This window comes from Chitinophaga flava, assembly GCF_003308995.1.
Lineage (GTDB): Bacteria > Bacteroidota > Bacteroidia > Chitinophagales > Chitinophagaceae > Chitinophaga > Chitinophaga flava.
In genome coordinates this window covers 3,229,604-3,460,289 of the sequence record NZ_QFFJ01000001.1, presented here as the reverse complement: position 1 = coordinate 3,460,289, position 230,686 = coordinate 3,229,604, and the positions used below count along the sequence as shown (strand labels likewise).

Genomic DNA, 230,686 nt, shown 5'->3' with positions numbered 1-230,686 from the left:
GATTATATCGTTACCCAGATGTTCTTCGATAATCAGAAATTCTTTGATTTTGTGGCCAAATGCCGTGAAATGGGCATCACTGTGCCGATCATACCAGGATTGAAGCCACTCACTTCCAAAAAGCAGATGACCATACTGCCACGTATTTTCCACGTAGACCTGCCTACAGAGCTGTCTAACGAGATACTACGCTGTAAAACTGACAAAGAAGTAGAGCAGGTAGGTACTGAATGGCTGATTACCCAATCCAGGGAGCTCAAACAGTTTGGTGTTCCGGTACTTCACTACTATACACTGGGCAAGCCCAATGTGGTGCGTAAAGCGGTGGAAGCTATTATGTAAGGATTAACCGTTGTTATATAAAAAGAAAGGGAATGACGAAAGTCTTTCCCTTTTTTGCTTTTCTTTCATATATAATGCCATTACGTAGAGACGTAGTGGCATATCCCTATAACTGTCACACATTTAAATTAACTGTCCAATGATCATCGCAACCCGTTTGGGAAGCAACTTTCTGTAAAGAAGACGCACACCAAAATCGTCACCCCTACTTCCTTGGAAAAAAAAAGAGGCCCTCCTTACGGAGGGCCTCTTTGCCTTTAATGATTAACTATTAAGTAGTTATATTATTTTTTGCCGCTTTTACCACCAAACAGGAAACCTACGGAAACACCGAAGTATCTGTTTTTGTGAGAAGATTTATCTTCTACTGCGTTGTTGGTCAGACCCAGGGCGTAGTTTACACCAAACTGCAGACCGTTTCTCAGTTCATAACCTACGGTGAAGTTTGCACCAGCATCCAGTGCTTTGAAGTGAGAATCTTTTTCATACGCTGCTTTTTCATCAGCAGTACCGTCTACAGGGTATTTTTTACCGTCAAATTTCACTTTCTCGTCGCTATCTGCACCGATGATACCAGTGCCAATACCAACCAGACCGGAGTATTTGGTTTTACCACCCAGACCGAGTGCTACATAAGGACCGAAGCCACCGAAGAATTTACCGGAACCCAGCTCAGTTTTGTACAGGAAGTTAATTGGAATTTCCAGATAGTTCATGCTGGTGGTCATTTTCAGACCAGCGAAGGCTTCACCGGAAGTTTCTTTTTCCTGGAATTTAAAGCCTTTTTTGCTGTAGAGTAATCCTGGTTGCAGTGCAAAGTTTTCTGCCAGGGAGATGTCAGCAATAACACCAACGTGGAAACCAGTCATGGATTTAAGACCATCAACTTTTTTGTCATCTTCTTTTACGCTGGCGTTAGCCACGTTTAAACCTGCTTTTACTCCAAATTTTACCTGAGCGAAAGTGGAAAGAGATCCAACCAGTGCTACGGCGATTAACAGAACATGCTTTTTCATAGTAAGAGATAATTAAATATGATCCGCAAATATATATACATATTCATCATACCTAAAAATATCTTTTACAGAAAATTATCGAGAAAATAAAAAAGGTCCTTCCCTGTTTGAGAAGAACCTTTTTCTATTATATTTCCGTCTTTACCAGTCTTCGCGATTCAGCAGAACCCCAAGACTGACGCCGAAATACCGGTTTTTTACCTTGCCGGCAGATTTGTCAATATCTACCAATCCATAGCTGTAATTGACCCCCAAGGTAAGATAACAGTTAAATTCAATCGTAGCCCTTGCATTTAAGCCAGCATCCCAACGTTGCAGATTAAGGCCGGTTGAAAAGACATTAGGGTCCTTGCTAAAGTCCAGCCGTTGGGAGCTGGATTGCAGCAACTGTCCCTCCTTATAAATAGCCAGCTCATAATCTCCACGGGTACTATAGGCTACATAGCCACCACCACCCAGCGCCAGTTTGCCGATGCCAATCGGTATCTTATATACCAGATCGACTGGCAGCTCCAGATACTGCAGTTTTATCCTGGTAGCACCAGGCAGTGCCACGTCTATATTTTGTTCTCCACTAAACGGTAGTTGGGCCCCTTTGGTAATATAGCTGAACCCGGGTTGCAACGCACCGTTAGGGAAAAGCGGAATATTCAGATAAAAGCCAGCTTGCCAGCCATGCAACGATTTCGTATCTGCATTACCGTTGCCCCCGGAGGAAACATCCATGCCGGCATTAACATAACCGCTCCTCAGGCCTAAACTTACCTGAGCATTAACAGTAGTGGCACAGGCCAAACAGGCCAACACACATAGGGTTGTAAAACACTTCATCTAGAAACTGTACTACGGGATTAAATAATCAGTGTATCTCGAAATATCGTTATGAACTTTAACCGGGATTCTTATTTCAATCGATGGTCTATAGAGCGAAACTAATCAAAAGGTTTTGAATTCAATAAAAAAGGCTGTCAGGAACTTACCTGACAGCCTTTTAATTAATTGTTATGAGAGTCTAACAACAATCAATGTCCACCAAACTTATACCCTATTGATACACCAAAGGAAGACATTTTGAACTTACGATCATTACTGGTGTTATCAAACGCGTTGACCATTCCCAGATCTCCGTTTAAGCCAAAATATAAGCCTATCGGCATTTCATAACCTACCTGGAAGTTACCACCCGCATCAAAACGTTTCAGCTTGTAAACAGCAGTGGCTTCATCTTTAAACGCTTTAGGATCACCCAGAAAAGGCAGGTCTTTATATTTACCGCCCAAACCCAGTGCTACATAAGGACCTACTGCCAACACCAGTCTGCCACTTCCCACTTCCGGTTTAAACATAAAATCGAGAGGCAACTGCAGGTAAGACAAATCCACCTTGCCCAGGTCATGCTTGAACTTACCTCCCCTGTTGGCATACAGTAGTCCGGTACCAATATAGAAATCATCCCCGATAGGAATATCAACAGTCACACCTGCTCTCAAACCCACGCGAATGCTACTGGTTTCCTTTGACCCCCCGGCAAATCTTGTATTCACACTTGAAAACTGAGGGCCGGCAACGATGCCCCACTGCACCTGACCAAATGTAACACCAGCGATCATTAAAGCGACCACAGATAAAAATACCTTTTTCATTTTTATGTGTATTTGGATGATGGTAAAAGTGACGCCAACAGGCGGTGGCGCCACTTTTTTCTTTCTGATCTGTTATAATCAGCCTGTACTTTTTGCTTACTTGCTGTAATTACAAAACGGGAGAAAAATTGTTTTGTAAAAGGTTACTATCTGCCTCCGAACAAATAACCAACAGAAACGCTGAACACCCGGTTCTTGTTTTTATCATCTGCACTGTTATCCTGTCCGGAATATACTTTGGCAAAGCCAATTCCATATTGCGCACTGATCAGGAAATTACTGATCTCGGCACCAACCTGCACATTACCTCCCCAGTCAAACCTTTTCCACTTGTCACGGCCCTGGTTCAAATCGCCATTATTAAAAGGAGTATCATCGTCCCACTTAATGTCTGAAGACCCACTGGCAGTACCAGCTACTGTGACTGCTTCATATTTATTCCTGCCTGCCACCCCGAATGCAAAATACGGGCCGACACCGGCAAACAAGCTGGCACCCTCTCCTATAGGCAGCCTGGCAATAAGATTCAATGGAACTTCAACGTAAGATGGGTTCTGTGTATACTTAGCATAAGGGCTCGTAAGAGATACATGGTTCCTATCTCCTACTTCTGTTTTGGTCCCTTTTGTGGTGTAAAAAACTCCCGGCTGAAAAGACAGAATACGTGGCACCAGCGGCAAATCCGCTATGACACCCACGTTGAAGCCGGACAACGTTTTGGCATCTTCAGTACTTCCTCCGTTTGTGGTAGTAATATTGGAAAGGTTCCAACCACCTTTAACGCCTACACGGGCTTGCGACATCGCTGCAACAGAAATCGTCATCGCTGCTAATGACAGGAAAATCGTCTTCTTAGTCATAACCTTAAATTTTGGTCCGGCAGCCAAAATTCAAAGAGTATGCCAAAAGAATGTTAAATTTATATAAAATATTGATTTTCAATGCTCACAGAGGTGCATATTCTACATTCTACACCCCGTTTTCTACAGTTTTGCAGCTACATTCTTTTGCCCGGCATGTTCTAAAAATTCATTTAGCTGCTCTACTGCCAACCGCTTGGCAACGATTTTTTTGTTCTCATCCAGCAGATATACTACCGGTGTACTATACACGTCGTATAAACGACGATAGTTGGTCTTGTTATCCGCATCCAGTGCATGTATCCAGCCATTGAGTTTGTGCTCCTTAATAAAGGACAGCCATTCTTCCCGTGTGCCTTCCGTTTTAATACCGATCATGGCTACTCCTTTATTTTTCCAGCTGGCCTTAAATGCAGAATCCAGACGGGGCACTTCAGTCTTACAGTGGCCACAGGTAGGATCCCAGAATACCAGGACAGTGAATTTGGCTTTTGTTTTATACAATGAAACAGGTCTGGAGGCGGTATCCTTCAGTTCCAGCGGAGCTGCCTGTTGCCCGATCAGATTAGGCGCCAGTGTGTAAGCCCGGTTAACGATCTTGTTCAGCTGTTCATCATTCAGCCAGTAAGCATCCCCTGACACATAATACTTCTCCACCAGATGCACAAATACGGCATCCATACCCATGTAAGGAGAACTTTCATAGTTATAGGTAAGCCACCAGAGTACAAATTTGAATGCCTCCTTGCTCTTGCGGGTACGGGCTATGAGGGCATCACAGTCTGCGATGATGGAGTCCGGCATATTTACCACCAGCTGGGTAAAGTATTTTTTCAGTTTACCTTCCAGTACCGGCGTTCTCACCAGGCGGTCGGTAGACAGCTCTACATCGTCCCAGTAATGGCCTTTAAAATAACGATAGGCAAAAGTAGAGTCTTCACCTGCTGGCTGCTGTGGTATCTCAGGCTCTTTCATAGCCTTGAAAATGGCCGACAGGATAGCATTAGGGTTTTTCTGGATCAGTTCCTGCCGGTATTGCTGCAGTTTTTTACCCAGCTCCTGCTGTAAAGGCAGCACCTTGGCAGAGTCTGCAGCTGTTTGCGCAGCTTTCAGCTGGCTGGCAATATTATGGGTAAGTGCTTCCTGCTGGAAAATAAACCGGTTATATCCCAGAAACAGGTCATTATCAGGAGATCCTTTATAAACAGTTTTGTTGATCAGGTCAGTAGTATCGATTGTTACGCTGAACGCCTGCTGTTTGTCGATCAGTGTTTCCACATATTGCTGTTTGCCGGGCAGTACGACCAGATAAATACCAGGTAACAGCGGTGTTTTCCCCTTCAGGATAACTTCACCGGACGGAGATACGTCGGCTGAGTCAGTCAGGTAGGTGGTCCGGCCCATATAATTGGCCAGAAACAGTTTTCCACTGGTATAATTTTTCAGCTTAATGGAGAGCTGATAACCCTGTGCTTGCAGGTTTAACTGTAAAGCGAGTGCTGCCAGGAGCAGAAAAAATATCTTACGCATAGGAATTGGTAACAATATGTAAAAATAAGGGGAAAAAAGGTAATTGGTATATCCTTTTACGATTAACGATTCACGAATTCCTTTTACCTTTGCAGCCGTGAGGAAAAAAAATGTTGTTTTAGAAAAAGTACCTGTATCCGGCTATGCCGCAGAAGGTAAGGCCCTGGCGCGGCAAGACGGTAAAGTCATCTTTATTGAAGGGGGTGTAATGCCCGGCGATATTGTAGACGTACGGCTGAGTAAAAACAAAAAAGACTGGGCCGAAGGAAAGGCCATTCATTTCCATGCCTACTCTGACAAGCGGGTGGAGCCGTTTTGTGCGCATTTTGGTACCTGCGGCGGTTGTAAATGGCAGATGATGCCTTACAGCCTGCAGCTGGAATACAAACAGCAACAGGTGGCAGATCACCTGCAGCGTATCGGCAAGCTGGACCTCCCTCCCATGAGCCCGATCCTTGGATCAGCCCATACGGAGCACTACCGCAACAAGCTGGAATTTACCTTCAGCAACAAGGCCTACCTCACCAATGAAGAAGTAAGGACGCTCAACGGGGAAATCCCGGTGAGACCGGCACTTGGCTTTCACGTACCCAAACTGTTCGACAAGGTGCTGGATATCAACACCTGCTACCTGATGCAGGAACCGGTGAACCTCATCCGCAACACTATCCGGGAGTATGCCATACAGCATGAACTGTCTTTTTATGATATCCGCCTGCAGGAAGGCTGGCTGCGGAATCTTGTTGTACGTTTGTGCACAACCGGGGAGATTATGGTGAACCTGGTGATACATCATGAAGACAAGGCAAACAGGGTAGCACTGCTGGACCATCTGCAGAAAACAGTACCGGCTATCACCACCCTGCTGTACACCATCAACCCCAAGAAAAACGACTCCATCTTCGATCTGGAACCACAGGTGTATTCCGGTAAAGGTTATGCAGAAGAAAAACTGGAGGACTTTGTATTTAAAATAGGTCCGAAATCTTTCTTCCAGACAAACACCTACCAGGGAGAAGTGTTATATAAGGTTACGCGTGACTTTGCAGAACTGACCGGTTCGGAAATTGTATACGATCTGTACTGTGGTACCGGTAGTATTGGTATTTTTGTATCCCGCAAAGCCCGGAAAGTTGTGGGCATTGAACTGATTAAGGAAGCGATTGATGATGCCCGGGAAAATGCAGCCCGTAACCAGGTAAACAATGCTGAGTTTTTTGCCGGTGATGTAGTGGATATTTGTGACGATGCTTTTTTTGCCCATCACGGACAGCCGGACGTTATTATTACCGACCCTCCACGGGCTGGTATGCACGAAAAACTGGTCAATAAACTGCTGGAGATTGCTGCCCCAAAAATCGTATATGTAAGCTGTAACCCGGCTACACAGGCCAGAGACCTGGCTTTGCTGGATGCGCTGTACACGGTGGAAAAGGTACAACCCGTAGATATGTTTCCGCATACCCATCACATCGAAAATGTGGTGTTGCTGAAGAAAAGAGAAAATAAATAGAAATAATGAACGAGTACAGGCCCGGAAAATTTCAGTTTTTACCCCTGGTGATCAAAAACCTTTTGATCATAAATGGATTGGTTTGGTTGGTCCAGATTACCCTGCTTAAAAAGTACGGGTATGATATGAATGACCTTTTTGCTCTCCATTACTGGGGGTCATCGGGATTCCGGCCCCATCAGTTCATCACTCACCTGTTCATGCACTCTACCAGCGATCCCTGGCACCTGCTCATGAACATGTTTACACTCTGGATGTTTGGCGCCACGCTGGAAAACAGGTGGGGATCCAAAAGGTTCCTGATTTTTTATATGATATGCGGTATAGGCGCTTCGCTCTGTTATATGGGCGTGCAGACCTATGAGAATATGACCCTGGCCAAATATGCCAATGCTTTCCTGGACAACCCTACGTTCAGCAACTTCGTGGCGCTGGATAAGAAGTTCCATCTGGACAATGCCAATATCAGCATGAGCGATATGAAAGAGGCTATTGCACAGGGTAATACGCTGGCTATCGATATGGCGAAAATATATGTCAAACAATATATGCTCGCTTACAGCAACAGCATCGTTGTAGGCGCTTCCGGCGCGGTATACGGTATCCTGTTTGCTTTTGGCTATCTCTTTCCCAATGCTATCATCTTCCTGTATTTCTTCCCCATAAGGGCCAAATACTTCGTTGCTTTTATGATCCTGACAGAAGTATGGGCCGGGATACAAAACTCTCCGGAAGACAACGTGGCACACTTTGCTCATCTGGGCGGCGCACTTTTTGCATATCTCCTGCTGAAAGGCTGGACCCAAAGGGACAGAACCAATTTTTATTGACGCAAGACTATATTTAGCCGTAATTTTGTATTGAAAATACTCGTACCATGCATGCGTTGGAAAAAGAGAAAATGCCCCGCCTCTCCCTTGGAGAAGAACGGAATATGGTCACCCAATTAGTGATTTTTAACCTCACTGCTTTCATATTCCTTCTTTTTACACTTGTTATTTACAAGATGGAAATAGGGAAAGATGGAGAGGCTATTTTCTATAAAAATATTATGAACTGGCTGCGGTTGCCAGCAGATCCGGCCAAACTGATGGTCCGCCCCTGGACAATATTGACCTCTCTGGTTACTCACATAGAAGTGTGGCAGATTTTTACCAATATGGTGTGGTTATGGTGTTTTGGCACTTTCCTGCAACATATTGCCGGCCATCAGCGCATCCTGCCGATATATCTGTTTGGCGGCCTGACAGGTAACCTGTTTTACATACTGGGTGTACAGGCAATTCCGGCCCTGCACGCTCTTCTGCCTACTGGCGCCATTATGGGAGCTTCTCCCAGCATTATGGCCATGGCAGCAGGCGCTACCCTCATCTCCCCCCGCTACCGCATTTTCCCCTTACTGGCAGGCGGTATCCCTCTCTGGATCATCACCCTGGTATATGTGGGACTGTCTGTAGCCACCAGCGTAACGAGCCTCAGCGGCATTGCCTATCTGATCCAGATTACAGGCGGTGGTCTTGCCGGTTTGTTGTTTATGTACAGCTGGAGAAAAGGACGCGATTGGGGTGCAGGCTTCAACAGATTGCTTTTCAAACTAACCCATGTTTTTCATCCGGCTGCTCAGCGGATTAATCCGGATGATCCTAAAAGCATTGCCCAAAGTATCCCTGCTGCCGGAGAAAATCAGCCTTTCCGCCGCGTTGGACAGGTACCTGAGCAACGCCTCAACGAAATACTCGATAAGATCAATGAAATGGGGCTGGACTCCCTGTCCCCTGAAGAACGGGAAACATTGCTGCGCGCCAGCAAGTCTTCCAAATAATACTGGTTTTGATTATTTGGTTATTTGATTTTTAAAGTAATATCTTTCCTATCATCAAATGACCAAATAATCACAACCCGATCCCTGATGAAATTTGTTTGTGTTCTGTTGCTCGTTTCATTGTTGTTAAGTGCCTACCTCCCCTTACTTAACCCCGGCGATTACTGGATAGCCGGATTTGCCCCGCTCACCTTTCCACTTCTTTTCCTGTTATGCCTGTTGTCTCTGCCTTTCTGGATATGGCGAAGAAAAAAGAGATATGTTTTTTATACCATTGCTGCATTGTTGTTATGTCTCCGGCCTGCTTTACGTACCTGGGGATTCCATATACTGTCCAGGGACAATATCACCAAAACCTCCGGCAGCTGGGAGTTTACGCTGATGACCTACAACACCAGCAGTATGGGGCTACAATCCTACAAGATCAATCCGCAGATACGGGCAGCTGTTTTTCAGCAGATCCATGAAAGCCAGCCTGACATCCTGTGCATGCAGGAGTTCTACACCAACGATCATCCTGAATTATCAAACCATATAGATTCCCTGCGGAACATCGGCCAATATCCCTATCACTACTTCACCTGCGACCAGGTATCCTGGAACACGTGGTATTATGGTATCGTTCTCTTTTCCCGCTACCCCATCACAGCCGCCACGGCCATCCCATGTGATGTAGAAGCCAATGGCAGCGGACGTAGTTTCCTTCAGGCTGATATTGTTGTTCAGCAGGACACCGTGCGGGTTTTCAGTGTACAGTTTACTTCGTATATGTTTTCCGGTAATGATTATAGCAACCTGAGATCACATCCTGTTCTGGTGATGGGGAAAATGAAGCGTACCTTTCGCCGCAGGGCTGGGCAAGCCCGGCTACTGGCCTCACTGGTGGCAGCCAGTCCCTATCCGGTGATCGTTGCCGGAGATTTTAATGATCCGCCGGCCTCCTACAGCTATCATACCGCAGCAGCCGGACTGCAGGATGTTTTCCTGCAAACTGGCTTTGGCTGGGGGCGTACACTGTCGTATCTGTCGCCTACTTTGCGAATCGATTATATCCTGCCAGACCAGCATTTTGACATTAAAGGGGCCCGGGTCCTGAAAACGCCAACATCAGAGCATTTCCCGGTAATATCCCGTCTGTCGTTGAAAAAACACTAACTTTATTCATTCAACAAACGTGGAAACGCGGTGCGATTCTTAAGACTATTTACGAAAGGCTTTTTTGTCATCATCAACGTAGGAGTGGTGTTACTGTTCCTTGCCGCCTGCCTAGCACCGTACATTTCACCCGCCTGGTTCTGGCCGATCAGCTTCATTACCCTGGCATTTCCTTTCTTACTGGGGCTGCTGGTAGTGTTTATGGTCGGATGGCTGTTTTTCAACTACCGGTATGCATTTTTATCCCTGATCGCGCTGTTCCTGGGATGGAAGTCTATCAGTGCTTTTCTGGCGTTTAACCTGCCGGCGGGCAACAAACCGGCACCTCCATCGGAGAGCCTGACAGTGATGAGCTACAACGTTAGCCAGTTTGGCCTTTACCGGGAAAAAGACAGTAAATACAACCGCCAGGCCATGTTTGCCCTGATCAAAAAACAGGAACTGGACATCGCCTGCTTCCAGGATTTTTATACTTCGGAGAAAAAGAACGATTTTAACAACCGGGAAGATATTTCCAGAGAGATGAAGTTGCCCTATCGCTTTTTCTCCAGCGATTTTAACCGCAACGGTATGCAGCACTGGGGTTCCATCATCTTTTCGAAATACCCTATTATTGCGTCAGACAAGGTGAAAATGAGTATGGGTCCATTGAGCGAAAGCCTGATCTATGCTGATATTGTGAAGGATGACGATACGATCCGTATTATCAATATGCACCTGGAATCGTACCGGTTCAATGAAAAAGACTATACCGATATCAAAAAAATAAAGAACCAGGAAGATACCGGGTTGGTAGCCACCAAAAATATCATCCAGAAAATGCGGGAGGCATACATCCGTCGCAGTCAACAGGCCGATATTGTAGGTAATTTTATCCGGCAAAGTCCTTATCCGGTAATCGTATGCGGGGATTTTAACGATACCCCGGCTTCGTATACCTATTTTACCATCAAAGGAGATTTGCAGGATGCCTTTCTGAAAAAAGGACTGGGTGTAGGGCGTACTTTTGGAGGGCTGGCCCCTACCCTGCGCATCGATTATGTGTTTGCCAGCACCGATTTTAGAATCAACAGCTTCCGGAAGATCATTTCAGACCTGTCTGACCACTATCCGGTTATCGCAAACCTTAGCCTTATAGGCGGCGGTTTACGGGAAGTAGAAGTAAACAAATAAGTATAAATTATCATGAAAAGGTTTAATATTTTGAGATCTGACCGATGTTGTTCCCGGACTTTTAACTTACGTCTGAAACAATATTTATCTTTGCCATCCACCACCGGAGAAAAAGCGTGTTGTTAGCGGCACGCCACCGGACATTCTTAATTACAGCATATGTCAGAACTCAGGATATACAATTCATTACACCGTCAGAAAGAAGTATTCACCCCCTTACACCCTGGCCACGTAGGCATGTACGTGTGCGGTCCCACCGTATCGGGAGAATCTCACCTGGGCCATGCCCGCCCCTACATCACATTTGATGTGGTATACCGTTATCTGCAGCATCTGGGCTATAAAGTGCGTTATGTGCGCAACATCACCGATGCCGGCCATTTTGAAGAAGAAGGCCGCGCTGCAGAAGACAAAATTTCCAAATTTGCCGTACTCGAAAAGCTCGAGCCCATGGAGCTGGTGCAGAAATACACCAATCTGTTTCACTGGGCCATGTTGCAGTTCGGGTGCCTGGAACCCAGCATTGAACCTACTGCTACCGGCCATATCATAGAACAGATTGAAATGATCAAAACGATCATGGAAAAGGGATATGCCTATGAAGTAGGTGGCAGTGTTTATTTTGATGTAAAAAAATATGCCGCCAGCTACGATTATGGTATCCTCAGCGGCCGTGTCCTGGAAGACATGCTGGAAACCACCCGTGAACTGGAAGGACAGGACGAGAAACGCAACAAAGCAGATTTCGCCCTCTGGAAAAAAGCACCAGCAGAACATATCATGCGCTGGCCAAGTCCCTGGGGTGAAGGTTTCCCCGGATGGCATATCGAGTGCTCTGCTATGAGTGCCAAATACCTGGGTCACCAGTTTGACATCCATGGTGGCGGTATGGACCTTCAGTTTCCTCACCACGAGTGCGAAATCGCGCAGAGTGAGGTTGCCCATGGCGATATGATGGCCCGTTACTGGATGCACAACAATATGATCACCATCAACGGACGTAAGATGGGTAAAGCCTATGGCAACACCATCAAACTGACGGAGATGTTTACCGGCAGCAATTCACAGCTGGACAAGGCTTACAGCCCTATGACCATCCGGTTTTTCGTATTGCAGACACATTACCGCAGCACGCTGGACTTCTCCAATGAAGCACTGCAGGCCGCGGAAAAAGGACTGCAACGTCTCTGGGCTGCTCATGAAACGCTGCAGAAACTGAGCTATGGCGCAGCAGCTGGTCCGCTGAACGAAGAGCTGGACAAACAGGTGCGCAACTGGTGCCTGGAATGCGCGGAGTTCATGAACGACGACGTTAATACCGCCAAAGTGCTGGCCAACCTCTTTGAACTGACACCCGTTATCAACTCTCTGAAAGGCGGTCAGATCAAGATGCATGAGATCAGCGAAGACACCTTCGCCTTGCTGCAGCAAACCTGGCAAACCTATCTGATAGACATCCTGGGTATACAACAACCGCCGGCAAGCAGTGATGACCACCTGCTCGATGGAGTGCTGCAGATGCTGATATCCATGCGTAAGGAAGCCAAAAGCCGTAAGGACTACGCCGCTTCCGACAAAATCCGCAATGAGCTGCTGAGCATTGGCATCCAGCTCAAGGATGAAAAAGACGGTACTGTTACCTACAGTGTTCAATAAGCTAAATATTTGAAGAAGATAATGCGTAAAGCTCTGATCATTTTGACAACGCTGGCCATCACGGCCGGCGCTTGTCAACAGCAGTCAACAAAAACGGAAAATACGGCGGACAGCACCGGGGCCAGTAAGGTGGCCAAACTGGCCGTGCCTGTACCGGCCTTCAACGCGGATTCGGCATATGCCTATACCGCCAAACAGGTAAGCTTTGGCCCGAGGATACCCAATACACCAGCACAGCAGAAATGTGCAGACTGGATGATCAGTACCTTGCGGCAGTGGGCAGATACGGTATATGTGCAACGCACTACCGTTACTGGCCCTCATAAAGAGAACCTTCCCTGTATCAACATCATCGCCAGTTTTAACCCTGCTGCCAAACAGCGGGTGCTGCTGCTCGCCCACTGGGACACCCGTCCATGGGCTGATGAAGATGCTTTTGATAAAAAGGGCAAACTGGATGGTGCTGATGATGGCGCCAGCGGTGTGGCTGTGTTGATGGAAGCTGCCCGGCAGTTCCGTGCCCAGCGGCCGGAGGCAGGGGTAGACATTCTGTTGGTAGACGTAGAGGATTACGGCGTAAAAGACAATGAAAACTCTTTCTGCCTGGGTACCCAGTACTGGGCTAAAAACCCGCATGTAAAGGGTTATAAAGCCAATTACGGCATACTCCTGGACATGGTAGGCGGCCGCGGTTCACAGTTTTATATGGAAGGTTCTTCCCAGCAATATGCTTACGGGCCTATGAAAATGTTCTGGGACGTGGCCAATCAACTGGGATACTCCGACTTTTTCCGTTATGAGAAAAACGGCTCCTACATTACGGATGACCACATTTATGTGAACACCATGGCCAACATCCCCACATTTGATATTATCGCCTGGCAGGCCAACGGCAATTTTGCGCCGCACTGGCATACCCAGAATGATAACATGAGTGTGATTGATACCAAAACATTAAAAGCAGTAGGACAAACGATTCTGCAGGTGATCTACAACCAGCCGTTTACCTATTAATGTCACCGGCCGGAGTGCTGGATTACAGGATATATACATTTAACCGATAGTTTATGCCCAGACCATCTGGCACTCCGGTAACGGAACACGCTTATATAGCACATCTCAGCAAAGACAAAAAGCTGCAGAAGATTATCTCCGGTCCGCTGGCTGCGCGGGTAAAGCGAAAGAACTTTGCTGTACGCCTGATGCAGGCCATTATGAACCAGCAGCTCTCCACCAAAGTGGCCGACGTGATTTATGCCCGTTTTCTGGCCCTTTACAGCCATAAGGAACCTACTCCCCAACAGGTGATGGATACACCTCCTGAGGTACTGCGTTCCATTGGCCTGTCCAATGCCAAAGTATCCTACTGTGCATAACGTAGCCCACTTCGTGCTGACGGAAAAGCTTACAGATGCCAAACTCCACAAAATGGATGATGAAGCCGTGATCATATGCCTCACCCGTATCAAGGGTGTAGGCCGGTGGACGGTGGAAATGTTGCTGATGTCGCACCTTCATCGGGAGGATATTTTCTCTATCGACGACCTGGGCATACAGCAGGCCATGACTACATTGTATAAGCTCGACCCCAGTGATAAAAAGCTTTTCAGGGAAAAGATGAAAACGATCTCTGATAAATGGTCGCCTTACCGAACCCACGCCTGCCGCTACCTCTGGCAGTGGAAAGATTCCTGAATGTAAATACGTTGCGTAGTACCTTACTAAATTTGTGCTATGAGTTTGCAGGGAAGTTTATTCGAAGAACCAGCCCCCGGGAATGTCATCAGTTTAAAGAACGGAGAACTGGCTTATTATCCGCACTTTTTCAATAAAGCGGAAAGTGATACGTATATGCAGACTTTGCTGGACACCATAGCCTGGAAACAGGAATCAATGCGGATGTACGGCAAAGAGGTGTTATTTCCCCGGTTAATGGCCTGGTATGGCGATGTAGCCACTTCCTACAGTTTTTCAGGCAATACGTTTGTGCCACAGCCCTGGACGCAAGCATTAACAGACATTCGCGACCGTATAACCCCAACGGCCGGCACCACATTCAACAGCGTATTGCTCAACCTGTACCGTGACGGTAACGACTCTATGGGATGGCATGCCGATGATGAGCCGGAACTGGGACCTCAGCCAGTTATCGCTTCTGTTAACTTTGGCGCCGCCCGCCGCTTTTTGTTACGCTATAAAAGTGATCATCACCTGAAGCATGAAATATTGCTGGAACATGGTTCTCTCCTCATCATGAAAGGAACCCTGCAGCAATACTGGGAACACCAGGTACCCAAAACAAGCCGCCAGATCTCCGGAAGGATCAACCTCACCTTCCGCTTTATCCACCCGTAAAACCATATATACCTGCTATGAACAACCTTATTCTACTCATTGGAAATGATATCAACAACATTTCCAGCGGACAAAGCTGGAAAGACCTGTTGCAGGATATTATCACCTTCTGTCATACAGGCGACTGCGTGGAACTGGATGATAAAAAACCATTCCCGCTACTATATGAAGAAGTGTTTCTAACCGCCATCAAAAGAGAAAAAATGCGGGAAAGAGAACTGAAAGCATTTATCGCCATCAAAGCCGCTGAAATAAAATCCAACGGCATCCATGAAGCAATCAGAGCTCTCAAGCCGGCACATATCCTCACCACCAACTATGAGTTCACCCTCGAAGGCCGCACCCCGTTTGAAAACACCAGTCTTATCAATGAAAAATTCTACAGCATCTTCCGGAAATATACCATGGATGATATTCACTACTGGCATATTCACGGTGATTGCCTCAACCCCATGAGCATCAACCTGGGCTTTGAACATTATGGCGGTCAGCTGCAACTGATGCGTAACTATGTGGTCAGTGGCACCTTCTATTCCAACAAGGAAGTGCCAAAGGCTTCCTTACTGAGACGCATACACGCTAAACAGGTATATTTCCATTCCTGGATAGATTTTTTCTTTACCCGTGATATCCACATCTTCGGGCTGTCGCTCGATTTTGTGGAAACAGACCTCTGGTGGCTGCTCACCTACAGAGCCCGGCAAAAATTTCATCATAAAAATATTCCGGTGCCCAATACCATCTACTACTATATTCCGGAAGAGCTAAAGGCCGCCTGCAAATTCAAGCTGGACCTGCTTTCCGCTAATGACATCCGTGTTGTAAGTCTTCCCGGAAAAGATAAACGGGCCTACTACAACACCATCATCCAACGTATAGAAAAGATGAAATCGTAAACACTGATTGTAACTTTCTGCATACTGGCAGCGTTTTTGCAAACAAGAGGTATACTGACAAAAGTAAACCGTCAGGTACCTTTTGTTGTTAAAGATTAAAATCACAATTATGTTTTTCGAATTAGCATTGACGCTGGCTACTACATTGATGACACCCGGACAACCCGTGCAAAAGCAGCAGCCTGCAAGAAACCAGACCATTTATGTGAAAGAAGCCAAAGAGCCCTGCACCGGCGTAGCCCCCATGGAATGCCTGCAGATAAAGGGACTCAAGGATACTTCCTGGTCAAACCTCTTCACCAACATCGAAGGATTTAAATATACTCCCGGCTATCGTTACAAACTGTTAGTAAGGGTTACTACCATTAAAAATCCTCCTGCCGATGGCTCATCCATTAAATACACATTGCGGAAAGTATTGGAGAAGAAAAAAGTAAATACTACTGCTGCGGAAAAAACAACTAATACTGAAAATGGCCGCCTGTGGGCATTTATCACGAGCAAAAGATGGAACCTGATCAAAATGGGAGATAGCGTACTCACACAATCCGGTATCTGGGTTGAATTTGATCCGGCCACCAAACGCTTCCACGGCAAAGGCGGATGCAACAACATCTCTGGTGGTTTTAACGCCAGCGGTGAAAACATCAGCTTTACCATGCCCATCAGCACCAGAATGGCCTGCATGGATGAAAACGTGATGCGTCGTGAACACGAGTTCCTGACAATGATCGGTGAACACAACTTCCGGTATGATGTAGCAGACCAGACTCTCAACCTCTACGACAATAACAAACTGGTACTGATGTTTGGCATGCAGCCCAAGGAAAATAAATAACTACTTACTCACTCATTAATAAGAGAAGGGTTGTTACATAATGTAACAACCCTTTTTCTTTCTTTACTAATAAAGCTATGGTAACAACTAAAACACTGTGTTATTAATAGGCGTCATGGCCCAGTCCCTGCACAGCAGCTACCAGCTTCCGTGTGGGATGATATTCAAACAACATAGCGTTGGAGATGTTGTCTCCCACTGCTACTATCACCTGTACAGTATCAGCTTTCTGCTCTGGTACCTGTACCAGCAGATAATCAGCATCGGCATGTAATACCTGTGCTGATACTTCACCAAAGATTACTTTGTTGGCAGCCTTATCCTGGCTGAAACCATGACCTCTGATGATCAGAAAATTACCGGCGTTACCGGCTACTGTAGCTGTTTCTTTCTTTTCCTGGTTTGGGGTACAAGCTGTCATCGCTGTTATCATCAACAGCAGGGATACCACAAACATTCTTAAATGTTTCATGTTTTTATACTTCTTTTTTGGGGGCGGGTCACAAACCCTGTTACAAATAAATCCGGGTTAACACTATCGCATGTAGCAACTCTTATCCGCAACAGTATATATCGGTATTAAAACGGACGCAAATTTACGACGATTCTTCGTATAAACAATCAAGTCAACCGACAAATTTTTAAAATTACGTACTACTACGTATCATCCTTATTCAATCAGCATATCACGTTTTTAACAGCTGCAACTTGTTGTATTCCCAGTTCATACGAGCGATATGCAATACCGAGATCTGCTGCGGGCATTCTGCCTCACAAGCCTCTGTATTACTGCAGTGACCAAACCCTTCCGCATCCATCTGATCTACCATCTGCCGCACTCTTTCGCTTGCTTCTACTTCTCCTTGTGGCAACAATACCAGGTGCGTTATTTTAGCACTGGTGAACAACGCTGCGCTGGAATTTTTACACACCGCCACACAGGCACCGCAACCAATACACGCCGCCGCATCAAAAGCGGCTTCTGCTACACCATGCCCCACCGGTATACTGTTGGCTTCCGGCGCCTGTCCGGTATTCACTGAAATAAAACCGCCTGCCTGTATCACACGATCCAAAGCACTGCGGTCTATTTTCAGATCACACTTTACCGGAAATGCTGTAGCACGAAACGGCTCTATATATATCACCTCTCCTTCAGCGAAACTGCGCATATGCAGCTGACAGGTGGTGGTGTTTTTCAGCGGTCCGTGTGCACGACCATTGATCATTACACCGCACTGTCCGCAGATACCTTCCCTGCAGTCATGGTCAAACTCGATAGTCCGTTCGCCCTTTCCCAGCAGCTGTTCATTCAACATGTCCAGCATCTCCAGAAAAGACATGTCGGGGTCAACCGCTGCCAGTTCATAATCCTGCATCCTACCAGCATCCTGGCTGTTTTCCTGTCTCCATATCTTTAATCGTATATGCATACACGATAGTTTATTTATTTATAACTTCTCACCGTAGGTGTAACAAACTCAAACTTCAGCGGCTCCTTATGCAATACCGGCGGGTTGTGACTTCCAGCCCATTCCCAGGCTGAGATAAAAGAAAAGTCCCGGTCATTACGCTTCGCTTCTCCTTCGGGTGTCTGATATTCTACCCGGAAATGAGCACCACAGGATTCTTCGCGCGTCAGCGCGTCATAACACATCAGTTCACCAAGCTCCAGATAGTCTGCAACCCTACCTGCTTTTTCCAACTCACTGTTGATGGCCATACCTCCGGGTATGTAAAGCTGTTCATAGAACTGCTGCCGTAATGCCTTTATCTCATTGATAGCCTGTTCCAGGCCTTCCCTGGAGCGGGACAGGCCACATTTGTCATACAGGATTTTACCCAGTGTTTTATGGAAATGATCAGCAGATAACTTGCCTCCTATCGACATCAATGCGCGCAACTGCCCTTCTACTCTTGCCGCTGCACTATCAAAAGCAAGCTGACTGGTATCTATCGTGGGTGTTTTGATCTCATCAGCGAGATAGTTACCCAGCGTATAAGGTGCGATGAAGTAACCGTCTACACAGGCCTGCAACAGTGAATTGGCCCCCAACCGGTTAGCACCATGATCAGCAAAATTGGCTTCACCCAATGCAAACAGACCCGGTATGGTTGTCATCAACTCATAATCTACCCACAGACCTCCCATCGAAAAATGTGCAGCCGGTGAAATACGCATCGGCTCTTTATAAGCATCGATCCCGGTTATTTTTTCGTACATGCGGAAGAGGTTACCATACTTCTCGCGGATTTTGGGCTCTCCCTGTTCCTTAATAGCCCTTGAGAAATCGAGGTATACCGCATTTTTTAAAGGCCCTATGCCGTAACCTGCGTCGATACGCTCTTTGGCTGCCCTGGAAGCAATATCCCTGGGCGACAGGTTACCGAAGGCCGGGTATCGCCGCTCCAGATAGTAGTCCCGGTCTTCCTCCGGAACCTGGTTGGGCAAGCGTTTCTCATCCTGGTTTTTGGGCACCCATATACGGCCATCATTACGCAGTGATTCCGACATCAGCGTCAGTTTGGACTGATACTCACCCGACTGCGGCAGACTGGTAGGATGGATCTGTGTCCAGCTCGGGTTAGCAATGAGTGCGCCCTTTTTATGTGCCCGCCAGATGGCAGAACCATTGCATCCCATCGCCAGGGTAGACAGATAATAAATCTTGCCGAAACCGCCAGTAGCCAGTATTACAGCATGGGCCCCATGACGCTCTATATTGCCGGTATCCAGATTCCGGACGATCACCCCCCTTGCCTTTCCGTCTATCGTTACCAGATCCAGCATTTCATGACGGGCAAACAATTGCACCGTACCCAGGTGTACCTGCCGCATCAATGCCTGATAGGCACCCAGCAATAACTGTTGACCAGTCTGTCCCCGTGCGTAGAAGGTCCGCGACACCTGTACCCCACCGAAGGAGCGGTTATTGAGATATCCACCGTATTCCCGGCCGAAAGGTACACCCTGAGCCACTGCCTGGTCTATCAGACTGGCACTGCATTCTGCCAGCCGGTATACATTGCCCTCCCTCGATCGGAAATCACCACCCTTGATCGTATCATAAAACATACGGAAGATGTTATCTCCGTCATTTTTATAGTTCTTACAGGCATTCACACCTCCCTGCGCAGCCACTGAATGGGCGCGGCGCGGAGTATCCTGAAAACAGAAGCTTTTTACCCGGTATCCCATCTCCCCAAGGGAGGCAGCAATGGAGCTTCCGGCCAGTCCGGTGCCTACAACAATTACCTCCAGCTTCCTGCGGTTGGCGGGGTTCACCAGCTTCGCATGTTCCTTGTAATAACGCCACTTGTCCTCCAGTGGTCCGTCCGGTATTTTTGACTCCAGCATCTCAGCTTATTTTAAGAAGTGAACATAAATGGGTATCAGTGCAAAACCAGCACTGATACCGACACTGTAAATCCAGCCGAAAACCTTTATCCATCGTACATATCGCGGATGATATACACCCAGCGTTCTGGCTGCACTGAAAAAACCATGCATCAAATGATAACATAACGCTACCATACACAACACATATACCAGCACATACCATGTTTCACTGTAAACAGCCACCACCAAGGTGTACAGGTCTTTATTTCCCTGTGCGTCCAGCGGTAATGCTCCAAATTTGTACACATACCAGAAATCTCTGAAATGAATCACCAGAAAAATAAAAATGATCGTGCCCAGCAATCCCATATTACGCGTGTACCATTTGCTGACCGCCGCTCTTCTGTCATAGTGGTATTTTAGATCTCTGGAGCGTTTATTCGTTAACATTATAATGATTGCATATACTACATGTACAATGATACTGATGTACAACACCCAGGAAATAATTTTGATGATGATATTTCCTGATAACAGATGTGAATAATAATTGAATTGCAGATGTGCCTTCTCCTCCGGCAGCAGCAGCTGCAGGTTTCCCAGAAAATGAATGACCAGAAAAAGACACAGGAATAATCCTGTAAATGCCATCCAGTTTTTTCTGGTTAATGTTTTTTGTTTCCACTGACCCATAACCTGTATTTTTAAGTCGACGTGTGAATACCTGATTTCCTGCGTGATAATGGCCTTTTATAGTCTGCATTGTACCTGCACAATCATCAGGTTGCTACTGTGCGTTTTGGTCCCAGGGATGTCTCTGTCGTAGTCATCGATCTGCATGCCCAGCTGTATGCGTCCTCCATAATCTTTCAGAAATGCAAGACTTATCATCGGGATATAGGAGCGTCGTGCATTGCCGGTATGCCTGAAATCCTCATTAAAATATTCATAGCGCATAGACATTTCTATCGATGTGAGTTTGTGATAATTGATTTTGTAACGGAAGTTGGGCAACACATAAACACCATTCATCTGATAATCACTCAGCGGTCCTTGCCGCAGGCTGTCTGCCAGGGAGTAAAACAACCGGTGGTCGGTGCCCTGTTTGAATTCAGTCTGAAGCTGCAGGTCCAGTTTTTCCGCCAGTGGAATAACTCCACTGAAGTCTATCCCCAACGCATAAACGCCATGTCTTCTAACAGCTCCAAATCCACCATTGAGGCCCAGCGACAACCTGTTCATGTCTCCAAATTCCAGCCTGGTGGAGGCCAGTTTGCCATTATCATCATCCGATATCTGGTTACGGTTGTTACCATTCACCACATTGATAGCATATTTGATAGGCCACCTCGTCAGCTTCCGGAAGGTGCCGAACATAGATATGCCCACCTGAAAACTTTGCCAGCCATTATTTCCAAATGCATAATACTGGTTAGAGAAATCCATCGACTGAATAATATCCACCGGATAAAGATCTTCCAGACCGAAGGAAGGTCTGAACTGTCCTACTGTAAAATTGACGGCATCATTCCAGCGGTAGGATATGAAAGCGTTTTCCAGCACTTTTCCTTTGGGGTCGCTGGCAAAATCAGCGAAGTTAACCAGGCAGCTGGCTGTAAACCGGTCGCTGACCTGCGCTTTCACCTGAAGCCTTGCCCTTTTGATACTGAAACTATTGCGCACCACTTCCTTTTCTTCATCTGTCTGGTGTACTCCGTTCACATCTATATTCGATTTGAGAGACAATGTATAACGGGCCTGAAATACACCACTCAGTGTCACTCGTTTCAGAAAACCAACTTTCTGTGCAGTGGTATCAACCGCGGAGGTATCTATCGCCAGCCCATTTCCTGCATACGTCAGCGGGGTCACTGCAACTAAAAAGATGGCCAATAGTAGGATACTTCGTTTATGCATGCACGGTTGTTGTGAATTTCAGAATAGGCGGTATTTACTGGGGATAACAACATGCAGCAGGGAAATGTTTTGAGGCGGGCAGGATAAAAAAATCCCGTTCCGGCATAACCGAAACGGGATCTGTATTTTTTTTAGCAGAAGGGCTTATTTCACCAGCTTCAGCTCATCGATGATGTTTTTGGCACCACCCAGTTTTTCGATGCACCACAGTACATAGCGTACATCTACGCAGATAGTGCGGTTGTAGTCAGCGTCGAACTGGATTTTGTGGCTCAGCGCTTCGTAGTTACCGTCGAAGGCCAGGCCAATCAATTCGCCATTGGCGTTGATCACTGGAGAACCGGAGTTACCGCCGGTAATGTCGTTGGTAGTGATAAAGGCCACTACTACGTCGTTACGTTTAGCGTCTTTGTATTGACCGAAATCTTTTTTGTTGTACAGGTCCATGTAGTTAGCCGGGAGGTCAAACTCGTAGTCGCCTGGTACGTATTTCTCGATCACGCCTTTCATGGTAGTAACATAGTCGTAATGTACAGCATCGCGTGGAGAATATGGTTTCACCTGGCCAAAAGAGAGGCGCATAGTGAAGTTGGCATCCGGATACCTGTTGGCGTTAGGTTGCATCTGCATTACACCTTTCAGGTATTCGCGGCCCAGGTCGTTGTTTTTCAGTGCGAACTGGCTGTAAATAGGCTGGTATTTACCGGCGTAATTTTTAATGAAGGTGCTGGTGTAAGCAAAAAGAGGATCGTTTTGCAGGGTCACTGCATCCGGATTGGCCATAAATGCTTTCCATTTGGCATCATCAAAAATGATGGTGTTATTCATCAGGTAAGCGGCCCAGAGTTTCCAGGTGTTGTCGTCTTCGAGGCTGCCGAATTTGTTTTTCAGCGCTTCATAGAATCCGATAGGTTGCTGATCTTTAGGCACGTCGTTGTAGAACATGCGTGCAGTAGCAGCCAGGATTTTCTGATCGCTGGGTTTGTTTTCACTTTCGAGGAAAGAGGTTCTTGCTTTATCAGCGGCAACGGCAGCCTGCTGAGCAGCATCTTTAGCGCTACCTGGAGTTACCAGTGCTTTTTCCAGCACCATCAGGGTACCTGCATAAGCAGCAGCCGGAGAACCAAGGATACCTTCAGTCAGGTATACACGGTGTTTGGCATAAGGGCTCCATGCTTTGTAAGCAGCAGCATAATCGTTCATGACATTGGCAAACTCAGGTTTGTCCTGTGCCCATTTGGCGAAAGCAGCTTCATTCTTTTCTTTCTGTTCCAGTACGTGGTGCTGTTTCAGTTGTTTGGTTTCGCCATCAAAGAATTTCCAGTAGTTAGCGATGCTGGCATAATTAGAGGCCAGTTGCAGTTTTACTGCCGGATCTTTCGCCATCTGTTCCATCATGGCTTTCAGTCTTACGTCGCGCAGATTTACCAGAGAAGGGTTTTCCACTTCTGTTTTCAGCTTGATGCCATAAGAGGTTTCGTAACGGTTGGTACCACCGGGGTAACCGAAGATCATGGCGTAATCATTTTCTTTTACACCTTTGATGGATACCGGCAGGAAGTGTTTAGGTTTTAACGGAACGTTGTCTTTGGAATAAGACGCAGGTTTACCGTCTTTGGTAGCATATACGCGGAAGACAGAGAAATCGCCGGTATGACGGGGCCATTCCCAGTTGTCGGTATCACCACCGAATTTACCTACGCTTTCAGGAGGCGTACCTACCAGGCGAACATCTTTAAAGCGCTCGTATACAAACAGCAGGTATTGATTAGCTTTGAACATAGGAACCACTTTGGCTTCGTAGCCGTTGCCGGTGGTAGCTTTGGTGATGATGTCGTTGTAAACATCCTGTTCTTTTTTCACTCTGTCAGCGCCGTTAAGCCCTTTCAGCTGTGCTTCCACATCTTTCGTTACATCTTCCACTTTTACCAGGAACTGTACAGAAAGCATGGGGGAAGAAATTTCTTCCTGTTTATTTTTTGCGTAGAAGCCGTTTTTGAGATAGTTATGTTCTACAGAGCTGGCAGCAGCAATTGCTCCATAACCGCAGTGGTGGTTCGTAAAAATCAGACCTTCATTGCTTACAATTTCACCGGTGCAACCTCCGCCAAAGATCACGATCGCATCCTTCATGGAAGCTTTGTTGATGCTATACAACTGTTCTTTGGTTAATTTGAGGCCTCTTTTGACCATGTCATTGTAGGTTTGTTGGCCCAATAAATAAGGGAGCCACATGCCCTCGTCTGCTTTCGCCCATTGAATGCTTACGCTGAGCAGGAGGAGCAAAACCACTAATTTTTTTCTCATATAAGTTTGGTTTTGTTATAAAAGGACCTCAAACCTAGCTATTTTTTCGTTAACGGACGCATGTGTAGGTATAATGCCAACAATCTACCAATCATTAAATTGTATTAATAATTTATATATATTTTTCAGTCTGTAAATAATGTGTTCCGTGTGTGAACAAAAAAACTGGAATATGTTTTGATAAGGGGGGAACAACAAAGTACCCGTGCCAAAAATCACCGGACCTATTTTCTAACAGTTTAAATCAGTTGACCATGAAAAAAATAATGTTATTACTGGGAGTAGCAGCATTTCTGTCGTGCAACGAGAATAAAAAGCAGCAGGAAAAGAAAGAGCAGGTGCAGGAAGGTGCTAATAAAGTTAAAGAAGACGTAAAAGCCACTGCTAAAAGCGCCGGGGAATACCTCGACGAGCAGAAAAAGCAGGCGGAGGAAGCCATCAGAGAGCGGATCAAACAAATAGACCAGACTAGTGACGAATTAAAAAAAGAAGGCACTACGAAGAGCAAAGCAGCCCGCAAAAAGCTGGAGAGCCTGAAAGCGGAGATGGACAAAAAAATGAAGGACATTCAGAACAGCAGTGCCGATACCTGGGACAGCACGCGTAAGGGCGCTGATGAGCTGATGAAAAAATCCGATAAGGAGTGGACAGACTTCAAACAGGATTTCAAAGACCTGTTCGGACGCGATTCCACAAGACGCTAAAATTCCGTAGTCCTTGTTCCTTGAACATTAATCTTGTAATTTTACCCGTCTTAAACAGAACCGGATTTGCTACTATCTCATTATCAGAACGAATTATTGGAGGCTGGCTGTGACGAAGCCGGAAGAGGGTGCCTGGCAGGCCCCGTGTTTGCGGCAGCTGTGATTTTACCAGCAGGTTTCAGCCATCCGTTACTCAATGATTCCAAACAATTGAGCTCAGCAGACCGCGATCTGTTGCGCGGAGTAATAGAAAAAGAGGCATTGCACTACGCTGTTGCCAGTGTAGACCATGCGGAGATTGACAAGATAAACATATTAAAAGCCTCTTTCCGGGCTATGCACCTGGCATTGGAGCAATTGAGCCGGCAGCCGGAATTCATCATCGTTGATGGTAACCGGTTTTATGCCTATGGTAAAACGCCTTTTGCCTGCATTGTCAAGGGAGATGGTAAATATGCATCCATTGCGGCCGCCTCTATTCTCGCCAAAACATACCGGGATGAGTATATGCAACAGTTGCATCAGGAATACCCGCATTTTGGCTGGAATGAGAACAAAGGCTATCCTACCAGGCAGCACCGGGAAGCACTGCGGGAATTTGGTGACTCACCTTACCACCGCAAGTCGTTCCGCCTGTTGCCCGATGAGCAACTGGAACTGGATTTATAGTCCTTCCGGCTATCAGCCGCCCACCGTTAGCCAAATATCCGCTAACTGTTGACTGCTATAGACGATGAGGCTATCGTTAACCTTATACTTATTAATTTTGCCCTGATAGGGAACGATTATTATGCTAAAGCAGACACAACAGCAAAAGTTATTGCAGAAACTTTCACCACAGCAGATTCAGTTGATGAAACTGCTGCAGGTGCCTACTGTCAACCTGGAAGAGAGGATTAAAGAAGAACTGGAGGAAAACCCTGCACTGGAATATGGTGAAGATGCACATGAAGATGAGTTTAAAGAACAGGAAGAGTTTGACGCAAAAACTGACACTGACGAAGAGGATGATTTTGAGCCGGATGGCAGCGAAAACGAATACGATAATATTGATATTTCCGAATATGTGAGCGAAGGGGATGATGATGTAGCGGATTATAAATTACGTGACGACAATTACCCTGATCCGGACGAGAGCAACAAAACCATCCCTATCCGGGTGGAAACTTCTTTCCATGAGCATCTTCTGAGTCAGCTGGGCATGCTGGAACTCGACGACCACCAGAACGCCATTGCAGAACATATCATTGGCAGTATTGACGATGACGGCTATCTGCGCCGGGAAGTAAGCGCCATGGTGGACGATCTCTCTTTCTCCCAGAATATAGACACCAGTGAAGAAGAGCTCCGGGAGCTGATCAAGAAGATCCAGGATTTTGACCCGGCCGGCGTATGCGCTACCGACCTGAAAGAGTGCCTGTTGTTACAGTTGAAACGCAAGGCCCAGGAAGATGAAGGCGTACATAATGCCTACCTGATCCTCGAAAATTACTTTGACGAATTTACCAAGAAACACTACGAAAAGATCCAGAAGGCGATGAGCCTGAGCGATGAGGGCCTGAAAGGAGCCATCAATCAGATCATCAAGCTGAATCCCAAACCGGGAGGCAACTATGCGACCCTCAATAAAGCCGAGAGTTATGTATTGCCTGACTTCTTCATTGTAAATAATGCCGGTAAGCTGGAACTGACGCTCAATTCACGCAATGCACCGGACCTCCGTATTTCAGGCGGCTACCGCGACATGTTGCGGGAATACGACCGGGGAGACAAAAAGGACAAACGCCAGAAAGAAGCCGTACTGTTCATCAAACAGAAGATCGACGCCGCCAAGTGGTTTATCGATGCTATCAAACAACGTCAGCATACCCTGTTATCTACTATGGAGTCCATCATGGACTATCAGCGGGAGTTTTTCCTGACCGGCGACGAAACCACCATGAAGCCGATGATCCTGAAAGATATTGCCGACCGTACACAGCTGGACATCTCCACGGTGAGCCGTGTGGCCAACAGCAAATATGTACAGACGGAATTTGGTACTTTCAAGCTGAAGTTTTTCTTCTCTGAATCCCTGTCTACTGATAGCGGGGAGGAAGTATCCACCAGGGAGGTGAAGAAGATCCTGTCTGATCTGATAGAGGCCGAGAACAAGCGGAAGCCGCTGAGTGACGAAAACCTTACGAAGATGTTGCAGGACAAAGGATATAATATTGCCCGCCGTACGGTGGCCAAATACAGGGAGCAGCTGAATATACCGGTTGCCCGTTTACGTAAAGAATTATAAGAATAAAAGATGATGCAAGAACACGCAGTACCGGAAAGGAATATCACTAATCAGGAATGGCCGGTATTCCCGCCTGTTGCCCGGTCCGCCGCGCAGGTTATTTCCTATATCACCCATCCGTTGTTTATACCAACGCTGGTCACTTTTCTGATACTGCAGTCTATTCCCGAATACATGGTGGCGTTTAAGCCGCAGAGCATGCGTTTTGCATTCGATATGCTGTATTTCCGGGTGGGTATCATCACCGTGCTGTTTCCATTGCTGACAGTGCTGCTGGCCAAGCAGCTTGGATTTATCCCGTCTATTTATATGAAAACGCAGCGGGAGCGGATTATTCCTTACGTAGCGATCATTATTTATTATTTCTGGGCATTTTATACCTTTTTACAGGAGGGTCGTGCGCCCCGTTTTTATTCGGCCTTTTTCCTGGGGTCTTTTCTGGCCATTTCCATTTCCTTTGTTACCAATACTTTTATGAAGACCAGTATGCACAGCATTGGCTGGGGCGGGGTGATCGGATTCCTGCTGTCGCTGATGTGGGGGATGCATATGAATGTGTCGGTACCACTGGTGATCACTTTTTTGGTGACGGGTATCGTGGCTACGGCGCGGATGGTGCTGCATGCACATTCTCCGGCGGAGATTTATACGGGTATCTTTATCGGTATTATCACGCAGCTGGCCGCCTGCGGGATCCTGGTCTGACCGGTATCCCATCCTGAACAACCTATTCCTTGCCGGCTTTTCTCTTTTTATCCGGGAAAAACAGATCAAGGAATAAGATATATTCAGGATGGGGAAAGAGATTTTTGGGGTTTACCTTGTTTCAGCCGGATTGCCTCTTCCGGTAACCATGGATGCAAGGCCGCAAGGCAGGTTAACAAACAGACTAACAAACATTGGGGTAACAATCATCAACAACTAAACTTGACAATGCAAAAGTCCGATATTCTGTATTGAACCTCAAGCGTATAACTACGCTTTTTCAAAATGCAGTATTTTCCCTCTCCCCGGTCGCTGAGAATTTTTTGAGAAAGGAAATGATTACGCACATTCAATGCGTAATAGCCTCTCATCTTTGTATTGTCGTTACGGTCAATGCAGATGTGAAAGAAGAGAATGAGTGATAGTTCGATATAGATACTACTTTTTTTAGCATTAAAAATAAAATGCTAAAAAATTTAGGAAAAACAAAAATTAGGTTATAATTTAGCATTCCAGTTGGAGATATGCTTTTCGATTAAATTTGTAAAAAACAACTACAGATATGTCTACAGCCAATACTGAAAAATTGAAGGCGTTACGCCTCACAATGGATAAGATAGAGAAGGATTTCGGTAAGGGATCCGTGATGATGATGGGCGAAAAAGCAGAGGCTCCAATGGAAGTAATTTCTTCCGGTTCATTGGGTCTTGATATCGCACTGGGCATTGGTGGTTTTCCTAAGGGCAGGATTATAGAGATCTATGGTCCGGAGTCTTCTGGTAAAACAACAGTAGCCATTCACACAATTGCGGAAGCGCAAAAGAAAGGTGGTATCTGTGCTATTGTGGATGCGGAGCACGCTTTTGACAGCAGCTACGCCCGCAGACTGGGTGTTGATGTGGATTCCCTCCTCATTTCACAGCCAGACCATGGTGAGCAGGCACTGGAAATTGCAGACCGTCTGATTTTATCCGGAGCAGTAGACGTAGTGGTAGTGGACTCTGTAGCTGCACTGGTACCGAAGAGCGAGCTGGAAGGAGAAATGGGTGACAGCAAAATGGGTCTGCAGGCACGTTTGATGTCTCAGGCACTGCGTAAACTGACAGCCACCATCGCTAAAACCAACTGCTGCTGCATATTCATCAACCAGCTGCGTGAGAAAATCGGTGTTATGTTCGGTAACCCGGAAACGACTACCGGTGGTAATGCACTGAAGTTCTATGCTTCTGTAAGGCTGGATATCCGCCGCATGAGCCAACTGAAAGATGGCGACGAAGCGATCGGTAACCGTGTAAAAGTAAAAGTGGTTAAAAATAAAGTGGCACCTCCATTCCGTCAGGCCGAATTTGATATCATCTATGGTCTGGGTATTTCCAAAATGGGTGAAATCATCGACATGGGCGTAGAATATGGCATCATACAGAAAAGTGGTAGCTGGTTCAGCTACGACACTAATAAACTGGGCCAGGGTCGTGATGCAGTAAAACAATTACTGAACGACAACCCGGAACTGTCCGCAGAAATCGAAGCAAAGATCAAAGTGAAAATTGCGGAGAAACAAGAAGAAGCTTAATTATTATGTAATTAGCTTTAAAATAGAATTACCTTTTTAAAATACATAGAAGTTAGTTTTAGTTTTAGTAAGCATTGGGTTAGTATGCACATCCCTGCCTTATCCTGGGCGGGGATTTTTATTTTGGACTGTGATGAACTGTGATAAATCCTGATGGAGATGATGATCCTGATGGATATTGATAACGGGGGCTTTTGATTGGTGTGATATATACTGATGTTTTCTTCATCATGCCTATCAGCATTCATCACAAAAATCAGCGGCAAAAAAAAACCGCCCCATATGGAGCGGCTTTTTATCACTGTTTTATCTTACTTTCTTATCAAACAAAGCCTGGCTATTACGCTTCAGCTTTCATGCTTTTTGCAGTTCTCTTACGTTCTTCTTCGTCCAGGATGGTTTTACGCATACGGATGAAGTTAGGCGTAACTTCAATACACTCATCATGCTGAATGTATTCCATGCATTCTTCCAGTGTCATCAGGATCTTAGGAGCGATATTGGCTGCACCATCGCTACCGCTGGCACGCATGTTGGTCAGTTTTTTACCCTCGTTAGGGTTTACTACCAGATCACCAGGTTTGTTGTTTTCGCCGATGATCATGCCTTTATACACTTCTTCTCCCGGATCAACGAAGAAAGAACCTCTGTCCTGTAATTTGTCGAGAGAGTAAGCGGTAGTAGAACCAGCTTCTTTCGCGATCAACACACCGTTGTTACGGCCAGGAATCAGACCTTTCCATGGTTTGTAGTCATTAAAGCGGTGAGCCATTACAGCTTCACCTGCAGTAGCGGTCAGCATCTGTGTACGCAGACCGATCAGACCACGGGATGGGATTTCAAATTCGAGGTGCTGCATTTCACCTTTGGTTTCCATGATCAGCATCTCACCTTTACGACGGGTAACCAGGTCAATCACCTTGCTGGCGAATTCCTGCGGAACGTCTACCACCAGTGTTTCATATGGTTCGCTTTTTTTACCGTCAATGTGCTTAACGATAACCTGCGGCTGACCAACAGTCAACTCATACCCTTCACGACGCATAGTCTCAATCAATACACCTAAGTGCAGGATACCACGGCCATAAACCAGGAAGCTATCAGCACTGTCTGTATCCACAACGCGCAGCGCCAGGTTTTTCTCAGTTTCTTTTACCAGACGGTCACGCAGGTGACGAGAGGTAACAAACTTACCATCCTTACCGAAGAACGGAGAGTTGTTGATACCGAACAGCATGTTCATGGTAGGTTCGTCTACGCTGATTACTGGTAATGCTTCAGGAGCTTCCGCATCAGCAATAGTGTCACCAATATTAAAGTCTTCCACACCTACTACAGCGCAGATATCGCCGGCATGTACTTTCGTTACTTTTCTTTTACCTAAAGCTTCAAAAACATACAGTTCACGAACTTTCTGTTTTTTAGCGGTACCGTCAGCCTGCATCAGGGTGATCCACTGATTTTCTTCGATAGAATTACGGGTTACTTTACCTACTGCAATACGACCCAGGAAAGAAGAATAATCCAGGGAAGTGATCTGCAGCTGGAGAGTGCCTTCCGGAGTTTTAGGCGCCGGTACATGCTCAATGATACCATCCATCAGCGGAGTGATGTCTGCACATTGCTCCAGGGAACTGTTGAACCAGCCATTCTTACCAGAACCGTAGAAGGTCGGGAAGTTCAGCTGCTCTTCAGTTGCGTCCAGGTTGAAGAACAATTCAAATACAGCATCGTGTACTTCATCAGGACGACAGTTGGCTTTGTCTACCTTGTTGATAACAACAATTGGCTTCAGGTTCAGCTGTAATGCTTTCTGCAGCACAAAACGGGTCTGTGGCATCGGTCCTTCAAAGGCGTCCACCAGCAGGATTACACCGTCAGCCATTTTCAATACGCGCTCTACCTCACCACCAAAGTCGGCGTGGCCTGGCGTATCGATCACATTAATTTTAGTACCCTTATACTCAACAGAAGCATTCTTACTGAAAATGGTAATACCACGTTCTCTCTCGAGATCGTTGTTATCCATGATCAGCTCGCCAGATTCCTGATTAGCCCTGAATACGTTTGTCTGATGAAGGATTTTGTCAACCAGGGTAGTTTTACCATGGTCTACGTGTGCGATAATTGCAATATTACGAATGTTCATATACTTATATCTTTAGCTATCAGCTACTAACTAAATTTGGGCTAATAGCTACAAAAATGAGGCGCAAAGGTACGAAAACCTGACGAGAATGCCGGATTCACGTTTTAAATAAATGTAACCATTTAGTCACTTGTTAAAAATGAGTTACAATCAATTGAATAACAATTCGTTACAATTAGACATCCGCCATCATTATTCCGCCCGGCCGCACCAGGTCTACATATGGTGCAGCCTGCCTCTCTCCCACTCATAAGACTATACGAAGTTGACAACGCCATACCGGCGCCCGACCATAATAAAAAGGAAAGATGAATGGATTATTCTGCCATCTGTTTGACGACAAAATCCAGTGCACTCTGGTTGGCTGGATTGTCCAGCGCATGAGCGATATCCAGCTTCTCCCGGGAGGTGAGGTGCCAGGACAATGCCGCCGCCTTATCCTGCTTCTGAGGCACATACTGGAAAATAACGCGGTGGAACTTGTTCGGGAAATAACCCTCCATATAATTGATGAGATCGTCCTGATCAAAATCCTGCATGGCGCTCCAATGCTGCTGCATGGTAAACAACGGCTCAAACAACAGATCCCCCAGGTCTTTCGCCTTTTTAATGGGGGTAATATCGTTTTTACGGGTATCCCTTACCTGGATATATACCACCCCGCTGGTATTTTCATTGATCCACTTACTGAAGGTATAGAGAAAACGTAGCGTGGTCTGCTGTCCGAAATTGTCCCGGATGCCTGCATCCATCACGTCCACAATAGGATTGCTGGGCAAAAAGGTATTAGGCAGCACATAAGGAAAAGTAGCGCACATACGGATGGCACTGGTGACACGTAAGTCCATTGCGTCCTGGCCGGCGAAGTACTGACCGAAGTCTACCCCATCAATATCCCGTATCTGCCGCGTTGGATAGAGGTACTGCGGACTGCAGAGATAGCTGATTGACTGCGGGGAGATCATCAGCCGGCGGCCATCGGCATTGATAGTTGCGTTCCAGATAAGCATCGGTATCAATGCTTTATACTCAGGTTCCTTATAATCTTTCAGGGTTTTGTTCAATAAATTGTCGGTGTTCTGGTTCAGCTGCATTTCAAAGGCATAACCTCTGTCTTTGGCATAGCGATGGCCATCTAACTGAAAAGTTCTCCATGGGGTGATAAAATCATTCACGGCCATAGCGCTGAAAACCGGATTCAACAGGTCTCTTGACACCCTGTCTATATAAATACTGTCGGTAAGTCGTACGGATTTGCCCATGAGCTGCTCCAGGTACAGTTCCCGGAAATAACTGGCCCCAAGCATACCGCCGGAAGCGCCTGTCATCAAAACGGTATGTTTCATTAAATCACCACCGAGCAGACTGTCCAGGCGCTGCAGTACATGCAGCGACCAGGTGGCCGAACGGCTGCCTCCCCCACTGAAATTCATAACGATCAACCGCGGTTTTTTATTCGCAGGAAACCGGCTCCTCCATTTACGCAGAATTTCCAGCGTCCCCAACCTGTCTGCTTCATATCTTTCGCGGGTAAAGAAATGTTGCAATGCCTCCAGACTGTAATCGGGACGAGCTTTTTTCTGTTGATAATCAAGTCCGTATGCTTTGTTCCTGTTGTCAATCCAGTTATGTTCCACCATCCAGTTCAGCCCCAGCAACAACACCAGTACCACCGGTATAGACCAGGTTTGCAGCAGGTAAGAGTATGCGCCCGCTACGCCTATCAGGAAAGCAAAAAATATAAGGACACTGGCTCCGGCCGGAATCCTGAACACCTCATAGTCCATCATATAAGCCAGTATCACCAGAAAAATCAGGGCACAGCCCACCGTGATCATGGCAGCAAAATGGTGCTGTTTGAGAATACTGTCGAGGTAGTGTTTGTTGTAGTGGTCTACATTCCTGGCTCTTCGTATCCGCCAGGGTGTTGAGAAGTAGTTATGTACAGGCAGCGCGTTTTCGTCTGGCTCCTGAGTAGGCTTGAGAATCACCCGCAGAAAATTGCGGGGATTACCGAAACGTTTTTCCAGCCGCCGGCCAATGTTTTTATCTGCATTAAAAAAGTAAAAGAAGCAAAAGAAAACAATAAAGAGCGCACCGCATATAAACCCTTCACCCAGTAGTAAAATCTCAGGAATAGTGCTCAGTTGCTCATAACGCTGGTATTCCCAGCCCCGGTAAAGCAGACAGACAGCAAAAGCCAGCGGAATGAGAGAATTATTGAGACAGTACCGGAAAAAAGGCTGTGAGGTAGTGGCCAGGAACTTAAACCGGCCGGTATGCAGAATGAAGGTGGTGATCTGCCAGCTCATAATAAACATGCCGGTAGCCAGTCCGAGAATGGCGGTACTGTAAAAGTTCACCTTCCCAAGATATTCCGGCGCCAGAAAGAGGGCATCTCCCCCAAAAACCTTGGCAAAACCACCATTTATCGTACTGAAAAGGATAACCCAAAAAATGAGCAACACCTGGTATTTCCTGAAATGTAGCAGGAGCAACTGGACAGGGAAAGAATAGTACGTTTTTATTAGCAATAGCTTCACCTTCATCAGACGATTATTCCCAATAAACCTACGTAAAAAATTACGAATTGCGAATTACGAATTACGGGCCTGAAACGAAGAAAGTCTTCACTCCAGGCCCGTAGTCTGTATTTTGTTTTTTTCTTATTGTCTTGCTCTGCTTAGATACAGCGTCCATACCAGCGACAGGAGCAGCAACATGCCTACGCACTGATGCAGGATTCCGTAGGTAATCGGTATTTTAACCTGGCTGTTCAACAGGGTGAGCACCCCTAATAACACCTGTAATAATACCAGCAGCAACGGCAGATAACGAATTCCATGCAGCAGGCTGTTGGCAGGTATCTGCGCGGATTTCCACCACCAGGTGGCAACCAAAATGGTGATCAGATAGGCCAGGCCACGGTGTATAAACTGAATAGTAATGGCATTATGGACAATATCAGTAAAAAATCCCCCCTGGGTAAACATCCCCGCAGGCACCCAGGCCCCGTTAATATCCGGCCAGGTATTAGCTACCAGAGCAGCATGAAGGCCAGCCATAAAGGCTCCGTATATAAGCTGTACTGTTACCAGTACGAGCAACCATATGTTCAAACGTTTCAAGGAAGGCACTTTCAGGACTTCAGCAGACGGAATGCTTATTTTAAGGGCAAACCAGAACAGGTAACACAGGAGCACCAGCGCCGACATAAAGTGTATTGCCAGGCGGATATGGCTAACATACAGGTTTTCATCGTTCAGACCACTCTTTACCATGATCCAGCCAATAGCCCCCTGAAGACCACCCAGCACAAAAAGCACAATCAAAGGATTGATCATACTCTTGTCGATCTTCTTCTTGATAATGAAATAGATAAACGGAATTATAAATACGAACCCGATCAGTCGTGCCCAATCACGGTGGAACCATTCCCAGAAATAGATAAACTTAAAATCTGATAAGGTGAAATGATTGTTGACATATTTGTACTGCGCAATCTGCTTATATCCATCGAAGGCTTTTTCCCAGGCTGCCTCATTCATTGGCGGGAATGCGCCCAGTAAAGGTTGCCACTCTGTAATCGACAGGCCGGAACCGGTTAAACGGGTCAGCCCTCCCAATAAGACCTGAATCACCAGCATGCCCACTCCTATATAAAGCCAGATAGCCACCGGGCGGTTATTCTTAATATTAACTGTTGTTTCCATAAACGTTGCAAAAATAGTGATTTACCACTCCCGAAATACTCACATTCTTTTAACAATCGCGTAATATTCTGTTAACGCTGACATCGGAGCTTTGCATTGAAAATTAACAACGGCACCATTGTATTAGCTAATACGGCCCAGATTTAAAAAAGCAAAAGACAACATTAAAAAAGATAATGTCATGAAACACTTACGTTTTGTTTTAGTACCCAAAGCAACGATATTAGTATTAGCCGCTATCCTCATTCCCTTTATAACCATGCATGCGCAGGACAAATCATTTGCTTACAACAACAGATTCGTCGCTGAGCAGCCTTCATCCGAAGCCCCCAAAAAGGACCTGGAAGTGGAAATCTCCCAACCGGTAAAAGAATCTCTGAACTTTACCCTGGCTGTCACTAATCCTGATAACGAGAAGCTGACACTTTATATTAAGGACAGCTTTAACAATACCCTTCACCGGGAAGTATTACCTGCAACTGTTAGATTCGAAGCACGCTACAACCTGCAGTCTCTGGAAGATGGTCAATACATCTTCGAAATCAGAAACGGTAAAAACAAAGTAGCAGAAAAATCCATTGGCATCAAAACACAAACAATGGTCAACAGACTCGTTTCTGTAGAAAAATAATTTTGACCTGATTACTTTCTGATTTGGTTAATTGGTTATTTAAAAAGCGGCGGAGATCATACTTATGATCTCCGCCGCTTTTTAATATCATCTATATCATATCCATCACTTACATCATATCCATCACCGTTACAGCTGCATGGCTTCATATACTACATCCATCATTTTGCCCCTGGTATTGAGGGTGGACAGTTTAGTATTGGAACCACCATCAGGGTAAACCCTGTTGCTCAGGAAGATGAACACCATTTTGCTGGTTGGGTCGGCCCATACGCAGGTACCGGTAAATCCGGTATGGCCAAAGGTAGCACCGGAGGTAAGTTTGGATGGATAACTTTCCCGGCGGGTATTGTTGTCTTTCTCCGGTTTATCGAAGCCCAGCCCGCGACGGCTGATACTGCTGTTGTAGGCAGTAAACAACCGTACTGTTTCGGGTTTGATATACTGTACGCCGTTAAAGGAGCCGTTATTCAGCAACATCTGCATGATCACACCGAGGTCATGCGCGTTGGAAAACAGGCCGGCATGTCCGGCTACACCACCCAGCATGGCTGCGCCCGGGTCGTGTACATCACCACGGAGCAGCTGCATCCGGAAAGAACGCTCATGTTCTGTAGGTACCAAACGGGACAGTGGAAATCTTTCTCTTGGCAAAAATCCGGTGGAAGACAGTCCTAACGGTTTATAGAACGTTTCCATCACATACTGGTTTAATTTTTTCCCACTCACCGCTTCTACAATCTTACCCAGGAAAAGGAAGTCCAGATCACTGTAAACATAACCCGGATGTGGGGTTACTTTGCTGTCCAGTATCTTTTTCCAGATGGTGTCCACATAGTTGTGGTCCATATACATATTGTCTGCCACCCTTACGGAATGTAATTCGTCGGAGGTGGAGTGGTATACCGCTGTATCCGGACGGCCGTCAGGATATAAGGTTTCTTTGTAGAACGGAATAAACGGTACCAGTCCGGCCTGGTGCAACAACACATCACGGACTTTTAATCCGGCTTTATCGGTACCTTTTACAAAGGGCAGGTAGTCGCCCAGTGTGCCCTCCAGGCTTACTTTTCCTTCATCATACAGGCGCATGATGGAGATAGTGGTAGCACATACCTTGGTCACAGAAGCCAGATCATAAATAGATCCGGGTGCTACCGGTTCCTGGCGATTGTATTCATAATGACCGAAGGTACGGTTGTAGATAATTTTACCGTCTTTCATGGCCAGCACTTCGCAGCCCGGGGCCGCATTGCGGGTGATCATGTCATTAGCGAGGGCATCAATGCCAGCCAGGTGAGCTTCATTAACACCTACTGCAGCAGGAGCATCAGTAGGCAGCTGGGTATACCTGTTTACTTCATAAGTGATACCAGTTCCTTCCGGCATACCGGGGCATACCGTCACCGGCAGTTTACCCTGAGGGCCCAGTTTACCAAACAGCAGATCGGCAGCTACTTTCTGGGTGATGCTGTCATCTTCATAGGCAGCTACGATAGCAGGCGCATCGCACCAGTGCTGAATAGCGTACGGGTTACCGAATATAACGGTAGCAGAAGGCATCTCCTGTTGTAAATGTTTTACAATCAGGCGCTGTGCGAGAGACAGCCCGAAGTTGTTAGCCGGACGGCGGCTGAAGCCATGTACACTGATAATCACTGCTTTATAATCGCGCTGAATCCTGGACACAATAGGCGCGATCTGTTCCACACTTTGACGGGAGGTAAAGATAAATGCGTCTGTGCCTGGTTTATAAGCTTTTACGGCATCCAGGAAGGCATTGTGACCATCGGCACCAACTGCGATCACAGCCAGCTTTTGCTGGGTCATGGCTGGAGAGAAAGGAATGAGCTGTTTATCATTCTTTACCAGCGTGATGGCTTTTTCTGCGATGCGACGGGTAAGAGTGTCGGTCATGGCATTGAGATCGTTTGTCAGATTGTTGACGTCGATCTGTTGCGATTTCCAGAGGCCGAGGTCGTATTTGGCGCGCAACACTTTTTTCACGCGGGCATCTACTTCCTGCTGACTGATCTGGCCTCTTCTGATACCCTTCATAATAGCCGATACGCTACCGGCTGCGGTAGAAGGCAGTATCATCAGGTCGTTGCCTGCCAGCAGCGACTGTAAGGATTCCTGTCCTTTGGAATAGAATTTTGCAATGCCTTTCATTTCGAGGGCATCGGTAACTACCAGGCCTTTATAGCCCAGTTCGTTTTTCAGCAGTTGGGTTACTGCTTTATAAGAGATGGAAGTGGGTGTATTCGGTTTATTGTCGATGGCCGGGATAAAGAGATGGCCTACCATGATGGAGCCTACGCCTGCTGCGATCGCTTCCCGGAAAGGATACAATTCCAGGGAGTCGAGGGCCTGACGGCTCTTGTTGATGGATGGCAGGTCGAAGTGAGAGTCTACGTTGGTATCGCCGTGGCCAGGGAAGTGTTTGGCACAGGCCATTACGCCGGTGGATTGCATACCACGGACGGAAGCAACGCCGAGACGGGCTACCTGGTATTTGTTTTCCCCAAAGGAGCGGTCGTTGATAACCGGATTGTTGGGGTTATTATTAATATCCATATCGGGGGCGAAATCGAGATGGATACCGATGCGTTTGCATTGTTCACCCATTACACGGCCTGCTTCATAAGCCAGGGCGGTATCTCTGGTGGCGCCGATCATCATATTGCGAGGCAGAGAGATCACGCTGTCCAGGCGCATGCCGAGTCCCCATTCCCCGTCTACAGAGATGAGGAGGGGCACTTTGGAGATAGATTGGTAATAATTGGTAAGGTTGGCTTCTCTTACGGGGCCACCCTGAAAGAAGATCAATCCACCTACTTTGTTGTCTTTGATGTCTTTAACTACAGCATTGATATGATCCTGTCCCAGGTTGGAGTGGGCTCTGATCACGATAAGTTGGGCAATACGTTCCTCTGGTGTCAGGGATTGAAATACGCTGTCAACCCATTGAGAAGCCTTATCTTGTGGCTGGGTGGAAGTAGTGTTGACTCTTTTGTGTTTTTTTCTGTTCATAACGCCTGGTGGCATAGGTATAGCGCTCCCAGTCATAAGCAAGCCCGTAAGTCCTGCTACCAATAATTGTTTCCTCATGTCATAAACTTACAAATAATCAGGCAAGAATTCATTAGCAAGGCCTGACTATCAAATAATTATTAATTATTTCTATATGATTTTGTCAAATCGCAAGATATTCGTTAAATTAGAATATCTTTTTAAAGATATTTTATGGTTTTACCATAAATATTAAAATATCTTTACTATTTTGTCCAATTCTTTTACATTATTTAACCAATCGCAATTTTAATTGCCAATACATTCAATTGTTTGTTATATTTGCAACCTTGCGAGTAAAGTAGATTTTAATTAAACATGGTCAATCTCATTTTATTTGGCCCTCCCGGTAGCGGCAAGGGTACACAAAGTACTAAGATAATAGATAAGTACGGACTTATACACCTGTCTACAGGCGATTTGCTGCGTACAGAGATTAGCAATAAAACCCCTTTAGGCCTTGAAGCCACCAAATTTATGGACCAGGGTTTACTGGTACCAGACGAGGTGGTAATTGGTATGATCAGCTCCAAGTTGGATGCCAATCCAGAAGCGCGGGGTTTCATCTTTGATGGTTTTCCGCGTACTACAGCTCAGGCTGAAGCGCTGGACAAACTGCTGGCACTGAAGAAAACGGCCATATCTGTGGTGCTGTCTTTGGAAGTTCCGGAAGATGAATTGATCAAGCGTCTGCTGAACCGTGGGCTGACCTCCGGTCGTAGCGACGATTCCTCAGAAGATGTGGTAAAAGCCCGCATTGTGGAATATCATAATAAAACAGCCCCTGTAGCCGACCACTACGCTAAATTCGGCAAGTTCAGGAAAATAAAGGGAGACGGCACTGAAGCTGAGGTGTTTGATCTGCTGTGCAAGGAAATTAATGAGCTGGTAGCGGAGAAAGTATAACCTGCCTTCTCCGCACTAAGAAATATTATAACATTATTTCTTAAACAACGCAAAGATTGTAAGTTGTGGGTTTATCGTACACGGAAGTGTACTAATTAGCCTAAACTTAACGATCTTTGCGTTTTGTTTTTGTGGGCAGCCCAGCTGCTTCTTTAAAATCTGATTAGTGGAAAAAGCGAATTTCGTAGACTATATCCGTGTATTTTGTAAGTCTGGTAAAGGCGGCGCCGGCAGTATGCACTTCATGCGTACCAAGTTTAATGCTCAGGCCGGTCCTGACGGCGGCGACGGCGGCAGAGGCGGGCACGTTATACTGAGAGGGAACTCACAACTGTGGACCCTGCTGCACCTGCGCTGGCATAAAAACCTGCTGGCAGAAGATGGGGAAAACGGTAGTGGCGACAACTGCACCGGCCGCTTCGGAAAGGATATTATCATTGAAGTACCGCTGGGCACTACTGCCAAAGATGAAGAAACCGGTGAGATAGAAGCCGAAATCCTGCACGACGGACAGGAAGTGATCTGGTTACCCGGAGGCCAGGGCGGCCGCGGCAACGCTTACTTTAAATCTGCTACCAACCAAACACCGGAATACTCCCAACCAGGTATGCCTGGCCAGGAAGGCTGGAAAGTAGTGGAACTCAAAGTACTGGCCGATGTAGGACTGGTAGGGTTTCCCAATGCTGGTAAATCTACCCTGCTCTCCACTATCACCGCTGCCAAACCTAAAGTGGCCGACTATGCCTTTACCACCCTCACCCCCCAACTGGGTATGGTGGAATACCGCGACAACAAATCATTCTGCATCGCAGACCTCCCCGGTATCATCGAAGGTGCCCACGAAGGAAAAGGTCTCGGACATCGATTTTTACGACATATTGAAAGAAACGCCGTATTATTATTCCTCGTTCCTGCCGACAGCGCCGATCACCGCAAAGAGTTTGAAGTGCTGGTCAACGAACTGGAACAATACAATCCCGAACTCCTGGATAAACAGTTTTTGCTGGCCATCAGTAAAAGCGATATGCTGGATGATGAACTGAAAGCAGCCATCTCCGCAGAACTGCCGAAAGATGTGCCGCATGTATTTATCTCCTCTGTAGTACAACAAGGACTCAGTGAGCTGAAAGATATGTTGTGGAGAGCCCTGACCGACAAAGACAACCAGATAAGTACTGCCAACACCGCCAACGCGGAAGAATAAACTGACAGGGAAAGGGAACAGGTAACAACGCCAATGTTCGTTTTACACGATCCCAGATACCATGAAAACACTATTTAATATCGTAGGGCCATCATTCATCATTCTGATGATGGCCTGCCAACAACCAATTACACCAGTCAAGGAAAAACCTGTTCAGATTGATACCATGCAGCTGATAGCCCTCCCGGCCCAGGCTGCTGAAAAAATCGCGTCCAATGAAGTATCTGTTGTAAGCCGCGACAGCACTACGTATGTGCGTTTCGGTGATTGTTATTTTTCCCTGGACTGGATCACGCCAGACCAACGCCGCAATGATTTTGAACGGCACCCCGATACCATTTTCCTCTCCCTGGCACCTAAACATTCCATCGAAGGACAAATGCTCGCCATCACCACGGGAGAAGCCGAAAAAATGAAAGTATGGCAACGCTATGAAACCAGCATCCGCATAGGACAACAACTGATCAAAAACTGGAAACACTTCCAGAGCAACTGGGAACAACTTCGCCCCGAAGCCAGCAACTTCTTTATCTGCCGGAAATATACTTCCGCACAAACAGCCCTGTTCCCTGATGCCAGCATTGAAGACCTCCAACAACATGTAAAAAAACACTACGGTAAAGAACTCTATCACGCAGTAACCAACCTGGAAACAATCCCCCGGGCGGTCATCAGCACCTATTACCTGAAGTTCAACGGCACCCTCCGCAACTCCCCTACCAAAATCAATAAACTACTGATCATCGATGTGACACCGTAATACCATGAATGTTGTATTACACAAAAAAATAATGTCTATATATTGCTGGAAATTCTTTCTGCTATGGCCATTATGATCGGTACCATATTCACTGGTAGCATACATCAATATAAAAACCAGGGTATCAGAACAAAATTTTTCATCATTGGCCTTCCGTTATTTCCGGTTTCTTCCTACTATAAAATCAGCGCCAATGAGGGCATTGCACTTCCCCTCAACGGCAAAAGCATATGGCATGGATACTCCCGCACCACCTTCCTGGCTATGGGGATCGTCGGCCTGCTGTTTGCCCGGGAACTCCCTATCCCTTTGCTGATACTGGCTTTTGCGGCCTTCTTCAACGGATTGTACTCCTGGGCATTGTATACTATCCTGCCCAAAGAGGAAGAAGCCACCCGATACTATTTCTCCAGAGCCTTCGACTATAACATACTACCCGAACTGTTACCACAGAATATCCAACTGGCACTTTTTCAGGAACTGTTACAAGTATACCGCCAGCAGATCGATAGCCTAATGGACTGGGAACAAATGATCACCCAGGGACATATCAACGAAAACAATAAATACCTGCTATATACAGCTGCCTACTATCACCACGTAGTAACCGGCGAACAAAAATATCATTCCATGCAGGAAACCTTCAAACCCCTAACCTTAGAAAATCATGGATAACACACCTGTCTATGTCCAGATGACCGATGAAGATGTGTTGATACTGAAAAACAATCTGAACGTGAAATACCGGCGCCTGTTGAAAGTGTTTTTCCTCACTGCATTCTGTCTTGGGGGTGCATACCTGGGGATTGTAGCCCGGAACGGTCACATCGGTCCAGGCACAGTGATACTGGCAGCTACAGTCTTCTATGTTATCGTGTTCATCCCCTCCTGGATCGGTAGTATCGCCAAACTCAGGAAGGATCTGTCTATGCGCCGGAAAGTAACTTCTGAAGTCCTGGTGCTGGACAAGGCCAGGTACTCCAATCCGGAGATACATGAACATTATCTTCTGTTACATACCAGTGACTATTCTATCCGAAAGATAGGGGTCCCCTCCGGGGTTTATGAGCAGGTGCCTATATCTGCAAGGGTGAAAATAACCATTGCGCCTCACTCCTACTCTTTCCTTAAGTGCGAGATATTATAAAACAGAGAACCGGCAATGCAGAAGCATCACCGGTTCATATCAATCGGCTGTACTTAACAGAACAGGGTCTTTCAATTCCGGCGGAGTAAACAACATCGCGGTGCAGAGGCAATTCGCAAAATGATGTCCTGCCAGGATCGGATAGTTAATGCAGCTCTTACAACCTGCCCAGAAACTGGAGTCAGTCGTAATTTCGGTATAGGTAACCGGCTCAAATCCCAGCCGGCTATTTAACTTCATCACCGGCAAACCGGTAGTGATACTGAAAATTTTTGCAGATGGATATAATGAACGACTTAATTCAAATATCTTTTTTTTGATGGCCGCCGCTACCTTCAGGCCCCTGAATTCCGGCACTACGATCAAACCACTGTTGGATACAAAGCGGCCACCCTCCCAGGCTTGTATATAAGAGAACCCCGCCCAGATACCACTCTTCGTAAATGCGATCACCGCATTCCCCTGCAGAATCTTCTTTTTAATGTCCATAGGATCTCTTTTGGAGATACCTGTGCCCCTGGCCCTGGCGGATGATTCCATTTCTGCCACAATAGGCAGGGCAAAATCTACGTCTTCCGGAGACGCGACCCTAACAATTATCTCTTCATCTGTTTCCATGACTACTGAGTTGTTGTTGTATATAAAGACCATAAATCGCATCCGGTATCAGTGAGTATATCCTGATCCGGCTTAAGGCATCTCCCAGCGGAATCTGGCTTAACGCTGGCACAAACACCCGGGTGATTGCCCCTTTTACCACTTCATTCCCTTTTTCATATAACCTCCCGGCCACCTGAAGGCACTTGCCGGCTATTGCATAATTCTGTTCCCGCAACTGCCTGCCAGTATATTCACTGAAGCACCCCACGGTGTCGTACACGTGAAAAATAGCCGGAAACTGATGCAGGGCTTTTTTAAGTGCCGGTATATGATCTTCTATATAAGCCGGCACTTCATATTGGTTTATCATGGCTTTTCCTTGTTACATACAGGTAATGCCAAATGCTGTTCCACAACAAGCATAAAAACGTTAAAATGCTGTACTGTCAAAGCATTTTAACAATTACAGTATTCCCCGCAGCGAGCGCAGGTCTTCCGTTTTTGCATGGTTATTTCCAAAAGTGCAGGATGAATGGAAAGCGGTAGGATAAAAAAAATGGGATATCAAAATGACATCCCATACACAAAATCATTATTTAAAATCGCTGATACTACGCAGGTATCAGGGGTATCACGGCCATCAAGGTTGGGTGACCGCTTCCCTTTTGTTTTTAGTAGCTTTCTTTTTCTTCATGGTCCTGTTGATCCACAGGATAGTGCCGGTAGTGGGGAAAGTGGCGCCCAGCAAAGCCAGTAGCAAAGCAAAAATTTTAGACGGCAGTCCGAAGATAGCACCTGTATGCAGCGGTTTGATCGTACTACGTACTTTCTGACCCAGATTCTTTTCACTGAAAGTCTGCGATTGCAGCACCTGACCGCTATACTGGTCGAGGTAATAACTGGTGGTAGCTCCTTCGTGCAGGGCGCTGGCGGGCAGCAGTGTTACCTGTACCGCTGCGGCGCTGTCTTTGGGCATAGCTACGGCATAATACTGCGCATCAGGGACCTGTTGTTTTACCTGTGCCAGTGCTGCCTCATAGGAGACCTTCCCGGTTGTTTCCGGAACAGCCGCAGATACTGGCGCCTCAGCAGCCTTGGGAGAGGTGCCCAGTACGGCGTACAGTCCCTTGCTGAACCATTCGTAAGACCAGGTAAGTCCGGTAAACACCGTTACAAACAGGAAAATGCTGACATAAAACCCAAGCACCACGTGCATATCATGGTTCAACCGTTTCCAGCCGCCATCCCACTTTACTTTGAGGCGCTGCTGTAAAATTTTGCGGGTCTTGGGCCACCATAATATAATGCCGGTGATCAGAATAAAGAAAAAGATGAGTGTGCTCGCGCCGGTGATCATCTTACCGGTATCTCCGGCCAGTAGCCAGCGGTGTAAAGAAAATATCTGGTAGTAAAATGTTTGCTGGTAACTATATAGTTCAATGACTTTACCGGTATAGGGGTTCACAAAGGCGGTACGGCCCTTTGCTTTTTTAGGTGCTTCTCCTTTTTTGCCTGCGGGCTTTTCGCCCATTTTACCTTCTGCACGGGGAGCTTCTCCCTTCATTTCCTTCTTTTCGCCTTTCTTTCCTTCTTCGAGCTGTACAGCCAGTGAGCGGGAAGGGTCTGCATATACCTGTATACGGGCGACACCTGCGCCTGGTACCTGCTGCTTCACCATTTCAGCTATTTTGTCCAGCGGAAGCCTTTCTTTCTCCGGCTGTACATAATAACGGTCATGATTAAACGCTTCTGTCAATTCTTTTTCAAATACCAGCAAGGCACCAGTCAGGCAACTGATGGTAATAACCAGGCCTGCCGTCAGCCCCAGGTATAAGTGAATACGGCGAAAAAAAACTTTCATATTAGATTGATCCAACCACAAAAAAACAACCTTGCGCGGGAAATATAAGGGCGAGGCGGGAAAATGATTTACGAAATCCGGAATTTTTATGCAGGGAACAAAGAAGAGAAGAAAAACGAAGAAACAAAGCAGAAAAGATTAAACTTATTCTAAATATGTTTAATTCCTCCCTGCTTTGCCTCTTATCAATGACCAGCATCTTCTGTTCAATGCTTGATGGGACTACAGCAATCCACCCAGCATACCGCCGGCAGCGCTCTTCATTTCTGCTTCCCAGGAGTTTTCTGCATCTTTCAGGGCTCTGTTCAGCGCTGTCAGCAGCAGATCTTCCATTTCTTCTTTATGCTCAGGAGCAAAAAGGCGCTCCGCTATTTCAATACTTTTTACCTGACGGTTGCCATCTACTGCTACTTTTACCGCACCATCGCCGGCTTCGGCTTCCAGCGTAACTTTTGCCAGACGCTCTTTACCTTCTTTCATTTTCTGCTGGATCTGCGTCAACTTGCCAAATAAATCAAACATAACTTTTGTTTTTTAAGGTCGTAAAGATAAGTGTTTACCTGCTGTCAGCACAAGGGTTTTGACATGCAATGTTTTAATAATATAAATACGTACCGCTAACAATTACGTATCTTACCATCAGGTAATACTATCAACAAAAAATGGAAACTAAAGTTTGTATTATAGGTGCCGGACCTGGTGGCGCCTGTGCCGCATTACAACTGGCACAACTGGGGATATCATGTATTGTGGTGGATAAGGCGGTTTTCCCGAGAGACAAGGTATGCGGAGATGGATTAAGTGGAAAAGTATTGACTATCCTGGAACGTATAGACAAAGGCATCGGTCAGCGCCTCCAGCAGGCCGCCTTTAAAATGGATAGCTGGGGTGTGACATTTGTTGCCCCTAATCGTATCGGAATGGACATCCCCTACAGACTGGATTACCAGAACAACAGAAATGATCCCCGCGGCTTCGTCTGCAAACGCATCGACTTTGATAACTTCCTGGTAGAAGAATTAAAACGCCGCCCAGAAATCCGCTTATTCGAAGGGGTTAGCATCGATAAATATGAACTGAAGGAAGATGGATATCATCTTTCCGATAAGGAAGGTAAGTTCCAGGTAAAAGCAGACCTGGTGCTGGTGGCCAACGGCGCTCATTCTTCTTTTACCAAAGATGTTGCCGGTATTAAAATGGAACCGGAACATTATGTAGCCGGCATCCGGGCTTACTACAAAGGTATTTCCAACCTCAATCCTGATGGTTTCATTGAACTACACTTCCTGAAAAGCATGCTGCCCGGCTATTTCTGGGTATTCCCGCTTCCCAATGGCGAAGCGAATGTGGGAGTGGGTATCCTCAGCAGCGTCACCCGCAACAAAAAAGTGAACCTGAAAAAACTCATGCTCGATACACTCGCCACCGACCCGGTGATGAAAGAGCGGTTTAAAGATTCGACACTTATTGGCAATATCGAAGGATACGGGCTTCCCCTGGGCAGTAAAAAAAGAAAGCTGCATGGAGAGCGCTATATGCTGATCGGTGATGCTGGTTATCTGATAGATCCCTTTACCGGCGAAGGTATCGGCAATGCACTCTACTCCGGCCAGATTGCAGCCAGACAGGCTGCAGCTGCCATTGCGGCCAACGACTTCTCCGATAGTTTCCTCGATGCCTACGACCTCGATGTATACCGCATCCTCGGCCCGGAACTGGAAGTCAGCACCAAACTGCAGAAACTGATTAAATACCCGTGGTTGTTTAATCTGCTTATGAAAATGGGCTCCCGCAATAAACAGCTGAAAGACCTGATGTCTTGCATGTTCCACGAGGTAGACCTGCGGAAAAAACTGGGTAATCCCATGTTTTATGTGAAGCTTTTATTTAACCGATAATCTGTTTTTCCGTGAGATCCATCACCCGACTTGCCATCTTTTTATTATTCCCGGTTGCTATCAACGCACAAACGAATAAAATGAGCCACGAACAGCTGCCTAAAATGACGGTCCATACAGCAAACCAGCTGGCAGCCCTTCCCCTGAAGTGCCTCGACCTGCAGTATCCTTACAAAACAGGGATTGTATTTGCGGACAGCACCCTGCTGGGCGCTCCTTCCTCCTATCATCCGGCTTTCTACGGCTGCTTCGACTGGCATAGCAGTGTACATGGCCACTGGATGCTGGTACGCCTCCTGAAAATGTACCCTGACATGGAAAGGGCTGCCGAGATCCGTTCCCGGCTGGCGCAACATCTTTCTGCAGCCAATATTCAAACAGAACTACAGCTGTTTAAAAGCAAGGAAAACAAAAGCTTCGAACGTATTTATGGCTGGAGCTGGCTGCTGCAGCTGCAACGGGAGCTACTTACCTGGAACGACCCTCTGGGCAAAGAACTGAGCCGCAACGTACAGCCCCTCGCCAGCCATTTCGCAGCATCCTATATCGACTTCCTGGGTAAACTGATGTATCCCATCCGCGTAGGTGAACATACCAACCTGGCTTTCGGCCTGTGCCTCGCCTGGGACTATGCTCAAACAACCCATGACCAGGCCTTGCAGACAGCCATCCATGACGCAGCAATGCGTTTCTATGCAAAAGATAAAAATGCTCCCATTGAATGGGAACCAGGTGGCTACGATTTCCTGTCTCCCAGCCTGGAAGAAGCTGACCTGATGCGCCGTATCATGCCTGAAAAAGAATATCGCCCATGGCTATACGCTTTTTTACCAGGCCTGTTCAAAAATCCGATCACCATTCTGCAGCCCGGCCAGGTGAAAGACCGTACTGATGGCAAACTCGTTCACCTCGACGGCCTCAATCTCAGCCGCACCTGGTGCCTTGAAGCCATCGCACGCCATGGCGGCAAAAACCAACAGGCCATCCAGGCCCTCGCCAACAAACACCTGCTGACATCTTTTCCACAGATCGCCAGCGGAGACTATGCCGGCGAACACTGGCTGGCTTCCTTTGCGGTATACCTGCTCACCGCGGAGCAGCAGTAATACCGCACAAGCTAAAAACCCCTACCCGATGACCTATACCGTGAGCAGACTACTGTTGTTACTGCTGGCATTCCTGCCCGCAGTAACAACAGCCCGAAACACCCACATCAATACCAGTCCCAGGCCATCATGGCTGGTACCCTGGCAACCCGACCTGCATAAAAAACCCAATGCCAACAACATCGTCGATGGATACTACCTCCTGCTGGCAGAAGAACAGCAACACGCAGAACTGAAAACTACCTACCATCACTATATCCGGCAGATCGTATCAGAAGCCGGCATACAAAACGGCTCAGAGATATCTGTCAACTACAACCCTCAATACGAAAAACTGAGCTTCCACAGCATCATCATCAGAAGGAATGGTCAGGAAATAAACCGTCTGCCAACCGCCTCCTTTAAAGTGCTGCAGCAGGAACAGGATCTGTCCCGCTTTATCTACAGCGGCACCTATACCGCCTTCCTCATCCTCGAAGATGTTCGTAAAGGCGACCAGATAGAATACAGCTTCTCCGTTACCGGCACCAACCCTATCTTCGACAATAAAATAGATGTCCGGCTTTATCAGGTAACCCTGGAACCTATTGTCAATTACTACAATAACATTATCACCAACCCGCAAAGAAAACTGTACTTCAAACCATTCAATAACGCCGCCATGCCTCAGCAGCGCAGCTGGCAAGGGCTTACCGTTTACGAATGGAACAGGATTGAACAAAAGGAGACCGACAATACCAATAACCAGCCTTCCTGGTATAATCCTTTTGTCCGTATACAGATCAGTGAATACAACAACTGGAAAGAAGTAGCGCAATGGGCACAAGGTGTCAACACCATCCCTTCTCCCGGAGAGGCAGTCAAACGCAAGATCACGGCCCTGAAACAATCTTCCGGCGGCAACCCGGAAACCTACCTCCGGCAGGCGCTCCGGTTTGTGCAGGACGATATCCGCTATATGGGTATAGAAATGGGAGAATATTCCCATCGTGCCAACGCTCCCGACAAAGTACTGGCGCAACGTTTCGGTGATTGTAAAGACAAATCCCTGCTGTTGTGCACCCTGCTCAACGCCAACGGTATCAATGCCCGCATGGCTTATGTTAATACTGATACGAAAGGGACTGTCAGCAGCCTGTTGCCCTCACCCACCGCTTTTAACCATGCCATCGTATATGCTACTCTTGGGGGCAAAACCTACTGGCTCGATGCCACCATCTCCTATCAGCGCGGACAGCTGGCGGGCTTCTGCGAACCTGATTATCAGCAAGCCCTTGTGATCACCGATACCACTACACAGCTGACGCCTATCCTCAAAAAAAACAGCGGGCAGCTGGTAATCCGGGAAAAATTCACGCTCCCGGAAGCAGAAGGACAAGATGGCTCTCTGCAGGTCACCACATCCTGGTTCAAAGAAGACGCTGATGCACAAAGGGCCGCGATGGCGTCTGCCAGCATCTGGGAAAAAGAGAAAACCTTTCTCCGCTTCTACCAGAAATTTTATGGGGAAATAACCACCAAAGACTCTCTCCTGCTGCACGATGACCCAGACAGTAACATCCTCCGCATCCGGGAAAGTTATCTGATCCATCATCTCTGGAAAAAGGACAGCAGTACCAACAAACTCCTGTTCTCTCTGGCCGCTCAGTCTCCATCGGATATATTACCCTATATGACGGATGAAAAAAGGAAAACACCGCTGGCCATCCGTTATCCTTATCAACAGGACTATCAGGTCATCATTCATACCCCCGTTCAATGGTCACTGGATCAATCTCCGGTACATTTCAAAAACGAATATTATCAGTTTGATTTCACCTCCACGGTGAAAGGTGAGCAGATTATCCTTTCCTATCAGCTGAAAACTTTCCAGGACCACGTGCCGGTAGCCTTTCTCCATCAATATACGCGGGAGATAAAGGAAATACAAGGCACTACTTCGCTGGACCTGACCTATAAACCGGCATTTATGCGTGCTCCCAACCGTCCGGCAGTACAGGGCAACTGGCTGGCTATTGTACTGGTTTTGCTGGCCATGGCTGTTTTCTCTCACCTGGCTATCCTCTATTACAGGCACTCCATACTGCCGGTGCAGCATCCACTGGAACCTTTGCCCATCGGGGGCTGGCTATCGCTGCTAGCTATCGGTCTGGTATTTTCACCCATGTTTGATTTTTGGTATCTGTGTAATGCGGACGTATTTAAATATGATGTATGGGTAACGGTGTCCAGTCGTAAGGATTTGGGGAACATCTCGCTGGTACAGCTTTATCTGATCGGAGAAATCATCATCAAAGCCTTTCTGCTGTGTTATGCTATATTACTGGCTGTGTTGTTCTTTAACAGAAGGGATACATTTCCTTTTGCGCTGGCAACCTATTATTTTATCACCATCCTGTATCTGTTTGCGGGCAATCATCTGAGTGATTACTACTTTGGAGAGGGGGGCACGCAGAAAAACATCTGGGGACAAGATTCTCTTGTATGGCCACTGGCCAGAATGGCTTTGTGGATACCTTATCTACGGATGTCTCCGCGTGCCAAAGCAACGTTCATCATGCCGCATCCAGCATTGTTGCGGGACTAATCAGATGGTTTCAGAATCGAAGACCACTGTTCTAGCCCAATACTGTTTGCACTTCTCTATAAAACTGAGATGTACCGGGTGGGTTTGATACACATCGTGTGCTTCAATGTCTTCAAAAACACAGAGCAGGCAGTAATCATAACTTTTATCGATGGTGGGCCGGTCGTCTATAGGCGCTGGCTTACCAACGTTAAAAATTTTGATTTCATCGATGGTATGCAAACTGCTAAGCCCCGCCTCAAAGTGCCTTCTATCTTCCTCTGACAGTCCGGGCTTGAGATAGAAGTTTACCACATGTACCAGTTTTTTATCCAGTGCTTTCATGCAATATGATTTAATAATTTAATCAGGATTCTTTATTGACATAGCGGGTCACTGTCAACAGATTCACCAGATACACCAAACCCAGCACCAGCAAGGCACCTGCAAATACACCAGGGCCGGGCCAGGTACTTACCACCATGTCGTGTTTTGCCAGTACCGTTGCTGTAGCATACTGTAAAGAAGTGAGCAACAGCAGGCATACCACCCCTATAATAATGTACAAAGGCACAAATTGTTTCAGCAGATAACGTTTTAACTGACGGGGAGCTGTTCCCAGCATCACCAGCAGCTGGATTTCCTTTTTACAGGAAGCGATGATCAGCTGTATGAACATACTGAATACCAGCATGGCAAACAACAGTAATATGAGCCCGAAAAATCCGATTACAGATACGATAGTCTGTACAATCAATCTGGTTTTGCTGAACTTCAGCTTATCCTGGTTGGTGGTATATCCGTGATCGTCCAGGAACTTCACCAGTGCCGGGTTTGACGGGTCAGGAGTTTTGATGATCACCCTCGAAACAGGCGCTTCCCGGGTAGTACCATATTTTTCATTAGCCCAGTTCATAAAGGATGCGGGTACAAGGAAAGAGGATATTCTGTCCGAGAAGCCTGCCACATGCCCCGTAAACGGTTCGGAACTGAGGTTATTGGAGATGACCACCTGGAGGGGCAATGCTTTGACGGTCTCCTGTGATATCTGGGGTAGGTCCTGACTCAGGGAGAAGCCGAAGTTGTACAGGTTTAAAAAATCGCTGGGCAGGATGATGGGAATGGTATGGTCGCTGGTGTTCCATTTCCAGTCTTCATCTTTTACATCCAGGAAACTGTCGGGGACAGATTCAAAAAACATATCAGTTGCAAAATGCAGATCACCGGGGGCCTGCACCACTACTTTAAAGCGGCTGGAGGTAATTAACCCGAAGGCCTGTACGAAAGGCTGAGCTTTGACCTGTGCTATTTCTTCAGGTGTGAAGGCACTTTTGCCGCTTTGGCCCATGATGGCATTGGTGATTTTTTTATTGATCACCAGGAAATCGGCGGTTTCGTTCTGGTTTTTGGCGCTGTACAACAGCTGGCTGAAGTTGGAATGTACCTGTATAGCCACCAGTATAAGCAACATAGCGATACCGAGGCCAACGGAGGCCATCAGGAAGCGGCTTTTGCCGATGCCGGTATGTATGATCTTTTTGAGTAGTTCGAAAAAAGGACGCATGGAAAAACATTAAAGCTGATAATGTACATCATATTGAAAATGATGGTCATTATCCAGGTCGGTTAAAATAAACCCGGCATTGCGGGCTTTGCACTCTTCAGCGATGAGGTCGGCAGCGCGGCGGGCATTTTCTTCATCGAGGTGACTAAAGGGTTCGTCCATCAGCAGCCATTGAAAAGGCTGTACCAGGGCCCTGATGATGGCAATCCGCTGCCGCTCCCCGTAGGACAGTGTTTTACTGCTCTGTTGCAACACATGCGTTACATTGAGTCTGGCAGCCATTTCCCTGATTTTTTCTTCGCTGCAGTAGGGATTAGCCAACATGACTCTTTTCAGAGAGATGTTTTCCACGGCTGTCAGCTGTTCAAACAGCCGCAGGTCCTGAAAGATAATACTGATCTGTTGCTGGCGCATGGCAGCCAGTTCATTTTTGCTGTAAGACTGCCAGGGCTGTCCGTTTACCAGCACCTTGCCGGTATAATCCTGACGGATGTGGTAGAGGTAATGCACCAGTGTGGTCTTCCCGGTGCCGGAAGGGGCTTTTATTTTTACAAAACTCCCAGGGCTGAAGGTCACCTCCTGGTTCCAGATACCGGAGGTCCGCTGCAGGAGTTTATCCTTCAGTGGGATCGGCATCAGGTTCTCTATCTGAATTTGCATACGCTTCATTTGAATGACAAATTACGAATTGGTACGGATGTAGGAATAAAAAAGCGAAGACCGAAGCGATCATTAGTGCTTCGGTCTTCGCCAGTAATTCGTGATGCGTAATTATTTAATAATGGTGGTAGCTGTATCCACTGGTGCAGCGAACAGGCTATCTTCCATTGCTTTATTCTTTGCTTTTTTAGCTTCCATGATCTTAGCCGCTTCGGTACCGAAGTTCATCAGTTGCACCAGGCTGTTTTCATCCTTGTTTTTGAAGTTAAGGATTACTTCTGACTCAGAAACGTCGCCGTTAGCTGGTTTGGTCACCATGGTCATATCTTTCATCAGGCCTTTCAGCTTAACCAGCATAGGTCTGTCAGCGTCATCAGCTTTCTCTTCAGGAATGGAGGTGATAATCTTTTCCAGATCTACATAACCGCCCATCATGCTGCCTTTTATTTTGCCTTCGATGCCTTCAGGCAGTTTGATACTACCTTTGCCAGCCAGGTAATCCTGCAGCAGTACGCTGTCGGAGCCTACAGTAATGTATTTCTCGGTGATAGAGAGCGGCGGCATACCAGCAGCCATTATCGGGTTGCTGAGAACGTAGTGGTCACCTTCTTTAGTGAAGATCTCTTTCAGCATAGGAGAAGTCATCACTTTAGTGAAGGCATCCTTATTACCTACTTTCAGGCTGAAGATCCATTTAGCGGAAGGCTCTTCGGTAAATTCGCCAGGGAAATATTTGGATTCTTTTTTCTGGATGCCGAAGTCAGAAGCGACATAAGTCAGCTGACCTTCAAATGCGTTCAGGATATCATCCATAGCCAGGCCGGATTTGCTGGCCAGGAACATGTTTACGATACCGTCCATGCCAGTGGATTTGATGATCTCACCTATCATGTGGAAATCAAAAGCGTAGGAAACGAAACCGGTGATATTCTGAGAAGGATATTTCTTCAGCATGCTCATATCGATTTCCTTCTTGCCATATTTTTTGTAGATGCTGGCTACTTCTTTACCCATGTAGTAGGAACCATTGGCTACGATTTTGCCTTTTTCGAAGTTGACAATACCGGTATAGAAGGTGCCTTCCATCAGTTTTTTAACGTTGGCCGGGATCATGGCAAACCTGCCGCTGTTGCTGATCGCTTCAGCGTTTACAAATACGCCCATGTCGGCATTTGCTTTCAGCAGCTTGGCAAATGGTTCGATAGAACCAGCAGTTTCATCTTTTTTCAGGTGGAAAAGGTGATCTACTTCTGTTATCAGGCTTTTAGTGATTTCGTCATCACCTGAGGTGAGGGCGGCAGGAGTAGCTACAGCAGAGTCTGCTGCTATCTCACCATCGTCAACGCCAGGCAGGCCGGGAGTTCCTGCAGGGTTGTATTTGTTCAGTCCTTCTTCTGGATCGAAGGCTGCGATGTAGATAACGGTAGATTTGTTCCATGCTACCACACCTTTGTTATCTTCTTCAACAGCATATTTGAATTCATTCCCTGTTTTCAGAGAGAAGTTTTTCTTGCTTTTTTTCAGGAAGGCTTCAAACTTATCTGCATCGGAGAGGCTGGCGGTAGCACTCAGGTAGGATTTATGTTCTTCTGGTTGTCCGTTGAAAACGAAAGAAACAAAAAAATGGCCTTTCAGATCGATACCGGAGTTTTCAGCATCTTTCCAGGCATTCATTACATCGTTAGCTGTATCTTTGGTTTGTACAGCGGAGAAGATTTTATCCATGGTCAGGCCGTTGGTAGCCAGTTTCTGGGTAATTTCCTTCGCATTCAGGTCAACAACTACGCTGGCTGTTTTAGGGATGTGTTTACTCACATCCGGCACTTTGGAGCAGGACGACAGCGCTACCGCTGCTGTAACAGCGATTAACAAAACTTTGGAAATTGTTCTTTTCATAAAAGATATAAAAATTAAAAAATTGACTTACAGGGGGCAGGAATCATTCACTGCTGCACATTCCCACTATCGTGGTATATAATTCCTGCAAAAGTACGTATATTTTTGTAGCTTATATGTCCCTATTTTTTCCGGGAGTACCTACAATATTTTCTTATCAATATAGTTAATACCTTTGTTGCTTACTATGAGACTAACACTTAAAACCATCGAAAAACCTTTATGTACCTGATCCTTCTGCAATACATCCGCCCTGTAGCGGCGGTGGAGCACTTTATGGAAGCGCATACTGCGTTCCTTCAGAAATACTTTGACAACGGCAAGTTTATCCTGTCTGGTCGAAGGAAGCCTAAATCCGGTTCGCTGATTCTTTGTCAGGCGTCGAGCCGTAGAGAAGTGGAACAGATCATGAGTGAAGATCCGCTGGAAAGAAACCAGCTGGCTGTTTATGAGATCATCGAATTTGAGCCGACTTACGCCTCCATAGCCGAAAAATAGTTTTCATCAGTAGTGCCAGCTTCGTATTCTCTTCTCTCTCTGATTATTACTTCATAAAGTAAATGACTTTAGTCAGCCATTTGCTACTATCCTTTTCTTTGCCTGGATATGTCACATACATCTCAATTGTTGGCGGGATTATTTTTTTGCCCTTTTTTTCGATAAACTGCTGAATGGCCACGTGGGCGTTGGCGATTTTATCGTAAGGGCCGTAGTATTCTACATAAGCTGCTTTAGCAGCCGGGAGTTTGATGATTTCAAAGCCAGGCCCCAGTGTGCTGCCTTCCGGTACGGGGATAGCGGCAGCCATATCTGTTTCCTGTTTCTCCTTATTCCAGGTAAAAAAGAGCCCGCAAGGCACGCCAGGCTGTAGCCTAGCTGCTGTGGCCGCTTCATAGATCTTACTCAGGTTATTGCGGTAGTAGCTGGTAATATTTTTTATGGGGATGGTTTTTCTGAGTGCGGCATAGGTCGTGGCAGGATAATCCATTTCTCTAACGGTGACGTTCATCCCCGTCGGGGTACCAGGCCCCCTCGTGTCGGCCTCCGCCATTTTTTTGAGGTTATCCAGTCCTTTGGCAAAATCACTTTCCAGAGCACCTTTCATAAAAAGCGCCATCACATTCTGGGGCCGGCCGTAACGGGCATCGAAGCCCCATACCACCTTAGTTTTACCTGCAGCTTCGGTAAGCTGGAAAAAAACGTCCGATTCAGATTTGAATGGTGATATAAAAGTCAGCTTTTGCTGGATGGATTTGTAGGGGTCCAGTGAAAGATGTTGTAGTTGACCTTCTCCTATTTTTTTTCCTTTCCAGGCATCAATTGCACCCACAGTACCGTCATCACCGGAAATGGTGTATACGGCGGTAGAGTCCATCTGTTTCCAGGTGTTCCATTGGTTAAACTTCTCGAACCGGACAATATTATTCCATACGATGGAGGCGGGGGCATTGATTTCCACCGAACGTTCAACATGTATCTGGGTAGGGGCAGCAAAAATGAGGATGATAAGAACAAGCAAGAGAATACCTACTATCCAGGCAAGTGTTTTTAAGACTTTCATAACTCCGGGGGTTGATTACAATAAAAATACGTTTTTTTATCGTGTGACCGCAGGAGCATCGCATCATGGGTAAATGATTCGGGTTACTCTTTTTCTTTTTCTTCTTTTTCTGAATAATGTTTGTCGGCAGCAGCAGCTTGTTCAAAGTCCAGGATCACGGAATTGATACAGTATCGGAGTCCTGTTGGCGGAGGGCCGTCATCGAAAACATGGCCCAGGTGTGCTTTACAGCGGCCGCACAGTACTTCGGTACGATACATGCCATGACTATTGTCGGGGGCATAGATGACACTGGATTTGGCAACCGGCTCAAAAAAGCTGGGCCAGCCGCAACTACTCTCAAATTTGGCATCAGACACAAAAAGCGGATGTCCGCAGGCAGCGCAGTAATAGGTTCCGGGTTCCTTGCTGTTCCAGTATTTGCCGGTAAATGCCCACTCTGTTCCTTTTTCTCTGGCGATGTTGTATACTTCCGGTGGCAATATCTTCTTCCATTCGTCGTCCGTCAGGTTCACTTTGCTGGTGTCCGAATGGGAGTATACGTCTCCCCTCTTTTTTCCTTCTTCCATTGAATTCTTTTTTACGCTTTTGCGCGGGTAAGTACAGTTGGTGACTAATATAACATGCTCAAAATTATCAGATTCCGTATGTTCATACACGGTGATTCTTTTCGTTAACTTGTCGTTAACACTATCATTGTGTTTCTCTGTTGGCCTGATGAATATTTTTTCTCTTAATAAATTACGTATGAACCAGCTTCACGGATTGTTAAATCCTGCAAATCAACCGGGTATTTAGCAAATCTCGTGCTTAAATGTTTAAAACAGTCTGATAATCACCCGCGAGCAACTGCGTATAAATTATTAACTTTACGCCAAAAGGCTAGTTAAGTGGCGGACATTATCAATTTATTACCAGACAATATAGCGAACCAGATAGCTGCAGGAGAAGTGATACAAAGACCGGCATCAGCGGTAAAGGAATTACTGGAAAATGCAGTAGATGCAGGAGCAACCGAGATTCAGCTGATCATAAAAGATGCAGGCAAGGAATTGGTGCAGGTAATCGATAATGGTGGTGGTATGAGCGAAACAGATGCCCGTATGTGCTTCGAACGACATGCTACCTCCAAGATACAATCCATAGACGACCTCTTCCAGATCCGGACCATGGGATTCAGGGGGGAAGCCCTGGCTTCCATCGCTGCCGTTTCCCAGGTGGAGCTCAAAACCCGTAAAAAAGGCGCCGAAGTAGGCAGCTACGTAGAAATTGACAACAGCCTGGTGAAAAAGCAGGAGCCCTGCCAAACTGCAGAAGGCACCAGCATCGCCATGAAAAACCTGTTCTTCAACGTGCCCGCCCGCAGAAACTTCCTCAAAAGCAATGCGGCCGAAATGCGGCATATTGTAGATGAATTTATCCGGGTAGCCATGGCTTATCCACAACTGCAGTTTTCGCTCACAAGCAATAACCAGCAGCTGTTCCATCTTGATAAAGGTTCTCTGAAACAACGTATCGTCGCTATTCTCGGACAACAATATAACTCCCGGCTGGTAAACGTAAAGGAGAGTACCGACTATATGAACGTTTACGGCTTCGTCGGTAAACCGGAAACCGCCAAAAAAACCCGCGGCGACCAGTTCTTTTTTGTCAACAACCGTTATATCAAAAGCCCTTACCTGCACCATGCAGTCATGAGCGCTTTTGCAGATATCATCCCGGCAGACAGTTTCCCGCTGTATGTACTTTTTATTGATGTCAACCCCGAACATGTGGACATCAACGTACACCCTACCAAGCAGGAAATCAAGTTTGATGATGAAAAAGTGATGTATGCGTTCATTCAGGCCACTGTGAAACATGCCCTGGCCCAGTTCAATGTGACCGCCACCCTGGACTTTGACCTGGATCCCAGCATACAGGCACTGGACGCTGTAAGCAAACCATTTACCGCACAACAGCAGGAAGAATATACTCATTCTCCTCTCTATAAATCCTTTACTCAGGCCAACCAGGCCCACATGATTGACAAAAGCAGCAACAGCAGCAATCTGAAACACTGGAAAGACCTGTACGAAAGCAATAAAACAACACCTAACACCGACGGATATACTATCAGCTCCTACACTGTGGAGCCGGAAACCCGCCCGGCCGTTACCTACGAAAGTCAGGCTCCTTCCACCGCCTCCGTGATCGATGAACGCTGGCAGGATACCGCAGCCGACCAGAAAGTACCGGTACAGGTGCACCAACAATATATCCTGTCGCAGATAAAATCCGGTTTTATCCTGATAGACCAGCAGGCCGCCCATGAGCGTATCCTTTACGAACGTTATATGCGTGCCCTGCAAGAGGCCCCCATGGCCACCCAGCAAAGCCTGTTCCCCCAGACCCTGCAGCTGCCTCCCGCAGATGCGGTAATGGTCGCCGAAATGCTTCCTGAATTACAGGCACTGGGTTATGAGCTGGAACCGTTTGGCAACCATACCTTTGTAGTACGTGGCACCCCTGCTGATATGCAGTCAGGCAACGACCAGGCCACCATCGAAGGCTTGCTGGAACAGTTCAAACACTTCGGAGACCTCAAAATAGATCGCCGTGAACAGCTGGTCCGCTCCATGGCCCGCAACAATTCCATCCCGGCCGGTAAAATATTGTCTGCCCGCGAAATGCAGAACATGATCGATGAGCTCTTTGCCTGCAGTATGCCGAACATCGCGCCAGGAGGGAAATTCACCTTCATCTCCTTCAAACTCACCGATCTGGCCAGGATGTTTGAACGAGGCAATTAAGCATTACATATTTTATTGATAAAATATAGGGCCCAGGACTTTAGTCCTGGGCTATTTTGTTGCTTATTGTGGCTCCACTTCTTCCAGCACTTCGTATAGCCGGAGAAACCGGCGGTATCGTTGCTGATAGCCGGCATACAGGCTTCTATCAGGATAAAATGTGTTGGCCGGCTGGTTGTCCCCTCCTGGCCAGGGAAGCTGCAATTCTCTGGCCGCCAGCATGATAGCGCCTATAGCAGATGCATCATTTTGCTGGCTTAACTCCATCTCCTGCCCAAAGATATCGGCCAGCAGCTGTATCCAGCCCGGAGTGGCGGTAAAACCACCGCTGACTGAAATACGTTGCACAGGTCCTGCTGTTTCCTCCAATGCTGATTTGATGCTCAGCAAAGCAAAACAGATCCCCTCCAGCATCGCCCGCATAAAATGAGCCGCCTTATGAAATGGCCTAATCCCGATAAAAGCCGCCGTGGCGTGGCTGTTCCATATGGGGGCTCTTTCACCCAACAGATAAGGTAAACATATAAGGCCGCCCGTATCGGCCTCCAGGGCTGCTGTTACCAGAGATGGCAGGGAGGTAAGGGGCTGCTGCAAAAAGTCTCTTACCAGCCATTGCAGCAGGGCGCCGCCATTGTTGCTGGCACCGCCGGTGATATACACTTCATCGGTCAGGAGGTAGGTAAACAGCCGTTCCTGCGCGTCGGTCTGCGGCCTGGAACCCGCCATGCGCACAGCACTGCTGGTGCCGATAGTAATGGTAGCATGCCCTGCGTCCAGCGCCCGACTACCCAATTGTGCCAGACATCCATCACTCCCCCCGATGATCAGCGGTGTATCGGCCGGAACGCCCAGTTCAGCTGCTACTGCAGGCAGCAGGCCTGTCAGCCGGGTATTGGCTGGCACCGGCGATGGCAATTGCGCCGCCGTAATGCCCGCATAATGCAGGGCTTCGGCGCTCCATTGCAATGTGGTAATATCAAACAATCCGGTGGCGGAGGCAATGGAGTGATCAGTCACATATCTCCCTAAAAAATGGTGCAGGATAAATTCCTTGATGCCGGAGAAAATAGCGGCGCGGGCAAACAGGTGGGGTTGTTGTTCCTGCATCCAACGTAGCTTACAAAGGGGCGACATCGCATGAACAGGCGTACCTGTTTGCTGGTACAACAGTTTGCCTGAAGGGCTGTTGCGTAGGGCCAGGGCCTGTGGCTCGCTGCGGTTATCTGCCCAGATGATGAGTGGTGTAAGTACTTCCCCGTTGACATCTATTGCCATGATGCTGTGCATAGCACTGCTGAAGGCGATAGCAGCAGGAGGATACCCTGCTTCGGCCACTACGTTTTTAATACCGGTTTTGACGGCATCCAGCAACAGAAGTGGGTCCTGCTCCGCATATCCCGGTTGTGGGTAATGAGTGGGATAAGCCTGTTGAAATACCCCGCTGACAGCCCCGTTTTGTATGTTAAGCCCAATCGTTTTAGCACTGCTGGTACCGATATCTACACCGATGATGTAAGGTGTCTGTTCACTCATAAAAAAAAGACTACTTTTTCAACATTTAATTTATAGATTTAAAACCGGTGTTCTTTAAATAAAGTCTAAAAATTTCCACGCAAATGGCTTTTGAAATTAAAAAACAGGCAAAGCTTTATGATGTTTGTATTGTTGGTTCCGGTGCCGGCGGCGGCATGGCAGCCAAAATATTATCGGAAGCCGGTCTGAAAGTAGCGCTCCTGGAAGCAGGGCCCAAGTATGATCCGGCAGACCCGGAGCAGGCCACACAACTGAAATGGCCTTATGAATCACCCAGAAGAGGTGCCAGCACAACCCGCCCCTTTGGAGACTTCGACGCCGCCTACGGCGGATGGGAAATTGCCGGAGAGCCCTACACAAGGAAAAACGGCACCCAATTCGACTGGTTCCGCTCCCGTATGCTGGGTGGACGTACCAACCACTGGGGACGCATCTCCCTTCGTTTCGGCGAACGCGACTTCAAACACAAAAGTTATGATGGCCTGGGTGACGACTGGCCTATCAGTTACCAGGATGTAGCACCTTATTATGACAGGGTAGATAAGCTGATCGGTGTATTCGGCTCCAAAGAAAACCTGCCCAACGAACCAGACGGATTTTTCCTCCCTCCTCCCAAACCAAGATTGCACGAGCTGATGGTAAAAAAAGCCGGTGAAAAACTGGGCCTTCCCGTTATTCCGGCACGACTGTCTATCCTCACCCGCTCCGTCAATAAAGACCGCAGCCCATGCTTCTACTGCAGCCAGTGTAGCCGCGGCTGTACTGTGTATGGCGACTTCTCCTCCTCTTCTGTACTGGTAAAACCCGCGATGAAAAGTGGTCACGTTGACCTATATACGAACGCGATGGTAAGGGAAGTGCTCACCGATAACAGTGGTAAAGCTACCGGTGTAGCCTATATCGACAAAGCAGATATGCAGGAATATGCTGTCAATGCCAAAGTAGTAGTGCTGGCAGCCAGTGCCTGCGAATCGGCCAGACTCCTGCTCAACTCCAAATCTGCCAAACATCCCAATGGTCTGGCCAACTCCAGCGGCGTAGTAGGTAAATACCTCCACGACTCTACCGGCGCCTCCAGAAGCGGATTCATTCCCGCACTCATGGACCGCAAACGTTACAACGAAGACGGTGTTGGCGGCATGCATCTTTACATTCCATGGTGGGGTGATAACAAAAAACTGGACTTTGCCCGTGGTTACCATATCGAAATGGGTGGCGGCATGCATATGCCTTCCTACGGCTTCGGCTTCGGCATGGAAAACATGAACGGCAAATATCCCGGCCGCGATGGCAAACCCAAAACAGCAGGCGGCTATGGCGCTTCCCTGAAAGACGACTACCGCCGCTTCTTCGGTGCCCACATCGGCTTCGCCGGCAGAGGAGAATGTATTGCCCGGGAAGACAACTACTGCGAAATCGATCCCAACGTAGTAGACAAGTACGGTATTCCCGTGCTGCGCTTCCACTACACCTGGACCGACCACGAGATCAAACAGGCCAAACATATGCAGGATACTTTCGAGCAGCTGATACTCGAAATGGGCGGTGTACCTTCCGGCAACAAACCAGGCGCGGAAACACTGTACGGGCTGGAAAATCCCGGCCGTATCATCCATGAAGTGGGTACCACCCGTATGGGCGATAACCCATCTACTTCTGTACTCAATAAATTCAATCAGGCCCACGAAGTGAAAAACCTGTTTGTTGTGGATGGCGGCGCCTTCGTATCACAGGCAGACAAAAATCCAACCTGGACCATCCTCGCACTCTCCATGAGAGCATCCGAATATATTGTAGACCAGCTGAAGAAACAGAATATTTAATCATGCAGGCACTCATTTTATGAAGATGAGCGCATAAAAAATATAACATGGATAGAAGAGAATCCCTTAGAGCCATTGCGCTGGGAACTTTATCTGTAGGCACCATCTTATCTGCCACCGGTTGTGAAGACAACAAAACCGGCGGTGACAAAAAAACAGCCGCCAATACGCCCGGCTATGGCCGCACACCGGACGAAGCCAAAAGAGACAAGGCCCTGATGGAAGATAAATTCTTCACACCTGAAGAAATGAAAACCATCACCATCCTGGCTGATATTATCATCCCCGCTGATGAACACTCCGGCAGCGCTTCTGATGCTAAGGTTCCTGAATTCATTGAGTTCATTGTAAAAGATATGCCCGACCACCAGCTGCCCATGCGCGGCGGCCTCCGCTGGCTCGACGTACAATGTGCCAAACGTTATAATAAGTCCTTTGCAGCGTGCAGCCCGGAACAACGTATCGAGATGGTAGACCTTATCGCCTACCCTGAAAAAGCCGCCCCCGAAAACACACAGGGCGTTGCCTTCTTCAACCGTATGCGTAATCTTACCGCCACCGGTTTCTTTACCAGCAAAATAGGTATCAAGGACCTCGGATATGTAGGTAACACTCCTAACGAGTGGGATGGTGTGCCTGCTGATGTGCTGAAACAGTATGGTTATGCCTACGACGAAAAAACCCTGGCCACCTGCCTCAAAATCGAAGACAGAGGCAAGATCATGACCTGGGATTAAATAAACGTTATGAATGAACGAATCTGGCGGTGGAAATGATAAGTGGATATAAAAATCTGGTTTCACCTTTTATCTTAGCTCTCCAATCCGCGATTCGTCATTTATCCGCAATCAACAAGTACCTATTAAACTATTATCACTCATGGTTCCAGAAAAAAAGAGCGGGACAAACCAGGTATCCCGCAGATCATTCCTGAGAAACGGTGCATTAGCCGCCGCCGGATTTATGATCGTTCCACGTCATGTACTGGGTAGAGGTTTTACAGCACCAAGCGACCGTCTCCGTGTAGCCGGTATCGGTGTTGGTGGTAAAGGTTTCGGTGATATCTCCGAATTTGCCAAAGGCCCTGCCGACATTACCTTCCTCTGCGATGTAGATACACGTCGTGCAGCCGATGCCGTTAAGAAATTTCCTAAAGCCAAATTCTATACTGACTTCAGGGAAATGTTCGATAAAGAACATAAAAACTTTGATGCGGTATCTGTGTCCACACCAGACCACCAGCACGCTGTAGCAGCCATGGGCGCCATGCAGCTCAACAAACACGTGTATGTTCAGAAACCTCTGACCCACGACATCTATGAAGCACGTATGCTCACCCAGGGCGCTAAAAAACATAAAGTGGTAAGCCAGATGGGCAACCAGGGCTCATCCGGCGACGGTGTACGTCAGTTGATGGAATGGTACAATGCCGGCCTTATCGGCGATGTACATACTGTTTACTGCTGGACAGACCGCCCTGTATGGCCACAAGGTATTGCATGGCCTACCGAAAAGAAAGACATCCCGAAAGAACTCAACTGGGACCTGTGGCTGGGAACCGCTCCCAAAAAGGATTATGTGGATAACCTCGTGCCTTTCAACTGGCGTGGCTGGTGGGACTATGGTACCGGTGCCATCGGCGATATGGGTTGCCATATCATCGAACCTCCTTTCCGTGTACTGGGCCTGGGTTACCCCACTTCTGTGGAATGCAGCGTAGGTAGTGTATATGTGGGCGAGTTTACCCGTGGTTACTTTCCCGAAAGCTGCCCTCCTTCTTCCCATGTTATCATGAAATTCCCGGGCAAAAACGGCAAAGAAATCACCCTGCACTGGATGGATGGTGGTATTCAGCCCGAACGTCCGGAAGAACTGGGACCTAATGAAGTCATGGGTGACGGTGGCAACGGCGCCATCTTCATCGGCGATAAAGGCAAGATGATGTGCGGTACCTACGGCATGTACCCCAAGCTGCTGCCTACTTCCCGCACCAACGAAGTAAAAGTGCCACAAACCATCGCCCGTGTACCGGAAGGTCACTACGTTCAATGGGTAAATGCAGCCATCGCCGGCTACAACAGCAAACAAGCCCAAACACTCAGCTCTCCGTTTGATATCGCCGGTCCGCTAACAGAAAGCATTCTGATGGCCAACCTCGCCATCCGCAGCTTCGACCTCCGCAAGCCAAAAGCCAGCGGAAAAGGATACGACTACCCCGGCCGTTATATCAAACTGCTGTGGGACGGCGCCAATATGAAGATCACCAACTTCGATGAAGCCAACCAGTTCGTGAAACGTACTTATCGCGACGGCTGGTCTCTGGGCGTTTGATGCTGATCCGGATTAAATATTTTAAATAAAAAATGCAGCGAAGCGCTTCGCTGCATTTTTTTTCCCAGGGCTGAAGCCCTGGGCTATTTTCGAGGCCCGGGATATGAAGCCCAGAGCTAATTCTGAAGTTCTTAATATGAATCTATATTAGCCCAGGGCTTCAGCCCTGGGACGTTATTTATAGGGAACTTGTTGCTCCAGGTTGCTGTTCTTCCGGATCTCTGCGGCAGGGATAGGCAGCAGATAATCTTTCTCCCTGAAAGTACGGTCCTGTATGCTGACAGGGCGGTATACAAACGGGTGGTTAGCTATCATGGAGCCCAGTACTTCAATACCTTTGGCACTGCCGTTAAACGCCGTCATTGCATCTGTCATCCATCTGCGGGCATCAAAGAAACGGTGTTCTTCAAACGCCAGCTCATAGCGTCTTTCATATTTAAGCATGTCTTTCAACGCATCTCCGGTAGCTGCTGTCGCCGGCATACCAGCCCTGGTACGTACACTGTTTAACACCGGTAATGCGTCTGCCTCCTCTCCCAGCCAGATACTGGCTTCTGCATAGTTCAGCAGCACTTCTGCATAACGAATAAAGATCCAGTTCTGGTCACCACGGAAAAACTGCGCATCCAGGTTTTTATCCATGAACTTACGCATATAATACCCGGAGAATGTACCATTCCAGTTTTCGATGGTGCTGTTACGTGTATCGAGGCCCCACACACTGTCTACGCCGCCATTTTTGGGTTCATATTTACCTGTCTGGATTACCCCTACAGGATCTACTTCCGCACCATCTTTGGGACGAGGCTTCCATTTGGCGCCGTCATACAGGATGGTAGCATAAAAACGCGGATCACGGCCTACATAGGGCGCCTGCGCCTGTGCAGCATTAGACCAGGAGAAAGCAGAGCCGTCCCTCATCTGATAGCCGGAAACAAAGTTTTCCAGTGGCACATTGCCTCCCCAGTTATGATAACCATTAGGACCATTGTAAAGATCATGGCTAGTGCCCAATAAAGCCTTGTCATATTGTTTAACAAAAATCAGCTCCTTATGATCCTTGTCCAGGAAAATACGGCTGTAATTTTCTGCTGCTGAATCAGTAGGATGATATAGTTCGTAGATACCCAGATCCATTACCGCTTTGGCCGCATCTTTGGCCAGGCGGAAACGGGCCATCTGATCCCCGGTAGTATAACCCATCAATGGGCTTTTCACTTGTTTGTTAAACAGATCACTGGCAGCAAACAGCAATATCCTTGATTTCAGGGCCATAGCAGCACCTTTGGTTACCCTACCCTTGTCTTTTATCCCTTCATAAGACAGCGGCAACAATTTAGCAGCGCTGTCACACTCATCAGCGATAAACTTCACACAGGTTTCAAACGTCGCTCTTTTGATATTTAGGATTTCCTGCTCATCACCTTTTACATTGAATGTTTTTGTGACCAGTGGCACCCCGCCGTAATACTTCACCAGCATTTGATAGTACCAGGCCCGCATAAAATGAACTTCTCCCTTCATCGTATTACGGGTGGCATCATCTACCGGCACGTTATCAATCTTCTCAAAAAACATATTACAATTACGTATCTCTTTATAATGGTTGTCCCAACGGCTGAAATCATTGAGTGCACCTATATCATCGGGAGAGATATTGCCCTGTACTACCCGGGAAGTATTGTAGTCGTGAATAAACCGGCTTTCATCGGTCATGGATGACAGCATTACTTCATTAAATCCGGGGCGCATCTGCACATACAGGTCGTTCACAAACGCCTGTACCAGCCCTTTGTCCTGCCATACCTCCGACTCCTGATACTCTGTCAGGGGCTTCTTTTCCAGAAAATCCTTGTTACATGCGGTAGTGGAGTACAATAATGCCGCCACTGCCAGATATTGTATGATGTTTAATTTTTTCATGGCTCGTTGTTTAGAAAGTGACATTTAATCCGACATTGTAAATCTTCGTCTGTGGATAGTACTGACCGCTTCCCATGGGGGCTTCCGGATCAAATATTTTTACATTGTCGATGGTCAGCAGATTTTGTCCGCTTAGGTATACACGTAGTTTCTGCAGACCTATCCTTTTGATCAGCTGTTCAGGAACGGTATATCCGAAGTCGAGGGTTTTAAGACGGGCATAGTCTGTTTTCCAGAACCAGAAAGTGTTCTGGCGGGCTACCCAGTATTCGCGGTCCCGGTCGTTTACGCGGGGCCAGGAAGCGTTGGTATTATCAGGTGTCCAGCGGTCTTTAATGTATGCTTCAGGGAAGTTGCCGATAAGGCCGGACTCTGTATGCAGATACTGGCTGGCACCGGTAGCGCCCTGCCACAGCATGGTGAAGTCGAAGTTCCGGTATTTGGCAGAGAAAGTGAGGCCAAATATCCAGGTTGGATTTTCAGTGCGGTTTACCCGGATGCGGTCCAGATCATCGATTACGCCGTTGCCGTCGATATCCGCAAAAATAATATCCCCCGGACGGGCGCCGCTTACATGCGGTGTTTTATCCACTTCTTCCTGTGTTTTGTAGATGCCGATTGCTTTGTAGTACAATGGTGCATCAATCATTTTTCCGGTTGACTTCTGCCATTCCGGTACACTGGGCACTTCATCCCAGAAGAGGATCTTGTTCTGGGCATGTGTAACGGTACCGACTATTTCATAATGGAATTTGTTGATATCGTTTTTGTGTTTAAGTACTACTTCAAAACCTTTGTTTTCTACTTTGCCCAGGTTTTCCTGTGGCAGTGTCATACCGGTATAAGCCGGCATAGACTGGCTACGGCTTACCAGAATGTTGGCACGACGGGTATAGAAATAGTCTGCTTCGAAAGACAGTTTTTCGCCAAGCAGCGCACCTTCCACCCCTACGTCGAAGTTGTTGGCCATTTCCCAGGTGATGGCTTCATTGGGAGAACGCAGCTGGTAAATGCCTTTGTTGAGATCCCCACCCAACATCACACCACCATCACTGAAGCCATAGGTACTGAGATACTGAAAGGAAGGTATCTGGTCGTTACCCATTTGTCCCCATGATGCACGGATTTTGAAATAGTCCATAACACGGATACTTCTCTTCCAGAAGCCTTCATTGGAAAGCACCCATCCGGCAGATGCGCCGGGGAAGAAGCCGAAGCGGCTGTTGCGCGGGAAGTTCTGTGTACCGTCATAACGGGCATTAAAATCAAACAGATAGGTTTCGCGGTAGTTGTAGGATATACGTCCGAAGTAGTTACGACGGGCAAAAGAGAAGCCACTGCCACCGTTGTTTTTTTCTTTATCGCCGCCGGCAAACAGCTGGTCCAGTTTATCACTGATGAAATACCGGCGGTTGGCCAGCATAGTATCACCATTAAAAGTAGCCTGCTCAAATGCGATGAAAGTATTCAGGTTGTGTTTTCCAAAAGAACGATTATAGTTGATTTTGAAATTCACAGTAGATAAGCGGTTGCTGTTGAAGCTTTCATTGAGCTGTGGCGCACTTACACCTCTGGAAGCCGGATTCAGTTTATGGTCCGGGCTATTGGGGTCCAGTGTATAAAGTGTCCATGGTTTTATCCAGGTTTTGACGAAGTCGAAGTTCTGGTCGTAGGCAAAGTTTCCATCGAGAGACAAACCACGTACCCAGGGGATATTAATGGTAGCACCGAGGGTTCCGTTGAGCACATAGTTTTTGTCATTCGTATATCCGACAGTGTTAGTACTAGTAACTACCGGATTATCACCGAATTCGATATCGGGTCCGGGCATACCGTTGGGCCAGATAGCATTTTCGGTAGGACGACCACGCATGAGAGAACGGAAGATTGAATTGGCACTACGGGGAGGGAAATTTTTGTTTTCCAGTCTTCCGGCGAGATCGAGGCGCAGGTGGATGTTTTCGTTCACATGAGCATCCAGGTTGGCCCTTACGTTCTGTTGTTTATAGTTGGTGGCGCTGGTTTTATAGATAGCGTCCTGATAGAGGGTACCGAGGGAAACGAAATATGTCATTTTCTCGGAGCCGCCGCTGAGAGACAGATCGTGCCTGTTCTGCAGGGATGTGTTTTTAATAACTGCATCATACCAGTTAGTGTTAGGATACAACCAGGGGTCGGATCCGTCACTGAATTTCTTGATCTGGTCTTCAGTAAAGCGGGGTTTATCACCGCCATACTGCAGGATTTCGTTGACCAGGCGTGCATAAGTGGGCGCATCTGCCATTTTAGGCAGGCGGGTTGGTGAAACAAATGATTGGTTGAAGCCGTAATTGATAGTTGGCTTTCCTATTTTTCCCCTTTTGGTGGTAACCAGTATAACGCCGTTGGCTGCACGGGAACCATAGATAGCAGCTGCTGCATCTTTCAGTACAGACACACTTTCAATATCGCCGGGAGCCAGACGGGCAAAGCCTTCGCGGGGAATACCATCGATCACGTACAGTGGTGTGCTGACACCCAGGGTGCTACGACCACGAATAAAAATACGGGAGTTGTCATTGCCAGGCTCTCCACTGTTATTGACCGCAATGATACCTGGAACGCGGCCTACCAGAGAGTTGGAGATGTTGACGTTAGGCGACTGTTGCAATTCTGCGCCTTTTACAGATGCGACGGCGCCTGTTTTGGTTACTTTCTTCTGTGTACCATAACCTACTACTACATACTCATCCAGGGTTTTCTGGTTTTCCTTGAGTACGGTGCTCAGGGAAGTACGTCCATCTACTCCGATTTCCTGAGTATCGAAACCAACATACTGCAATACCAGTACAGCATCTCTTTTTACATCTTTCAGAGAGAAGCTTCCCTTAGGATCTGTGACAGTTCCGCGTTGTGTGCCTTTGATGAGCACTGTGACCCCGGGCAGGGGATTTCCATGAATGTCTTTGATTTTTCCTTCAACGGTTAGATTTGCCTGTTGCCATACCGCAGGTACCGACGCACGGGCAACGACCGGGCCTGATACAGCGGCAGAAAGGCATAGCAATAGCATTGCCTGCGCATAACGTGGAATCATAAATGAGATTTTTGGGTGATAAAAGTGCTACGTTTTACGTTTACTGTTCTGTTTTACTGTTTTTCAATAAAAAAATAATAAGGGTAATTCATACCATTAGGTAAGATATTCAGAAAATGTTTAATTTTTTTCTAAAAATAAGCGTGCTTTTTACCCCTTTCTCTAAAAGCCACACACATACTAACAATATATTATATTTGCTGATGCGCAGTTTACGTCATTCCCTGCGCCCCCTTTATCATGAAAAAAACTATACTCTGGCTGTTGGCCTGCTGTATGCTGTCGCTGGCAGCCTGCGACAAAACAATGGTAACAGTAGATAATCCTCCTGAAACCACGACGCCTGTAAATCCTGGTACTACACCACTCCCTGACAAACAAGTAAAAGCAGGATTACAGGGTATCATCACCGATGAAAACAACGATCCGCTGACTGGTGCCCGTGTACAATGCGGAGATCAGTCTGCTGTTACAGACCAGTACGGTGCTTTCCGGTTTCCGGAGCTTGATCTCAGGGAAGCCGCAGCAGTGGTTACTGTACAAAAAAACGGTTACTTCAACGGTGTGCGAACTTTTCGTGTAACCGGTACCGGTAGAGAGCAGTTTGTACAGATTCAGTTGCTTCCGAAAACAGCGGCCGGCTCTTTTGACGCCACCACTGGTGGTAATGTAAGCGCCTCCAATGCGCAGTTTATTTTTGTTCCCAACCAGGTGCTCGACGCATCCAACAAGCCTTACAAGGGAAAAGCCACATTGAACTACGCATTCATCAATCCGGAAAGAACGGACTTTTTCGATATCATGCCCGGTGACCTGCGTGCTGTTAATGATAAGAATGAAGTAGTGGCACTGCAATCCTTCGGCATGATGGCACTGGAACTGCAAGGAGAAAACGGAGAAAAACTCCATCTCGATGGCAGCAACAGTGTTACCTTCCGGATGGTAATACCTGCCACGCTCAGAAACTCCGCTCCTGCTAATATCCCGCTGTGGCATTTCAATGAAACCACTGGTCTGTGGCAGCAGGAAGGCAGCGCAGAGAAATTAGGTGACAGCTACGTAGGTACTGTTAAACACTTCTCCTTCTGGAACTGCGATGCTCAATTTCCGATTGTGAATTTCAAAGCCAGCTTCAAAGACGATAAAAACAATCCACTCGCCAATACTGCCATCGTGATCACCAGAACCAACGGTAGCAGTACTTATGGTAACACTGATGGCAATGGTGAAGTAAGCGGCGCAGTGCCTGCCGGTGAACAGGTGACCATCTCTATCAGAAACCAATGCGGACAAACGATCTTCTCCAAAAAAGCAGGCCCATGGACCGTTGATGTCAATGCAGGTACTTACACTGTCACCCTGGACCCTGTTAACGCAATATCTGTTAGCGGAAAGGTGAGCAATTGTACAGGTGCCGTTGTGAATAAAGGCGTTGTGAATATACAGGTGGAAGGTGTACACTATACCGCCGTTATTCAGAATGGCAGTTATGCTACCAGCATTGTTCGCTGCCAGCCTGGTGCAGTAAATATGGTACTGAATGCTGTAGATGAAACAGCCAACAAGATGTCTACTATCACGGTGCAGGTATCTCCAGGTCAGTATACACAAGACCTTCAGGCCTGCGATGCCATACAGGCTAGCACAGTATCTATTCTGCTGGAAGGACAAACGCTCTCTTTTAGCAGCCCTGCGGACTCCATAGCGCTATACAATGGCAGCAGAGACACCCTTGTCAACTATAGCGCTGCGGCCTCTCATAAAACGGCCAACTCTGACTATATCAGCTGGAATATGAGCAGCATCCAGGTAGGAACCCAAACTTCCAAGTATATTAACATCAATGTTGGTAGAAAAAAGTACTATCAGCAATCCATGACTGTTAACATCACCCGCACCGGTGTCCCCGGAGAATACCTGGAAGGAACACTTTCCGGTAATATTACAAGGGCAATCGACAGTGCTGCAGTCCCCATCAGTGGCTCATTTAAATTAAGAATAGAATAACATAAAATCGTTATACAAGAAAAAAGGCCAATAGTCAAAAAACTATTGGCCTTTTTTGCATAAATTCATAAGAATGAACGTTATACAGTAACCAGATCTTAATGTTTATGAAGAACCTCCACTCACTATTAATGATTTTGGCAGGCTTCACATTGCTGATTGCCTGTAGCAAAGAAATGAGCAAGGAAGGGACCGGTTTCCCAACCTGTGATTATGCTCCTTACACCACCGGCTCCTCTTTTTCCTACATTGATGTTGGCCAGAAACAAGACACGACCTCCTACACACTGACTGTTTCCGGTGATACTACCATCGGCGGTACCACATATAAAAAGGTCCGCGATGACAGTGTGTTTTTCTGCTCCAACTGTAAAGATGGCATCTACACACAGATAGCCAGTCTTCTCACTTTTCAGGGATATAAAGCAGATAACGTTCCGCTTACCTACCTGAAGGAAACTGTACCCCAGGGCAGCTCCTGGCAGGACACCGTCAATGTCAGTAACGGTACCGTTACTACCAAGGCTATCCTGCAACATACCATCGTCCAGAAAGGCTTTACCAAAACCGTCAACGGTAAAGACTATCCTGACGTGATCGCTGTAAAACTGGATGCCTCCACAATTTTGCTGGATAACGCCGTACCTGTCGGTACCGTGTCTACCAGCTACTACGCCAAAGGCATTGGCCTTATAGAAGCAGACCAGACTCAAGATACCATCAAACTGGTATCCTATATCATCAAGCCCTGATTAATAATCCTTCCATACCATCGTCAGAAAGCGCTCTACAGCTCTTCGTACGTTCGTGGCCGTATCCTGATGATTATTCACCAATACACTGAAGACCAGTGTCTTATTTTTCTTTGTCACCAGGTAACCGCTTAGCGCCACTACCCCGCTCAACGTACCTGTTTTAGCATGTACGAACTGCTGTTGATAATAATTACGCAGTGTTCCTTTTCCTCCGGTAGGAAATATCTCCCATAGCCTCTCCTGAGGATACTGTTGGTACAGCATGGTCAATACACTCACAAAGTCCCTGGGTGTGAAGAGATTATAACGCGACAGGCCAGAACCATCCACCCACTGCGGAGGATGTGGCAAAGCCTTCAGATCACCTTCCAGCAACCAGTTGATCATTTTTTTGCTGCTGATAGTGTCCCACATGGCTGCTGATGCCATCATAAGAGTTTGTTCTGCAAAGAAGTTGTCACTCCGGTGCATCATTGGTCTGAACAATGAGTCTGCCGGTATACTTTTTAATAGTTTAAAGGCAACCTTACCTGTGTTAACGGCCAGGCCTATACGCTTATGCAAGGTGTCCTGCAGCCTTTCCCGCAGTTGTTGTTCCGCACCGGTAATAAAAGGCACCTCTGTCAGGGAAGCTTCTTTATAGTCAGGGTTATATTTCAGGAAGAAGAGATTATTTCTTTCATCCCTGTCGGTGGATACTTTGCTGATTGTGCGGTCTGCCGTGGCTTCCAGATCATAGAGTGCGGGGATCATGTGGCTGGTATCACCATGGTGATAAAGGCGTACCACGTTGCCATACATGGGCCATTCGGTCAGCTCAGGCTGGTAGTCATCTGCATAGTCAGACCAGGACCATCCCGGACCGTAGCGTTTATTCAGATTAACAGCCGGTACCAGATAAATGGACTTACGGGTTTGTTGCAACAGCTGCAGCAGCGGCTGGAAAGTATAGTCCGGATGCAGGAAAGACGGGTCCGCCACTCCTTTCACATAAATGGCTGTATCATTTTCATAATAACGGACAGCAGGCAAGGAATCTCCCAGCAGTTTCATCCCGGTAAACAGGGAGAATATTTTGGTATTGGAAGCCGGTGTAAAAAATTTATCATCCTGATACTGGTACCAATATTTTTGGGTGGCAGGCTCATAGATCGAAATCCCCACATGTGCCTGTTCCAATGGCTTTTCATGCAACAGGGAATGGTTGGCCCACTTGCTGATGGCCGCTGTTTGTGCAGATACTTGTAAAGACAATCCAATTGCAGAAAGGAGTAAAAGAAATCTCATGATGGGAAATTACTGATAAATAAAATGGGAAGATATCCGCAGACATCTTCCCATGATGTTATTACTGGTTTGTCTTTAATCAGGAAACGAAATATTTAGTGATGCCCGGTTTGGCGTAGGCATAGTTGCCGGAAGCATCTGGCAGTACCGGAGGAGGCGCATCAAAAGCATATACTTTCGGCTGCAGATTCAATCCGGAGTTAAGCGCAGTATCCCAGTTGATTACCTGACCAGAATAGGTAGCCAGACGACCGATGATCGCGGAAAGCGTAGCTTCGGCGCCACGTTGTGCATCAGCAAACTTATACTCTCCTTTGGCGATGGCTGCAAACAGTTCATCATGCTCTGTCTGATAAGGATTGTTTTCCTTTTTCTTATCAAACTGGTACAGCACTTTTCCTTTATGGTCTACTATCTGGGCTTTGTCGCAGTAAATGCGGCCCTTAGTACCTACTATCTCTTCATCTACCTTGCTGGGAGCGTCTTTCCAGTGACGGCACTGGCTGTTCATTACTACACCGTCGGCATAACGATACTCTACATAGTGGTGGTCGAATATTTCGCCGTATTCCTTGCCGGTACGCACAGCACGGCCGCCCATACCACCAGCGGTTTGCGGGGTGGCATTTTTAAACCAGTTACCTACGTCGATATTGTGGATATGTTGTTCTACGATATGATCGCCGCAGAGCCAGTTGAAGTAGTACCAGTTACGCATCTGGTATTCCATTTCAGAGTATTCAGGTTTACGTGGTTTTACCCACAGTGCGCCCTGGTTCCACCATACCTGCATCGAGAGGATGTCGCCGATGATACCATTCTGTGCGCGTTTGTAGAGTTCGCGGTAGGAGTTCTGATAACGACGTTGCAGGCCCACTACTACGTTCAGTTTCTTTTGTTTGGCGATGGCTGCAGCATCCAGCACTCTTTTGATACCAGCAGGATCTGTGGCTACGGGCTTTTCCATAAACACATGTTTTCCTTGTCTGATGGCTTCTTCAAAGTGGATAGGCCGGAAACCCGGAGGAGTGGTGAGGATAACTACATCGGCGAGTGCGATAGCTTGTTTGTAACCTTCGAAGCCGATAAATTTATTTTTCTCCGGAACGTTTACGCGACTGGCTTTATCGCCTAAAGCTTCCTTGATATTGTTATAACTGTCGTTCAGCCTGTCTGCGAAGGCATCAGCCATGGCTACCAGCTGTACGTTTTCTTTAGTGCTCAGTGCCTGTGTGGCAGCACCGGTACCGCGTCCGCCGCAGCCTACCAGGGCTATTTTGATCACATCGGAAGAACCGGAAAAGTAATTAGCTTTAGATAAGATGGGTAATGCCAGCAATCCGCCTGCAAGCATAGAGGTTTGCTTTACGAAATCGCGGCGTCCCTGACCGTGGAATTTTTGTTCGTTTTCCATAAATACGTTGTGCTTTAATTTTTTTTAGGAGGATGAGTGGTACTAACGTGAGCCTTTATATTTGTCGATAATTTCTTCGAAGAATTTTTCTGCCTCTTCAGGAGTGGGTTGTTTTGCAGGCCTTACAATCCTGAAACCGATGAACGGAGCATCTGCATTCCACCAGGAGCTTTTAGGGATCTGCGGGTCTCTGCGGTTCCATACCGGATCGGATTTCAGGCGGGCAGCACTGCGCAGTGCAGGAGCAGCATCATTGTAGTTTCCTCCTTTGATCACGCGCGACATTTTCGCGACAGGCATCGTCCATGGATCGGTGGCAGTAGCATTGGCCACTCCGCTTTCATCATACTGATCGAGTGTCCATTCAGCCACGTTGCCCAGCATGTCGTATAAGCCCCAGGCATTGGGTTGCAGCTGAGCTACTTTATGGTATTTCTCGCCGCTGTTTTCTTTAAACCAGGCGTATTTTTTCAGTTGAGATTCATCAGTACCAAAAGGATAGGCTGTTTTGGCACCGGCACGACAGGCATATTCCCATTCTGCTGCGGTGGGAAGGCGGTAAAAGACGCCTGTTTTGGCATACAACCATTTACAATACATCAGGGCGCCATACTGGCTCATACTGTTGGCCGGGAATCCGCCAGCCTTGCCCATTCCCAGGGTAAGATCAATATATGGAGGGCTTGGACGGGTCATCCCATCGGGGATGGGGGTTTTGTCCTTTTCCGCATCCGCATAAATATCATACTCATCGAAAGTCACTTCTGTGGCTCCCATCCAGAAATCAGCGATAGTCACATTTTTGGCAGGTCCTTCATCCTTGTTTCTTCCTTTTTCATTGTCCGGGCTTCCTAACGTAAAAGAGCCTCCTTTGATGGGCATCATTTTAAAACTTACCGTGGTTCCGGGGATCTGTTGTTCGTACGGCGTGAAGGTTTGCTGTGCCTGTACTGCAGTACTATTACTGAGCATACCGCCCAGTAATAAGGTCACGTAATATCTAGTCATCCAAACGTTTTATAGTGGGTGAATTTAAAAAATACAAAAATGGAATGCAATATTTTTTTATGAATGCGAAAAATGAAGGATGGATTGAATTTTTTTCAGCTTTGTTAGCATTTCCTTATAAAAGCGATTAAATTTAGCCGAATGTCTTTTTATGTCATTTTAAAATTAACCTAACGTTATGGAAAGAAGAAAATTCCTGCAACAGGGCACTTTAGCCGGTATTTCCGCGCTGGCACTGGGCGGTATCGCCGGCAAAAGCCAGGCTGCTACTGCCGGTGAGCGTGCTGCCAAGGAAAAACCTTTCAGCCTCAACTATGCCCCACATGACGGCATGTTTAAAAACAGCGCCGGCGCCGACTTTCTGGACCAGATCAAATACGCTTACGACCAGGGCTTCCGGTCTATTGAGGATAATGGAATGATGCACCGCCCGGTAGCAGAACAGGAAAAAATAGGCAGCCTGCTTGCCAAACTGGGTATGACTATGGGCGTGTTTGTAGTAGATACCGGCAACAACTGGAAAACTTCGCTGGCTTCCGGCAAACAGGAGTTTACCGATGCTTTTGTAAAAACCTGCCAAGAAAGTGTGGACGTGGCTAAACGCTGCAACGCCAAATGGGCCACTGTTGTGCCGGGCTTCTTTGACCGTAGCCTGCCTATGGGCATCCAGAGCGCCAACGTAGTGGCTGCCCTGCGCAAAGGCGCCGCCATATTTGAACCGCATAATCTTGTCATGGTACTGGAACCACTGAGCGATACCCCCGATCTCTTCCTGCGTACTTCCGAACAGACCTATGAAATCTGTAAGGCTGTCAACAGTCCTTCCTGTAAAATATTATACGATATCTACCATATGCAACGCAATACAGGCAACCTTATCCCTGTGATAGATATGTGCTGGGACGAAATTGCGTATATCCAGATTGGTGATAACCCCGGCCGCAGAGAACCTGGCACCGGAGAAATCAATTACAGAAACATTTTCAGACATCTCCGTAAAAAAGGATACCAGGGAATACTGGGCATGGAACACGGTATCGCCGGCCAGGGCAAAGAAGGTGAAGCGGCATTGATTAAAGCATACCGGGAAGCCGACCAATGATTTATATGATGAATGCTGATTTTCCTGATATGCGGAGATTAGCACGATGATTCAGGATATTTTTTTAAAACCCGTCTGGTAATAATCAGACGGGTTTTTTCTTTTATATTGTTAATCTCCCTACATCAGGAAAATCAGCATTCATCACATTAATCACAGTTTTTTTTGTTACCTTAACTATACCTTAAAACACTATACTATGGGTGGTTTTTTGCTTCGCATATTAGTGAGTGCGCTGGCAGCGATGTTAACAACTTATCTGCTGAAGCCTGCTGTGAAAATAGACAGTTTTGTTACGGCCCTGTTACTCGCGCTGGTACTGGCATTGTTAAATGCGCTGGTACGACCACTACTGGTACTATTCACCCTTCCGGTAACCCTGTTGACCCTGGGGTTATTCCTGTTTGTTATCAACGCTGTGATCATCCTGCTGGCAGCCAAAATTGTTCCTGGTTTTAAAGTGGATGGTTTCTGGTGGGCGATGTTGTTCAGTATTGTGATGACCATCATCAACAGTGTTCTGAGCAGCCTTGCCGGCGCCAATAATAATGATTAGCCCTTACCCTAAACATTGTAAAATAGCCTGTACATCATGTATTTCGACCGGTCTAACCTAAGCGACACGGAGCTGCTGTCTTTTTACAGAGCGCTGCTATACCCCCGACTGATAGAGGAAAAAATGCTGCTGCTATTGCGGCAGGGAAAAATAAGTAAATGGTTCTCCGGCATAGGCCAGGAAGCCATTTCAGTAGGCGCCACGCTGGCCCTCGAGCCGGATGAATGGATTATGCCGCTTCACCGCAACCTGGGCGTGTTTACGACCCGGAATATGCCCCTCAGCAAATTGTTTATGCAGTGGCAAGGCAGTGAAAACGGCTACAGCAAAGGCCGCGAAAGGTCTTTCCACTTTGGCAGCCGCCCATATCACATTTGCGGTATGATTTCCCACCTGGGCCCTCAACTCTCCATTGCCGACGGTATCGCACTCGCACATCAACTCAAAAAGGAACATAAAGCAGCACTTGCCTTCTCCGGAGAAGGCGGCACCAGCGAAGGTGAATTTCATGAAGCCCTCAACGTGGCAGCCGTATGGGGATTGCCCGTTATTTTCCTGGTAGAAAACAATGGTTATGGCCTCAGCACACCTGTCAGTGAACAATACCACTGCAACAGCCTTGTAGACAGGGCTGTGGGTTATGGTATGGAAGGTGTTCAGGTAGATGGTAACAACCTCCTGGAAGTTTACCAGACCATCCGCACAGCACGGGCTTATGCCATCAAAGAACAGAAACCCGTGTTGATAGAAGCGATGACTTTCCGCATGCGTGGCCACGAAGAAGCCAGCGGCGTAAAATACGTGCCCCCCGAGCTTTTTGAACAATGGAGCAAAAAAGACCCGGTGATGCAGTTTGAGACCTTTATGCAGGAGATTCACTTGTTGAATACGGAAAGCATTGAAAGTATCCGGCAGGAGCTGAAACACCGTATAGAAGAAGAAGTGGCCAAAGGGCAGGAAACAACGCCTTTTGTAGTCGATACTGATAACGAACTGGCCGACATCTATGCGCCAGCACCACCGGTAGTATCACCCTCCGGCAATACCACTGAGAAACGTTTTATCGATGCGATTACCGAAGGGTTGCAACAGTCCATGGAGCAATACCCTGAGCTGGTCCTTATGGGCCAGGACATAGCAGCTTATGGCGGAGCCTTTAAGATCACGGACGGTTTTCTATCCCGGTTCGGTAAAGAGAGAGTACGTAACACGCCGATCTGTGAAAGCGCCATTGTGGGCACAGCCCTGGGTCTGGCTATCGGCGGATTTAAAAGTATGGTGGAGATGCAGTTTGCAGACTTTGTCAGCTGTGGTTTTAACCAGATCGTCAACAACCTCGCTAAGATACACTACCGCTGGGGTCAGACGGCCGATGTGGTGATCAGAATGCCCACCGGTGGCGGAGTAGGCGCCGGCCCCTTCCACTCACAGAGTAATGAAGCCTGGTTCACCCATGTTCCCGGCCTGAAAGTAGTATACCCCTCAACACCGGAAGACGCCAAAGGACTGCTGACCGCCGCCCTCGCCGATCCCAACCCGGTGATGTATTTTGAGCATAAAGCCCTGTATCGCAGTATCAGCGGACCAGTACCGGAAGCGTATTATACCGTGGAGATAGGGAAGGCCAGGCTGGTTCAGTCGGGCGATGATATCAGCATCATCACCTATGGAAGCGGCGTACACTGGGCCATGGAATATGCAGCAGCACATCCGGAAATCTCTATCGCTATCCTGGACCTCCGCACCCTTCTGCCGCTGGACTATACCGCCATCAGCGAAGTAGTGGCTCTTACCGGCAAAGTGCTGGTACTCCATGAAGATACCCTGATTGGAGGTTTCGGTGGTGAAATAAGTGCCTGGATTGCAGAACACTGTTTCCACCTGCTGGATGCGCCCGTTATCCGATGTGCCTCCCTGGATACCCCTGTGCCTTTTGCCTCCCCCCTGGAAAAAAATTTCCTGTCCAAATCGCGTCTGGACAAGTGTATCCAACAATTAACCCACTGGTAATGGCCAGCATGATTGGGAATTTAACCCGAAAGTTTTAATTTGCACCCTGGAAATAAACAAAATCATTATACAATGTTGATGAATCTTTTAACAGTAGTACAGACCACCAACTTTTACAAAGTAGGCGACAGCATTGGTCATTTTCTGGCACCGGTTGCCATCGTTGTTTTTGCGCTGATGTTCATTTATGCATGGGCTAAATACGCAAAACTCTAATCCCCTGTTTTTTCACATCGCATTATAGAAGAAAAGGCTTCCATTGAGGAAGCCTTTTTCTTTGTTACTCATGTCTTTATACCTGATCAGCCATTGCTGAGGGTCTTTTCTATCAGTGCTTTCAGCTCCGGTGTAGACGGACGGGGTGCATCAATCGTTACGATATTACCTTTCTGGTCAAACACCATAAAACGGGGAATCCCTTTGATATCGTAAAACTTGGTGATGTCGCTCCAGCCTGCGCCGAAGAGTTGTACTCCTTTCATTTCCTGTTTTTTCACGAAAGCCGCCCATTTCTCTTTGTCCTTTTCTTCATCTACAGAGAACCCAACGAAAGTGACGTTTTTACCTGCCATTTCCTCTTCCAGTTGCTGCAGGTAAGGCAGCTCTGCTTTACAAGGTCCGCACCAGGTAGCCCATACATCTACTACCACTACTTTTCCTTTCAGATCGTTGAAAGCCACCTTTTTACCGCTCATATCTTCACCGGTGAAGTTAAAGCCAACCTCTCCGGTAGCAAATTTGCGTACAGCCTTTTCTGCCGCCAGATAACGCTGCATCTGGCCGTCAGTGACCAGGTATTTCTTAACCGGTGCTACCGCTTCTGTAAGGGTCTCAAAAGTTCTGTAGCCACCCAGGCTTTCTGTAATAAACAGCCCTTTGATGGTATCGTTACAGAAAAGACCGGACATTTGTTCCAGAGAAGGAAATGTTTTGGGCTTCTCTTTTGCCATCATATGAGTAAACATCGCGTATAAACGCAGAATGCCCGCAGCCTCACCATTTGCCAGCAGTTTGCTGTCACAGAACTTTTTGTTCTGCACTACCTGCTGATAGTAGGCCGGATACTGGCTGTGCTCAGGGTGTTTGGAACGCGGCGTCATCAGAAACAGAAGGGCTGCATATTCTACATCCACATCCATGGTGTATTGCAGTAGCTCATTGAATTTTTTGTTGGGTGTGTTCACCGTTTTTTTCAGACTGGCTACTTTAGGCACAAAAGCTTCGAGCTTCGGAAAAAAGGAGACATAGGAGGAAGTGTCGCCCAGGCCGGCGGGTTTGGAGATCACGCGCAGCTGGTCATTCCATTGTTGCAGTTGTTTGTTTTCTGCTGATCCGGATTCCACTATGTAAGCCCCGTTGTCCATCTTCAGTTTCAGCTGGTCGCCTGATTTCACATAGATACGGGTATCTCCGCCACGGTCTCCTGCGGAGAGGTAATAAAAACCCTCCTTAGGAGCAGGTACCGCAAAGGCAAAGGCATGTTGTGCATTCACTACTGCATTGGCGATCTCTGTTTTGCGGCCTTCATCTACTGCATACAGTGTTATTTTTTTTGCTTTTTCAGGGGCCTGGCCCTGAATAACGGCGAGAGAGGGAACAGGTGCCGGTCCTGCAACTGCACGGGCAGTCAATGCCACGCAGGCTACCAACGGCAGCAGTCTGCTTGCGTTAAATTGATTCATTTTAATGGTGGTTTGGTTTTGGTTTTCGATTATAATCGTTGTGCCCCAAATATAGAAAAGGCAATGAAGATGGGACAGACAATTTTTTCAGCGGCCCAAAACCGTTATGAATCATTCTTCAGGGCGTATGTACTGGTTGTAGTAATGCTGGGCTAACTGGTAATTTTCATCGTCAAAACATACAAGTACCACTTCTTCTATAACGTTATCCTCTTCAAGAAAGCGGACGATGGTCTCCATGGCAATGCTGGCAGCCAGGTCTTTCGGGAAGTGATAAATCCCGGTGCTGATATTCGGAAAAGCAATGGAGTTAACATGATGTCGGGACGCCAGCTGCAGCGAATGTAAGTAACAATTGGCCAGCAGCTGCTGTTCGTTACGGTTGCCCCCATTCCATACCGGACCTACTGTATGGATCACATATTTTGCCGGCAAGCGGCCACCGGTGGTAATAACGGCTTCTCCGGTTTTACAGCCACCCTGACGAGCTACAATTGCTCTGCAGTCTTCCAGGATAGCAGGACCACCGGCCCTGTGGATAGCACCATCCACGCCACCACCACCCATCAGAGAGGAGTTGGCAGCATTCACAATAGCCATCGTTTCCATCTTGGTAATATCTCCTTTGAAGATCCGGATTTTCCTATATGCCATAACGTTATACTGTTCTTACATATACCAGTTTACCGGTTTTTTTACCGCTTTCCCTGATATCAATTTCGAAATTAGGAAAACTTTTTATCAGCTGTACCAGCTTGTTAAAGCCGTAGTTACGGGCGTCGAAGTCTGGTTGTTTTTTCAGTAACAGGTTACCCAGTTCACCGAGGTAGGCCCATCCATCTTCATCAGCGATATCGTTGATACTGGTAGACAACAGGTCTATCAGTTCTTTGTCGGCCTTGCTGATTCCTTTCGGCTTTTCCTTGCTGGATTTGGGTTTGCCGGGTTCTGTTTTCTTTTCTCTTATCTGTAATATCTCCAGATAGATAAATTTATCGCAGGCAGCACGAAAGGCACTGGGGGTTTTCCGCTCGCCCATACCGATGACACGCATACCGGCTTCCCGTAGTCTGGTGGCCAGTCTGGTGAAATCACTGTCACTGGATACGAGGCAGAAACCATCTACCCTTCCTGTATACAGGATATCCATCGCATCGATAATCATGGCTGAGTCGGTGGCATTTTTTCCGGAAGTATAACTGTACTGTTGGATAGGGGTGATAGCATAGTCCAGTAAAACACCTTTCCAGCCTACAACGGTGGGCTTTGTCCAGTCTCCGTAAATCCTTTTGAAGGTGGGGTTACCGTATTTGGCTACTTCTTCCAGCATCCCCTTGATATTGTGGTAAGGTATATTGTCGGCATCTATCAGTACTGCGAGGCGGAGATCGTTTATATTGTCCATGTGGAATACTTTGGGTGTATTTAGGAATCTGGTTATTTGATGGATTGAATATAAGTAATCAGTTCATCAAATAGCCAGATTCATAAATATTACTATTTGAGATAGGAACGAATCATCCATGCCAGTTTGAGGTGTTTCTGCAGCAGTTGTGTTGCAAAGTCGCTGGCGCCTTTGTCTTTATATTTTTCATCGAATTCATCAATCAGTCTGCGCATGTTACGGATGATGGTTTCGTGATCGTCCAGTAATTCCTGTAACTGTTTTTTCTGATCGTTGGAATATTCAGATTCAAGCAGGTTGGTAAGTTTCAACACATCAGCATAACGGCCTTCCGCATAGTGGCCCACCTGACGGATATATTCTGCCACTTCATCCGCAATTTCTTCCAGTTCTTCATATTGATCTTCATAGAACTTGTGCATTTCCATGAAATTAGGTCCTTCAATATTCCAGTGGCAATTGCGTGTTTTTGCATAAACCAGTAATTCATCCGCTAACACTTTATTCAACTCTAATGCTATTTTCTTTGCATGATCTGCTGTAATACCAATTTCGATTTTCATATCTTGAATTTTTTTGGTTTAAATAAATGTACGATTTCTTCAGACGGGCTATGATGATGTTTATCATAAATTAACAACCGGTATAATAAACAGGTACATAGGCTCTTTTGTTCGGGTTTGATCATTAGGCCAACATATTTGCGAAAATTGTACCATAGTTGTTAATTTTGCGTGCATGGACCAGTCTCCCGGAAAAATCTACACCCTGCATTTCATTCTCTTATGCCTGAGTAATGCACTATTTTCTGCCAGCTTTAATATGATGATCCCTGAGCTACCCGCCTATCTGAGCAATATGGGGGGAGCAGATTACAAAGGATATATTATTGGTTTGTTTACACTGATGGCTGGCTTGTCACGTCCATTCAGCGGCAAGCTTACCGATACGATCGGGCGGGTGCCGGTGATGATTTTCGGTTCGCTGGTTTGCGTTGTTTGTAGCTTGCTTTACCCACTTGTCAGCTCTGTTGGGGCATTTCTGCTACTCCGTTTTTTCCATGGTTTTTCCACTGGTTTCAAACCTACGGGTACTTCTGCCTATGTTTCCGATATCATTCCCTACAACCGCCGTGGTGAAGCCATGGGCATGGTAGGACTGGCCAGCACTATTGGTATGGCGCTGGGTCCCGCCATTGGCGGATATATGGCAGTAAGGTGGAATATCAATGTGATGTTTCAGCTGTCAGCTGTATTTGCCCTTTTATCTGTAGTGATATTGATTGGTATGAAGGAAACACTGGCCAACAAACAATCTTTCCGGTTTTCTTTGTTGAAAATCAAGGGAGAAGAAATATTCGAGCCACTGGTATGGTCGCCAGTGATCATCTGTTTCCTGACATATTTCAGTTATGGAGCGATGTTAACTATCATCCCTGACTTCAGTGCATTCCTGGGTATTAACAACAAGGGCCTTTTCTTTACCTTTTTCACTGCCAGTTCTATCGGTATCCGTTTGCTGGCCGGTAAGGTATCCGACCGTTATGGCCGTGTGCCGGTGTTGAAGATTTCTGCTTTACTGATGGCCGCTTCCATGCTGATGATGGGCCTTGCCACCTCCTCTACCCTGCTGATGGCTGCCGCTGTTGTATATGGCATCTCAGTAGGGCTTAATGCTCCGGCTATTACCGCCTGGACTATCGATCTTGGTCAGCCGGAACACCGCGGCCGGGCGCTGGCCAGCATGTATATCGCTATGGAAGCCGGTATAGGACTGGGAGCCTATTTCTCTGCCTTTGTTTATAACAACAATGCATCTCATTTCCCGGCCACCTTCTATCTGTTTGCTGGTATTACGCTACTGGCCACCATTTACCTCTCCTTCTTTTATAAGAAGCCGGCCATGGTGACCAGAGAATATTGATCCATTTACAGTCACTACTTAATGTTCCGCTTTATTTCTTCATTCCGGAAACATCAGTTGGTGCAGCTTACATTAATCTCCCTGAGATCTTTCCTGTATAGCGCCATCGGGTGACTGTGCCGGATGCTGCACTGTGATTGCAGGTACAGGTATTTCATCCGTTACAGCAGGTGGTATGGACGCTTCTTCCGTTGTAGCCGAATCCACTTCCATCGTCATCTGGCGCGGCAGATTCTTTTTGTTATCCAGCCCCAGACGTCGCATGCGCTCAGCCCTTCCCACCAGATTTCCATGGCCGGTGCTCAGTTTGTTCATGGCATTTTCATACACGTTCTGACTACGTTTCAGGTGTTCACCGATCAATCCCATATCTTCTGCGAAGCCTACAAACTTGTCGTAGAGCGCACTGCCCTGGCGTACAATTTCTTCTGCGTTTTTATTCTGGTTATCCAGCCGCCACATGGCATCGATGATGCGCAGGGTTGCCAGCAGTGAAGGCACACTCACCAGAATAACCTTACGACGGAAGGCAAAGTCATACAAATCTTCCTCCTGCTGCATAATAGCCAGCGCATAGGCTGGTTCTATCGGAATAAACAACATCACAAAATCGGTGGTATTGTTATACAGTGTATGATAGGCTTTTCTGCTTAGTTCATTTATATGGTTCTTCACAGACTGCACATGCTGTTTCAGCGCCTGCTGCCGTTCTGCTTCTTCAGTTGCACTGCAATACTGCTCATATGCCTTGAGGGACACTTTGGAATCGATGACCAGCTGTCTGTTTTCAGGCAGTTGTAATACCAGGTCGGGCATTCTCAGTTGCCCTGTTTCATCCCGCTGCGCATCCTGGGTAACATAATGAATTCCTTTTTCCAGGCCGGAAGCTTCCAGCACTTTTTCGAGGATCATTTCTCCCCAGTTGCCTTGTTTTTTGGTGTCGGCTTTCAACGCTTTTGTCAGGTTGTTGGCCTCTTTTGAAAGGGTCTGATTCAGTTGCAGTAACCGCTGCAGTTCTGTTTTCAACTCTGCCCGCTGGCTGGTTTCCGCCACAAGTGATTGCTGTACGCTGCTTCTGAAATTATCGATTTTTTCAGCCAGCGGCTTCAGCAGATCGTCCATTTTTACCTGGTTCTGCTGCATAAATGTGCCGGATATACGCTGTAACAGCTGCTGAGCAGTGTTCTCAAACTGCAGTTTGAAATCCTGGTGCATCTGTTGTAACCGATCTTTTTCGCCCTGCAGCTGTTGCTGCAGATATTTATTCTGCTCCATCAGCCGTCCCTGTTCGGCCATCAGCGAAGCAAATTCTTCGTTTAGCCGTTCCAGTTGTTCCTGTTTTTCACGGACTGCCAACTGTTTGTCGTCCAGCATATTCTGCAGATAACCCTGCTTTGCTTCCAGCTGACTGTTGCGTTCCTGCTGCTGGGCCACTGCTGACTGCAGGGCCTGTTGCTGGTTCCGGGCCGTATAATACAAAAACCCTAGCACCGCTGATGCTATCCCTATGACAATCAATAATATCAACAAGATCACATTCATAATAAGCAATATCGTTTTTGACTACGCATTAGATCTGCGTTATAAAAAAGAGCTCAGGGAAGCTGGCACCAGTCCCCGAATAAAAAGGGACTGACCATTACCTGATCAGCCCCTTTTGTTATATTTTCATCCTGTAAAACCTTACAAACGCTCGTACAGTTTTCTCAGGCGCTCACGGGTCATGATTTCCTTCCAGTCTTTACCCAGTGCATTTTCCCACAGCGGGGCCATGCCTAAAGAAACATTGATCATAGTGTCAAACTGCTCATCTGTCAACCCTTTGGTGATACCCTGCGGGATGTCAATGTTGTGCTTTTTCACCATTTCCTTGAATTTCTTTACACCGTCAGGATAAAACTCTTCCAGTTTGTCAAACACAATACAGTTGCCGATACCGTGTTTGGTGCCCAACAGATAGGCCAGTCCGTAACTTACGGCGTGTGCCACCCCTACCTGGGAATAAGCAATACTCATACCGCCGGCGTAGGAAGCCATCATCAGTTTCTCATCACAGTCATCGTCCCAGGTATCTTTCTCCAGAAAAATTTCTTCGCACAGCTCCTGCGCTTTTTCACCATAAGACTGGCTGAAAGCATTGAGATAAGTGCCTGTCAGCGATTCCACGCAGTGGATAAAACAGTCCATCGCTGTATAAAACCGTTGATTAGGCTCTACAGTTTGGGTCAGTGAAGGATCCAGTACGATCTGGTCAAACGGCGTAAAGTCGGAGTTCATACCCAGTTTGCGGGTAGGACCGGTCAATACGCAGGTACGGCTAACTTCAGCACCGGTACCGGAGATCGTAGGTATACCTACTTTGTATACGCCCGGGAATTTCACCAGGTCCCAGCCCTGGTAATCTGCAGAAGAACCGGGGTTGGTCATCATCAGCGCTACTGCTTTGGCCATATCCATTACAGAGCCGCCACCAATACCGATAATACCGGATACTTCTCCAAATTCAGCTTTCAGTTCATCACGTATTTTATCAACTGTAACGGTTTTGGGTTCGTAGGTTACATCAATCACCACTACTTTATCTTTGCCCTGCAAAGGAATACGGGACAGAAACGCTTGTTTGTCCTGGAAATACTCATCCACGAAAAATATCATGGGAGCATCGCCTTTACGCCTGGGGGCCAGTATTTCGCCCAGCTGATCAAAACATCCGCTGCCGTAAACTACGTAGTCCACCATTTTAAAATTCCTGAATTTCATATATCCGTTTTAGTTAGATGTTTACAAAAATTTGGCTGCCTTCTCCAGGTCTTCGGGAGTATCTATTTCCACACCCATATAGGAAGTGGACACCATCTTCATGGGAATACCGTTTTCCAGGTAGCGCAGACATTCAACCTTTTCTGCCAGTTCCAGCGGTGTAGGCTCCAGCTTTGTAAAGTCAAGCAGGGTCTGCTTGCGGAAAGCATAAATGCCGATATGTTCGTAATAGGTAGTTTTAATGTCTTTGTTGCGCGGATACGGGATCACGGAACGGGAGAAGAACAATGCGTTGAATTGTTTGTCTACCGCCACTTTCACATAGTTCGGGTCTGCTATAGACGCTTCATCGTGCAATTCCTGCATCAGCGAAGCCACCTGTACTTTTTTGCCTTCTTCCCCTTCAAACACTTTCAGCAGTTTCTCCAGTGGTTCTTTCTGGGTGAAGGGTTCATCACCCTGCACATTCACCACAATATCAGCGTCCATGTCTTCTGCAGCTTCGGCTATACGATCGGTACCGCATTCGTGTTCCTTTTTGCTCATGACCGCCTTGCCACCATTGCTGACAATCTCATTGTATATCAGGTCACTGTCGGTCACCACCAGTACCTCGTCGAATACGCCGGTATTAACGGCAGATTCGTAGGTACGCAGGATGACTGTTTTACCGCCCAGTTCGGCCATCATTTTGCCCGGGAAACGGGTAGCGCCATAACGGGCAGGTATCAACGCTATTTTCTTCATGTTCGCGGTTTGGTCACGCAAAGGTGCAAAGAGCAGCAAAGGCGCTGTAATGCGCCTTTGCGTGAAATATTATAATGCGCTTTTTACAGCTTTTACCAGTTTTTCTGCCCTTTCCTGTACTTCGGCATCGCTCCAGGCCAGGTTGATAGGGGTAGAAATGTTCCTGCCGATTATTTCGTCTGATGCAGGGAACTGTTTGGTTTTATAGATCTCCATTGCCTGTTTCAGTCCTGGAGCAAACGGTGTCAGCACATCTCCGTTTTTGAAGTGGTCCCATTGACGGATATAGTGCCAGTTGTTGTCGTAATAGTAGAATGCAGGCAGTCCGGCGGCTTTCATAGCTGCAGCGGCGTTTCTGGCCTGCTCTTTCTCCGGCAGGAAGAAAGAAAGGAAAGTGGCACTGTCTCCGGCTTCGTCAGGCAGGCGACGGAAAGTCACGCCAGGAACGGTGGACAGCGCATCTTTGAAGATTTTCTTTGTTTTCCGCTGGATAGCCAGGAAGTGGTCCAGTTTGCGAACCTGGGCCAATCCTACTGCAGCATGCAGTTCGGAGATACGGTAGTTGTAGCCGATAAACGGATGCAGGTCGGCTCCGCGGTCAACACCCAGGTGGTCGTGGCCGTGGTCGGTGTATCCGTCACATTTGATATAAACGTCTTTGTTGTTGGTGATAATAGCACCACCTTCAGCGCAGGTAATTGTTTTTACGAAGTCGAAGGAGAAAGTACCGGCATCACCGATAGAGCCGAGCGCTTTGCCTTTATAGGTAGCACCGAAAGACTGGCAGGCATCTTCCAGCAGCAGCAGGTTGTGTTTTTTACAGATGGCCTGTAATGCGTCGAGGTCGGCCATCGCACCGCACATATGTACCGGCATCACTGCTTTGGTACGAGGGGTGATGGCTGCTTCTACCGCTTTAGGGTCCAGGGTAAGGGTATCATCAACATCTACCAGCACCGGGGTGGCACCAACGGAGAATACAGATTCAAAGCTGGCAACAAATGTAAAGGTAGGCATGATGATTTCGTCGCCGGCGCCCAATCCGAGGGCTGCCATCGCCGTAGTCAGTGCGGCTGTACCGCTGGAAGCAAGCTGTGTGTATTGTACGTTCAGTTTATCGCAAATAGCCTGTTCGAGCTCTTTTGCTTTCCAGATGCCTTTACGCGGACCATCAAATCCGTAACGCATCATGATCCCTGTTTCCAGTACATCGTTTACTTCTTTTCTTTCTTCGGCGCCAAATAGTTCGTATCCGGGCATAAGCTGTTGATTTTTAAAATATAAATTGAAAGTGATGTCAAAATAGTGCTGCAAAGTTACTATAATCAGTGTTGCGTTACATCGTAAAAACTATTTATCTTTTGCTAAAAATTCAACATGCGTTTTATACTGTTCCTGATCATGATAGGCAGTTTTGTTTTGCTGCCATCCCATTATGCTGCTGCCCAACAGAACGACCAGCAGAAGATTGAAGCCCTGATGGCGGACCAAACCAGCGCCTGGAACCGTGGCGATGTGACCGCTTTTATGCAACCCTACTGGCATTCCGACTCACTGCTTTTCATCGGCAAAAACGGCGTCACCTATGGCTGGCAGGCCACACTCGACCGATACAAAAAATCCTACCCGGATACTACTGCCATGGGTAAACTCGATTTTAAACTGCTGGAATTCAAACGTCTGGCACCAGACCTATACCTGGTGGTAGGTAAATGGCACCTCCAGCGGAGCATCGGCGATCTTCAGGGTCACTTCAGCCTTACCCTGCGCAAAATAAAAGGAGAATGGAAAATCATTGCAGACCATAGCAGCTGATCTTTCATCACAAAAAAAACCATCCTAAGAGTAGGATGGCCGCTATACACCACAACATTAAAGAAGAAACTAAATAATAAGCTGTTATCTTCTTACAATAAAAAACGTTCGGGTCTTCACCGGATATGGAAAATTATATTCATCACGTTAGGACTTTTTCTTATTTCTCTCCCAGGGCTGAAGCCCTGGGCTAAATTCGCTTTACTACTATCCCGGTACCCTGAAAAAGTGCCGGGATGAAGGTTTAGCATCGCCTTCACTATTAATCTGACAAACACTATTCCAGACAGAAAACCGCCTGTTTTGCCCCAATAGCGGACTGGATACGGGGCACAAGCTCCCCATATGCCGTATGTGAGTGGGAAAAGTTCCCTACAACCCGCCATGGATAAGAAGATGCCAGTCGTTAACATTCAGTTTACAAAAACAATCTCTTTTTTTCGGAGCAAGCCATTATCTTCGTGACCTCAAGATTTTTCTTGTACTGATTCTAACCCATAACCTCTGAACTACCGCTGTGTAGTTTTAATCACATCCCTGAAACCACTATAGTTTTAATCCTTGTCCTGTTTAGAGCCTGTATCTATTCATTTATTCATTTTTTTAATTTTTAACTGGTTATGACAGGGAAATTTATTTGTGCGACTTTTTGTGTATGTATGACTGTAGCGATTTTTATGGGTTGTTCAAAAGATTCAGGCCTTCTCAATCCACACGCGGCGGACTCTTCAACGACGCCAGCCAACAAACCGAACACTGGCACACCCGCTGCGGATACCTCCAAAGCAAATCCAAATCCAGGCACCGGAACTAATCCAGGCACGACCAACCCTGGCACCACTAACCCAGGTACCGGCGGCACCAGCTCAGGCGTAGCAGGCAACAATATTGACCGCGCCACATTGCTCAACCTGGTAAACGATGTACGTAGTAAAGGCTGTAACTGTGGCGGCGTACAGATGCCACCCGTAGGCCCGCTCGCATGGAACGACCAGCTCGAGAAAGCAGCCTACAACTTCAGTGTAGACATGAACACTAAAAACTATTTCAGCCATACCGGCGCCGACGGCTCTACACCAGGCACCCGTATTACCGCTACAGGATATCAGTGGAATACTTACGGGGAAAATATAGCCAATGGCTATATGAATGAACAGGCCGTTATCCAGGGCTGGATCAATAGCCCCGGTCACTGTAAAAACATTATGACTGCCGACTTTAAAGATATTGGTATTGGCCGCTCCGGTAATTACTGGACTATGGACCTCGCCAGAAAAAGGTAGTTAACGGGGAGCATCCATCTTCTTACGCCAGAAACGCCATATCATATAGAGGTATGCTAACAACGACACACCAAACCAGGTGTAGAAAAAAAACATTCTGCGCGGAGTGGATTCCTCCGGAACACCAAATCCCAGGTACAGACCCAGGAAAACATTGATAAACATCCAGAAAAGCCCGACAAATATGGTACGCATGATCTTTATGAGAAACCAGAAAAGGTCTCTGTCCAGTTTGTTCGGGTCCTCCTCTGGGGGTCTTTCCGATTCTTCTATTTCCGTTTCTTCGGTCATATAAGGGTTGTTCAACATTGCTAAGGTATGCACAGTTTTGCCAGATCGGTGCTATCTCCTTTAAATACGTTAAAATCAACGGTCGTTCTGATACCGTTCACCCTGCCGATATCGCTGTGCTGCCAGAAGAGCCAGGACCTTTGAGACGCCGGCCGCTCCTTCTGATAATAATGCGCTATCCATAGGGGATATTCATCAAACTCACTGCCAAGATACGTTTCGTAGAAGTGAATATTGGTGTAGATGATGGGCTTTACCTTGTAGGCTTTTTCCATCTCTTCCAGCCATATTTTAGCAGTACTGCGGATAACAGCAGCAGGCTGATTGTTGCTTGTTTCTATATCCAGCACCGGTGGCAGATCTCCTGACTGCAGGTCTACTACATTCTGAAAATTGATTGCCTGTTTGAGCGGGTCCCGGGTACTATAAAAAAAGTGATACGCTCCTCTGATCAATCCGGCCTTGCCTGCACGGTCCCAGTTTTGTTTGAATGAAGCGTCCTGTCGGGTGATGCCTTCTGTAGCTTTAATAAAGGTAAAGGATATACGAATTTTGTCCACCTGCATTTGCTTCACCGCATGCCAGTTGATGTCTTTCTGAAACTTCGACACATCGATCCCATGGATCTTATAATTGACTGGCATGTCAATGCCAAATTCCTCGTATCTTACAAATGATATCCTTTCTCTACGGCTGTGCAACCAAAAGTAGCCCGTCAGGGCCAGCACAATTACCAATAATGTCCATAATAAGCGGGTCCAGGTACTTTTCACGTTGTTTCAGTTAGTTGCAGGGAATCGGGAAAGGGATGCTGCTATCATGCTGCAGACCTTTTTTATAGCAAGTATAGGCTATAATTTGTTTAAAGAAGCTACTTTTACATAGGTCAAGAGATTTTTATATGCCCGATTTTAACCTGAATGACACCCTGAATCTCGCTTCCAAATTCACTTTCCGCCGGGCCTGGAACGCCGGGAAAGTGCTGGGTAGCTACTTTATAAGTAAGTGGACCAATAAACCGGTACAATGGGGATATCCTATATCCATCTCCTTTGAGCCCACCACTTCCTGTAACCTGAGATGCCCCGAATGTCCCAGTGGCCTCCGGGCTTTTACCCGTCCCACCGGTATGCTGGAACAGGACTTCTTCCGGAAAACCATCGATGAGATATCCAAAGAATTATTATACCTCATTTTTTATTTTCAGGGAGAACCCTACCTCAACACCGGCTTCCTGGACATGGTGAAGTATGCCTCGTCCAAAGGTATCTATACCGCCACTTCCACCAATGCCCACTACCTGACAGATGCCAACGCTAAAAAAACCGTTGAAAGTGGACTCGACAGGCTGATCATCTCCATCGACGGCACTACCCAGGACGTATACACGCAGTACCGGGTAGGCGGACAGCTAGACAAGGTAATACAGGGCGCCAAAAATATCGTGAAATGGAAAAAGGAACTTAAATCTACCAAACCCTTTGTGTTCTTCCAGTTCCTTGTGGTAAAACCCAACGAACATCAGATAGAAGAAATCAAAAAACTGGCAAAAGAAATCGGTGTGGACCAGGTAAGGTTTAAGACTGCCCAGGTATATGATTATGAAGAAGGCAACCGCCTTATTCCTACCATCGACAAATATTCACGATACCATCGCAACGAAGATGGCACCTATGCCATCAAAAATAAGCTGGGCAACCATTGCTGGCGTCTATGGCATTCTCCTGTTGTCACCTGGGATGGATTGGTAGTACCTTGTTGTTTCGATAAGGACGCCCAGCACCGACTCGGCGACCTTAAAAAAGAATCTTTTAAGGCCTTGTGGCATAATAAAGAGTATATCCATTTCCGTAGTCAGATCCTGCAAACAAGAAAAAACATTGACATCTGCGCCAATTGCAGCGAAGGCACCAAAGTTTGGGGCTAGCAGATGATATCATAAACTATACTGCCCGTTGGATTTATTTTCCAACGGGTTTTTATTTAATAGGCAGCTGCGCTGTTCAATATGAAAAAGCGGTCCGATGAAAGAAGAACGGATATAAGGATAATGTGTACGCCTACACTGTTTTTTCAGCTGGTATGTACAACTACTCCGCTGTCTTCTGCGCCCTTTTCCGTTTGTGGCGGTTGCTCACCTTATTGAAAAGGTTCATACCCAGCTGTACACCGATAAACTCCAATACCGTCATCAGGGCACCAGTAGCAAAATTTTTGAACTTACCACTGCTCCAGGCTACTTTGGCCACGTTGGCAGCAATATTCAATACTCCGCTATGTCTGCCGCTACCGGGGATAACTGCATTCAGCGCCATTTTTTTATAATTGTGCTTGAAATAGTCTGCCCGCCGGCCCAGGTCCTGTTCCAGCTTTTTGGTCCGCATCTGTAAACGGGCGATTTCCCGGTCAAGGTCTTCCTGCGTGGTGACTTTTACCTTCCGCATGTGTAAACATTTTTCATGTTATCCTCTTGAGGTGTTTTCAGTAGCTTCTTCATTAGGCACATGCCCATACATATCATCTTTGTGATCATATCCGGGCTGATTATGCAGATGACCGGACTGTTCATCACGATGCACTATTTCTTCTACCAATTCAGACAGCAGTAACCTGGTCAGGGGCTTCTGTATCAGCTGTTTACGGAACAACAGGATCGCTACAAACAAGAGTATAAACAATCCCGCTGCACAGGAAAAGCCAATGGTAAAGCTACCTGTCATTTCACCAATCCAGAAACCTACTACCATTCCGAGAAATACAATCACGAAAAAAAACAACAGGAAAGCCATCGTCACGGAGAAAAACAATCCCAGTGCTTTCGATAGCTTTCCTGCTGCCTGGAGCTTAAGCAGGTCCAGCCTGGTTTCCAGATACTCTTTGGCTACCTTGCCCGTTTGGTTAAAATAGTTGCCGAAATTATCTTCCATGCAATGTTTTTTATTCTTCCAAAGGGATTACGCTAACTCATTTTCCAACTCGTCCTGTAATTGGTCTTTCCTACTTCTCCATTTTGCTTTCAGTCTGTCGGTCTGGCCTTTCAGCTTTTCCACCAGCTCATCTTTTTTATCAGAATTGAGGAAATACCCTACGGCAACGCCTACGGCCGCACCTACGATGAAAGAAACAACAGCTTTGGAACTCTTACTCATAAAATAGGTTTTTTAAGATGAGAGAATAAAGTTTTCATTTTTTTGTACATAAAGGTTCACAAACACCATTCCATAAATGAATAATGTATAAAACTTTCCCCTAAAATTCCGGTTTAAGAACAAGCAGTACCTTGTTTTGTTTAGTCATCGCCAGCCAGCTGTACTGGTTCGCTTTTTGCCCGTACCGATTAATTATCCGATATTATGTACTATGAGCTACCTGGACAACGACCGACTCAAACAAATTGGTTTTCTCTTACTGATTCTTTTCCTGGCGATTCTCCTGTTCATGGAGCTGTATGGGTTATTCCCCGGATTCCTGGGCGCCATTACCCTTTATGTGATTTGTCGTAAGTGGATGTTCCGTTTGGTGGAAGTGCGTAAATGGAAAAAAAACCTGGCCGCTGCTCTTCTGATGACGGCCTCTTTCCTGATCATCCTGCTCCCGATAGGAGCGCTGGTCAATCTGCTCTCCTCTAAGGTGGCTTATGCTGCCAGCCACTCTGCAGAGCTGATCACCAAAGCGCGGGAGGTCAACGAAAAACTGCATCAGGAAATCGGGATAGACCTGCTTTCAACCGAACAACTGCAAAGGATACAGAAAGGGCTCACTGCTTTCCTGCCGGGGTTTCTGGGTGCTACGTTCAATACGCTCACGGCGATCGCCATTATGTACTTTATCCTGTACTTTATGCTGGTCAACGGACGGAAGATGGAAGAGAACCTATATGAATATATTCCATTGAAAGATGAAAATGTGGAAAGACTGGGGAAGGAATTTAATACGCTGGTATTTGCCAATGCGCTGGGTATACCGCTGATAGCGGTTGTTCAGGGAGTGGTGTCTTTGATCGGGTATCTGGTTTTTGGTGTTCCACAACCGCTATTCTGGTTTGTGGTCACCTGCTTTACCTCGATGCTGCCGGTGATTGGGGCTGCCGCCGTATATGTACCGATGGGCGTGTATTTGCTGGTGGCAGGCAGTACCTGGCAGGGAATTGCTGTGTTGGTATATGGTTTTGGTGTGGTGGGTACGTCTGATAATATAGCCCGTTTCCTGCTGGCCAAAAAGATTGCCAATGTGCATCCGCTGATCACCATTTTCGGCGCTATCATTGGCGTGAGCCTCTTCGGCTTCATCGGTCTGATATTCGGTCCCCTGCTTATTTCCATGTTTATCCTGCTGCTGGAAATATACTCCAACGAATACCTGGTAAAAAGAAGGGACCGTCACAAAAGAGGGCAGCCTCACCGCGAGGCTATGTAAATCAGCGGAAGTAGTTATTGTCCTGAATATAGTTGATCACATTGTCGGGCACCATGTACCGGACAGATTTCCCTTCCTTGATCCATTTGCGGATATCAGTAGCGGAGATGTCGAGCATGGGTGCTTCCAGTATTTCCACCTTTGCACCGTAAGTCTCTGTAATCTCATGCCCCGGACGACGATATACATAGATCGGGTAATTGTTGACGATCTGTGTATAGTTCTTCCACCGCGGCAGATTCTGAAAGCTGTCGCTGCCCATAATGATCGCAAATTCCTGCGTCGGAAATTTTTCTCCCATATAAGTCAGCGTGTCCACCGTAAAGGATGGCCGTGGCAGGGAGAACTCAATATTGCTGGCGCGCAGCCTTGGCTCATCTTTGATGGCCAGTTCCACCAGATGGAAACGGTCATGCTCATTCAGCAAAGCAGAGGAAGGTTTCAGTGGGTTCTGCGGGGAAACCACAAACCATACTTTATCCAGGTCAGTATTGTATGCTACATAATTGGCAATGATCAAATGCCCTGTGTGTATAGGATTAAAAGACCCGAAATACAAACCTATTCTCATGTTTCATCGTATAATTTGCCAATGGCCAGTAATAATACGTGTAAAAATAGGCATTTCCTGCGAGAGCCATTACTGTAACCTGTAAAGCGCGCTTACTCCAGTGGCTTGAATTGTTCAAACACCTGGCCACATGACTTACAATAATGGATAGCGCGACAAAGTGTAGAGCCGAAAGGAGAACGGAGATAGGTATGCTCACTACCGCAATGCGGGCAGGGTGTGTTAAGCATTATTTCCGGCTGCATCTCCCCTTCTACAGTCTGTGGTGGGGCTATGCCGAAGTTCTTCAGCTTTTCTTTGGCAGCAGCGGTCATGCGATTGCTTTCCCAGTGCACCTGTTTGTCTATTTCTACGGTAACGGCTATCCCAAGAGCGTTTTCCACTACCGTCCGTATATTGTCTTTGATATAGCTGATCGCAGGACAGGCTGCAAACGTAGGAACCATCTTGATATGTGCACTGTTGGGGCCTGTTACCTCCACGTCTGTGATCATACCAAGGTCTATCACGCTCAGCACGGGTATTTCAGGGTCCATCACCTGTTCCAGTGTGCGATATATATCTTCCTGAGAAATTACTGGTGACATCATCATATTACCAACTGGCCTCCGTGTCCAGATTAAACACTTCTCCCATTTCTTTCAGCAGCGGGCCCAGGTGGGTGGTATGAAAACCTTTTCTACCGCCGAATTCAGGTGTGATACTGTCCATATCAGGCAGATTGAGTGACGCTTTTACCAGGATCGGGTAAATGCGGTCCAGCCAACGATGGTACAGCTCTTTTTCACCGGGATATACTTTTTCATCTATGAGTAAGTCTTCATAAACGGCCGCTGGCTCGAAGATACCGGCTGCCAGCGCAATCGTTTCGTTGAGTGCAGTTTGCATCCGTGCATAACTTTCTTCATTGGCCCTGCTCAGCTGCATGATAAAAGCATTGGCGTGCAGCGTATGATATTTCAGTTCTCCCTTCAGTTTTTTGCTGAGTTGCTGAAACGGCTCAAAGCTGCTGTCCCGCAGGCTTTCATAACGTACGGTTTCTGCATGGTCGAATAAAAAATGTCTTATCAGGCTGAAGTCGTATGCGCCATTAGGCATCTCCACGAGGTGGGAACATTTAAATGCACTTTCGGGGCGCACAAAAGCGAAGCGATCGGGATCTTCACCTTCCAGATTTTCGTGGAGGATGCGGTATAATGCCCAGGCATGGCCAATCTTATCCTGTGCCATGGAGGAGAAGGCGATGTCTTCTTCCATCATGGGGCCCAGGCCGGTCCATTCAGAATTACGATGACCTTGTATCAGTTCATCGTCTGCCATCTTTACTATAAGGTCTGTTAATGCTGCGTTGTTGATCATTTGGACTGTTTGAATTTGTTGATCTTTTCCATCACTTTAAAACCACTGGCATCACGATAATTTTTTTCCAGGTTGTTGGCAAACATATCTTCATCTTCCACATCAAAAGCAAGAATATCGGCACTTCTAACTACCCAGAGGTTGACACATTTTTTTCGGCGGGCAAACTGTTCCTTGGCAAATACCAGCGCCAGCTGCGGATCGGGCGCATGTACACATCCTACATGCTCGTGATGGGCGCCTCTTTTTTCCTGATGAAACACTTCATATACATTCCAGTTCTCTCCTTCTTCCACCCTGATCACTGTTCCGGCGTCATCCAGTTTCAGCCTGTTTACGCGCGGATCTAAAGACTCGTTAGACATGAATTTACTGATTGGTTTTTATTAAATGGAATAACTTCCTGACGGCACATTATGCCAACAGGATATAACGTGCAGGTATATACGAATTTAAGCAACCGGCAGTGCGTGCCGTTCTGACGGGTTCATTAATGCCTTGCGTACCCAGCGGCCATGTTCTTCCGCCCATTTCCTTACCTGCAGGCGTTCTTCATTGCAGGGGCCACCACCGTTGATCACCCGGAAGAACTCATCCCAGTCGGGATCGGTATATTCCCAGCGGCTGGTGTCCGGATTTTTGCGCAGCAGTGGGTCCGGCAGGGTAAGTCCCAGTTCCAATATCTTAGGAACATAGGTATCAAGGAACTGGTTGCGCATTTCGTCATTGCTCGCCATTTTCACTTTCCACATCATCAGCTTTTCGCTATGCTGGGAGGTTTTGTCGGGAGGGCCGAAGAAATGCATGATGGGCTGCCACCAGCGGTTGAGTGCGTCCTGCAGCATTGTTTTCTGTGCCGGAGTGCCAGTAGCCAGTTCTATAAAGGCGTCGTGCCCTTGTTTGAGGTGAAAACTCTCTTCGTAGCAGATGCGTTCCAGTGCCCGGCAATAGGGCCCGTAGGAACCTTTGGCATTAGCCACCTGGTTAACGATCGCTGCAGCATCGATAAGAAAACCGATTACTGTAACATCCGCCCATGTTTTGGCGGGATAGTTAAATACATTGGAATATTTGGATTTGCCGCTGAGCAGGTCATTGATCATGGCTTCCCTGGATTTGCCGAGCGTTTCGGCTGCATTATAGAGCAGCTGCCCATGGCCGATCTCATCCTGTACTTTGGCAATGAGGGCCAGTTTGCGCTTGAATCCGGGCGCACGGGTGATCCAGGTGCCTTCCGGCAGAGCGCCAATCACTTCAGAATGAGCATGTTGTTCTATCAAACGGATGAGCTGTCTGCGATATTCAGCCGGCATCCAGTCACCGGGCTCTATCTTCTCACCTCTGCTGATCCTTTCTTCAAAAGCTTCCAGCTTTTCCGGGTCATCGTGCTGTTGTTCTTCCCGCAGCTGTTTTCCGTTTGGTTCATCGAAAATATATCCGCCGCCGTACATAGTGCGATTGTTTTGGTTGGAAGTAAATTACGGAAAAAAGCCCGTTTCCGGCAGAAAAATGATTGTTAAAACACAGGCCAAATGTTATAGTATTTACAAATTTTCCGTCTGTGCAACAGGCAGCCAGTCATTTTCCTAATTTTAGTCTCGTTGTAGTTAAAGTATGCCATCTTTTTTACATATATTATGTATGTTTTTTCTGCCCTTCGGGCAGATGAAAGTGCGCACCCTTCCCGCTCCTCCCACTAAAATAACAGCCATCCAGCTGACGATTGAAGACCGGGAAGAAACCGATAAAAAAACAACAGATACTCTTTTTTATTCCCCTGCACGTAAACTCCGCTGGGATGATTTCCTGGGCAAACCATCCCCTGCCGGTGCCAGCGCCGCGGTATCATACACCAGCTTTTCCTATGAAGGCAGCAGCAACCTCGTTCACGATACCCTGAGGATCAAGCTCATCATGCAGGTATTTTTTATAAAAAGCGCTTCCTGGGTAAGAGATGATGCCAGGGAAAACTATGCGCTGATGCATGAACAGCTGCATTTTGACATCACCCGTCTGGTGGTGGAAAGATTCAAACAAAAACTCCGTCAAACAGCATTGAACCGGGACGACTATGATAGCGTTATACAATATCAGTATCTTCAATCTTTCCAGGAAATGAACCGCATGCAGTACGCCTTTGACCGCGAAACTCACCATGGTACTGATATGGCCGCGCAAGTCCACTGGCGAGACAAAATTGTCCTGGGCCTCAAAAACAAAGGTGTAATGCCGGAAGAACTCGGGTTTGACCTCTTTGGTAACGCTGGTCCGCAATAGTTCAAGGTTGATACTCGTTTATTCTATGCAGTTATGCTAAATTTGTCATATGCAACCAAATCAACCGTTCAGGTGGCTGATCACCTGCTTTTTATTTGCCGCGATCCTATCCTCCTGCAAAAAAAATGACCGCACTGATACTCAGCGGGTCTGGCCCAATATCAACGATAGTATTTTCGCCGCCTTTAAAGACATCTACCTGTGGACGGATGTGATCCCCGATTCCGCTACTTTCAAACCAGAAAGTTATGCGAAACCTCAGGATATGTTCAGCGCCCTCACCAAAATAAAGAAAAACAATACCTCCGGAAAAGCACTGGATAAATACAGCTTTCTGGATGATGGCACCACTTCGCGGGCCCTTCAGGAAGGCCAGGTTGGTAACGTAGGCTTTGAAGTAGGCTATCAGACTGATTCCACACTGTTTGTTATATATGTGTATCCTGGTTCACCGGCAGACAAAGCCGGAATCAAGCGCGGGTGGCAGCTTACCAGCGTAAATGGTATCTCCAGTTTTCAGGTAGGACAGGCCACCGATAACCTGCTCAATATTGCCTTCTCTACCAATTCCGCTTATACTTTTCTCAAGCCTGGCAACAACACCCAAAACCTTACGCTCGCTCCTGCCAACTATTCGCTGAATCCCATCCTGTACGCCAACACCTTCAACTTCAATGGGACAAAAGTCGGCTATATTGTTTTTAACAACTTCGTTGCACTCAACGATGTAAAACCAAAGTTCGATTCCCTGTTCAACGCCTTTTCACAGGCCGGCGTAACCCGCATGATCATGGACCTCCGCTACAACGGCGGCGGACTGCTGGAAACAGCTGAGTATCTCGCCAACAATCTGGCACCAGCCAACGCCAATAACACGGTGATGTATACACAGTCCTTCAACAACAATGTCAACACCAATCAATACAGCTATATCTTCCGGAACATGAAAGCGCTTCCCTACTACCCTACAAGGTATTGGTACGACATCTTCCGGCAGGAATCTACTACCTATAAAACGACTTCATTTAAGAAACAAGGTTCCCTTGCACTCACTAATCTGAGCTTCCTGGTCACCTATAGCACCGTTTCCGCCAGCGAGCTGTTGTACAATGTGCTGAAGCCGACGATGCAGCCGCGCCTGATTGGTACCACCACTTACGGCAAACCAGTAGGTTTTATCAACATCCCCTTCGGGCAGTATGATATGTATGCCGTTTGTTTCCAGACATTTAATGCTAACGGTGAAGGCAGTTATTTCGATGGTATTGCTCCGAATATCACCGTAACAGATGATTATACCAACAACTGGGGCAGCTTTAATGATCCGATGCTTCGTACAGCCCTTACCGATATGGGCATCCCGGTTAGCCAGCTGGGCAGGGTTGCCAACGTTACCACCACCCGGAAGGCTGTTATACATCAAGGTATAGACCGCTTCCAGGGCATGATACAGACAAACAGAAACTAGCATATTATAAATACGAAGCCCGCAAAGTGTAAAACTTTGCGGGCTTCGTATTTATATCTCCCGGAGATCAATTCATTCCGGTATCTATATCTTTTGTCACCTGGAGTATGGTTTTCACCGCCTGATAATAGAAATGATGATTAATACGTGTATACTCATCCGTTAGCTGGTGATAATCCGGATGATCTTCCACTCCGAAGTAGAGGAATGGTATCTTTTGATCATTAAAAGGGCCCTGGTCACTCTGGTTGGTCCAGTTATCCCCACCAGAGCCGGGAGTATCATGGCCTGCCAGCAGTTTGACCGTGCTATACGCCGCCACGGCATCGATGTATTTTTTCAGCTGGGGATAAGGATTGGTGCCACAGACGTACAATTCGTTTTTGTCGTTGTGCGCCACCATATCCATGTTGATGTCGAGGATGATTTTATTCAACGGCACCGGAGGTTGCTGCACAAAGGCTTTGGCGCCCTGGAGTCCTTGTTCTTCCGCGTCGAAAGCAACAAACAGCAGTGTGTGTTTGGGCGGATTCTTTTTAAAATAGGCGGCCAGGGCCAGTATAGTACCAACGCCGGAAGCGTTGTCATCTGCGCCGTTATAGATACTGTCTTGTGCGGCATTGGGCCTCCCTATACCGAGATGGTCGTAGTGGGCGGAGATAACGATGACATTGTCAGTTTGTCCCTGGATATAACCGAAGAGGTTTGTACCCATTATTCTCTTAGGCCCCAGTTGGAAATAGAATGGATACTCATAGGTATTATGATAGGGGGTGATCCCTATCTGTTTGAACCTGTCAATGATATAAAACTGTGCCATGCGGTTGCCAGGGGTACCAGTTTTGCGGCCCTCATATTTATCGGCAGATAGGGTGCGTACGTCGTTCATTAACTGGGATGAATCGACGGTAGACTGCGCCAGCAATGGCCCGGCGAAAAGCAGACATAAGCTGTAACAAAACAATTTCATAGTAATGCGTTTTGGTGAGCATTACCTGCAATGTACAAAAGATATTATTTGAAGATATTAAAGATAATCAGGCTGCAGATATAGGCCAGTGAGGTCATGTAAGTGAGCTGCAGTACTGGTATTTTCCATGATTTAGTTTCCCTTTTTACGATGGCCATTGTACTCATACACTGCATGGCGAACGCATAAAACAGCATCAGAGACAAGCCAGCGGCGAGCGTGTATACGGGCCTTCCGTCGGGCCATTTGGCCGACGCCATTTTTTCACGCAGGGTAGCATTGTTGTCTTCCGGATTTTCGCCCACACTGTATAAAGTTGCCATGGTGCCCACAAATACTTCCCGGGCAGCAAAAGAGGTGATCAGCGCAATACCTATTTTCCAGTCAAAGCCCAGCGGACGGATCGCTGGTTCAATAGCATGTCCGAGGATACCGGCGTAGGAATGTGACAGTTTCTCGGAGCGGAATTCCCTGTCCAGTGCATCTGCCTCTGGAGAGCCGGCCGGCGCTGCGGCTATCAGTTTTTCATATTTGGCATGTAGTGGTTCCATTCTACTGGAAGGCCCATAAGACGCCAGGAACCAGAGACACACAGAGATGACCACAATCACCTTACCAGCATCGGTGACAAAGATGCGGGCTTTTTCCACCATGGTAGTGCCTACGTTTTTCCAGCGCGGAGCGCGGTATACCGGCAGTTCCATGATAAAATAGCTTTTCTCCTTGATGCGCACAAACAGCTTCATAACGGCAGCAATGATAACCGCCATAAAGAAGCCCAGCAGATAAAGTCCCATCATCACCAGTCCCCGCAGGCCCAGGATACCGAACACTCTGTTATCTGGGATTACCAGCGCGATCATCATGGTATAGATCGGCAGCCTGGCGGAACAGCTCATCAATGGGGTGACAAGTATGGTAATCAGTCTTTCTTTTTTGTTTTCGATGGTACGGGTGGCCATGATGGCAGGTACTGCGCAGGCTACGCCACTGATCAGTGGCATCACCGATTTACCATTCAGCCCTACCTGGCGCATGAGGCGGTCGGTCAGGAAGCTGATACGTGCCATATATCCGGTATCTTCCAGAACGGTGATCAGGCCAAACAGGATCATGATCTGCGGGATAAATACCGCAAATCCGCTGATACCAGCCAGGATACCATTCACAAATACATCTGTGATTTTGTTGCTGGGCAGTACTGACGTAAGCCAGCCGCTGAGTTTTCCGAAACTGCCCTCTATCAGGTCCATCGGATAGGAAGCCAGCCAGAAGATACTCTGGAACAACAGGAACATCACTACCAGCAGGATCACATATCCCCAGAAACGATGCAGCAGCAGGTCGTCGATTTTTTCCGAGCGCAGCTGTTTCTGCAGTGGGTCTGTTTCTACCACCGTCGCTTTCATGATATGCTTGATACGGTTGTATCGCTGCATGATCTCTTCAGCCTGTACTTTGGTTTTATTGAACTGGTTTGTTTGCAGGGATTGGCGGATGGCCTGTTTCTGCCCTGCATCCAGGAAGGTCAGTTCTTCGGCGTTAACGGCGATGTGCAGCGCACCATAGTCGCTACTGGCCGGCACCGCTTTTTTGACATCGTCGGTTACGGCTTTAGCCAGGGCTGCATTGGCAATAAAATCCCTGGGCGCTGCGCTGTAGTGGCCACGGGCGGCCAGTTCGATGATTTTTTTGAGCTCAGTCACCCCTTTGTTTTTACGGGGGTTGATGGCTACAATCGGCACACCCAGTTCTCTTTCCAGCCCATCGATGTCTATTTCCACGCCTTTTTTACGGGCGATGTCCATCATGGTGAGGGCGATGATCACCGGTTTTTTCAGGTCGATGATCTGAGAACAGAAGAGGAGATTGCGTTTCAGGTTGGAGGCATCGGCAACAATGACTACCAGGTCCGGTTTGTCTTCATTGCTTGGATTGATCAGCACATCGTAGGTTACGTACTCATCGGCACTTTTAGGGTACAGGCTGTAGGTACCCGGAAGGTCAATAATGTTGGTCGAAAGCCCGGGAACGATGGTTGCCGTTCCGGTTTTCTTATCTACCGTTACTCCGGGGAAGTTGCTTACTTTCTGATTTAACCCGGTCAGTGCGTTAAAAAGGGAGCTTTTTCCACTATTCGGATTTCCTACCAGCGCGATGTTTATAGGTGCCTGCATCCTTATCTTATCCTATTTTTTAATATTATATGCCGAATACACAAAGTTAAACATTAATCGGCCTGGGTAATGATCGGATCGGGAAAAAAGAAGCGGGGCTGACCTTAAAAGGTCAGCCCCGTTCTTATTTGATTAGCTGAGAATATATAACTACTTGCGAATGGTGTCATTACCTTTATAGTGGTAGACAGCTTCTGCAGAATCCCGGCTGATTTTTGTTTCTGAGGACTTTTCAGCTGATTCATCAGAAATTCCTGATGGCGTCATTTTCAGGGTGCTGGAACCGCTTCTGTCATCCCAATCGTCGGAATCGATACCGATAAACCAGTCATCACCACTATTATACCGGCGGCCGTATTTATCGAAAGAGAAATGGCGGTAGATCTCGTCTCCTATTTCGATGTTTTTACCTACCGGTACTTTTACCACCATCAGCAAACGCTGACCACGGAATTTAGAGTGCAGTGGCAGGGAGAAACCATCCGGAATGTACAGCACGGAATCATCCTGTTTAATGTTGAACTGGATATCCGTTGCATACTTATTTGCCTGCTGCAGGGTACGACCCTGGGAGAAGCGGTACAGCTGTACACTAAAGCTATCTGTCTGGCTTTTTTCGATCCTGAGTTTTACCAGGTTGATCATGATGGTATCGTCGGCTACCAGCAGGTTGTCATCGAACCAGGAAAAGTTATCATGGCTGAGACCACCCGGAGCTACGCGGAGAACCAGCTTGTTGTTGGAAGGCTGCTTGATGGCCACCACTTCTGCAGGTACGCTGCTGCGTCTTCTGAAGTCTTTTGCTACAGAGGTAACAACGATGGCACCCAAAGCCAGTCCCAGTAACCAGAGGAACATCAGGGTATATCCGGCATAACGGCTGCCTTGTTTGATACCGGTGAGCTTACGAACGATGAAGATCAGCAGTGCCACTACCGGTATTCCCAGTAACAACCCAATGGCCGGCCAGAAAAGGTAGCTCTGTGTGGGTGTGCTGAGTAACAGACCTTTTAAGGGAAACAGGGCCGCGGAAGAGATAGCGATCGCTACGCCCGTTACGATCAGGCAGATCAGGATCACTACTGCCAGAAAGTAAAAGAATCCTTTGGTAACAAACATCACGACATTTCCGAGCCCTTTTGCAAGGTTCATAAAAAAGCGTTCGAGGTCATTACCTACTTGTTTTCCGCGGCCCTGAGAAAAATTTCGGAAATCATTTCCTACGTTTTTCATTTGGCTCTTCATGTTATTCAGTTCTTCCTGAATGGTGGTTTTGATGTTGTTGAGGTCCACCTTTTCGCCTCTCATTTCCAGTTTTTCAGCAGTGGTGTCAGCAGAAGGTGTAGCTACCCAGAGGATAAAGTACACCAATACGCCGGAACCGAAGCCTCCGATGGCCAGGAGGGCGAAGATGATACGGAAGATCACCGGGTCTACGTTGAAATAGGCACCCAGACCGCTACAAACACCACTCAGCACTTTATTTTCCGGATCACGGTAGAGGCGTTTACGCGGACGGGGCATATACGCTTCAGCATTATCATTTGTCTGAGACTGTTTTTTGCTGCTATCGGGAGCATCATCAAACTGCTCAGGTGTGCCCATAGAGGCTTTTACAGCCACGATGTCCTCATCGGTAATGCAGTGAGCACCTTTTTTCAGTTTGTCCTGGAACAGCTCAGCGATACGGCTTTCAATGTCAGCCACAATTTCGTCGCCTCCATCTTCTTTTGAAAAATATGATTTCAGACTGTCCAGATACTGACGCAGCATCTCGTAAGCACTATCCTCAATGGGAATGAGCCGACTCGACAGGTTTATGTTAATAATCTTTTTCATTTGTTGGTTCTTTTAGATTTTAGGTTTAGGTATATCGCTACACAGCTGAGCTGTTCTGTGTGAGTTGATGGACCGCATTGGCCAGTTCGTTCCAGGTGCTTTCCAGTTCCTTATAAAACGTTTCGCCTTTTTCGGTCATGGAAAAATATTTCCGGGGCGGGCCGGAGCTGCTTTCAACCCATCTATAGGTGAGTAACTCCGCATTTTTAAGCCGTGTCAGCAAGGGATATAAAGTACCCTCCAGAATGTCGAGCTTTGCCTCTTTCATCTTTTCAATGATGTCTGATGGGTAAGCTTCTCCTTGCTTGATTACGGACAGAATGCAAAACTCAAGCACCCCCTTCCGCATTTGTGACTGTGTGTTATCAATGTTCATGGCAAGTGAGCTTTAATTGTTTTACTAATGGTGGTTTTTGATTTAGTAAGTCGTAAGTCTTGTACACCTACCTCCGACTTTCTGATACAAAAATAGGAATTATTTACTACTATGCAATACACAATACCATATAAAGCAAAATAACTTGTTTTGAATATTACCGTAAAATCGGTGGAAAGCGGCTACAGGTGTACATCTTCCTAAAAAACCAGAAAATACGCTGAACCAAACAAAGTGACAAGTGGTTAAAATACAGGATAAACGGAAATGTTCTTTATTTTGACATATTATTAAAGGGGAAACAAATCCATCCACTGATCACAAATCGCTTTAACATTTTTTTAATTATCGTAACTTAGTATATATCGGTTCCCTCAATTACTTTTGTATCAGTGCTTAACACAATGAAGAAAATTATCGGCATATTTCTTTTGGGCCTTATGGTTTCCCAGTTACTTCCTATTAAGGAAGTAGGAAAGCTGCTGTTTAATAATCAGATTGTGGAAGAGCATCCGATTGATGCGGGTGGCGACCATGTGAAAATGGCTAAAGAACTGAAGTTCTGTAAGGTATTTGATCCACTTGAGTTTAACCCGGTATTATTATTAGGCGTTTTGCAACCTCTTTTAATGGAGGATATCCCCAGCAATCCGGCCCAGGAAATCCACGCGCCTCCTCCCAACTACTATAGGGCGTAATCAGATCCAGCTGCTGTAATCTCAGCCAGCCTGTTATTTCTATTTTCTTATTGTTTTTTTTCAACATTCAGACACTTTAGGGACATCGTGTATCCATATAACGGGATACCGTTATATGTACCCAATGGGTGTGTCATCTGTAATAACTTCCGTGTTGCAGCGCTGGCTGCTGCCCGGAATGGCGATCCTTCAACGGAAAAACCATTTTTTATGAACAAGCAAACATCAATCTTCTCCAATATTAAGGGGGACTTCTCTTCGGGTCTCGTTGTTTTCCTCATTGCTGTGCCGCTGTGTCTGGGCATTGCCCTGGCCTCCGGCGCACCGCTTTTTGCCGGCATGATCGCTGGTATTGTTGGCGGTCTTGTTATTGGTTTTTTCAGCGGTTCACAGCTGAGTGTAAGTGGTCCGGCTGCAGGCCTTACCGCCATTGTGTTGTCGGCCATTACCAAACTGGGTGCATTCGACATCTTTTTGCTCGCCGTGGTAATCGGTGGCGCCCTGCAACTGGTGCTGGGGCTCATCAAGGCAGGAACAGTAGCCAACTACTTCCCTTCCAACGTCATCACGGGCATGTTGGCAGCCATTGGTATTATTATCATTTTAAAACAATTGCCTCATGCATTCGGCTATGATGCCGACAGCGAAGGCAGCATTGCCTTTTTCCAGGCAGATGGGGAAAACACCTTCAGCGCGTTGCTGTCTGCTGTCAACCACATCAATATAGGTGCAACAGTTATCACTCTCATATCCATTTTTATCATTCTGTATTGGAGCAAGGTCCCCAAATTAAATCTGGTACCAGCACCTCTCGTGGCTGTAATTGCAGGCATTCTGCTGAACCGTGTATTTGCAGGCAATGAAGTGCTGGCACTGGGGGCCAATCACCTGGTAAGTTTGCCGGTACCGGAAAGTTTTTCAGACTTCCTGGGCCAGTTTACTTTGCCGAGGTTCAGCGCCATTACTAATAAAGAAGTGTGGATAACCGGCCTTACCATTGCAATCATCGCCTCTGTGGAGACATTGCTCAACGTAGAAGCTACCGACAAGCTCGATCCGCTGAAACGTTATACCTCTCCTAACCGGGAACTGAAAGCGCAGGGTATCGGCAATATCGTCAGCGGGATGATTGGCGGACTTCCTATCACTTCCGTGATAGTACGTTCCAGCGCCAACATCAATGCCGGCGGACGCACCAAACTAGCCACTATGGTACACGGCTCCCTGCTCCTGATCTGTGCAGGTTTGATACCAATGGTACTCAACATGATACCGCTGGCCACTCTGGCTGCTGTACTGCTGGTTACCGGCTATAAACTGTGTAAACTGGAAGTCTTCAAGGAAATGTTCAAAAACGGTAAATACCAATGGGTACCTTTCGTAGCCACCGTAGCAGCAATCGTATTCACCGACCTACTGATCGGGATCGCTATTGGTATGGCCGTTAGTATCCTGGCCATCCTGCGTGGTAATATGAAGAGCTCCTACTATTTCCGCAAGGAAAAATACCAGACCGGCGACAGCATCCGGCTGGAACTGGCCCAGGAAGTGTCTTTCCTCAACAAAGCCAGTATCCTTCTGACGCTGGACCATCTGCCTTCCGACACTACCGTAGTGATAGACGCTGAAAAAACGGCCTATATCGACTTCGATGTATTGCAGACGATCCGGGAATTCAAGGACATCAAAGCACCACAAAAAAATATTACTGTTATCCTCACCGGGTTCAAGGATGTATACAAAATTCCTAACACCCCCGGGAGCCAAATAGAGGAGCACAACCGGCGTAGTAACGGGCACGTACACACCATAGCTGCCGGTAGTCATAAAGAATTGCTCAAACAATTGCAATTGAACTAGACGGATGGCTTAACACAAATCGAGGCAAGAGAAAGGAAACCATGCTTTCTTCCCTCCTTTTTTCACCCAACAAAATGATTTATCATGAAAACATTGAATAAAGTATCACAGAGTGAGATTACACCAAGACAAGCTTTGGAATTATTAAAAGCAGGTAACCTGCGTTTTGTAGATAACCTGCGTATCAACCGTAACCTGCTGCAGATGGTGAATGATACCTCCGACGGCCAGTGGCCGATGGCTGCCATCGTAAGCTGCATGGACTCCCGCACTTCCGCGGAACTGGTATTTGATCAGGGACTGGGAGATGTTTTCAGTATCCGTCTGGCAGGTGCCGTTATCTCCGACAACGTACTCGGAAGCCTGGAATATGCCTGCAAGGCTGCCGGGTCCAAATTTATTGTGGTATTGGGCCACACCAAATGCGGCGCTATCTGCGGTGCCTGCGACGCTGTGGAGATGGGCAACCTCACCGGTTTGCTCAACAAAATCACGCCAGCCGTATTTGCAGAAAAAACCATCACCGAAAACCGTACTTCCAAAAATCCGGAATTCGTGGGTGCGGTGACCAATATACACATAGAACGTTCCGTACAGGCGATCATGGAACAAAGCCATATCCTTCGTGACATGATCCTGAAAGGTGATGTGGGTATTATTGGCGCTATGTACGATGTGGAAACGGGGGTAGTAACTTTTATGGAACATACACTTATCCTGAACAACGATAAGGAAACGGCTCCAGCCATGGCCGTTTAATAAAATGTCTCCCTTACCGGAGATGTATGTTTGCTTGTGATATTAATGGGGCTGAGATAACAATGTTTAGCGGGTTTTTATAGGGGTACCAGTTAAACCGTTATCAAGGCCCCATTATATCTTGTTGATTGCTGAGGCAGTTCTTCGGAGCGTTATATCGCTCTTAACTTTGCTGCGGCCTGTTCCAGAGTGGTTTCCTTTTTGGCAAAACAGAAACGGACCACATGATCATCCTTTCCATCCTGATAAAATGCGGATACAGGAATGGCAGCCACGCCAAATTCTTTTGTCAGCCTCACAGCAAATTCCTTGTCTCCTTCCGAAGAAATCCGGTCATAGCGCATCAGCTGAAAATAACTTCCCTCGCTGTGCAGTGGCGTAAAACGTGAATCTTTCATCAGTTCCAGAAAATAGTCCCTTTTCTGCTGGTAAAATGCCGGCAGTTCGAGATAATGCGCCGGGGTTTCCAGAAACCGGGCCAGTCCGTACTGCATCGGAGTATTTACAGAAAAACAGAGATACTGGTGTACTTTCCGGTATTCCTTCATCAGGTGTTCCGGTGCTACACAATACCCCATTTTCCAGCCGGTGTTGTGGAAAACTTTCCCGAAGGAAAAGGTCACAAAGCTGTTACGGTAAATAGCCGGATAGCGTAATACACTCAGGTGGCGGGCGCCATCAAACACCAGGTGTTCATATACCTCATCAGACAGTACGAGGATATTAAATTCTGCTACCAGTTTTTCCAGTTCAGCCATGTCTTCTTCCTGCAGGATGCTGCCGGTAGGGTTGTGTGGTGTGTTGACCATTATCATTTTAGTGCGGGGCGTTATTTTGCTGCGCACAGTTTCCCAGTTGATCCGGTATTCCGGGAAAGAGAGGGGGATCAACACCGGTTTGCCACCGTTGACCAGTACATTGGGAATGTAGCTGTCGTAGGCGGGTTCAAAAATGATCACTTCATCACCCGGGTGGATGTAGGTAGCGATGGCCGTATAGATCGCGTAAGTGCCACCGGGGGTGATGGTAATGTCGGTGTCGGGATTGATGTTTTGCTGATAAAGGCTTTTGATTTTAGCGGCGATGGCAGAACGTAGCTGCATCAGGCCGGGCATGGGCGCATATTGGTTATGCCCTTGCTGCATGGCCAGAGAGACCATTTCCTTCAATTCATCGCTGCAATCATAATCCGGGAAGCCCTGTGAGAGATTAATAGCCTTATGTTCCGCTGCCAGGGCCGACATAACGGAAAAGATGGTGGTTCCTGTGTGAGGTAATTTGGACATAGACAGTTACAATTACGGACTACAAATTACGAATTACGAATGGTGTTATTTGTTATTCGTAATCCGTAATTTATAATTTTATAATCCGTGAATTGTTACAGGAATTTATCGCCTTTATTGCGTTTGATTTCTGCTACGTATTCCTTGATTTGCTGTTCATTATCTTTTTTGCAGATGAGCAGCACATCCTGGGTATCGATTACAATAAATTCATCGAGGCCCTGCAGGAGTACCAGTTTATCATTGGGGACTTTCACCATGCATTTGGTGGCGTCTATTACTACTACATTCTTGCCCTGTACAGCATTACCAAGGTAATCCTTTTCGAGGTTTTCGTAGGCGGAAGCCCAGGTACCAAGGTCGCTCCAGCCGAAGTTGGAAGGGATCACGTATACATTATCTGCTTTCTCCATGATACCGTAATCGATGGAGATGTTGGTGCATTGCGGGTATACTTTTTCGATCACATCTTTTTCTTCGGGGGTATTGAGCGCGTAAGAGCTTTGTGCGAAGAGCTCGTCTATTTCGGGCAGGTATTCCCGGAATGCAGAGAGGATGGTTTTAACGTTCCATACAAAGATGCCGGCATTCCAGAGGAAGTCGCCGCTTTGCAGGAATGTTTTGGCCAGTTCCATGTTAGGCTTTTCGGTAAAGGTTTTCACCTTGTACACGTTGTCGGCCACCTGTTGTGGTTCGTACTGGATATAACCATAGCCGGTGTCGGGACGGGTAGGTTTGATCCCCAGTGTTATGAGGGCACTGTGTTTCTGTACAAACAGGAGCGCGTTGAGACAGGCATTGGTAAAGGCTGGTCCGTCAACGATCAGGTGATCGGCGGGTGCACAGATGATGTTAGCCAGTGGGTCCTGCTTATGTATTTTATGGGAGATATAGGCAACACAGGGAGCTGTATTTTTACGGGATGGTTCACTGACGATATTGGCCTCAGCGAGCTCAGGGAGTTGTTCGGCAACCTTATTAGTATATTGCTGGTGGGTAACCACAAAGATATTCTCCTTGGGGATGAAGCTTAAAAATCGCTCATACGTCCATTGAAGCAATGTTTTCCCGGTATTCAGAATATCCAGGAACTGCTTGGGATTATCGGTGCGGCTGTGAGGCCAGAAGCGACTGCCGATTCCACCGGCCATAATTGCCACGTAAAAATGGCTGTTCAGTTGTGTCATTGCTATATAATTCCTTCTCTGATTAAATCATGTAAGTGTATGATACCACTATACCGCTCTCCGTCCATGGCCAGCAGCTGGGTGATATCATGCTGGCGCATCATTTCCAATGCATTGATGGCCAGTTCATTTTGCTGGATTGCTTTAGGGTTGACAGACATAATATCTTTTGCTGTCACCTCTCCAGTGGAAACATTTTTTTCCAGCATACGACGCAGATCACCATCGGTGATGATGCCCTGTAATCCACCTTTTTCATCCAGTACTGCTGTCACGCCCAGCATTTTGGAAGATATCTCTACGATCACTTCCCGTAAGGTACTGGTTAATAGTACACTGGGAGCCTGATGTAGTTTGCTCAGATCTGCTACTTTCAGGTATAGTTTTTTACCCAATGCGCCACCGGGATGGAACTTCGCAAAATCTGCCGCTGTAAATCCGTGCCATTCGATCAGGCAAACGGCGAGTGCATCTCCCATAGCCAGCTGAGCAGTAGTGCTGGTAGTGGGTGCGAGGTTGTTGGGACAAGCTTCCTGGCTTACGGTGGTGTTGAGGATATAGTCTGCTTCCTGTGCGAGGAAGGAGTTGGTATTTCCTACCATAGCCACCAGGGTGTTGCCAAAATTCTTTACCAGAGGGACCAGCACTTTAATTTCCGCGGAGGTGCCGCTTTTGGAGATACACAATACGATATCTTCCTGGCGTATCATGCCCAGGTCGCCATGGATGGCGTCTGCTGCGTGCATGAACAATGCCTGCGTGCCCGTGGAATTTAATGTGGCCACAATTTTCTGGGCGATAATAGCGCTTTTACCGATGCCTGTCACTACCAGACGTCCCTCACACTGGGCGACCAGTTCAACGACTCTTTCAAAATCTGCATCTATAAACTGCTGCAAATCATTAATAGCCGCTGCCTCCATGGCAATTGTCCGTTTGGCTACTGTTCCAATGTTAATAGTTCCATTCCTTTTCATGACGATTTACAAATTTATCATTTTTTAGTCAGCACCAGTACGATCATGGAATTTATATTGATACTACGCGCTTTTTTAAGTAACTTCGTGTCCCCTAAAAAACATATAGAACTATTTCATCATTTGTTGATTCTTTAGAGTTTAGAGTTTACCGTTTTTTTAAATTTGAATGCAATGGCTGTTGTAAAGGTAAGTTTGATGGATGCATTACGCGAACACTTCGGGTTCGATTCCTTCAAGGGAAATCAGGAAATAATCATACAAAGCATCCTGTCGGGTAAAGATACCTTCGTTATCATGCCAACAGGCGGAGGTAAATCCCTGTGCTACCAGTTGCCGGCACTGATGAGTTCGGGTTGTGCACTGATCGTATCTCCGTTGATAGCGCTGATGAAAAACCAGGTAGACCTGGTACGGGGTTACAGTAGTAAAGACAATGTGGCGCACTTTCTGAATTCTACCCTCTCCAAGGCACAGATCAAAAAAGTAAGGACTGACCTGCTGACAGGGAAAACAAAGCTGTTGTATGTAGCGCCCGAAACGCTGACCAAACAGGAAAACCTCGACTTCTTCCGTGAGCTTGAAATTTCCTTCATCGCTGTGGACGAAGCTCACTGTATCTCTGAATGGGGACACGATTTCCGCCCGGAATACCGTCGCCTGAAAGAGATGATCGAACAGATCAACGACAAACTGCCGATCATTGCTCTCACCGCAACAGCCACTCCCAAAGTACAGAGCGATATCGTAAAAAACCTGGGCTTAAATGATCCCAATATTTATATCTCTTCTTTCAACCGTTCCAACCTGTACTACGAAATCAGGCCTAAACGCAAGAAAGATCAGACTATCAAGGACATCGTCAAGTATATCCATCAGCATAAAGGAAAAAGCGGCATTATCTATACGCTCAACCGGAAAACTACGGAAGAGCTCGCTGATATGCTAACTGCCAACAATATCAAGGCGGTAGCTTATCATGCAGGTCTTGATCCTACTACCCGCGCACAACGTCAGGATATGTTCCTGCATGAAGATGTAGAAGTGATTGTGGCCACCATCGCCTTTGGTATGGGCATCGACAAACCGGATGTGCGTTTTGTGATCCACTACAACATTCCCAAAAGCCTGGAAAACTACTACCAGGAAACTGGTCGTGCCGGTCGTGACGGACTGGAAGGCAACTGTGTCTGCTACTACTCTCATAAAGACGTACAGAAACTGGAGCACCTGATGCGCGACAAACCCCTCAGTGAGAGGGAAATGGGCGCCCAGCTGATCAATGAAACGGTAGCTTATGCTGAAAGTGCAGTATGCCGTCGTAAAGTTATCCTGCACTACTTCGGAGAAAAATATGAAACAGAAGACTGTGGCCAGTGTGATAACTGCCGCAATCCGAAAGAAAAGATAGAAGTAAAAAACAGGGTGGTAATCGTACTGAAAGCCATCCGTGCCCTGGAAGAACGTTTTGGCAGTGAATATGTTGTCAACGTAATTACCGGCAAAACCAGCCCCCAGATCTCCACCTACCGCCACGATCAGCTGGAAGTATTTGGAGAAGGAAAGGAATTTGACGCTCACTTCTGGAATTCCCTCCTCCGCCAGATGATGCTGGAAGGCCTGATAGAAAAGGATATCGAAGAATACGGCCTTTTGAAAGTGACCGACAAAGGCAAAAAATTCCTCAAAAAGCCCTACTCCATCATGGTGGCCCTCAACCATCAGTTTGATGAAGAAGGTAGCGAAGAAGAGGAAGAAGCCAATGCCGAATCCCACGCCTCTGCCGACCCGGCATTATTCGAGATGCTGAAGGAGATGCGTAAAAAAGTGGCCAAGGAAAAGAACCTGCCTCCTTTCGTGATCTTCCTGGAAACATCCCTTGAAGACATGGCCACCCAATATCCAACCACCGTACAGGAACTGGAAAAAATACAGGGTGTCAGCAAAGGTAAGGCCATCCGCTATGGTAAACAGTTCGTTGATGTGATCGCCAAATTTGTGGAAGAGAACAACATTACCAAACCGGATGATTTTGTAATGAAGAGCGTGGTCAACAAAAGTGGTATGAAGGTGTTCATCATCCAGAACATCGACAAAAAAATCCCGCTGGAAACCATCGCCAAAAGCAAGGAACTCAGTATCTCCGAATTACTCGATGAAATGGAGACCATTGTAGCCAGCGGCACTAAACTAAACCTTGACTACTGCATCGATGAAGAGCTGGATGACTATGCGCAGGAAGAGATCATGGAGTACTTTAAAGGCTGTGAAACTTCCAGCCTTGCACTAGCCAGGGAGGAGCTGATCGAAAATGATTACACCCTGGAACAACTAAAGCTCGTAAGGATCAAGTTCCTTGTAGAATACGGCAACTAGTACGCACAAACTGTCATGTAGAATGAATATTGAGAAAATACAGGAGACCATCGCAAACACCCGGGAGACAGTCATTTCCCATCCTCTATACGCTTCCCTCGAAAGCCTTGACGACATCCGCCTTTTTATGGAATACCATGTGTATGCCGTATGGGATTTTATGTCTCTGCTGAAAGGTTTACAGCAGCACCTCACCTGTGTACAGGTTCCCTGGGTACCGGTTGGCAATGCTGCTACCCGTTACCTGATCAATGAAATCGTCACCGGTGAAGAAAGTGATGTGGACATGGATGGCAACCGTTGCAGTCATTTTGAGCTGTACGAACGGGCTATGAAACAGGCAGGTGCTGATACAAGCAAAATAAAGGCGCTTATTTCGGCTATTTCCGCCGGGACACCCATAAGCTCCATTTTGGAACAATCCTCGCTTCCTGAAGCTGTAAAGGGCTTTCTTGGCTTTACCTTCGAAGTGATTGCATCCGGCAAAGCACATATCATGGCAGCCGTGTTCACTTTTGGCCGTGAAGATCTTATTCCGGACATGTTCCATGCCCTGGTAAAAGACATGGACCAGAAATTCCCCGGCAAGCTCGGCACCTTCATCTATTACCTCGAAAGACACATCGAAGTGGATGGTGATCATCACAGTCAACTGGCTATGCAGATGGTACAGGAACTCTGTGGCAACGATTCTCAAAAATGGGAAGAAGCAGCGGAATATGCCCGTAAGTCGCTACAGTGGCGGACTCAGCTCTGGAGTGGCATCCTTCAGGAAAAAAATTCTTGAAAAATCTGAAGAAAAATTTTGCAGTTATAATTTTTGTCTTACCTTTGCAATCCCTTCACGAGAGGGACACACAAAAAAGAAAGACATGGTGCGGTAGCTCAGTCGGTAGAGCAAAGGACTGAAAATCCTTGTGTCGGCGGTTCGATCCCGCCCCACACCACTAAAAAAGCTTTGAGGATAACCTCAAAGCTTTTTTCTTTTTATCTCTTTACAAGAGATCTTAATAATCCCAGATCACTTCTTCCTTTAAATGTTTGATAGGATTACCAGCATACAGACTTTTCTCCTTTTCCAATTCCTTCGACAAAACAGAATTAGCACCAATCACACAGTTAGAAGGAATATTAGCTCCTTTTAAAATTAAACACCGGCATCCGATCCACACCTTATCTCCCACAATAATTGGTTTGGGTTCGTTTATCACATCTCCCGATTCATTTTTTATAGTGTGGAAGTCTGTATCCATTACAAGAATATCCCATGATAACAAATTGTTGTCTCCGAATTGGACTTTTGAAGTAGTAACGATTGTACTTTCTGCTGAAATGGTAAAATTATTACCCAAAATCAATGTAGCATTTTCACCAACTGAAATCTTTGAGCCATGGCCTATTACCGCCTTTCCCCTAAAGATAACCTCTCCTCTTACCTCCCAAATGCTCCTCGATTTTTTATGATCAAAAATGCCGACACCCGCATAACCCAATCGTACCATTCCAGGCTTAACCGGACATTCAAATTTAATTTTCCCCCTTAAGTCCCTTAAATAAACCCTTCTTGAAACCCAAACAGGCAATTTAACCGCTTGGGAAAATGGAAAATATTTAAAGTTAAAATAGATGGTTTTCAGGTTTAACTGAAAGAGAAGTTTAAGGTATTTATTCATCCGATATTATTTATGTAAAGTAACAAAATATTTATTTTTCAGTAGTAAACCGGTCTACTGACCGGTATCGCGACAATTACACCGGCAGCTGGGCATAACAGTTACGGTACTACTAACGGGAGTACTACAATATTGGCCCACCTGAACTGGTGGATAAATTTGTGGAAATCACCAAAGAGGGAGAAGTTCTTGGTGTTAAGCTGAAATAAACAAATAAGTGCTATTATCAGTTACGGTGTGCCCGGGAATTTCTCCACGATGTCGAAAGAATGAAGTATATCATACCCAAAATAACCCCTACTATAATCCACCACTACATAATCCGCTACTATCACCTTTGGGTATTTGGAAAAATCAAACACCAGCTCTTTATCCACACCCTGATGGTGAATAATCACTGAAGGTTTCTCCATGGAAGTAATCCTACCGGTGCTATCTACAGCAATATGTTTTTTTTGAATAGGCAATATCAGTCCCTGGTCCACGCTGTCTGCGGCGCTGTAGTTGATCAGCAGAAAAAGAAAACAAACAATCCCGCCATATGATAACAGACTGTTAGATAATGCATAAAAGATTCCCCGGATACCATACACCCGGTTGTAATGCTTATGGACCAGCAAAAAAGCGATACTCCCGGCAGCCACCAGTACCCCTAGCGGCATCAGCGGAGAAATAAACGTACGCCTGTAAAGCAGATAAGCCAGCACCAACAGGATAATGCCTATGACTAACAGGAAGATATATACGTTCTGGTAGAAATTCGGGCTTTTGCGAAAGCGCTGTATCATGCGAGGAAAAGTTTTTCAGCGTGGATAGAAACACCCGTAAGTTACGATTCTTATCAACAAGGTAATTATTTTTGCCCGCTACTGCAAACCTGTTACAGTGGCCGTTTGATGCCGGTTCAATACGCATATCCACTACGCAGCCCCCTGCTACCTTTGAATTGTTAGCTATGAAATTTCTTTTTCACCATTGATCCCATTACTTATGAATGAAACAGATTTCTGGCAGATCATTGAAACTGCCTGGACAGCTTCCCCGGAATTAAATGCCGCCCGCAAACTGGCCTTAAGAACCAACGATCCTTTCCTGCTCGAAGCCCTCAGTTACGAGCTTTCTGATGTTATCGGCGAAAACCTGCGCCAGTTCCTGGAGCCGCTCGATAAAGAGGAATTGATTTCCTTTAATCACATTATGGAGCAGAAATTGTATCATATTGACCGACAGGAAGTTCACCGGTATACAGATGGTTCTGATGACAGTTTTCTTTACAGCCGCTGTTTTATAGTTGGCATGGGAGAAGCCTACTACAACGGTATTGACAGCAATCCGGCCCTTGCCACCATTGATGTGGAAGCAGAAAGTATTGGCTTTATCGGATATGAGGTATATCTTGAAAACTTCAACGAGTCTTTCCAGCGTAATAGCCTGTATTGCATTGAAACCTGTTCCAACAAAAAAGGCTGGTGAGGCATATTATTCCAGGTATACAATCCGGATGATATTGTTCTTCTTCATGTCAGTGCTGATATCAAACCGCCGGCTGATATTACCATAGTGAATGCGCAGTGCAGCTGTATTGGGCGGAATACTGCCCAGGTTGTCGGCCATGAACTGCAACTTGTTCTCTCCAGGTTTTAACGAGAGCGTTATCTCCTGTATTTGTTTCTTAACCGGAAAGCCGCTTACAACCCATTCATTATTAAGGCGCAGGGAAATACTGTCTCCGTCTTCCGTCTGGGCATCCCATAACTCAAGTGTTATCTCTTTTTGTTTGACGGTGAGGTTGGTAACCCACTGGTCTTTACGACTGGAAATAAGTCTGGTGCGCAAAGCGGTATCACTTTGAGTAGCGGGAGTAGGCACAACCACGGACGGTGGCAGTGGCACCGGTCTCCGGTAAAGCTGTGCCACCAGAAAAGTGGCGTAAGCATTAGTACGGTCGCTGAAATCAAACGAATATTTTTTACCATCTGCATTGATGCGCATATCACCGGTATTAGGTGGAATACGGCCATAGTTATCAGCGAAAAAAGCTAACAGATTCATGCCGGTATCCAGTTTTATCTGCTGTGATTTGGTTTGTTCATTGATTTCACTCCTATTCATCAGCATTCTGCTATTGTGTATCAGTGTCACCGTATCTTTGTCCAGTTGATCTTCATCAATAATGGTCAACTGCACCATACTATCGTTAACGTCTATACGCCGGTATAGTCCCAGGTAAAACGAATCTCTTTGCAAACGAAGAAAGTGTTGTACTTCTGCGTTTGGCCAGGGTTTGTCGCTAACCTTTTTAAGCTGTAAATCAGTGCGGTACAACATGTCGCGTAAGGTTACCTTGATACTCTCAAATATCTCATCACCTTCATACAAGCCTTTCATAAAAAGGCCGAAGTCCTTTATCCACATGCGTTGTATAGACATCACAGGCGCTTCGTTTCCATTGCGGACGTAGTTCAGCGTACCATTGAGATACAAGAGCCAGGGCCCCAGTTTAAAAGGCGTTTCCTTTATCGCGTGTTTATACCTGCCTATGCCGAGTTGTCCATCATTTTTACGTGCCAGCAGTACATAATAACGACCGGAAAAGACAGAATAATCCAATGTCAGCACGGCGGGGTATAACATACCGCAAATCCCCTCTCCTATCTGCAGTTCCATATTTACTGCCGGGATATGCGGCCAGGGTTTGTATGCCATCTTCCAGGTACCGGGCCATTTATCTGTTACGGCGGGTAATGATACCTGGCGTGCAGAGGCTGATGCTGTGCGGCGGTTGGACTGGCTATATACAAAGGGAAGCCCCAGCGTGAAGGCAAGAAACAATATAAGGAGGTTCTTCATACATTGAGTATTCGTTAACAACAACTTACTGCAACATACATCATCTACTTCGAAATCCTGCCTATTTTTTTTAATTTTCCGGGTGATATTTCCACGTTTTTTGACACTACTATTAAAACGTGTTTAACAATGCTTATTCATCATAACGCACAGTTCGAAGCGATATATAAAGACAGCCTGCCGAGAGTGGCCCGGATGGTGCATCAGATGGGAGGCCATCCGGACATGGCGAAAGACATCTTTCACGATGCTGTGATCATCTGGATGGAAAAAAAGCAGGCATCTTCCCATACAATCACCTCTGATACCGCCTATATACAGGGTATCGCCCGCATACTCTGCATCCGCAGGCTAAAAGATGGCCATCATTACCTATCTATTGATGCGGATGATGATCACTATGCAGTTCCGGCTGATTTTTATGAAACGCCGGCAGTCCGCAAGCCAGTGATCGATTATCTGAAATCGGCCGGCAGAAAGTGTTTACAGCTACTGCAGGCCTTCTACTATGATAAACTGTCTATGGCTGAAATAGCCAGTAGCCTGCAATATAAAACGCAGCATGTGGCCACTGTGCAGAAATACAAATGCCTCGAAAAAATAAGAGAACAAGTAAAACAGGTAGACTATGAGGAAGCAGCTTTGTGAAATCAGAGACATAGAACAATACCTGGAGAATAACCAGGAAAGTTCTGACAGGCTTGTATTTGAAGCCAAGGCTGTTATTTCTTCCGAACTGAGCGCCAACATCGGCTATCAGCAAAAAATAATACAACTCGTCCGCTGGTTTTCCCGTAAGGAAAAACGTAAACAACTGGACGACCTTTATCTGCAGGTAATGAAGGATGAACAATACCGGCAAACTTTTATCTCCATCTTCCAATAAATACCTATCCATATGGCTTTTCTGATTCCTACCGTTATTGACGGCGATGGCCGCAATGCCTTTGATATATACAGTCTGCTGCTGAAAGAGCGGATTATCTTTCTCGGTACATCCATAGATGACCAGGTGGCCAATCTGATTGTTGCACAGCTATTGTATCTCGACAGTCAGAGCCACCTGCCGATCAGCATGTATATCAACAGTCCGGGTGGTGTGGTGTATGCCGGACTGGCTATCTATGACACCATGAAAATGCTCAAGTCGCCTGTTTCTACCATGTGTGTAGGCTTTACCGGGAGTATGGCCACAGTGATCCTCACCGCCGGAGCACAAGGCCAGCGATATGCCCTTCCGCACGCCACCGTACATATGCATCCTACCGGCGGCGGCGCCAAAGGTTACACCGAAGACGTTCGTATCGCCTACCGGGAGCAGGAACGACTGCAAAACCAGATCTTCTATCTTATTGCCCGGCATGCGGGCCGCCATACAGAAGAAATTGAAGCCGCATTCGAAAATGATCATTTCATGAATGCCCTGGAAGCCCGCTCCTTCGGCCTTATAGACCAGGTGTTAGGTAGTACGGAAGATATCATTACACTAGAACACGCTCCCTTCCGCGTGGCACTGATGCAGCAGCTCCTCACTCCCGAAAAAACCCTTATCGACAGCTCCCATCCAGCACTGCCCGGATGACTTGAGCCACAGCGATCGTTCTTTGTTGAAAACGAGGAGGAGAGCGCGTTACCAGCAGGTCAAAATAGTGTATGCGTCCCCGTTTGATGCCCGTTTTCAGAAATTCCAGATCCTGCTCACCGATAAAACGCTTATCTGACCAGCTGCCTGCCAGCACCAGATAATGTAGCCTGCATCCGGAATCCTCCAGGTATGGCAACACCTTCCTGATATCCCGTTCTCCCTGATCGAGAATAAAACTGAGCATTACCATACAGGCCGGAGCAGATAAGGTATGGCGATGCAATACCTGGCTGATATGCACACACAATGCGCTGGAAGTATGGCGGCGATTGGTCCTGTTGACCACTACAAACCTGTTGCTAAAAACAGCCGGTAAAAAGGGCTCCTTCATCGGAAAAAAATGTTTACGCTCGAAAAGCTCCTGTAACATCTTCTTCTTTCCTGAATTCGGGTAGCCAATAATAACAAACAATGGTTGTGGGTTAAAAAACATGTATCAAAAGAAAAAAAATTTTCTCAACAGAATGTTAATTACTTCTTAACACCATAATATTTCTTTTCGGGCAGGCAACAGCACAATGCCTCCCCGAAATAAGCACTATTCTGTTCTCAGGCTCTTCACAGGATTCATCACCGCCAATCGCCAGGTCATGATCCATACAATCATACATACCAGTCCTACCAGTGATGCCGCCAGAGAAAACTCCCGCGCAAAAAGCGCTGTAATCTGCAACGACTGCACAAAAGAACCGCTTTCGGGTAAATTATCATCAACTCCATTGATCAATATTTGTATTTTGTACGCTTAACCTCCCGCGTATAAAAACTGATATATGAAAAGACTATTAAGCATAGGTCTGTTACTGTTTTCACAATGGGTACAAGCCCAACAGATACAGATCAACACCCTCAACAGCAGCCTCGTTTACAGCGTTAATGGTCAGGGCCGGCTTGTACAGGAATATTTTGGCAAGACACTTCAACCGGCAAGCGGCAACAACAGTACCCAATCAGGACAGGAAGCCTATATCACCGCCGGCATGGAAAGCCTGCTGGACCCGGCCATCCGCATAGTGCACAACGATGGAAACCCTTCGCTGGAACTGAAATATGTATCATTCCAGACAGCCCAAAAAGATGATAACGTTACCGCTACCGATATCATCCTCAGGGATCCCGTATATCCGGTAACCGTTATTCTGCATTTTGAGGCCTATTTCCGGGAAGATGTGGTCAAAGCCTGGACAGAGATCAAACATACCGAAAAACAGCCCGTATTGCTGACCGCTTACGCATCCTCCATGCTGCACTTTAAAGCAGGACACTACTGGCTCTCTCAATTCCATGGTGACTGGGCACGGGAAGCGACAATGGTGGAAGAACAACTCAACAAAGGCACAAAAGTACTGGACAGTAAACTGGGCGTTCGGGCTAATATGTATCAATCGCCCATGTTTCTCCTCTCGATGGACCAGGCACCAGAAGAAAACAGCGGAGCCGTATTGGCAGGTACACTTGCATGGACGGGTAATTTCCGCTTCGGTTTTGAAGTAGATGAAAAAAACACCTTGCATGTAAGCGCGGGCATCAATCCATACGCCAGCGACTATACGCTGAAACCGAATGAAGTATTTACCACCCCGGCTTTTATCTTTACCTGGTCTGACAGTGGTAAAGGCCAAACCAGCCGCAACCTGCAGCACTGGGCGGTTAATTATGGCATCCTCGATGGTCATACACCCCGTCTCACCCTGCTCAACAACTGGGAAGCCACCGGTATGCATTTCGATGAACAAAAACTGACCAGCCTCTTTGGCGGAGCTGCCAAACTGGGAGTAGACCTCTTCCTGCTCGATGATGGCTGGTTTGCCAACAAATATCCCCGTAATGATGATAAAGCCGGCCTCGGAGATTGGGATAACAACAAGGAGAAACTACCACATGGCCTGGGTTTCCTCGTAAAAGAGGCACAAAAACAGGGCATTAAATTCGGTATCTGGCTGGAACCCGAAATGGTTAATCCAAAAAGTGAACTTTACACCCAACATCCCGACTGGATACTGCGTTTGCCCAACAGGGCCGAACACTACTACCGCAACCAGATGGTACTGGACCTGATAAACCCTGCTGTACAAGACTTCGTCTTTAATGTGGTAGACAAAACCATGTCAGAGAATCCCGGTATCGCCTATATTAAATGGGACTGCAATCGTATGCTCACCAATACCTACTCTCCTTATCTGAAAGAAAAACAATCTCATCTTTTTATAGAATATACCCGCAGTTTGTACAAGGTGCTCGAAAGGGTGCGTGCCAAATATCCACATCTTCCGATTATGCTGTGCTCCGGTGGTGGCGGTCGTACCGACTATGGCGCCATGAAGTATTTCACCGAATTCTGGCCGAGTGATAATACTGATGCACTCGACAGAATATATATACAATATGGTTATTCACATTTCTTCCCTGCCAACACCATGGCCGCACATATCACCAATATGGGCAAACAGTCGCTGAAATTCAGAACAGATGTAGCGATGATGGGCAAACTGGGTTATGATATTAAGGTGGATAACTTTACACCACAGGAGTTGCAGTTTAGTCATGATGCGATAACTACGTATAATCGTATACGTGATATTGTATGGTATGGTGATCTGTACCGGCTTGTGTCCCCTTACCAACAGCCCAGAGCTGTATTTCAGTATACCAGTGCTGACAAACAGAAAACGATTGTATTTCACTATCTGATGAATACACGCCGTGGAGATGTGTTTCCGCTGGTGAAGCTGCAGGGCCTTGACCCGAAGAAAAACTACCGGGTCAATGAAATCAACCTTTTTCCCGGAACGGTATCTGCCTTCAACAACAAAGTATATAGCGGGGATTTCCTGATGAATGCAGGCATCAGCCTTACACCCGGAAAGGTAAAACCACTGACCAGCAATGTACTGGAAGTAGTGGCGGAATAACAATAAGAGACATTACAGTTACACAAAAGGCTGACCTATATGGTCAGCCTTTTGTGCTTTATTATTTTGATATATTATTTCAGATTCACCGATAAGGTAGCTCCTTCCTTTATCGTATATTCTTTGCCGTTAGCAATGACTAACAATTTTCCCGTTCCTTTTCTTTTTACTTCCAGGTTGAATATTTTTCCAAAAGCGTGGATACTTCTCAGTGCCATGTGGTCCCATGTTGCGGGCAGGCGGGGTGTACATTCAAAACTGTTGAATCCTGTAGGACGCATGCCAAAGAGACCTTCCGTGTAAATACGGCAATAGAGCCCGCTTTCGGCGGAAAGGTGGCGCTGGTTACCTTCAGGATAGGCTTCTACCGGATAAGGCACATGTTCGCCCAGCAGGCGGCGTTGGGAATAATATCTGAGCTTATCCATTGCTTTGGCTGTTTCGCCGGCAGCCAATACCCCACGCAACGCGTAGAGGGTACTACGGTCCCAGAAGGTTTTGTCGCCCGCCTGGGAAGCAAGACCATCTTCTGTCCATAGTTTGGGAGAAAACAGTGCAGCGATGGTGCCTTCTTTCCTTTCAAACAGGCCAGTAGTCAACGGTGTAGCTATCCATGCGCGCAACACCTTATTTTCTTCATAGTAGCGGTAGGTGTCAAACCCTTCTACATTGGCACCAAAGAAATGATCAATATTTTTCCGTAGCAGGTCAGCCCGCTCTTTATAGTCACGGGCGGGGAGCTTTAATTGGCCTGCCAACAGCACAGCTGAACGCAGTGCATCATAATACAATGCGCTGGTGTTAAGATTGGCTTTTCCTGCAGGGAAGCGCCCTTCCAGCTCATCGCTGTCGGATTGTACAACACCGTTTTCATTGACGTTCTTATGCAGGTATTCCAGGCACCATTCTATCAATGGCCATAATACACGGGCAGAATCAGCATTACCCGCAGCCAGGGCATAGCGGCTGGCTCCGTAAGCGATCATGGCCATGTCTCCCCTATCTTTTGCCCCATGCCAGATACCATCGCCTTCCGCCACAATAGAGCTGGGGATAGGTTTATAATCCGGGTTCATAAACTTTGCAAACCAGCGGTAGGAATTCATGGCAGAATTTAAGGCAATGCTATCTCCCAGAAACGCAAAGAAAGGATTCACATACTCGGCCTGATCATTGGCCCAGATAGCAGCATAATAACGCAAACCGCCAGGACCATGCAGATAACCGCCTTTGGTGAGGTAGATACTTTCCGTGGCTCTTATTTTAGCAAAATTGAAAGCTGTATTCAACAAGGTATCCGGTGTTTCCAGCTGCAGCAGTGAGAGGATACCAGCAATACGAGATTTCCTGGCCAACAGTTCTGTGTCAGGGTTTATTGACAGCGGCGCCTCATTACCTCTCCGGGCACTGTAGGCAATTACAAAACGAACAGAATCACCTGGGGACACCTGTTGTTGGCCAGCTCCGACTGTATTCATCACAAAATGCAGCGGCCCGTTGGAGCTGCGACTTTCAGCTGGCGTACGTTCCTGCTGCATGTCTTCCATTTCTATAGTGGCCGGCTGAGATCCATGATTGATAAATACCAGCTGTTCCAATGCCAAAGGCTGATTGTCTGATGGGAAAAAAGACCGTTTCAGCTCGATCTGATGATCACTACCCAGAACACTGCTGATACTGGTTATCCCCATGTGTCGGACGCTACTTACCTTTTCAGGTAATGGCCTTACCGGTCCACCATTATAAACATCCTGTTTCCAGAGCTTATTATTAACAAAAAAGCGGGGCAGCATGTCATCCTTAACGGTGTACATCATAGCAGTCTCCGTCTTATTGGGGACCATCCTGAAGGTAGGAAAGATGATCGTCCGTGTGATTACGCTGGCACCGCTGCTATCTACGCCGTACTGGAGCCATAAGGCCACCTTTTTACCCGCCATTTCAATATGGTCGTAGTGAGGAGTATTACCGGCTATATTCCAGATAATACTACCATCCGGCTGAATTTTCCATCTATCTAACGTTTGCGCATATACGCAATTAGATAACAATAGCAAACCAGTCATTATTCGCTTCCTAAGTATCATTTTCATGTTGTTCGTGGATATTGCGGAAATGTCTTTCCAAACAAATTATGCAGCCGTATGCATAAATCATAGTTTTTTTAAAACATGGTTGGAATTGGGTAAAATAATATAAGGGGTTCATTATCTTCACGGTCAGAATACCCGGCAGGCCTCTCTTCCGCCCCGTGGTGGAAGGTCCCCGTCGTTCATAACTTTTTCAACAGGCAAACGTTAATACTACACAAACCTTTTAAACTATACAATCAGGGTGCATACACTCATCAATTATCTGACCGGCTCCAACTGGCATCTTTCCGTCAAAATCGGCAGTACCGTAATGCTGATATTAACATTTGCCGGTATCGTATTCACGATCCTGATGGAAAACCGGAATCCCATAAAAGCTATCGCCTATATCCTCCTGCTGATATTTATCCCCATTGTAGGGCTGGTGGTGTATTATTACCTGGGCCGCGATCTGCGTAAAAAAAGAAGGTTTACCCTGAAAGGCAGCAAAGATGAAGTGTTGTTTGCCAAATACTGGCAGTCACAGCGGACAGAAATAGAGCAAATGCAGCTGGAATTGCGGCATCTGGTAGGTAATAAACAGGAGCTGTCGGCTATGTTACTGAATACCCGGCAATCTGTGCTGACTAAAAATAACCACGTAAAACTGCTGATCAATGGTGAGGAAAAGTTTCCTGAGGTACTGGCAGCCTTAAAAGCCGCCAAACACCATATCCACATCGAATACTACATGATAGCCGCAGATGATATCGGTAACACCGTTATCGACATATTGGTAGAAAAACTTAATCAGGGTGTACAGGTTCGCTTTATCTATGATGATGTTGGAAGCAACAACATTAAAAAACTTCCCCGTATTCTGAAAGAAAACGGAGCCAGTGTATATCCCTTCTCCCCTTTGCTGGTAGATCTTTATCTCAATGCCAACTACCGCAATCACCGAAAGATTATTGTAGTAGATGGTAACGTTGGTTTTGTAGGTGGTATCAACCTCGACGACCGCTATGTCAACAATGGCAAACATGATCTTTACTGGAGAGATACCCACCTGAAAATAGAAGGAGATGCAGTAAACCTGCTACAGTTGCAATTCCTAATGAGTTACCGTTATTGCAGCAAGGAAATCTTTCCTTTTGAAGCTCCTTTTTTCGGAAGATCCGCACCGCTCATAGGCACCTGTTTTACGGATATTGTAGCCAGCGGTCCGGATTCAGAATGGCCGATGGCGATGGAATGTATTCTGATGGCTATTAACGTAGCCAAAAGAAGGATACGGATCACCAATCCCTACTTCATTCCTACCGAGCAACTGCTCACAGCGTTGCAAATGGCAGCGCTGGCCGGGAAAGATGTACAACTGCTGCTCCCATTCAAAAGCGACTCATTTATCGTACAGCATGCGGCCCTGTCTTATATGAAGCCATTGCTTGCTGCTGGTGTGAAGGTATTCTTTTACACAAGAGGGTTTATCCATGCCAAAACGATGGTCATAGATGATAATCTTGCCTGGGTTAGTTCTGTAAATTTCGACAACCGCAGCTTTTTCCTGAATTGTGAAATCGGCGCATTGGTATATGATAAGGAAACTGCTGCCAGGCTGGACCGTGCATTTGATGAAGATCTGCTGTATTCCTTACCTCTGCAGGAAACCCGCTGGAATAAACGGAACCTCGCCAAAAGATTTATGGATTCAGTATGCCGGTTGTTAACACCGCTGTTGTAGTGCATTAATATTTACCGTCCTCATCCTCTTCTTCCAGAAATTCTCCATTGTCTTCTTCCAGGTCCCGGTGTCTGTCGCCACCCAGGCTGTAGAGGTTGTTTTCCTCATCTTCTTCTCCAATATTTTCTGAAGCGTCGTCCAGCTCTGTGCCAGGCACATCAAGGTCTTCACCGGTTTTGTCCTGGCGCCAGGTTTCTTCCTGCTCATCGCTTTTACGCGGGCTTTTATTGTTGCCTGGTGATAGTTCGCTGTTATGCCGGAAAGAACGGGTTACATCGTCCATATCGAGGTCTACTTCGTTTATTCTGTTATCTCTGTTCATAATATCTTCGCTGGCCGGATATTCAGGGTATCCCGGATATTCGCTTTTACTTTCCTTACTGGCTTTTTTCTTGTCAACCGGCGGGTTCTTTTTATCACTTTTCTTTGCCATAAAGATGATTTTTAGGTGAATAAAAAAAGCAGAAAATGCCATGCCACCTAAAGATGATAACAAAGGAGAATAGTGATTGTTTTGAGGCTCGATAGCGGCCTATGGCGGTTATCGGGACATACTTTTTTTATCTGGTTAGTGTTAGCTGTAGTGTAATGCCGGCAGAGTATAGTTTCACCTGTCCATATCCCACCCCATTCAGCGGAATTTTGACATAGGGCTGTATTCCCAGTAATAGCTGATGTGATACCTCACGCTGATACAGTATGCCCGCATTCAAAACAGAGAGGTAATTTGGCCGCTGGTTCTGTATGGTTAGTTCTTTGGGATCAGTGTATTCATACTGATAACGGTATTTTTCCTTCAGCATAAAATAGTTGGATAATCCCAGTGTAGCGCTGGTTCTGTCTTTTTTTCCGGAAAGAAAAGTGTAATTGAGGTTCAGCGGTATATCCAGCATACTACAGCTGGCACTTATTTTTTCAAGTTTATCATAAGGTATGTTAACACTGCTATTCTGGTAATCTTCCGGAGCGGCGCCGTACATTTTTTTGTTGTATATCACCCCTGTGGCTACAAATATTTTAGGATCAAAATAGTAGTATAACAGGATACCTGCATCCACTCCTAAGTTGCCATATTTAAAGGATGGCGCTACAGTGAAATCTGGCCCCGCTACAACTCCTATATCCCATTTTTTCCTTCTGGGTAAAGGCCTTTTTATTGCGCTATCCTGGTTGTAAAACGCAATGGTGGCAATATGATTAGGAGATAGATTTATTTTCGTGTATTCGTTTAAGTTATATTTATTCGTGTAGTCGTTAGCGTTAAGTCCGCTAATTGGCATTAATACCTCTTTATGTTCTTCGGAGGCTTGTATTTGTGTGGCTTTATTGCTGATTGTTGCACAGATATGTTGTTGATGCCATATAACAGGGGGTTTTACTATGGGGACGGGGGTTTTAACGGCGGTTTCCGTTGTCCGCCAGGAGGTTTTATTTCTCTTGGAGTCTTCTTTTTTTTCAGGTTGATATGTTACCTCTGTAACATTGTCTGATGGGTTATACATCAGCCACCAGGCTACCAGCACCAGCAGGAGCATGGCAGCAGAGGTCCACCAGATGAAGATGGTTTTTCGGTCTTTATCTTCTTCATCCAGCATTCTTTCCATTTTCTCCCATGCTACCGGGTCAAATGGAAAATCAGCTTCGCTTAACCTGTCACGGATCTTATTTTCAAACTCTTCACTCATTTTTATGGATAGAAAGGTTTACCGATGTACTGTTGACAGTGCTACCGTAGGCACTGATGATTTTTCCCTGCAACACCTTTTTTGCTTTAAACAGATTTGATTTGGATGTTCCTATGGAAATGCCCAGCATTACAGCAATCTCATGATGTTGATAACCTTCTATGACGTACAGGTTAAATACGGTACGATACGCAGGAGAAAGGGATTGTACGTGCATTAGCAATTCATCATAGGAAAGTTTGTCTATCACTTTATCATCTTTCCACAGATCGTTCAACTGTTCTATACTATCAGTAAACACCAGTTTTTTCCGGCTGCGCAGGAAATCGATGGCCGTGTTGACCATTACTTTACTTAGCCATGCTTTAAAAGGTCGGCCGCTATCGAAGGTATTAATTCGCTGAAAGACTTTCAAAAAACCATCGTTCATTATCTCCAGCGCTTCATCTCTGTTGGGTACGTAGCGCATGCATATACTGAGTGCATACCCAAAAAACTTTCGGTATAACAACTCCTGGCTGCTGCGTTCCTTATTACAGCAACCCGTTATGAGGTCATTAATTTGATTCAGGTCTTCCACAGAGTATTGCTTGCCTGTCTTTGGCTAAATCCTGACTGTACCCGTTACGGATTTTTTCAGTGTATGCTCCATCAAACAGTTGGTTGAATACAATGCATACGAGAAGTGGTTGAAAACGGTTGTCCCGGGTAATAAAAAATGTTGATTCCTGATTTTGGTGCAATTAAATGAAAGTTCCTGCGGTAGAAATGCACGCACCCTTATTTTGGCTATTTTTAGCCCCATTTTCAGACACTTATCACTTTTGAATACTTTCTATCAACCAGAAAGCGTTTCTTAAAATTTACCCTATTTCTGAAGGTCGATTTTTAGGCTTTTTCGTTAAAAAATTTCTTTTTGGGGGCTTTTTTGAGATTTTTTTTTGGAGGCGTTAAAAAGAGAAGGACTAACTCAAATTGTTAGTCCTTCTCTTTAAAATATTTTATATGTCATCATTTTTATCTTCCCATGTAAACCATCAGGATTTGAACATCGCTGGGATTTACACCACTGATCCTGCTGGCTTGCCCTAAAGTATGTGGGCGGATTTTGGTGAACTTCTGTCTGGCTTCACTGGAGAGTGAAACGAGTTTGTTATAGTCGAAGTTTTCCGGGATGATAAGGTCTTCGAGCTGGCTCATTTTTTTCACCAGTTCATTTTCCTTTTCGATATACACATCGTATTTGATTTGGATCTCCGCCTGCTCCAATACTTCATTATCGAATCCGGCCAGTGCCTGTTCAATTTTAGGTACAGAAGATTTCATGGAAAAGATATCGAGTCCGGGGCGCAATAATATCTGATGGGCTCTTTGTTTTTGAGTGAGCGCAGCAGAAGATTTTGCTTCCAGGAGAGCACTTATTTCTTCCGGTTCTATAGACAGTTCTTTCAGGATGGTTTTGGTTTTTTCCACCTGTTCTTTTTTCTGTTGTACCCTTACCATACGTTCTTCTTTGGCGAGTCCCATTTGGTAGCTTTTTTCCGTGAGGCGGAGGTCAGCATTATCCTGGCGGAGCAGGGTACGGAACTCTGCTCTGGAAGTAAACATACGATAAGGTTCTTCGGTGCCTTTGTTGATAAGATCGTCTATCAGTACACCGATATAGGCTTCACTTCTTTTCAGGATGAACGGGTCCTGTTCAGTGGCTTTAAGGTGGGCGTTGATCCCTGCCATTAATCCCTGGCAGGCAGCTTCTTCATAGCCGGTGGTACCATTGATCTGTCCTGCAAAAAAGAGGTTCTGCACCTGTTTTGTTTCCAGGGAGAAGTTGAGCTGTGTTGGTGGGAAGAAGTCATACTCGATGGCATAGCCCGGGCGGAACATCCGGCAGTTTTCGAAACCGGGTACGAGGCGGAGGGCTTTCATCTGTACATCTTCCGGCAGGGAGGTAGAGAATCCGTTGACATAAATTTCCACGGTATCCCAGCCTTCTGGTTCTACGAACAGCTGGTGTCTTTCCCTTTCTGCAAAGCGGTTGATTTTGTCTTCAATGCTGGGGCAATAGCGGGGGCCGGTGCCCTGGATGCGTCCCTGGAACATAGGAGACCTGTCGAAGCCGGTACGGAGCATTTCGTGTACAGCATCGCTGGTATAGGTAATCCAGCAACTTCTTTGCTGGGCTGGTTTTATTTTTTCTATGTTGAGGTAAGAGAATCCTACGATTTCTTCATCCCCCAGTTGTTCTTCCATTTTGGAATAGTCCAGGCTTCTGCCGTCAATGCGGGGAGGTGTACCTGTTTTGAGACGGTCGCTTTCGAAGCCGAGGGAAATCAGTTGTTCGGTGATCCCGGTAGCTGCTTTTTCAGCGACGCGGCCGCCACCAAATTGTTTGTCACCTATATGGATTACACCATTGAGAAAGGTACCATTGGTCAGTACTACTGCTTTAGCTTTTATTTCATGCCCGAGTCCGGTGACTACACCATAACAACGGCCGTCTTTTACCAGGAGGCCTTTTACCATGTCCTGATAAAAATCCACATTGGGCGTTTTCTCCAGTGCTTCGCGCCATTTAGCCGCAAAAAGCATACGGTCACTTTGCGCACGGGGGCTCCACATAGCCGGACCCTTTGAGCGGTTCAGCATACGGAACTGGATCATAGACTGATCTGTAATAATACCGGAATATCCTCCCAGTGCATCTATTTCTCTTACAATCTGTCCTTTGGCAATGCCTCCCATGGCGGGGTTGCAACTCATCTGTGCGATGGTTTGCATGTTCATGGTCACCAATAAAACCTTAGAGCCCATATTGGCGGCGGCAGCAGCAGCTTCACAGCCTGCATGCCCGGCACCAACCACAATTATATCGTATGATGGAAACATAGTTAATAAAGAAAGTGCAAAATTACATAGAAGAAGGGATATTGTAGAGAGAATCTCAAATGTTCCACGTGGAACATTCGGTATGTGCTGATACCCAGACCGGAGGAAGGAGCTGATCCGTAAAATATTAGTTAAGGGAAAAATAATAACTGCCTCCCCCCTGAGCTAAGGCGTAAAGTAAGACCCCCGGTTAAGAAAATATGCCACTCTCCAGTAATTACTACAGGCTAAAGGTCCGGGTATAGATATAGTCGCGGCCAGCCCCATAGATAGAAGCATGTTTGCATACCAATGAAGAGATTTGTATATGTCTGTCAAATGTAGCGCTCGCCTTAACGACATTTGAATTTCAACAGTAACACCCTATCTCCAGACTTCAAAGACTCAATTTCATCATTTGGAGTTCCCCTTCTGTATATATCTGCGCTAAAGAGTGTCTTTGTCCGCTTAGTGCGACGTTCGCTTGAAGCACTATATGTCCAGAATCAGATTCCAGGACTCCTATCGCAGCAAATACAAATCATTGGAGATTGTTTCCTGTTTTAATACATCCATGCAGAGAGCTGTATACGGCCACTCAATGTAGCATTCTCCTTGAGGTATGGATGCTCAACATTATATCTAAAATGAGATTCCAGGACTCATTTACCCTCATTGAGGGTTATTTGTTGTTATAGACCCGGTGTTCAATTTACAGTGCTTGCCTTAAGACAGCCCAATCTTCTCTTCAGATATTTCCAAAACAAAATAAGATACCTATACCTGGTCTGATTAATTGTAACTCCTTAACAGAAAAGGGCGGGTTGCAACTTTCTATTAATTCTGCCCACACAAAGCCAATGTGATGTCTCCAAACGAAATCAATTCCCAGGTGTATCAACCAGGCCCTGAAAATTGGGGCATCACTTTATCTCTCAGTCTTTATGCTAAGGCAGAACCAAAGCACAGGGTCGTTCAGTTAAAAACGATCACACTCTTATCTGAAGACCTTTCAATTACTCCAATCTCCTGCTGATAATCCAAGACGCTATTCCATTTTCTACTTGCTCCCTTACGTACTTGACTCCCCTATACTGAGATCCTTTAAATGGATATTTTTGTACTCTCCCCTTTTGTGCGCTAATGGTTTATTCACTTGCTCAAGTCATAGCCATATCTACTACTTTCACAATCCTCTCTTTGTATCCCGGCTTTCTTTCATATTGCGTATGGGTATTTTATTCCGGGACAAAGCAGCTCAGAGAAATTGGGTAGAACAACACTATATAAGGCAAGACAAGGGGTACCCACAGTTAATTTATTAGGTTCGGAATAGGGAAGACAATCAAAAGCCAGGAGATGTCAGGTATCATTCCTGAGCTTCCATCCATATCATAAAAGAGAGCAGGTCCTCGCAGGCTCCTCATCCCCCTTCCTTAGGACTCGTGTAACTCGGATAAAGCATCTGGGTTCTGACAGAGGCTATAAAGGAAAGGGATGCTATCCCCTTCCCTATTATGAATTCTTGTTCTGAAGGAATATTAGGGAAGGGACTCATAGGCCGGAAGTTGCAGAAAAGGATGTGGACAATACATCAACCACAAAACATCATTTTCCTCGATGCTGAAGATCTATATGGGGTGTTTTAATATCACCAATTAGCACCATGTCCAATCCTCCTTTATAATTCCCTAAAGTGATAATTCCACGACAGGTAATGCTAGTGGCCGATGATGAAGATGCCTTACAATTCCCCCAAAGGGACAATTCTACTGTGAGAGTAAAAGGGTATCAAATGAGACATAATAGAAAGGGCCAGGAGCTGCTATGAGTATTTATTCACCTATGGAATGGATCTATCTTAAGGGGGATAATAAAGGGCATATCTCTGATTAAAACATAAAGGGTACAATGATCCAGGACAACTTAAACCTAGCTCTTGGAGGGTACATAAATGGCCTTTCAGTGGATGTCAGGCATGACCTGGATACGGATTCAACACTATTGAGGATAGTCCTGCCATTAGATAGCCATCAGAGACTCTGTAATTAAACATTGTAGACGATCCCTTCTCACTGAATGCTTCCGTGACGAATCCCAAACAGACCTCCAAGGATACTTCCTTCTTGCAGAAGTTGAATACATAATGTTCCACGTGGAACATTTCTCCTAAAACCAAATAGTGAATGTTCCACGTGAAACATGTTGCTTTAATTCAGCGAACCAAAATATTTAATAAGATATTCATCTTCCTTCTTCCGCATCAAAGCATCCTCCTCCTTACTTTTATCTTTAAAACCACATAAATGCAAAGCACCATGGAATATCACCCTATGCAGTTCCTGATTCACAGGAACATTGAACTTTTCAGCGTTCTCTACCACCCTATCAAAACTGATATAGATTTCCCCTTCCGTAACATCGGGATCTTCCCCCATCTCAAAAGTGACGATATCAGTGTAAGTATCGTGTTGTAAAAATTCTTTGTTGATTTCCAGTAAATAGGCATCTGAACAAAAAATATAGTGCAGTTCTTTAAGACCTTGCCCTTCACTGGCAAACAAATCCTTTAAAAAAGATTTCAACTTTCTCTTATCCTTCAGGTTCACCTTTATCTCGTGATCCGTAAACTGAATTGCCATCTAATTCTAAATTATTAAGGGTGTAAAAGTAAAGTGAAATTTTGGATTGACTGCCGGATTCTTTTTGCATATTCCGTGCTCAGGGGTACCTTTGCTCAGTCATTCATGGTAAAATTAACCCCCGTTGCCAAATAAAGTTTAAACAGATTAATACGTTGGTATGAAAAAAGGCATTATGAAATTATCTTCCCTGGCAACAGGTAAAAGCGCAGTAATCATAGAATTTGAGAAAGATGATCTTCATATTAAACTGATGGAAATGGGCTGCGTTCCAGGAGAAACCGTTAAAATTGAAAAAATCGCCCCACTTGGCGATCCTATTTCAATTATGGTGGCAGGATACAATCTGTCACTCAGAAAAACTGAAGCTGATCATATTTGGGTAGAGGAAATATAATTCCTCTACCTCCTATTTCCCAGATTGATTTTTGCTAATAGCCCTCATCTTACCACACCGCCCCACTTCAATTGATTTCCTCACATATTCAGCGTTACAATCCAAATTCCAAATCAAAAAAATTTTTCATTTTTCTGCATTGAGGCTTTATCTATCCCAAAAACAAAAAAAAATTTCATTTTTTCCACTTCAGACACCTAAAATCCTCCGCCCAATGAGAAACTTCATACTGTTTTTCCACATCTGGAAGCGCTTTTAGTATAAAAAAGAAAAAAACTTACGGTTTTCCACATAAAATGTTTTCTCTTTTCGTGAAAAACAAAAAAAATTTCGACTTTTTCACATTCTAAGCCCGCTTTTCATCGAAAAAGAGAAAAAATTTCAACTTTTCAACATCCTGGTTCCACTTTTCATGGAAAAAACAGAAATTTTCTTTCATTTTCCACATTCTGCCCCTCATTCTTTCTGAAAAACAGAAAAAAATTCCCATTTTCCACATACAAATCTTCACATGCACTGAAAAACAAAAAAATTTTCCCTGTTCTCCACATTCTAACCATTATTTTTTCTGAAAAACAAAAAATTTTCCCTGTTCTCCACATTCTGACCATTATTTCTCTGAAAAACAAAAAAAATTTCTTGATTCTCCACATTTTGGTCTCCATTTTCCCCGAAAAACAAAAAAAAATTGATTTTTCAACATATCATGAGAAAATCAAGCACCTCCATTCACTTTTCCACATTCCTACTTCATTAAAAACAAAAAATGAAAAAAACATTTAGAATTTGTTCCAAAAAAGAAAGCGGCTGACACTGCAATATTTCCCAACAGCCTTCCATTATCCCGAAAATTGAAAACTCAAGACATTCTCAGCGCCTTATTCACCGTCTCAGAATTATCCGCCCCATCATTACTCCAAATCATCCAAAACCATTCAATTCTCAGCTCATTAACAATGCACTGAGAATTAATTAAACTTAAAATTCCCATTCTCCCTCATATGCACTAAAAAATATTGCATTCTCAACGCCTTCCTTTCTCACTGACATTCACGTAAAATAATCCCCAAACATCTTCCCTCAAATGGAAAAAGAATATTGAATTCTCAGCGCCTTCATAGTCGCCTGACAATTCAATATTCTTTTTCCACCTAAACGAGTCCAATTACTTCTTTCAAATATTCGATTCTCAGCGCCTTGCAAAGGCGTTGAGAATTACGTGAAATATGGCTTTTTATCAAAGTCACAGGACTCAGAAAAATATTCGATTCTCAAGCCACTATGAAGCCGCTGAGAATTCAATACTTTTTTTGAGTCCGCCTATACCCCAATACGGACTTGATTCTCAACAGACAGAGAGTGCGCTGAGAATCATTCGAAAAACCAAATATTGGGGTACCCCTTGATTTGAGAAAAATATTTGATTCTCAGAGCACTCATAAAAATCCATGCAATAAAGGCCCATAACCCCAGTCTGCCAGGAAAAAATAAATTTCACACTACTGTATCACAGCGTAATACACCGCATTTAATGCCAGCTAATGCCTAAATAGCTTCTGGTCTTTAAAAAATGAATGGCTCGAGAATCAAATGAAAACTGATTACCCGTGGTAGGTACATTAATGGGAAAAGCATCGAATTCTCAGCGCCTTCAGAAAGAAGTCCTGTACAGCACAATAATCAAAAAAACAGGATGGGACTAAAGCTGTATGGCAAATACAGCAGTCTCACGAAGTTTATAGCGCTGTGAGAATCTCATAAAAAAAAATTTTCCGGGTAAACCCAAGGCACAAAAAAAATATTAAAATCTCAAGGCCTTCAATTTTATGAATTGACAGGTTATTCACATCCAAAAAGGAAAAGAAACTGCATATTGTTGAAATAGATGGGTAACAGATGGGAAAAACAGTGGATAATCAATTCTCAGCGCCTTCATAACACGCTGAGAATTAAATAATTCGGCTTAAAACGGAGAAGCCCCGAGGATATAAAATCCTCGGGGCTTCGATGATGTGGAAAAATTTCAATTATATAAAAAAAATATTCGAATACTATTGAAAATCAGAAAGTTAAATTATAATCCAGCTTGCGCACTAATCTCCAGCATTCTGTCTATCGGCCTTTTAGCGGCGATTCTCAGGTTTTCTTCCATAGTAATTTCCGGCTGTTCGTATTCCATGCACAAGTACAATTTTTCCAGTGTATTCAATTTCATGTGTGGACAATCGTTACAAGCACATGCATTATTCGGTGGTGCAGGGATGAAAGTCTTTCCGGGATTTTCTTTTTGCATCTGGTGGAGAATACCGGTTTCGGTTACCACGATATATTCCTGTGCATCATCTTTCTGACTAAATTTCAACAGGCCGGTGGTGGAACCGATGTAATCTGCAACGGCAAGTACTGCTGGTTCACATTCCGGGTGAGCAATAATTTTTGCTTTTGGATGACGGGCTTTCAGTTTGGTGATCTTCTCCAGGGAGAAAATTTCATGTACCATGCAGGCTCCGTTCCATAAAACCATGTCACGACCCGTTTTTTTGATCAAATAAGACCCAAGGTTGCGATCTGGGGCAAAAATGATTGGTTGGTCCGCCGGAACGCTTTCTATAATTTTTTCGGCGTTAGAAGAGGTACAAATGATATCGCTAAGCGCCTTGATACCCGCAGAGCAGTTGATATAGGAAATCACTATATGATCGGGATATTTGTCGCGGAACTTCTTAAACAGTTCAGGAGGAGCACTGTCGGCCAGGGAACATCCGGCTTTAAGATCTGGCAGCAGCACCTTTTTCTGCGGGCTCAGAATTTTTGCCGTTTCAGCCATAAAGTGCACTCCGGCAAAAACGATGATGTCGGCATCAGTTTTGGCAGCCTGCTGACTGAGGCCCAAACTGTCTCCGATGTAATCTGCCACATCCTGGATATCGGGCTCCTGATAATAGTGCGCCAGTACGATCGCATTTTTTTCCTTTTTCAAATTTTCGATCGCTGCAAATAAATCCAAAGCCGGATCAACCGGTATATCCAAAAATCCGTTATGCTGCAAATTTTTTTTCGCGACAGCGATTTCAGTAATCATAGCTATATACTTATTTATTTATTTAAAAAGAAAAGCCCACTACTATTAGGGCTGTGAATATGTGGAAATTAATTTTCCAGCTCCTGTACAAATGTAGTTGTTATTCCTTTTTTATACGCTTTCCACATCTAATTAACATGCCTTTTCCGCGTCATTACTGGATTTTGGGTATTTCATCCACATACGTGGATATCGTTGTTGGTGAAAATCTTTTTTGTGATGTGGGTATTGGAAAAATGTTGAAAGAACGCTTTTACTATCCACAATTCACACTCCGTATTTTTGAGGTAAACTTTTGGCAAAAAAACAAAATTACTTTTACCTGTGTGTAACGGTACCTTTTCCCACCTTATTTTCACTTTTACAGGTGGTTTTACACACCTATTGTGGAAAAAAAAGGGCCGGACGACTAAAACCGCCAAAAAGTACCTGTTGTGAAAATAGACCTATATTATTCACATTTCCCTGTGGATTAAGAAAAACAGCTTTTGCACAAATGTGCATAAACCCATTGCCCCCAAAAGCCGCTCATTTTCCGGAAATACCAGTCATAACGGGCATTCAAAAAAGCTAAATCATTGAAAAAAAATGAATTGCCAAATGGGGACATCTGTGGAAAACCTGTGAAAGAAAAGTGCTCCACAAAAGTGCTATAATGCCCTCAAATCCTTTGCTGTATTGGGTTTGAAGGCAAAAAATACTCTTTTGCAGTTACAGTTATTTTATTCTATTTTTGCTATCCTTAAAAATGTAGACTATATAATATATGTCAGTAATTCAGAAAATCAGGGACAAATATGCCGTCGTGATCGTAGTAGTGATTTGCCTGGCTATTGTTAGTTTCCTGTTGCAGGATGCCTTTTTTGGCAAAAGTTCTCTCGCCCGCCGTTCAACTACTGTGGGTAAAGTAAACGGTCAGGAGCTGGATGTCGCAGACTACCAGCGCCGTATTCAGGATGCCGAAGCAGGCGCACGCCAGCAGATGCCTAATGGTAATATTGACGAACAAACTCGTCAGTATATCCGCGAGCAGGTTTGGAACCAGTTTCTGAATGAACAGATTATGCAGACCCAATATAAAAAACTGGGTATCGCTGTAACTGAAGCAGAAATCGTAGACCAGATCAAAGGTAAAAACCCGAACCCGATCGTTGTTCAGCAATTTACCCGCGATGGCCAGTTTGACCGCGCAGCACTGCAGCAAACTATCGCACAGGCAGGCCAGAACCCTCAGATCCGTCAGGCTCTCGAGCAACTGGAAACCTACATCGCAAAATCCCAGGAACAGGCTAAATATATCACCCTGATCAAACAAGGTGTATATTATCCTAAATGGATGGCTACCCAACAGCAGGCAGATAACAGCAAAACTGCTACTATCTCCTATGTAAGCGTTCCTTATGCTTCTATCGCTGATTCTACTATTAAGGTAACAGATGACGAACTGAACCGCTTCATCCAGGACCATAAACAACTCTTTAAAGTGGAAGAGTCCCGTAAAGTGGAATATGTATCTTTTGATGCCGTTCCTTCTGCCCAGGATTCCACTGCTGCCATCCAGCAGATCCTCGCTCTTAAAGTTGAGCTGGACACCACTCACGATATTGCCGGTTTTATCAACCGTAACTCCGACATCAAATACTATGATGGCTACGTTTCCAAAAACGCAGCTCAGGTACCACAGAAAGATTCTATCGTAAACCTGCCTGTAGGTGCTGTATACGGTCCTTATTATGATAATAACCTGATCGTATTCGCTAAAATGGTTGACCGTAAAAGCATGCCTGACAGCGTGAAAGTACGTCACATCCTGATCGCTTCCGGCGGACCTCAGGGCGGATTACCTGATTCTGTAGCTAAAAAACGTGCTGACAGCATCGCCGTAGCGGTAAAAGGTGGAGCCGACTTTAAAGCGCTCGTTGCTCAGTTCTCCGATGATCCGGGTAGCAAACAAACCGGCGGTGAATACGATATCACTCCTTCTACTCCGTTTGTACCTGAATTCAAAGATTTTGCTTTCGAAGGTACCAAAGGCCAGATCAAAGTGGTGAAAACTCAGTTCGGTTACCACGTAATGGAAATCATGGATCAGAAAAATATCGGTCCTGCCATTAAAGTGGCTTACCTCGGTAAATCTGTTGAAGCCAGCAAAGAAACCAACAACACTGCTTACAACGCTGCAGGCGACTTCGCCAGCAAAAGCCGTAACGCTGCTGCCTTCGAAAAAAATATCCAGGATGGTAAACTCAACAAAAAAATCGCTGATAACGTACGTCCTATGGACTTCGTAATTCCTGGTGTAGGCCAGGCCCGCGAACTGGTTCGTTGGGTAAACGATGCGAAAAAAGGTGATGTAAGCCCGGTGTTTACCCTGGATGAAAAATATGTAGTAGCACTGCTCACTAGCATCCGCCAGGAAGGTACCGCTCCTCTGGATGACGTTAGACCTCAGGTAGAAGCTGAAGTGAAAAAACATAAAAAAGCTTTACAGATTATGGCTAAACTGCAAACTCCGGCTAGCCTGGACGCAGCTTCCAAATCTTCCAACCAGCCTATCTTAAAAGCTGAAGGTGTTAGCTTCGCTTCTCCGTTCATCGCTTCCCTGGGCTTCGAACCCCGCGTTGCCGGTGCTTCCTTCAACAAAGACTGGGGTACTGCTAAAGTATCTTCCCCTATTGAAGGTAATGCTGCTGTATACGTGATCAAAGCTGACAGCTATGAACCAGTAGCACAGCCAGCACAAAGCCTGACAGCTCAACAGGCTGCTTACGAACAGGGTGTTAAATCCCTGCTGGACCAGCAGCTGTTTGAAGTCCTGAAGAAAATGAGCACTGTTAAAGATAACCGTGGTAAATTCTTCTAGCAGACAGATACATTTTTAACTGACATAAAAAAAGGGAAGCAGTAATGCTTCCCTTTTTTCATGGCCATATTCCTTGACCATATCTTCGTAAATTTGTTGAAGTAAAAAACAGACCTATGGATGAAATAATCAATAAAGTAGCACAGAGTGGCCTGGAAACCATCGACCTGGAGAATTATTTTCCTAAGGGAGAAACTATCATTTTTGATATGAAGGATTATCTCTTTATGGGCATGATCCTGAAAGAAAAAGATTTCCGCGCTGCCATGCAATCGCTGGACTGGGAACAATTCCGTGGAAAAAATGTAGGCCTGGTATGTACAGCAGATGCAGTAATCCCCCTGTGGGCTTATATGCTGGTGATGACCAACCTGGAGCCTGTAGCTGCCTATGCTGCCTTCGGAGACGCAGATTTTATATATAAAACATTGTACCTGAAGAATTTATCCACTATTGATGTGACATCTTTCACAGATAAACGTATCGTGATCAAAGGATGCGGGGATAAAAGAGTGGGTGAAGTGGCCTATGCGGAAATAACCCGGCTCCTGCGCCCGGTAGCAAAAAGCATTATGTACGGAGAAGCCTGTTCTTCAGTGCCGGTATATAAGAAAAAGGTCTAGAACCAGCCTCGCTTCCGGAAAATAAAGATCATCAGGATCAACAGTAAACCCATACCTCCCAGGGTATAGAAATAGCCATTCCGCGATTCCAGCTCAGGCATATTGTGGAAGTTCATACCATAAATGCCTGCTATCAATGTAAGCGGCGTCAGCAGGGTGGTCACCACTGCCAGCACCTTCATGATCTCATTCATTTTGAGATTCAGCTGCGAATGATACAGGTCCTGTACGTTCAGAATCATATCGCGGTAGTTATCTGCCAGATCATTACACTGGATAATGTGATCATATACATCCTTATAGTATTTGGTCACATTATCTTCCAGTAAATCACATTCACTTTTGAGATAACCATTCACCAATTCCCTTACTGGTGCTATTCCCCGCTTGAACAGAAATACCTGCCGCCGCAGAAAATTAATACGAGCCAGCGTACGTGTATTGGGTTCGTGCTGTACCACATCTTCCATCAGCTCTATCCTTTCTCCCAGTTTATCCAGCACCTGGAAGTAGTTATCCACAATCACATCCAGTAGTGAATAACAGAGGAAGTCCATGGTACCATTACGAATGCGGGAACCTGGTATCCGCAGTTTATCCCGTACAGGGTCAAAAACATCCCTGGTAGGATCTTCCTGAAAAGAGATGACAAAGTTTTTCCCCATTACAATGCTCACCTGCTCCTGGTCTATGGTAGAAGTTTCCTTGTTGAAATACATCATGGGCAACAAACAGAAGAGACGCTCTCCTATTTCATCCATCTTGGCGCGCTGCCCTATACTGAGGATATCTTCTTCTATCAACGGGTGGATGATAAAATGTGCACAGATAGTATGCACATCTTCTTTACGGAGGCCATCAATATTGATCCAGGTAAACGTTGGTTTGTCGCGATAAACAAACGTTTCTTCCAGCGAAGACAACACTTTCTCCGTACACTCACTACCGTTATAATCAAAAACTGTGACTTTACTGCATTCAGAAGGCTTACGGGAAGATACTCCTGTAGCAGGATTAAAATTCATGATACGCTGCTTTTTAACCTTAAAAGGATTCAGCGCATCCAGCATACCCACACTCGGGATCGGCAATTTATTTTTTACAGATTTCAGCATATCTGCACTAGCTACGTTTTGAACCCAATTTAAAGGAAAATGGCACGCAAAGGAACAAAGAGGCCAGGAATGCAAAGGATTTAACAGAATGTCTTTAGTAACAGCATTCCTGGCCCCTGATGAAAGCTAGAACCTCGGCAACACTATCTCCGGTTGTTTGCCACCGGCAGGACGTTCGAAGATATCCCCGTATTGTGCATTGGCAGGCTTGAAGCCGCTGGTCCACAGGTAAAACCAGCCATTTTCGGAGCCGCCGCCGAAGTCAAGGCGGTCTTTGGCTTTGGCGGTGGCATCATTGGTGAATTTGGCTTTGGTGAGTTCTATCCACTCGCCGGTATTGGTCTTGATCCAATGGTTGCCATAATAACCTTTGCGGCCGAGATGTCCGTTTTCAAAGGAGAAGTTCTCCAGGAAAGAATAGAGATGTCCCATGTATTTGCCGTCTTTAGGTGCACGGAAGCTGGCGATCAGTTTCCACTCGTGATGCTCGGGAACGAAGAAATAAGCGGTGTAGGTAGTGGTGGAACCTACTGGTACGGCATGCATCAGGAAACGATAGGTTTCGCCGGCTTTCCAGTTGTATAGCCAATGACTATGGCCACCAGTACCTTCTCCGCCGAAGCCGCTGGCGTACACGCTATCTCCTTTTGCCAGCAGCACCACCTGGTCTTCGTATTTAACATTACTGCGCTTGTCCGGCTCGGTGCCTGCATCCCATACAGAGAAAATAATTCTCCTCTCAGCAGGACCGTTCACCTGCATACCGAAATATCCGCGATGGAAACCACATGACATAAAATAAGTACCCAGTTTATCTTCTCCTTCAGGTACTTTTATTTCACCATAGAACCATTCTACATTTTTTCCTTCCGGTACCGGATAGTTCAGATGTACAGATGCTGAACGGCGCCAGGATTTTGGGTTGAACTGGATATCCTTTGTAGCAGGGCCTTCCAGGCTGATTCCTTTTACATCTGCATATACTTTTCCGGATTTCTCTATGCCCTTCAGGGTAATGGTATAAAAGCCCGGTTTAGAAATTGTTGTTTGCAGAACGGAAATATCCGTATATTCATTGTTGTTAGGAATGCTTACTATTTTAGTCATTCCATTTAATGTGACAGATACTTTACTACCAGCATCAGATCTGGCTTGCAGGGTTACTTTTAATTTTCCGGAAGTAGCTGCATGAAAATAAAAATTGATGGTGTTGTTATTGCCGGTCCAGTCTATTACGCCATTACTGCTGTTGATCTCTACATCTTTTTCTTCCGGATCGGCGTAGGCAGTAAAACCTGGTAGTACAACCGGTGTCGTTTGGGCAAAGATTTGCTGCACAGACAGGCATATTACCAGTAGTGCACTGAAAAGGGAATATTTTTTCATTGTTCTGTAATTAGTGTTCAGCAAATAAAACAGCCACATCCTCGATTTGCAACGCTTCCGATAAAAAATTACACTGGAATGAGAATCCATTTTATCTACGGTGTGGGAAAAAATCTATACAGCCGTGATGCAGCCACTGGCACAGGGAAATGGCCGCCGGCAAGGATTTTTTTCGGGGAATTGTTTTTGTGTGATTTGTAAGAAGATGATAGACTGTGGTTTTTGTTGTGTTTGTCAAAACTGATGGTTGGCGAAGTCTTATTGGGATGTGGAAGAGAACGTGTTGCACAATTCAACAAGTAATCTGCTTGAGTTAAACGGACACCTGTTATGATTAATAAGAGAGGGGAAATGTCACCGCATTTCTCCTTCTCATTTTTTAGGCTTCTTGTATTTTATCTCCACGGTAGCCACGCCGGTTTTGAGCATACCTAGTTTGGCTGCTGCTTTCCGGGACAGATCTATTACTCTTCCGGGTGCGAAAGGTCCCCTGTCGTTAATGCGCACTTTTACCGTACGGCCGTTGGCGATGTTCATCACTTTTACTTTGGTACCAAAAGGGAGGGTCTTATGGGCCGCTGTAAGCCGGTATTGCCGGAATGTTTCTCCACTGGCAGTACGTTTCCCATCAAAGGAGTCTGCGTAAAAAGACGCTTTCCCACTCTGGGTAACCTTACGGCTACACGCAGTAGTGCTGATCATCAGCGAGATACCAGCCAGCAGCAGGTACTTGTTTTTTACGGAGAGCAATGACGGTGTCATAAAGATATGCGCAGTTTAGGTCCATAAATATAGAGATTATTTCTGATGGGATTGACTTAAACAAAGTGTTATCCCTGTTGTTTTTCTACAGAAAATCATCCGGAAAAAATAAAAATATATGGGAAAGTTAGTTGCCGACCAATTAGTGGAAATGCTGGCTGATGCCGGCATTAAACGTATTTATGCCGTAACGGGAGATAGCCTGAACCATCTGAATGATGCGGTACGCAGAGATGGACGTATTCAGTGGGTCCATGTGCGGCATGAAGAAGCCGGCGCCTTTGCTGCCGGCGCCGAAGCACAGCTCAACGGGCTGGCCTGTTGCGCAGGAAGCAGCGGACCTGGACATGTGCACCTGATCAACGGGTTATACGATGCACATCGTTCAGGCGCCTCCGTGATAGCGATTGCATCCACCTGTGCCACCAATGAGTTTGGCAGTGATTATTTTCAGGAAACGAATACCATCAAGTTGTTTGCAGACTGCAGCCATTACAACCAGGTGGCTTGTACACCTGAACAGGCCCCCCGCATGTTACAAGCTGCCCTGCAACATGCAGTACATAAAAAAGGCGTGGCTGTACTGGGCCTGCCCGGTGATGTAGCTGCCGCTGGGGCAGTATCTATCAGCACTTCCCTGAAGCTGTACCATACCTCGCCGGTATTGCGTCCTGCAGAGGCAGAACTGCAGCAGCTGGCCAACCTGTTACAGGAGGCCGATAAAGTGGTCATTTATTGTGGGCTGGGAGCTACCAGCGCTCATGATGACGTAGTAACCCTGTCCACTTTGCTGAAAGCACCTGTCAGCTACTCCTTCCGCGCTAAAATGGGCATCGCCTATGATAACCCCAACGAAGTAGGCATGACCGGGCTGCTCGGACTGGCATCTGCCTATAAAAGCATGCACGAAGCAGACGTAGTACTGCTGCTGGGCACCGACTTTCCCTATACCCCATTTATGCCTGAAAAAGCGAAGATCATACAGATAGACAAACAGCCGGAAAGACTCGGCCGTCGTGCTTCTCTGGAGATGGGTCTCTGTGGTGATATCGGCCCTACCCTGCAGGCTTTATTACCAATGATACAGGAGAAAAAAGACAGAACATTCCTGGATACCATGGCAGATTTCCATCAGCAAGTAGAACAAAAACTACAAACTTATGTAGAAGACCGCGGAAAAGAAAAAGCCATCAGTCCGGAATATCTTGCCAGTGTTATCAATAGGCTGGCTTCATCCGATGCTGTTTTCACAGTTGATACAGGTATGACTAATGTATGGACAGCCAGATATATAACGGCGACGGGTAAACGTACATTGCTGGGATCTTTTAATCACGGTTCCATGGCCAATGCCATGCCACAGGCCATCGGGGCCGCCTTCGGTCAGCCAGGCCGGGAAATATATGCCTTATGCGGCGATGGTGGCCTTACCATGCTGCTGGGCGATCTGATGACCATCAGTCAGTATAATCTGCCGATAAAAGTGATCGTTTTTAACAACCGCTCGTTAGGCATGGTAAAACTGGAAATGGAAGTAGCCGGTATTCCCGACTGGCAAACGGATATGCTCAACCCGGACTTTGCTGCTGTAGCCACTGCTATGGGTTTCACCACATTTACAGTTCATGATCCGGATGAAGTTGAGCAAGTGCTGGTAAAAGCCTGCAAAACATCCGGACCGGTACTCGTAAATGTTTTCACCAATCCCAGCTCATTGGCCATGCCACCGAAGATAGAATTTGAGCAGATGAAAGGATATGCGCTATGGATGGGTAAAATGATATTAGGCGGAAGATTTGACGATGTCCTGGATGCTGTGAAATCAAATTACAAGCACATCAAAGATGTATTATGAATTGCGGTTGGTGAGGGCCGGGAAATGGGGTCGCACTTCTTCAGCCAGTTCATCAATAATTTCAGCAATAGGACGAGTACTACACTGTATCCCGGTGACAGCGTGATTCACGCCATTACAAATTCGTAATGGCGTTGCAGTTAGAACGGATAACCGATAGCGATATTCAATATCAGGTTTTTCTTTCGCCAGTCGGGATCTCCGAAATTAATTTTATTAAACACCCATCGTTCATTGGGCGGCAGATAAGGAATACGGAAAGGCGTTGCCACGTCGAAACGCACAACCACAATAGAGGCATCTATTCTGAGACCTACGCCGCCACCCACTGCAATCTCTCTATAAAAAGAATCAAATTTGAACTGGCTGCCGGGCTTCTCCGGTACATTCTTTTGCAGCCATATGTTGCCCGCATCAATAAATGCAGCGAAATTAAATACGCTGGTCAGGTGAATACGTACTTCCGAGTTAAATTCCAGCTTGATATCCCCGGCTTCATTGGCCAGCAGGGAGCTGGTATCCTGGGCTTTATTGAAATAGGAACCTGGTCCCAGTGTACGGGCTCTGAAGGCACGGATACTGCTGCTACCACCGGTAAAGAACTGCTTAACAAAAGGCAGTGTCGTAGAGTTACCATAAGGCAGCCCATACCCGATAAACAGGCGGTTGACCCATTGTTTGCCTTTGCCTATACTCCAGTAGTGACGGCCTTCGAGCGTAAGCCGCTCATATTGGGCAAAAGGGTTTTTTAATATGTTTTTGGTAGAATCTCCTTTTTTGATGAGCAGCCCTGCGATATTTCCAGACACGTCGATATTGCCGCTCAGGAAGAAGCTGTGTATACGGTTGGCAGTCTGGTTGTTGAAGGTGATCGTGTAATTGCCGCCCATGATAAATTGTTTTTCGATAGAAGCGCGCTGGCTGGGATCATTAGCCAGGATACTGTCGTAAGCATTGGTTGTTTTGGTAGGCAATACATAGGTGACAGCAATAGGTGAAAAGGCATGATTGAGATAGGCTGTTTTCTGCCATAGGTACTGCAGCTGCAACGTATAGGCGTTGAGGTCATACAGGTTTACCCGGCTGTACAGCTCGTAAGACGCGCTTATACGGGTGCGCGGCACATAGGGTGTACGGATATTGAATGGGATGGGTGTCAGGAAACGAGGGAAAGTCACCGCTACTTCCGCTCCCAGATTGTAAGAGTTGGAGCCGCCGCCGCTATTATTACCCGTTTGCCATTCCAAACCACCCCGAAGCCCTATTTCCAGCGATGTGGCGGAATGCAGCCAGTTACGGTTCTTAGCTGTAATACGGGCCTCAGAACCAATGTAGCCATTGGATTTGGAAGTCCCTCTCAACTCCGTTTGTAAGGAACGGCTCTTATAGGGTGTCAGGTAAAACTTGGCATCGAGCCAGCCACTGTCGAGTGATACCCGGTTATTGACCATAGCGCGGTAAGTACCGGCGAGCGCAGTGTCGCGACGGTAGGTGCTGTCGGCGCCGCGTTGTACGAACCGTGGTCTGGAGGTATCTCTGATGGCAGGCGTATTAGGATTGCCGCCGGTAATGTTGTGGCGGGAAGTATCTCTTACAGGCCGGAAAGAGCCTTTCACAAATTTGAATACGCCCAGATTGATAAGACGTTGCAGGGTAATATTGTGAGAGCTCAGCCGGTAAAGGCTGTCCGGCCGTAGAAACACAGAGCGGTCAAATACAATAGGCTTAAAACGTTTGGCGGAATCAACGATATACATGCCGTGGTAATACAGCGGTGTACCCTGGGTAGACAAGGAATCGTTGTCCAGTGAATAGTCCGGAAACAGGCTGATATCATGCATCCGGTAAGGGCGGAGTGCCAGCAATGGCGTATTGTCTTTTATCTTCACAAACAGGTCTACCGTACCATTGTTGGTGGTATCGGCCTGCACCAGCAGATAATCCGGTGTAAAATAATAATAGCCCTGTTCTTTTAAACTGGCGTGTATGCGTTCCCGTTCGGCTTTGATAGAATCCAGTGAATAAGGTGCTCCTACTTTCAGTGAGCTTTGGTCGTAGGTTTTAGTGACAGTACGGCCAATAGCGCTGGTATCAGTAAGGTAGGTCACACTTTTGATGGTATAGCGATGATTAGGCACCGCTTCGTATTGGATAGCGGCTTTTTTACTGCCTTTGTTTTTTATGGAAGAAGAAACTTCGGCCTGAAAATAACCATTGTCAATGAGATAGTTTTCGAGCACCTTGCCTGTATAATCAGGTTTAGCCTGGCTGAGCAATACAGGTGGTTCTCCCCATTTTTTGCGTAAAAGGTAGTTCAATCCTTTTTTCTTAGGCTCATGGCCCATATTATACAACCACAGCTTGATGGGCATGCCCAGGAATTTGCGGTTGGGACGTGGACGTGTTCTTTTGTCCATCCCTTCGCCCAGGGAGCTGTAGTCTCTTGGTTTTTTACCTTTCCATCGGATTTCGCTGCCGGTAAAGAGACGGTCACCTTCCGGTACCGAACGGGTAGTGCTGCAGGAGCTGATAGCCAGGAAGCCCAGGCATAAAATGATACATATGATGATATAGCTATTTCCCTTCTGCATTACTTCTTCTGATTTGTTTCTGCCTGCTTCGCCTCTTTTATGGCTTTTTCATCGCGCAGGCGTTGTTGTTTGTTTTCTCTTTTGGAGCGCTGGAATATTTCCCTGAATTCATCATAATCCATTACCAGCATAAAGGCAACGCCGGTTTCGGTGTACTGACCCTGTATAACGGTTTGGTTATCATTACGCTGATATACCCTCAGCCGGTACCGGCCGTCGCGGCTCAGTTTATATTCTATGGAGATATCACCTACCAGTGAACTGGCGTTTTGCTGGTTGCCTGTAAGCATGATATTGGAACCAACGGAAACGGTTAAACGTTCATTGAATAATTTTTTGGATGCGCCGATATTGAGGTTGGTCGTTTCCTGTGCAGAACCGGTAGAATAGTCTTCTCTGCTTTGCAGGTCGAAGCTGAGGTCTACCCCTTTGATCAGATTACCGGCCAGGTTATTCAACTGTTGGGATAATATCTTACTTACGCTGTTGCGTGCAGCCTGCCCTACAGCGTTTCCGCCATTGTCCAGTGTGCTCATCGGATCATCAGGAATGAATGTGTTGAGCACCAGCAATCCCATTACCTGTTTATTCAGTTCAGATGGTACGAGGTTGATCTGTTTGATACGGTTATAAGGCATACCGTTGAACACATTGCGTTCCCTTTCAGGCATATCGAGCTGGAAGCTGATATCTGGTTTCAGCAGGCTGCCTTTGATCTTGAGGTATACATCGAAAGGAATACGTTGTTTATAAGTATTCCGCTGTTCCGTTGACATACCGCCAAGCTGGTCCTGTATGAGGTCTATGGCCGGGGCGTTGACACTGTATTTGGCGGTGATGTCCAGATCGGCGCTCATGGCATCTCCGTTGAAAGAGATGAAGCTGCCTTTCTGGATATCGAAGGAGCGTTTGATGAGCTGATTAAGCGACATTTCATACTTTCCTTCAGAGATTTCGTAACGGCCGGTAATGCTCATTTTGTTGCTGGGATCCAGTGTAGCGTTGAGGTTAGCGGTACCTTTGGCCTGTACGTAGTCTCCATTGTCTTTATCGATAATGATTTTCAGCATTGATTCCGGCGTGATTTCCAGATTGCCGGAGAAGAAGACACCTTTGAGTCTTGGGTTGCTGTATTTGGCGCTGTCCAGTCTGGCCAGCAGAGCGGTATCTATCGGGTGTTTTTTATCAATAAATTCCACGATGCCTTCCCTGTCGGCCAGTCCGGGCTCTTCCTGCGGCAGGATCATGGTGACGCTGGATTTGTCGCGGAGTTTTACATTGGCATCTACTCTGGGCAGATCAAGGGAACCACGAACAGTAACTTTACTGTCAATAAAGGCCGGACCATAGATCCACTGATCGTTGTTTTGTTGTTTGCCCAGCGCCATGAAGTTATCGGCTGTGATATTCAGATTAAATCCGTATTTGATAAAATCGGTGGTGTTGATACGCCCGTTCACAATGAGTTCATTGTTGAGGCTGTCGGCTACCACCAGGTTGTTGAACAGGATGCCTTTATCATCAATTACAATGTCTTCATCAGGCAGGTGCAGATTGCTGCCTATGTAGCTGATCACACCACCGGCATTATTGAAATGCAGGTCCCCTTTCACATTAGGCTCGCTGGCGGTACCGGAGATATTAAACTGGCCATTGGCGCTGCCATACATATGGGTGATGTTTCCCATGGTGAAAGGTTCCAGTGATGCCATCTGCAGATTGGCGACAGTCACCTGTGCGTTGATGGTGCTGTCGTAGGTGCCGGCGATATTCACATCGTTGCCATGTCCTTTGAGGGTAGCATTGAGTTTATACGTTTCCGGGTTTACATTATCTACGGTCGCGTCGAGTGTGCCTAACTCGGCTGCTTTTACGCTAAGGCTGTCCACTTTGAGTTTGGCATGAACGAGTGGCTGGGTGTTCCAGTTGCGGACCAGCGCTTCTGCATTGAGGAGGCCATTGGCCAGCAGGGTGTCGGTGGCGAGCATACCGGTGATAGTGCCCAGCTGGAAATTGCCGATACGGACCTGCAGGGCAGGCGTGGCGCTGGTGTCAGGCAGAGTGTTGATAGCGATGGACTGTTCACCTTGGAACAGTTTGATGTTGGCCGTATCCGGCGCGCCGTTTTTGATGCGCAGGATATTGTTTTCAGCTACATTCCAGGGCTGTTTATTCAACAGCAGATCGGGCTTAAGCGTCAGCTGCATCACATTGTCCGGCAGGAAGGATAATATGCCGCCGAGCCGGTATTTAGGTTGTCGTTTAATATCGTCGAGCAGCAGGCCGAAATTGACCACTCCGGTATTGGCATGTGCCAACAGAACGGTGTGCTGCAGCGGGAAAGAAGGATGTTTCATGTCCGCGACAGACAGACGGGTTTGCAGTGAGGTGTCTATTATGCGGGCATATAACTGCAGGCTGTCTATCTGGATAGAGTCGTACTTGAATTTGGGAAGATTGGCTTTTACAAACAGTAGACTGCTATCGCTGTTGAGACGACCGCTGATGTCCATTGGCATATCCATCTGGAGGCCGGATATCAGCGGAGCAAAGCTCCGGGGCACCTGCAGGGAGGCCGCGAATTCCAGGTGCTGACCTGGCGGAATGATCACCATACGGCCGGAATCGGCAGGCAACAGCGGTTTCATGATGATCCGGTTGAAGGCGTCGCCGATTTTAGTATAATCCATATAGCCGTTGGCCGTGATGGGGCCAAACGGACTTTTGATGTCGATGTATTGCCGGTCGAGATAGTGAGCCACTAATGAAACAGTGTCTAACGGCACTATCTGGTCTTTGGCGGTTATCTGCCAGTCGGTCAGCAGGGCGTTCCCTTCCAGCCGCTGTGGTGCCAGGCTGCTGAAGTCTGCTACCAGATTGCCTTTCAGACTCAATGGTTCTGTGTACCAATGAGTCGCATAGAGATCGGCATTGGTAATCTCCATATTGGCTTTCAGCGACTGCAAGGCAGTATCACTCAACTGGCCGCTGATGTCAAAAGTAGTATTGAGACTGGTATCCGCACTTTCTCCTTTTGCCTGGAAGGCTCCTTTATGGATACTGGCGTCTACATTGATATTGCGGTAAGTATAGCGGTTGTAGGTCGCATCATACAGCGTGACAGCGGCCTTGGCTGCCATTTGTTTCAGCGTATAACCCTGACCGGTAGCCGATAATTTACCGCTCATCCATCCATAGGCGGTGTCATAGAGCATGATACCCGGATGTATTCTGAAGGATGGGATATTGATATCGTAAGTACCGCGGATGCTGTCGGTGATATTAGACAGTCGTGCGTTCACACTGGCGTTGGCGTAGTCGCTTTTCAGCTGTAACTGCGTCAGCATATTTTTCATGCCGCCTTTGAAGAGGCCGGTGATGATCATATGTTCTGGCAGTCGGGGTGTATCCGGCAGCGTGCCGGCTGGCAGCCAGGATCGCAGCGGTTTATTACCTGACTGGATAAAAAGATCCGGCAGATTGGCATTTAAACGGTCTGCATCAGTCACATGCTCCACTTGTCCGTTGGTGGCTTTGATGAGGTTGCCGTCATGGTCGTTGAGGTACAGCTGTTTGATATTCAGCATTCCCAGATTACCTTTTAATATAGCCGATAGCGTTAGTTGTTTTTTCCACAGTGGATTGAAGTATTTGTTTTTGCGCGCATCGGGTACAAAGGGAAGCCATTCCGCGAGGGCTATCTGTACAGAATCCAGATTGGCGTCGAGGCCCAGCTGGTCCATATGATCAGCGATGCCATCCCAGGATGGAACGGTAACGGCTATATGTTTTCTAAGGATGCTTTTGTTGGTTTGTACCAGGAAATTTTTCAGCGTAAGGCTTTTGGGCGTAAAGGAGATGTCCATATTGGCCTTACGGATGGTGAAGCCTGACCAGTCGCGGGCGGAGAAGCTTTTTATGCTGGCCAGGGTGCTATCCGGGCTATACTGAATATTGGCAATCTTTGAATAGATGCCGGTCAGAAACAGGTGGTTGTAGTCCGGGTCGGGACCGGCAGCCTTTGGTGTGGGCGTACCGTTATCGTACCGCAAACCAAGGCGGTCGAGGTTGACCTGTGTGGCAAATACCTGCCATGTATTGGGTGTAGTGTCGGGAGTCGCCGGCGTATGATCCTTACCGGGCACCATGGCTAGCGAGCCCGTGGTATTGCGGATGGTCAGGTCTCCTACTTGTATCCGGGTAGAATCGGTATCGAGGTTGCTGTTACGCAATACTATATCTCCTATTTTCCAGAGGGTAGATATGCCGATACCATCGCTGCTGTACAGGAAAGAACTGTTTTTGATCTGCAGCTTTTTCATCAGCAGGTGAATGCCTGGACTGCTGGTATCTTCAGCCGGTGGCGGCGGAGCCGCATTGGTAGCTACTGAAGGGATATACTGCTGTTGGAAGAAACCTTTGAGGCCAACCAGCTCAATTCCTCTGAAGGCGTAGATGCCATCGTCAACAATCAGATCGTCGGGGTATATATGAAGGGTATCCCATGAGGCGATGGCGCCCATCCCACCGGGTTGATCTTCATAACGCAGCCTGGCATGCCGAAGGGATACGTCTTTGATCCTGAACTGAAGTGTGGTGCCTGAAGCAGGCGCGATAGTATCAGGAGTTGTTTTTTTTGTCGTGAATGCATCAATGGCAAACTGATAGTTGAATGCGGAATCACCTTTATTACGGTAAGCATTGATCAGCAGGGAGTCCCATTCCAGCTTGTCAATCTGAAGTTCATTGTTGATAAGGGCCAGCAGGTTATAGCGGACTTTAAGAGAGCTGGTATAAAACAGGGCTTGGTGTGCGGTGTCGGCCACATAAACGTTCCGCAGTTCCAGGTAATGCCATCCTCTTGCCCGAAGGTAGCCTATCTGTACTTTGGTCTTCAGTTTCCGCTGTAAATAGATTTCCCCTTGTTCTCTCAGGTAGTTCTGTACACCATTCAACTGTAATAATAAAACTGCCATTACGGGCAAAAGAAGCACCGCAACAATGATCCATAAAAGCCAACGCCACCAGGGGCGGCCGCGTTTTTCTCCGGTTTCTGCTGGTTCTGTCACTATGTTTGATTACTAAAAGTAATTTATGAAATAAAACGCACGAGCGTTCCAATGGTTTATTTTTCGGGTTTAACCCTGAGTTTCCGCCGATTAGCCCTGCACCAGTACAAAATCCATACCCGCAGGTATTGGGGGTGAATAATACTGCAAGGATACACTAAAATACGTGAACGGGCATACTGAAAATTGATGGCAGACGTGGGAAAGAGCGTCTGTTGCTGGTGGTTGGGTAGATTATTTCCCGCTTTGAGGGGAAGACAGGGAGGGTTTGTTGCGCTGGTTAAAACGGAAAATATAATATTCCAACTTATCTTTTTTGTCTTTGTCTGTGCTGAATTCTTCCAGTAGTTCGGGGTCTTGTGGCAGAATGTATTTCCGGAGATTATAAAGAGACAACTCCAGTATCTCGCCGGTAATGATGTTGATAACTTTTTTCAGATGTATGGGAGTGTTGAGTGTACTGACAGTCATATCCGCCTGATTGTAGATACTGCGGGATGGTTGAACACCATGGATTTCATAAATGCAATAATAACCTGCCTGGTGTATTTCATTCAGGCCATTATCTTTTATGTAAACATGCTGACCATCACAGAAGCCCCAGTAGCTTTTTATTTTATGCTCCTGCCCTGCCCGGTCGCGCATCACCAGTTCATTTCTGCTGGCCAGCAGGTAGATCTGGGCCGCGGTACTACGGCTTTTTATCACCAGATCTCCTTCTTCCGAAGGGCTGTTGAACTGAAATTCCCGGAACGACTTATAGAGTCCCTTTTTTAGTGTGCTGGCATACAGGATAAGATTCTCTTCTCCCTGATCCTGCGCAGCAGCAGAAAGGCAAATGAAAAAAAATCCCAAAAGGCAGCACCATTGTTTCATAGATAACAAATGTATCCGGAATCATGGCTGAGCGCCGGGAAAATAGCTGAACGGCGGATTTATTTCTGCTGATCTGTTAATTCTGTCTGTAAAACTATCAAGTTCAGGATGGCTTTTTCGGGATAAGACCAATTTCTTCCCAGCGGTCAAGCAGAGCGGCAGACAGACGTCTGAAAATTTTCTCCCCGGAGAGATCGGCGCGGCTTTCCAGGCGGGCCTCCCAGAGATTGAGCTGTCCGGAGGTATTATCGTACAAATTGATGTCAAAGGTTTGTTGTGTCCAATCTACCATCATTCTGCTGGAGTTGGAATTATCCTGAGCGATAACGTTTTGTATGGAGGTAGGAGTAACCACCATATACAAATCGGGATGATGTGTTTTAACAGCAGTGTTAATCTTTTCCTGCAAATTGTCGGACTCCAGACCTATATATTCGAGAGAACATGCCAGCCCTTTTTTCTCGAGTCTTTTTTTCATCTCATACTGGAGGTCCTGTATATATTTTCTGCTAGACATGGGACCGGAAGAGAGCAGCAATAGTGTTTTCCGGGGCCGCGCTTCAATGGAGGCTGCAGAGATTTCATACACCTGATAATAGACTTTCCCTTTGATATTTTTTTTCTGCGCCTGCAGCTGGAAAGAGAGCAGGCAGGTTGCGGCAACAGCAATGAATCGTTTCATGGTACAGGTTATAGGGGCCGTAAAAGTAAGCCAATTCCGGCAAAATAAAAGGCCGGGTAAAAACCCGGCCCGGCTGAAGGTTACAACAAAATCTAAACCTGCTTATGAGAAAAGCGTTAATAAATAGCTACTAGCTTTTAGCCGTTAGCTGTCATCATATTTTATGAACGTTGCCTTCAGCCTGTTAAGCAACAGGCTAAAAGTTTACCGCTATTATTATCAGAGTGCCATTGCCTGTAAGGAATGGTCTTTGCTTTCCAGTTGGGAGCTTCCCATCAGGAATTCATCTACTTTTCTCGCACACTCGCGACCTTCACTGATGGCCCATACCACCAGTGATTGTCCGCGGCGCATATCGCCAGCAGCAAATACTTTAGGAATGGATGTCAGGTAATCTTTTTCAGTCGCTTTGACATTGCCTCTTTCATCTTGTTCTACATCCAGCTGTTCCAGCATGCCGGTATGTTGCGGATGTACGAAGCCCATGGCCAGCAGCGCCAGTTCGCAGGGAATATCTCTTTCGGAGCCAGGTACTTCGGTGAATTTGGCCGGTCTGCCATCGGTACCCAGAGACCATTGGAGGTCCACCAGACGAAGGGCTTTCAGATGGCCGTTTTCGTCACCCACAAAGGCTTTGGTGGCAATCGCCCATTGGCGGTCAGCGCCTTCTTCATGGGAAGAGGATGTTTTTAATATCATCGGGTAGGTAGGCCATGGCATAAAGTCGGTACGCTCGCCCGGAGGTTTGGGCATGAGCTCCAGCTGTGTAATGCTGATGGCGCCATGACGGTTGCTGGTGCCTACGCAGTCGGAACCGGTATCACCACCTCCTATCACTACCACATTTTTGCCGGTGGCCAGAATATCCTGACCATCCACGGGAATATTACCTACTCTTTTGTTTTGCTGTTTGAGGAAGTCCATGGCATAATGAACCCCTTTCAGTTCGCGACCAGCAATACCAAGATCGCGTGGAATAGTGGAGCCACCGGCAAGTACGATGGCATTGTATTCCCTCAACAAATCGTTGGTACTAACGTTAACGCCTACGTTGGCATTACATTGGAAAGTCACGCCTTCTTCTTCCATCAGTTTGATCCTGCGGTCGATGGTCCACTTTTCCAGTTTGAAATCGGGAATACCATAGCGGAGTAGTCCTCCGGGTTTATCATCTCTTTCAAACACGGTAACAGTATGACCGGCATAGTTGAGCTGCGCAGCAGCAGCCAGCCCGGCTGGTCCGGAGCCAACAACGGCCACTTTTTTGCCGGTACGCATCCGGGGGATTTTAGCCTGTACCAGTCCTTTATCGAAAGCAATTTCAATGATATGCTTTTCGATTTCCTCGATGGCCACTGGCGGCTGGTTGATACCCAGCACACAGGCGCTTTCACAGGGAGCCGGACAGATACGGCCCGTAAATTCCGGGAAGTTATTGGTAGACGTCAGGATATCATAGGCTTCCTGCCAGTCCTGACGGTAAACAGCATGATTAAATTCAGGTATTACGTTGCCGAGCGGGCAGCCGCTGTGGCAGAAAGGAACGCCGCAGTTCATACAACGGGCAGCCTGCTGGTTCAATTTGTTGTCAGGAAAACGTTCTACAAACTCGTTGTAGTGACTGATCCTTTCCCGGGGATCAGATTTCCCGGGCTGCTCTCGTGTAAATTCCAGGAATCCTGTAGGTTTACCCATAGTCCTAATTTATTTTTTCCTTCTTCCAGTGAATACCAGGCCAGGCCTGATATCCGCTGGAAAAATCTTTTCATTATTAACGGTTTATCTTCTGTGCCTGAGCTACACCAGCTTTCAGTACAGCCTTGTATTCTTTAGGGAATACTTTCACGAAGTGGCGCAGCTGGTTTTCCCAGTCTTTTAATATGAATTTAGCCACGGTGCTGTTCGTGTAGGCGTGATGTTTAGTGATCAGGTCGTGCAGGGCGGCCACATCATCCTGGTCCAGCGGATCAAGATCAATCATGTCGCGGTTGCAGTGGTTGGCGAAGGAACCATTAACATCGTACACATAAGCGATACCGCCGCTCATACCTGCGCCGAAGTTGCGACCTGTTTCACCAAGGATCACGGCTTTCCCGCCGGTCATATATTCGCAACCGTGGTCGCCTACTCCTTCTGCCACGATGGTAGCTCCGGAGTTGCGTACGCAGAAGCGTTCGCCGGCTTTCCCGCGGATATAGGCTTCACCGGAGGTGGCGCCGTAGAAACATACGTTGCCCGCAATGATATTTTCTTCGGCTTTGAAACCAGCTTCTCCGTGAGGATAGAGAATCAGTTTGGAGCCAGACAGTCCTTTACCGAAATAGTCATTGGCTTCTCCTTCTAGTTCCATGGTGATGCCCTTGGTAGTGAAGGCGCCGAAGCTCTGCCCCGCGGAGCCTGTGAATTTGAAGTGCAGGGTATCTTCCGGCAGGCCTTCGCTTTTGTATCGCTTAGACACTTCGTTGGAAAGAATGGTCCCTACTGTGCGGTCTGTATTTTTAACGGTATACTGTTGATATACTCTTGTTTTTTTATCCAGGGCAGGCTGGGCTGCTTTGAGCAGCTGCCAGTCCAGCACTTCGCTGATACCATGATCCTGTTCTTCCTGTTTGTACAGGCCTGTTTCAGGAGCGGCTGGTTCTTTGTAGAGTATGGGCGAGAGGTCCAGTTTCTGTGTTTTCCAGTGGGTGATGCCCTCGCGCATTTGCAGGCAATCTACCTGGCCTACCATTTCGTTGATGGTACGGAAGCCCAGATCAGCCATGATTTCGCGCAGTTCTTCCACCAGGAAGTTGAAGAGGTTTACCACGTGCTGAGGATCGCCGGAGAAGCGTTTGCGCAGCTCTCCATCCTGTGTGGCTACACCTACAGGGCAGGTATTGAGATGGCATTTACGCATCATGATACAGCCTTCTACTACAAGAGCAGCAGTGGCTACGCCCCATTCTTCGGCGCCAAGCAGGGTGGCGATAGCGATATCGCGGCCTGTTTTCAGCTGACCGTCTGTTTGCAGCACTACCCTGCTCCGCAGTTTGTTTTTCACCAGCGTCTGGTGAGATTCTGCGAGGCCCAGTTCCCAAGGGAGGCCGGCATGTTTGATAGAGCTTTCCGGAGAGGCGCCGGTACCGCCATCATGACCGGATACCAGTACTACGTCGGCATGTGCTTTGGCCACGCCGGCAGCGATGGTGCCTACACCGGCTTTGGATACCAGTTTTACGCTGATACGGGCGGCACGGTTGGCATTTTTCAGGTCATAGATGAGCTGTGCCAGGTCCTCGATAGAATAAATATCGTGGTGTGGTGGTGGCGAGATAAGACCTACACCTGGTGTGGAGTGTCTCACTTTCGCAATCCAGTCGTCCACTTTATGGCCGGGCAGCTGTCCGCCCTCACCGGGTTTTGCGCCCTGGGCCATTTTAATCTGTAGTTCGTCGGCATTGGTCAGGTAGTAGCTGGTTACGCCAAAACGGGCGCTGGCTACCTGTTTGATAGCAGAACGCATAGAGTCGCCGTTGGGCAGTTGCTCGTAGCGTATTTCATCTTCTCCCCCTTCACCGGTATTGCTTTTGGCACCAATACGGTTCATGGCAATGGCCAGGGTGGAGTGGGCTTCGTGTGAGATAGAACCAAAGCTCATAGCTCCTGTAGCGAAACGTTTCAGGATGGTGCTGGCTGGTTCTACCTCCTCGATGGAGATGGAAGAACGGTTACGCCTGAACGAAAACAGACTACGAAGTGTGCAGGCTTTTTCGCTCTGGTCATTAACGGCCTTGGAGTATTTTTTAAAGATGCTGTAGTCGCCCATACGGGTAGAATACTGCAGCAGGTGTATGGTAGTAGGATTAAAGAGGTGAAACTCCCCTTTGCGTTTCCATTGGTATACGCCGCCTTCTGTAAGCCGTTGTACCGGTTTTTCCTTGCGGCCGTAGCCCATCCAGTGTTTAGCCAGTGTTTCACGGGCGATTTCGTCGAGGCCGAGGCCTTGTATACGGGATACCGCGCCGGTGAAGTATTTGTCTACCACCTGCTGGTTGATGCCCAGTATTTCGAAGATCTGTGCACCCTGATAAGATTGCAGGGTGGAGATGCCCATTTTGGAGAATACTTTCAGGAGGCCGTCGCAGATGGCTTTGATATAGTTTTTCTTCAGTTTGTCCACATCGCAGGAGGTGTCCAGTTTGTTGGACAGCTTCAGGTCGCGGATGGTGCTGAGGGCCAGATAAGGATTTACAGCGGTGGCGCCGAAACCGAGCAGGCAGGCGAAGTGGTGTACTTCCCATACATCGCCGGCTTCCACGATGAGACCTACCGAGCCACGGATACCTTTGCGGATCAGGTGGTGGTGTACAGCGGAAGCAGCCAGCAGAGAAGGAATGGCAGCGTGTTCAGAGTCGATTGCGCGGTCTGAGAGGATGATCACTTCAAAGCCATCTTCCACTGCATCTACAGCGTAGCGACAGAGACGTGCCAGGCCTTTTTCAAGGGAGCCGGGTTTGCCGTCGGCCTTGAAGTAGGTATGCAGTGTTTTAGCCTGAAACAGACCGGTGTCAATACTGCGAATCTTCTCCAGCTCGTAGTTGTTGAGGATAGGATGGCGCAGTGCCAGGCTATGACAGTGCAGCGGATCTTCATCAAGCAGGTTGCCATTGCCGCCTACGAAGGTGGCGAGTGACATCACCAGTCGTTCCCGGATGGGATCGATGGGTGGGTTGGTTACCTGGGCAAATAGCTGTTTGAAATAGTTGGCCAGATGTTGCGGCTGGTTGCTCAGTGCTGCCAGCGGTGTATCGGTGCCCATGGAGCCTATAGGCTCTTTGCCGTCGATGGCCATGGGTGAGATGATATGCTCCAGGTCTTCTGTGCTGTAGCCAAAAGCGCGCTGGTATTTGAATATCTGATCGTGTTCGAGGTGGCTGAAGGTAACCCTTGGCTCTGGCAGCTCTTCCAGGCGGATCTTGTATTTGTTGAGCCATTCGCCGTAAGGCTGCTGGGAACAGATCTGTTGTTTGAGCTCTTCGTCGCCGATAATGCGGCCCTGGTCCATGTCTACGATAAACATTTTACCGGGTTGCAGGCGGCCTTTCTGTTTAACATTCTTTGGATCGATAGGCAATACGCCGGCTTCTGAGGCCATGATCACGCGATCATCTTTGGTCACCACAAAGCGGCTGGGGCGTAAACCGTTACGGTCCAGGGTGGCACCGATGATTTTACCATCGGTGAAGGAGATGGATGCCGGTCCATCCCAGGGCTCCATGAGGGAGGCGTGGTATTCGTAAAATGCTTTCTTTTCTGCAGCCATGTCTTCGTTGCCATCCCATGCTTCCGGGATGAGCATCATCATTACATGAGGCAGGGAGCGGCCTGTCATGGTCAGCAGCTCTATAACGTTGTCGAGGCTGGCGGAGTCTGACTGTCCTTCTTCTACGATGGGCAGTAGCATGTCCATTTCCTCCGGCGTGAAATATTTGGATACAAAGTCACGCTCACCGGAACGGAGCCAGTTGAGGTTTCCTTTGAGTGTATTGATTTCCCCGTTGTGGGCGATATAGCGGTAAGGGTGGGCCAACCGCCAGCTGGGGAAGGTATTGGTCGCAAAACGGGAGTGGATGAGGGCAAAGGCGGATACCATCTTCTCATCGCTCAGGTCAGTATAATAATGGCGTACCTGATAGGTCGTCAGCTGACCTTTATATACGATTGTTTTATAGGAAAGGGAGGCGATGTAGAACAGCGCTTTTTCCTTTGGAATAGTATTACGTACGGTTTTGGAGACGTAGTTGCGGAGTACGAACAGCTTACGCTCGAATGCTTCCGGATCGCTGATATGATAAGGACAGGCAATAAATACCTGTTCTATTTCCGGCTCTACAGACAGGGCGGATTCACCGATGCCATCAGGGCGAACGGGTACTTTACGGTAGCCCAGTATCTCCAGGCCCAGCTTTTCAGCACTGCGTTGCAGTATTTCCCTGCATTCTTCGCGCCAGCGCGGTTCTTTCGGGAAAAAGATCATGCCTACGCCATACTTACCAAATTCGGGTAAGCTGATGCCTAATCGCAGGCATTCATCATACAAAAATTCATGAGGTACCTGGAACAGAATTCCTGCACCATCTCCTGTGTTTTGCTCACAACCGCAGGCTCCGCGGTGTTCCATGTTTTCCAGCATGGTGAGGGCATCACGTATAATATGGTGGGATTTACGCCCTTTGATGTGAGCCGTAAAACCTGTTCCGCAGGCGTCATGTTCAAATTCCGGACGGTATAAACCTTGCGTTTGCTTCACTTCATCCATTTGGTTTAGATTTTTTGCTTTGACACACCCCTCCCTTCTGACTTGCGTCGATGGGTGGTGTACGATATAATTCGGGAACGGTTTAAAGATACTAAAGGAAGGCGGGATTTTTTATACAAATTTTTGTTAGAAGCAAAAAATTTAGAAAAAAATAAAATGAAGGTGCTTATTGTTAGAATTTATAAAAAAATGACTGCGACGCAGGGCCGATTCCCGACCGTGAATGGTAAATACCTCTTTTTTGGAGGTTTTATCAATATAATAAGACCACTTTCATAGCCGGAAAGATGATTTTCCTAATTTTAAGGATCATTTACCATTCTATAACCCGTGCCTATATACGATGTCTATAAAATACTCCCTGATATTTGCCAGCCTGCTGACTGGTTTTGCACAGCAGGTCCGGGCCCAGTATCCGTCCGAGGATACGATTAAAACAATCAATACCAATAAGATAGAGCTGACTAAAAAACCGCAGTTGTCTGCAGACAAGCTTCCGTATAAAATCAGCGGTATCGAGGTGGTTTGTGTTGTATGGGATACTGCCCATATGGGCTATCTGCGGGTAGGCATGGAGTTCGCCTTCCAGTCTTATGTACCAGACAGGAATATGAGTTCCTACCTGGCAGATTATATTGATAAAGCCTATTCACATCTATATACACCTGATGGCGTCAAATTGCTATGGGTGGTGGAAGACCTGCGCGTTGCGGCAAGAGGGGCCGGGATAATGGAAAAATCTTATGTGCGCCTGAAAGCTACTGTTTATGGCTCACCTGACGGTATGCAATACAAACGGCTTAATACGGTGGATGATATTAAGATGAGCTCCGGAATGCTTGCCAACTTTAAGCATAAGACAGATATCGCTGAAGCCCTGAATAGGTTACTGCTGAAATCACCCGAAACCGGCGAATCGTTTTTGACTAAAGCAAGTATTGTTACACGACATATTAGGAAAAGAGAAATTCCTGCATTGATGGCTGCCAAACTAAATGATGGCGTCTATATGAGCTTTGAGGAGTTCAGGGAAAATAATCCTTCTATCAGGACTTTTGAGATGGAGAAACATAGGCGACAACTGGATGTTTTTAAGATCATGCCAGATGGAAAGAAAGAGTCCTTAATTAGTTGCTGGGCCATTGTAAAAGATGGAGAGGCATACAGGGTTGTAGAGGATATGTTTCTGCCTATAGAAAAGCAGGGCTATGGGTATATTTTTTCTGATTTTATAGAGAATCGCAAAAGAAGGAAAAGCTTCAGGAGACGGGGAGCTCCGGTGGATGGGATTGCCGGCAGCCTTATTTTGTCAACGGCTCCTTTTATTGTAGATACAGATAACTTCCGTTTTCTGGACCCTCGTCCGCCAGCCACGGCTATTGATATGGAAACGGGCGCATTTATTTTCTAATACGCCCGTTTCTGAATATTATGGTTCAAAGACAAATGCCGTCTTTCCGTTCTGGATCTGCATCCTGAGTGGTTCGCTGAGCGGACTTTCGTTCTGAAGCCTGTCGAGTGCTGTTACTACATAGGTGTAGAGTTTACCTTTTACATACGTCAGGTCTTTGTATTCCGGATCAGAAGACTGCGGCAGGATGGCCAGTATTTTCGTAGGGTCGCTGACGTTAATAGGTTCGTTTTGCTCAAAACGATACAGTACGTATTGTTTGGTGCGGCCGCTAGTATCGTCATCTGACCAGTGTATTTCCAGTCCCCCCGGCCGTTCAAAGGCATCTATAAAATAAGGAGGGTATGGTGTGGTGTTGGGCAGCCAGGGCATCAGCGGGCGCAGCGCCGGGTATTTATAGAAATGGTTGCGCAGGGAGTCTTCTATACCGAGGGGATTACCTCTGAAAGACTTGGCACTGTAGAAGATGCTACCCTGAATGGTGTTGAGGGTACGGACTTCTTCGATCTGTCTGGGCAGTTCGTCCGGATTTTTCCAGGCGGCACTGCTGCCTATCCGGTATACGCCATGACCGATAAATATATTCCGGCCGTATCCGTGCTGGCTCCACCAGTTGAGCAACACTTCATAATCGGCGAGGCGGTGACCACGTTCCCAGTACAATTGAGGGGCAGCATAGTCTATCCAGCCTTTTTTCAGCCATTTTAATATATCTGCATAAAGATCATCATAATTGGTCATGCCTCCATGTGTGTAGGAGCCTTCAGGGTCTTTGCTGCGATCACGCCATACGCCGAAGGGACTGATCCCGAATTTCACCCAGGGCTTTTCGGCCTTGATGGCTGCACTCAGCATCTCAATGATGGCGTCTACGTTGGCTCTGCGCCAGTCGTCTTTCATCACACCATTACCATACAGGCGGTAGGAAACATAATCGGGGAACTCCTTGCCCGGCACCCGGTATGGATAAAAGTAGTCATCAAAGTGGACGGCATCTATATCATAACGTTTTACCACATCACGCACGATCATGGTAACATAGGTCCTTACCTCTGGGATACCCGGATCGAAGTACTTTTTGTTATCGTAAGTCAGAAACCACTGTGGCTTCAGGCGGGTGATATGGTTGGCGGCCACACTGTTGCGGCTCACATTAAACACGGCCCTGTAGGGGTTGAACCAGGCATGAAACTCCATACCGCGTTTATGCGTTTCTTCAATCATAAACTGAAGAGGATCATAATATGGGTTGGGTGCCTGTCCCTGAGTGCCGGTGAGGTATTCAGACCAGGGCTCGTATGGGGATGCATAAAATGCGTCTGTTACCGGACGTATCTGTGCAACCACGGCATTCATGCCATTGCGCTGCATCTGATTTAGCAAATCAATGAATTCCTGTTTCTGCTGCTCTGTGGGTAGGCCCCGTCTGGAAGGCCAGTCAATATTCTCCACTGTGGCGATCCACACCCCTCTCATTTCCCTTTTGGGGGGTAACTGTGCCGATGCCTGTTGCGCCAAGCCTACACACAAGGCTACGCCGGCTAATAATTGCTTCAACATCTACCTTATTTAAACCGTAAGATGCGAAAATAGCAAAAAGGAAGTCTGTTTTTATCGCTAATTATATGATTCTTATGCTGGTATGATCAGCGTTTGTATTTAAACACCCTGTTTTATCATTTCCTGGCATGCACGAATCCGGATGGAGACTGGATAATATCAGCCACAGGATGTTGTGCGATGGTAAGGAGTGTTAATAAAATGGCAAAAAAGAATCTCACTCCCGGAAAGGTTCCGTGAGCAGGAGTGATTGCCAGTAACGAAGGAGAATTTATAAAGACGGAACAGTTTTAGATTTTCCGCTGCATGTACTGAGAATAATCCGGAAGGATTACTTCATAGTCCTGATGCATCAACGGAGATGTGAGAAGGAAGTCGGCAGATGCGCGGTTGCAGGCCACGGGGATATTCCATACTACGCCCAGGCGCAGCAGTGCCTTGATATCCGGATCGTGTGGCAGGGCTTCCATGGGGTCCCAGAAGAAGATGATCACATCGAGAGCTCCTTCCGCTACCAGCGCGCCTATCTGCTGGTCGCCGCCGAGAGGGCCGCTCAGCAGCTTCCTGACAGAAACGTCCAGCGCCTCTTCTATCAGCTTGCCGGTGGTGCCGGTAGCATATAGTTCATGGCGGCTTAATACTGTTTTGTTGTAGGTAGCCCACTCAATCAGTTCGGCCTTTTTATGGTCGTGTGCGATCAGTGCTATCCTTTTGCGTGCTTTCAGCGTCTTTGTTGTCTGCATAGGCTACAAAAGTAATAAGCCGCCAGTAAAAAATAAATGCAAAATTTTAATAATATTATCGGCCATCGACAGTATTAAAAATGGCCAGGTCCCGATCAAAGCTATAGAGGCCGCCTTTGTCTTCACCGATGATCTTCAGTTTGTCGAGGATATGACGGGCCATGCGCTCTTCTTCGATCTGTTCGGTCACATACCACTGCATAAAATTGTGGGTCGCGTAGTCTTTTTCATGCAGGGAGAGGTCTACCAGGTGGTTGATTTCTTTGGAAACTTTCAGTTCGTGGGTATATACCTGATCAAAAATATTATGTAAGTCTTTGAATTTCAGGCTGGGTTGTTTTAATGCGGGGACAATGCCGTGTCCGCCTCTTTCATTGATGAATTTTAACAGTTTCAGCATATGCACTCTTTCTTCATCAGAATGCCGGTAAAGAAACTGAGCAACGCCGTTATAGCCTTGTACTTCGGACCAGGAGGCCATAGCGAGGTAATACTGAGAGGAGGCGGCTTCCATTTCTACTTGCTGGTTCAGGGCAGCTTCAATTTTTGCGGAGAGTTCTTTCAATAACATGACCTTAAATTTTAATGTAAATAAGAGAAGGGGGCAGCGTGGATATAGTATTGTTGCTGCTTATAACGTTATTGTAAAATTCGATGAGGTTTTCCACATGACCGGGCAGAAATTCTGCCTGGAAAATGCTACCTTTGTCAGGAAAATTAGGATAAAATGATTAAAACAGGAAATCCGATCATCAGCATATATACAGAAATGACACCCAATCCGGAAACAATGAAGTTTGTGGCTAACAAACTGTTGTATCCGGGCAAAAGCATTGATTTTCCGGATGAAGCCAGCGCAAAACCATCACCCCTGGCGATGGAATTGTTCAGCTTCCCTTTCATCAGGGGAGTATTCATCATGGCTAACTTCATTACGCTTACTAAAACCAGTGAAACAGACTGGAACGATATAATCCCTACGGTAAAAGCCTTCCTGAAGGAGTACCTGGAGGATAACCGCCCTGTTATCAACGAAGACGAAGTGGTAGTGACCAAATCCACCGCCAGCAACGCCGTAAGTGCTGATGACAGCGACGTAGTAAAAAGAATTAAGGAACTGCTGGAAAACTATGTGAAACCTGCGGTAGAAATGGATGGCGGTGCCATTCAGTTCAAAGGCTATGATGCCGGTACGGTTACACTGATGTTGCAGGGTTCCTGCTCAGGCTGCCCGTCTTCCATGATTACGCTGAAATCCGGTATTGAAGGGATGATGAAACGTATGATCCCTGAAGTGAAGGAAGTAGTGGCAGAAGCAGAATAGCCATAGTTGAGTGAATGATAGTGTTAAATGAAAGCACAGTCTTTATTGGCTGTGCTTTTTTATTTTTACGTTTTAGAAATAGCGACAATGAAAGGATTACTGGTTTTGTTGACCGGACTGGCCATAGCTGCCCAGCCGGTACAGGCACAAAAAAAGAAGAACATCGACAGCAGCGCTGCCATTATCACCTACGGGATGCGCAGCAACGGAAAAGAATTCGGTAACGGACTGCAACTGATCATCGACCACAACAGGGCACATATCATTCCCGGAGGCCCCGCTCCCAAAGAACAACAATACCTCGACCTGACCGAAAAAAATACCTATCAGGTGCTTGGCACTCCTAACGGGAACATCTACACGCTAAAGAAACCTTTTGGAGAATATACACAGGCCGAACTGCTGCCCGGTACCGACACCATCCTGGGCCATGTATGCAAAAAAGCCCGCCTCTTTATCCGCTCCAACACCATCGAAGTTTGGTACACCGATAAACTGGCCCTCAAAGGAACACCCAATCTTACCATCGCACCCGGACTGGGCCTGGTTCTCAAAATAGTACGCAACGGCAACAGCGAAACCTTCGCCAAACAGATCACTTACCGCAAAATTACACCAGCAGAACTGGCCTGGCCTTCCCAATTCGGACAACAAGTAGACGATGCCGCCTATATGCGCGAAGTCATCGACAGCCGCTACACCACCCTGCCGGTGTTTGAACAGGAACAGATCAGCTGGGGCAATAACAACACTAATCCTGCTGATGACCAGACCGGCCTCACCTACCACTATGCCGGTGGTACCGTGATCCTCAAAAAGGTAAAACTGCCAGCCGCTAAAAAGGGAGAAACCATGTTTGCTGAACTGGTGCAATACTCTAACGGTGACGCCTATGACCGTACCGGCTCTGTATTCATGATCCCTACCGACAAAGCATCTTCCTTCCTGGACGGCCTCCGTAAAGGCGCTGCTGCATTGCCATTGTTTACCGCCAGAAACGGTAAACAATATCAGGGCATGGTGGCAACAGACAACTATCAGCCTGCGCTGGAAATACTCCGCTTTTTCACCCCATTTGGTGTACATCATTTCAACGATCAGGTGAAAATCAAAGGTTATCACTGGGCTGATTCCGTGATGTACAAACAGGATATCACCGAACTGCAACACAGATTACAAGGAGAAGTATGGCTGGGCGTATACATCGGTAACTACGACAAAGGCGGCCATAAAGTAAGCCTCCGCTTTAAATACTATCCCGGCGATGGGGAAGATGAAAACACATCCACACCCAACTGGAGCCTCCCCATCTTCAACACTACCAACCTGATGGAGATGGCCGGACAGGAATATCCTTCTCTCTTTGATAAGGATTCCCTGACCGTAACTGTTAATATCCCTGAAGGTATCCGTAATCTGCAACTGCGTTATATCACCACCGGCCACGGCGGCTGGGGCGGCGGCGATGAATTTAATCCCAAGCAGAATGAAATATTTGCGGACGGAAAAAGGGTGTATCATTTCATTCCATGGCGCACTGACTGTGGAACTTACCGCCTGTCTAATCCTGCATCCGGCAACTTTGGTAACGGACTGTCTTCTTCAGACCTGAGCCGTTCCAACTGGTGCCCTGGTACGCTGACATCACCAGTATTTATTTCACTGCCAGACATGACGCCGGGAGTGCACACCATCCGCGTGGCCATTCCGCAGGGCGCTCCAGCCGGCACCAGCCAGAGTTTCTGGGATGTGTCCGGAACACTGATCGGTACATTGAAAAAATAATTCATTCGCTGCAATACTTACATTTGTTTTATGAATGATATCATAGCGGGTTTGCAAAACAGCTTTCATGAAATGACATGGCTGGAAGCTATTGCAGTGTTATTTGCCGTATTGTCGGTCATCTTCCAGAAAAAAAACAATATTCTCGTATATCCTACCGGTATCATCAGTACCGGTATTTATACCTATCTCCTGTCCAGAGAACACTTTAAACTCTATGCAGACGCTACGCTCAATGCCTATTACCTGGTGATGAGTATTTATGGATGGGTATACTGGGCCCGGCAAGGCCCGGCCAAACCAGCGGTGAAGATCAGCCGGAGCACTCCACGGGAGATGACCATGGCGATCTTCATCGCCCTGACGGGATGGGCTGTTTTTTATATACTGTTGGCCAATTTCTCCGATTCCAATGTGCCGGTGATGGATGCCTTCATTTCTGCTACGGCCTGCGGTGGCATGTGGCTGCTGGCCAAAAGAAAACTGGAAAACTGGATACTACTCAACATATCCAACTTTGTAGCGGTACCGCTGTTGTTTTACAAGCATCTGTACCTCACCGCTTTCCTGACCATCTTTTTGTTTATCATCGCTATCTTCGGATATCTCAGCTGGCGTAAGGCAGTGCTGGAACAGGAAATAACGCAGTCATGAAAAAAGTAGTAGTCATAGGGCCTGAGTCTACAGGCAAAAGCACCCTCAGCGCAAAACTTGCGGAACATTTTCATACAGTATGGACACCGGAATACGCCCGTGAATACCTGGAGGAACTGTCACGCCCCTACGAACAGCAGGATCTGCTGACGATTGCCGAAGGGCAGCTCCGGCTGGAACATGAACGGGCCGCCAGAGCCAATCAGGTGCTGATCTGTGATACCGATCTGTATGTGATAAAAGTGTGGAGTGAACATAAATATCAGGAATGCGATCCCCGCATCCTGAAGGAAATAGCATCACAGCAATGCGATCATTATCTGCTTACCTATATAGACCTGCCTTGGGAAGAAGATCCCCAGCGCGAATATCCTGATCCGGAGATGAGGACCTATTTCTATCAGGTATACAGGGATATCGTGATGCAGTCCGGGGTAACCTGGACGGATATACGAGGTAGTTATCAGCAAAGGGAAACGCAGGCTATTGAAGCGGTAACGCGGTTGCTACAATCGTAGGGATTATTTGAGACCGGTAACGAGCTCCATGATATCCGGGTCCGGCGCGAGGTTACGCATCTGTATCAATATCTTCCGCTGTCTCCAGGCGGTGATCCGGGCCGGTGGATTAACAGTATACTTTACCGGATTGGGAAGACTGGCCGCAATCATGGCTGATTCTTCCCGGTTCAGACTGGCGGCATTCTTGTTATAGTAAGCCTGCGCTGCAGCTTCTATACCAAAGATGCCGTCGCCCGTTTGGGCCACATTGAGATACATTTCCAGTATACGCTGTTTACCCCAGATCTTTTCGATCATAAAAGTGAAATACACTTCCAACCCTTTTCGTACCCAACTACGACCTTGCCAAAGAAACACATTTTTAGCCACCTGCTGACTGATAGTGCTGGCGCCTCTTATCTTCTTGCTGGTTTGGTTGTGTTTCATCGCTTTTTCGATGGATTTGTAATCAAAGCCATCGTGATCAGGGAAGAGCTGGTCTTCGCTGGCGATGACAGCCAGTTTGGCGTGCTGGGATATTTCATCATAGCTGACCCAGGTTTTGTGAAGCGTTTTGTCTGTGCCCCACAAGCTGAACCAGCTGGATATCATAGTGAGCGTAATCGGTGGATTCACCCACCGTAGTATGATAATGTAGACTAATTGTGCGACAAATAGGACCAGCAATACCCGTTTCAATCTTCTCCACGTTCTGGGGACAATGCCTTTTAACTTCATTCAACGTAGGTTTAGAAAAATCGGGCTGAAAGGTAGGAAGTAATTGTGGAATTATGAATTACAAATTGCAGATTAAGTTATTGTGAGGATATAATTTGGTAAATTTACAGTAGCAGCAAACGAATACTGCACTGGTTGTCATTGAGCATTTTTCATTTCTAATTTTTATGTTATGCTGTTGAACGTACACCCTGAAAATCCGAATCCCCGTCATATTAAAACGATCATCGAATGCCTCAGAGACGGAGGTATCATCATCTATCCTACAGATACCGTATATGGCCTGGGCTGTGATATTACCCAGCACAAGGCGATTGAACGGATAGCCCGTATCAAACAGATAGATCCTAAAAAGGCGCATTTTTCCTTTATCTGCTATGACCTCAGTCATCTGTCTGACTACGCCAAAAGTGTAGACACACCGGTGTTCAGAATGTTGAAAAAAGCGTTGCCCGGCCCTTATACTTTTATCCTGCCAGCAAGCAAAATGGTACCCAAGTTGCTGAAAACCAAAAAGGACACTGTGGGTATCAGGGTGCCGGACAATAATATCTGCAGAACAATCGTAAAAGAACTGGATAATCCGCTGATGAGTACTACCCTGCCGATAGAACACTACGTGGAAGAATATACGGACCCGGAAATCATTTATGAGAAATTCGGGAAGGTGGTAGATATTGTGGTGGATGGAGGTCCTGGCGGGATGGCATTTTCAACGGTGGTGGATTGTACTGGTCCGGAACCGGAACTGATCAGGGAAGGCCTCGGTAGTTATGACGCGATTTCCTAAAAATTGCTTCAAAATAACAAGATGATAAAACGTTGGATAACAGTTTGTTTGATCATAGGGCCTGTTTTGACGCAGGCGCAAACATTGCTGCGGAAGCCGGTCCGGCTCCTGCCTGCAGGTAAGCCGGTGGGATCTGTTCTGGCTACTTGCCCCGCTCCCGTTTTTCCCCGGCCGGCTACTACGGTATATCCAATAAATCCCCTGGCACCTAATGCTTATTATGATCAGCATTTCGGCTTTTTTTGTAAACAGGAATGGACCTGGCAAAAACATACAGGCGTCCCTGTTAAATTAAGGTTGGGAAACTACGATTATACCCAGCGATATGAAGGAAAATAAATCCAACACATTAAAAAATAAACAGTTAAAAACAAATGCTTGACTCCGTCAAATAAATATATTTGACAAAAGCAATTAAATAAAAAGTCATCTTAAAAACAAAGCCCACATTGACGTAAAATCAATGTGGGCTTTGTTTTTTCTAAAAATATAATCATCCGCTTACATCTTCATTCATCAGGAGAATCAGCGGCATCAGTATTCATCACAGTTTCAGCTTCTTCGCGATATCAGCCGGCAGTGCTTTTTTGTTAACCATAAAGCAAGTGGTTTTGTAGGCGAAGTAAGGCATAGAAGCGTAGAAGTATCCCTGGCCGAAGTTGTCGGTGCCCCAGGAGTTTTTCACGCGGAAGTATTTGTTGCCGTTCTGATCTTTTACGATGCCTACGATGTGCATGCCGTGGTCGTCCTGTGTTTCGTAGTTATCGAAGGCCAGCTGGCGTACTTCGGGGGTGATAGTTTTTTCTGTTCCTGGCTGGAGGAACAGGTTTTTCTTTTCTTCAGCAGACATATCAGACCAGTCTTTCTCTGGAACGATGGCCAGTCCATCTTTGAAGTTGAAGCCTTTTTCGCTTACGTCAGCAGCCCAGGCGAGGGTATAACCGTTGGTAACGGCTGTTTCCGCGATACGGGTGAAATCGTCGAGGGTTACGTTGTAAACTTTTTCCCAGTTCCAGTTGTCTGGCACTTCCAGTACAAACTGTGAGTTGTACGGGTGGTGGGTGAAGGAAGAGATCAGGACATAATCATCAGCATTGAGGCCCAGTTCTTTAGCAAAGGACTGCGGCGTATAGGATTTACCGTTATAGGTGAATTTCTCAGGAGCTTCGCCCATGTAGCCGTTCAGCACGCCATCAAAAGCTTTTTTCCAGTCGGGGTTGATGGTGCCATTGGCATTGCCGATGGTTTTGGTCAGACCTTCCAGTAGACCTTCCATTTCGGCGTGGTTGTACATTTTACCTTTGTTGCCATCGTAAGCGCTTTGTGGTACGAGGCCGTATTCACGCAGGCAGAGCAGATCGTCGGGGAAACCACCGCCTTCACCGAAGTTGGCTTTACCATGCATCCTTACATAGTTGATGGCTTTCAGCGGGTACATTTTACGTACAACGAACATTTCGCTCAGGTTAAGGCCTTTGCCTTTACCATTACGGAGCAGTTCAGACTCAAAAAAGGACAGGCCGGAGAAAGACCAGCAGGTACCGGTGCGACCCTGGTTCTGTACATCTCCTGCATCCATATTTTTAATAACGGTAAACTGGTAGCGGCTACCCTCCACATTGGTGCTGGTTTGTGCAAATGCTGCGGTGCTGCAAAGCATAGCTGCACTAATCATCCATTTCTTCATGAGTTAAGACAGGTTTTTTAGACAAGGGCCAAAAATAAGGGAAAGGAGGTATTCATCCTGAGAAAAGATGGATGAACGGAAGCCTGCTACAGCATCACACCGTTTTTATTGTTCCTGATATTGTCCTCTGGTAATTTCCCATTCCCAGAGATCTTCATTTTCCTTGTTTTTAACAGTGCCAACAAATCGCATTCCTGCTTTTTGTAATATCTTAACGGAAGCATTGTATTCTTCTTCGGTATGGGCAATAACTTTTTGTACGTAAGAGTGGCCAAAAGCGAAGCGGACAAGTGCCTGGGCCATTTCGGAGCCCAGCCCCTGTTCACGGTAGTCCTGGGATATTTCATACCCCATCTCCACAATACCCTGATGGTTGGGCTTGCCCTTAAAGCCACCGGCGCCGATCAGGCGTTTATCTTCCCGGTGAATAACCAGGTAAAAAAACCATCCCAGCATGGATGGGTCATTGCGTAATTTGTCATATGCTACCAGCACCATTTCGGGATATTCGGTCCAACCTTCCGGAACGGTGATACCCAGAAGATCGGCGAGTGTATCATTGCCTTGTAATAGCGACTCAAAATGCTGCAATGTGCAAGGCAACAATTGTAGTCGGGGAGTTTGGATCATGCTCTGAAACTAGTAAACTGTTTTGGGAAATACAAGAGGTTATCAAAATTGCGCATCTGCAGAAATGAACAACGAATACAAGCAGAAAGCCTTAATAGTCAGCTATATAGACCGTCTGCTTGTACTTTACTGTTCATCGCAGGAATGCCGTTTTATTAGTGGGCCTGCAGCCAGTTTTGACCGGTTCCCATTTCTGCTTCAACAGGAACGGCCAATGGTAATGCATTTTTCATGCATTCCATTATCAGGGGTTTAATGATGTCGAGTTCGGAACGATGGGCGTCAAATACCAATTCGTCATGCACCTGCAGGATCATTTTTGATTGCAGCTTTCTCTCTTTAAACGCCTTGTGAATTGCGATCATGGCCAGTTTGATCATATCAGCGGCCGTACCTTGTATGGGCATGTTGATCGCATTCCTTTCTGCATAACCACGTACTACTGCATTGGAAGAGTTGATGTCTTTCAGCCATCTTTTTCTGCCCAACATCGTTTGTACGTAACCGTTAGTTTGTGCAAACTGTATCTGATCGTCCATATATTTTTTAATGGACGGATACTGTGCGAAATAGTTATCGATCAGTGTTTTGGCTTCACTTCTGGCAATGCCCAGATTTTCTGACAGCCCGAAAGCACTCACGCCGTAAATGATACCGAAGTTGACGCTTTTGGCGTTGCGACGCATTTCGGAAGTTACTTCTTCCAGGGGCACATTGTACACCCTGGCGGCGGTAGCTGCGTGAATGTCTATCCCTTTACGGAAAGCATCGATCATCTGTGTGTCTTCACTGATAGCCGCGATGATGCGCAGCTCTATCTGTGAATAGTCGGCAGACAGCAGCACATAATCTTCACTGCGGGGCACAAAAGCTTTCCTCACTTCCCGGCCGCGGTCGGTGCGGATAGGAATATTCTGCAGGTTCGGGTTGTTGGAACTGAGACGTCCGGTTACCGCTACAGCCTGATTATAGGAAGTATGTACACGGTTAGTCCGTTTGTTGATCATTAACGGTAACGCATCTACGTAAGTAGACTTCAGCTTGCTGAGCTCACGGAAGATCAGGATGTCTTCTACGATCTTATGTTTGCTGGAAAGCTTCTGCAGCACGTCTTCTCCGGTGGCATACTGTCCGGTTCTGGTTTTTTTGGCTTTCGGGTCCAGCTGTAATTTTTCAAACAGCACCTCACCCAATTGTTTGGGAGATGCCAGTTTGAATCTTACGCCGGCTTGTTCATACACGCTTTCTTCTGCACGTTTTATTTCTGTTTCCAGTTCGCGGGAATAGTCGGCCAGTGCTGCAGTATCGATGGCAATGCCTTCATACTCCATGTCTGTCAGTACTTTCACGAGTGGGTTTTCCACATCGTAAAAAACTTTTTCCACGCTTTTCTGTGGCAGCATTGGCGCGAAGGTATGTTTCAGCTGTAAGGTGATATCAGCATCTTCTGAAGCGTATTCCTTTATTTTTTCCACTTCCACGTCCCGCATGCTACCTTGTCCCTTCCCTTTTTTACCGATCAGGGATTCGATGGGAACAGGCTCGTATTGAAGGTATTGTGCACTCAGCGCGTCCATGCTCCTGCGGCCTTCCGGCTCAACGAGGTAATGGGCGAGCATGGTATCAAAAAGTGTGGTGGTAACATCCAGTCCGTACCATTTGAGTACCAGCATATCGTATTTGATATTCTGGCCTACCAGTGTGATGGACGGGTGCTGAAAGAGTGGCTGGAACTCGTGCAGGATAGCCTTGGCAGCCTCATGGCTGGCAGGCATGGGAATGTAGTAAGCGGCGCCTTTTTTGTAGGAAAAACTCATACCTACAATGTCGGCCTCGTTGGCGTCGGTACCGGTGGTTTCCGTATCAAAGGCCACTTCCTGCTGTTGCAGCAGGGAAGCCAGTAATTCGGCTCTTTTTTCCGGTGTGTCTATCAGCACATAGTCGTGGGGCGTATTGTGGATATTTTTGTCCGGAGCGAGGAAAGTGGTGGCTTCGATGGTTTCTTCGGCTTCAGCCACGGCTGTTTCCACTGGCTGACCGAAGAGGTCGGTTTGCACCACTTTAGCTTTGGCTTTGGGTTCGGGGGCGCTGCCGGCGAAGGCGAAGTTGTCACCCAGCACTCTTTTGCCGAGGCTTTTGAACTCCAGTTCTGTAAATATTTCCGACAGTTTTTCTTTGTCTATATCCGACAGGCTAAAATCTTCTTCATGAAATGTTACCGGTACATCGGTGATGATAGTGGCCAGTTCTTTGGACATCAGGGCGTTTTCACGGCCTGCCTTGATTTTTTCCGCCATTTTACCGCCGATGGCATCCGCATTGGCCAGCACATTCTCGAGTGTTTCGTACTGTGCCAGCAGCTTCATAGCTGTTTTTTCACCAACGCCGGCGATACCGGGGATATTATCCACCGCATCACCCATCAGGCCCAGGATATCAATTACCTGGTGTACATCTTTGATCTGCCACTTTTCGCACACTTCTTTAGGGCCCAGGATTTCTTCCTTACTACCCATGTACGGCGGTTTGTAGATGAAAACGTTGTCTTTTACCAGCTGCCCGTAGTCTTTATCGGGTGTCACCATATACACCGTGTAACCGGCGTCTGCGGCCTGCCAGGCAAGTGTTCCGATCACGTCATCGGCTTCATAGCCATCCAGTTCCACCACCGGAATATTGAACCCTTCGATGATTCGTTTGATATCAGGGAGGGCATCCAGCAGATCTTCAGGCGCATCTTCACGGTTGGCTTTATAATCGGTAAAAGTAGTATGGCGTTCTGTGGGCGCATGTGTATCAAAAGCAACAGCCAGATGGGTCGGTTTCTCCTTATTGATAAGATCCAGCAACGTAGTGGTGAATCCAAACTGCGCATTAGTATTACGTCCGGTGCTGGTGAGCCTTGGATTTCTGATCAGTGCATAATATGCCCTGTAAATCAGCGCCATGGCATCCAGTAAAAATAATTTCTTTTGCATTACTAAACCTACAAGAATTAATTTGATGCACAAAATTAAGATAGTACCACAATATACACGCAGCAATGTAATTTTAACCTGGAAATAAGTAGCATATGAGCAAGATATATCATTTGTCCACCTGCAGTACCTGTAAAAAGATCCTTGAAGAAATCAAGGCAAAAGAAAGAGGAATTGCACTACAGGACATCAAAAAAGAAAAAATTACACCGGAGCAGCTCGAAGAGATGCATGCTCTCGCAGGAAGCTATGAAGCCCTGTTCAGCCGCAGATCACAACAATACCGGCCGATGGGTCTTCATGAGAAGACACTCACCGAACATGATTACCGCGATCTGATTCTACAGGAATATTCTTTTCTGAAACGCCCCGTGGGCGTTACTGCAGGAAGGATTTATATAGGGTCTGAGGTTAAACAAATGTAACGGTGATTTATTTGATGAATGCTGATGCTGATGTTAGTTTTCGCTCATCAGGGGCATCAGCATTCATCAATTAATCAAAGTAGTGTTTTGATGAAATTCTTTACCACATTCTTGTACAGATACATGTCCTGATCGTGGTGGAATGATTTGAAAGGAAAGCGGGCTGCTTCGTCGAGCGCAGTTTTAAGATCAAATTGCTCCTGAGGAATGGAATAGAAATAACCTTTTTCCATCAGGTATTCGCCGAGGTATACCTGTTCTGACTGGCCGGGAGTGGGAACGAGGATGGCTCTTTTGTTGAGCTTTGCCAGGTCCATGAGCGTAGTATAGCCGGAACGGCTCAAAACCATATCGGAGGCCAGCATGGCTTCGTTTAACTCTTTGGCGTTCAGATGGTTTACGTGGGTAACACCGGGCGCTACCTCTTCATGGTAGGGTGTGCCTGGTTTTCCGCTGACGATCAGTGCTTTGAGGGAGTGTGTTTTCACCTGGTCGAGCACCAGTTTCTCCAGGTTGGAGCGTTGAGGCTCGGGGCCGGAGATGAGTACCAGCAGGTCGTATTTTTTTTCGATGTCTGTGCGAGGCTCAAAGCGGCTCAGACAGCCGATATAGGTAGTGTTGGAAGGGAGTTGCGCAGGATGGGCCAGTTCACCGGAAAGGTTATTGTTGCCGGCAAAATCAGGGATCCAGCAGGCGCTGTATTTACGGATAAAGCTATAGTTGAGTTTCTGCAGGGTCCTTTCTATCCAGCCGCCAAAAGGTGTTTTGATCAGCAACTGGTGTGTGATGAAAACGGTGGGAATTTCCTTGTGGTAGAGGCCGAAACGGTTGTCGGAAATAACGGCGCTGATCTGATATTCTTTTACCACTTTATTCAGCCAGCGTTGTTCATATTTTATTGCGCTAACGATCTTTGGAATTTGTTGTATGATCTTGATTCCGAAGAACTTGCCTTTCTGTGCATATTGAATGCGGTAGCCAGGGAGCGGTAAAATGGTGATTTCCGGAAATTCCTGTTTTAACAATGCGGCATGCTTGCCTTCGGCGGCAATAAAAATCTGCGCGCCTGCGTTAAGCATTTCATAGATGAGCGGAATATCGCGGGTGGCGTGTCCGAGGCCCCAGTCCAGCGGCACGATTAAAATTTTTACGGGAGGCAGGATTGTGGACAAATAAATTGGATTTTTTTTGCGAATTTAGCTTAAATTACAAAGGGTGATTGTTAAGAAAAGGTAAACTCTTAGAGGGAAGGATTTATATTTAACTGGAAGTATATTAATTAGCAATATGAAAAGGCTCAAATGGATGGTGATCTTTTTTCTGTGTGGAAGTTTAACGATGACAGGTTGCAAAGTGTTTAAGAAAAATGATTGCGGTTGTCCCACTATGAACAAAAAACGAATGCATTAAAGACTCACTGACACCAAACATTGAAAACGATTTTTACCTTATCTTTTTGGATTATCCCATGAAAACCTAGCCAAACAATATTTCGGGGAACAGTCAAAATTTTTTTCATGAAACCGGTAGATAGAGATTTATTAATCCTGCTACATGAAGATAGGTACACAGAGCAGCAGATCCAGTCTGCAGTAAGGCAGATCAGTGAGATGTTGTCTTTAATTGAAACAATGGATTATCTGTGCGCAGTAATGGAAGTAGTAGATTGCAACAAAAGCAGAATTACCAGCAAACGATCGGCGCTGGAAAAAGCAATTTCCCGCAAAGCACATAAACCTTTTGAGTTTATTATCCATCGTAACTAGCAGTAGCGCGTCACACATCACAATTCCCGCAAAGTAGCCAATGCCAGCTGCTCATCGCTCCATTGTGTATTTTATTAAATTCTTGTTGTACGTTTGCCATCAAACAAACCCAAATAAGTGATGGCAGATTTTTCGCACCTGCAGGATTTTTTGCAACCTGTTTCCAAAGCATTTCTGAATGATGATCTGGAATATGATGCATTCCAGATAGGAGGTGTTATTGATGCTTATGAAGAAGACCATCATCCGGACCTGGATGCTGCTGATGTCGTATTGCTGGGTGTAGGAGAAGAAAGAGGCAGCGCCACCGGCAAAACCGGTACCCAAGGCCCCGATGCCATACGCCGGGAATTTTTCCGCCTGTACAACTGGCACCGTGATATCAAACTGGCTGATGTCGGAAACCTCCGCTCCGGCGCTTTCCTCGCAGATGCCTATGCCGCCATGAAAACAGTGGTTAGTGAATTGGTACAGGCTAATAAAACCGTTATTATACTGGGTGGCTCACATGATCTTACCTATCCCCAATATAAGGCCTATGCGGCTCATCAGCTGATTATTGAAGCTACGGTAGCCGATGCACTTATCGATCTGCAGGAAGAGTCTTCTCTGCGCAGCGAACGGTTCCTGATGGACATTCTTACCGAACAGCCTAACTATCTCCGTCATTATAATCATCTTGGTTTCCAGAGTTATTTCGTACATCCGCGTATGTTAGAAACACTCGACAAACTGCGTTTCGACTGTTACCGCCTCGGCCGTATCCGGGAGAACATAGAAGAAGCAGAACCCGTGTTACGTCATTCCGATATGTTCAGCCTCGATATCAATATTATCAGGCATACAGATGCACCAGCCAACCACCTCTCTCCCAACGGCTTCAGTGGCGAAGAGGCTTGTTCTCTCACCCGTTATGCCGGTATGAGCAGCCGCCTGTCTTCCTTCGGTATCTATGGTTATCGCCCCGAGAAAGACAAAGAACAGCTGACTGCACGGCAGATTGCGCAGATGATGTGGTACTTTATGGACGGACGTTCTGTGAAAAATAAAGAAGCACTCCTCGAAGACCGGGACTCCTTCTGGGAATTTCATATAGCCTTCTCCGATATAGAAACCGTATTCCTGAAAAGCAAACGTACCGGCCGTTGGTGGATGCAACTACCCGATCAGGAGTTTGTTCCCTGTGCTTACAACGATTACCTGCTGGCCAGCAACAATGAAATGCCGGAACGCTGGTTGCGCCATCAGGAAAGAATGTAGTATGCCGGAATACAACTAAATCTGCATATCAAGAAGGGCCGTAACCCTGTCTTTTACATAGGCAGCTTTGTTGTCAGTGGAGATCATGTCATCATCAAGCCCGTTCATGGTGCTTTTATGCATCTTTTCTACCCGTTCATCTATCTTACGGAAATATTCTTCCCGCTTCTCTTCCCATGCTCCCTGCTCGGTTTGCAGGGCACGTAGCCTGCCCGGATCGATCTGGGTATAAAGACGCTGAAGGGTACTGTGCAAAAGGCTGTCGAGCTGCTTGTAATAAACAAGCGCACAGCTGTAACTATTACTGCCTTTAGACAGGCATTGCTGATAACGGATTTCCAGTGAGTCCAGGGCCGTTTGGCGCGACTGGGCATATGCATTACTACACAGAAATACCGCCAGTATAAGGATAAGGTTTCGCATAGGCGCTGTGTGAACGCCAAAGATAGCAAAATTATTATATAAATATATGATATAATTTGTAAGGATGACTTCCGTGTGATCTTACTGCGTTGCTCCCACAGACCCGGTGCAGGTTTCGCCGGGAGGAAGTCCGTTCAGCCACACCCGGAGGGCTTCGGTCCGCTGGTTGGTCAGCTCCGTCAGATAATTGGATTTACATGCCGGGAACATGCTACCATAACTTTTGGCAGATTCAGGATACATCGCTTTCAGTTGCGCATCGCGAAGCTGTACCCACAGTCTTTGTGCTTCTTTAAAATTGTTGATGAAGGTTTTGTTGGCCGTATATTTTTTCAGGATCTCCTGGTATATCGTATTCAGTTTTTTATCAGCGTCTTTGTATTCCTGTCCGGCCTGTTTGTTCATCTCTGCCTGTGTTTGCGCAACACCAGCAATGCTGCCGGCCATTAATAACAGCGCAATAAAGAGTGATTTCATATTGTGATAGTTTAAGGATGAATACGGATACTCTGGTTGATTTCAGACGGCCGGAAAAAACGTATCCTGCCTTGGAATATTGCAGGATACGTTCTCTCAGTATATTTTCTGATAGCATCAGATCACCACTAGTTCGTAGAAATCAGCGGGCGAAAAATATTGTTTTGCCAGTTGCTGCAATTCTTCAGCAGTGATGGTTTTGATGGTTTTAATGTTATTGTAGAAATAGTTTTCGTCCAGATCATTGAGGATCAGGTTTTTCCAGCGTTGTATCACCTGGAAGGTACCGTCCAGGTCACCGAGGATGGAACCAACCATATAGTTGCGCACGAGGTCCAGTTCTTCCTGGGGTATTATTTCGTTTTGCAGGGTTTGCAACTCCTTGTACACTTCTTCGATAGTGGCTTCACACACATCTCTTCCGGCTTCTGTCTGGATATTGATGGCACTTACCTGTCTGAAGTTATAGAGCTGGGAATAGATACCGTAAGTATACCCTTTTTCTTCCCGGATGTTGCTCATCAGTCTGGAGCCGAAGTATCCTCCCAGAATGGTGTTGAGTACCAGCATTTTAGGGAAGTCGGGATGATAGCGGTTAGGGAAAGGGCGTGCTACGCGAACGGCACCCTGTACCCCGTTTTCATCGTTGAAGATGCGGAATTTTTTTTCTTCTGCCGGTTGTATCGGCAGGTCCAGTTTGGTCAGACTGGATTGGCCGTTCCATTGGCTGCTGCCGAAGTATTTATTCAGCAATTCGATCATGTTGGCAGGCATATTACCGGCAACAAAGATGCGGCAGTTATTATACGTATAATGCTTCTGATAGAAGGCCCGCAATGTTTCAGATTGCAGGGCATCATAAGCCATCATGCTGCTGACACGGCCATAGGGATGGAATTCACCAAACAGGTATTTATCGATGAAACGATTGGCCACAAAATCGCATTTCTGCAGGTTGACAGCCAGCTTCTGTTTCTGATTCTGTTTATAGAGCTGTAGTTCTTCTTCCGGGAAGATAGGATCAAGGATGACCTCCTGCAGTACAGGCAGCAGTACCTCTGTATGTTTGGAGAGGCAGTGCAGCGTAAACGTAGCGTTTTCATGGTAGGCATTACGGTTCAGGTATGCGCCATGATAGTCGATGGTTTCGTTGATCTCCAGGGCAGTATGCTTACTGGTACCGTTTTTCATGAGAAAGTTGGTAGCCGTGGCTTCCAGGCTTTCACTTTCGTACCAGGAACCTGCTGGAAATACCAGTTCCAGCTGCAGTGTTTCCTGCTCTTCCGATCTGAGGGCATAGACGGGAATACCGTTGTCCAGCTTAAATAGTTCGTAAGGCTTCAGCGCTATATCAAACTCCACTGCATCTTTAATGGAAGGAGGAATTGTTCTGTTCATAATGTCTCATTTATGCCGTGCAAAGGCCGGGCTGGCCTAGTTTTCGGCGTAATAATAAATCGTGTTGGCATTCTTTTCATCAAAGAGCAGTTTGGCTTCTCTGTGAATATCGGCGGTTGTTACGACTTCGTAGTTTTCAAATTCTTTGTTCATCAGGCTGGCATCTCCCAAAAGCTCATAAAAGGCCAGGTTGTTGGCACGATTGAGCAGGCTCATATCTTCAAATGCTAGCAGGCTTTCCACACGGTTTTTCACTTTCTGTAATTCCCGGTCTGAAATAATTTCGTTCTGCAATTTCTCCAGTTCCACCTGAATGGCTTTCTCTGCATCTTTCATCTTAACGCCTTTCACCAGTTTACCTTCAATGGTCAGCAAACCGGCATCGAGGCTACCGAAATGATAGCAGTCAATATTACTGAATAACTTTTTCTCTTTCACCAGTACCTGATGCAGACGGGAAGAGCTGCCACCACCAAGGATATCTGTGATCAGGTCGGCCGCATAATAACGTTTGTCTGCCCGGGGATACATATGATAACATTTGTAGAGTGCATCCAATGGAACATTGGTTTTTACCTCCAGTTTGTGTGCTTCCGCCTGTGCTGGTTCTACCGGCAGGTTACGATTATATTTTTCTCCGGAAGGGATATCACCAAACCATTTCTCTGCCAGTGTTTTTACCTGTTCTACGGTCACATTGCCGGCTACGGAAAGGATCGCATTAACAGGACGGTAAAACCGGAAGAAGAAGGCTTTCACATCTTCCAGTTTGGCATTCTCGATATGGGAAAGTTCTTTGCCGATGGTCATCCAGCGATAAGGGTGCGTGGAAAATGCCAGTTCACGCATCTTATGCCATACGTCGCCATAGGGCTTGTTGATATAGTGTTCCTTAAACTCTTCTGACACTACTTTCCGCTGAACGTCCAGGCTTTTTTCGCTGAAGGCCAGTGATAACATACGGTCACTTTCCAGCCAGAAAGCAGTCTCAATGTTTTCAGCCGGCAGCTGGATATAGTAGTTGGTAAGATCGCTTGTAGTGTAGGCGTTGTTCTCCCCTCCTGCCATTTGCAGTGGCTCATCATATTCGGGAATATTAACAGATCCGCCAAACATCAGGTGTTCAAACAAATGGGCAAAACCGGTCTGTTCCGGGTTTTCGTCTCTGGCTCCTACGTCGTACAATACGTTTAATACGGCCATAGGTGTGGAGTGGTCTTCGTGAACAACGACCCGCAGCCCATTAGCCAACGTAAATTTATTATAATGAATCATAATGTAATATTAGTGTAAAAGTAAAAATAGGGGAAAAAACAAGGAGTTGTGCATTCCGGAGCAGGAATTGCGGAGGATTTACTGAATGGTTTTTCATTCGATGTACAACTCTTTTTTTGAATAGTTGATGACAACGGTAAACTGTTTCCAGATATCATAACCAATAGAGCCGGCTATTTCCGTGAATACACCAACATCGTTAATGTCTTTACTATAGCTGACAGGCACATTGGGAATGCTTTTGCCGCCCAGTTGCATGGAAGGTATGCTGCTGTTGATATAGTAAAGTACCCTGACCATATCCTGTACCCGGTCTGTGTTGATAGTAGGCAGACTGTTGATCCGGTTGGAGTCTACATAAGGCCAGTTAAACAGGATGCCGTAATCGCCGCCGGTAGTGATATGATAATGACCGGGAAGATTCCGCCCATCTGGTAGCTGGATGGCTGCATCTACTACAGGAGTGGTGTAGTTGAGCTGAAAATGCAGCAGGCGGCCGGTATTGCCTATGGGCGTTTTGCCGTTACGGTACAGTACCAGCTGTTGTTGCCGGTAATCAATTTTAACGATGTAGAGTTTAAGCAGATCTACTCCGATCACACCATCTATCTGTCCGATATCGTTGAGATTTTCGAGGTAAGCCTTCACATAGGGAATGCGCAACTCTTTCAGGTATAATGCATTGAGTGTTACCACCAGGGTTTTGATCATGGCGTTGTTGGTACCGCTCATGAAGGATTGATGTCCGCTGTTGATACGCATCTTCTGCGCCACATGCTCATGCAGGATGGTGACTTCCGCGCCGGTATCAAACACAAAATGAAGGGTGTCTGTACTACCGGACAGCATTACAGGAATAACTACATGTTTGTCTACCATGCGAAAAGGAATAACAGCCGCCGGTTTGGTATTATCTTCTGCCGGTGTTGTGTTTCTTCGTTGTGCAAAAGCAGGCATGAAGGTGTTAAAGGATATGATTACTACGGTTCCTAGAAAACGCCACATGCTGCAAATAACGCTAAAGAATGCTTTTTATTGGCAACTTTTTAATTAACAGTTCTTTATCCCTGGCAACAAGCATGGTGGCTCTGGTGCCGATATTTTTAAGCATTTCGCGGAAGAGCTGCAGGTTAGCACCCAGGTTGTTGTTGATAGCCAGGATGATATCCCCTTTGCGGAAACCGGCTTTTTCGGCAGGTGATCCTTTGATGATGTCGGTAACTTCCACCCTTCCATCGATAAGATAGATGATCAGCCCTGTATAGGAATAATCAAACATGTCTTTGAAGTGGGTGTTGGGCATCAGGTATATTTCCTTTTTGGCGTAGTTGAGTGTGATATTAAACCGGCGTAGCAAGTCGTTGCCGATCATGCCGCCGAGAAACGGATAGGCGGTGACGTTAGTTTTATCATCGAAGATATAAGTCGGCACATTGCGGAAGGAATAGCTGCCAACACGGAACTCCGGTATTGTGGTGAGCGACATCTGCATTTTGCCGCCGAGGCCCTGGGCTTCTGTCTGGATGATCTTCCTGCTTTTGCGGTGATTGCTGAGCAGGGCGCTGTCTTTCACAAACTGTGTGGAAATCAGGAGGCACATACCGGCACCGGTATCAAAATAATAGCGGTTGTTGACAGTTCTTTTGTTACTCCTCATGGGGGCTGTAATCAGCGGTATTTGTGTGAGGGAGGGTCTTAGCAGTTGCCCACCTTTGGGATAGTTATAACGCCCTTTGGAGTAAACGATGATTTCTTCTGTGTCATAATCTACGGTGACAATATACCGGCTCAGAAAACTGTATCCGATGATACCATCTACCTGTATCCCGTACACCTGGCTGATCAGCTCATAGTCGTTAACGTGAAAGTCAAGGCTGTCGATGGTAAGGCCGGGTAGTCTGAGGGTTCGGTTCATGGCAAAAGACACGATTTTGGCGGCTCCCAGTCCTTTCACTACCTTGTCGGTAGGCGTTAGCTGGATACCCAGTCGTATACAGGTGGCCGTGTCCAGCGATATGCCGGCGCTGCCGGTATCGAGGATAAACTGCAGGGTATCCGGCAGGTTATCAAGCAGACCTGAAATAACTACAACGCCACCATAATATTGCTTGAATTTAAAGCGGGCGACTGGCATAGAGGCGAGGGTACTATCATGCTCAGAGGTGGCATTTCCGGCAAGTACCGGCTGAGAGAAAGCAACGGTAGCTGCGATAGTGAGCAGCATGGCAAGTAACAGATTTGGTTTAGGCATACAGAAGATGCAAGGGGATCGTTTACCTAAATTTAATGTTAAATATGGTACATATAAAATATTTTTATTACCCGCTGTTATTGTGCGATATACTACCTTTGTCGGGTTATTTAGTGACTAGAAAAACAGCATATGGAACTTCAGGATTTATACCAAAAGGCACAGCAGTTTGAGTTTCTGACAGCAGAAGAAGGTGTATTCATGTTCGAAAATGCACCGCTGGCAGAATTGATGCACATTGCCAACGAGTTACGCAAGCAACAGGTGCCGCATGGAAAGGTGACCTGGCAGATAGACAGAAACGTGAACACTACCAACGTGTGCACAGCCAACTGTAAGTTTTGTAATTTTTACCGCATACCCGGCCACGCCGAAGCATATATTACCGATATAGAGGAGTATAAACGCAAGATCGATGAAACCCTGAAATTTGGCGGCGACCAGCTGCTGTTGCAAGGTGGTCACCATCCTGAGCTGGGGCTTAGCTTTTATACCAACCTGTTCAGTGAACTGAAAAAACTGTACCCTACCCTGCGTCTGCACACGCTGGGCCCCCCGGAAGTAGCACACATCACCAAACTGGAAAAAAGCACCCATATCGAAGTGCTGCGTGCCCTCCAGGAAGCCGGTATGGACAGCCTTCCCGGAGCAGGCGCCGAAATCCTGAACGACCGTGTGCGCAGGCTGATCTCCAAAGGCAAATGTGGCGCCCAGGAATGGCTCGACGTGATGCGTGCAGCCCATAAGCTGAATATCGCTTCCTCTGCCACCATGATGTTTGGCCACGTAGAAACAGTACTGGAGCGTTTTGAGCACCTGGTAGACATCCGTCAGGTACAAAGCGAAAAACCGGAAGGTCACTACGGTTTCACCGCCTTTATCCCCTGGACATTCCAGGATGTAGATACCCTGCTGGCAAGAATCCGCGGTGTACATAACATGACCACTTCAGAAGAATATATCCGCATGATCGCTATGAGCCGTATCATGCTGCCTAATATCAAAAATATCCAGGCCTCCTGGCTCACCGTAGGTAAACAGGTTGCACAACTTTGTTTGCATGCAGGCGCCAACGACTTCGGTTCCATCATGATCGAAGAAAACGTGGTAAGCGCTGCCGGTGCACCTCACCGCTTCACCTACCGCTCTATGCAGGAAGCTATCAAAGAAGCCGGTTTTGAACCACAGCTGCGCAACCAGTTGTATCAATTCAGAGAGATACCTGCCAATATTGAAGAGCAGATAATCAATTACTAAGCGAATTGTTTTTAATATCAAAAGCCCTGTCAGACGGAATGCTGACAGGGCTTTTGTTTTTCTGCCTGTCATCATCCTATAAAGAATTGTTAAAACTATCTAGTGGCTGTTACCATTTATTCTTTCCTACGTCTAACAGATGTAACTCATCAAAACAAAGGAGGGAACCATGAAAAAGCTGGGTTTAATATTATCAGGATTGGTGATTATGGCGATGGCTGCCTGTAGTACGAAGATCACGTCTTCCTGGAGGGCCAAGGATGCACCGCAACTGCAACGCGACAAAAAAATAATGGTGATGGCGCTGGTTCCTGAAAGGAGCCGGGCACTCAGAAGTCAGATGGAAAACTTCACCGTTTCCGAGTTCAGAAAAAGAGGGTATAATGCTGTTTCTGCATTACAGGAATTCGGTCCCGGACAGTTTATGCAAATGGGTGAAAAGCAGGCTATCAGAAAGCTGCAGGGTAGCGATGTTAGTCAGGTGCTGACTATTGTAATGGTGGATAAAGGCAGAGAAAGAAGTTACGTGCCTGGATATGCCTATTCTCCTTACGGTTATTATGGATTCTGGCCTTATTATTCCCGCTGGTACGGTACCTATTATTCTCCGGGTTATATCACCTATAATACAAAGTATCAATGGGAAGGTAACCTGTATGATCTGCAAAGCGGACAGTTGTTATACTCTGTACAATCACAATCTTTTGATCCCCCTTCCACCGAAAGAATGGCCGTTTTATACGCACAGCAGGTGGTAAAAGATATGGCGAAAAGGCAGTTACTGGCCAGGAACTAATCAATGCAGTAATGACAAATGAAGTGTGAAAGTGCTGAGCAGATCAATTATTGATCTGCTCAACTTTTTTATGGGTGATTCATTATCAATAACTTCGAAATTCGTAATTTTCTTCGTAGGTTTATCCCCCATTTATTATTTCCAGCTATGTTAGAGGTACCCGTTAATGAAGATATATACCTGCGGCAACTACAGTTGCAGGATGCGCCCCTGGTGTACAAGCAGCTGGATGCTTCCCGTAAAAATCTTCGCAAATTCCTGCCATGGGTGGATTATAACACCAATGAGGAGCATAGTATACGTTTCATTCAGATGATGCAGCGAAAGGCAGAAGAACAGGAAGCAGTAGCATTGGGTATCTGGTACAAGGAGCAGTTATGTGGTGTGATGGACCTGCACGGATGGGATCATCAGCTTCAGAAAGCGGAAATAGGCTACTGGGTGGCGGAGTCATTTCAGGGCAAAGGCATTGCTACTGCGGCCTGCAGGGCACTGATCACCTATGCTTTCAAAAAATTACGACTCAATAAAATAGAAATCCGTTTTGTGCTGCAGAACGAACGCAGCGGGCAAATCCCCATCAAGCTGGGATTTACCCGCGAAGGTATTCTCCGGCACAACGCCAAACTACATGGTCAGTTTGTAGACATGGTAGTGATGGGCGTATTGCGCAAAGACTGGAAGTTTTAATGACCGGCCTCTGTGGTTCGTCTCACCCGGCTATGTTTCCTGCCATAGCAGTAGTAGATGACCATTCCCACAGCCATCCAGATGATAAGCCTCAGCCAGGTATCCAACGGAAGGAATACCATCATTCCCAAACAGGTGAGTATACCCATAATCGGAACAAATGGTACCCAGGGCGTTTTAAAAGAACGGGGTGCATCCGGCATGGTATAACGCATGATCCACACACCAGCACATACAATCACAAAAGCCAGCAGTGTACCGATGCTGGTCATCTCTCCCACTACCTTAATAGGTACCAGTGCAGCAAACAAACTGATAAACACACAGAAGAGAATATTAGACTTCCATGGTGTACGGAAACGGGGATGTATCTCCGAAAATACTTTCGGCAGCAGACCGTCTTTAGACATCGCGTAAAACACGCGTGATTGTCCCCAGAGGTCTACCATGATTACAGAAGTATAACCAATGATGATAGCAAGTACCACCATCTGTCCGAGCCACTTGTAAGGTGTATGGGCAATAGCGACGGATACCGGCGCACCACTGTTTTTAAACTCAGTGTAAGGTGCGAGGCCCGTCATCACATGGGAGAAAACAATAAACAATACTGTACAGATGGCGAGAGAGCCTAGTATGCCGATGGGCATGTTGCGCTTCGGATTTTTGGTTTCCTGTGCAGCCGTACTCACAATGTCAAAGCCCAGAAATACGAAGAACACTACGCCTGCGCCCCGAAGTATGCCGGACCATCCGAAATGCCCGAACTCACCGGTGTTTTTAGGGATATAAGGTACCAGGTTGGCGGGCTGCACATATTTCCATCCCAGGGCAATGAATACCAATACCACGCCTACTTTCAGCGATACCACCACTGCATTCCAGATAGCAGAACCTTTAGTACCGCGCATCAGGATGTAGGACATTAGTATCACGACTAATGCCGCCGGAAGGTTAAACAGGCCATGTACAACTTCTCCACCCGGCAGCGTAATTGTTTCAAAAGGAGAATGTACCAGCCGTGGTGGCAGATAAATACCATATCCGGAAAGGAATTCAACGAGGTAATTAGACCAGCTGATAGATACTGTGGCTGCCCCTACGGAAAACTCCAGTACCAGGTCCCAGCCTATGATCCAGGCAAATATTTCTCCCATGGTGGTATAGGCATATGTATAGGCACTCCCTGCCACCGGGATCATGGAAGCAAATTCTGCATAACACAAACCGGCAAAGGCACAACCGATGGCTGCTACTATAAAGGACAAAGTAACAGCAGGACCTGCGTTGTTGCCCGCGGCCAGCCCTGTCAATGAAAACAGACCTGCACCAATGATTACGCCCAATCCCAGCATGACGAGCTGAAACCCGCTCAGGGAGCGTTTGAGACTATGACTCCCCTCCTCGCCTGATTCCTGTAGTAGCCAGGACAACGGTTTTTTGTAAAATTGTTTCATTTGAATACTCTACTTGTTTGGTGGACTAATTGGGCGCAAAAGTAGGAAAACATTTGGTTATTGGAACATTTGGTTACCCGGATATTTCTCCGAATAACCAAATGATTATATATCAGTATGTTATGAAATGTCGCAGATATGAATGGCGTTATTCAGAGAAGCCAGCTTGTCAGCATGTGAAGGAATAAACTCCTGTGCTACATAACCTTTAAAACCGGTTTCATAGATGGCTTTCATGATAGCCGGATAGTACAGTTCCTGGGTTTCGTCGATTTCGTTACGGCCAGGAACACCGCCGGTATGGTAGTGTGCGATATATTGATGATGGTCGCGGATATTGCGGATCACATCACCTTCCATGATTTGCATGTGGTAGATATCGTACAGCAGTTTAAAGTTTGCGGAGCCTACTGATTTGCACAGTGCCACACCCCAGGCGGTATGATCGCATTGATAGTCATGGTGATCTACCTTACTGTTAAGCAATTCCATCACGAGGGTCACTTTTTTCTTTTCTGCATAACCGATAATGCGTTGCAGTCCTTTGGTACAGTTTTCAATGCCTTGTTGATCGCTGAGACCATTACGGTTGCCGGAGAAGCAGATCAGGTTGGAAAAACCGGCCTTGGCTGTTTCGTCGATATAATGTTTGAAGTAGGCTTCCAGTTTATCATGGTGAGCCGGATTGTTGAAACCTCTGGTAATACCCCATTCCTTACCATTACTGGCCACCATGGCACAGGTCATGTCATGTTTTTTCAGGATAGCAAAGTCCTTGGGATCTACCAGGTCGATAGAAGGGATGCCGATTTTTTTGGCAGCCACACATAAGTCGTCCAGTGGAATGTCGTAACACCACGCACATACGGAGTGGTTGATTTTTCCTTTTAATGGCTCACCAACAGCTTTGTCGTGAGCGGATACCCTTTCGGTGAGGGATGATAACGCGGTGGATGCCAGTGCCATAGTCGCTACTTTTTTGATCATGTTACGGCGTGAGTTGTCCTCGTGCATATAAGGAGTGCTTTTAAGTGGGATGAATTTAATGGAAAATAAGCGTATTTTCAACACCAACTGTGATGAATGCTGATATTTGTGATGCTTCTGATGAGCGAATTCAACATTAACTGCAATAAGTGTTGATGTTAGTGATGTTTCTGAGGAAGGAAGATGGGTGAGACCGGCTCCTGTTGGGGATGTGCATGATGGGGAGCAGGGGCTTATTTTCCGGGGAAGATTGTCGCGGGAATATGCATTTTTTTCATTTTTCGTATTTCCCTGTCATGTGTACACGCCCTGAAAATGCTACCTTTACAACAGGAATTCTTTTTGGTAAGTAATTTGTTTATGCATAGAAAAGCGGAGGTTGAAAAAAATGGAAAAGAAGTATACCCCTAGTTTGTGGATCTGTATCCTGATGGACCTGATTGGTTGTGCCAGCTATACTGTACCAGTTTTGGGAGAAGTCAGTGATCTTATCTGGGCCCCGATTTCTGCCTTTATTTTTTACCGAATGTTTGGTGGCTCCATTGGTACTTTTGGTAGTGCCTTTAACTTCATTGAAGAGTTATTCCCGGGAACGGATTTTATTCCCACTTTCACCATCGCATGGGTTGTAAAACGGATATGGGCCAGCAGAAGAGCTGTGTCTATGGAGTAGTTTTACTAATGGATTGATTTAGTGATCTGAACGGTGGTTTGACTACTGTCAAATCACTAAATCAATCATCGGATTACGGTCTGATTTAATTAAAAATGGTTCATCCTGAAACCGCCTTGTCCGCCTCTGGGACCCATCATCCTCATACCTCTGTCGCTCCCTTTGGTATTACCACCAAATTTGTTCAGGAAATAAGTGAAGCTCACCATAAAATACTGCTGCAGTACATTGGACCGCACGTCTTCTATATAGTTGTCGCTTACATCGCGGGAAACGCTTACATACTGCCTCAGCAGGTCGAAAGCCTGCACCTTGATAAGTCCCTGTTTCTTTGGAAATACATATTTGGCCACATTGGCATTCCACATGGTAGAAGTGAGGTTATAGCCGGCTGTACGGCCTCTGTTGAGCGTACAGGTTACGTCTGTGCCTACCATAAAACCCAGCGGCAGGTTTACATTCATATCAGCATTGAAGTTGTAGTCAAAGTACTGCGTATTGGGCGTTGACGGCAACGTATAGGAGGTGGCGTTATAGTTTACACTGGCGCCCACTGCTGCGTCCAGTAACTCTTTGTACATATAGTTCACGTTGACAGACTGTGATAGCTGCAAGGTGTTTTTATAGTTCATCACTCCCTGCGTTATGTTTACATCACGGCTGTAACCGATCATGGTACCGGTATTCAGGTTTTGTCCGGGTGTGCGGGACAGCGGAATGGAGTTATGCAACATACCGGTAAGGCTGTAGTAGCCGTTTACGTTTACTGGTCTGCTGAAAGTCTTTCCAGTGGCGGTATCCAGCTTGGTAGAGTTGATGATTTTGTTGGTGCCGAAAGTGCCTCTCAGTGAAGCAAACATGCCTCTGAAAGTAGTGTTGTTAAACTGGTTATAGTTAATGCGCAGGGTATTGTTGAAAGATGGTTTCAGGTCTGGATTACCCTGTTGCACATACAACGCATTACTGTTATCCGGCACTGGCTGCAGCTGTTGTACGGTAGGCTGCTGTGTGGTACCATTATAGTTTATGCGTAACCGTTTGTTCTTCGCGAAGGTGTAGTTAAAAGTAGCGTTGGGAGCGAAGTTGACGGTATTCTGATGAATAACGCTATCTCTCTTTGTTTGGAAAGAATAGGTGTTATTATCGAGGTTATTGAACAATACATTCAACCCAAAAGAGTAGTCATATTTCAGCTTGTTGGTACGGAAGGTAAGACCAGCCTGCTGGTTAAGTGTATTGTTGGTAAAAGCGTTGCTCAGCGAATCATTGAGTTTATCATAGATCCCTTTGCTTTCGTCGAAGTCGTAGGTATATTTTGTGCTGTTGCTTTTGTATTTGGTGAAACCATAATTGGCTTCCAGATAACGATCACGGGCAATCGGCTCGGTGTAGGTGACATTTACGCCGGCATTCGCGCTGGTGCTGTTGATCTGGTTGTTTTGATTGAAGGTGGAAAGGCTATCGTTGGCAAAATAGTATACGCTGGACCTGTTGAAGTTTTGCTGGTCGTTGATGGTATTGTTATAGGTCAGGTTCATGCTGAACGAACGGCCAGGTGTTTTGAACCGTTTTCTGAACAGCAGTGATCCGCCTATGTTTTGATTGTTGCCTTGTCCATCGTTGGTTGTTGTTCCTTTGTTGACTGTATCCTTTTTGTTGTTCAGCGTCTGGTAGTCCCTGGAGCTGAAGGTGTTTCCATTGGTGAGGGAATAAGAAGGAGAAAATATGACGGAATGAAAAGAGTCTATCTGGTACTCCACCCTGGTATCAAAGCGGTTGTTGCTGTTATCCGTCAGGGACATGGAGTTTTCATTGTAATACGTGGTTCCGTTATCTGCAAAGGTTTGCCTGGAAGTTTGCTGACTCAGGTTGTTTTTGGTGTCGTTAAAGAAATAACTACCGCTGAAGACTACTTTTTTATTGAAGTCTTCGCTGAAGTTAAGGCCAGCGTTCCAGTTGCGGGTAATACCGGGATTGCTGTTACTGCTGCTGCCGGCGCTGATGAGGACACTACCTCCACCACCACCGCCACCGCGGCCACCTCTTCCACCACCACGTCCACCGCCTCCACCGCCGCCGGCGGGACTGAAGCTCATCTGGTCCTGGATGGTATAACCGGTATTGTTGACATTATTACCACCACCAACAATGCTCATCTGCTGATTGTCGCGGAACCTGTTCAGGTTGAGTGAGGTGCTGAAACGGTCGTCGGTACCATAACCTGCGGAGGCGCGTCCGAAGAGCCCTTTCTTTTTATCTTTTTTGATGGTGATATTGATGGCTTTTTCGGTTTGTCCGTCGTCTATCTTGGTAAACTCGGCCTGGTCGGATTTTTTATCGATCACCTGCACCTTGTCGATAATGTTGGCGGGGAGATTTTTGGTAGCCATCTTTGGATCGCTGCCGAAGAAGGGCTTCCCGTCTACATATACTTTGGTGACAGTTTCTCCCTGTGCAGTAATAGCGCCGTCTTTATCAACGGTTACGCCGGGAAGTTTTTTAAGCAGGTCTTCCACCACGGCGTTTTCGCGTGTTTTGAAGGCGTCTGCATTAAATTCAAGGGTATCTTTTTTTACAACGATGGGGGGCTTTTCATCCAGTATTTCTACGGCGTTGAGGTTTACTCCTTTGAGTTCCATACCCAGTGTACCGAGGGTAAGCAGTTTATTGTCATCGTTTATTTTAACGGGCCTGTTGATAGCTTTATAGCCCATGAAGCTGATGTACAGACGGTAGTCGCCGTTGGCAATGTTGCCGATCTCAAAATTTCCTTTGTTGTCGGTAATAGCGGTATTAGCCACAGTAGAGTCTTTGGCATACAGTAATACTACTGTCGCCGCAGGCATTGCTTCTTTAGTGCTCTGGTCGGTTAGCTGTCCTTTAATCTTTCCTTGCTGGGCCTGGGCCTGGGAGCACAATACTCCTAAACTCAGTACCAGCAAGAACTGTATAATTTTTTTCATAGTCGAGATTCCACGGAAAAGTAAGATAGGATGAATTTTTACATTTGAGGTTGCCGCTTACGTAATTTCTCCATCTCTTGTTGTCTGATTTCCCGCAGTTGTTCCTGGCTCACCTTTTCTGCACCGGCGGGGATGGTTAGGTCAGTATCAGTAACAGGTTGCAGGCTTACACTGGAAGCGTTGTAGGAACGTCTGCTACCTTCTGCCACCAGCACCACTGCATTGTTTTCCGGCAGTAAACCATTGATCGGCGAGAAGCTGAAAGGCAGGTCTGTAGTATACCATACAGTATAGGTATCGTCTTTAAGCTTGATGGTGGCCTTTTTGCAGGGATATCCGGCGATTTTTTTGGTCTTGTCGCCTGCTTTGTTATCAGCGGTAATAACAAAATCTTCTTCTGCGTAATATGTTTTCCGGTCATCCCCGAAGGTGGTAAACAACTGGATGATTTTTTTGTTGGCGAGATCAAAATACTGGGCGTTGTTACGGCCCATCATGCCCATACCCGTGCCCATTCTGCGTTGGCCCTGCCATTGCCCGCCTTGTCCCTGTTGCTGTGTATTGGCACTGTCTCTGCGGGCTCTGCCCCTGCCGGCGCCACCGCCAAAGTCGGGTCTTTCAGTGGTCAGTTTGGCGTGGCCATTGCTGAAGGTGAGTGTCTGTTTAAAAGTAATCACATCGGGAATTTGCGGCGCTTCATCACCATCACCACCACCCCGCTGAAAGCCGCGCATCCGCTCCGGATCTGTTTTAGCAGTCACTTCGTAAACAATAGTGCCGGATTGCTGCGCCAGTAGTGGTTGGGTAAAAGGCAGCACCAGGGCTGCACTCATGATGATTCGGGAAATACGGTTCATGACAGTATGTTTTATCGGCAAAAATCCCGCTTCCTGCCCTCTTTTTGCGTTAAAAAGCTTTATTTACTGTTATTTACTGTTAATAGTTATCTACCACCGTTAAAAAGGCTTATTTACTGTTAATTATTGTTAAGGATTTCGCCCCTTTAACGCGGGAATGGATAGTTTTGTAGGGATATTAAAATCTATTGATGCGACAAAGAATCCGAAACATCCTTATCCTGATGTGTAGCTGTATTCTGGGAATATTTCTTTTCCAGGGTTACTGGTTATACAATTCCTATCACATCCGGCAGGAACAGTTCAGTAAAGAGATCAACGAAGCCCTGCGCACGGCTGTTTTCAACAAGCAGTTTTCAGATGTACACCGGCAGTTCCCTGAACTTCGCGGCTACCGCTACTACACCCGGATAAAAGACAGTGCACGTGTGGTGATAGCAAAGGAAGGGAAATTTGAAAAGAAGCATCATTGGCATGGAGGCCCGCCAGGTCCTCCTCCCGACAGCCTGAGGAGCGATGTACCAGCCCGCATCTACGCTGATACACTCGCCCGCCGTATCTCCGAATTTCTGATCACCAACGACCACAATGACAGCGTCAATCTAAAAAAACTGGACTCCATCTTCCGCGCTGAACTACATAACCGCCAGATAGCCACCTCCTATAAACTGGATACCTTCCACATGAGCTACAGCGGCTTCGAACGGGAAAGCTTCCGTGACAGTATCCGCAAAAGAGAACCCCGGCAAACAGGCAAAATCCCTTTCAATCCGGCCAGTAACCTGTTTGTAAGGGCCAGCTTCGAATCACCCCTTCAGTTTATCCTTCAGAAAATGATATGGACATTGCTGAGCTCCCTGGCGCTGCTGGTGCTCACCGTCCTCTGTTTCGTATACATGCTCCGCACCATCCTGAAACAGAAAAAACTGTCTGAAGTAAAAAACGACTTTATCAACAACATGACGCATGAACTGAAAACGCCTATCGCCACCGTATCTGCTGCAGTGGAAGCGTTACAGAACTTCAATGCGTTAAATGATCAGCGTAAAACTCAGACCTATCTCGATATTTCCAAAAACGAACTGCAGCGTCTGTCGGACCTGGTTGAAAAAGTATTGCACATTGCCGCGGAAGAGAAAGAAGACTTCGACCTGTTCCGGGAAGAAACAGATCTTAATGAGGTGATCGACAACATTCTTACCAACCATCAGCTGAAGGCCACCAAAATGTTGCAGGTACGATACGACAACAAGCTGACCAGACCCACTGTCTACATAGACAAAACCCATCTGGGCAATGCAATCAATAACCTGGTAGACAACGCGATTAAATATTCAAGAGAACAGGTACAGCTGTATATCAGTTGCAGTGAAGAACGCGGCCAGCTGAAGCTGATCGTCAGAGACAACGGCATTGGTATTTCCCGCTCCTATCAGGAAAACATCTTTGATAAATTTTTCAGGGTTCCTACCGGAGACCTGCACAATGTAAAAGGTTTCGGCCTTGGCCTGAGTTATGTGAAGAAGATCGTGGAAATGCATGGCGGCACTATCCGTGTGCATAGCGAACCTGACAAAGGCACGGAATTCGTTATTTTTATTCCCCAGGGCTGAAGCCCTGGGCTATATTTATTTAGGCTTGTAATGATGAATTAAATGATCGAAGCGCTGATTTATATTAAAGTTAATATAAACGCATCGTCACTGCTCAACTAACCTAGCCCAGGGCTTTAGCCCTGGGAAAAAGATATTTCAATGGCAAAAGTATTATTGATAGAAGACGAGTGGCAACTGGGGCAGATTGTTAAAGACAGTCTGGAGACGCGTGGCTTTGAGATGCTGTATGCATCGGATGGCCGGGAAGGGTTACGTTTGTACCAGCAGGAACGTCCTGATGTGGTGGTGCTGGACATCATGATGCCGAATATGGATGGTTTTTCTGTAACGGCGGAGATCCGCAAGCAGGATAAATTCACGCCTATTATCTTTCTGACGGCCAAGTCACAGACGGCGGACGTGGTAAAAGGTTTTGAGCTGGGAGGTAATGATTACCTGAAGAAGCCTTTCAGTATGGATGAGCTGATTGTTCGTATTAAGGCGTTGCTGAAGCGTTTCAGCGATCATCCGGCAGTGAGGGAGATGGAAGAGGGTTCAGTGATGATCGGGCAATATATTTTCAACTATGCCAAACAAACCCTTAGCCGTAATAACACTACGGAGTTTCTCTCTCATCGGGAGGCGGAGATATTGCGCAGGCTTTACGACAATAAAAATGAAGTGATGGAGCGTAAAACTGTGCTGATGGACCTGTGGGGAGATGATAACTTTTTTAATGCCCGTAGTATGGATGTATTTATCACTAAATTGAGGCGTTATCTGAAGGAAGATACCCGGGTCCAGATCGTTAATATCCGTGGGGTTGGTTATAAGCTGATATTTTAGCATTATCACTTATCTTTGTTCTTTATGGAACAGTTAGTACAGCAAATAGCAGCCTATAAACAGGAAATAGCGGCTTTTACGCCTGCCAATGCGGCCGATCTGGAGCAGTACCGGATTAAGTTTCTGGGAACCAAAGGTATTGTGAAGGCCCTTTTCGGAGAAATGAAACAGGTGCCCAACGACCGCAAGAAAGAGTTTGGACAGATCCTGAATGAATTTAAGCAACTGGCAGAAGCCCGCTATGAAGAGTTTGAAGGGCTGAAAGAAGCTGCCGGCGCCAATCATCAGGAAATTGACTATACCATGCCCGAAGCCCCTCACCGGCTGGGTACCCGTCATCCTATCAGTGTGGTGCGCAACAAGATCATCCGCATTTTCGAGCGGCTGGGCTTTACCATTGCTGAAGGACCGGAAATTGAAGATGACTGGCATAACTTTACTGCATTAAACCTGCCGGAAAACCATCCTGCGAGGGATATGCAGGATACTTTCTTTATCAGCAAAAATCCTGACTGGCTGCTGCGTACGCAAACTTCTTCCGCCCAGGTAAGGGTGATGGAGCAAGGCAAACTGCCAATCCGTATCATCAGCCCGGGAAGAGTATATCGCAATGAAACTATTTCCGCCCGTGCACACTGCTTCTTCCACCAGGTAGAAGGTCTGTACATCGATGAAAATGTTTCTTTCGCCGATCTCAAACAAACCCTTTATCACTTCGTAAAAGAGTTGTTCGGTGAAAACACCGGCATCCGTTTCCGTCCATCTTATTTTCCTTTTACAGAGCCCAGTGCAGAGATGGACATCTCCTGCTTTATCTGCGGCGGTACTGGTTGTTCCGTATGTAAACATACCGGCTGGGTAGAGATCCTGGGTTGCGGTATGGTACATCCGAAAGTGCTGGCCAACTGTGGCATTGATCCTGAAAAATATACTGGCTTTGCTTTCGGTATGGGTATAGAACGTATTACCATGCTGAAATACCAGATCAAGGACTTGCGCCTGTTTTCTGAAAATGATACCCGCTTCCTTGAGCAATTTGAAGGGACGGTATAAATATTTATGAATTTTAGGATTTACGATCCTACTATTTAAAAAGACAGCGAAGACATTGAAAATAAATATGTTCTTCGCTGTCTTTTTAGGTAACAAAATCCCGAGGTCCTAAGATCCCAAAATCTTCTTCTGATGATACACTCTATTGCTGTATGCGGCGCTGGTACCATGGGTGCCGGCATAGCCCAGGTAGCAGCTTCCAGCGGTTTTAAGACGATCCTGTTTGATATCCGGCAGCCGGGGCTGGACAAGGCCCGGGCGCAGATTACCAAAAGTCTGGCTACTGCAGTGGAGAAAGGCCGGCTTGCTGCTGCAGAACAGGAACAGATACTTGAAAGGATTACTTTCTCCAGTGATATCTCCCTGTGTATGGCAGATGTTATCATAGAAGCCATTATAGAGCAACTGGAGTCTAAAACAGACCTCTTCACCCAGCTGGCAGCTATCAACAAACAAGACACCATTTTCGCCTCCAATACCTCTTCCCTGTCTGTTTCCGAGCTGGCGGCCACTATCCCTCATCCGGAAAGAGTAGCAGGTATGCACTTCTTCAACCCTGCCCACCTGATGAAGCTCGTGGAAGTAGTGAGCGGTACCCAGACATCACCGGAAACAGCCAACACTATTTATGAGCTGGCTCAGACCATGGGGAAGGTGCCGGTAAGGGTAAAGGATTCTCCGGGATTTATCGTAAACCGTGTGGCCCGGCATTATTACCTCGAAGCGATGCTGTTGGCAGAACAGAAGGTGGCAGATTTCAGTACAATTGATCAACTGCTGGAGAATGCAGGCTTCAGGATGGGACCTTTTGCCCTGATGGACCTCATCGGCAATGACATCAACCTGGCTGTAACACAGTCGCTGTATGATGCCTTTAAACAGGCGCCACGCTTCAAACCAAACGTGTTGCAGGAACAACGTGTGAAAGACGGAAAACTGGGCCGTAAAACAGGACTGGGCTTTTACAGATATGAGCAATAACAGTCCCGCAAAAAGTTTTAACAGTTATAAAATCCGTAGAATAGCTCAAATCACGGAAATCATTAGTTAATTTTGAGCCTCCATAAGTAAACGAATAAGTCTTTCATGATTTTAGTAACCGGCGGAACAGGATTTTTAGGCAGTTATTTGATAAGGGCATTGGTCGCCGAAGGGAAACCTGTAAGGGCCTTGTACCGCAAAGCACCTTCTCCCCGGTTGCAGGACCTCTCCGGAAAAATAGAATGGGTACAATGTGATATCCTGGACGTATGTGCACTGGAAGACGCTATGCAAGGCGTTACCCAGGTATATCACTGTGCAGCAGTCGTTTCTTTTCAACCGGGCGATGTGGCCAATCTGATGAAGATTAATGTGGAAGGTACGGCCAATGTAGTGAACATGGCGCTGGACGCCGGGGTGGAAAAGCTGCTGTATGTAAGCTCTGTAGCTGCCATCGGCAGAGCAAAGGAGCAGGCAGCCATCACGGAAGACTGCGAATGGGAAGAGTCTCGTAACAACTCCCGTTACAGTATCAGCAAGTTTCAGGGAGAGATGGAAGTATGGAGAGGTATCGCTGAGGGGCTGGATGCAGTGATTGTAAACCCTTCTATTATCCTGGGCGCTGGTTTCTGGGATGAAGGTTCCGGTACATTACTCAAAAATGCCTGGAAGGAATTCCCTTTCTATACCGATGGTGTGAACGGTTTTGTAGATGTTAAGGACGTGGTAAAAGCGATGATTATGCTGATGGACAGCAGTGTCAGCGGAGAACGGTTTATCCTTTCAGCTGACAACTGGAGCTACCGCCAGCTGTTTACCACTATGGCCGATGCACTGGGCAAAAAACCACCTCATATAGCCGTAAAACCCTGGATGGCTGAAATGGTATGGCGACTGGAAAAAATTAAAGGGCTCTTTACCGGCAAACATCCGCTGGTAACAAAAGAAACAGCACGTACAGCCCAGCTGAAAGTATATTACGACAGCAGTAAAATCCACAATACGCTGCCGGAATTTGTCTTCCGTCCTCTGGAAGAAACGATCCGGGAAATATCCGCGGCTTTCCTGGCCTCCCGGAACTGATGATTACTTCAATAACAATGCAGCAATAGCGGCGGCCACTGTTTTGGCTGTCTCAGTCGGGGTGTCTTTGCTTATCCATATCCTGGGCTTGTCGCCGGATATAACGGCTGCTACCGGCTGACCGCGATACTGGAACTCATAGCATACGTTCTCGTAGGAATTAACCTTTCCGAAACGGTTATGTGCCGTTACCCGGATGTCAGTGTCTGCACAGCGGAGTATACCGGCTTGTTTGTTACTGTTCAGCTCCAGGTAGGTAGGAGATTTTAAAATCAATTCCCAGCGTTTCAACGGCTCATTTTTGGTGCCGTTTATCAGCGCGTAATAGATGGGCGCACTGCCATCCAAACTGCTTAAAACAGCCGGTAAATCGCGATTGGAGAATGCAATCCGGGAGGTGTTCATCGTTTGTACCAGGATCTTTTCTTCATTACCGGAGATATAGAAGCTAAAGGGGTTTTTAGGGTCTTTGATAAAGCTGCCCATTGCATCGGTCACACCGTTTTTGCGGGAGGATGTATTGTAAAGTCCGAAGGTGATGGTTTTGGCAGACATCCAGCTGTCCTTCACTTTTACAGGGCATTCCTGATCATGGCTGTACAGGTTGTCTGCTGAGGTAGTCTGGGTAGGTTTGGTGGTGGTGCAGGATAACAGGAACAACAGCGGGAAGAGAAGCTTCTTCATGATGGCATATTTTTGAATAACGAATTACAAACTACGAATTACGAATGAAGGGGAAGCGGTATCTTTCTCGCAATCCTTCATTCGTAATTCGTAATTGAATTAAAGGGATTTTACTTTGTCCCAGATTTCCGGAATACGTTTTACCCAGCCCAGTTCTCTTCTTTTGTCGCTGGCTACTTCTGCTGGGTAACCGAAATACACTTTTCCTCCTTCGAGGCTGCTGGGTACACCACTTTGTGCGAGCACAACGGCGCCTTTGCCGATCGTGAGATCTTTGTTGACACCAACCTGTCCCCAGAGTATAACGTTATCTTCGATTTTGGCTTTACCGGCGATACCAACCTGGGCCGCAATGAGGCAGTTCCTGCCTATCACGGTACCATGACCGATGTGGATCATGTTGTCCAGTTTAGTACCACGGCCGATGATGGTATCTCCACTTACTCCTTTGTCGATAGTGCAGCCGGCACCTATCTCCACATCATCTTCGATGATAACCCGGCCACAGCTTACGAGCTTGTCGTACATCACTTCCCGCTCGGCTCTTTTCTTGAAGTAAAAAGCATCTGCTCCCAGTACGGTACCTGCATGAATAATCACATTGTCTCCAATGATAGCATGATCATAAATGGTTACGTTAGGGTGGATCAGACAGTTGCGTCCAATGCGCACATGATTGCCAATGAATACGTTAGGTTGAATGTGTGTACCCTCTCCTATCACCGCAGTGTCGCTGATTGCTTTGGTAGCAGGTTCAAATGGACGGAAGCGGTTCACCAGTTTTACGTATGCACTGAAAGGATCTTCCAGTATTAACAGCGCCTTGCCTTCAGGACATTCCACTTTCTTGTTGATGATGATGATGGTTGCCGCAGACTGGAGGCTGGCAGTATAATATTTTTCGAAGTCTACAAAGGATATATCCCCTGGTGTTACCTTATGTATTTCATTGAGGCCTGTAGCCATCAGCTGGCTGTTGCCAACCAGCTCTGCGCCTATGTATGCCGCGATTTCCGTTACTGCAACGGGTGCTTCAAACTTCATATTTTCTGTGTTGTTGAATAATGTTAAAGTGCAACAAAGGTAGTAAATCGATGAACGTAACAAGCAAAATATGAAGGGGGTAACAATCGATAATTGGCAAGTTTCAGACTGCTGTTATCCACAATTATTTTAGTAGTGTGAATAAAATTTTTTGTAAATTTTTTCTTTTGTCATGAAATTCTTTTTAATATTGTGTAGGGAATCTTGTTTCCCTGTACTTACTAACCCATTCACATAATAAGAAAGTCTGATTGTTCTAACGGTCAGACTTTTTTTATTGCCTCTGAAACCCTTTGCCATACAGCATTTCAGCCTGCAGTTATTTCCTTGTATTGGTTTTTCCCAAGGTCTTATAAAAGGAGAAAGGGAACAAAGTACGCAAAGTGTCGGTCTCTCTGTTTTATCCCGTTTTATCTTCTTTGCCCCTCTTTGCTCCCTTCGGAGTATTTTATTTCCCGTTTTTTTTCGGGATGTTTTTATGCATTTTTTTGCCGGCTTTCTTTTACTGATTTAAATAGCCTGGCTAAATAACTGACTTTGCGGCAATTTGCGCCACAGCCGGGCATCAAAAGCCATACAGATATTACGGATGAAAGGCCTGCCATTGGCTGTTACAACTACCTTTTCAGGCATTACTTCCACAAGACCATCTCTTTCCAGTTCCTGTAATCTTTGCAGTCCCTCTATCACTGCATCGCATTGTGTGTCTGCCTTACGCCAGCTTGTTTCAAAGGTGCACATCAGGTCGCGGATATGTCCTTTAAGCAGCTGATCTTCTTCGTTGAGGATATGCCCGCGAACGATCGGAAACTCACCCTTACTTACAAGCTCCTGATAGGCTGATACCTGCTTTTCATTTTGTACATAGGCATAGCCGTTATCTCCTATGGAAGACGCTCCCAGCCCTACCAGCAAAGCGGTATGAGTTACCGTATAACCCATGAAATTACGATGCAGTTCACCCTTCTCTGCTGCGATAAACAACTCATCGTCAGGCAATGCAAAATGGTCCATGCCGATCTCCGCATATCCGCTTTTGGCAAACAGTAATTTGCCCAGTTCGTAAAGCCGTCTTTTCTCTTCATCTTTAGGAAGATCTGCTTCGGAATAACGGCGCTGACCTACTCCCTTTATCCAGGGAACATGCGCATAACTATAAAAGGATATTCTGTCCGGGCGCAGCTGCATCACCTTATCAACAGTGTCCTGCATACCACAGGTCGTTTGTAATGGCAGCCCGTAGATCAGATCAAAATTAATAGCAGTAAAGCCAATCCTTCTTGCATGTTCCACTACTGTTGCCACCGTCTCAAAAGGTTGCACCCGGTTGATAATTTCCTGTACCCTGATATCGAAATCTTGTATACCTAAACTAACACGCCGGAAACCAAGATTGAATAATGTCTGCAGATGTTCAGGAGTAGTGTTGTTTGGATGTCCTTCGAAGCCAAGAGATGCATCCGGTAGTAATATAGCATCACGATAGATGCCTTCCAGCAACATCGTCAGATTGGCTGCACTGAAAAAAGTGGGGGTACCACCACCCAAATGTATCTCCCTGATTCTGGGGGTACCTTCGAAAGCGGCCACATACAGTTGCCACTCTTTTAACAGCGCCTGTATATAAGGTACTTCCACGCCATGGTTGATGGTGATATGTTTATTACAACCACAGTAAGTACACAGCTTTTCACAGAACGGGAGATGTATGTATATACTGATCCCATCTTTGTCGTTGGTAGCCTGGAAAGATTTTTTCAGCAGCGTTTTCCATTCCTGCAGACTGAAGGTGCTTTCATCCCAGTAAGGTACTGTTGGGTAACTGGTATATCGTGGTGCGGCAGTATTATATTTACGAATGAGATTCATGATGATTATGGTTTATGACAGCAACGTTCAACAACTTTTTCACTGTGGGAAGACATGACCGGACTGATATAAGGGATGCCCAGATTAAGCCCGCGCAGGATCAGCAGAATACCCATCACGCCTACTACTACCGGTATGAGGGAACGGATCCTGTTGCGTATACCGATGCTCACCAGGTGACTGAACCAGGCTACTGTAGTCATTGCCGGAAGCGTGCCTGCGCCGAAAGCTGCCATAAAGAGACTGCCTTTCCATACTTCACCTGTAGCCACAGCTCCTGCAATAGCGAGGTATACCAGACCGCAGGGTAACAACCCGTTCAATACGCCTATGCCATAAAGGGTGCTGAACTTTTGCTGACGTAATAATGCACCTAGTGCAGATTTGATTTTTGTGAGATAGATGCCAGGCAGATGACCGCTTTTTGTTCCGGATGCTCCGGTGTATTTTAACAGTACTGCGAACAGCAGGATAACACCAATACCTATAGACAGCCACTGCTGAAGGCCACCGAGGTACAGCTGCCGGCCCACCCAGCCAAAGATCATTCCCAGCAGGGCATAGGTGGTGATACGGCCGGCGTTGTACAGCAGGATACCTGCCATTTTTTTATACCCTTCCAGATGTTGAACCGGCAATGTCAATGCAATCGGACCACACATGCCGATGCAATGAAAACTGCCAACAAAGCCAAGAATAAGTGCGCCAATCATGGTCGGTAGTATTTGTAATCAATTAGTTAACATGAAAGGATGCTTCCTGGTAAAACGGTTTGCCCTGATTTTCCCATTGCACTTTCACGAGATAATTACCTTTGCTAAACAGTTGACGGTTAATCATCTGTCTGCCATCATTATTCAGTATCAATGGCATCTCCACATCCATGGCTGCATCTGATGGTCTGTAAAACTTTATTTTGCCGGAGAGATTACTGCCATGCAGTTCCTGTGGAAAGGTAACAGTAATCCCTTCAGACTGCTGGGAAATGCTGATGGGTGCAGACAGGTCGCGGGCATTCACTTTCCCGTCTATCACCTGCTGATATTTCAGCTCTTCCGCATAGTAGTCTTTGGTGACCATGTCTATTTTGGTGCGCATGCTTTTGGTAACCAGTGTGATAATACCGGCAGCAAAAACAACAAACACGATAATGATTTTATGTCCCCAGTTCATAGTAATGATGTTTTATGATATAATGTTTATTGTATCGGCCCAAGGAAAGTGGTGCGCATAACGGCAATCCTTTTATCTCCTTCATAGAGGCCGATGTAAAGGGTTGATTTCCTGTTGTGCAGCGCAGTCTTTGGTACTACGATAAAAAAGGTGCCTTCACCCTGTCCTTCAGCCTTAACGGTGATATGACTTTTACCTATTACTTCCACATGTCCGGGTTCTTCTTCCAGTTTTAGGACCAGTGGTATCTCTTGGGTGGTTTTATTGATCAGTTTAATACGGTAGAGGTTAGAGATACTATCTTGTCCTCTCTCCTGGTACAACATACCGGTGGTGCGGATGATAGTGCCACTTACCGGCTTGCGGCTGGTCAGCATAAATATGATGGAGCCCAGTAAGAGGATAAGGATACCGGTATAGATGCGCAGACGAGGTGTAAAACGTATCGGCGCATTTTGTGCAATACCGTTTTCGGAAGCATAGCGGATCAATCCGCGGGGGCGACCGGTTTTGTCCATCATGTGATCGCAGGCATCGATGCAAGCGGTACAGTTGACACATTCCAGCTGGGTACCGTTACGGATATCGATACCGGTAGGACATACTTTCACACATTGAGCACAGTCGATGCAGTCACCGATAGCTCTGGAATCGTCTTTACGGTATTTACCGCGGGGTTCTCCCCTTTTATAATCGTAGGCTACCAGTATGGAGTTTTTATCGAGTAATACCCCTTGTAAACGGCCATAAGGGCATACAATGGTGCATATCTGTTCGCGCATAAAGGCAAACACGCCGTAGAAAACACCTGAAAATATCAGGATGGCGATAAATCCGCCGGTATGTTCAGATAAGGGAGAAGCAATGATTTTGCCCAGGGATTTTGCGCTGATGATATAAGCGAGGAATATGTTGGCAATCAGGAAGGAAAGTGCGTAGAAAACAAGATGCTTACTTGTTTTACGGATAATTTTATTGGCGGTCCATGGTTGTTTGGCCAGCAGCTTTTGTGCGGCGGCATCTCCTTCGATCCAGTATTCAATACGGCGGAAGAGCATCTCCATAAAAATCGTCTGCGGGCACATCCATCCGCAGAAAAGGCGGCCAAACGCCATGGTAAATAACACTACAAACAGAATGAAGGCCAGCATGGCAAGCCCGAAGATGAAGAAGTCCTGAGGCCAGAAGATAGCTCCGAACAGGATAAACTTGCCTTCCACTACATTGAGCAGGAATAAAGGCCTGCCATTTATGGAAATAAACGGCAGGCTAAAAAAAACACTAAAATAAAAGATACTGAGAACGCTCCGGATATTGTACCAGCGGCCTTTCGGCTGCTGGGCAAATATCCAGTTACGTTTTCCTTGTTTATCAACTGTGGCTATACTATCTCTGAACGTATTGCTATCGGCCATGACTTTATTCTTTTACTCCTTGCGGATCTTTTGGATTGGCAGGGTTACTACCATGGATGGATTTGACAAAGCTTGCCAGCTGAGCCAGTTGTTTTGGGGAGAAGTCTTCCTGCCATGCTTTCATGCCTTTGTCTGCTACCCCGTATTTGATGGTTTTAAATACTTCGTTGATTTTACCACCATGCAGCCAGTAGTCGTCGGTGAGGTTGGGACCTACTACGCCCTGACCTTGAGGACCATGACAAGGTGCACAACTGGCAACGAATATTTTCTGTCCTGCTGCCAGGTCATCGGCGCCATCCAGCATTTTTACGTTGTTCTCATCAATGTTGTTAGCTGCATTTTTCAGGTACTCTGCTTTAGCGACGGCTGCTTTCTCTTCGGCCATGGCCAGTTCCTGTATCTGGTTAGGAGCGGAATGAGAGATCTCTGTGCGCCAGAAGTATACTACGCCGAAACAGATGCTGAATATAAAACCCCAGTTCCACCAAGGAGGGGTGGGGTTATTCAGCTCATGGATACCATCGAAGTCGTGACCCATGTCTTCTTCTGTTTCGGAAGTAGCATCCAGTGTCCTGGTTTTGTTGATTTTTTCGATCCAGGAAATGCGGGGCTTGGCGGGATCAGCAGCCTTGGCTGACTTACGTTTGCTTTTGATGCCGGCGAGAAAACGCAGCACATAAAGCAAAGAGATGATCACACCTATTTCCACCACAACAATGGAAACGAGTAGGTATAGGGACTGTTTGGATAAGGGCGTATAGTAGGCCGCCGCCGCAGCTGCTTCCGGTGCAGCGCTGGTGGCGCTGGCTGGCAGACTGGCTGCCATAGAGAGTGCTAACAGGGCGATGATGACCGGTAGTTTAGCGGCTTCCTTTTTCATTCTTTCGCGGTAGAGGTCCATAGCACCCACTACTGCGTTGCCGAGGATGGCGATCACCAGCACCAGACCGATGATAACGCTCAGCAGCACGAGGGCTACCGGATCTGCCAGTTCGGAAGGTGGCTTGGGACCGTTGGCCATTGCGGGCAGGCTGCAAAACAAACCGCCGCTGATTACATATAATAGCTTCCTGTTCATACCAAGTATTTTATAGGCTTTGGGTATCATCATTATCTAAGGGGATGCGGCTGATCTGGTCTACCATGTTGCGGTCTGCTCTGAAAGCCCAGAAGGCGGCAAAAACAAAGAATATGGAGAAGATCAGCAGGGAGGCCATCGGATAAATGCTGATGCCTGCAATTGATTCCAGATAATTAATGAACTTCATGATCCTGTTTTTTATGTTGACTAAAAATCATTTTTGGTGGTGGCTTCCGCATTGGTGTTAGCGGGTGCTGCAGCCGGAGCCATTTTGATGTCTTTACCCATGCGTTGCAGGTAAGCGATCAGCGCTACAATCTCACGATCAGCTTTGATAGGCAGCTTGTCTTTTTGCAGTGATGCAGCGATACTGTTGGCTTGTTTGTCCAGATCGGCGATGGCCTGTTTTTCATAACCATCAGGATAAGGTACCCCCAGTTTGCGCATTACATTGATCATAGCTGGTGTTTTGCTTTTGTCGATGTGGTCCTCAAACAGCCATGGGTATGGAGGCATAATAGATCCCGGAGACATGGATGTAGGGTCCAGCATGTGGTTATAGTGCCAGCTGTCGGGATATTTACCGCCTATTCTGGCCAGGTCCGGACCAGTACGTTTGGAGCCCCACTGGAACGGGTGATCGTAAACAAACTCGCCGGCTTTGGAGTATTCGCCATAACGGGCTACTTCATCACGGAAAGGACGGATCATCTGAGAGTGACAGGTATAACAACCTTCACGCAGATATATGTCGCGGCCATGCAGCTCCAGTGGTGTATAAGGTTTCACACTGCTGATGGTAGGAATGTTGCTGCGTACCAGGAAGGTAGGCATCATTTCCAGGGCACCACCTACAGCTACTACTAACAGACTGAATACTACCAGTTGTATCGGACGACGCTCAATCCAGTTGTGCCAGTGAGCTTTACCATGTGTTTGAATTACTTTAGGCAGTGGAGCGGCTTCTGCTGCTTCGTTGGCCACAAAGGAACCACCACGGATAGTCTTCCAGAGATTCACGATCATCAGTCCCAGGCCGCTCACATACAGGGCTCCACCGAAGGCGCGTAATGCGTACATAGGAACGATGGTGGTTACTGTTTCGAGGAACTGATATTTCAGCTGTCCTTCTTCAGTAAATTGTTTCCACATCATGCTCTGTGTAAAAGCTGCCCAGTACAGAGGAATTACATAGAAGATGATACCCAGCGTACCGATCCAGAAGTGAGTATTGGCCCATTTCCTGGAGTACAGTTGTGTAGAGAACATGCGTGGTATCAGCCAGTAGAGAATACCGAAGGTCAGGAATCCGTTCCATCCCAGTGCGCCAACGTGTACGTGGGCAATGGTCCAGTCGGTATAGTGGCTGATGGCGTTTACGTTTTTGAGAGAGAGCATAGGGCCTTCGAAAGTGGCCATACCATAACAGGTGAGCGCTACTACAAAGAATTTGAGGATAGCGTCTTCCCTTACTCTATCCCAGGCGCCACGGAGGGTAAGTAAACCGTTGAGCATACCACCCCAGGAAGGTGCAATCAGCATAAGGCTGAATACAGTACCCAGTGATTGTGCCCATTCAGGCAGGGCGGTGTACAGCAGGTGGTGAGGGCCTGCCCATATATAGATAAAGATAAGTGACCAGAAGTGGATGATAGACCAGCGATAAGAGTATACAGGTCTGTTGGCGGCTTTCGGTACAAAGTAATACATCAGGCCGAGGTATGGAGTGGTGAGGAAGAATGCTACCGCATTATGGCCGTACCACCATTGTACCAGCGCATCCTGTACCCCTGCATACCAGCTGTAACTTTTAAACAGTGATAAAGGATACTCGAAGGAGTTGATAATGTGTAACATAGCAATCGCCACCCAGGTGCCGATATAAAACCAGATTGCTACATACAGGTGTGCTTCACGACGACGCAGGATGGTACCGAGCATGTTGGCGCCAAATACTACCCATACCAAAGTGATGGCGATGTCGAAAGGCCATTCCAGTTCGGCGTATTCCTTACCGGTAGTGTATCCCAGGAAAAGGGTGAGCGCACCGCCTGCAATGATAGACTGCCATCCCCAGAAATGGATTTTACTCAGCAGGTCGCTGAACATACGGGCTTTACACAGGCGTTGCAGCGAGTAGTAAACACCCATAAAAATACCGTTGCCTACAAAGGCGAAGATCACGGCGTTGGTGTGAACGGGTCTGAGGCGCCCGAAGGTAATAGGGGCAAATCCCATGTTGAGGTCCGGGAATACCAGTGACAGGGCTGCCCACAAACCTGCAAGCATTCCTATCAATCCCCAGAACATACAAGCGTAGGCAAACCATTTTACCGTGCGGTTGTCGTAATAAAATTTTTCGAGAGACATAGTGCTGTTTATTGTTGCTTAATTGATGGTGTTTTTTCGTTTATTCGTGGTCGTTATCATCTTTTTTATCTTCAAAGAGAATACGATGTGCAGGAGAGAAATCATCTTCAAATTGCCCGTTCCTGACAGACCAGATGAAGGCGGCCAGAAAGCCTGCTGCTACGGTAAGGCTGGCGCCCAGCAAAAGAATAATTACGCTCATAATATTATTATTTTACCAGTAAGAACCTGGCTGTTTCCAGGGCTTGTAAGGCATGTATTTCTTTAGCCTGGAAGGTGAGCACATCACCGGTTTCCAGCACTGTAACTTCTTCGTTCAGCATGAAGGCTATTTTTCCTTCGAGTACCAGCACCATGGCGTCGACAGGCGAAGTATGCGGTGGTATCTGCTGGCCCTGCTGCATGATGATCAGCGTGGCTTCAAACCGTTTTGTTTTCAGCACTTCCCGGCTTTTTACCTTATCGGTACCTTCTTCCTGTATTACGTTCATGGTTTTCATCAGCATATAAATCGTGATGTAGGTGTGTTAAAACCGACAGACAAGGAGAGCCCGTTATGCACGAGCAGCCTTGCTTTCAGGCTGCCCGTACATCCATTTCAATCGGGCTTTAATACTGGCGCTTTTAAGATTTCACTGTGTGTGTTTGTATTGATAGCAAAGTTAGCAGCACCGGGCGGCGACTGCAATGATATTACTCAATCAGAAATATGATTTTTATCAGACATTTGGCTCAATGCGCTACTGGCAAGCTTTTTACCCTGCCATTCGCTGAGCAGAAAGGTCATCAGCACAATGCTGATAGAACTCGCAGGCATCAGAATCGCTGCTACCAACGGAGATAAAATACCCTGCACCGCAAAAAATAACCCTGTTATATTATATACCAGTGAAAGAATGAAACTGGCCAGGATAATACGTTTGTTGGCCTTGCACAGTTTTATGAATGACAACAGTACCGGCAGCTGTTTTGCTTCAAGAATACCATCGCTGGCCGGTGTAAAGTTGTTACTGTCTTCTGTAAGGGAAATACCGATATCACTCTGTTTAAGCGCTCCTGCATCATTCAACCCATCTCCTATCATCATTACTTTTTTACCCTGATTTTGCAGGGAGATGATATAAGCGAGTTTGTCAGCAGGCTTCTGTTCAAACAATAAAGTGGTATTGGGACCCATGAGTTTACGGAGGTTCACAGCTTCCTGGTCATTGTCTCCGGAAAGAACAGACATAGGATAATACTGTTGCAACTGTTTTAATAATGGCCGTATACCGCTGCGGTAATTATTGCGGATGGTAAAGAGGCCGGTCAGTTTTTCGTTGATAGACAAATACACGATACTGCCATCTACCTCTTCTTTCCGGTGTGCACCTGTAAATTCCGCATTACCAAGGCGGATAAAGTTGCCCTGTACCCAGCCACATACTCCTTTCCCGGCATAATCTATAAAATCAACTACGGGCATGGCTGTGCCGATATTGCAATAGCCGGCAATAGCCTTGCTGAGAGGGTGTGTGGATTGCAGTGCCAGGCTGGCAATCATGCTTTCCTGAAAAGGTGTGAGCGTGTTGCCAAAGTACATTACCTCGCTGCCGGTTTTGCCGGTGAGCGTGCCGGTTTTATCGAAAACAATATGCGTGGTGTTGGCGAGATTTTCGATGGCCTGAGCATTACGCAGGTACAGCTGGTGTCGGCTCAGGATACGCAGGATATGCCCGTTGGTAAAGGAAGATGCCAGCAGTAATGCACAAGGACAGGCAATGATCAGGATAGCTGTTACGGCTGGCCATATCCGGGAAGGATCATGCATAGCCCAGTAACCGGCGCTGATGGCGGCGATTACCAACACTACCCAGGTGAAGTTACGCCCCAGCAGATGCACGAAGGAGACATGTTTTTCTTCCTTGTTTTTCAGCTCATCACGATTCCAGAGGCTGGTAAGATAACTTTGTGCTACTTCCTTGATAGTCAATATCTCAATATTCCCTTCGAGCTGACGGCCACCGGCATATAAGATCTCTCCTACTGATTTATTGACAGGAGTGGCTTCTCCGGTAACAAAACTGTAGTCTATCAGTGCTTTCCCGCGGACAATAATACCGTCTGCAGGCACCAGTTCGTTGTTGTGTATCAATAAGGTATCACCTGTTTTGATATCAGGTAGTGTAGTCGGTATCTCCTTTTCTTCCTTTATAACGCTGACGGCTATAGGAAAATAAGCGGTATAATCACGGTCGAAGGAAAGGCCCTGGTATGTTTTATCCTGAAGGATACGGCCGATCAGCATAAAAAATACAATACCGGACATGGAATCGAAGTAGCCAGCCTGCCCTTGTGTTACATCTACGATACTGCGGATGAAAGTGACTACAATAGCTAGCACAATGGGCACATCGATATTGAGGAAGCCGTGTTTGAGCCCACTCCAGGCTGATTTAAAAAATACCTGCGCGCTATAGAAAAACACAGGCAGGGCCAGTACCAGGTTCATATAACGGAACATCCGGTTCATACTTTCATCAGTATGTCCGCTGCTGGTGAAATATTCAGGAAAACTGAGCAGCATAATGTTACCAAAACAGAATCCGGCAACACCCAGCTGGTAAATAAGGCTGCGTTTTACACCTGGCTTTTTATGCTGAAGGTCCTGCAGGCTGATGTAGGGCTCATATCCAATGGCGGTAAGTACTTCAGCCACATGCCGCAGTGAGGTCTGTGTTTCTGAAAAAATAATCAGTGCTTCCTTCTTACTAAAGTTGACGGTTACACGTTGTACGCCCTTATCCAGTTTATGGAGGTTTTCGAGCAGCCACAGGCAAGAGCTGCAGTGAATATGCGGAATATAGAAGCTGACATGTGTCTGGGTGTCATCCCTGAACTGTATGAGCTGCTGTTGTATTTTCTCATCATCGAGGAAGGCGAACTTATCCTTTCTAACCGTAATGCGTTGACTTACACCGGGATTCTCATTCAGATCATAATACTGGCAGAGATCATACTGGTGGAGTATTTCAAATACCAGTTTACATCCTTCGCAGCAAAAAACTTTTTCTTCCAGGGTGATGTTCCTGGTGTTGCAATCTTCCCCGCAGTGATAGCAGGCAACTTGTACGTTAGTATCAGAAGTGGTAGCCATTAGTCGATGCTTACAGTGTTAATAATTTCTTCCTGCCGGATAACGATCGTGTTGGCCGGTAATACGGCCGGGTACAGAATATTCTGCTCTACGTATATCCATTGTTGCAGGAGTTGTTCGAGGGAATACATATCGCTGATACATATTTTATAGGCAGCACTCCAGTGTCCCTGCAGGAGGTAGTTGCCGGTTACCTGGCGGAGTTTCTGGAGCAGTAGTATGATCTTCTGAAAGGATTGTTGTATGCTGTCATAGACGGCCGGTTGCAGGCTCTTCTGTCCTTTGTTGTGGATGGCGGCGTTGCGAATGACGGGGAAGATGATGGACGTTTCTTTTCGCAACAGCTGGGTAAATTCGGTCTGCATTTTAGCAAAGAGCAGTTGTTGCAGATCTGCTGTGGCGGGGGCGGATGGGTCGTCCTGCCTTTCCAGGTTAAACCAGGCCATTATTTCTTCCGCAGTATGTTCTATGGGTTGATGGAACTTACTGGTGATCACATCGCAGAGTGCTGCGGGTGTGAGTTCATGAAAGTTGATGATAGCATATGGATGCATGGATGGATGGTATTTTTGATATTGCAAAAGTACCAGTACCTCCACGCTGATGGAATGATATGTGTCAAGGCAGAATATGATATTTATCAGCCCTATGCGAAAGGCTGACTAGTCCTGCAGATTGGCTGTTTTAATGATCTGCGGGATATCGAGGAGGCGTATTTTTTTGCCGTCGAGTTCTATCATGCCGTCTTTCTTGAATTCAGAAAGCAGGCGGATGGCAGATTCGGTGGCGGTGCCTACGAGGTTGGCGATTTCTTCGCGGGAGAGGCGTACGTTGAGGGTGGCGCCATCTTCTTCCAGGCCGTAGGTTTCTTTGATAAAGAGGATTGTTTCAGCGAGACGTTCTCTAACAGGTTTCTGGGCGAGATGGGTGATTTTGAGTTCTGCTTTGCGCAGCTCGCTGGAGAGAATGCGCATCATTTCGAAAGACAGGGAGGCATCTTTCTGGAGGATGCTCATAAAGAGGTCTTTCGGGATGAAGCAGATGGAAGAATCTTCCAGGGCAGTAGCGGTGGCAGTATAACGTTCGCTGCTGAGCAACGCTTTATAGCCCATGATGTCGCCGGCTTTAACCAGGCGAATAATCTGTTCGCGGCCATCGTCGCCACTGTGGGACAGCTTTATTTTTCCGTCGTTGATGCAGTATACGCCAAAAGGGTAAGCGCCTTCATGAAAGATCACCTGACCTTTCTTGTATACAGAGCATACTTTGGCCGCGTCAATCTGTTCGAGATTGCACTGATCTGCCTTGCAGAAAACGGACGAAAAACGATCCTTACAGTTTTGACACGTAGGATTTTGAATTGTACTACCCATATCAATCTGCAAAATTACTAATTTACAGCTCCTTAACCAAAGTAAATGCTGTCGTGTCGTTAATTTATTATGTTATTTATAAGCCATATGAAGTTCTGACAAGGTTTACACCGGAAGGAAACAAGGCCTGCCTGGCGGATTACTTTAAAGTACCACGGGACGTGTATCCAGTAGGCCGTTTGGATTATGATAGTGAAGGTTTGTTATTGCTCACCAATGACAAGTCGTTGAATAACAAGCTACTGCTTCCCAGTCATGCACATGAAAGAGAATATTGGGTGCAGGTAGATGGAGCTATTACCAATGTGGCTGTCCGTCAGTTGCAGGAAGGGGTGGATATCACTGTAGATGGGAAAACCTATCATACAAAACCCTGTTTTGCCGAGATCTTCCAGGAAGAGCCGTTTCTGCCACCTCGCAACCCTCCTATCCGCTTTCGTAAGAGCATACCAGCGCCCTGGGTACGGATGGTGCTGCATGAAGGTAAAAACAGACAGGTCCGGAAAATGACTGCCGCTGCTGGTTTTCCTACGTTGAGGCTTGTCCGTTATAGGATGGAGGATATCACCATAGAAGGGATGCAGCCCGGTGATATGAAACAGCTGAGCCGGGATACCGTCTATAAAAAACTCCGGCTTAAATCGTCCTGATGTGAATGGTTTTGATTATTTTGATAGTTAATTGCTGGTTTTCAGATAAAAATCTGGTATTTAGCATCAAATAACCACTTGTCAACAATACCAAATACACAAATTTTAACTAGGTTTGTTGCCTACAAATATCTATTATGCTGAAATCAATGACTGGCTTCGGAAGGGCGGAAAGCACCAGAGGCGAAACAAGTATAGTGGTTGAAATCAAATCGCTGAATGGAAAGCAGTTTGAAGTGAACCTGAAATTCTCGCCATTGCTGAAACCCTACGAATTTGACATCCGCTCGCTGATGCAACAGGTGCTGATACGCGGGACCCTGGATGCCACCATCAACATTCGTCAGAATGGTGCTACCAAACCGGTGGTTATCAATACCGACCTGGCGAAGTACTACTACCAGTCTATTACCATGCTGGCCAATCAGCTGGAGCTCCCACAGGGCGATATGCTGAATGTGCTGATGAAGCTTCCTGAAGTGGTGAGTCCCGCTACTGAGCAGCTGACGGAAGAAGAATGGAAAGATGTGGAAGACACCCTGAAGGAAGCGCTCACCGATCTGGACATGCACCGTCAGGATGAAGGCCAGATGCTGGAAGCTGATCTGTTACAGCGTATCACCAATATTGAAAGTTATACTGAAAAGGTGCGTGCACTGGACCCGTTGCGCAAAGACCGTATACGTCAACGTCTGGAGTCCCTGCTGGCCGAATATGTAGGCAAGGAAAATGTGGATGCCAACAGGCTGGAGCAGGAACTTATCTTCTATCTGGAAAAACTGGATATCTCTGAAGAACTGGCGCGTCTGGAAAACCATCTCCGCTATTTCCGCGAAATCCTGAAAGATGAAGAAGTTGCCAAAGGTAAAAAACTGGGCTTCGTACTGCAGGAAATCGGCCGCGAAATCAATACTACCGGTTCCAAAGCCAATGATGCCGGTATCCAGCAATGGGTAGTGCTGATGAAGGATGAACTGGAGAAAGCCAAAGAACAAGTATTAAACGTTTTATAGCAAGGCGTATACCTTATGAAAAGACTATTTCAGGTAACAGCAGGCTTACTCTTACTGGCTGCGGCCTGCAAGCCGTTAAAAATGGATGTCTACGAGAAAAACCTGGAAATACCGGGTCATAACTGGACCTATGATTACCAACCCTCGTTTGAAGTAAATATCCTGCCGGAAGATACTGCCAACCTGTACGATATCTATGTGAATGTCAGGCATACCGATGCTTATCCTTACAGCAACATCTGGCTGTTGGTAGGTACCCGGTATCCAAACGATAGTATCTCTAAAGAACAAAGGGTAGAGCTGCCACTGGCAGATATCAATGGCAAATGGCATGGAAATGGGATCGATGATATTTATGAACACCGGGTTCTCATCCAGCAGAAAGCACTCTTCAATAAACCAGGCACCTATAAATTTACGTTCGAGCAAAACATGCGGCAAAACCCGCTCCCCCATGTGATGAATATAGGTCTGCGGATAGAGAAAGCCGGCAAACGGCCATGATGAGAAAGTTTTTCAATAAAATGCAGGAAGGAAAATCTGTTTCCTTCATTTATCTGTTGGTATTAGCATATACGATTATCGCCCTTATCTGGTGGGGCGTGCTTCTGTTCCGGCAAAGCGAGCAGATCAGTGCCTTCGAAAGACAAAACCTTACCCTGCGCATCGATAGCCTGGCACAGCCGGTTGAACACCAGCTCGAGGTACAGCGGATTGACAAGGACGCTCATATGCGTTCTTTTAAATATATCGGGGAAGGATCTATTTTTTTAGGAATTATACTGCTCGGCGCGCTCTTTGTATATAGAGCTGTTTGGAAATATATGAAGCTCAGCAGACAGCAGCAGAATTTTATGATGGCCGTAACACATGAGCTGAAATCGCCCATCGCTGCCGCCAAACTGAATCTGGAAACGATCCGCAGACACAAGCTGAACGAGGAAAAGCAGGCCAAGCTGATTGATAATACCATCCGGGAAACCAATCGCCTGGACCAGCTCTGTAACAACATCCTGCTGGCAGCCCAGCTGGAAACACATAATTACAAGCTGTTTAAAGAACCGCTCGACTTCTCCGCCTTGCTGGAAGCCAATATCAGGGAACTGCGCAATCGTATCGGAACACATGTCATAAATGCAGACATTCTGCCACATGTGCGGATGGAAGGTGATAAACTGATGTTGCAGATTATCCTCAGCAATCTTGTAGAGAATGCAGTGAAATACGCTCCCCGTAACTCTACCATCACCGTTCGCCTGTTTGAGTCCGAACACCACCACCTGAAACTGCAGGTGGCCGATGAAGGACCCGGCGTACCGGAAGAAGAAAGAGAACGCATCTTCCTGAAGTTCTACCGGCTGGGCAACGAAAACACCAGAAAAGCAAAAGGCTCCGGGCTGGGACTCTTCCTCACGGCTAAGATCGTGGAACAACACGACGGTACCATCCGGGTAAAAGACAATTTGCCTACCGGCGCCTGCTTCGAAATAACCTGGCCGGAATATTCCGTGCAAACAGCGTAAATTAGATGACGGATTCATGCTCATACATGTCCGCGGTTTATAGTAAAATCAAACGATTAACACATGAAGGAAGCGACTAAAGCATCCATACTGCTGGTGGAGGATGAAGAAAATCTCCAGGAAGCGCTGAAGCTCAACCTGGAACTGGAAGGATATGAAGTAACCGCCGTAGACAATGGTACCGCTGCCCTGAAAGCAGTAAAGAATGAATATTTTGACCTCATCATACTGGACATCATGTTGCCCGAAATGGATGGTATCGCTGTATGCGAAAACATCCGCATCCAGAACAATGAAGTACCTATCCTGTTCCTGAGCGCCAAAAACAGCAGCGCCGACCGCGTACTCGGCCTCAAAAAAGGTGGTGATGACTACATGACCAAACCTTTTAACCTGGAAGAGCTGCTGCTACGTGTGGAAAAGCTCATCGTCAAAAACAAAAAAATACAGGATAAAGACAGCGTCCCCAATGTATACCGGTTCGGTAACAATACCATCGACTTCGCCGCTCAGGAATGTGTTGGCAAAGACGGTAAACATTATGAGCTGAGCAAGAAAGAAGCTATGCTGCTGAAACTGCTCATCGAAAACAAAGGCGAAGTAGTCACCCGTGAAAAAATATTACAGGTAGTTTGGGGCTATAACGTATACCCCACTACGAGAACGATCGACAACTTCATCCTCAACTTCCGTAAATACTTCGAGGAAGATAGCCGCAACTCCAAATACTTCCACTCTGTAAGAGGAGTTGGCTACAAGTTTACAGAAGCCTGAACATTTTGGAATTTATGGATTTTGGGATTTATTGATGTGAAATGTAATCCCCAAATCCATAAATCCATGAATCAGATAATCCCCAAATCAAAACCACTTTTCCGCAAATTCTCCCCACTTGCCGGGTAAAATCTGCCTCCGGATAAATCCCACTTCCCATTCGCATCGATTTGACCGATATTTAATGAGCTTTCAGCAAGACGTTCAACTTTCCTGTAAACCTTAGATGTGGTACAACATTTCGATGAAATAGTTTTTGCTGCGGGATGGCTGTACTGGCTGTTTTTTTTGTTAAGTCTCCTTGTCCTGGTGGCATTTTTTATTCTTCGTGAAAAAAGAATTAAAAGAGCCTCTGCGAAAGAAATAACCATGCAACACTCCTTGATCAACCTGGAACTCCATGCCTTCCAGGCTCACATGGACCCGCATTTTATTTTTAACAGCCTCAACGCTATTCACCACTATATCCTTACTACCAGTACGGATATGGCCTCCCTTTACCTCACCCGGTTTGCCCGCCTCATGCGGCTGATGATCGGAAACTTCAACAAGGAATGGGTGTCTCTGCACGATGACCTGGAAGCCCTGGAACTCTACATACAACTGGAACAGCTCCGGTTTGATCAGCAGTTTTCTTATCAAGTGAGAATTATGGAAGATGTTAACCAGCAGGATACACTGATTCCTCCCCTAATTATTCAGCCTTATGTGCAATATGTGATCTGGCACCGGTTGCTGTTACGCCCCCAGAAAGCAGGCGGCCGCCTGATAATCCACATCGGCAAAGACGATAACCGGCTTTATATCCAGGTAGAAGACAATGGCATACTCGCCACAGAGCTGCTGGATGATACCGGAGAAAGACAGGCTTCCGGTATCGATATCGCTGCGGAGAGACTGTATATGATGAGTGAAAAATATCAAATGAGAGCCGGTATCCAGGCACAACAGCTGTTTGATGAAACCCGCAACCCCAATGGCAATCGTCTCACCATCAGTATGCGGCATATGATGACACACCAGTCTATGGCCGTATAGCCGGTATTTACAGGCGTTTGATCAGCCCGCAGCTAACCCATCCCGTTTTTCCGTCGGCCAGTGAAATTTTACAGAAGTCTTTTGTAGCGTCGGAGATATGCACTTTCATTCCTTCCTGTACTTCGAAGGCATCTTTACTATTATCGTCGGGAGCTGATTTTACTTTGGTATTGCCTTGTATGATAATGCCGGACTGATGGTCATTGGCCACAGCATAGGTGTCTATAGCCATGATCAGGTACAGGGCAAACAAGGTCCCCAGTGCATAATTACCCCAGCGGAGGAATTTGTTTTTCCAACCGGGCAGGAACCGGTTGAGCATAATACCTGCAATGACCAGCCAGAAAAGTACAATACAGCCGGCCGCCCAGCCGTTGGGCTTGTGCAGCAGCTGCAGCTGTTGCCACCATTGCTGAAAGAATACTAACGGTAACTCATCTACGTAGCCGCTTACTTTCTGATTGGCAAGTGCCAGGTTGTGTTTGATGGTCTCGTCGCCGGGGGCGAGCTGTAATGCTTTTTCGTAGTTATATACAGCTTCGCCGGTTTTGCCCGCTTTGTAATAAGCATTGCCAGCGTTGTAATAAAGTGGTTTCAGCTCAAATCCTTCATCGATCAGCTGTTGATAGGCAGCCGCAGCATCGGTGAACTTACTTTGCTGATAGAGGCTATTGGCAGCATCAAAACGCTGTTGCGGAATGGCCTGCTGTGCCTGCGCGATACTGCCCATCAGCACAACGGCCAACAGGAAGAAAACCGCTTTGATATTTTTATGAATAGACATGTTCCCTTTCCTTAAGTGATTAATTCTTCAGCGCATCTTCAAGGTTAGTGATGATGATCACTGCTTTGGAGTAGGTGCCCTGCATCCGGTCGTTGCCGCTGCCGGGAGCATACAGGGCCACTTCGCAGTTGTCGATCAGTTCAAACAGGTCGCTGGTATTGGTGCCGTTGATATGACGTGCGGCCAGCTTGTCTTGTATCAGTTGTTTGCTGAGGTCTGCGAATGGTATTTTCAGCTTGTGGCTGAGATAACCCCACACAGCACGGGATGTCTCCTCGTAGAAAGCTTTGTCTTTGCCTTCTTTCAGATACCGGGCTGCCAGCTCCAGCCTTTTGAGGGCTACCTTGTTGGCATAACGGTGTTTCAGCAATGCTGCATTGGTGGTATTGTAGTCTTTTCGGTGTTTGTAGTATATCAGTGCGGCAGCGATCAGCAGCGGCAACAACAGCAGCACGTAGAACCAGGGGCTGACGATCAGCCATTGACGGTTTTGGGTCCACTTGTATATGCCACCATCAATTTTCACCAGTTCATTTTTGCCCACACCGAAATCATGTTTGTCTTGTCGTATCCGTTTTCCTTGGGTGATATCGATCACGAAAGGCTCGGAGCGGAGTGTTTTGTAACTGTTGGCCACCGGATCGAAGTAGGAAAATTCTATCGCCGGGATGGTATGCTGACCTGCTTCCTGTGGCATCAGCACGTATTCAAACTGTCTGCTGCCGGTGAGCGGGTTGCTGTTTTTTTCAATATCATCAGTCACTTTGGGATCGTACTTCTCAAAGCCGCTGGGGATGTCCACTTTAGGGGAGTTGAGGAGGTTTACGTTGCCTTGCCCGCTGATGTTTATTTTCAGGGTGAGGGCATCATCAGTGCTGAGTGACTTTTTATCTACTGTGGCTGTCATTTTGAAATGACCAACGGCGCCGTTGAAACTGGAGGGGCGGCCATCTACCGGCAGTGATTTTACATTTATTTTGATTGGATTACTCTGGATTTTATAAGGTACATCCTGGTACTCTACCTCCGGACGGTTGAAAAAGTCGTCGAAGAAAGGATCTTTAAAGGCAGGGTCGTTGAAGAACTCTTCAAACGGATCTTTGCCGCCACGGGAGCGTTTGTTGCTCACCAGTTTCACCAGGCGTACCTGGTTGTCTACTTCTACAGGGTCCAGTTCCAGGGTACCTGACTGAAGAGGGAACAACAGCGTTTTACGGATGGTGAATACTTTAAAAGGCACGCCGTTGATTCTTTCTTCCGTAGCCTGGGGAGGGTTGGGAAGTTCGATATCTTTAGCGGAAAAGCCCTTGAATGCCGGCACTTTGGTGACACTGGAGTTGGTCGGGAGCCGGGTATAGAGTTTATAGGTAGCGGTCAGCTGATCGCCTTCGTACAGGTTGGTTTTGTCAACTTCTACTTTCAGGAAGATGTTTTTGCGCAGTTTCTCCTGGATGTCCTCTCCTTTTTTGAGCACCCCATCAGACACGTCCTCACTCAGGCCGTTACCACCTTGACTGCGATGCTGCGGGATTGCCTGTTGCTGGGATGGCTGCGGTGTCTGTGCCTGGGCATTGCCTTTCCGGACTTCAATGAGTACCGGGTTAGACTTGATCACGTTGCCGTTCACCCGGGCCTGGGCGCCGGGAATGGTAAAGCTGCCCACATGTTTGGGCTGCAGCACATAATTCAGTGCAAAGTATTCAGAGCGACGGCCATTAAAGATGGATTGACCCTGCATTTGTGAAGGGCCTTGCAGTACTTCGAAGTCTTTAAAGCTGGGTGGAGTAAAGCTGGCGATATTGGTTCCGTTTTCCAGCATAAACTGAATCTGAAATGGTTCATCAACCGTTACAGCGCTGCTGCTTACGCTGGTGGTAAAACGAAGCTCTTGCGCGCTGGCGCAGACGACCAGCCCCAGACAACATAAAATGGAGAAAATGTATTTTTTTATATTAAATCTGTCCTTCATAGTTATGTCAACAAATTTAACCAAACCCGCTCCGGAAGCGGTGTTAACTGCCGTTAAAACTTAGTTAAAAGAATTATATATGAAATAGCCAATTATCAATTACAAATGATCGATTACGCGTTACGAATGATGAATGGAGTGATTTTACTGAAATTCGTAATTTGTAATTGACAATCTGTAATCGGCTCAGATATCTCCTAACATGGGTCTGAGTTGTATTTCCTCAATAACGGTTTGTTTGGCGAGTGTAAAGGCATTCCAGATTACGCTGGCAATATCTTCAGGAGGCATCATTCTGTCGGGCGGGGCTTCGAAGCCATCCCAGGAGGCAGTGAGGGTTGGACCGGGGCTAACGGCGGTTACACGGATATTGTGAGACATGAGTTCCCGACGAAGGTTTTTGGAAAATCCCAGCAGGGCATATTTGGTGATGCTGTAGGAACCACCGTTGGGATAGGCATGGTGGCTGGCTGTAGAGCACATATTAAAAATATGCCCATTGCGTTGTGCGATCATCAGCGGGAGCAGTTCCCGGGTAAGGTGATACGCACTGTATACATTAACGGCCATCAACTTTTCGAGCAGGCCATCTGCTTCTTCATGTAACGCTCCGGGAATAAAGATACCGGCATTGTTAACCAGTATGTCCACAGTAGACCAGGTAGCTTTGATTTTTTGGGCAAACGCCATTACCTGGGCTTTATCTCCCATATCAACGGATTCAGCTATAACCGTTACAGCGGGGTTTTTTTGCTGTATCGCTGCCTGGGCAGCAGCCAGCGAATCAGCGTTCCGTGCACAGATAATCACATTAAACCCTTCTGCTGCCAGTCTTTCTGCAATAGCCTTTCCGATGCCCTTGCTGGCACCTGTAATAACTGCATTCATATCGTTCGTTGATTGAATCGGTAAAATACTGAATTTAGTTGAATGACGCTTCTCCGGAAACCCCATCTGTCAGGTATTTTGTACCTTTGCACCGTCATGAAATACAAACATCTTTTCTTTGACCTGGACCATACGCTCTGGGACTTTGAGACCAACGAACGGGAAACCTTGCTGGAACTGTACAACAATCACAACCTGGCCAACAGAGAGGTACCTACTTTTGAAGCATTTCACGCTTCTTATCAAGGACACAACGAAAGGTTATGGGAACGTTTCCGTAAAGGATTTATCAACAGAAATGAGCTGCGCGACAAACGTTTCCGGCTTACACTGCTGGATTTCAAGATAGGTGACGAAAAGCTGTGCCAAAGCCTTGCCTTGCAGTTCCTGGACATACTGCCCAACAAAAAGGTGCTGTTTCCTGAAACTATCGAAACGCTGGACTATCTGGTAGCCAAAAACTACCCGATGCACATGATCACTAACGGGTTTGAGGAAACCCAGCTGCGTAAGATGAAGAATTCGGGGATTGAACACTATTTTACGCATATCATCACTTCAGAAGTGGCGGGCAGCCTGAAACCTTATCCGGCCATCTTCGAATATGCCATTGCCCAGGCCGGTACTACTGCCGCGGAAAGCATTATGGTGGGAGATGCGATGGAGCTGGATATTAAAGGGGCACATGGTGTAGGTATGGACCAGGTATATTTTAATCCTGCCAAACCACCCGTCGATTTTACGCCTACTTATACGATCGGGCACTTAAAGGAGCTGAGAGAGATATTATAAAACAAAGCGGGATTCCGATATTCGGAATCCCGCTTTGTTTTATTGAGCTTTTTTGGCTGCTCTGAGTCCTGCCGTTTTGGAAGGCTGCATACAACAGCTTTTTTTGCCTTGTGCAGAATCCTGTTTTGGCTGCGCGCCGTGGGCACTCCCACAACAGCTTTCTCCGGATTTTTTGGAACAACAGCTTTTCGTTGTAGCGGCGGAAGACTTACCTCCGGACTTATCCTGGGCAAAAGCTGCTCCGGATACGAGAAGCAGGGCGGTTAATACAGTCAAAACATTTTTCATGCGGAATATTTTAGTATACTAATATATTAAATTTTTGCTATCACTGTCAGGCCGCCTTTCACCACCTGTTCCAGTTGTACGGTCACTTCTGTGCCCAGTGGCAGGTAAAGGTCTACACGGGAACCAAACTTGATAAAGCCCATTTCCTCATTCTGTTTTACTTCCATGCCTGGTTTCAGGTAGTTAACGATCCTGCGGGCCAGGGCACCAGCGATCTGTCTTACTAGAATATCCGCTTTGTTATTACCGATTACCACTGAATGTCTTTCGTTTTCAGTGGAGGATTTCGGATGCCAGGCCACGAGGTATTTACCGGCATGGTACTGAGACAGCTTAACGGTACCGCTGATCGGGTTGCGGTTCACGTGTACGTTAGCTGGACTCATGAAGATAGACACCTGCAGGCGTTTGTCCTGAAAATACTCCGGTTCATAAACTTCTTCTATCACTACTACTTTACCATCGCAGGGAGACATAACGAGATTATCTCCGGTAGTGTACTGTCTTGCCGGAACCCGGAAGAAAGACACGATAAAGAGGAAGAACAGTATGGAAAAGATCAGGATAGTATAGCTCAGAGCCGGCATATGGCCCAGCCAGTAAAATACTGCTCCGTTGATCAGTGCCAGTACCAGAAATACAAGGGAAATGGTAGCAAATCCTTCACGATGGATCTTCATTTTTTTCTTATTTGTTAAGTTGTTTATATATCTCCGGCAATGCCGGAAAGGTTAAAGCCTGATGCGAAGTTACTTCAGAAATACATTTTTCTGTCAAATGGATGATAAAAACCGATTATGTGTAATTAAGCCATCATGAAGAAATGCACATAAATCCAGGCAAAGGGAGCGGCGAGCAGCAGAGAATCGAAGCGATCAAGGAAGCCGCCATGACCGGGCATAATAGTACCGGAATCTTTTACACCAGCCATCCGCTTGAGTCTGGACTCCAGGAGATCGCCGATAGTGCCGAAGATGGCAGCAATGCCGGCCAGTACCAGCCAGTGTTGCAGAGAAAGATACTGTTGACCCCAGTAATAGCCGTATACGCCGGCAGCGGCTACTGCCAGTATCATCCCTCCTACTGTTCCCTCAATGGTTTTTTTAGGAGAGATAGACGGGAAAAAGGGTGTACGGCCTATCAGAGAACCTACGATATAGGCCATGGTATCATTGATCCAGATAAAAATAATCAGCAGCAGCGGAATCAGCCAGCCCGGTGCGGTACCCACGTTCTCAGGTGTATAGTGGATATCGATAGCGCTGAGTCGGATATTGACCAGCAGGCTGAAGGGAATCACCACATACAGCAGCGCCATACAGGAGTAGCCCACATTTTTAGGAGAAAAGTCTTTATCCAGTAATATCTCACCCAACGGTAACACCAGCAGGAAGATAACGGCAACCCACCATCCGATAAAGCCGGTAGAGATACTACCTATATAAAAATAGTCGCCGGTAAAAGCCAGCATGATGGCAGATCCGGCAACCGTTACTCCCCATTTATGCCAGGAAGGAACAGTGGCATAACCGGGATCGATCAGGCGCATCAGCTTAAAAAATTCCTGCAACGCAAAGAAGCTGACCAGGAAAAAAAGCAGAAAGAAAGTAAAGGGACTCCATAAGATACCTCCCAGCATGACTGCCACAAACACCAGCGCGGAGGCAGTGCGGGTAAAAAACGTCTTCATTATGCCTAGTTCTGTTAATTGATTCTGAAGCACAAAAGTGTACAAAATTACCCGTTGAAGCAAATTGCTACTCCGGTATTACCGCATCGGGATCACCTCCGGTAACGTTATTGTGATTTTGTACCAGGTCTCTGGCTACTTGTTCTTCCTGTTCGTGCACATATATTTCAGCCAGACCGGGGAGTGTAATGTTATAGGAAGATGACTGACGGTTGAGCAGTACAGCATTGATACCGTTGTCTGCCAGCATGCCTTTTACAATCTCCGCCTCAAAGGGGCGGTCGCTCGAAAATATTTTCACCCATCCTTTTTCCATAATAATAACATTTAGCTCGGTTGGTAAGTTACTGATTTTCATCCATACCGATCCTGTCAACATCCTTGTCACCAGCCTGTTTTACAGGATCTGTCATGACCATGGGAGTTGATTTCTGGCGAAGAGCCCATAACAATCCGATGGTCACAATGAGGCAAAGCAGCGCTGTATACCAGGCCACTGGCGTGTCTTTGGACGGGTCTGTCTGGATCATGCCATGTTGGAAAAGGTACATCATCACCACCTTGGCGCCGTTATTCAGTATGTGGGCCAGGATGCTCAGCCACAGGTTGCCGCTGAGTACATAGATGGCACCCAGTACAAAACCGAGTACTGCGATGGCCATAAAGTCCAGTATTTCACCATGAACAGCACTGAAGAAAATAGAGGATAAGACTACGCTGAGCCATACTCTGCGGGTGCTTTTGATAAGCAAACGCTGAAATACCCCTCTGAAAAACAGCTCTTCAGCAATGGACGGAATGATAGCAACCAGTATCAGGTTGATGATCAGATCTTTGATGGATGGCATGCGGAGCATGACGTTGACCAGTTTTTCGGCTTGGGCCTGCATATCACGGGCATCCTGAGGTACGTTCCAGGTCTGGTTCCAGTCGCTCACAAACCCGGCCACCCACAGTGCACCATAAATACCCATCAGCGCCAGCACGATCTGTATCGCTTTGGGAGCGGGTTTCAGTCCAAGGTAACGAGCCGGGGAAGGTTGCCAGAGATAGGCAAAAATAGCGGCCGGCACAAAGTAAA

General features: G+C 46.6%; 202 protein-coding genes and 1 tRNA gene (2 of these 203 cut by a window edge). 86 read left to right on the top strand and 117 right to left on the bottom strand.

From position 1 onward, the window contains the following. Positions 1-342: the 3' portion of a methylenetetrahydrofolate reductase [NAD(P)H] gene (gene metF / locus DF182_RS13930; protein WP_113616206.1), read on the top strand. 612 nt of this gene lie to the left of the window's left edge; the window shows 342 of its 954 coding nt (coding positions 613-954); its start codon lies beyond the left edge, outside the window; it ends in the stop codon at positions 340-342. A 284-nt stretch (positions 343-626) separates the two neighbouring features. Here the strand turns inward: metF and DF182_RS13925 are convergent, their stop codons facing one another. The 5 genes from DF182_RS13925 to DF182_RS13905 all read right to left on the bottom strand — a co-directional run bounded on the left by DF182_RS13925 (position 627) and on the right by DF182_RS13905 (position 5,391). Then, entirely contained in the window at positions 627-1,358 is a 732-nt protein-coding gene (locus tag DF182_RS13925) for a porin family protein (RefSeq protein WP_113616205.1), read from the bottom strand. Between the two features lie 141 nt (positions 1,359-1,499). Next, the gene (locus tag DF182_RS13920; protein ID WP_161964141.1) at positions 1,500-2,165 is read right to left on the bottom strand and encodes a porin family protein; all 666 of its coding nucleotides are present in this window, start codon (positions 2,163-2,165) and stop codon (positions 1,500-1,502) included. 215 nt (positions 2,166-2,380) lie between these two features. After that, a complete protein-coding gene (locus DF182_RS13915; protein ID WP_113616203.1) occupies positions 2,381-3,001 on the bottom strand; it encodes a porin family protein in 621 nt (206 codons plus the stop codon). Positions 3,002-3,147: 146 nt separating this feature from the next. After that, positions 3,148-3,861: a porin family protein gene (locus tag DF182_RS13910; RefSeq protein ID WP_113616202.1), complete on the bottom strand. Its 714-nt coding sequence runs from the start codon at positions 3,859-3,861 to the stop codon at positions 3,148-3,150. Positions 3,862-3,984: 123 nt separating this feature from the next. Further along, positions 3,985-5,391 carry a TlpA family protein disulfide reductase gene (locus DF182_RS13905; RefSeq protein WP_113616201.1) on the bottom strand — a complete coding sequence of 469 codons (1,407 nt, stop codon included), beginning with the start codon at positions 5,389-5,391 and terminating at the stop codon, positions 3,985-3,987. 97 nt (positions 5,392-5,488) lie between these two features. Here DF182_RS13905 and rlmD point away from each other — a divergent pair, with 97 nt between their 5' ends. The 12 genes from rlmD to DF182_RS13850 all read left to right on the top strand — a co-directional run bounded on the left by rlmD (position 5,489) and on the right by DF182_RS13850 (position 16,799). Beyond that, positions 5,489-6,904 (top strand): 23S rRNA (uracil(1939)-C(5))-methyltransferase RlmD, encoded by a 1,416-nt coding sequence (gene rlmD, locus DF182_RS13900; protein WP_113616885.1) that lies wholly within the window; start codon positions 5,489-5,491, stop codon positions 6,902-6,904. Between the two features lie 125 nt (positions 6,905-7,029). Beyond that, positions 7,030-7,734 carry a rhomboid family intramembrane serine protease gene (locus tag DF182_RS13895; protein WP_161964140.1) on the top strand — a complete coding sequence of 235 codons (705 nt, stop codon included), beginning with the start codon at positions 7,030-7,032 and terminating at the stop codon, positions 7,732-7,734. 47 nt (positions 7,735-7,781) lie between these two features. Next, positions 7,782-8,726: a rhomboid family intramembrane serine protease gene (locus DF182_RS13890; protein ID WP_113616199.1), complete on the top strand. Its 945-nt coding sequence runs from the start codon at positions 7,782-7,784 to the stop codon at positions 8,724-8,726. An 87-nt stretch (positions 8,727-8,813) separates the two neighbouring features. Continuing rightward, positions 8,814-9,881: an endonuclease/exonuclease/phosphatase family protein gene (locus DF182_RS13885; protein ID WP_113616198.1), complete on the top strand. Its 1,068-nt coding sequence runs from the start codon at positions 8,814-8,816 to the stop codon at positions 9,879-9,881. A 30-nt stretch (positions 9,882-9,911) separates the two neighbouring features. Beyond that, positions 9,912-11,054, top strand: coding sequence for an endonuclease/exonuclease/phosphatase family protein (locus DF182_RS13880; protein WP_147243436.1), 1,143 nt, complete (start codon positions 9,912-9,914; stop codon positions 11,052-11,054). Positions 11,055-11,213: 159 nt separating this feature from the next. Further along, entirely contained in the window at positions 11,214-12,710 is a 1,497-nt protein-coding gene (gene cysS, locus DF182_RS13875; RefSeq protein ID WP_113616196.1) for a cysteine--tRNA ligase, read from the top strand. A 21-nt stretch (positions 12,711-12,731) separates the two neighbouring features. Beyond that, entirely contained in the window at positions 12,732-13,724 is a 993-nt protein-coding gene (locus DF182_RS13870) for a M28 family peptidase (RefSeq protein ID WP_113616195.1), read from the top strand. 53 nt (positions 13,725-13,777) lie between these two features. After that, entirely contained in the window at positions 13,778-14,086 is a 309-nt protein-coding gene (locus DF182_RS32675) for a DNA glycosylase family protein (protein WP_245957439.1), read from the top strand. After that, positions 14,079-14,405, top strand: coding sequence for a DNA-3-methyladenine glycosylase family protein (locus tag DF182_RS32670; RefSeq protein ID WP_245957438.1), 327 nt, complete (start codon positions 14,079-14,081; stop codon positions 14,403-14,405). Before DF182_RS32675 ends, DF182_RS32670 begins: the two co-directional genes overlap by 8 nt. 39 nt (positions 14,406-14,444) lie before the next feature. Further along, positions 14,445-15,065 (top strand): alpha-ketoglutarate-dependent dioxygenase AlkB family protein, encoded by a 621-nt coding sequence (locus DF182_RS13860; RefSeq protein WP_113616194.1) that lies wholly within the window; start codon positions 14,445-14,447, stop codon positions 15,063-15,065. A gap of 17 nt (positions 15,066-15,082) precedes the next feature. Continuing rightward, positions 15,083-15,961 carry a hypothetical protein gene (locus DF182_RS13855; protein ID WP_113616193.1) on the top strand — a complete coding sequence of 293 codons (879 nt, stop codon included), beginning with the start codon at positions 15,083-15,085 and terminating at the stop codon, positions 15,959-15,961. A 109-nt stretch (positions 15,962-16,070) separates the two neighbouring features. Next, entirely contained in the window at positions 16,071-16,799 is a 729-nt protein-coding gene (locus DF182_RS13850; RefSeq protein WP_113616192.1) for a DUF4377 domain-containing protein, read from the top strand. 103 nt (positions 16,800-16,902) lie between these two features. Here DF182_RS13850 and DF182_RS13845 read toward each other — a convergent pair whose 3' ends face one another. From DF182_RS13845 to DF182_RS13820, 6 genes are all read right to left on the bottom strand, one after another. Continuing rightward, positions 16,903-17,271: an IPT/TIG domain-containing protein gene (locus tag DF182_RS13845; RefSeq protein ID WP_113616191.1), complete on the bottom strand. Its 369-nt coding sequence runs from the start codon at positions 17,269-17,271 to the stop codon at positions 16,903-16,905. A 214-nt stretch (positions 17,272-17,485) separates the two neighbouring features. Then, positions 17,486-18,232 carry a succinate dehydrogenase/fumarate reductase iron-sulfur subunit gene (locus DF182_RS13840; protein WP_113616190.1) on the bottom strand — a complete coding sequence of 249 codons (747 nt, stop codon included), beginning with the start codon at positions 18,230-18,232 and terminating at the stop codon, positions 17,486-17,488. Between the two features lie 14 nt (positions 18,233-18,246). Next, a complete protein-coding gene (locus DF182_RS13835; protein ID WP_113616189.1) occupies positions 18,247-20,157 on the bottom strand; it encodes a fumarate reductase/succinate dehydrogenase flavoprotein subunit in 1,911 nt (636 codons plus the stop codon). 6 nt (positions 20,158-20,163) lie between these two features. Continuing rightward, positions 20,164-20,832, bottom strand: coding sequence for a succinate dehydrogenase cytochrome b subunit (locus DF182_RS13830; protein ID WP_113616188.1), 669 nt, complete (start codon positions 20,830-20,832; stop codon positions 20,164-20,166). A 57-nt stretch (positions 20,833-20,889) separates the two neighbouring features. Then, the gene (locus DF182_RS13825) at positions 20,890-22,056 is read right to left on the bottom strand and encodes a porin (RefSeq protein WP_113616187.1); all 1,167 of its coding nucleotides are present in this window, start codon (positions 22,054-22,056) and stop codon (positions 20,890-20,892) included. Between the two features lie 144 nt (positions 22,057-22,200). Continuing rightward, entirely contained in the window at positions 22,201-24,363 is a 2,163-nt protein-coding gene (locus DF182_RS13820; protein WP_113616186.1) for a S46 family peptidase, read from the bottom strand. Between the two features lie 254 nt (positions 24,364-24,617). On the opposite strand from DF182_RS13820, the gene DF182_RS13815 reads away from it, so the two are divergent. The 5 genes from DF182_RS13815 to recA all read left to right on the top strand — a co-directional run bounded on the left by DF182_RS13815 (position 24,618) and on the right by recA (position 29,632). Next, positions 24,618-25,067, top strand: coding sequence for a hypothetical protein (locus DF182_RS13815; RefSeq protein WP_147243435.1), 450 nt, complete (start codon positions 24,618-24,620; stop codon positions 25,065-25,067). Positions 25,068-25,133: 66 nt separating this feature from the next. Then, positions 25,134-25,736 carry a ribonuclease HII gene (locus tag DF182_RS13810; protein ID WP_113616184.1) on the top strand — a complete coding sequence of 201 codons (603 nt, stop codon included), beginning with the start codon at positions 25,134-25,136 and terminating at the stop codon, positions 25,734-25,736. Between the two features lie 121 nt (positions 25,737-25,857). Continuing rightward, a complete protein-coding gene (rpoN, locus tag DF182_RS13805; RefSeq protein WP_113616183.1) occupies positions 25,858-27,354 on the top strand; it encodes an RNA polymerase factor sigma-54 in 1,497 nt (498 codons plus the stop codon). Between the two features lie 9 nt (positions 27,355-27,363). After that, complete coding sequence (locus DF182_RS13800; protein WP_113616182.1) at positions 27,364-28,059, top strand: hypothetical protein; 696 nt, start codon at positions 27,364-27,366, stop codon at positions 28,057-28,059. 562 nt (positions 28,060-28,621) lie between these two features. Then, on the top strand, positions 28,622-29,632 hold the full coding sequence (recA, locus tag DF182_RS13795) for a recombinase RecA (RefSeq protein WP_113616181.1): 1,011 nt from the start codon (positions 28,622-28,624) through the stop codon (positions 29,630-29,632). A gap of 340 nt (positions 29,633-29,972) precedes the next feature. Here the strand turns inward: recA and typA are convergent, their stop codons facing one another. From typA to DF182_RS13775, 3 genes are all read right to left on the bottom strand, one after another. Further along, the gene (gene typA / locus DF182_RS13785; RefSeq protein ID WP_113616179.1) at positions 29,973-31,781 is read right to left on the bottom strand and encodes a translational GTPase TypA; all 1,809 of its coding nucleotides are present in this window, start codon (positions 31,779-31,781) and stop codon (positions 29,973-29,975) included. Between the two features lie 317 nt (positions 31,782-32,098). After that, positions 32,099-34,324 (bottom strand): patatin-like phospholipase family protein, encoded by a 2,226-nt coding sequence (locus DF182_RS13780; protein WP_161964139.1) that lies wholly within the window; start codon positions 34,322-34,324, stop codon positions 32,099-32,101. A 123-nt stretch (positions 34,325-34,447) separates the two neighbouring features. Continuing rightward, on the bottom strand, positions 34,448-35,494 hold the full coding sequence (locus DF182_RS13775) for a COX15/CtaA family protein (protein ID WP_113616177.1): 1,047 nt from the start codon (positions 35,492-35,494) through the stop codon (positions 34,448-34,450). 181 nt (positions 35,495-35,675) lie between these two features. Between DF182_RS13775 and DF182_RS13770 the strand changes: the two genes are divergently transcribed. Then, on the top strand, positions 35,676-36,125 hold the full coding sequence (locus DF182_RS13770) for a hypothetical protein (protein WP_113616176.1): 450 nt from the start codon (positions 35,676-35,678) through the stop codon (positions 36,123-36,125). A gap of 129 nt (positions 36,126-36,254) precedes the next feature. Here DF182_RS13770 and DF182_RS13765 read toward each other — a convergent pair whose 3' ends face one another. Next, positions 36,255-39,158, bottom strand: coding sequence for a glycoside hydrolase family 3 N-terminal domain-containing protein (locus tag DF182_RS13765; protein WP_245957437.1), 2,904 nt, complete (start codon positions 39,156-39,158; stop codon positions 36,255-36,257). A gap of 357 nt (positions 39,159-39,515) precedes the next feature. Here DF182_RS13765 and DF182_RS13760 point away from each other — a divergent pair, with 357 nt between their 5' ends. The 5 genes from DF182_RS13760 (at position 39,516) to DF182_RS13740 (ending at position 43,214) form a co-directional block, all read left to right on the top strand. After that, positions 39,516-40,103: an adenylate kinase gene (locus tag DF182_RS13760; RefSeq protein WP_113616174.1), complete on the top strand. Its 588-nt coding sequence runs from the start codon at positions 39,516-39,518 to the stop codon at positions 40,101-40,103. Positions 40,104-40,269: 166 nt separating this feature from the next. Next, entirely contained in the window at positions 40,270-41,307 is a 1,038-nt protein-coding gene (obgE, locus tag DF182_RS13755) for a GTPase ObgE (protein WP_113616173.1), read from the top strand. Between the two features lie 61 nt (positions 41,308-41,368). Further along, positions 41,369-42,067, top strand: a complete 699-nt coding sequence (locus DF182_RS13750) for a hypothetical protein (protein WP_113616172.1) — start codon at positions 41,369-41,371, stop codon at positions 42,065-42,067. 63 nt (positions 42,068-42,130) lie between these two features. Continuing rightward, positions 42,131-42,742 (top strand): hypothetical protein, encoded by a 612-nt coding sequence (locus tag DF182_RS13745; protein ID WP_113616171.1) that lies wholly within the window; start codon positions 42,131-42,133, stop codon positions 42,740-42,742. Then, positions 42,735-43,214, top strand: a complete 480-nt coding sequence (locus tag DF182_RS13740; protein WP_113616170.1) for a hypothetical protein — start codon at positions 42,735-42,737, stop codon at positions 43,212-43,214. The genes DF182_RS13745 and DF182_RS13740 overlap by 8 nt, the downstream gene beginning before the upstream one ends. A 39-nt stretch (positions 43,215-43,253) precedes the next feature. Here the strand turns inward: DF182_RS13740 and DF182_RS13735 are convergent, their stop codons facing one another. The 4 genes from DF182_RS13735 to DF182_RS13720 all read right to left on the bottom strand — a co-directional run bounded on the left by DF182_RS13735 (position 43,254) and on the right by DF182_RS13720 (position 46,197). Next, on the bottom strand, positions 43,254-43,832 hold the full coding sequence (locus DF182_RS13735) for an N-acetyltransferase (RefSeq protein ID WP_113616169.1): 579 nt from the start codon (positions 43,830-43,832) through the stop codon (positions 43,254-43,256). Then, complete coding sequence (locus tag DF182_RS13730) at positions 43,819-44,184, bottom strand: DUF7674 family protein (protein ID WP_113616168.1); 366 nt, start codon at positions 44,182-44,184, stop codon at positions 43,819-43,821. Before DF182_RS13730 ends, DF182_RS13735 begins: the two co-directional genes overlap by 14 nt. Positions 44,185-44,454: 270 nt before the next feature. After that, positions 44,455-45,675 (bottom strand): PepSY-associated TM helix domain-containing protein, encoded by a 1,221-nt coding sequence (locus tag DF182_RS13725; RefSeq protein WP_113616167.1) that lies wholly within the window; start codon positions 45,673-45,675, stop codon positions 44,455-44,457. Positions 45,676-45,897: 222 nt separating this feature from the next. Further along, positions 45,898-46,197, bottom strand: coding sequence for a YbaB/EbfC family nucleoid-associated protein (locus tag DF182_RS13720; RefSeq protein WP_113616166.1), 300 nt, complete (start codon positions 46,195-46,197; stop codon positions 45,898-45,900). Between the two features lie 140 nt (positions 46,198-46,337). Here DF182_RS13720 and DF182_RS13715 point away from each other — a divergent pair, with 140 nt between their 5' ends. Genes DF182_RS13715 through DF182_RS13705 form a run of 3 tightly spaced genes read left to right on the top strand, consistent with a single transcriptional unit; the run spans position 46,338 to position 51,266 of the window. Then, positions 46,338-47,573: an NAD(P)/FAD-dependent oxidoreductase gene (locus DF182_RS13715; RefSeq protein WP_113616165.1), complete on the top strand. Its 1,236-nt coding sequence runs from the start codon at positions 46,338-46,340 to the stop codon at positions 47,571-47,573. 11 nt (positions 47,574-47,584) lie between these two features. Next, entirely contained in the window at positions 47,585-48,679 is a 1,095-nt protein-coding gene (locus DF182_RS13710; RefSeq protein WP_245957436.1) for a DUF2891 domain-containing protein, read from the top strand. Between the two features lie 28 nt (positions 48,680-48,707). Further along, complete coding sequence (locus DF182_RS13705) at positions 48,708-51,266, top strand: DUF3857 domain-containing protein (RefSeq protein WP_161964138.1); 2,559 nt, start codon at positions 48,708-48,710, stop codon at positions 51,264-51,266. On the opposite strand, the gene DF182_RS13700 is transcribed toward DF182_RS13705, so the two are convergent. The 4 genes from DF182_RS13700 to DF182_RS13685 form a co-directional block, all read right to left on the bottom strand. Beyond that, positions 51,267-51,590, bottom strand: a complete 324-nt coding sequence (locus tag DF182_RS13700) for a Dabb family protein (RefSeq protein ID WP_113616162.1) — start codon at positions 51,588-51,590, stop codon at positions 51,267-51,269. Between the two features lie 22 nt (positions 51,591-51,612). Beyond that, complete coding sequence (locus DF182_RS13695) at positions 51,613-52,809, bottom strand: FtsX-like permease family protein (protein ID WP_113616161.1); 1,197 nt, start codon at positions 52,807-52,809, stop codon at positions 51,613-51,615. A gap of 9 nt (positions 52,810-52,818) precedes the next feature. Continuing rightward, positions 52,819-53,478 carry an ATP-binding cassette domain-containing protein gene (locus DF182_RS13690; RefSeq protein ID WP_113616160.1) on the bottom strand — a complete coding sequence of 220 codons (660 nt, stop codon included), beginning with the start codon at positions 53,476-53,478 and terminating at the stop codon, positions 52,819-52,821. A gap of 102 nt (positions 53,479-53,580) precedes the next feature. Then, complete coding sequence (locus DF182_RS13685) at positions 53,581-55,365, bottom strand: DUF4836 family protein (protein ID WP_113616159.1); 1,785 nt, start codon at positions 55,363-55,365, stop codon at positions 53,581-53,583. A 222-nt stretch (positions 55,366-55,587) separates the two neighbouring features. Between DF182_RS13685 and DF182_RS13680 the strand changes: the two genes are divergently transcribed. Beyond that, on the top strand, positions 55,588-55,863 hold the full coding sequence (locus DF182_RS13680; RefSeq protein WP_113616158.1) for a YciI family protein: 276 nt from the start codon (positions 55,588-55,590) through the stop codon (positions 55,861-55,863). Between the two features lie 46 nt (positions 55,864-55,909). Here the strand turns inward: DF182_RS13680 and DF182_RS13675 are convergent, their stop codons facing one another. Together DF182_RS13675 and msrB are read right to left on the bottom strand one after the other, a co-directional pair. Beyond that, positions 55,910-56,926 (bottom strand): SRPBCC family protein, encoded by a 1,017-nt coding sequence (locus DF182_RS13675; RefSeq protein ID WP_113616157.1) that lies wholly within the window; start codon positions 56,924-56,926, stop codon positions 55,910-55,912. Between the two features lie 83 nt (positions 56,927-57,009). Next, a complete protein-coding gene (gene msrB / locus DF182_RS13670; protein WP_113616156.1) occupies positions 57,010-57,495 on the bottom strand; it encodes a peptide-methionine (R)-S-oxide reductase MsrB in 486 nt (161 codons plus the stop codon). Between the two features lie 321 nt (positions 57,496-57,816). Between msrB and mutL the strand changes: the two genes are divergently transcribed. Beyond that, complete coding sequence (gene mutL / locus DF182_RS13665) at positions 57,817-59,718, top strand: DNA mismatch repair endonuclease MutL (RefSeq protein WP_113616155.1); 1,902 nt, start codon at positions 57,817-57,819, stop codon at positions 59,716-59,718. A 63-nt stretch (positions 59,719-59,781) separates the two neighbouring features. Here mutL and DF182_RS13660 read toward each other — a convergent pair whose 3' ends face one another. Further along, the gene (locus tag DF182_RS13660) at positions 59,782-61,251 is read right to left on the bottom strand and encodes a gluconokinase (RefSeq protein WP_113616154.1); all 1,470 of its coding nucleotides are present in this window, start codon (positions 61,249-61,251) and stop codon (positions 59,782-59,784) included. 83 nt (positions 61,252-61,334) lie between these two features. Here DF182_RS13660 and DF182_RS13655 point away from each other — a divergent pair, with 83 nt between their 5' ends. The 3 genes from DF182_RS13655 to DF182_RS13645 all read left to right on the top strand — a co-directional run bounded on the left by DF182_RS13655 (position 61,335) and on the right by DF182_RS13645 (position 65,405). Then, positions 61,335-63,074, top strand: coding sequence for a GMC family oxidoreductase (locus DF182_RS13655; RefSeq protein ID WP_113616153.1), 1,740 nt, complete (start codon positions 61,335-61,337; stop codon positions 63,072-63,074). 47 nt (positions 63,075-63,121) lie between these two features. Then, on the top strand, positions 63,122-63,811 hold the full coding sequence (locus DF182_RS13650; RefSeq protein WP_113616152.1) for a gluconate 2-dehydrogenase subunit 3 family protein: 690 nt from the start codon (positions 63,122-63,124) through the stop codon (positions 63,809-63,811). Positions 63,812-63,953: 142 nt separating this feature from the next. Further along, positions 63,954-65,405 (top strand): Gfo/Idh/MocA family protein, encoded by a 1,452-nt coding sequence (locus tag DF182_RS13645; RefSeq protein ID WP_113616151.1) that lies wholly within the window; start codon positions 63,954-63,956, stop codon positions 65,403-65,405. Positions 65,406-65,579: 174 nt separating this feature from the next. Here DF182_RS13645 and DF182_RS13640 read toward each other — a convergent pair whose 3' ends face one another. Beyond that, the gene (locus DF182_RS13640) at positions 65,580-67,328 is read right to left on the bottom strand and encodes a RagB/SusD family nutrient uptake outer membrane protein (RefSeq protein ID WP_161964137.1); all 1,749 of its coding nucleotides are present in this window, start codon (positions 67,326-67,328) and stop codon (positions 65,580-65,582) included. Positions 67,329-67,338: 10 nt separating this feature from the next. Next, positions 67,339-70,404, bottom strand: coding sequence for a SusC/RagA family TonB-linked outer membrane protein (locus DF182_RS13635; RefSeq protein ID WP_113616149.1), 3,066 nt, complete (start codon positions 70,402-70,404; stop codon positions 67,339-67,341). A gap of 240 nt (positions 70,405-70,644) precedes the next feature. On the opposite strand from DF182_RS13635, the gene DF182_RS13630 reads away from it, so the two are divergent. Then, positions 70,645-72,411 (top strand): carboxypeptidase-like regulatory domain-containing protein, encoded by a 1,767-nt coding sequence (locus DF182_RS13630; RefSeq protein ID WP_147243434.1) that lies wholly within the window; start codon positions 70,645-70,647, stop codon positions 72,409-72,411. A 107-nt stretch (positions 72,412-72,518) separates the two neighbouring features. Further along, entirely contained in the window at positions 72,519-73,163 is a 645-nt protein-coding gene (locus DF182_RS13625) for a hypothetical protein (RefSeq protein ID WP_147243433.1), read from the top strand. Here DF182_RS13625 and DF182_RS13620 read toward each other — a convergent pair whose 3' ends face one another. The 3 genes from DF182_RS13620 to DF182_RS13610 all read right to left on the bottom strand — a co-directional run bounded on the left by DF182_RS13620 (position 73,164) and on the right by DF182_RS13610 (position 76,875). Beyond that, positions 73,164-74,453, bottom strand: coding sequence for a D-alanyl-D-alanine carboxypeptidase (locus DF182_RS13620; protein ID WP_113616146.1), 1,290 nt, complete (start codon positions 74,451-74,453; stop codon positions 73,164-73,166). 79 nt (positions 74,454-74,532) lie between these two features. Next, positions 74,533-75,867, bottom strand: a complete 1,335-nt coding sequence (locus tag DF182_RS13615; protein ID WP_113616145.1) for a Gfo/Idh/MocA family protein — start codon at positions 75,865-75,867, stop codon at positions 74,533-74,535. Positions 75,868-75,909: 42 nt separating this feature from the next. After that, positions 75,910-76,875, bottom strand: coding sequence for a formylglycine-generating enzyme family protein (locus DF182_RS13610; RefSeq protein ID WP_113616144.1), 966 nt, complete (start codon positions 76,873-76,875; stop codon positions 75,910-75,912). Positions 76,876-77,053: 178 nt separating this feature from the next. Here DF182_RS13610 and DF182_RS13605 point away from each other — a divergent pair, with 178 nt between their 5' ends. The 4 genes from DF182_RS13605 to DF182_RS32330 all read left to right on the top strand — a co-directional run bounded on the left by DF182_RS13605 (position 77,054) and on the right by DF182_RS32330 (position 80,759). Next, positions 77,054-77,977, top strand: coding sequence for a hydroxypyruvate isomerase family protein (locus DF182_RS13605; protein ID WP_113616143.1), 924 nt, complete (start codon positions 77,054-77,056; stop codon positions 77,975-77,977). 199 nt (positions 77,978-78,176) lie between these two features. Next, on the top strand, positions 78,177-78,533 hold the full coding sequence (locus DF182_RS13600; RefSeq protein ID WP_113616142.1) for a phage holin family protein: 357 nt from the start codon (positions 78,177-78,179) through the stop codon (positions 78,531-78,533). Between the two features lie 36 nt (positions 78,534-78,569). Then, positions 78,570-80,543 carry an alpha-ketoacid dehydrogenase subunit alpha/beta gene (locus DF182_RS13595; RefSeq protein WP_113616141.1) on the top strand — a complete coding sequence of 658 codons (1,974 nt, stop codon included), beginning with the start codon at positions 78,570-78,572 and terminating at the stop codon, positions 80,541-80,543. Positions 80,544-80,615: 72 nt separating this feature from the next. Continuing rightward, the gene (locus tag DF182_RS32330; protein WP_211327105.1) at positions 80,616-80,759 is read left to right on the top strand and encodes a hypothetical protein; all 144 of its coding nucleotides are present in this window, start codon (positions 80,616-80,618) and stop codon (positions 80,757-80,759) included. Between the two features lie 86 nt (positions 80,760-80,845). Here the strand turns inward: DF182_RS32330 and DF182_RS13590 are convergent, their stop codons facing one another. From DF182_RS13590 to DF182_RS13575, 4 genes are all read right to left on the bottom strand, one after another. Next, on the bottom strand, positions 80,846-82,225 hold the full coding sequence (locus DF182_RS13590) for a TlpA disulfide reductase family protein (protein WP_113616140.1): 1,380 nt from the start codon (positions 82,223-82,225) through the stop codon (positions 80,846-80,848). Positions 82,226-82,336: 111 nt separating this feature from the next. After that, complete coding sequence (locus tag DF182_RS13585; protein ID WP_113616139.1) at positions 82,337-82,879, bottom strand: O-acetyl-ADP-ribose deacetylase; 543 nt, start codon at positions 82,877-82,879, stop codon at positions 82,337-82,339. Between the two features lie 4 nt (positions 82,880-82,883). Then, positions 82,884-83,630 carry an NYN domain-containing protein gene (locus DF182_RS13580; RefSeq protein WP_113616138.1) on the bottom strand — a complete coding sequence of 249 codons (747 nt, stop codon included), beginning with the start codon at positions 83,628-83,630 and terminating at the stop codon, positions 82,884-82,886. A gap of 92 nt (positions 83,631-83,722) precedes the next feature. Beyond that, positions 83,723-84,193 carry a Dps family protein gene (locus DF182_RS13575; RefSeq protein WP_113616137.1) on the bottom strand — a complete coding sequence of 157 codons (471 nt, stop codon included), beginning with the start codon at positions 84,191-84,193 and terminating at the stop codon, positions 83,723-83,725. A 175-nt stretch (positions 84,194-84,368) separates the two neighbouring features. On the opposite strand from DF182_RS13575, the gene DF182_RS13570 reads away from it, so the two are divergent. Further along, positions 84,369-85,553: an MFS transporter gene (locus DF182_RS13570; RefSeq protein ID WP_113616136.1), complete on the top strand. Its 1,185-nt coding sequence runs from the start codon at positions 84,369-84,371 to the stop codon at positions 85,551-85,553. Between the two features lie 72 nt (positions 85,554-85,625). Here DF182_RS13570 and rmuC read toward each other — a convergent pair whose 3' ends face one another. From rmuC to DF182_RS13550, 4 genes are all read right to left on the bottom strand, one after another. Further along, the gene (rmuC, locus tag DF182_RS13565) at positions 85,626-87,095 is read right to left on the bottom strand and encodes a DNA recombination protein RmuC (protein WP_113616135.1); all 1,470 of its coding nucleotides are present in this window, start codon (positions 87,093-87,095) and stop codon (positions 85,626-85,628) included. Between the two features lie 141 nt (positions 87,096-87,236). Continuing rightward, positions 87,237-88,313, bottom strand: coding sequence for an iron-containing alcohol dehydrogenase family protein (locus DF182_RS13560; protein WP_113616134.1), 1,077 nt, complete (start codon positions 88,311-88,313; stop codon positions 87,237-87,239). A gap of 21 nt (positions 88,314-88,334) precedes the next feature. After that, on the bottom strand, positions 88,335-89,060 hold the full coding sequence (gene kdsB / locus DF182_RS13555) for a 3-deoxy-manno-octulosonate cytidylyltransferase (RefSeq protein ID WP_113616133.1): 726 nt from the start codon (positions 89,058-89,060) through the stop codon (positions 88,335-88,337). A gap of 69 nt (positions 89,061-89,129) precedes the next feature. After that, on the bottom strand, positions 89,130-90,320 hold the full coding sequence (locus DF182_RS13550; RefSeq protein ID WP_113616884.1) for a DegT/DnrJ/EryC1/StrS family aminotransferase: 1,191 nt from the start codon (positions 90,318-90,320) through the stop codon (positions 89,130-89,132). 117 nt (positions 90,321-90,437) lie between these two features. Here DF182_RS13550 and DF182_RS13545 point away from each other — a divergent pair, with 117 nt between their 5' ends. Then, positions 90,438-90,875, top strand: a complete 438-nt coding sequence (locus DF182_RS13545) for a YybH family protein (protein WP_113616132.1) — start codon at positions 90,438-90,440, stop codon at positions 90,873-90,875. A 659-nt stretch (positions 90,876-91,534) separates the two neighbouring features. Beyond that, positions 91,535-92,158, top strand: coding sequence for a CAP domain-containing protein (locus DF182_RS13535; RefSeq protein ID WP_211327104.1), 624 nt, complete (start codon positions 91,535-91,537; stop codon positions 92,156-92,158). Here DF182_RS13535 and DF182_RS13530 read toward each other — a convergent pair whose 3' ends face one another. Beyond that, a complete protein-coding gene (locus DF182_RS13530; RefSeq protein WP_147243432.1) occupies positions 92,159-92,449 on the bottom strand; it encodes a hypothetical protein in 291 nt (96 codons plus the stop codon). Between the two features lie 20 nt (positions 92,450-92,469). After that, entirely contained in the window at positions 92,470-93,222 is a 753-nt protein-coding gene (locus DF182_RS13525; RefSeq protein ID WP_245957435.1) for a glycoside hydrolase family 25 protein, read from the bottom strand. A gap of 128 nt (positions 93,223-93,350) precedes the next feature. On the opposite strand from DF182_RS13525, the gene DF182_RS13520 reads away from it, so the two are divergent. Further along, positions 93,351-94,376 carry an SPASM domain-containing protein gene (locus DF182_RS13520; RefSeq protein ID WP_113616128.1) on the top strand — a complete coding sequence of 342 codons (1,026 nt, stop codon included), beginning with the start codon at positions 93,351-93,353 and terminating at the stop codon, positions 94,374-94,376. Between the two features lie 163 nt (positions 94,377-94,539). Here the strand turns inward: DF182_RS13520 and DF182_RS13515 are convergent, their stop codons facing one another. Genes DF182_RS13515 through DF182_RS13505 form a run of 3 tightly spaced genes read right to left on the bottom strand, consistent with a single transcriptional unit; the run spans position 94,540 to position 95,598 of the window. Then, the gene (locus DF182_RS13515; protein WP_113616127.1) at positions 94,540-94,893 is read right to left on the bottom strand and encodes a hypothetical protein; all 354 of its coding nucleotides are present in this window, start codon (positions 94,891-94,893) and stop codon (positions 94,540-94,542) included. Positions 94,894-94,911: 18 nt separating this feature from the next. Further along, the gene (locus DF182_RS13510) at positions 94,912-95,376 is read right to left on the bottom strand and encodes a hypothetical protein (RefSeq protein WP_113616126.1); all 465 of its coding nucleotides are present in this window, start codon (positions 95,374-95,376) and stop codon (positions 94,912-94,914) included. Positions 95,377-95,403: 27 nt separating this feature from the next. Further along, positions 95,404-95,598, bottom strand: a complete 195-nt coding sequence (locus tag DF182_RS13505) for a YtxH domain-containing protein (protein ID WP_113616125.1) — start codon at positions 95,596-95,598, stop codon at positions 95,404-95,406. 211 nt (positions 95,599-95,809) lie between these two features. Here DF182_RS13505 and DF182_RS13500 point away from each other — a divergent pair, with 211 nt between their 5' ends. Further along, positions 95,810-96,865 carry an AI-2E family transporter gene (locus DF182_RS13500; RefSeq protein ID WP_113616124.1) on the top strand — a complete coding sequence of 352 codons (1,056 nt, stop codon included), beginning with the start codon at positions 95,810-95,812 and terminating at the stop codon, positions 96,863-96,865. Position 96,866: 1 nt separating this feature from the next. Here the strand turns inward: DF182_RS13500 and nadD are convergent, their stop codons facing one another. From nadD to paaA, 5 genes are all read right to left on the bottom strand, one after another. Continuing rightward, positions 96,867-97,436: a nicotinate (nicotinamide) nucleotide adenylyltransferase gene (gene nadD / locus DF182_RS13495; protein ID WP_113616123.1), complete on the bottom strand. Its 570-nt coding sequence runs from the start codon at positions 97,434-97,436 to the stop codon at positions 96,867-96,869. Between the two features lie 92 nt (positions 97,437-97,528). Further along, on the bottom strand, positions 97,529-98,029 hold the full coding sequence (paaD, locus tag DF182_RS13490) for a 1,2-phenylacetyl-CoA epoxidase subunit PaaD (RefSeq protein WP_113616122.1): 501 nt from the start codon (positions 98,027-98,029) through the stop codon (positions 97,529-97,531). A 1-nt stretch (position 98,030) separates the two neighbouring features. Next, entirely contained in the window at positions 98,031-98,795 is a 765-nt protein-coding gene (gene paaC / locus DF182_RS13485; RefSeq protein WP_113616121.1) for a 1,2-phenylacetyl-CoA epoxidase subunit PaaC, read from the bottom strand. After that, a complete protein-coding gene (locus DF182_RS13480; RefSeq protein WP_113616120.1) occupies positions 98,792-99,160 on the bottom strand; it encodes a 1,2-phenylacetyl-CoA epoxidase subunit B in 369 nt (122 codons plus the stop codon). Before DF182_RS13480 ends, paaC begins: the two co-directional genes overlap by 4 nt. An 87-nt stretch (positions 99,161-99,247) precedes the next feature. Next, positions 99,248-100,246 carry a 1,2-phenylacetyl-CoA epoxidase subunit PaaA gene (gene paaA, locus DF182_RS13475; RefSeq protein ID WP_113616119.1) on the bottom strand — a complete coding sequence of 333 codons (999 nt, stop codon included), beginning with the start codon at positions 100,244-100,246 and terminating at the stop codon, positions 99,248-99,250. A gap of 190 nt (positions 100,247-100,436) precedes the next feature. Between paaA and DF182_RS13470 the strand changes: the two genes are divergently transcribed. Both DF182_RS13470 and DF182_RS13465 read left to right on the top strand, forming a co-directional pair. Continuing rightward, a complete protein-coding gene (locus tag DF182_RS13470) occupies positions 100,437-101,072 on the top strand; it encodes a DUF922 domain-containing protein (protein ID WP_113616118.1) in 636 nt (211 codons plus the stop codon). Positions 101,073-101,121: 49 nt separating this feature from the next. Further along, positions 101,122-102,540 carry a S41 family peptidase gene (locus tag DF182_RS13465; RefSeq protein WP_113616117.1) on the top strand — a complete coding sequence of 473 codons (1,419 nt, stop codon included), beginning with the start codon at positions 101,122-101,124 and terminating at the stop codon, positions 102,538-102,540. Between the two features lie 67 nt (positions 102,541-102,607). Here DF182_RS13465 and DF182_RS13460 read toward each other — a convergent pair whose 3' ends face one another. From DF182_RS13460 to DF182_RS13445, 4 genes are all read right to left on the bottom strand, one after another. Continuing rightward, positions 102,608-103,510: a M28 family peptidase gene (locus DF182_RS13460; RefSeq protein ID WP_113616116.1), complete on the bottom strand. Its 903-nt coding sequence runs from the start codon at positions 103,508-103,510 to the stop codon at positions 102,608-102,610. A gap of 44 nt (positions 103,511-103,554) precedes the next feature. Continuing rightward, complete coding sequence (gene feoB, locus DF182_RS13455; protein WP_113616115.1) at positions 103,555-105,687, bottom strand: ferrous iron transport protein B; 2,133 nt, start codon at positions 105,685-105,687, stop codon at positions 103,555-103,557. 150 nt (positions 105,688-105,837) lie between these two features. Then, positions 105,838-107,526 carry a PspC domain-containing protein gene (locus DF182_RS13450; protein ID WP_113616114.1) on the bottom strand — a complete coding sequence of 563 codons (1,689 nt, stop codon included), beginning with the start codon at positions 107,524-107,526 and terminating at the stop codon, positions 105,838-105,840. A gap of 37 nt (positions 107,527-107,563) precedes the next feature. Next, positions 107,564-107,902 (bottom strand): PadR family transcriptional regulator, encoded by a 339-nt coding sequence (locus DF182_RS13445; RefSeq protein ID WP_113616113.1) that lies wholly within the window; start codon positions 107,900-107,902, stop codon positions 107,564-107,566. 404 nt (positions 107,903-108,306) lie between these two features. Here DF182_RS13445 and DF182_RS13440 point away from each other — a divergent pair, with 404 nt between their 5' ends. The 3 genes from DF182_RS13440 (at position 108,307) to DF182_RS13430 (ending at position 111,219) form a co-directional block, all read left to right on the top strand. Beyond that, positions 108,307-108,600, top strand: a complete 294-nt coding sequence (locus DF182_RS13440; protein WP_113616112.1) for a hypothetical protein — start codon at positions 108,307-108,309, stop codon at positions 108,598-108,600. A gap of 210 nt (positions 108,601-108,810) precedes the next feature. Further along, positions 108,811-110,460 carry a SulP family inorganic anion transporter gene (locus tag DF182_RS13435; protein WP_113616111.1) on the top strand — a complete coding sequence of 550 codons (1,650 nt, stop codon included), beginning with the start codon at positions 108,811-108,813 and terminating at the stop codon, positions 110,458-110,460. Between the two features lie 84 nt (positions 110,461-110,544). Further along, on the top strand, positions 110,545-111,219 hold the full coding sequence (locus DF182_RS13430; RefSeq protein ID WP_113616110.1) for a carbonic anhydrase family protein: 675 nt from the start codon (positions 110,545-110,547) through the stop codon (positions 111,217-111,219). A 152-nt stretch (positions 111,220-111,371) separates the two neighbouring features. On the opposite strand, the gene DF182_RS13425 is transcribed toward DF182_RS13430, so the two are convergent. From DF182_RS13425 to DF182_RS13415, 3 genes are all read right to left on the bottom strand, one after another. Then, positions 111,372-112,505 (bottom strand): methionine aminotransferase, encoded by a 1,134-nt coding sequence (locus tag DF182_RS13425; protein ID WP_113616109.1) that lies wholly within the window; start codon positions 112,503-112,505, stop codon positions 111,372-111,374. Positions 112,506-112,600: 95 nt separating this feature from the next. Next, on the bottom strand, positions 112,601-113,692 hold the full coding sequence (locus tag DF182_RS13420; RefSeq protein WP_113616108.1) for a mannose-1-phosphate guanylyltransferase: 1,092 nt from the start codon (positions 113,690-113,692) through the stop codon (positions 112,601-112,603). Positions 113,693-113,694: 2 nt separating this feature from the next. Next, positions 113,695-114,669: a KpsF/GutQ family sugar-phosphate isomerase gene (locus DF182_RS13415; protein ID WP_113616107.1), complete on the bottom strand. Its 975-nt coding sequence runs from the start codon at positions 114,667-114,669 to the stop codon at positions 113,695-113,697. Between the two features lie 174 nt (positions 114,670-114,843). Here DF182_RS13415 and recQ point away from each other — a divergent pair, with 174 nt between their 5' ends. The 3 genes from recQ to DF182_RS13400 all read left to right on the top strand — a co-directional run bounded on the left by recQ (position 114,844) and on the right by DF182_RS13400 (position 117,992). Beyond that, positions 114,844-117,045, top strand: coding sequence for a DNA helicase RecQ (gene recQ, locus DF182_RS13410; protein WP_113616106.1), 2,202 nt, complete (start codon positions 114,844-114,846; stop codon positions 117,043-117,045). Positions 117,046-117,067: 22 nt separating this feature from the next. Continuing rightward, positions 117,068-117,832 carry a DUF3050 domain-containing protein gene (locus DF182_RS13405; protein WP_113616105.1) on the top strand — a complete coding sequence of 255 codons (765 nt, stop codon included), beginning with the start codon at positions 117,068-117,070 and terminating at the stop codon, positions 117,830-117,832. Positions 117,833-117,919: 87 nt separating this feature from the next. After that, positions 117,920-117,992: transfer RNA gene (locus DF182_RS13400), tRNA-Phe, on the top strand. Between the two features lie 60 nt (positions 117,993-118,052). On the opposite strand, the gene DF182_RS13395 is transcribed toward DF182_RS13400, so the two are convergent. Continuing rightward, on the bottom strand, positions 118,053-118,718 hold the full coding sequence (locus tag DF182_RS13395; RefSeq protein WP_113616104.1) for an acyltransferase: 666 nt from the start codon (positions 118,716-118,718) through the stop codon (positions 118,053-118,055). A 230-nt stretch (positions 118,719-118,948) separates the two neighbouring features. Further along, entirely contained in the window at positions 118,949-119,506 is a 558-nt protein-coding gene (locus DF182_RS13390) for a hypothetical protein (protein ID WP_113616103.1), read from the bottom strand. 202 nt (positions 119,507-119,708) lie between these two features. Between DF182_RS13390 and DF182_RS13385 the strand changes: the two genes are divergently transcribed. Then, a complete protein-coding gene (locus DF182_RS13385) occupies positions 119,709-120,191 on the top strand; it encodes a DUF4240 domain-containing protein (protein ID WP_113616102.1) in 483 nt (160 codons plus the stop codon). A gap of 6 nt (positions 120,192-120,197) precedes the next feature. On the opposite strand, the gene DF182_RS13380 is transcribed toward DF182_RS13385, so the two are convergent. Next, positions 120,198-121,568: a hypothetical protein gene (locus tag DF182_RS13380; RefSeq protein WP_113616101.1), complete on the bottom strand. Its 1,371-nt coding sequence runs from the start codon at positions 121,566-121,568 to the stop codon at positions 120,198-120,200. 129 nt (positions 121,569-121,697) lie between these two features. Between DF182_RS13380 and DF182_RS13375 the strand changes: the two genes are divergently transcribed. Genes DF182_RS13375 through DF182_RS13365 form a run of 3 tightly spaced genes read left to right on the top strand, consistent with a single transcriptional unit; the run spans position 121,698 to position 123,150 of the window. Next, a complete protein-coding gene (locus tag DF182_RS13375) occupies positions 121,698-122,216 on the top strand; it encodes an RNA polymerase sigma factor (protein ID WP_113616100.1) in 519 nt (172 codons plus the stop codon). Then, positions 122,197-122,454, top strand: a complete 258-nt coding sequence (locus DF182_RS13370; RefSeq protein ID WP_113616099.1) for a hypothetical protein — start codon at positions 122,197-122,199, stop codon at positions 122,452-122,454. Before DF182_RS13375 ends, DF182_RS13370 begins: the two co-directional genes overlap by 20 nt. 12 nt (positions 122,455-122,466) lie before the next feature. Next, positions 122,467-123,150 carry a ClpP family protease gene (locus DF182_RS13365; protein ID WP_113616098.1) on the top strand — a complete coding sequence of 228 codons (684 nt, stop codon included), beginning with the start codon at positions 122,467-122,469 and terminating at the stop codon, positions 123,148-123,150. Here DF182_RS13365 and DF182_RS13360 read toward each other — a convergent pair. Together DF182_RS13360 and DF182_RS13355 are read right to left on the bottom strand one after the other, a co-directional pair. Then, on the bottom strand, positions 123,116-123,544 hold the full coding sequence (locus DF182_RS13360) for a hypothetical protein (protein WP_147243431.1): 429 nt from the start codon (positions 123,542-123,544) through the stop codon (positions 123,116-123,118). The two genes, DF182_RS13365 and DF182_RS13360, sit on opposite strands and share 35 nt — an antisense overlap. Before the next feature lie 207 nt (positions 123,545-123,751). Next, on the bottom strand, positions 123,752-123,940 hold the full coding sequence (locus DF182_RS13355; RefSeq protein ID WP_113616096.1) for a hypothetical protein: 189 nt from the start codon (positions 123,938-123,940) through the stop codon (positions 123,752-123,754). Positions 123,941-123,986: 46 nt separating this feature from the next. Between DF182_RS13355 and DF182_RS13350 the strand changes: the two genes are divergently transcribed. After that, entirely contained in the window at positions 123,987-126,125 is a 2,139-nt protein-coding gene (locus tag DF182_RS13350; RefSeq protein WP_113616095.1) for an alpha-galactosidase, read from the top strand. Positions 126,126-126,199: 74 nt separating this feature from the next. On the opposite strand, the gene DF182_RS13345 is transcribed toward DF182_RS13350, so the two are convergent. Beyond that, positions 126,200-128,218 carry a glucosidase family protein gene (locus tag DF182_RS13345; RefSeq protein ID WP_211327103.1) on the bottom strand — a complete coding sequence of 673 codons (2,019 nt, stop codon included), beginning with the start codon at positions 128,216-128,218 and terminating at the stop codon, positions 126,200-126,202. Between the two features lie 241 nt (positions 128,219-128,459). Between DF182_RS13345 and cls the strand changes: the two genes are divergently transcribed. Beyond that, entirely contained in the window at positions 128,460-129,941 is a 1,482-nt protein-coding gene (cls, locus tag DF182_RS13340; protein WP_113616094.1) for a cardiolipin synthase, read from the top strand. 4 nt (positions 129,942-129,945) lie between these two features. Here the strand turns inward: cls and DF182_RS13335 are convergent, their stop codons facing one another. From DF182_RS13335 to ybeY, 5 genes are all read right to left on the bottom strand, one after another. Then, on the bottom strand, positions 129,946-130,374 hold the full coding sequence (locus DF182_RS13335; protein WP_113616881.1) for a hypothetical protein: 429 nt from the start codon (positions 130,372-130,374) through the stop codon (positions 129,946-129,948). A gap of 127 nt (positions 130,375-130,501) precedes the next feature. Next, complete coding sequence (locus tag DF182_RS13330; RefSeq protein ID WP_113616093.1) at positions 130,502-131,626, bottom strand: hypothetical protein; 1,125 nt, start codon at positions 131,624-131,626, stop codon at positions 130,502-130,504. Further along, the gene (locus DF182_RS13325) at positions 131,619-132,206 is read right to left on the bottom strand and encodes an RNA polymerase sigma factor (RefSeq protein ID WP_113616092.1); all 588 of its coding nucleotides are present in this window, start codon (positions 132,204-132,206) and stop codon (positions 131,619-131,621) included. Before DF182_RS13325 ends, DF182_RS13330 begins: the two co-directional genes overlap by 8 nt. Before the next feature lie 437 nt (positions 132,207-132,643). Then, positions 132,644-134,512 carry a tRNA uridine-5-carboxymethylaminomethyl(34) synthesis enzyme MnmG gene (gene mnmG, locus DF182_RS13320; RefSeq protein ID WP_113616091.1) on the bottom strand — a complete coding sequence of 623 codons (1,869 nt, stop codon included), beginning with the start codon at positions 134,510-134,512 and terminating at the stop codon, positions 132,644-132,646. Between the two features lie 2,189 nt (positions 134,513-136,701). Then, positions 136,702-137,133, bottom strand: coding sequence for an rRNA maturation RNase YbeY (ybeY, locus tag DF182_RS13315; protein WP_113616090.1), 432 nt, complete (start codon positions 137,131-137,133; stop codon positions 136,702-136,704). A 160-nt stretch (positions 137,134-137,293) separates the two neighbouring features. Between ybeY and DF182_RS13310 the strand changes: the two genes are divergently transcribed. Continuing rightward, positions 137,294-137,530: a FeoA family protein gene (locus tag DF182_RS13310; RefSeq protein ID WP_078669684.1), complete on the top strand. Its 237-nt coding sequence runs from the start codon at positions 137,294-137,296 to the stop codon at positions 137,528-137,530. A 2,074-nt stretch (positions 137,531-139,604) separates the two neighbouring features. On the opposite strand, the gene nadA is transcribed toward DF182_RS13310, so the two are convergent. Further along, entirely contained in the window at positions 139,605-140,612 is a 1,008-nt protein-coding gene (gene nadA / locus DF182_RS13305) for a quinolinate synthase NadA (protein ID WP_113616089.1), read from the bottom strand. Positions 140,613-141,378: 766 nt separating this feature from the next. Here nadA and DF182_RS13295 point away from each other — a divergent pair. Then, complete coding sequence (locus DF182_RS13295) at positions 141,379-143,475, top strand: peptidylprolyl isomerase (protein WP_113616087.1); 2,097 nt, start codon at positions 141,379-141,381, stop codon at positions 143,473-143,475. A 116-nt stretch (positions 143,476-143,591) separates the two neighbouring features. Next, the gene (locus tag DF182_RS13290; protein WP_113616086.1) at positions 143,592-144,098 is read left to right on the top strand and encodes a DUF2480 family protein; all 507 of its coding nucleotides are present in this window, start codon (positions 143,592-143,594) and stop codon (positions 144,096-144,098) included. On the opposite strand, the gene corA is transcribed toward DF182_RS13290, so the two are convergent. From corA to DF182_RS13275, 3 genes are all read right to left on the bottom strand, one after another. After that, positions 144,095-145,213 (bottom strand): magnesium/cobalt transporter CorA, encoded by a 1,119-nt coding sequence (corA, locus tag DF182_RS13285; protein WP_113616085.1) that lies wholly within the window; start codon positions 145,211-145,213, stop codon positions 144,095-144,097. The two genes, DF182_RS13290 and corA, sit on opposite strands and share 4 nt — an antisense overlap. A gap of 126 nt (positions 145,214-145,339) precedes the next feature. Further along, positions 145,340-146,599, bottom strand: coding sequence for a DUF3472 domain-containing protein (locus tag DF182_RS13280; RefSeq protein ID WP_161964135.1), 1,260 nt, complete (start codon positions 146,597-146,599; stop codon positions 145,340-145,342). 372 nt (positions 146,600-146,971) lie between these two features. Further along, a complete protein-coding gene (locus DF182_RS13275) occupies positions 146,972-147,361 on the bottom strand; it encodes a septal ring lytic transglycosylase RlpA family protein (RefSeq protein ID WP_113616083.1) in 390 nt (129 codons plus the stop codon). 118 nt (positions 147,362-147,479) lie between these two features. Here DF182_RS13275 and DF182_RS13270 point away from each other — a divergent pair, with 118 nt between their 5' ends. Beyond that, positions 147,480-149,216: a thiamine pyrophosphate-dependent enzyme gene (locus DF182_RS13270; protein WP_113616082.1), complete on the top strand. Its 1,737-nt coding sequence runs from the start codon at positions 147,480-147,482 to the stop codon at positions 149,214-149,216. A 140-nt stretch (positions 149,217-149,356) separates the two neighbouring features. On the opposite strand, the gene tamL is transcribed toward DF182_RS13270, so the two are convergent. The 6 genes from tamL to gltB form a co-directional block, all read right to left on the bottom strand. Next, positions 149,357-151,807 (bottom strand): translocation and assembly module lipoprotein TamL, encoded by a 2,451-nt coding sequence (gene tamL, locus DF182_RS13260; RefSeq protein ID WP_113616081.1) that lies wholly within the window; start codon positions 151,805-151,807, stop codon positions 149,357-149,359. Further along, a complete protein-coding gene (locus DF182_RS13255; protein WP_113616080.1) occupies positions 151,807-156,876 on the bottom strand; it encodes a translocation/assembly module TamB domain-containing protein in 5,070 nt (1,689 codons plus the stop codon). Before DF182_RS13255 ends, tamL begins: the two co-directional genes overlap by 1 nt. Before the next feature lie 234 nt (positions 156,877-157,110). Further along, complete coding sequence (locus DF182_RS13250; RefSeq protein WP_147243430.1) at positions 157,111-157,752, bottom strand: hypothetical protein; 642 nt, start codon at positions 157,750-157,752, stop codon at positions 157,111-157,113. 103 nt (positions 157,753-157,855) lie between these two features. Beyond that, on the bottom strand, positions 157,856-158,434 hold the full coding sequence (locus DF182_RS13245) for a hypothetical protein (protein WP_113616078.1): 579 nt from the start codon (positions 158,432-158,434) through the stop codon (positions 157,856-157,858). A 219-nt stretch (positions 158,435-158,653) separates the two neighbouring features. Further along, a complete protein-coding gene (locus DF182_RS13240; protein WP_113616077.1) occupies positions 158,654-160,129 on the bottom strand; it encodes a glutamate synthase subunit beta in 1,476 nt (491 codons plus the stop codon). Positions 160,130-160,205: 76 nt separating this feature from the next. After that, positions 160,206-164,735, bottom strand: a complete 4,530-nt coding sequence (gene gltB, locus DF182_RS13235; protein ID WP_113616076.1) for a glutamate synthase large subunit — start codon at positions 164,733-164,735, stop codon at positions 160,206-160,208. Positions 164,736-165,078: 343 nt separating this feature from the next. Between gltB and DF182_RS13230 the strand changes: the two genes are divergently transcribed. Then, positions 165,079-166,146 carry a hypothetical protein gene (locus DF182_RS13230; protein ID WP_113616075.1) on the top strand — a complete coding sequence of 356 codons (1,068 nt, stop codon included), beginning with the start codon at positions 165,079-165,081 and terminating at the stop codon, positions 166,144-166,146. 18 nt (positions 166,147-166,164) lie between these two features. Here DF182_RS13230 and DF182_RS13225 read toward each other — a convergent pair whose 3' ends face one another. From DF182_RS13225 to DF182_RS13215, 3 genes are all read right to left on the bottom strand, one after another. Then, positions 166,165-167,706 (bottom strand): glycoside hydrolase family 10 protein, encoded by a 1,542-nt coding sequence (locus DF182_RS13225; RefSeq protein WP_113616074.1) that lies wholly within the window; start codon positions 167,704-167,706, stop codon positions 166,165-166,167. Between the two features lie 290 nt (positions 167,707-167,996). After that, positions 167,997-168,449, bottom strand: a complete 453-nt coding sequence (locus tag DF182_RS13220; RefSeq protein WP_113616073.1) for a methylglyoxal synthase — start codon at positions 168,447-168,449, stop codon at positions 167,997-167,999. A gap of 55 nt (positions 168,450-168,504) precedes the next feature. Continuing rightward, positions 168,505-169,020, bottom strand: a complete 516-nt coding sequence (locus tag DF182_RS13215) for a ferritin (protein WP_113616072.1) — start codon at positions 169,018-169,020, stop codon at positions 168,505-168,507. Positions 169,021-169,176: 156 nt separating this feature from the next. Between DF182_RS13215 and DF182_RS13210 the strand changes: the two genes are divergently transcribed. The 4 genes from DF182_RS13210 (at position 169,177) to DF182_RS13195 (ending at position 172,730) form a co-directional block, all read left to right on the top strand. Continuing rightward, entirely contained in the window at positions 169,177-169,773 is a 597-nt protein-coding gene (locus tag DF182_RS13210) for a NifU family protein (protein WP_113616071.1), read from the top strand. An 87-nt stretch (positions 169,774-169,860) separates the two neighbouring features. Beyond that, on the top strand, positions 169,861-171,558 hold the full coding sequence (locus DF182_RS13205) for a PNGase F N-terminal domain-containing protein (RefSeq protein ID WP_113616070.1): 1,698 nt from the start codon (positions 169,861-169,863) through the stop codon (positions 171,556-171,558). Between the two features lie 30 nt (positions 171,559-171,588). Continuing rightward, entirely contained in the window at positions 171,589-172,212 is a 624-nt protein-coding gene (gene pnuC, locus DF182_RS13200) for a nicotinamide riboside transporter PnuC (protein ID WP_113616069.1), read from the top strand. Next, positions 172,209-172,730, top strand: a complete 522-nt coding sequence (locus DF182_RS13195; RefSeq protein WP_113616068.1) for an AAA family ATPase — start codon at positions 172,209-172,211, stop codon at positions 172,728-172,730. Before pnuC ends, DF182_RS13195 begins: the two co-directional genes overlap by 4 nt. A gap of 3 nt (positions 172,731-172,733) precedes the next feature. On the opposite strand, the gene mtgA is transcribed toward DF182_RS13195, so the two are convergent. Continuing rightward, a complete protein-coding gene (mtgA, locus tag DF182_RS13190; RefSeq protein ID WP_113616067.1) occupies positions 172,734-173,450 on the bottom strand; it encodes a monofunctional biosynthetic peptidoglycan transglycosylase in 717 nt (238 codons plus the stop codon). 172 nt (positions 173,451-173,622) lie between these two features. On the opposite strand from mtgA, the gene DF182_RS13185 reads away from it, so the two are divergent. After that, positions 173,623-174,240, top strand: a complete 618-nt coding sequence (locus DF182_RS13185) for an L-threonylcarbamoyladenylate synthase (protein ID WP_113616066.1) — start codon at positions 173,623-173,625, stop codon at positions 174,238-174,240. Between the two features lie 544 nt (positions 174,241-174,784). On the opposite strand, the gene DF182_RS13175 is transcribed toward DF182_RS13185, so the two are convergent. From DF182_RS13175 to polA, 3 genes are all read right to left on the bottom strand, one after another. Further along, entirely contained in the window at positions 174,785-175,927 is a 1,143-nt protein-coding gene (locus DF182_RS13175; RefSeq protein WP_113616064.1) for a C1 family peptidase, read from the bottom strand. A gap of 105 nt (positions 175,928-176,032) precedes the next feature. Continuing rightward, the gene (locus DF182_RS13170) at positions 176,033-176,557 is read right to left on the bottom strand and encodes a GNAT family N-acetyltransferase (RefSeq protein ID WP_113616063.1); all 525 of its coding nucleotides are present in this window, start codon (positions 176,555-176,557) and stop codon (positions 176,033-176,035) included. A gap of 155 nt (positions 176,558-176,712) precedes the next feature. After that, entirely contained in the window at positions 176,713-179,535 is a 2,823-nt protein-coding gene (gene polA, locus DF182_RS13165) for a DNA polymerase I (RefSeq protein WP_113616062.1), read from the bottom strand. Positions 179,536-179,630: 95 nt separating this feature from the next. On the opposite strand from polA, the gene DF182_RS13160 reads away from it, so the two are divergent. Next, entirely contained in the window at positions 179,631-179,960 is a 330-nt protein-coding gene (locus DF182_RS13160) for an arsenate reductase family protein (RefSeq protein ID WP_113616061.1), read from the top strand. A 74-nt stretch (positions 179,961-180,034) separates the two neighbouring features. Here DF182_RS13160 and DF182_RS13155 read toward each other — a convergent pair whose 3' ends face one another. Continuing rightward, on the bottom strand, positions 180,035-181,132 hold the full coding sequence (locus tag DF182_RS13155) for a glycosyltransferase (RefSeq protein WP_113616060.1): 1,098 nt from the start codon (positions 181,130-181,132) through the stop codon (positions 180,035-180,037). 345 nt (positions 181,133-181,477) lie between these two features. Here DF182_RS13155 and DF182_RS13150 point away from each other — a divergent pair, with 345 nt between their 5' ends. Further along, positions 181,478-181,726 carry a hypothetical protein gene (locus DF182_RS13150; protein WP_113616059.1) on the top strand — a complete coding sequence of 83 codons (249 nt, stop codon included), beginning with the start codon at positions 181,478-181,480 and terminating at the stop codon, positions 181,724-181,726. Positions 181,727-181,846: 120 nt separating this feature from the next. Further along, the gene (locus tag DF182_RS13145) at positions 181,847-182,986 is read left to right on the top strand and encodes a formimidoylglutamase (protein ID WP_113616058.1); all 1,140 of its coding nucleotides are present in this window, start codon (positions 181,847-181,849) and stop codon (positions 182,984-182,986) included. Positions 182,987-183,001: 15 nt separating this feature from the next. On the opposite strand, the gene DF182_RS13140 is transcribed toward DF182_RS13145, so the two are convergent. The 6 genes from DF182_RS13140 to DF182_RS13115 all read right to left on the bottom strand — a co-directional run bounded on the left by DF182_RS13140 (position 183,002) and on the right by DF182_RS13115 (position 188,783). After that, positions 183,002-183,409, bottom strand: coding sequence for a lysozyme inhibitor LprI family protein (locus DF182_RS13140; RefSeq protein ID WP_113616057.1), 408 nt, complete (start codon positions 183,407-183,409; stop codon positions 183,002-183,004). 81 nt (positions 183,410-183,490) lie between these two features. Next, entirely contained in the window at positions 183,491-183,886 is a 396-nt protein-coding gene (locus DF182_RS13135; RefSeq protein ID WP_113616056.1) for a lysozyme inhibitor LprI family protein, read from the bottom strand. A gap of 117 nt (positions 183,887-184,003) precedes the next feature. Beyond that, complete coding sequence (locus DF182_RS13130) at positions 184,004-185,284, bottom strand: M16 family metallopeptidase (protein ID WP_245957433.1); 1,281 nt, start codon at positions 185,282-185,284, stop codon at positions 184,004-184,006. A gap of 36 nt (positions 185,285-185,320) precedes the next feature. Further along, a complete protein-coding gene (locus DF182_RS13125; RefSeq protein ID WP_113616054.1) occupies positions 185,321-186,559 on the bottom strand; it encodes a M16 family metallopeptidase in 1,239 nt (412 codons plus the stop codon). Between the two features lie 93 nt (positions 186,560-186,652). Next, positions 186,653-187,564 carry an aspartyl protease family protein gene (locus DF182_RS13120; protein ID WP_113616053.1) on the bottom strand — a complete coding sequence of 304 codons (912 nt, stop codon included), beginning with the start codon at positions 187,562-187,564 and terminating at the stop codon, positions 186,653-186,655. Between the two features lie 13 nt (positions 187,565-187,577). Then, complete coding sequence (locus DF182_RS13115) at positions 187,578-188,783, bottom strand: aspartyl protease family protein (RefSeq protein WP_245957432.1); 1,206 nt, start codon at positions 188,781-188,783, stop codon at positions 187,578-187,580. A gap of 159 nt (positions 188,784-188,942) precedes the next feature. Here DF182_RS13115 and mqnC point away from each other — a divergent pair, with 159 nt between their 5' ends. The 3 genes from mqnC (at position 188,943) to DF182_RS13100 (ending at position 191,553) form a co-directional block, all read left to right on the top strand. Continuing rightward, on the top strand, positions 188,943-190,067 hold the full coding sequence (gene mqnC / locus DF182_RS13110) for a cyclic dehypoxanthinyl futalosine synthase (RefSeq protein WP_113616052.1): 1,125 nt from the start codon (positions 188,943-188,945) through the stop codon (positions 190,065-190,067). A 169-nt stretch (positions 190,068-190,236) separates the two neighbouring features. Further along, the gene (locus DF182_RS13105) at positions 190,237-190,863 is read left to right on the top strand and encodes a hypothetical protein (protein WP_113616051.1); all 627 of its coding nucleotides are present in this window, start codon (positions 190,237-190,239) and stop codon (positions 190,861-190,863) included. 147 nt (positions 190,864-191,010) lie between these two features. Further along, positions 191,011-191,553, top strand: coding sequence for a GNAT family N-acetyltransferase (locus tag DF182_RS13100; protein ID WP_113616050.1), 543 nt, complete (start codon positions 191,011-191,013; stop codon positions 191,551-191,553). Here DF182_RS13100 and DF182_RS13095 read toward each other — a convergent pair. After that, a complete protein-coding gene (locus DF182_RS13095) occupies positions 191,550-193,010 on the bottom strand; it encodes an amino acid permease (protein WP_113616049.1) in 1,461 nt (486 codons plus the stop codon). The two genes, DF182_RS13100 and DF182_RS13095, sit on opposite strands and share 4 nt — an antisense overlap. Before the next feature lie 120 nt (positions 193,011-193,130). Next, positions 193,131-194,024, bottom strand: a complete 894-nt coding sequence (locus DF182_RS13090) for a hydroxypyruvate isomerase family protein (protein ID WP_113616048.1) — start codon at positions 194,022-194,024, stop codon at positions 193,131-193,133. 361 nt (positions 194,025-194,385) lie between these two features. Here DF182_RS13090 and DF182_RS13085 point away from each other — a divergent pair, with 361 nt between their 5' ends. Beyond that, positions 194,386-194,670, top strand: coding sequence for a hypothetical protein (locus DF182_RS13085; RefSeq protein ID WP_113616047.1), 285 nt, complete (start codon positions 194,386-194,388; stop codon positions 194,668-194,670). Between the two features lie 89 nt (positions 194,671-194,759). On the opposite strand, the gene DF182_RS13080 is transcribed toward DF182_RS13085, so the two are convergent. Together DF182_RS13080 and DF182_RS13075 are read right to left on the bottom strand one after the other, a co-directional pair. Continuing rightward, the gene (locus tag DF182_RS13080; protein WP_113616046.1) at positions 194,760-197,633 is read right to left on the bottom strand and encodes a TonB-dependent receptor; all 2,874 of its coding nucleotides are present in this window, start codon (positions 197,631-197,633) and stop codon (positions 194,760-194,762) included. Between the two features lie 38 nt (positions 197,634-197,671). Then, positions 197,672-198,490 (bottom strand): GLPGLI family protein, encoded by an 819-nt coding sequence (locus tag DF182_RS13075; protein WP_113616045.1) that lies wholly within the window; start codon positions 198,488-198,490, stop codon positions 197,672-197,674. Positions 198,491-198,681: 191 nt separating this feature from the next. On the opposite strand from DF182_RS13075, the gene DF182_RS13070 reads away from it, so the two are divergent. The 5 genes from DF182_RS13070 (at position 198,682) to DF182_RS13050 (ending at position 204,048) form a co-directional block, all read left to right on the top strand. Further along, a complete protein-coding gene (locus DF182_RS13070; RefSeq protein ID WP_113616044.1) occupies positions 198,682-200,103 on the top strand; it encodes a sensor histidine kinase in 1,422 nt (473 codons plus the stop codon). Between the two features lie 141 nt (positions 200,104-200,244). After that, entirely contained in the window at positions 200,245-200,931 is a 687-nt protein-coding gene (locus DF182_RS13065; RefSeq protein ID WP_113616043.1) for a response regulator transcription factor, read from the top strand. Positions 200,932-200,955: 24 nt separating this feature from the next. After that, a complete protein-coding gene (pheS, locus tag DF182_RS13060) occupies positions 200,956-201,984 on the top strand; it encodes a phenylalanine--tRNA ligase subunit alpha (RefSeq protein WP_113616042.1) in 1,029 nt (342 codons plus the stop codon). 132 nt (positions 201,985-202,116) lie between these two features. Further along, complete coding sequence (locus tag DF182_RS13055; RefSeq protein ID WP_113616041.1) at positions 202,117-202,965, top strand: 3-hydroxyacyl-CoA dehydrogenase family protein; 849 nt, start codon at positions 202,117-202,119, stop codon at positions 202,963-202,965. Positions 202,966-203,070: 105 nt separating this feature from the next. Beyond that, a complete protein-coding gene (locus DF182_RS13050) occupies positions 203,071-204,048 on the top strand; it encodes an NAD-dependent epimerase/dehydratase family protein (protein ID WP_113616040.1) in 978 nt (325 codons plus the stop codon). A 3-nt stretch (positions 204,049-204,051) separates the two neighbouring features. Here the strand turns inward: DF182_RS13050 and DF182_RS13045 are convergent, their stop codons facing one another. The 14 genes from DF182_RS13045 to DF182_RS12980 all read right to left on the bottom strand — a co-directional run bounded on the left by DF182_RS13045 (position 204,052) and on the right by DF182_RS12980 (position 218,196). Beyond that, on the bottom strand, positions 204,052-204,732 hold the full coding sequence (locus tag DF182_RS13045) for a hypothetical protein (protein ID WP_113616039.1): 681 nt from the start codon (positions 204,730-204,732) through the stop codon (positions 204,052-204,054). Positions 204,733-204,831: 99 nt separating this feature from the next. Further along, positions 204,832-205,776 (bottom strand): UDP-3-O-(3-hydroxymyristoyl)glucosamine N-acyltransferase, encoded by a 945-nt coding sequence (locus DF182_RS13040; RefSeq protein ID WP_113616038.1) that lies wholly within the window; start codon positions 205,774-205,776, stop codon positions 204,832-204,834. Between the two features lie 510 nt (positions 205,777-206,286). Continuing rightward, a complete protein-coding gene (gene hemN, locus DF182_RS13035; protein ID WP_211327102.1) occupies positions 206,287-207,645 on the bottom strand; it encodes an oxygen-independent coproporphyrinogen III oxidase in 1,359 nt (452 codons plus the stop codon). Between the two features lie 5 nt (positions 207,646-207,650). Further along, complete coding sequence (locus tag DF182_RS13030) at positions 207,651-208,358, bottom strand: sulfite exporter TauE/SafE family protein (RefSeq protein ID WP_113616036.1); 708 nt, start codon at positions 208,356-208,358, stop codon at positions 207,651-207,653. A 22-nt stretch (positions 208,359-208,380) separates the two neighbouring features. Then, positions 208,381-208,818 carry a FixH family protein gene (locus DF182_RS13025; RefSeq protein ID WP_113616035.1) on the bottom strand — a complete coding sequence of 146 codons (438 nt, stop codon included), beginning with the start codon at positions 208,816-208,818 and terminating at the stop codon, positions 208,381-208,383. Between the two features lie 26 nt (positions 208,819-208,844). Further along, positions 208,845-210,233, bottom strand: a complete 1,389-nt coding sequence (gene ccoG / locus DF182_RS13020) for a cytochrome c oxidase accessory protein CcoG (RefSeq protein WP_113616034.1) — start codon at positions 210,231-210,233, stop codon at positions 208,845-208,847. Positions 210,234-210,237: 4 nt separating this feature from the next. Further along, the gene (locus tag DF182_RS13015; RefSeq protein WP_161964134.1) at positions 210,238-211,314 is read right to left on the bottom strand and encodes a cbb3-type cytochrome c oxidase N-terminal domain-containing protein; all 1,077 of its coding nucleotides are present in this window, start codon (positions 211,312-211,314) and stop codon (positions 210,238-210,240) included. Between the two features lie 10 nt (positions 211,315-211,324). After that, entirely contained in the window at positions 211,325-211,504 is a 180-nt protein-coding gene (locus DF182_RS13010; protein ID WP_113616032.1) for a CcoQ/FixQ family Cbb3-type cytochrome c oxidase assembly chaperone, read from the bottom strand. A gap of 20 nt (positions 211,505-211,524) precedes the next feature. Continuing rightward, positions 211,525-213,687 carry a cytochrome-c oxidase, cbb3-type subunit I gene (gene ccoN / locus DF182_RS13005; RefSeq protein ID WP_113616031.1) on the bottom strand — a complete coding sequence of 721 codons (2,163 nt, stop codon included), beginning with the start codon at positions 213,685-213,687 and terminating at the stop codon, positions 211,525-211,527. Positions 213,688-213,727: 40 nt separating this feature from the next. Next, the gene (gene ccoS / locus DF182_RS13000; protein ID WP_113616030.1) at positions 213,728-213,889 is read right to left on the bottom strand and encodes a cbb3-type cytochrome oxidase assembly protein CcoS; all 162 of its coding nucleotides are present in this window, start codon (positions 213,887-213,889) and stop codon (positions 213,728-213,730) included. A 7-nt stretch (positions 213,890-213,896) separates the two neighbouring features. Continuing rightward, positions 213,897-214,178: a cupin domain-containing protein gene (locus tag DF182_RS12995; RefSeq protein ID WP_161964133.1), complete on the bottom strand. Its 282-nt coding sequence runs from the start codon at positions 214,176-214,178 to the stop codon at positions 213,897-213,899. A gap of 206 nt (positions 214,179-214,384) precedes the next feature. Then, positions 214,385-216,823 (bottom strand): heavy metal translocating P-type ATPase, encoded by a 2,439-nt coding sequence (locus DF182_RS12990; protein WP_113616028.1) that lies wholly within the window; start codon positions 216,821-216,823, stop codon positions 214,385-214,387. Further along, positions 216,823-217,377, bottom strand: coding sequence for a hypothetical protein (locus tag DF182_RS12985; RefSeq protein ID WP_113616027.1), 555 nt, complete (start codon positions 217,375-217,377; stop codon positions 216,823-216,825). The genes DF182_RS12990 and DF182_RS12985 overlap by 1 nt, the downstream gene beginning before the upstream one ends. A gap of 108 nt (positions 217,378-217,485) precedes the next feature. Continuing rightward, complete coding sequence (locus tag DF182_RS12980; protein WP_113616879.1) at positions 217,486-218,196, bottom strand: Crp/Fnr family transcriptional regulator; 711 nt, start codon at positions 218,194-218,196, stop codon at positions 217,486-217,488. A gap of 53 nt (positions 218,197-218,249) precedes the next feature. Here DF182_RS12980 and DF182_RS12975 point away from each other — a divergent pair, with 53 nt between their 5' ends. The 6 genes from DF182_RS12975 (at position 218,250) to DF182_RS12945 (ending at position 223,194) form a co-directional block, all read left to right on the top strand. Then, on the top strand, positions 218,250-218,846 hold the full coding sequence (locus DF182_RS12975) for a pseudouridine synthase (protein WP_113616878.1): 597 nt from the start codon (positions 218,250-218,252) through the stop codon (positions 218,844-218,846). 137 nt (positions 218,847-218,983) lie between these two features. Beyond that, the gene (locus DF182_RS12970) at positions 218,984-219,859 is read left to right on the top strand and encodes a YicC/YloC family endoribonuclease (protein WP_113616026.1); all 876 of its coding nucleotides are present in this window, start codon (positions 218,984-218,986) and stop codon (positions 219,857-219,859) included. A 15-nt stretch (positions 219,860-219,874) separates the two neighbouring features. Then, a complete protein-coding gene (locus tag DF182_RS12965) occupies positions 219,875-220,363 on the top strand; it encodes a gliding motility lipoprotein GldH (protein ID WP_113616025.1) in 489 nt (162 codons plus the stop codon). Beyond that, entirely contained in the window at positions 220,360-221,382 is a 1,023-nt protein-coding gene (locus DF182_RS12960) for a sensor histidine kinase (protein ID WP_113616024.1), read from the top strand. The genes DF182_RS12965 and DF182_RS12960 overlap by 4 nt, the downstream gene beginning before the upstream one ends. A gap of 63 nt (positions 221,383-221,445) precedes the next feature. Further along, on the top strand, positions 221,446-222,156 hold the full coding sequence (locus DF182_RS12955; protein ID WP_113616023.1) for a response regulator transcription factor: 711 nt from the start codon (positions 221,446-221,448) through the stop codon (positions 222,154-222,156). 369 nt (positions 222,157-222,525) lie between these two features. Then, entirely contained in the window at positions 222,526-223,194 is a 669-nt protein-coding gene (locus DF182_RS12945) for a sensor histidine kinase (RefSeq protein WP_113616021.1), read from the top strand. A gap of 7 nt (positions 223,195-223,201) precedes the next feature. Here DF182_RS12945 and DF182_RS12940 read toward each other — a convergent pair whose 3' ends face one another. The 3 genes from DF182_RS12940 to DF182_RS12930 all read right to left on the bottom strand — a co-directional run bounded on the left by DF182_RS12940 (position 223,202) and on the right by DF182_RS12930 (position 226,835). Continuing rightward, positions 223,202-223,978, bottom strand: a complete 777-nt coding sequence (locus tag DF182_RS12940) for a tetratricopeptide repeat protein (RefSeq protein ID WP_113616020.1) — start codon at positions 223,976-223,978, stop codon at positions 223,202-223,204. Positions 223,979-223,997: 19 nt separating this feature from the next. Then, a complete protein-coding gene (locus DF182_RS12935; protein ID WP_113616019.1) occupies positions 223,998-225,947 on the bottom strand; it encodes a BatD family protein in 1,950 nt (649 codons plus the stop codon). A 186-nt stretch (positions 225,948-226,133) separates the two neighbouring features. Continuing rightward, positions 226,134-226,835, bottom strand: coding sequence for an SDR family oxidoreductase (locus tag DF182_RS12930; protein ID WP_113616018.1), 702 nt, complete (start codon positions 226,833-226,835; stop codon positions 226,134-226,136). A 96-nt stretch (positions 226,836-226,931) separates the two neighbouring features. Between DF182_RS12930 and DF182_RS12925 the strand changes: the two genes are divergently transcribed. Continuing rightward, positions 226,932-227,627, top strand: a complete 696-nt coding sequence (locus DF182_RS12925) for a YjjG family noncanonical pyrimidine nucleotidase (RefSeq protein WP_113616017.1) — start codon at positions 226,932-226,934, stop codon at positions 227,625-227,627. Positions 227,628-227,666: 39 nt separating this feature from the next. Here DF182_RS12925 and DF182_RS12920 read toward each other — a convergent pair whose 3' ends face one another. The 5 genes from DF182_RS12920 to DF182_RS12900 form a co-directional block, all read right to left on the bottom strand. Next, positions 227,667-227,915 (bottom strand): hypothetical protein, encoded by a 249-nt coding sequence (locus DF182_RS12920; protein WP_113616016.1) that lies wholly within the window; start codon positions 227,913-227,915, stop codon positions 227,667-227,669. A 26-nt stretch (positions 227,916-227,941) separates the two neighbouring features. Then, positions 227,942-228,595, bottom strand: a complete 654-nt coding sequence (locus DF182_RS12915) for a phosphatidylserine decarboxylase family protein (RefSeq protein WP_113616015.1) — start codon at positions 228,593-228,595, stop codon at positions 227,942-227,944. 125 nt (positions 228,596-228,720) lie between these two features. After that, entirely contained in the window at positions 228,721-229,605 is an 885-nt protein-coding gene (locus DF182_RS12910) for a phosphatidate cytidylyltransferase (protein WP_113616014.1), read from the bottom strand. A gap of 67 nt (positions 229,606-229,672) precedes the next feature. Beyond that, positions 229,673-229,921: a putative signal transducing protein gene (locus DF182_RS12905; protein ID WP_161964132.1), complete on the bottom strand. Its 249-nt coding sequence runs from the start codon at positions 229,919-229,921 to the stop codon at positions 229,673-229,675. 28 nt (positions 229,922-229,949) lie between these two features. Further along, a protein-coding gene (locus DF182_RS12900) for a CPBP family intramembrane glutamic endopeptidase (protein ID WP_113616012.1) crosses the window boundary here: on the bottom strand, positions 229,950-230,686 show its 3' portion. The gene runs 214 nt beyond the window's last position; 737 of the gene's 951 nt are visible here — the last part of the coding sequence; its start codon lies off the right edge, out of view; it ends in the stop codon at positions 229,950-229,952.

Excerpts from the sequence above, each read along its gene's own strand:
- DF182_RS13420 (WP_113616108.1), bottom strand. The coding sequence starts at position 113,692 with ATGACACAACTGAACAGCCATTTTTACGTGGCAATTATGGCCGGTGGA.
- DF182_RS13855 (WP_113616193.1), top strand. The coding sequence starts at position 15,083 with ATGAACAACCTTATTCTACTCATTGGAAATGATATCAACAACATTTCC.
- DF182_RS13210 (WP_113616071.1), top strand. The coding sequence starts at position 169,177 with ATGATTAAAACAGGAAATCCGATCATCAGCATATATACAGAAATGACA.
- nadD (WP_113616123.1), bottom strand. The coding sequence starts at position 97,436 with ATGAGAATAGGTTTGTATTTCGGGTCTTTTAATCCTATACACACAGGG.
- DF182_RS12990 (WP_113616028.1), bottom strand. The coding sequence starts at position 216,823 with ATGGCTACCACTTCTGATACTAACGTACAAGTTGCCTGCTATCACTGC.
- DF182_RS13100 (WP_113616050.1), top strand. The coding sequence starts at position 191,011 with ATGTTAGAGGTACCCGTTAATGAAGATATATACCTGCGGCAACTACAG.
- DF182_RS13660 (WP_113616154.1), bottom strand. The coding sequence starts at position 61,251 with ATGAGTGAACAGACACCTTACATCATCGGTGTAGATATCGGTACCAGC.
- DF182_RS13470 (WP_113616118.1), top strand. The coding sequence starts at position 100,437 with ATGTTTTTTCTGCCCTTCGGGCAGATGAAAGTGCGCACCCTTCCCGCT.
- DF182_RS13205 (WP_113616070.1), top strand. The coding sequence starts at position 169,861 with ATGAAAGGATTACTGGTTTTGTTGACCGGACTGGCCATAGCTGCCCAG.
- DF182_RS12920 (WP_113616016.1), bottom strand. The coding sequence starts at position 227,915 with ATGAAAAATGTTTTGACTGTATTAACCGCCCTGCTTCTCGTATCCGGA.
- pheS (WP_113616042.1), top strand. The coding sequence starts at position 200,956 with ATGGAACAGTTAGTACAGCAAATAGCAGCCTATAAACAGGAAATAGCG.
- DF182_RS13230 (WP_113616075.1), top strand. The coding sequence starts at position 165,079 with ATGTCTATAAAATACTCCCTGATATTTGCCAGCCTGCTGACTGGTTTT.
- DF182_RS13065 (WP_113616043.1), top strand. The coding sequence starts at position 200,245 with ATGGCAAAAGTATTATTGATAGAAGACGAGTGGCAACTGGGGCAGATT.
- DF182_RS13675 (WP_113616157.1), bottom strand. The coding sequence starts at position 56,926 with ATGAAAGTCTTAAAAACACTTGCCTGGATAGTAGGTATTCTCTTGCTT.
- DF182_RS13860 (WP_113616194.1), top strand. The coding sequence starts at position 14,445 with ATGAGTTTGCAGGGAAGTTTATTCGAAGAACCAGCCCCCGGGAATGTC.
- DF182_RS13290 (WP_113616086.1), top strand. The coding sequence starts at position 143,592 with ATGGATGAAATAATCAATAAAGTAGCACAGAGTGGCCTGGAAACCATC.
- DF182_RS13890 (WP_113616199.1), top strand. The coding sequence starts at position 7,782 with ATGCATGCGTTGGAAAAAGAGAAAATGCCCCGCCTCTCCCTTGGAGAA.
- DF182_RS13775 (WP_113616177.1), bottom strand. The coding sequence starts at position 35,494 with ATGGAAACAACAGTTAATATTAAGAATAACCGCCCGGTGGCTATCTGG.
- DF182_RS13570 (WP_113616136.1), top strand. The coding sequence starts at position 84,369 with ATGGACCAGTCTCCCGGAAAAATCTACACCCTGCATTTCATTCTCTTA.
- DF182_RS13535 (WP_211327104.1), top strand. The coding sequence starts at position 91,535 with ATGACTGTAGCGATTTTTATGGGTTGTTCAAAAGATTCAGGCCTTCTC.
- DF182_RS13515 (WP_113616127.1), bottom strand. The coding sequence starts at position 94,893 with ATGCGGAAGGTAAAAGTCACCACGCAGGAAGACCTTGACCGGGAAATC.
- DF182_RS13050 (WP_113616040.1), top strand. The coding sequence starts at position 203,071 with ATGATTTTAGTAACCGGCGGAACAGGATTTTTAGGCAGTTATTTGATA.
- DF182_RS13750 (WP_113616172.1), top strand. The coding sequence starts at position 41,369 with ATGAAAACACTATTTAATATCGTAGGGCCATCATTCATCATTCTGATG.
- DF182_RS13220 (WP_113616073.1), bottom strand. The coding sequence starts at position 168,449 with ATGCAGACAACAAAGACGCTGAAAGCACGCAAAAGGATAGCACTGATC.
- DF182_RS13835 (WP_113616189.1), bottom strand. The coding sequence starts at position 20,157 with ATGCTGGAGTCAAAAATACCGGACGGACCACTGGAGGACAAGTGGCGT.
- DF182_RS13600 (WP_113616142.1), top strand. The coding sequence starts at position 78,177 with ATGGGTGGTTTTTTGCTTCGCATATTAGTGAGTGCGCTGGCAGCGATG.
- DF182_RS13505 (WP_113616125.1), bottom strand. The coding sequence starts at position 95,598 with ATGAGTAAGAGTTCCAAAGCTGTTGTTTCTTTCATCGTAGGTGCGGCC.
- gltB (WP_113616076.1), bottom strand. The coding sequence starts at position 164,735 with ATGGATGAAGTGAAGCAAACGCAAGGTTTATACCGTCCGGAATTTGAA.
- DF182_RS13595 (WP_113616141.1), top strand. The coding sequence starts at position 78,570 with ATGTATTTCGACCGGTCTAACCTAAGCGACACGGAGCTGCTGTCTTTT.
- DF182_RS13655 (WP_113616153.1), top strand. The coding sequence starts at position 61,335 with ATGGCTTTTGAAATTAAAAAACAGGCAAAGCTTTATGATGTTTGTATT.
- DF182_RS13335 (WP_113616881.1), bottom strand. The coding sequence starts at position 130,374 with ATGGCAAAGAAAAGTGATAAAAAGAACCCGCCGGTTGACAAGAAAAAA.
- DF182_RS13140 (WP_113616057.1), bottom strand. The coding sequence starts at position 183,409 with ATGCGAAACCTTATCCTTATACTGGCGGTATTTCTGTGTAGTAATGCA.
- DF182_RS13085 (WP_113616047.1), top strand. The coding sequence starts at position 194,386 with ATGGAAAAGAAGTATACCCCTAGTTTGTGGATCTGTATCCTGATGGAC.
- DF182_RS13845 (WP_113616191.1), bottom strand. The coding sequence starts at position 17,271 with ATGAAACATTTAAGAATGTTTGTGGTATCCCTGCTGTTGATGATAACA.
- DF182_RS13725 (WP_113616167.1), bottom strand. The coding sequence starts at position 45,675 with ATGAAAGTTTTTTTTCGCCGTATTCACTTATACCTGGGGCTGACGGCA.
- DF182_RS13545 (WP_113616132.1), top strand. The coding sequence starts at position 90,438 with ATGCGTTTTATACTGTTCCTGATCATGATAGGCAGTTTTGTTTTGCTG.
- DF182_RS13910 (WP_113616202.1), bottom strand. The coding sequence starts at position 3,861 with ATGACTAAGAAGACGATTTTCCTGTCATTAGCAGCGATGACGATTTCT.
- DF182_RS13375 (WP_113616100.1), top strand. The coding sequence starts at position 121,698 with ATGCTTATTCATCATAACGCACAGTTCGAAGCGATATATAAAGACAGC.
- DF182_RS13615 (WP_113616145.1), bottom strand. The coding sequence starts at position 75,867 with ATGGAAAACGAACAAAAATTCCACGGTCAGGGACGCCGCGATTTCGTA.
- DF182_RS13765 (WP_245957437.1), bottom strand. The coding sequence starts at position 39,158 with ATGAACAGAAAAAAACACAAAAGAGTCAACACTACTTCCACCCAGCCA.
- DF182_RS13820 (WP_113616186.1), bottom strand. The coding sequence starts at position 24,363 with ATGAGAAAAAAATTAGTGGTTTTGCTCCTCCTGCTCAGCGTAAGCATT.
- DF182_RS13240 (WP_113616077.1), bottom strand. The coding sequence starts at position 160,129 with ATGGGTAAACCTACAGGATTCCTGGAATTTACACGAGAGCAGCCCGGG.
- DF182_RS13650 (WP_113616152.1), top strand. The coding sequence starts at position 63,122 with ATGGATAGAAGAGAATCCCTTAGAGCCATTGCGCTGGGAACTTTATCT.
- DF182_RS13590 (WP_113616140.1), bottom strand. The coding sequence starts at position 82,225 with ATGAATCAATTTAACGCAAGCAGACTGCTGCCGTTGGTAGCCTGCGTG.
- DF182_RS13015 (WP_161964134.1), bottom strand. The coding sequence starts at position 211,314 with ATGAACAGGAAGCTATTATATGTAATCAGCGGCGGTTTGTTTTGCAGC.
- DF182_RS13310 (WP_078669684.1), top strand. The coding sequence starts at position 137,294 with ATGAAAAAAGGCATTATGAAATTATCTTCCCTGGCAACAGGTAAAAGC.
- DF182_RS13135 (WP_113616056.1), bottom strand. The coding sequence starts at position 183,886 with ATGAAATCACTCTTTATTGCGCTGTTATTAATGGCCGGCAGCATTGCT.
- DF182_RS13370 (WP_113616099.1), top strand. The coding sequence starts at position 122,197 with ATGAGGAAGCAGCTTTGTGAAATCAGAGACATAGAACAATACCTGGAG.
- DF182_RS13575 (WP_113616137.1), bottom strand. The coding sequence starts at position 84,193 with ATGAAAATCGAAATTGGTATTACAGCAGATCATGCAAAGAAAATAGCA.
- DF182_RS13275 (WP_113616083.1), bottom strand. The coding sequence starts at position 147,361 with ATGACACCGTCATTGCTCTCCGTAAAAAACAAGTACCTGCTGCTGGCT.
- DF182_RS13840 (WP_113616190.1), bottom strand. The coding sequence starts at position 18,232 with ATGCATATACGATTAAAGATATGGAGACAGGAAAACAGCCAGGATGCT.
- DF182_RS13350 (WP_113616095.1), top strand. The coding sequence starts at position 123,987 with ATGAAAAGACTATTAAGCATAGGTCTGTTACTGTTTTCACAATGGGTA.
- DF182_RS13105 (WP_113616051.1), top strand. The coding sequence starts at position 190,237 with ATGAAAAAGCTGGGTTTAATATTATCAGGATTGGTGATTATGGCGATG.
- DF182_RS13430 (WP_113616110.1), top strand. The coding sequence starts at position 110,545 with ATGAAAACATTGAATAAAGTATCACAGAGTGAGATTACACCAAGACAA.
- DF182_RS13520 (WP_113616128.1), top strand. The coding sequence starts at position 93,351 with ATGCCCGATTTTAACCTGAATGACACCCTGAATCTCGCTTCCAAATTC.
- DF182_RS13385 (WP_113616102.1), top strand. The coding sequence starts at position 119,709 with ATGAATGAAACAGATTTCTGGCAGATCATTGAAACTGCCTGGACAGCT.
- DF182_RS13830 (WP_113616188.1), bottom strand. The coding sequence starts at position 20,832 with ATGGGTCAGTGGAAACAAAAAACATTAACCAGAAAAAACTGGATGGCA.
- DF182_RS13815 (WP_147243435.1), top strand. The coding sequence starts at position 24,618 with ATGAAAAAAATAATGTTATTACTGGGAGTAGCAGCATTTCTGTCGTGC.
- pnuC (WP_113616069.1), top strand. The coding sequence starts at position 171,589 with ATGAATGATATCATAGCGGGTTTGCAAAACAGCTTTCATGAAATGACA.
- DF182_RS13090 (WP_113616048.1), bottom strand. The coding sequence starts at position 194,024 with ATGCACGAGGACAACTCACGCCGTAACATGATCAAAAAAGTAGCGACT.
- hemN (WP_211327102.1), bottom strand. The coding sequence starts at position 207,645 with ATGAATCTCATTCGTAAATATAATACTGCCGCACCACGATATACCAGT.
- ccoS (WP_113616030.1), bottom strand. The coding sequence starts at position 213,889 with ATGAGCGTAATTATTCTTTTGCTGGGCGCCAGCCTTACCGTAGCAGCA.
- DF182_RS12980 (WP_113616879.1), bottom strand. The coding sequence starts at position 218,196 with ATGGGTAGTACAATTCAAAATCCTACGTGTCAAAACTGTAAGGATCGT.
- DF182_RS13625 (WP_147243433.1), top strand. The coding sequence starts at position 72,519 with ATGAAGAACCTCCACTCACTATTAATGATTTTGGCAGGCTTCACATTG.
- DF182_RS13915 (WP_113616203.1), bottom strand. The coding sequence starts at position 3,001 with ATGAAAAAGGTATTTTTATCTGTGGTCGCTTTAATGATCGCTGGTGTT.
- DF182_RS13705 (WP_161964138.1), top strand. The coding sequence starts at position 48,708 with ATGACCTATACCGTGAGCAGACTACTGTTGTTACTGCTGGCATTCCTG.
- DF182_RS13390 (WP_113616103.1), bottom strand. The coding sequence starts at position 119,506 with ATGATACAGCGCTTTCGCAAAAGCCCGAATTTCTACCAGAACGTATAT.
- DF182_RS13735 (WP_113616169.1), bottom strand. The coding sequence starts at position 43,832 with ATGGAAACAGATGAAGAGATAATTGTTAGGGTCGCGTCTCCGGAAGAC.
- DF182_RS13585 (WP_113616139.1), bottom strand. The coding sequence starts at position 82,879 with ATGGCATATAGGAAAATCCGGATCTTCAAAGGAGATATTACCAAGATG.
- DF182_RS13425 (WP_113616109.1), bottom strand. The coding sequence starts at position 112,505 with ATGTCCAAATTACCTCACACAGGAACCACCATCTTTTCCGTTATGTCG.
- DF182_RS13510 (WP_113616126.1), bottom strand. The coding sequence starts at position 95,376 with ATGGAAGATAATTTCGGCAACTATTTTAACCAAACGGGCAAGGTAGCC.
- DF182_RS13395 (WP_113616104.1), bottom strand. The coding sequence starts at position 118,718 with ATGAATAAATACCTTAAACTTCTCTTTCAGTTAAACCTGAAAACCATC.
- kdsB (WP_113616133.1), bottom strand. The coding sequence starts at position 89,060 with ATGAAGAAAATAGCGTTGATACCTGCCCGTTATGGCGCTACCCGTTTC.
- DF182_RS13225 (WP_113616074.1), bottom strand. The coding sequence starts at position 167,706 with ATGTTGAAGCAATTATTAGCCGGCGTAGCCTTGTGTGTAGGCTTGGCG.
- DF182_RS13040 (WP_113616038.1), bottom strand. The coding sequence starts at position 205,776 with ATGAAGTTTGAAGCACCCGTTGCAGTAACGGAAATCGCGGCATACATA.
- DF182_RS13120 (WP_113616053.1), bottom strand. The coding sequence starts at position 187,564 with ATGTGGCGTTTTCTAGGAACCGTAGTAATCATATCCTTTAACACCTTC.
- DF182_RS13150 (WP_113616059.1), top strand. The coding sequence starts at position 181,478 with ATGAAACCGGTAGATAGAGATTTATTAATCCTGCTACATGAAGATAGG.
- paaA (WP_113616119.1), bottom strand. The coding sequence starts at position 100,246 with ATGTACGGCGGCGGATATATTTTCGATGAACCAAACGGAAAACAGCTG.
- DF182_RS13195 (WP_113616068.1), top strand. The coding sequence starts at position 172,209 with ATGAAAAAAGTAGTAGTCATAGGGCCTGAGTCTACAGGCAAAAGCACC.
- rpoN (WP_113616183.1), top strand. The coding sequence starts at position 25,858 with ATGCTAAAGCAGACACAACAGCAAAAGTTATTGCAGAAACTTTCACCA.
- DF182_RS13610 (WP_113616144.1), bottom strand. The coding sequence starts at position 76,875 with ATGACTAGATATTACGTGACCTTATTACTGGGCGGTATGCTCAGTAAT.
- DF182_RS32330 (WP_211327105.1), top strand. The coding sequence starts at position 80,616 with ATGTTGATGAATCTTTTAACAGTAGTACAGACCACCAACTTTTACAAA.
- DF182_RS13870 (WP_113616195.1), top strand. The coding sequence starts at position 12,732 with ATGCGTAAAGCTCTGATCATTTTGACAACGCTGGCCATCACGGCCGGC.
- DF182_RS13010 (WP_113616032.1), bottom strand. The coding sequence starts at position 211,504 with ATGAAGTTCATTAATTATCTGGAATCAATTGCAGGCATCAGCATTTAT.
- DF182_RS13330 (WP_113616093.1), bottom strand. The coding sequence starts at position 131,626 with ATGAGTGAAGAGTTTGAAAATAAGATCCGTGACAGGTTAAGCGAAGCT.
- recA (WP_113616181.1), top strand. The coding sequence starts at position 28,622 with ATGTCTACAGCCAATACTGAAAAATTGAAGGCGTTACGCCTCACAATG.
- DF182_RS13175 (WP_113616064.1), bottom strand. The coding sequence starts at position 175,927 with ATGAAGAAATGGATGATTAGTGCAGCTATGCTTTGCAGCACCGCAGCA.
- DF182_RS13460 (WP_113616116.1), bottom strand. The coding sequence starts at position 103,510 with ATGAAATTGTTTTGTTACAGCTTATGTCTGCTTTTCGCCGGGCCATTG.
- DF182_RS13700 (WP_113616162.1), bottom strand. The coding sequence starts at position 51,590 with ATGAAAGCACTGGATAAAAAACTGGTACATGTGGTAAACTTCTATCTC.
- DF182_RS12930 (WP_113616018.1), bottom strand. The coding sequence starts at position 226,835 with ATGAATGCAGTTATTACAGGTGCCAGCAAGGGCATCGGAAAGGCTATT.
- DF182_RS13630 (WP_147243434.1), top strand. The coding sequence starts at position 70,645 with ATGAAAAAAACTATACTCTGGCTGTTGGCCTGCTGTATGCTGTCGCTG.
- DF182_RS12965 (WP_113616025.1), top strand. The coding sequence starts at position 219,875 with ATGAAAAGACTATTTCAGGTAACAGCAGGCTTACTCTTACTGGCTGCG.
- DF182_RS13445 (WP_113616113.1), bottom strand. The coding sequence starts at position 107,902 with ATGAACATTGATAACACACAGTCACAAATGCGGAAGGGGGTGCTTGAG.
- DF182_RS12910 (WP_113616014.1), bottom strand. The coding sequence starts at position 229,605 with ATGAAGACGTTTTTTACCCGCACTGCCTCCGCGCTGGTGTTTGTGGCA.
- DF182_RS13440 (WP_113616112.1), top strand. The coding sequence starts at position 108,307 with ATGAAGAAAATTATCGGCATATTTCTTTTGGGCCTTATGGTTTCCCAG.
- DF182_RS13075 (WP_113616045.1), bottom strand. The coding sequence starts at position 198,490 with ATGAACCGTATTTCCCGAATCATCATGAGTGCAGCCCTGGTGCTGCCT.
- DF182_RS13635 (WP_113616149.1), bottom strand. The coding sequence starts at position 70,404 with ATGATTCCACGTTATGCGCAGGCAATGCTATTGCTATGCCTTTCTGCC.
- paaD (WP_113616122.1), bottom strand. The coding sequence starts at position 98,029 with ATGATGATGTCACCAGTAATTTCTCAGGAAGATATATATCGCACACTG.
- DF182_RS13480 (WP_113616120.1), bottom strand. The coding sequence starts at position 99,160 with ATGTCTAACGAGTCTTTAGATCCGCGCGTAAACAGGCTGAAACTGGAT.
- DF182_RS13745 (WP_113616171.1), top strand. The coding sequence starts at position 42,131 with ATGGCCATTATGATCGGTACCATATTCACTGGTAGCATACATCAATAT.
- recQ (WP_113616106.1), top strand. The coding sequence starts at position 114,844 with ATGGCTGTTGTAAAGGTAAGTTTGATGGATGCATTACGCGAACACTTC.
- DF182_RS13825 (WP_113616187.1), bottom strand. The coding sequence starts at position 22,056 with ATGCATAAACGAAGTATCCTACTATTGGCCATCTTTTTAGTTGCAGTG.
- DF182_RS13360 (WP_147243431.1), bottom strand. The coding sequence starts at position 123,544 with ATGAAGGAGCCCTTTTTACCGGCTGTTTTTAGCAACAGGTTTGTAGTG.
- DF182_RS12970 (WP_113616026.1), top strand. The coding sequence starts at position 218,984 with ATGCTGAAATCAATGACTGGCTTCGGAAGGGCGGAAAGCACCAGAGGC.
- DF182_RS12925 (WP_113616017.1), top strand. The coding sequence starts at position 226,932 with ATGAAATACAAACATCTTTTCTTTGACCTGGACCATACGCTCTGGGAC.
- DF182_RS13045 (WP_113616039.1), bottom strand. The coding sequence starts at position 204,732 with ATGAAGAAGCTTCTCTTCCCGCTGTTGTTCCTGTTATCCTGCACCACC.
- DF182_RS13095 (WP_113616049.1), bottom strand. The coding sequence starts at position 193,010 with ATGAAACAATTTTACAAAAAACCGTTGTCCTGGCTACTACAGGAATCA.
- nadA (WP_113616089.1), bottom strand. The coding sequence starts at position 140,612 with ATGATTACTGAAATCGCTGTCGCGAAAAAAAATTTGCAGCATAACGGA.
- ybeY (WP_113616090.1), bottom strand. The coding sequence starts at position 137,133 with ATGGCAATTCAGTTTACGGATCACGAGATAAAGGTGAACCTGAAGGAT.
- DF182_RS13740 (WP_113616170.1), top strand. The coding sequence starts at position 42,735 with ATGGATAACACACCTGTCTATGTCCAGATGACCGATGAAGATGTGTTG.
- DF182_RS13145 (WP_113616058.1), top strand. The coding sequence starts at position 181,847 with ATGGCAGATTTTTCGCACCTGCAGGATTTTTTGCAACCTGTTTCCAAA.
- DF182_RS13730 (WP_113616168.1), bottom strand. The coding sequence starts at position 44,184 with ATGATAAACCAATATGAAGTGCCGGCTTATATAGAAGATCATATACCG.
- DF182_RS13715 (WP_113616165.1), top strand. The coding sequence starts at position 46,338 with ATGGAAACTAAAGTTTGTATTATAGGTGCCGGACCTGGTGGCGCCTGT.
- DF182_RS13905 (WP_113616201.1), bottom strand. The coding sequence starts at position 5,391 with ATGCGTAAGATATTTTTTCTGCTCCTGGCAGCACTCGCTTTACAGTTA.
- DF182_RS13465 (WP_113616117.1), top strand. The coding sequence starts at position 101,122 with ATGCAACCAAATCAACCGTTCAGGTGGCTGATCACCTGCTTTTTATTT.
- DF182_RS13435 (WP_113616111.1), top strand. The coding sequence starts at position 108,811 with ATGAACAAGCAAACATCAATCTTCTCCAATATTAAGGGGGACTTCTCT.
- DF182_RS13115 (WP_245957432.1), bottom strand. The coding sequence starts at position 188,783 with ATGCTGCTCACTATCGCAGCTACCGTTGCTTTCTCTCAGCCGGTACTT.
- DF182_RS13895 (WP_161964140.1), top strand. The coding sequence starts at position 7,030 with ATGAATGACCTTTTTGCTCTCCATTACTGGGGGTCATCGGGATTCCGG.
- DF182_RS13770 (WP_113616176.1), top strand. The coding sequence starts at position 35,676 with ATGAAACACTTACGTTTTGTTTTAGTACCCAAAGCAACGATATTAGTA.
- DF182_RS13450 (WP_113616114.1), bottom strand. The coding sequence starts at position 107,526 with ATGAAAAAGATTATTAACATAAACCTGTCGAGTCGGCTCATTCCCATT.
- DF182_RS13365 (WP_113616098.1), top strand. The coding sequence starts at position 122,467 with ATGGCTTTTCTGATTCCTACCGTTATTGACGGCGATGGCCGCAATGCC.
- DF182_RS13850 (WP_113616192.1), top strand. The coding sequence starts at position 16,071 with ATGTTTTTCGAATTAGCATTGACGCTGGCTACTACATTGATGACACCC.
- paaC (WP_113616121.1), bottom strand. The coding sequence starts at position 98,795 with ATGATCAACAACGCAGCATTAACAGACCTTATAGTAAAGATGGCAGAC.
- DF182_RS13530 (WP_147243432.1), bottom strand. The coding sequence starts at position 92,449 with ATGACCGAAGAAACGGAAATAGAAGAATCGGAAAGACCCCCAGAGGAG.
- DF182_RS13885 (WP_113616198.1), top strand. The coding sequence starts at position 8,814 with ATGAAATTTGTTTGTGTTCTGTTGCTCGTTTCATTGTTGTTAAGTGCC.
- corA (WP_113616085.1), bottom strand. The coding sequence starts at position 145,213 with ATGCTGAAATCTGTAAAAAATAAATTGCCGATCCCGAGTGTGGGTATG.
- DF182_RS13280 (WP_161964135.1), bottom strand. The coding sequence starts at position 146,599 with ATGAAAAAATATTCCCTTTTCAGTGCACTACTGGTAATATGCCTGTCT.
- DF182_RS13380 (WP_113616101.1), bottom strand. The coding sequence starts at position 121,568 with ATGAAGAACCTCCTTATATTGTTTCTTGCCTTCACGCTGGGGCTTCCC.
- DF182_RS13245 (WP_113616078.1), bottom strand. The coding sequence starts at position 158,434 with ATGAAACGATTCATTGCTGTTGCCGCAACCTGCCTGCTCTCTTTCCAG.
- DF182_RS13800 (WP_113616182.1), top strand. The coding sequence starts at position 27,364 with ATGATGCAAGAACACGCAGTACCGGAAAGGAATATCACTAATCAGGAA.
- DF182_RS32675 (WP_245957439.1), top strand. The coding sequence starts at position 13,778 with ATGCCCAGACCATCTGGCACTCCGGTAACGGAACACGCTTATATAGCA.
- ccoG (WP_113616034.1), bottom strand. The coding sequence starts at position 210,233 with ATGGCCGATAGCAATACGTTCAGAGATAGTATAGCCACAGTTGATAAA.
- DF182_RS13125 (WP_113616054.1), bottom strand. The coding sequence starts at position 186,559 with ATGATTCATTATAATAAATTTACGTTGGCTAATGGGCTGCGGGTCGTT.
- mnmG (WP_113616091.1), bottom strand. The coding sequence starts at position 134,512 with ATGTTTCCATCATACGATATAATTGTGGTTGGTGCCGGGCATGCAGGC.
- DF182_RS13605 (WP_113616143.1), top strand. The coding sequence starts at position 77,054 with ATGGAAAGAAGAAAATTCCTGCAACAGGGCACTTTAGCCGGTATTTCC.
- mtgA (WP_113616067.1), bottom strand. The coding sequence starts at position 173,450 with ATGAAGTTAAAAGGCATTGTCCCCAGAACGTGGAGAAGATTGAAACGG.
- DF182_RS13550 (WP_113616884.1), bottom strand. The coding sequence starts at position 90,320 with ATGCCCGGATACGAACTATTTGGCGCCGAAGAAAGAAAAGAAGTAAAC.
- DF182_RS13070 (WP_113616044.1), top strand. The coding sequence starts at position 198,682 with ATGCGACAAAGAATCCGAAACATCCTTATCCTGATGTGTAGCTGTATT.
- msrB (WP_113616156.1), bottom strand. The coding sequence starts at position 57,495 with ATGGAAGAAGGAAAAAAGAGGGGAGACGTATACTCCCATTCGGACACC.
- DF182_RS13680 (WP_113616158.1), top strand. The coding sequence starts at position 55,588 with ATGTACCTGATCCTTCTGCAATACATCCGCCCTGTAGCGGCGGTGGAG.
- polA (WP_113616062.1), bottom strand. The coding sequence starts at position 179,535 with ATGCAAAAGAAATTATTTTTACTGGATGCCATGGCGCTGATTTACAGG.
- DF182_RS12960 (WP_113616024.1), top strand. The coding sequence starts at position 220,360 with ATGATGAGAAAGTTTTTCAATAAAATGCAGGAAGGAAAATCTGTTTCC.
- DF182_RS12905 (WP_161964132.1), bottom strand. The coding sequence starts at position 229,921 with ATGGAAAAAGGATGGGTGAAAATATTTTCGAGCGACCGCCCCTTTGAG.
- DF182_RS13080 (WP_113616046.1), bottom strand. The coding sequence starts at position 197,633 with ATGAAAAAAATTATACAGTTCTTGCTGGTACTGAGTTTAGGAGTATTG.
- ccoN (WP_113616031.1), bottom strand. The coding sequence starts at position 213,687 with ATGTCTCTCGAAAAATTTTATTACGACAACCGCACGGTAAAATGGTTT.
- DF182_RS13025 (WP_113616035.1), bottom strand. The coding sequence starts at position 208,818 with ATGAACTGGGGACATAAAATCATTATCGTGTTTGTTGTTTTTGCTGCC.
- DF182_RS13760 (WP_113616174.1), top strand. The coding sequence starts at position 39,516 with ATGGTCAATCTCATTTTATTTGGCCCTCCCGGTAGCGGCAAGGGTACA.
- DF182_RS13345 (WP_211327103.1), bottom strand. The coding sequence starts at position 128,218 with ATGAAAATGATACTTAGGAAGCGAATAATGACTGGTTTGCTATTGTTA.
- DF182_RS13030 (WP_113616036.1), bottom strand. The coding sequence starts at position 208,358 with ATGATTGGCGCACTTATTCTTGGCTTTGTTGGCAGTTTTCATTGCATC.
- DF182_RS12940 (WP_113616020.1), bottom strand. The coding sequence starts at position 223,978 with ATGTCTATTCATAAAAATATCAAAGCGGTTTTCTTCCTGTTGGCCGTT.
- DF182_RS13560 (WP_113616134.1), bottom strand. The coding sequence starts at position 88,313 with ATGAAATTCAGGAATTTTAAAATGGTGGACTACGTAGTTTACGGCAGC.
- DF182_RS13130 (WP_245957433.1), bottom strand. The coding sequence starts at position 185,284 with ATGAACAGAACAATTCCTCCTTCCATTAAAGATGCAGTGGAGTTTGAT.
- DF182_RS13720 (WP_113616166.1), bottom strand. The coding sequence starts at position 46,197 with ATGTTTGATTTATTTGGCAAGTTGACGCAGATCCAGCAGAAAATGAAA.
- DF182_RS13925 (WP_113616205.1), bottom strand. The coding sequence starts at position 1,358 with ATGAAAAAGCATGTTCTGTTAATCGCCGTAGCACTGGTTGGATCTCTT.
- DF182_RS13295 (WP_113616087.1), top strand. The coding sequence starts at position 141,379 with ATGTCAGTAATTCAGAAAATCAGGGACAAATATGCCGTCGTGATCGTA.
- DF182_RS13695 (WP_113616161.1), bottom strand. The coding sequence starts at position 52,809 with ATGCGTCCTTTTTTCGAACTACTCAAAAAGATCATACATACCGGCATC.
- DF182_RS13055 (WP_113616041.1), top strand. The coding sequence starts at position 202,117 with ATGATACACTCTATTGCTGTATGCGGCGCTGGTACCATGGGTGCCGGC.
- rmuC (WP_113616135.1), bottom strand. The coding sequence starts at position 87,095 with ATGAATGTGATCTTGTTGATATTATTGATTGTCATAGGGATAGCATCA.
- typA (WP_113616179.1), bottom strand. The coding sequence starts at position 31,781 with ATGAACATTCGTAATATTGCAATTATCGCACACGTAGACCATGGTAAA.
- DF182_RS13685 (WP_113616159.1), bottom strand. The coding sequence starts at position 55,365 with ATGAAAAGAACAATTTCCAAAGTTTTGTTAATCGCTGTTACAGCAGCG.
- DF182_RS13170 (WP_113616063.1), bottom strand. The coding sequence starts at position 176,557 with ATGATCCAAACTCCCCGACTACAATTGTTGCCTTGCACATTGCAGCAT.
- DF182_RS12985 (WP_113616027.1), bottom strand. The coding sequence starts at position 217,377 with ATGCATCCATATGCTATCATCAACTTTCATGAACTCACACCCGCAGCA.
- DF182_RS12935 (WP_113616019.1), bottom strand. The coding sequence starts at position 225,947 with ATGAAGGACAGATTTAATATAAAAAAATACATTTTCTCCATTTTATGT.
- DF182_RS13620 (WP_113616146.1), bottom strand. The coding sequence starts at position 74,453 with ATGAGATTTCTTTTACTCCTTTCTGCAATTGGATTGTCTTTACAAGTA.
- DF182_RS13270 (WP_113616082.1), top strand. The coding sequence starts at position 147,480 with ATGGGAAAGTTAGTTGCCGACCAATTAGTGGAAATGCTGGCTGATGCC.
- cysS (WP_113616196.1), top strand. The coding sequence starts at position 11,214 with ATGTCAGAACTCAGGATATACAATTCATTACACCGTCAGAAAGAAGTA.
- DF182_RS13690 (WP_113616160.1), bottom strand. The coding sequence starts at position 53,478 with ATGAAGCGTATGCAAATTCAGATAGAGAACCTGATGCCGATCCCACTG.
- DF182_RS13405 (WP_113616105.1), top strand. The coding sequence starts at position 117,068 with ATGAATATTGAGAAAATACAGGAGACCATCGCAAACACCCGGGAGACA.
- DF182_RS12995 (WP_161964133.1), bottom strand. The coding sequence starts at position 214,178 with ATGAACGTAATACAGGAAGAAGGTACCGATAAGGTAAAAAGCCGGGAA.
- tamL (WP_113616081.1), bottom strand. The coding sequence starts at position 151,807 with ATGCAGAAGGGAAATAGCTATATCATCATATGTATCATTTTATGCCTG.
- DF182_RS13160 (WP_113616061.1), top strand. The coding sequence starts at position 179,631 with ATGAGCAAGATATATCATTTGTCCACCTGCAGTACCTGTAAAAAGATC.
- DF182_RS13215 (WP_113616072.1), bottom strand. The coding sequence starts at position 169,020 with ATGTTATTGAAAGAACTCTCCGCAAAAATTGAAGCTGCCCTGAACCAG.
- mqnC (WP_113616052.1), top strand. The coding sequence starts at position 188,943 with ATGGAACTTCAGGATTTATACCAAAAGGCACAGCAGTTTGAGTTTCTG.
- DF182_RS12955 (WP_113616023.1), top strand. The coding sequence starts at position 221,446 with ATGAAGGAAGCGACTAAAGCATCCATACTGCTGGTGGAGGATGAAGAA.
- DF182_RS13500 (WP_113616124.1), top strand. The coding sequence starts at position 95,810 with ATGAGCTACCTGGACAACGACCGACTCAAACAAATTGGTTTTCTCTTA.
- DF182_RS12945 (WP_113616021.1), top strand. The coding sequence starts at position 222,526 with ATGCAACACTCCTTGATCAACCTGGAACTCCATGCCTTCCAGGCTCAC.
- DF182_RS13580 (WP_113616138.1), bottom strand. The coding sequence starts at position 83,630 with ATGGACAATATAAACGATCTCCGCCTCGCAGTACTGATAGATGCCGAC.
- DF182_RS13185 (WP_113616066.1), top strand. The coding sequence starts at position 173,623 with ATGCTGTTGAACGTACACCCTGAAAATCCGAATCCCCGTCATATTAAA.
- DF182_RS13250 (WP_147243430.1), bottom strand. The coding sequence starts at position 157,752 with ATGAAACAATGGTGCTGCCTTTTGGGATTTTTTTTCATTTGCCTTTCT.
- DF182_RS12915 (WP_113616015.1), bottom strand. The coding sequence starts at position 228,595 with ATGAAGATCCATCGTGAAGGATTTGCTACCATTTCCCTTGTATTTCTG.
- feoB (WP_113616115.1), bottom strand. The coding sequence starts at position 105,687 with ATGCAGGCACCTATAAACATCGCGCTGGTAGGAAATCCGAATAGTGGA.
- DF182_RS13415 (WP_113616107.1), bottom strand. The coding sequence starts at position 114,669 with ATGAAAAGGAATGGAACTATTAACATTGGAACAGTAGCCAAACGGACA.
- DF182_RS13640 (WP_161964137.1), bottom strand. The coding sequence starts at position 67,328 with ATGAAAAAATTAAACATCATACAATATCTGGCAGTGGCGGCATTATTG.
- DF182_RS13645 (WP_113616151.1), top strand. The coding sequence starts at position 63,954 with ATGGTTCCAGAAAAAAAGAGCGGGACAAACCAGGTATCCCGCAGATCA.